Below are 206,400 nucleotides of genomic sequence, written 5' to 3'. Positions count from 1 at the left end.
ACTCGCAGCTTTTGACCTTGCTCTTGCTCTTGCTCTTGCTCTTGCTCTTGGCTCTTGACCTTGGGGCCCCTGTGCGTCGGTGAGGGTCGGACGACAAGGCCCGCAGGGGCATCGACATGGATGTCGATGCCTTTTCGCCAGGGCAGGAAGCCCTGTCGAAAAGCCCGGCCGACCCTCACGTACCCGTAGGGCGACTCACCGGGGTGCTCTTTCTTTTGGTTACTTTTCTTTGAGCAAGCAAAGAAAAGTGACTCGGGCCCCGGCAGGGGTTCGAAAGCCCGCCGCAGGCGATCAACCTCGCGAAAGCGCATCCTCCCCAACATCAATACGGCATCCACTTAGAATTAAAAAACCGCGACAACCACCCCCGCGTATTCGCATCCGCCAGCGTCCCCCGCCCCGTATAACCAATCCGCGCATCCGCCACCCGCGTCGACGGCACAATGTTGTCCTGGCCGATGTCTTGCGGCCGCACGATGCCTGACACCCGTACCAGCTCCTGGCCCTGATTGATCGTCAGCCACTTCTCGCCGCGCACCAGCAAATTGCCGTTGGATAAGCGCTGCGCCACGGTGACGGTGATTTGTCCGGTGAGTTGATTGCTTTGGCTGCTGCTGCCGTTGCCGTCGAAGTTGTTGCCGCTTTGCGTGCTGATGTCGGCGTTTCTGCCGTCGAGGGTGAGTGCACGTCCTAGCAAGGTGGGTGCGGTGATATTGGTCTTGTCTTTCTTGCTGGTGCTGGTTGCGCTCTTTTTGCTGGCCTGGGTGCTTTCCACTAATGAAATGGTCAGGATGTCGCCGACGCGATGTGCTCGCGGGTCGGCGAATAACTCCATGCTTTGTGCTTCGTGATAGATCGCGCCGTCGGCTTGTGCCGCTGCCACCGGCGGCTCCAGCGGCGCAGTCGCTGCCCACGCGGTGTCGTCGCGCGGCATCGGCATGGCGCAACCGGCCAGCAGAGCGAATGACATGAGCAATAGCGCAAAGCGAAGCATCGGCATGGCTCAGGTCTTGTTGGTGAGAAATTGCAGCATCGAATCGGCGGCGGAGATGGCTTTGGAATTCATCTCGTAAGTGCGCTGGGTCTGGATCATGTCGACCATCTGTTCGACCACGTTGACGTTGGAGCTTTCCAGCGAACCCTGCGCCAAGGTGCCCATGCCATTGAGGCCGGGCTGGCCGATCTGCGGCGCGCCGCTGGAGGCGGTTTCCAGATAAAGGTTGTCGCCGTTGGGTTGCAGTCCTGCGGGGTTGATGAAATCGGCGAGCTGTACGGTGCCGACCTGCTGCGTTGCCGCTTGTCCGGGCAAGCTGACGCTGACGGTGCCGTCGGTGCCGATGGTGACCTTCTGCGCGTTGGCCGGCAGGGTGATCGCCGGGTCGATGGCATAGCCGTTGGCGGTCACAAGCTGGCCGTTCTGATCCAGGTGCAGGGAGCCGTCGCGGGTGTAGGCGACGCTGCCATCGGGCTGGGTGACTTGCAAAAAGCCGCGGCCCTGGATGGCTACATCCATCGAATTGCCGGTGGCTTCGACATTGCCTTGAGTGAACAATTTTTCGTTGCCGACCACCCGCACACCGGTGCCGAGCATCAGGCCCGACGGCGCCTGGGTCTGCTCGGTGGTCTGCCCGCCGGGCTGGCGCAGGTTCTGGTAGATCAGATCCTGAAATGCGGCGCGCGAGCTTTTGAAACCGGTGGTATTGGCGTTGGCGAGGTTGTGGGAGATCACATCCATGCGCGTTTGCTGCGCATCGAGACCGGTCTTGGCGACCCATAGCGAAGAGAACATATCAAAGACTCCAGTGTATTCGGGCGGCGTGATCGAAAGATCGATTCGGAAGGTCAGCCCACCTGCAGCAGGCGCGAGGCCGACTGCTCGTTGTCGTCGGCGCTGCGAATCGAGCGCACCTGCATTTCGTATTGGCGTGACAGTTGAATCATCTGCACCAGGGTTTGCGCCGGATTGACGTTGCTCGATTCCAGCACGCCGGATTTCAACGTCACCGCGGGATCGGCGCTGGCACTGCCGCCGCCACTCATGCGCATCAACCCGTTTTCGTCCTGCGTCAGTTGTCCGGCAGGCGGGTTGACCAGCTTGATGCGGCCCACCGCGGATACGGTATTTGGCGTTTGCCCCAGCGGCACCGCTGAAATCGTGCCGTCGGCACCGATGTCGAGCTGCGAACTCTGCGGCACGCTGATCGGGCCGCCATCGCCGAGTACCGGGTTACCGCGTGCATCGGTCAGCAAACCATCGGAGGTCAGCCGCAATTCGCCATCGCGGGTATAAGCCTCGCTGCCGTCGGGTGCCTGCACGGCGATCCAGCCATCGCCTTGCACGGCGACGTCGAGCGGACGGCTGGTGTCGATCTGTCCACCCGCGCGCAAGTCTTTGCCCAAGCCGTGCGACACGCCGTTGATACGCGTAGCCAGCCCCGGCCCTTGCACCGGCAGTGGCTGGAATGCCGACAGTTGCGCCTTGAAGCCCACCGTATCGGCGTTGGCCAGGTTGTGCGCCACCTCGGTCTGCGCGCGCATGGTTTGCGTGGCGCCGGTCATGGCTACGTAGAGTGAACGATCCATGGCTTACCTCATTGCAGTGAACTCTCTCCCCTGCATGCAGGAGAGAGACGCCGCCTTAGTTACGAATATTGATGATCGTCTGGGTGAGCTTGTCGTCGGTGGAGATCACCTGCGCGTTGGCCTGATAGTTGCGCTGCGCCTTGATTAGATTCACCAGTTGTCCGGTGAGGTCGGCCGTGTTGGAAGCTTCCAGTGCACCGGACTGCACGCTGCCGTAAGTGCCGCTGCCGGCCGCGCCCATCACCGGCGTACCGGAATCGAACGAAGCCGCCCAATTGGTATTGTCGATTTTGCGCAGCCCCTGCAAGTTGGCGAAATTGGCCATGGCTAGCTGGCCCAGCGCCTGCGATTGGCCGTTGGAGAATTTCGCCTGCACGATGCCGCTGCTGGAAACATCAATGCTCGACAAGGTGCCGGTGGGATAGCCATCGGCGGTAATCGAACCGGCCGCATAGCTGTTGCCGAACTGGGTCGCCTTGGACATATCCAGGCTGAGCTTCAGTGGATCGGCGCCAGGGCTGGGCGAGATTGCCGGAAACGCGAGCATGCCGCCTACCGGCGTCGCCAATGCGCCGCTGCTGGTAAAGGTCATCGGCTGGGTCGCACCAGTGTCGACGCCATCGACGTACAGGCGGGCGGTCCAACTGTTGGCCGCCGCATTTTTGACGAAGTAGACGGTGCCGCTATGTGTTGCGCCCAGTGAGTCGTAAGCGGTGAACGGCGTGGCCTGATTAAAGCTGGTGGCGTCGGTGGCGCTGAACGGGTTCACCGGTGCGGTGGCGTTGGATGGCAAGTTCAACGCCATCTGTACGTTGGAGGTCGCCTTGGCCGCGTTCTGCGAGGTAATCAGGCGCAGGTTGCTTAGCGTGCTGTTATCGAAGCCGCCGTTGGCATTGGCCGGAAACACCTGCAGATTCTGTCCGCTCGCGTTCACCACGAAGCCATTGGCATCCTGGCGAAAGGCGCCGGCGCGGGTATAGGAAAGACCCTGGCCGTCGCGCAAGGTGAAAAAGCCATCGCCGCTGATCGCAAAATCCAGGCTGTTGCCGGTGGTCTCGACGTTGCCCGCCTTGAATTGCTGCGCCACGTTGGTGAGGCGCACGCCGCTGCCGATCTGGGTGGAACTCAGGTTGCGGCCGGCGGCGCTGTACAGCTCGGCGAATTCGGCGCGCGAACCCTTGAAGCCGGTGGTCGCGGTGTTGGCGATATTGTTGGCGGTGACCTCCAGGTCGGAAGACGCCGCGTTGAGGCCGCTCAGTGCGATATTGAATGCCATTGCTGTTTCCTCTGTTGTTTCGTTGATTCGCTCAATTGACTCGCGCGACCTGTCCCAGCAGGACACCGCCGAAACCATCCACCTGCAAATAGGTGCCTAAATCGCTGCCGGCCATGCCTACGCTGCTGACTTTGCCGCTGACATAGGTTTGTGCCGCCGCGGTGCCGGCTTGCGCTTTCAGCCCATAGGCACCGGCCGGCAGTTTTTCGCCGCTATCGCTCAAGCCATCCCAATGAAAATCGACCAACCCGGCATCGGGCGTGCCCAACTCGATATGGCGCACCACGGTGCCGCTGGCATCGGTGACCTGCAGCAGCACGCGTGCGCCGGACGTGGGCACATTGACCGCCCCATCGATGACACCGCCGGCACTGAGCTTGCCGGCGCTGGAAGGCACCGTGACGCTGCGGCCGACCATGCCGCTCGCCTGCAACAACTGATTGCTTTGCAGCGACTTGCTGAGACTGTCGAACGACGTCTGCAAACCCTGGGTGGCCGAGACCTGGCTGATCTGCGCCAGTTGGCTCACCATCTGCGAGGCGTCCATCGGCTGGGTCGGGTCCTGGTTGCGCATCTGCTGCACCAGCAAGCTGAGAAAATTCGCCTGGGTCAGCGTTTGACCTTTGCCCGCCGACGCCGATTGGATGCCGCTACCGCTGCCGCTGCCATTGACGGATATGTCGCTCATTGCATCAACCTCGTGTGTGCTTGCTGCGCATGGGCAGGCATTACTTTCCAAGATCCAACGTCTTTTGCATCAACTGACGCGTGCTGTTCATCACCTCGACGTTGTTCTGATACGAACGCGAGGCGGAAATCATGTTGACCAGTTCGTCCACCGGGTTGACGTTGCTGCCGTAGACATAGCCATTGGAATCAGCCATGGGGTTGCCTGGCTCGTAACGACTCGGTGCGGCGGCTTCGCTTTCACTGATGCCGAGCACTTGCACACCGGTGCCATCGTCATCGGCGGCGCCCCGTCCGGCCAGCATCTCGCGCTGCACGGCGGCGAATAGAGGTTGCCGTGCGCGATAAGCCGCCTCGGGCGTGGATGCCACGCTATCGGCATTGGCCATATTGCTGGCTACCGTATTGAGCCGCAGCGACTGCGCGCTCATGCCCGAACCGGCCACATCGAAAATCTTGAATAACGACATCAGCCCTGGCCTCCGGTGATGGCGGTGCGCAGCATGCGGATCTGCGCCGTGATAAAGGCCAGGCTGGCTTGGTAGTGCACGCCGTTGGCGGCGAAGTTAGCCTGCTCTACCTGTGTCTCGACGGTATTGCCGTCCATGCTCGGCTGCGTCGGCATGCGATAGGCGAGCTGCTCGCTGGCCTGGGCCGCGGTATCGATATGTCCCGGTGCATCGGCACGCATCGATAAGCTCGGCTGCGCATCGCTGGCATCGGCAAGCGCCTTGCGAAAATCGACATCGCGCGCGAGATACTCCGGTGTGTCGGCATTGGCCAGATTGCTGGCCAACACTTCAGCACGACGCTGCCACAGTCCCAGCGCCTTGGTATGCACACCGAACAAGTTGTCGTTGATTGAACTCATCGCAAACTCCGCGCGGCGAGGGCCGCACGAAGCACGTGGCAAATTGCATGCCATGCCGGCGAAAGCCGCTTCCACGCTGGATTCGCATGTCGTGATCCAGGTTTTCGACGGTTCTACGGCGCGGGTGGAGACGAAATACTGACGCGAGTGCTGGACGGGGGTAGACCTAGCGACGACATCTCCTACCCCACTCCCACTGGCACCGCTCTTGCATCCTCAAGTTTTACCGCAGACGGTCGATCTACCAAAGACCATCTATCCAAGGATCGCCCCGTTCATGAGCCTGGTCACATGCAACTAATCCAGAGCAAACACCTCGACGCACTGGTACAAGCCGCCGTTACCGGCGACACCGCGCAGGTGGCTTTGCTCTCGCGGCAACATCCGCGCCTGGCGCGCGCGCTGGCGCCGTTGTTCGCGGCTACGCCACGCGAGCCATCGACCACCGCGATGCAGGCGGTGGAACAGCAAGGCCTGATGTTGAACACGGCGCAAGCGCTGTTGCGCGAACATCAGGCGTTGGAACAAGCGACCGGCGAAAGTCGCGAAAGCGCCGGGCGTTTGACGGATAACGGCGCCGGGATCTCGACGAGTCTGCAACAAACGGCCGGCGGCATCGAGCGAGCGCGTGAAACCACGCGCCACGGCGCCGCTACCGTCAACGAACTGGATGGCCAATTGCGCTTGCTGCGTAGCGCGCTGTCCGCGATGAGCCGCAATCAAAGCAAACTCGCCGAACAGGTAGCGCAGATTCGCAAACTCACTGCGACCGTGCAGGAGATCGCCCATCAGACCAACCTGGTTGCGCTCAATGCGGCCATCGAAGCGGCCCGCGCCGGCGAAGCGGGACGCGGCTTCGCCGTGGTGGCCGACGAGGTGAAACAGCTCGCGGAAAAAACCAGCCAGGCCACCGGAGAGATTGAAGCGGTCACCGGTTCGATCGGTGATTTTTCGCAACAACTCGATGGCGATGTACAACACGGCATGCTGCGGCTGGAAGGCGCGCAAGAACGCATTGGCCGCACCAGCGACGCCTTGCAAGACGGCGCCGAGGCGTTGCATGTCGCCAGCAACCGCTTGCAAACCCTGCAACAGAGTTGCGACGCACAGAACGTGCGCGTCAGCGCTACCCAGGCAGCGCTCGGCGCTTTGCAACGCCGCGCTACCGAAGCGCGCCGCCAGACCGAAGCACTCGATCGCGCGGCGGTGTTGTCGCATCGGCTATGTCTCAACTGGTTGGATCTGAGCTGGCTGGACCGCACGACTGGCCACTCCATCGCCGGCCTCAGCTTGAGTCTGCGCGAATCCGTTCAAGGCCTGCGTCAGGCGATGGAGCTGGCCTTGCACGAACCGGCCGCGCTCGATCGCCGCTGGTTCGATATGGCCGTACTCAAGCAAGTGCTGCAGCGATTCGCCACTCATCACACCGCACACCCGGCCGCGACGCCGTTACTGGAAGCCGGGCAACGCCTGAGCAACCATGCCGAAACCTTTGTCAGCCTGCTCAGCCAGGGCGAACTGGGACAAGCCGCCCAATTGCCGGGCCGCCTTGAAACCGAGCGCGAAACCATCCATCAGCAGCTCGGCATGCTGCTTGCCGACAGTCACGCATGAATAGACTCGCGCTCGCATTGCTCTCGCTGTTGATCTGGGTGCAGACAGCCAGCGCGACGCAATCGCCCGACAGCCTGCGCCATGCCGCCGAGAACGCTGTGCGTGAGCGTTACGATCAACCGGGCAACCGCCTCGTAGTGCAAACCGACAGCCTCGATACACGCCTGCAACTACCCGACTGCGCACTGCCGCCACAAGCCATCCCACCCAAGCAGCCTGCGTCGCGACTCAGTGTGGAAGTACATTGCCCGGTCGCCGGCGGCTGGCGCGTGCGCGTGCCGGTGCGCCTGGAGCTGTATCGCCAAGTACTGGTTACCACTCGGCCGTTGCAACGCGGCGACGGTATCGTCATGGCCGATCTGCACAGCGAAGAACGCGATGTCGCGCGCCTCGGCTACGGCTATATCGAGCAGCCCGACCAAGCCACCGGGCGCGTATTGGCACGACCGTTGACTGCCGGTAGCGTGCTGACCCCCGGCGCATTGGGCGGCCGGCAAAGCGTGCGCGCCGGCGACCGCGTGCAACTGATCGCCCGGCTGGACGGCATTGAAGTGCGTGCCAGCGGCCTCGCCCTGGGCAGCGGCGATGCCGGCGCTCGGTTACGCGTGCGCAACGACAGCTCGGGGAAGGCGGTTGATGCTGTAGTGCGTGATGCCGGGGTGGTCGAGGCATTACCGTGAGCCGGGAACGGGGAACGGGGAACGGGGAACGGGGAACGGGGAACGGGGAACGGGGAAGAGCCTAAAAAGCAGAGAAACAGAAGCAAGAGCAAGAACGAACTAAAGATCAAAAAGAACGCGGCACCACAGTAACCACTCGAACGCCATGTTCCCCGTTCCCCATCCCCCGTTCCCTGCTCTAAAGTTCCCCCCGTCACCGCCGATATATTGCCCAGGCAGGACACGAAACTCATCGAGTCAAGCTGCAAAGAGATGACAACCATGAATACCACCATCACATCGAACGGCTTACCGGTACTGCCGCAGGCCAAAAGCGGCCAGCACGGCACCGCCACGCAAGGCAGCGTCAACGCCAATGCCACGGAAGCGACACCCGTGGCAGCAGCCGATGACAGCGTGAAGCTGACCGCGTCGGCGCGTGCCCTGCATCAGGCTGTGCAAGGCGACAAAGGCAATGCGATCGATACACACCGCGTGGAGCAGGTGCGCAAGGCGCTGGCCGACGGCAGCTACCGCATCGACGCCACGCGTATCGCCGACCGCATGATCTCGCTGGAAAACCAGCTCAACGGCAAGGCGTGAGCACTTAAGGCATGGACACTGGGCTGCAAGTCGAGTTGAGCGATACCTTGTCTGCCGTGATCGGCGACATGCGCCAGGCCGTCGCACAGTTGAACGATGCGTTGGGCGCCGAGCGCGCGGCACTGAACCGAGCCGACGCCGAAGCGCTCGACCGGGCCGGCGAAGCCAAACAGGCGCTGATGCGCCGACTGGAACAGCTCGATGTCGAACGCGTGCAACTGACGCAAAACTTGCAGACACCTTCATCGCAGCAACAAGAAGCCTGGGCCGATGTGCTACAAACGCTTGCCGCCTGCCAACATGCGAACCAACGTAACGGCAGCATCGTCGGGCAGCAACTGAGTCAGATCCGACACGCCTTGTCCGTGCTTACCGGCGGCAAAGACGAAGCGAATCTATACGGCCCAGCAGGCATACTGAGCGGCGGCTACCGCTCATTGCCGTTGGCCGAGGCTTGATCGAGCCGGGCATGGGGAATCGAGAATAAAGAGTAGGGACAAGCGACGGCACTACGGCGCTCTGGCCATTCCACATTCCCCATTCCCGATGTTCGGCCCCACCCATCCCGCATCCAGGTATGGAAGCGGGCGACGATTCGCGCAGGGCTCGCCAGCGATGGCGTCCCGCGCCGGCATTGACGGTCCACTCATGAGCGACACTGTTGCCCAAGCCGTAACCGACACCCACCTCGCGCCGCCTTTTCACGAGGCTCCGCTGCCGGTGGTTCGCGTGCCGATGCTCGATCGCGAGCATCAACTGGTGGCCTACGAGCTTCTGTTGCAGCCCGACGATGACGAAACCACGCTGATGCATCGTGTGCTGTCGACCATCATCGACGGCTCGGTCACACGGCTGGCCCGCGATAACCGGGTGTTTCTGCATCTGTCGCGCAAATCGCTGCTGGAGCAATCGGAGTTACTGCTGCGCTATCCGCGCATCGGCCTGGTGATCGAGCCCGATTACGCCGACGACGAAGCCTTGCTGGAGCATCTGCAATCGCTGTCGCAGCGCGGCTGTACCTTACTGCTCGATCAAGGCGCCCGACCGATCCCGCAAGCCAGCAGCGATCGCGCGGCATCCGCCTTGCTGGCGCTGGCCCGTTTCGTACGGCTGGACGCCCGCCGGCTGGACCCCGCCACATTGCGCGAACAATGCGAGCATCTACACGCGCGCGGCTTGCAAGTCATCGCCGGCCATGTCGACGACCATGAAACCTGCCACCGCTGCATGGCGCTGCCGTTCGTTGCGATTCAGGGTGGCTACCTGCTGTTGCCGGAGAAAGTCGAGGTACCCGTACTCAGCCCCAACCGTCTGAGCGTGCTGCGCCTGTTGCGCGCGCTCGAAGAAGAAAACGCCGGCCCGGTGGAGCTGGGGCAAGTGATTCGCAACGATGCGATCCTCAGTTACAAATTGCTCGGCTGCGTCAACTCGGCCTACTTCGCACTGCCACGCCAACTCAAATCAGTAGAGCAGGCGGCGATCTTTTTCGGCCTCAAGCGCATCCGCAACTGGATCGGCACCATGGCCTTGAGCGGCATGCACGACCGCCCGCCGGAGCTGCTGCGCGCCGCGCTGATCCGCGCGCATATGTGCGAACAACTGGCCCAGAGCATGCCGCGCGAGCAACGCGAAATGGCGTTCACCGCCGGTCTGTTCTCTCTGCTGGACAGCCTGATGTGCGCGCCGATGGATTTCGTGCTCGAACACATTCCACTGGCAGCGGACATCCGCAACGCACTATTGCAACGCGAAGGGCCATTCGCACCGTTGCTTGAACAGGTGATCCAGTGGGAGGCCGGCGAAATGCGCAGCGGCGATACCCAACCGCAACAGATCCGCCGCATGGCTACCGTTTACCTCGAAGCAACGCGCTGGGCCGACCATGTGTATGCGTTTGCCGAGCAGCGGCCCAACTGATGCCCCGGTAGCCCCGCCCCGGTAGCCCAAGTTCAGGCACGCCGGCCTTTCATCAACAGCCATGCACCGGCCGCTGCGAGCAGCAGTACCAGCAGGCGCCGCGCCCACACACCATCGGGCGGCAACGGCACGTCGGGAAATACATCGACCAGCGCCCGATCACCCACCTGGATGTCGTAGCCCTTGCCGTCGGCGGCATCGTTCGCCGGCACCAGTCGATCGCCATCGAGACGCCCAAACACCGTCAGCGTCTGCACGGGTACGATCTCCCAGCTCACGCGTAGATCGCCCAGGCGTGGGTTGGCCGGGGTCGCGCTGGTCACCAGGTGGTCTTGATAGAGGCTGAAGCTGGCCGCCAGATTGCTCGGCAATAACTTCATGTCGGGCGTAACCCGCTCGCTGCCCGGCAAGGCATGCAGCAACGGTGGCGACAATGCGAGCTCGTTGACCCGCACCTGGCCGGCATCGAACTGCTTACCCTCGATGGGAAAGCTGCCGGGGTTGGCATGCCCCGACGGTTGCGCAAAACGGCTGCTGTCGAGCGGACGATCGACCCAGTCCATTTCGTAATGCAACTGATCGCCGACGTGCACTTCACGCCACTGGAACATTTCCACATGGCGAACCAGCACCGGCGTATCGAAGCGTTGATTGAACTGGGTGTCGTAAGGCGCTTCCACCACCTTGGGCGCACCCACCACCCGCACCATGTAGCCATATTGCTCGGCTTGTGCCCGCTCGGTGCTGCCTAGATCGAGTACTTGCCCGCCATGGCGCGCGGTGGCGGCGCGAAAATCGGCCAACCCACTCTCGGTAATCGCCATCAACGCCACCGCGGCGAGCAACAGCACGACGCCCGCCCCAAGCAAAATCGGCTTGCGCTTGTCTCGGATCATCGTAACGACACCCCATGCAGCTCAGGTTGCTCATCGGCCGTACCGTAACGACCGCGCTCATCGCGCACTACACGAGCCATGGCGCAGTCGTGATCGTGCGTAAAAAACAAGCGCACATCGCGCGAAAGCTTATCGTCGAGAAAAGTGCGCTTCTCTTCGATGAGTTTTTCCGGGTAGCGGTCATAGCCCATGGTAATCGGCAGATGCACCCAGAAGCGGCCGGGAATCAAATCGGCGCAGAACACCACACCGCCCACCTCGGCCAACATCAAGCCAGGCGTATGGCCGTCCGAATAACTAAAGCGCACGGCATCACCGAGTACCTTCGAGTGCTCGCCGTCGACCAGTTCCAGCCGGCCGCTGTCGGTAAGCAATTGCTGCAACTCGGGGATAAACGAGGCGCGATCACGCGGATGCGGGTTCATCGCGCGCTGCCAATGCTCGGCCCCGACGACATAGGTGGCGTTGGGAAACAGCAACTGTGGCGGCTGCCCTTCTTGCCACGCGGCGAGCAAGCCACCGGCATGATCGAAGTGCAGATGCGATAGCACCACGACATCGATGTCTTCGTGGGTGAGCCCGGCGGCAGCGAGCGAATCGAGCAGCACGTGCTGGTTCTCGACCACGCCATAGCGCTCGCGCAACGCCGGCTCGAAAAACGCACCAATGCCGGTCTCGAACAGCACGTTGCGGCCATTCAGATCCTTGGCCAGCAGACAACGGCAGGCCAATGGGATGCGGTTTTGTTCGTCTGGCGCGATCCAGCGCGACCATAGCGCTTTAGGAGCATTGCCGAACATGGCACCGCCATCGAGCTGCTGAGAATTACCCATCAATGACCAAAGTTTCATGGCGAATCAGTACTCCGTTGCCACGGATTCGTCTGGAACGAATCCGGACGCCATCGGCGGCCCTGAGCGCAGCGAGGGGTGAGGCCCATGGATGGGCCGAACAAACATGGCGCCGCCATCGAGCTGCTGAGAATTACCCATCAGTGACCAGAGTTTCATGGCGAATCAGTACTCCTTCGCGTCAGCGGTTTTACCCCCTCCCAGCCTCCCCCTTTTCGGGACTCGTAGGGGAGGGCTGGAGGCGTGCGGGCTTGCGACGCATCTAACCGCTACTGCACCTTACCCAAGCCCGACGGCCGCCGCGGATCGCTGGCCGCATCGAGCTTGTGCGCTTTCAAATCCCAAGTCACCACATTCATAAAGCCCCATGACTGGCGCTGCTTCAATGTGTGACCCATGCCGGTCAATGCATCGGCGGTGGTCTGGTCGAACGCACCTTCTTCCATGTCCACGCGGTCAGGCATGAACTGGTGATGGAAGCGCTTTTGCGCGGCGATCTCGGTGGCGCTTTTGCCGTCGACAAAGGCGAGGATGCCTTCCAGCACCTGGGTGATGATGGTGGAACCGCCCGGCGAGCCGATCACCCCCACGCGGTCGGCGCCGAACACGATGCTTGGCGTCATCGAAGACAGCATGCGCTTGCCCGGCGCAGGGGCGTTCGCCGCACTGCCGAGCAGGCCGTAGACATTGGGCTTGTTGGGCACCAGGGCGAAATCGTCCATCTCGTCGTTGAGCAATACGCCGGTGCCTTCGGCGACGAAAGCCGAACCCATGGTGTAGTTCACCGTCGAGGTGATCGAGGCCATATTGCCGTCGGCGTCGATGATCGAGAAATGCGTGGTGTGCATGCCCGGCTCAGCGCCGGCACTGGATGGCAACATCGACGAAGGTGTCGCCTTATCGGTGCGAATGGTTTGCCGCAGGCCGTCGGCGTAATACGGCGACAACAGCATATCCAGCGGCATTTTTACGAAATCGGGATCGCCCAGATAGTCGTTGTGATCGCGAAAGGCGCGACGCATCGCCTCGATCACCAAGTGTGTGCGCTCTGCCTGGTCGAGCTTGCTCAAATCGAAGCCGGACAAGATATTGAGTATCTCGGCGATAGCCACACCGCCGGACGACGGCGGCGGCGCGGTAACGATGCGGAAGCCGCGATAGTTCACGGTGATCGGCGCGCGCTCCTTCACCTGATAGCTTTCGAGGTCTTTAGCCGTCCAATTGCCACCGGCGGCATGCACGGCCGCCAGCAGTTTCTTTGCTGTCTCGCCCCGATAAAAACCATCGAAGCCGTGCTCGCCCAGCCGCTCCAGAGTGCGCGCCTGATCGGGATCGCGCCATATCTCACCCGCCAGCGGCGGCTTGCCGTCAGGCAGGTACTTGGCGGCCGAAGCAGGCCAACGCTTGATATCTTGTTGCCGCTCGGTAATCGCATGGATCAAACGGCTATCGGGCTTGAAACCATCGCGTGCGAGCCGGATCGCCGGCGCCAGCGATGTCTTCAACGGCAGTTTGCCGTAATGCTCGGCTATCCACGCCATGCCTGCCGGCGCACCGGGAATACCAGCCGAAAGCGGGCCATTCAAGGCGGTATCGCGATTGGGAGTACCGTCTTTGTCGAGATAATCCTTGGCGTTTACTGCCGCCGGGGCCGTCTCGCGCGCATCGATAAACACTTCGTGTCCATCGGACGCCCGATGCAATACCGCCATGAAACCACCGCCGGTACCCGAACTCTCCGGCTCCACGATCGACAAGGCCGAAACCACCGCCACGGCAGCATCAAATGCGTTGCCGCCTTTGGCCAATACCTCAAAGCCGGCCTCGGTCGCGTGAAAGTTCGCGCTGGCGATAGCCGCATGACCAGGACGCTGATTGAATGTCTGCGGCGCGATGGCGGCAGACGTCGATGGTTTGATGTCATCGGCAGCGTAGGCAACGGCACTGGTCAGCAACAGTCCCAACAACAACGCACGAGCGTTCAAGCGTAGTGTCATGCAGCGCCCTTCTTGGCCATCAATGCCTGGTATTTGAGTTGGAGTTGTTCGCGCGACTCGGGATGGTCGGGATCCAGCGGGATGCAATCGACCGGACACACCTCGACGCATTGCGGCTCATCGTAGTGACCGACGCATTCGGTACACAGCGCCGGATCGATTACGTAGTACTCCTCGCCCAGCGAGATGGCCTTGTTCGGACAAACCGGTTCGCAGACGTCGCAATTGACGCAGGTATCGAGGATTTTCAGAGACATGGATAGCGATACTACATGCTGGCCGCAAAACCTCCTCCCTTGCTGGCCCCGAAGAGTGACGGCCTTCGGTCGCAAGGGAGGATTCGGGAGGGGTGAGAGCTTGCGGCAGAAGTTCACCCCCGGCCTCCTCCTGCAAGCAAGAGGAGGAGTGAAGTACTTACATCGCGACGAAACGGATGTTTGCGCTGGTCGGCTTGAGCGCGTCGGTCACGCGCTGCTGGTCGGCCTGGTCGCCGATGAACAACACGATCACGTCCTTGAACGAACCCGGCTTGGCGTCTTTGAAGGCTTCAAGCATGAACTCGGCGGTTTTGGCCGAGTCGGGACCGGCGAATACCAGCATATTGCCCGGCAATACGCCACGAGCCACTACGTCCTGCACGTTCTGCAACTGGCGCTCGCGCCCTGCCTTGATCTCGTCGGTATCGCCGGCCGGCACCAGGTACGGGAAGGGGCGATCGGAAGTCATGCCCTGCATGTTCTGCTGCACGATCTGGCCGAGGTAGGAGTTCCATGCCTTGGCGTCGTTCGGATCGGTGGGCTTGGTGACTTTCTGAACCTGTTGCTGCGCAGCTTGCTGATCGCCAGCGTCCTTGTTGCAAGCGGTCAGGGCAAAAGCGCTGATTAGCGCGACAGTGGCAACGAGAGCGAACTTACGCATGATGATCACCTTTTGTTTCGGTTGACTAATTATGAATGACTGAGCTTGCCCAGGCCCGCGCTACAGCCAGCGCTGCCGCATGGCCTGTTGTACTGCCGGATGCACGAAACCGGAAATATCACCGCCAAGGCGGCCGATCTCGCGTACCAGTGACGAAGAAATAAAGCTGTACTGCTCTGCCGGTGTAAGGAACAACGTTTCGGTCTGCGGTATTAGATGGCGATTCATGCTGGCGAGCTGAAATTCGTATTCAAAATCGGACACTGCGCGCAAACCGCGAATAATCACCCCGGCGCCGATCTGCTTGACGAAATTGGCCAGCAGACAGTCGAAGCCGCGCACCTCGACATTGGGCAGGTCGGCCAGGGCCAGACGCGCCAGCGCAATGCGCTCTTGCAGGCTGAAGCCCGGCCCGCCGGCCTTGTTCGGGCTCTCTGCCACCGCCACCACTACCCGCTCGAACAAGGGCGCGGCACGCGCGACCAGATCGGAGTGACCATTGGTAATGGGGTCGAAAGTGCCTGGATAAACGGCAAGGCGACGGTTGATCGACGGTTTGTCCACGGAAAGATCGAGGCTGCGAGAAGGCGGTTAGCTTAACAACGTATGAGCCTGCCCGATATCTCCCCCCATTTCACCGCACCGGGGCCGGCGAAAAACTACCCTGTCACGCCTGAGCCGGTGGCAACCGGCGATAGAGCGCATAGCTCGCCTCGCCCGCCGCGCCCTCACGGTGCGGTTGCCAGTTCACCGGCAGTGCCGGCGCGCTGCCGCGCTGCGACTCCACATAGATCCACGCTCGCGGCGCCAGCCAGCCCGCTTGCTCCAGCCGCTGCGCCAACGGCGTCCACAGGGCCAGGGTGAACGGGGGGTCAAGAAAGACCAGATCGAAAGGCTGTGCTGCGCCCTGCAGGAACAGGCCGGCGTCGATGGCGACGACCTGCCCACCCACGGTCTTGAGCCGGCTCAGGTTGTCGCGCAAGGCCTGCGCGACACGCGCATCGCGCTCCACGAACTGAACGCTGACGGCTCCACGCGACAGCGCCTCGATACCGAGCGCACCGGTGCCTGCGCACAGATCCAGACAACGCGCACCGGCGATGGTCGGCGCCAGCCAATTGAACAGCGTCTCACGGACCCGCTCGGCGGTCGGGCGCAAACCGGGCAGATCGGGCACATTCAGGCGCGAATTGCGCAGGCTGCCGCCAATGATGCGGATGCGCCCAGGGGCGGTGTGGGTGTTCATGCCGACGCTCGCGGTTCGGCAGTCAGTAGGAGTGGCAGTGGTAGCATGCCGCTCATTGTCTTTGAATCGCTGCCGCAATGTTCAAGTTCTGGAAAAAGAAACCCGCCGAATCGACGCCGCAGCCACCGCTTGACGCCCCGGCGCCGGAGGTCTCGGCAGATATGGCATCGCCCGATGCCGATATCGGCACTACCGCGCCAGACCGCCCAACGGAAAGGGCCGTGGAATGGGCCGAGGCATTGCCGGCTGACGTTGTCAGTGTGCCTGCTGTCAGTGCCTCGATCGTCGACGTACCACCTACTGAACCGGCTCCGGCCAAGCTAAGCTGGCGCGAGCGCCTCTCCGGCAGCACCTTCGCGCGCGGCCTTTCATCGCTGTTTTCGCGCAACCCCAAACTCGACGACGCCTTGCTGGACGAGTTGGAAACGACGCTGATTACCGCCGATGTCGGCGTCGAGGCCAGCACCACCCTGGTCGAGGATCTGCGCAGGCGCATGCACAAACGCGAGTTTGCCGATGCCAGCGCACTATTGACCACACTGCGGCAAGAATTGATCGCCCTGCTCAAACCCGTGCAGCGGCCACTCGACATATCCACCCACCAACCGTTCGTGGTGCTCACCGTCGGCATCAACGGTGCGGGCAAGACCACCACCATCGGCAAGCTCGCGCGGCGTTATCGCGACGAAGGCCACTCGGTGCTGCTGGCCGCCGGCGATACTTTTCGCGCCGCCGCGGTGGAGCAGCTCAAGACCTGGGGCGAGCGCAACCAGGTGCAAGTGATTTCACAAGGTCAGGATGCCGACGCGGCCAGCGTGATTTTCGATGCGCTGCAGGCCGCGCGTTCACGCGGCACGGGCGTCTTGATCGCCGACACCGCCGGCCGCCTGCACACCCAGGGCGGCCTGATGGACGAACTGGGCAAAATTGCCCGTGTGATGAAAAAACTCGACATCGATGCGCCGCACGAAGTGCTGATGGTGATCGACGGCACCACCGGTCAAAACGCCGTGAACCAGGTGCGCCAGTTCCGCCAGATCGTCGGCGTCACCGGCTTGGTGGTCACCAAACTGGACGGCACTGCCAAAGGCGGCGTGGTGTTTGCGCTGGCACGCGAATTCGGTCTGCCGATTCGCTACGTCGGACTGGGCGAAACGGCTACCGATCTGCGCGTATTCGATGCGCAAGCCTATGTCGACGGCCTGCTGCCGGCGAGCCTCGGCCATGCATAAGCGGGCAGTTTCATCGCTGCCGATATCACTCCTGCAACGGTGGTGTGACTAGCCATGTCGCGCCCGCTGCGCATCGCCTTGCTGATACTTACCAGTGTCGTGACGGCAGCGGCACTCGCGGCCGTAGTGGCTATTCATCTGTTACTGCAGCCCGAACGCTTCACCAAGATGCTGCAAGCACAAGCGCACAGCGCCGGCCTGGAGCTGAACCTGTCCAGCCCAGCCAGCCCTACGCTGTTCCCACGGCCGGCGCTTGAGCTGCAAGGTCTTACCTTGAATGCACGAGGCGCGAGCATGCCGATCTTGCTCGCCGAACGTGGCCGGCTGACCTTGCCCTGGCGTACCCTGCTCGGCGGCGAAACGGTGATCTCGCAAATGGAGATCGACTCGCCACGAATGGATCTCGATGCGCTGCAAGCCTGGCTATCCAGCCTCCCGCCGCGCCCCAGCGGCCAACCATTCGATATACCAAGCATCGATACCGGTGTGCGGATCGCGCGCGGCAGCCTGGTGCGCGGCAATCGCCTGCTCTATGGCGACGTGGCGCTGGAAGCCGGCTGCCTGGCATCTGGACGTCCGTTTCCACTGACCATCGCGGCGAAAGATGCCAATGGCATCCCGCTGCAGCTACGGCTTACCGCTACACCGCGAATCGATGGCGATGCCCTGCAACTGGACAACATCGCGCTGCATCTATCGCAAGGCAGCTCGCTGGTACTGCAACTGGCCGGTGAGGCGCGCTGGCACGGCGCGGCCGATGCCACTGTGAATCTCGGCGGCAAGCTCGATCATGCCGATGCCGGCTCTTACAACATCGCGCTGACACTGACACCAGCCAATCAAAACGAGCCCTTACTGCTCGCCCTGAAACTCGATGGCCCCGACAACCGCGCCGACCTGCGCCTGCCGCCGCTGGCGCTGGCCGATTGGTGGTCGCAACTGAGCAGCCAGGAAGGCCCGAAGCTATCGGTGCCGCCGGGTAGCGGGCATATCGAAATCGGCAAGATCGAAACCGGCGGCATCAGTATCGAAGGGCTTAGCGTGGATGCCGGCGTCACCGCACCGGCAAGCGCCGCCAGCACCGCAACGCCGAATAAGCCACTCGCGGCACCCAAAAAATCATGAACCCTTTCGCTTCCGCCCTGCTGGCCTGGTTCGATCACCACGGCCGCAAGGATCTGCCTTGGCAACACCCCCGCGACGCCTATCGGGTGTGGCTGTCCGAAGTGATGCTGCAACAGACTCAAGTCACTACGGTCATCCCCTACTTTTTGCGCTTTATCGAAGCCTTGCCGACTCTGCGCGATCTTGCCGCCGCCGATGAAGACCGCGTGCTCGCACTGTGGTCCGGGCTTGGCTACTACCGCCGCGCGCGCTTTCTGCATCGCGCCGCGCAGCAATGCGTGCAGCAACATGGTGGCGAGCTGCCACGCGATTTCGACGCGCTTGCCGCCCTGCCCGGCATCGGCCGCTCCACGGCGGGCGCGATTCTGGCGCAGGCCCATGGCCTGCGCTTTCCGATTCTCGACGGCAACGTCAAACGCGTGCTTACCCGTTTTCACGGCATCCACGGCCACCCCGGCCAGAGTGCCGTGGAAAAAGTGCTGTGGCAGCACGCCGATGCACACACACCGAGCAAGCGCGCAGCCGACTACACCCAGGCCATCATGGACCTGGGCGCCAGCCTTTGCGCGCGCTCACGCCCGCAATGCGAGGCTTGCCCGCTCGCCGCCGACTGCATCGCCTATCGCGACGATCTCACCGCTCAGTTGCCCACACCCAAGGCAAGCAAGGCTATTCCCACGCGCGCCACGGTGATGCTGATACTGCGCGACGCACACGGCCGCATCCTGCTCGAACGACGCGGCCCGCAAGGGGTGTGGTCCGGCTTGTGGAGCTTGCCCGAAGCCGCCGACCACGACGACGCCTGGCGCACCGCGCAACGATTGGCGCAAATCGACGACGCGCAAGCACTCGCGCCCTTCATGCACGTTTTCAGCCACTATCGCCTGCATGTCGAGCCGCTACTGTTCGACGAGGCGGCCGCCCATCGCGCCATCGCCGATAATCCCAGCCTGCGTTGGTGCGATAGCGTCGAAATCGCCGCACTCGGCCTACCCGCCCCCGTACGCAGCTTGCTGCTTGCACCCTTCTCAAGGGAATCAACAAGGAAATCAACATGAGTCGCACGGTCCATTGCGCCAAACTCGGCATCGACGCCGACGGCCTCGATTTCGCCCCCTGGCCCGGCCCCCTCGGGCAGCGCATCTACGCCGAGATCTCCAAACCGGCCTGGCAGCAGTGGCTGACCCACCAGACCATGCTGCTCAACGAATACCGCCTCAATCCACTCGACCCCAAGGCACGCCAGTTCCTGACTACCGAGATGGAGAAATTCCTCTTCGGCGGCGAGGTAAAGCAACCCGAAGGCTACGTCGCCCCCACCACCGAGTCTTGACTCCGGGCCGTACATCAGCTTAAATGCGCGGCTCTAAGCAACACCGACCGCCCACATGGCAGTCAGCTTGGCTGAGTAGCTCAGTTGGTAGAGCAGGGGATTGAAAATCCCCGTGTCGGCGGTTCGATTCCGTCCTCAGCCACCATATTGAAAGGCCCGCAGCGATGCGGGCCTTTTCTTTTTGGCTCGCGCCAAATTTGCGCCAATTGCATCTCCAGTGGAGACCGCGCAGATCTATCCTCCCGTCATGCCGGGCGCCCACCCCGCAACCTCCTCCGCCAGACATTCGGGATGCTCGCCGAGGCCCATACGGCAAACAGCCCCATATCGTCAGATGAACTTTGCAATGAAGGATCGGCTTTGCGAATGGTGCTCGGCAACGGAGTGGATGATTGGCGAATACGGGGTTTGGCAGGAGAAGGACGACCAGACCGAAAGGATCATCATGTCAAGCAATATCACGCAACAGTGATCGTCCGCATAGATTGAGGATAGGTCTGGGTTAGCATGATAAAAATGGCTCTATTGATAAATCCAGAGTCTGCAAGATCAAAATTCGTAGAGGATCATTCATGCTGAACCCCTTTCTCACTGAATACATGGAAGAAGGCGAATTACGTTCTCTTGGCTTCAAGGCTGTCGGCAAGAACGTCAGGATTGCTCGTAACAATACGATTGCCGGCCTGGAAAATATAGAGATCGGCGATAACGTTCGTATTGATCCCTATTGCAGCATTATTGCAACTGGCACCGGGTGGCTAAAGATTGGCTCTTATGTCCATATTGCCGGCTACTGCCTGCTATCCGCTGGCGATGGCATTCAGATGGATGACTTCAGCGGGATATCACAAGGCGTCCACGTTTATAGTCGTACCGATGACTACACCGGAGAGGCGCTGACCAACCCTACTGTTCCCAGCAAATACACAAAGGTCAGGGGTGGCACGGTTCATCTGAGCCGCCATGTCATTATTGGCTCTGGCTCAGTCATTCTTCCTCAAGTGACTATTGGTGAGGGATCGTCGGTGGGCGCACTATCGCTGGTGACTAGAAGCCTGGAACCATGGGGCATTTATACCGGCACGCCAGCCAGAAAATTGAAAGCCAGATCGCAAAAGATGTTGACCATTGAGAAAGCACTTTTTGATGACTTAGCCACTTCACATTAACGACCGATCACAGTCCCATTACTGCACCCATAAGATGGAGTGGAAGGCTGGACAGCTACGCCGAGAAATTCTGGCGATATGGATTGCTGCTCACTCCTACTTGAACCGCTACGCGAACAATCAAACATACGGAACAAATGATGGCGTCTTTCGATCTGGTGGCTCAGGCACTCGCGCGTTATCGCAATTCATCGGTCGATGAGACCGTTTCCCCAAATGACTCCATGTTCGACCCAGGTTACAAAAGAGTCGGCATAAGCGCGATGAACGCCATATTGCTTGCATGGCAATCCAGCGATGTTGATGAAATCACCCGGGTGCTCGACATCCCATGCGGTCACGGACGCGTGCTTCGCCACTTGGTGAAGCTTTTCCCTGAGGCAATGTTCGATGCCTGTGATCTCGATCAAGACGGCATAGCATTTTGCGCCAAAACCTTTGGTGCCCGACCGCTTCTTTCGCGTGAAGCTCTGACCACCATGCAGTTCGACACGACGTATGATCTGATCTGGGTTGGGTCACTATTCACTCATGTGTCTCGGGATATCGCGCGCGCATGGCTAGAGCACCTGGCTAAATTCCTAAGCCCCAAAGGGGTGCTGGTCGGCACCACTCATGGACGTTGGAGCGAACACGTCTATCAACACTATCCCTACATTTCGCCCGAAGGGTGGAATACCGTGATGGAGGGTTATCGCAAGTCAGGCTACGGATATTGCGACTATCAGGCGAAGGAAAATCACGCCTATATCGAAGGGACTTATGGGATCTCAATGGCCCGGCCGCACGTCACAATCGGAGACATCGAACAAATCCCTGACACGCGCTTACTTCACTACAGCGAACGTGGCTGGGCCGATCATCAGGACGTCTTCGCTATCGGCAAGCCTGCTCTAACAGAATCGTGGCCCTGGTGGGCAAATCCACAATAGCCTTTCGCACACACGTTATACGCCACGCTTGAGGATTACTGGGTGATGTACGCACGCAGGCAGCGAGAAGCCCATCCATGGGCCATATCGTCCACTCGTCCAGCGTGCGTGGGCCGCTTGGTCACTGGACCTGCCAAGCATAGGCAGCGAAAGGGGCCGTGCCATTCAGACGATTCCGAAAAAGCGCAAACGCTAGACCCAAGGCACATCAGCTATCTACTATCGGCAGAGATTCCCCCACAGGTAGCTGCCCGTGAAACGACTGGTTCTGTCCACCCTCGCCTTATCCATCGCCACCGCCGTATCGGCGGTCGATGCGCCGACGTTCGATCCGCAGCGTTTGTCTGCTGATGTAAAGACACTTTCCTCCGATGCCTTTGAAGGTCGCGGCCCGGCTACGGCTGGCGAGACCAAGACGGTCGACTATGTGATCGGGCAGATGAAGGCGGCGGGCTTGCAGCCCGGTGGCGATTTGAAGAATGGCAAGCGGACGTGGACGCAGGCAGTGCCGCTGCTGCGCGCCGAGATCGTCGGTACGCCAACGCTGACGCTGAAGCTCGACGGTAAAAATCGTGCATTGACCCAGGGCAACGAGATTGCCGTGCGCGCACCGCTGGATGGCTCCAAGTCGGTGTCGATCGCCGACGCGCCGCTGGTTTTCGTGGGCTACGGCGTAACCGCGCCGGAACGCCAATGGGACGACTTCAAGGGGCTCGACCTGCACGGCAAGATCGCTGTGGTGCTGATTAACGACCCGGATTTTGAAACCGGCGTTGGCGATTTCGGCGGCAAGGCGATGACTTATTACGGCCGCTGGACTTACAAATACGAGGAAGCCGCACGACGCGGTGCGGCCGGTGTGTTGATCGTACACGAGACCGCGCCGGCTTCTTACGGTTGGGCGACAGTGAAGAACTCGAACGCCAACACCATGTTCGATATCGTCCGCGATCACCCCGCCTCGGTACATCCGCAGTTGGAAGGCTGGATTCAGCGCGATCTCGCGGTCGAGCTGTTCAAGCAGGCGGGCCTGGATTTCGAAGTACTGAAAAAGCAGGCGCAGACGCGCGAGTTCAAGCCGGTAGTACTGAAGGGCGAGAGCTTCTCGGCGAATTACAAAGTGGATGCGAAGGTGATTACTTCGCACAACATCGTGGGTCGCCTGGATGGCAGCAAACGGCCGGACGAAACGGTCATTTATAGCGCGCATTGGGATCACCTCGGCATCGGTGAGCCCGACGCCAAGGGCGACCGGATCTATAACGGTGCAGTGGACAACGCCACCGGCACGGCGGCCTTGATCGAACTGGCGCGTGCATTCGCCAAGGCGCCGCGACCGCAGCGATCGATCGTGTTTCTCAATGTCACCGCCGAAGAAAAAGGTTTGCTCGGCTCGGAGTACTACGCCTCCAAGCCGCTCTATTCGCTGGGCAAAACGGTCGGCGTACTCAATATGGACGCACTCGATCCGCACGGCCCGGCGCGCAACTTCACGATCTCCGGCAGCGCCAAGCTCGATCTGCTCGACGAGCTGACCGCTACGGCAAAGAAGTGGGATCTAACCTATGCGCCTGATCCGAAGCCGGAAGCAGGCCACTTCTTCCGCTCGGATCACTTCTCCTTCGCCAAGCGCGGTGTGCCGGCGGTTTCGTTCAGCTCAGGCGACGACTGGGTGGACGGCGGCCTCGCCGCTGGCAAGGCCGCCGAAGACGAATACAACGCCAATCATTACCACCAGCCGGCCGACGAATGGCAGGCGAGCTGGTCGTTTACCGGCATGGCGCGCGACCTGCAGATTCTCTACACGCTGGGTAGTGATCTGGCCAATTCGAATACCTGGCCGAACTGGAGCAAAGACTCCGAGTTCCGCGCGGCACGCGACGCCAGTTCGGCTGAGCGCAAATAGACGCCCTGGTATCGATTATAGGGATGCAATCTTGCCGCAAGCCCCTCTTCCAATTCGGGACACGCAGGGGGAGGAATGACAAACAAACTCACCTTATTCGGCCCCCTCCCCTGCATGCAGGGGAGGGTTGGGGAGGGGTCGGGTGCTTGCGATAACAGCTAAAAACGCTCCAACACGCCCAAGTACCCACCTAGACATCGCCACAGCACTGTAACCTGCGGCCGCCACGCTGCCAGGCACTCCCCTGAGGATTGCCTGCGTGCGCGTGGTTTCTTGGTTATCTGGCCCTAACCGACATCCGGTTATCGCCCACTTGTTGGCCGGTGGCGCGGCCTTTCTGGCCTACGCGTCGATGTATGCGTTCCGCAAGCCGTTCACGGCCGCCTCGTTCGAGGGCATGCATTTCGCCGGCGTGGATTACAAAGTGTGGCTGGTGATCGCACAGGTGCTGGGCTACATGCTGAGCAAGTTTCGCGGCATTACCTGGATCGCCGAAATGCAGCGGCACAGTCGGGCCCGTGCCCTGGCCGGGCTGATCGGCTTCGCCTGGGTGGCTTTGCTGGGCTTCGCGTTAACGCCGGCACCGTGGAACATCGCTTTTCTGTTTCTCAACGGCCTGCCGCTGGGCATGGTGTGGGGCGTGATCTTTGGCTATCTGGAAGGCCGTCGCGGTACCGAGCTGATGGCCGCCTGCATGTGCGCCAGCTTTATCGTCGCCTCCGGCGTGGTGAAGTCGATCGGCATGTGGCTGATGGTGAGCCATGGCGTCAGCGAATTCTGGATGCCGTTCGCCACGGCACTGCTGTTTGTGCCATCGCTGTGTTTGTCGGTATGGATGCTGGAGCGCCTACCGCCGCCGAGTGCCGCCGATATCGCCGCGCGCAGTGCACGGGTGCCGATGGACGCCCGCAGTCGGCGTGCTTTTCTACTGCGCTTTCTGCCTGGTGTGGCGATGATCGTGGTGGCTTATGTGGCGTTGACGATTGCTCGCGATTTTCGCGACAACTTCGCGGCGGAGATCTGGGCCGACCTGGGCCGTGGCGGCGATGCTTCGGTATTTACCGCCACCGAAGTACCCATCGCCATCGCCGTACTGTTGATTACCGCCTGCACCATGGCCGTGCGCGACAACTTGAAAGCGTTGATGCTCAATCACCTGCTGATCTTTATCGGCTTCGCTACCGCGGTGCTGGCTACCTGGTTGCATAGCATCGGCAAGCTCGATTCCCTGGGTTGGATCGGCGGCAGCGGCTTTGGCCTGTACCTCGCCTACGTGCCTTACAACTCCACCTTTTTCGAACGCATGCTGGCGACCTTTCGCGTCGCCGGCAATGTGGGCTTTGTGATGTATATCGCCGACTCCAGCGGCTATCTGGGCAGTGTCGCCATCATCCTGTTCAAGGAATTCGGCGGCATGCATTTGTCCTGGGCGACGTTCTACGCCGATACGGTAGTTACGCTATCGAGCATCGGCATGCTGATTACCTTGAGCTCGGCGATCTATTTCAAGACCAAGGCGCGGCAAGCCAGCGTGCCGGCAGGGCTGCCGACACCGGCCTAAGAGCCTGTTCAAAGTCTCCCCGTAGCCCGCGTTGAGCTGCTGTGGCCGCCAGGTGGTAGTGCGTGGCGCAGCGCCTGACTGGCCGTCAGGTCAAGCCGCGCGCTGGCGCATGGCGGCCACAGCGGCTCAACCCTTCGGGCCGGGGCTGTTTGCACCCATGACCGCGTCATCACTCAGTCGTGTACCGACGTACACTCTTTCGTTCTTCCTTGTCCTGCGTGCAAACAGCTCCCGGCGCGGGCCACGGGGAGACTTTGAACAGGCTCTAAGACCTATGGCCATGGCGACCGGCACAGTCGCGGCATTATTGCCGATGGCATGATGCGCGCTGGCAGCCGCGCCAGCTCAGGGAATACCCGTGTCGATATCTGCTCATACCACACGCCGATGGTTTATCTGCGCTGCGATGGCGCTGCTTACGATGGTTGGCACGGCCTCTGCGGATACACCCGCCAAGCCGGCCGCCAATCCGCCTCCCGATGCCGCGACCATTCTGCGCAACGTTCGCAAGATCGTTACCCCCGATGGCATCGAGAATATGACCACGGTGGAGATTGGCGGTATTCGGCAGTGGATCTCGGTGCGCGGCCGGCATCGGGACAATCCCATTTTGTTGTTTCTCCACGGCGGCCCTTCGCTGACCTCGATGCCCGCGAGTTACAGCTATGCCGGCCCATGGGAAGAGTATTTCACCGTCGTGCAATGGGATCAGCGCGGCGCCGGCAAAACCTATCGGGAAAATGATCCGGCGAAGATCGCGCCGACCATGAGCGGCGAGCGCATGCTGGCCGATGCCGAGGAGCTGATCGCCTGGCTGCGCAAGACCTATAACAAGCCGAAAATCGTATTGGTCGGCCACTCGTGGGGCAGTGTACTCGGCGTCAAGCTGGCGCAACGTCACCCGGACTGGTTCTATGCCTATGTCGGCGTGGGCCAGGTAGTGAATATGCAGCAGAGCGAGGCGATGGGTTATCAGACGACCTTGGATGCAGCGCGACGCGACGGCAATACCGAGGCGATCAAGGCATTGGAAAGTATCGCGCCCTACCCCGACCCCGACCTCACCAATGCGGAAGCTGTCAAAAAAGCCATCGGCAAGCTCGGTGTCGACCGCCAATGGATGTCACGCTATGGCGGTTATTTTCATGGCGAGAAAACCGGTCACGATCCGCAGTTGATGTCGATCAGCCCCGATTACGACGCCAAGGATCTCGAAGCCCGTAATGCCGGCATTGCGTTCAGCATCCCATTGCTATGGACGGAGTTGATGAAAGTCGATTTCACCGACACCACGCAATTCGGCTGCCCGGTCATACTTTTTCATGGCCGTCACGACCTCACGGTATCGGCCACGCTGGCCAGCCAGTGGTTTGCCAATGTGAAAGCACCACAGAAGAAAATGGTCTGGTTCGAAGACTCTTCGCACATCTTGTTTGAAGAGGAATCCGGGAAATTTCTGCTAAGCCTGGTACAGGATGTGTTGCCGCTGACCCACGATTCAAAGCCTTGACGCCCCCTCCTCCCCGAACGAAGAGAGGATAGAAAAGGTCGCCTGAAAACATACGGAAGCACTGTGAGAAATATCTTCGCCACGATCAGTTTTTTGCTGTCCATACTTCTCGCCGCTGGTGCGCACGCAGACTGCTTAAAGCTGAGATCGTCGGCGGGCAGCTACGAATTATGCAAAGCGCACGACAAGGTGCTGGCAAAGGACGAGCATGGCGCGCTTAAGCTGGACCCGAGAATCAGCGCGCCAATCGATCAGTCCGATGATTTCTTCGCCGTGGATGCCGCATTGCCCAAGGCCGAAAATAGCGAGGCCGAAAATAGCGCCGTCATCTACGTGAGAATACCGTCGGCCCCGAATGCAGGGGGGCGTGGCTACTGTGGTGCAGGCGATGAGGACTACATGCTTCTAGTGGAGAGAAAGGAACGATCCCTGCGCTTACTCGACCGCCTGCTTATTCAAAGTTGCCTGAAGAACATTTCACTGGCGTCGGATCAGGGCTATGACCCGCGGCACGCCTTGAAAACAGGCGTTTCGCCCGTTATTGCAAGCTTCGACCTGTTGCTGCCCGGTGACTCGCCTGTCAAGAAAAAACAGGTGATATTGAAGGACAACAAGCTTTTGATGCTGGACTCAACACGGCCTTGAGCCACTCTTATTTTTAGCATTGCCGTCTCGCTCGGCCACCGCGCCCGACTTATAGATCGCTTCCAGCAAGGTGGCCCCGGCCTCAGCCACGCTGCCGTTGTTATGAATCACCCATGCGCCCAACGGTGCTTGATAAGCATCGCATCGCGCTAATCGGGCAGCGATGTCGGCCGTCGTCTCACGCCCGCGTGCCGTCAGGCGCGCGGCGATGACATCGCGATTGGCGGTAATCAACACAGGCTGCATGGCAGGGAAGCGCTCGCAAGCCAGAGTGTAGGCATCGCGCGAACCGTTGACCAATACATCGGCGCCGCGACCCATCCAGTGCTCGATCTCGCGGCCGATACCGTAGTGCAATCCATGCGCCTGCCAGGTCAGCGCGAACAGGCCACGATGTGTGCGCGATTGAAATTCCGCATCGCTCAGCGCGACGTGGTTTTCGCCTCCGGCATGCGCGGGCCGGGTGATATAGCGATGTGCGCAAAGCACACCATGAGGAATGCCATGCTCGCGCACCCAGCCCAGCACGCTGTCTTTACCTGCGCCGGACGGACCCATTACGTAGTACAGACGCCCTTCGTTCACGCCCTCTTCTCCATGCGCAATGGCATCCGTTCAATCAGTTCGAAATCCGCGCCCGGCGAGGCTTCGCGGCAGATGGATAAAGTATCGATCAGCGCCGATGAAAGCTTTGTCACTAGCGGCTCCAGCGCCTGGTGCAGGATTTGCTCTTCAAGCGGCGTAGCCGGCGCCGACAAGGTCATATGAAAGCGATAGCGATCGAGTACGTAGGGGTAACCGTAGCGATTCAGCAAGGCGAGTTCGGTGGCATCCAGACCCATGGCACGGCGCTGTTTCGCCAGCTCGTCGATCAGCGCCCGCATCGGCTCAAGTGCCTGCACGCACGCCGCCGCCAACGCATCTATCGCAACATGCTCACTCGACGGGCGCAGAGCTAGAAAACCGGCCAACCGATCGAGCTTCAGGGGCAGCGCAAAGGGAGTAAAGCTCTGCGCGACGGCCGCAACGGCCTGGCGCAGATCTTGGTAACTCATGCCAGCAGTCAGTACGAACGGCGCATGGATAGTCGCATGCCAGCCGTAGCGTCGCGCATCGCGTAATAGCTCGCCTATTCGCGCTGAAGTAATGCCAGGCAATTCACTGGTCGCCAACCAGTCCTGACCAAAACGATCCAGTTCGCTACCCGCTGCGGGGCAGTAGTAAATCGCGTAGCGCATCAATCGTCCGCCATTAAGATAAGTTGCACCCAATCGCCGGAGAAGCGCGTGATGCCGTATTGCACAGGCATGCCGCGTGGATCGGCATTGATCGATTGCACATGCAGCACGGGTCGATTCGGTAATTGCTTCATCAGCTTGGCGGTGGCCGCTTCGGGCAATCGCGCGGAAACACGCGTGTGCTTGCGCACATAATCGTTGACGCCGAACTCGCTCAACGTGCGGGTAACCGACTGTAGACGCCGATACACCTCGGGCAGGCCAGGAAAGCGCATTGCGGGAAAATAAGCCGTGCTGTGATCGACGATATGCCCATCGGCATGACTCAAGGTGTCGATGCGATAAACATATTCGCTGCGCCCCAGCCCCAGGGCTTCGGCAACCTGGGTCGGCGGGATCTCGCGAGCATCCTCAAGAATCTCGATATCGGCCTCGACATTGAGATTGCGCATATTTTGGGTGAAGCGGGTGCGCTTGCTGATCGCGTAATCCAGCGTCTGTTCCTGCACAAAGGTGCCGCGCCCTTGCTCGGTGCGCACCAGGTTGCGCTGCTCCAATGCCGCCATGGCCCGGCGTACCGTGTGCCGGTTGACGTCGAAGCGAGCTGCCAGCTCCTGTGCCGATGGTAGCTGGTCGCCCTGGCGCAAGCGCCCTTTGAGGATGTCCTCGGCGAGGATCTCGCCGATCTGACTCCATAGCGCGATACCGCGCCCCCGTTCGATTTCACTCATGCCACTGCCCTCATACCAGTTCACCCGCCTGTCTATTCACCGTCACGGCAGCGGCACGCTGGCCTGCTGAAATGTGTCTTGCAAGGGGTCCCCACGCCCCGGCCTGTATAGATAACTAGACAAATGTGACAAACCAAGGAACCCACATGGACTCCTCCCCCCACTTGGCACGCGCGCAATGGATGTCATTGCTGGCGCAGGCCGAGCCAGCCGAGCTGGCCGCAGCGATGGAAGCATTCGCTCTGCCCGCCGATATCACCTGGCTGCGACCGCCACAGACTGGCTTGTATATGTTGCGCGGCCGTGTCGGTGGCACTGGCCCGCAATTCAATCTCGGCGAAATCACCGTAACCCGCTGCAGCGTGCAGGTCGGCACTCGTATCGGCCACGCCTGGGTGCGCGGCGGCCATACCCGCCACGCCGAACTGGCCGCCTATGCCGATGCGCTATTGCAGGACAACGAGCAGCGCCCGCGTCTTAGCGAGCGCGTACTGGAACCGCTGCGGCTGGCCCTGCAGGCGCGGCGCGAAGCGGCCAGCCGCAAGGCCGCCGCCAGCAAGGTGGAGTTCTTTACTGTCGTGAGGGGTGAATAATGCTTGCCGCTTTTGCTGATCCCGTTTTCGACAGCCAGCGCAATTTCCGCGAGCTATTGCAAGCGATGGCCCGCCCGATGCAGCCACGCGAGCTGCCGCTGCTGCCGCCTTCGCCCGCACCGATCGCGCCGGCCGCCATGGCCGTGCTGCTGACGCTATGCGACACCACCACCGCGGTATGGCTGCAGCAGCCGAACGAGGAGGCGGCGCAACACTTGCGTTTCCATACCGGCACTCGGCTGGTCGAAAAGCCTGCCGAAGCGGATTTCGCGTTGATTTCGGAACCTGCATCCATGCCGCCGCTGGAAGCCTTTGCGCACGGCGACATGCGCTATCCCGATCGCTCGGCCAGCCTGATCGTACAAGTGGCGGGGTTTCGTACCGATGCCGGCGCACGCTTTACCGGCCCCGGCATTCGCGATAGCGCACAGCTTTCGATTGATGGCCTGCCCCAGCGCTTCTGGCAACAACGCGCCGCCATGGCCGCGCTGCTGCCGCTGGGCATCGATGTGTATTTCGTTAGCGCCAACCACGTGGCCGCACTGCCGCGTACGACCCGCACGCTGGAGAGTTGAATGTACGTTGCCGTGAAAGGCGGCGAGCAGGCGATCGCCCGTTCGCTGGAATTACTCGCCGAAGCGCGACGCGGCGATACCGCCGTGCCGGAACTGGAGCTGGCGCAGATCCGTCAACAGCTACGCCTGGGCGTTGCGCGGGTGATGCAAGAGGGCTCGCTGTACGACGAAGAGCTGGCCGCACTGGCGATACGCCAGGCCGCCGGCGACATGTTGGAAGCGATCTTTTTGCTGCGCGCTTATCGCACCACCCTGCCCCGCTTTGGCTACACCGAAGCGCTCGATACCACGGCAATGCGCGTGCGTCGGCGTGTCTCAGGTACGTTCAAGGATGTCCCTGGCGGACAGGTGCTCGGCCCCACTTATGACTACACCCAGCGTTTGCTGGAATTCGGGCCGACCATCCCGGCTACTGTCGTTGAAGCGGAAGAGCCACTCGCCGCATCGATGCCGCGCGTACTCGATTTGCTCGATGCCGAGGCGTTGATTGAACGCATCGATGCCGGCAGTGATCCAGAGCCGATCGACCTGACCCGCGAACCGCTGATGTTCCCTGCCGACCGGGCTACCCGCATGCAGAACCTGGCGCGCGGCGATGAAGGTTTTCTACTGGGCATGGCTTATTCCACCCAACGCGGTTACGCCGAGAGCCATCCCTTTGCCGGCGAAATCCGCATGGGCGAAGTCGATGTGCTGGTGTGCCCGGAAGAGCTGGGCTTTGCCATCGAAATCGGCTCGATCACCCTTACCGAGTGCCAGATGATTAATCAGTTTCACGGCGGTAACGGTTTGCCGCCGCAGTTCACGCGCGGCTATGGCCTGAGCATGGGCGAAAGCGAGCGCAAGGCCATGTCGATGGCGCTGGTCGATCGTTCGTTGCGCTGCGACGAGCTGGGTGAAACCTCGTATGCGCCGGCACAAAACCAGGAGTTTGTGTTGTCGCATTCGGACAGCGTCGAAGCCTCCGGCTTTGTGCAGCATCTGAAGCTGCCGCACTACGTGGATTTCCAAGCCGAGCTGTCACTGCTGCGCACCTTGAGCGCACAACATGCGCGCACGGCGAATACCCCGATAGCCGAGCCCGTGGTTAAAGAGCATGCCGTCGCTACAGAGCAGGCATTCGATCAACGCCTGTCGGTGGAGGCGCAGTCATGACGCCGAGCTACAACTTCGCCTTTCTCGACGAAAACACCAAGCGCATGCTGCGCCGCGCGCTGCTCAAGGCGGTGGCGATCCCCGGCTATCAGGTACCGTTCGGCAGCCGCGAAATGCCGCTGCCTTATGGCTGGGGTACCGGCGGCATCCAGGTCACCGCTGCCCTGCTGGGGCCGGATGATGTACTGAAAGTGATCGACCAGGGCGCCGACGACACCACCAACGCGGTCAATATCCGCCGCTTCTTTTCCCGCGTGGCGGGCGTGGCTACGACCGAGCGGACCAGCGAAGCGAGCGTTATTCAGACCCGCCATCGCATTCCCGAAACATCGCTGCGCGAAGATCAGATTCTGGTGTTTCAGGTACCGGAACCCGAGCCGCTGCGCACGCTGGAGCCGCGCGAGGCCGAAACCCGCACTCTGCATGCACTGGCCGACTATGGATTGATGCACGTGAAGCTGTACGAAGACATCGCTCAATACGGGCATATCGCAACAAGTTACGACTACCCGGTGCTGGTGGATGGCCGCTTCCTCACCTCGCCTTCACCGATCCCGAAGTTCGATAACCCCAAGCTGGACCACTCGCCGGCCTTGATGCTGTTTGGTGCCGGACGCGAGAAACGTCTTTACGCGATTCCGCCCTATACCAAGGTGGAAAGCCTGGCCTTTGACGATCACCCGTTCGAGATCCAGCAATGGGAGGAAACCTGTGCCCTGTGCGGTTCCGGCAAAAGTTACCTGGACGAAGTCGTCGTCGATGACCAGGGCACGCGCATGTTCGTCTGCTCCGACACCGATTACTGCGGCCAACGTCAGGCGGAGATGCCGTCATGAATGCTCTGCTGCAAGTACGCAACTTGAGCCGCCATTACGGGCAGCGTATCGGCTGTCAGGATGTGGACTTTGATCTGCGTCCCGGCGAACTGCTATGCATCGTCGGCGAATCGGGCTCGGGCAAGTCGACCCTGCTCAACACCGTGGCCGCGCAATTGGAGCCCACTGCCGGCACGGTTCGCTATCGCCAGCGCGATGGTCGCTGGCTGGACATCGGCGCCTTGAGCGAAGCCGATCGCCGCCGCCTGGCCCGTGAGGAATGGGGCTTCGTCACGCAAAATCCCCGCGACGGCCTGCGCCTTAATGTCAGCGCCGGCGCCAACGTGGCCGAGCGACTGATGGCGCTGGGCATGCGTGACTATGGCCGTCTGCGTGACATCGCCAAGGGCTGGCTGGAGCGGGTGGAGATTGACCCTTCGCGTATCGACGACGCGCCTACGGGGTTCTCCGGCGGTATGCAGCAACGCTTGCAGATTGCCCGCACGCTAGTGACACAGCCGCGCCTGGTCTTTATGGACGAACCCACCGCCGGCCTGGATGTCTCGGTGCAGGCGCGCATTCTCGACTTGTTGCGGCGGCTGGTGAACGAACTTGGACTGGCCGCGGTCATGGTCACTCATGATCTGGCGGTAGCGCGTTTGCTCGCTGCGCGCACGATGGTGATGCAAGGCGGCCGCGTCGTCGAAACCGGGCTGACCGATCAGATCCTCGACGACCCGCAGCACCCCTATACCCAACTACTCGTTTCCTCGGTGCTGACCACATGACCGCCCCCCTCATGCTTCAACTTCGTGGCCTCGCCAAGTTCTTCGAGCTGCATCACCAGCACGGCGCTCGCTTGAACGTACTCGACGCGCTCGATCTCGATGTGCACGCCGGCGAATGCGTAGTACTTTCCGGCCCTTCCGGCGCCGGCAAAAGTACGTTGCTGCGGGTAATTTATGCCAACTACCGTACCAGCCACGGCGCGGTGCGCGTGCGCCATGACAGCGACTGGCTCGATCTGGCCCAGGCCACGCCGCATCAAGTACTCGATGTACGCCGGCGCACACTGGGTTACGTCAGCCAGTTTCTGCGGGTGATTCCACGCGTGCCGACACTGGATATCGTGGCCGAGCCATTGATCGAAAGCGGCGCCTCGGCCGTGGAAGCACAGCAACGGGCCGGCGCCCTGCTGCATCGACTCAACGTCCCCGAGCGACTGTGGCGATTGCCGCCCGGCACCTTCTCAGGTGGCGAGCAGCAGCGTGTAAACATTGCCCGTGGTTTGATCGTGCGACGCCCGATACTGCTGCTGGACGAGCCCACTGCCTCGCTCGATGCCGATAACCGCGCCGTGGTGGCGCAATTGCTGGAAGAGGCGCGCAGCGCCGGCTCCGCTGTGCTTGGCATCTTTCACGACGAAGATATGCGCGATCGCGTGGCTACTCGGCTTTTTTCTATGCAAGCACTTGCCGATGCGCCAGCTTGAAGCCGCCTGAATAACTAGAGATACCGAATCTTAGCGACGCCGACTTTAGAGAAAATGAAGCCATGACCGACCTCGTTCTGACCAACGCCCGCATCGTGCTCGACAACACGGTGTTGCACGGCACCTTGATCGCCCGCAATGGCGTTATCCGATTGATTGACGAAGGCCCGACCCAGGCCCCCGGCGCCATCGACTGCGAAGGCGACTACGTCGTCCCCGGACTGATCGAACTGCATACCGACAACCTCGAAAAACACCTGATGCCTCGCGCCGGCGTGATCTGGCCCGCCCTGCCCGCCGTGCTCACCCATGACGCGCAAGTCGTCGCCGCCGGCATCACCACCGTCTTCGATGCTTTGTCGGTGGGCGACCTCGAAGAGGAAAGCGTGCGCATCGAAACCCTGCGCGGCACTTACGATGCGATTCTCGCCGGCCAGGCCAGCGGTGCGTTGCGTGCCGATCACTGGATTCACTTGCGCTGTGAGCTGGCCTATCCACGCCTGCTCGAAGCACTCGAACCACTGATGGATCACAGCAGCGTGCGCCTGATGTCGCTGATGGATCACACCCCCGGCCAGCGCCAATATCGCGACATCCAGCAATACCGCAAGTACTACAGCAAAAACCGCACGAGCTGGACCGAAGACGAATTCACCGACATGGTAAGCCGTCGCGTGGATCAACAAGCCACCTTTAGCTCACGCCACGAAAGCGCGGTGTTGGCGATGGCCAAAGGCAAGGACATCGTGCTGGCCAGCCACGACGATACCGATGTGCAACAGGTTGAACACGCGCACCGTATCGGCGTGAGCATTTCCGAATTCCCCACCACCCACGAAGCCGCCGAAGCCGCCCGCAAACTCGGCCTGACCACCGTAATGGGCGCCCCCAATGTCGTCCGCGGCGGCTCGCACTCCGGCAACGTCGCCGCGATGGAGCTGGCCCACACCGACCGCCTCGACATGCTGTCGTCCGACTACGTACCAGCCAGCCTGCTACACGGCGCCTTGATGCTGCACACCCAGGCGGGCTGGTCGATGCCGCGCGCCATCGCCACTGTCGCCGGCAACCCGGCGCAAGCCCTGGGCTTTCAGGATCGCGGACAGATCAGGCTGGGTTATCGCGCCGACCTGGTGCGCATGCGTGCGGTGGGCGATATGCCGGTGGTGCGCAATGTGTGGGTCCGCGGCGAACGGAGCTTTTAATAAGGTAAAGGCCGGGGCACACGTTTCTGCGCTAACTTCGCCGCCCCTGACGCGCTATCGTGCTCTCCTGGCCCCGGCACACCGGGGCTATCGCCGGAGTGACTGATCGCATGACCACCACGCCACGCCACGTCCTGCTTGCCGGTGCCACGGGTTTGACCGGCGGCCATCTATTGCAGCGGCTGCTCGACGATCCTGCCGCGCCGCAGGTGCTTGCGCCGACGCGACGGGCCTTGCAGGCGCATCCGCGGCTGCAGAACCCGGTGGGCGTGCTGAGTCGTCTGGTGCCGCAACTGCGTGGAACGGTCGATGCGGTTTTCTGCTGTCTTGGTACCACCATTCGTCAGGCGGGTTCACGTGAAGCCTTTCGCATGATCGATTACGAGCTGCCGTTGGCCTTAGGCAGGCAGGCATTGACGCTGGGGGCACGACACTATTTGCTGATTAGCTCATTGGGCGCCGACCCCACGTCGCGAGTCTTCTACAACCGCGTCAAAGGCGAATTGGAGCAAGCGCTGCAGGAGCAAGGCTGGCCGCAGTTGACCATCGTGCGCCCCTCGTTGTTGCTCGGCCGCGCCAAGCCACGGCTAGGCGATCGATTGGCCCCGCTCTCACGCATCCTGCCCAAGCGCTGGAGCGGTATCGAGGCAAGCACGCTGGCCAGCGCGTTATGGCGGCTCGCACAAGACGATGAACCCGGCTTGCGCATCATCGAGTCGGATGCGCTGCAGCGCCTGGGGGCCTAAAAGCTCTTGGAGCCTGTTCACGATCTCCCGGCGGCTCGCGCCGAAACCGTTTGCGCGCAGAACAGCTAAACCAGCGGGTAGTCGTAGCGGATAAATCCGTTGAAACTGGCCAGGTTGTCGTAGAGCGCACGCGCCGTTTTATTGTCTTGCTTGGTCGTCCAATAGAGCCGCGCTGCGCCGCGCTTCCTGGCGATGGCAGCCACATGGTCGATCAACGCACGGGCAGCACCTTGCCCACGCGCACGCTCATCGACGAACAGGTCCTGTAGATAGCAATACTCACCCACCCAGACCGTGGTGTGAAACAAGATGTGCGCGATGCCGACCAGCTTGCCGTCCAGATAGGCGCCGAAGCCGTGCAGCTCCCGGTTCTGCATCAGCCGCTGCCAGGTGTCCTGGTAGCCCGAGTCAGGCACAAACGTCTGGTAGAAATCCTTATAGCCGCGAGCCAAGACCTCCCAACCCGATTGATCCGGCGGACTAAGCGGTGCGATCTCGATCATAAGAGCCTCTGATGTCCGGTAGCGCACACTATCGCACTCTCTGCGCCGCATAAAAAAAGCCGCCCGGAGGGCGGCCTTGAACTGCGGAAACCTGTGCGCTCAGCCGCGCTGTGCGACGGCCATGCCTTCTGGACGCTTGGCACCGGCGAAACGCTTGGCCCAATAGCTTTCATCCAGGTTGTCCACGCGCACGGCCTTGCCGCGCGACGGCGAATGAATGAACTGACCGTGGTCGATATAGATGCCGACATGCGAAATGCGGCCTTTACCACGACGCCCGGCGGTGCGGAAAAACACCAAGTCGCCCGGCTGCATCTCGGCGCGGTTGACCTTGAGGCCGGCGAGGAACTGCGAAGCGGAGTTGGTCGGCAACTCAAGTCCGATCGCATGGGCGAACACATAGCGAACGAAGCCGCTGCAATCGAAACCGGTGGAAGGATCGCGGCCGCCGCGCACGTAACGGATGTCACGCAGCTTCATGGCCAGGCCGATCAGCGTCTTGTGCAGATCGGCGGAATTGTTGATGGCGCCTTCTTGCTCGTCATCGGCGAGGTGGGCAGCCGGCGTCAACTCGCCAGCCATGCTCAACGCCGACTCGCTTTGCGGCATAGGTGCCTGCAAGGTCAACGGCGTCGGCAACACAGACTGCGCCAGCATGGACGCCGGCGCAAAGATCGGGAGCTGGGTAAGCAAATGCGGGGGAGTGATTGTGCCGACAGCCGACGAGGGGGTAACCGTACTGGTCTGGGCGAAAATGGAGCCGGAACTGAGCGCTGCAACGGCGAGCACAGAGAGTACGGTCAAACGCTTCATTGGCATGCAGGAAACCCCATCGCGGTTCACAGGATGAGTCGCCCGCATTGCCGACGACCGTGATGAAGGAGTGAACTTATCAAAGCGAGCCGGGAGGTATGTTCGATTGAGGTTAACTAAACCCCAGCGTTTCGAAATTTGGCACGCCTGATGCTTGCGGGTAACCCCATGACAGGAAAAGAAATGTCCTTTTAACAGCCATATCCATGAATGTTTAATGAACTATTTAGGTAATTCAGGCCAGTAATAGCTATCCGCGTGAGGCCGGCTTCCAAAAATCGCCGTACCGATCCGCACCTCAGTCGCTCCTTCGGCAATCGCCAGCGGAAAATCCCCACTCATGCCCATCGAAAGGCGCGTCAAATCATGGCCTTGTGCCACAGCCTGAGTACGCAGCTCGCGCAATAGCCGGAAACAGGCGCGCACCTCTTGCGGCTCGGTGGAGTGGATCGCCAGGGTCATCAGGCCACGCACACGCATCGTGTCGTAGCCACGCAAGCTGTCTAGAAAGGCGGGCAGCTCCTCGGGCGGCAGGCCGTACTTGCTCTCCTCGCGCGAGGTTTTCACCTGTACCAGCACATCGATCACACGGCCTTCGGTCTGTAGTCGGCGATGCAGCGCCTCGGCCAACTCAGGGCGGTCCAGCGACTGCACCTCGCTGGCCAACCGCGCTACGTCCTTGACCTTATTGGTCTGCAGATGGCCGATCATCACCCAATCGATAGCGCAGTCGGCCAGCGGGCCGGATTTGTCGCGGATCTCCTGCACCTTGTTCTCGCCGAAACGATGCAGCCCCAGCGCTACTGCCGCGCGGATCACTTCCGGCCCGAAGGTTTTGCTGACCGGCAGAATGTTTACCTCGGCCGGATCGCGCCCCGCCTCGCGGCAGGCCGCGTCCACGCGCTGGCGGATCGCTGCCCACTGAGTGGCTAGATAAGAGTAGTCGTCAGGGGCAGGAGTCATGGCTTGGCAGTGATGATGAGAAAAACGCCTTCTCCCCGTGGGGAGAAGGACAAAGAACGCATTGCCTCAGCTCTTGACGCTCTGCTGGTAATGCCGCGCCACCACTTCGGCCACCACCATGCTTACTTTCTTGCCGGTGGGGATGTGCAAGAACTCATTCGGGCCGTGCGCGTTGGAGTGCGGGCCGAGTACACCGGTAATGAGGAACTGCGCCTGCGGGAATTTCTCGCCCAGCATGCCCATGAACGGAATGCTGCCGCCCTCGCCCATGTAAGCGGCCGGCGCGCCGAAATGATTCTTCGAGGCCTCGGCTACGGCCTCTTCCAGCCACGCCGACAACTGCGGCGCATTCCAACCGCTGCCGTCCTTCTCCAGCTTGAAGCTGACCTTGGCGCCATACGGCGGATCTTTCTCCAGCAACTCCTTCACCAACTGGCCGGCCTTGGCGCCGGAAAGTGTCGGCGGCACACGCAGACTGAGCTTTACCGAGGTCTTCGGGCGCAGCACGTTACCGGCGCTTTCCAGCGGCGGCATACCGTCCACGCCGGTGACTGCCAGTTGTGGCCGCCATGTGCGGTTGAGTACCAGCTCAGTAAGGTTTTCGGTGGTCGGATGCATGCCTTCGACAAAGGGAAACTTGTCGTATACCGCCGTACCCAGCACCTCGGCCGAACGCTTGGCTTGCTCGATGCGCTGCGGCGGAATCTCCACATATAGTTCTTTCGGCTGGATCACGCCGGTGGCGGGATCTTCCAGGCGCGAAAGCAGATCGCGCAGGATGCGGAAGCTGGACGGCACCACCCCGGAGGCATCGCCGGAATGCACGCCCTCTTCCAGTACCTGCACGGTCAATTCGCCGCCGGTCATGCCGCGTAGCGACGTGGTCAACCAGAGCTGGTCATAGTTGCCGCAACCTGAGTCGAGGCACACCACCAGCGACGGGTTACCGATGCGCGCGGCCAAATGGTCCACGTAGTACGGCAAGTCATAGCTGCCGGATTCTTCGCAAGCCTCGATCAGGATCACGCAGCGGGCGTGCGCCACGCCTTGCTCACGCAGCGCCAGCAAAGCGGCGAGCGAACCGAAAATGGCGTAACCGTCGTCGGCGCCGCCGCGGCCGTACAACTTGTCGCCCTTGATTACCGGCGTCCACGGGCCGAGGCCCTCGGCCCAGCCGGTCATCTCCGGCTGTTTGTCGAGATGGCCGTAAAGCACCACGGTATCGTCACCGCTGCCGGGAACCTCGATATAAATAAGTGGCGTGCGCCCTTCCAGCCGTACCACCTCGAGCGTCGCGCCCGGCAAAGCGGAGAGTTTGGAGCGCGCCCAGGTCTCCATCAGTTTTACCGCGGCATCCATATAGCCGTGCTCGACCCACTTAGCGTCGAACATCGGCGACTTGTTGGGAATGCGGATGTACTCGACCAATTGCGGCACGATCTCGTCGTCCCAAAGGCCGCTGACAAAACTGGAAAGACGGACGGTATCCAAGGCGTGACTCCTGCAAATCGGGAAAACACGCATTGTATCAGTGACTCCCGAATGGCTTGCCTGCACTGACAAGGTGTAGGGCCCCTCCGACAAACCCATAGGTCATATACGCACTGCGTATAGGCCTGCAGGCCGACTGCATCATCTGGACCGAATCGGCATATTCACCCCACGGCCCAAGGAAAGCCGTGCTCACATCCGAAAAAGGAGAGTCACTATGCTTCGCAAACTTACCGCACTGGCCATCGCCTTAGCGCTCGCCCTGCCGGCATTCGCCGCCACCCCCGTCAACGTCAATAAAGCCGATGCCGAAACCCTGGCCAAATCGCTCGACGGCATTGGCTTGTCTAAAGCCAGTGCGATCGTTGCCTGGCGCGACGAACATGGCTCATTCAAAAACATTGATGAGCTGACCCAGGTCAAGGGCGTGAGCGCCGCCACGCTGGAACGCAACCGCAGCGCGATCCTGCTTAGCGATGACGGCGTCGCCAAAACCGACAAATCGAGCAAAAACAAAATCAAGGCCAAGAAAGCTGCGGAGGAATAACACCCAGGGGTCGCCCAAACAGTAGGAATGAGGACAAGAAGCAACCGGCAGGGCCATGGCAGGCCTCGCCGGTTGCGCTACACTCCGCGCCTCTCAAACCGCCCGCGCCGCCATGATTCTTCCGCGTTACCGCATTGCCCCCTCCTCCATCGAGGGCGCCGGCAAGGGTTTGTTTCTAGAAGAAGATATCGCCACCGGGCGAATCATTACGGCGCCCGATGCCATCGACAAGACCTGGCGTTATGACGAACTCACCAGTTCGCCGGAGCTGAAAACCCAGCTCTATGCCAGCGCCCGCTGGTTTGAAGACCGCTATACGGTTTCGCCGGACTGGCCGGACGAATGCTTTATCAATCATAGCTTTGCGCCGACCGGCCTGTGGCATCTGGGCTTTGTGTTCGCCCTGAGCGATCTGCCCGCAGGCACCGAAATCACCGTGGATTACCGCCACCTGCTGCCTCCGGGCCAGCAGGAGGATTTTGTCGATACGGCGACAGGTGAGAGAATTGTCGGCTTGCCCTGGCCCGAAAGTCTGGCCATGAGTACCCGTACGCTCTCCAAATTGTTAGGCAGCCTGTAACTCAGGCCGCCCATATCAGCCGATGCCGTGATGTCCGATATCCCTATCCTCGAAACGAAACGCCTGCGTTTAACCGCGCTGACCGACCGACATTTCGACGACTACGCCGCGATGCTCGCCGACCCTGCCAGCACCCGTTGGATCGGCGACGGCCAACCGCTGGACCGCAGCAATGCCTGGCGCTCGCTGGCGATGCTGCTGGGCCATTGGCAACTACGCGGCTACGGCATGTGGGCACTGGAATTGAAATCCACGGGCGAGTTCATCGGCCGCGCCGGCCTGATGTATCCAGAGGGTTGGCCCGAACTGGAACTGGGCTGGATGCTCAAGCCCGAATACCGCCACCACGGTTACGCCACCGAAGCCGGTTGTGCCGTACTCGAATTCGCCTGGCGCAAGCTACGCGCGCGGCGGATCATCAGCATGGTGCGTATCGGCAATGAAGCTTCCGACCGCGTCGCCGAACGTCTCGGCGGCGAGCATATCGAAGACATGGATTTCTACGGTTGCCACAACCATGTATTCGCCTATTACCCGCCGACTATCGAGAGCCGTTGCGCTTACGCCTGACGGGGAACGGGGAACGGGGAACGGGGAACGGGGAACGGGGAACGGAATAAAGCGTGGCCGCTCGCCGCTTCCATGCAAGCGGCTTTAGTCGTGACGACCCCGGCAGAAGCCAGCCCGAAGCGTCACGACTAAGGCCATTACGTTAAAGCCGCGACGACGTCAGCGAGCGCGATACCTCAGCCAATGCGAACAGCCGCGCGGTGCGAGTCCAGCCCAGCGCCACCACGATCAATTGGCTGAGCAGGAACGCTGCGACAAAACCGCCCAGGCCGATCGCCGGCACCTGGATACGCGCCATACCCAAGGCCAACACCGCCAGATAACCGATCGCGCTGACCAGCAGATAGGCAAACAAGGTGCTGAACGGACGCCGCAGCAACTGCATAAAGCCACGCCAAAGCGCGCGTGTCGCCGAACGCAAGCCGGTATCGGCGATAAAGGCAGCGCGTGCCGATTCCACCACCGCATGCAGCAGCACAAACAACACCCCGGCGGCCAACAACGCAGCTTGCTGACTCGCGTCGGCTTGTGATTTGAGCACCGCAGCCTCGATACGTTCGTCCGCCATATTGAAGCCGAGAGTCGACAGGCCGATAGCGATGGCAAAGGGCAGCAGCGACCACAGCATCAAGCGAAACATGCGCCCATATTCAACCAGGCCACCCTGCAGAAGCTGGCCGAAGCCAAGCGTGCGCCCTGCCCGACCGCTGGCGATCACCATGCCGTTAAGCCAGGGCGCGAGCGCCAGAGTCAACACCAGGCCAAGCATCACATTGGCCCCGAACATCGACGACAGATCACCCCATGTCCGCATGGTGTCGCCAAACATGTTGGTATCGAACTTTTGCGCCCAGGCATCGGCATGCACCGAGGAATCGAGCAACCCGCTCAAGGCTTTCCATATGGGCAAGGCGACTACTGCTGCCGGCAATAGCAGCAACACCAGCCACAGCAGCAACAGGCGCCACTGCAAAGCAGTGAACAATGCACGCGCCACGGCACCGAGATTCACACGACGAGACATCTTGTTGTAGGCCATCAGAGGGTCACCAGAAATGCGTAGAAAGCCTGCACCAAGGCCCCGACATCGGCCCCCCAGCGACGCGACGCCGCGCCATTGGGCTTGGTCGTCAGGCTGTCATTGAGTTTGTTCGCGTCCAGATAGATCTTCTGTTCGGGATCCAGTTCGGCCGAGACGATCTTCGTCGGCTTGGTGAAAACGAAACGCGCCCAACGACGGTCGTCATTCCAATGCACATCCTCGCTACTGCCGTCGGCGAACTTCACCCGCAGTAGCTGCGGCACCTGCGCTCCATCACGCACCACGGTGACCGTGCCGCGCCAAGGAAAGGGGCCGCCACTGTCGGGCTTGGCATCGGGATGGGCCTTTTTCCAATCACTGCGCTGCTTGGCAATCTGCTTATCCAGCGCATCCGCATCGACCTCGCTGCGCTTGCCGTCTTTCGATTCGGAACCGGCCAGCGGCAGCACCTCTTTGTTGTCGATCGCACTTATACGGTCGTCGATTTTCGCGGTACCGAACACGTACTGATCGAAAACTTCATTGACGGTTTTCGCATCGCCTGACACATCGATCAACGCAGCACGCAAATCGGCGACGGATGGATGACGGAAATGCCAGCGCTTGTAGTACTCGCGGAAAGCGCGCTCGGTGACCTCCTTGCCTAGGCGCTCTTCGAGATCATGCATCGCCGTGGCCGTGCGCGAATACACCGTGCCGTAACTGCTGCTGGACAGGCGATTCCAACTGTTCTGGCCGAGCGGATCCACCGGCCGGCCGAGCCCGGCGGACATGCGCTCCATCGCGAATACGTCCATGGTCGGGGTCATACCCAGCCGACGCATCCACGTTGTCGGAACCAAGATGCGCTGGTTGCGCTCACGCAGCATGCGCTGGTCCCAGTATTCGTTGAGCCCCTCGTCCAGCATGGGCTCTTCGAATTCATTGGAGGCGAGCAAGCCATAAAAATAGCCGTGACCGAATTCGTGGATGGTGACAAAGTCGATCTCCCACTGATCCGCCGTCTGCGAATCGATCTTGGCGTAGCCCTCAGCGGTGAAAAAGGTCGGGTACTCCATGCCACCGGCTTCGTCGGCGTTGTATGGCGGCACCACCGCAGTCACTGTGCGATAGGGATACGCGCCCAACGTGTTCGAAAAATAGGCCAGCGAATCCAGCGTCGCCTTCAACACCGGCTGCGCACTGGCCAGATATTCCGGCGGATAGATAACCCGCACCGCCACCTTCGGACTACCCGGCCCGACATAGCTGGCATCCAGCGTCTGATAGCCCTTGGCCGCGACCCAGGCAAAATCGTGCACGTCGCCCTGCACGAAGCGATAGGTCGTCTTGCCGTCCTTCTTGACCGGCTCGCCTTGCTGCTCGCCTACCGCGCCAACGGTGTAGTCCGACGGCACCGTCATGCTCACGTCGTAACTGCCGAAATCGGCGTAAAACTCGCTATTGAAATGGAACTCGTGCACGTTCCAGCGTGGTGCAGTGGCGCCACGCTCACCCGGCAACTCCAGCACACCGATTTTCGGAAACCATTGCCCGACCATATTGAAATCGCCGAAGTAACCGGTGCGTTCGATCACGCGCGGCAACTGGCTGAGGAAGTCGATGTCCAGCGTCAACGTGCCGCCGGCCGGCACCGGCTCGGCCAGATCAATGCGCACCACGGTCTGATCCGCTTCCGGTCCGCCGTCGGGGTGCACAAAAGTCCATTTCAGCGGCGCGGCGCTTTGCCGCACCTGCTTGAGTTCAATCCAGCCCCACTGTCCTTTCTTCACCGCCCCCCGGCCACGAGAATCGCCATGCGCGGTAAGTACGCTGCGCTCGGTAAAAAAAGTGCTGCGCTCATTTTGGAAAGCGTTGAGATAAAGATGCATATAAACGCTGTGAACGGCACGGTCACTGCGGTTGCGCCAGGTCATCTGCTGCTTGCCGTTGATCGCATGCTTAGCCGCATCCAGCTCTGCATCGATGCGGTAACTGACCACCCGGTCAGACAAAGTCGCTTCATTGCCCGTGCGCTCGCCACCCCAGGCATTGGCCGCACTGGGCACGCTCACCGCGGCAGCATCGGCACCGACGAGTGGAATCTCGGGCGGCACCGCCACGGCCGTCGAACTGGCTGCCGCGGGCTGTGCTGCGGCTGCCACGCCTTGAGCCATTGATATCGACGACTGCGCAAGGCAACTCGCCAGTGCCAGCCAAAAAATACCGATCTTGCCTACCCGTATCCCCATCTCGCCCATCTCCCCGAGTGATAGCGCAGCGTGCGTTATCCGCGTGCCGGCGTCATAGGCCAGAGGTCACATCAGCCTGATCCCCGACAAACTAAGGCATGGCGACCGCGGTCGTCCACACAAGAACTTGCTAGTACACATCGCGCCGATAGCGCCCTTCGCTACGCAACTGCTCAACCTGTGCCGCCCCCAGCACCTCGCGCAACACGGCGTCCACCCCCGGAGCCATCCCGGCAAGACTGCCGCAGACATAGATCGCTGCGCCGTCGGCCACCCATTGCCGCAGCGCATCGGCAGCCTCATGCAAACGCTGCTGCACATGGATACGCGCGGCCTGTTCGCGTGACCAGACCAAGTCCATGCGCTCGATATAGCCGTCCAATTGCCAGCGCTCGATATCGTCTCGATAGTAATGGTCATGAGCCGACTGGCGTTCGCCAAACAGCAGCCAATGACGCCGCTGGCCGTTGGAAATGCGCGCTTTCAACAAAGCACGCAGGCCCGCCAGACCGGTACCGTTGCCGATCAGAATCAGCGGCTGTGCATCTGTCGGCGGATGAAATTGAGGATTGCTGCGAATGCGCAGCGAAATATCATCACCGAGTTCGGCATGCATGGTCAGCCAGCCGGAGCCACATCCCAGACGGCCATCTTCGCGACGCATCTGCCGCACCAGCAAATGCAGTGCGCCATCGACCGGCAACGATGCAATCGAGTATTCGCGATGCGGTAATGGTTGCAGGCTGGCAAGCAAACGCGCCATGGGCCAGCCGCGCACCTCATCGGCGGCCGGCAGATGACTGCATGCGAGCAGTTCGGCCAAACGCCGTGGCGTGTCCTCCACATGCACCATCGCATCGCCATCAAGCGATAGTTGCGCCAGCCATTCCGACACGTGTTCTGCGGCATGTCGCGGCCCCACCTCGACCAGATCGCCGGCCTGCCAATCGGCTACGCCATCGAACGGCCGTAAAGCCAGATGAAAACATGGCCCGCCCAGGCTGCCGGGATTGAGCAAGCGTCGCTCACATAGTTGCCAACGCTGATACTGCGGGCGCTGCCAATCCGGCATCTCACTAGCGCCGCTGAGCAAGGTCAGATGATGCTGCCAATGCCGCAACGCGGCGGGGTCGCCGTTATCGACCTCGACCGGATCGAACAGCGACTGCGCCGCACTGCTCTGCAACCAGTGTTGCAGTTGACGTCCGAAGCCACAGAAGTCTTGGTAATCGCTATCGCCCAACGCCAGCAAGCCATATTGCAACCCGGCCAGATCGACCGGCTCGCGCATCCAGCGCTGCAAGAAATGTGCAGCACTGTCTGGCGCATCACCCTCGCCGGTGGTGCTGACGACAAACAACACACGGCCTGCCGCACGCATCGCATCGGGGTCGAGCCGCTCCAACTCGATCAAACGCGCCGGCAGCGACGCCACCTGCAGACTTTGCGCGGTTTGCCTCGCCCATTGTTCGGCGGTGCCTGTTTGACTGGCATAGGCAATCACGATCGACGCTTCGTACGCGGACAGCGGCAGCGCATCCGCCCTCGCTGCACGCCACCGCCATACAGTAAAGCCGAACCAGAGCAGTATCGCCGTCGCAGCGCCCGACCACCGAAGCAACCCCGGATCGCTCCAGTACAACTCGTCGGCGTGCAACGAGAACAATCCGCACGCGAGCAGTATCAGTAACGCAAGCAAGATCGCATTGCCGAAAGTCGCGCGTTTCATAGACACGCTGTCGCATGGCGTCATGCCCGCAATGCCGCCGCAAATGCCGCCGACATGCGTTCGTACAGACCATGCTCGCCACGCAGGATAAACAACACCGCCAAACCGCGCGCCTCCGCATACGCCAACCCTTGTTCCGGGCCGAGTATGGTCATCGTGGTACCCAGCGGGTCCGCCTGCAGCGCATCCCTGGCCAGCACGCTCACCGAGGCGACGGCATGCGGCACCGGCCGCCCATCGCGGGGGTCGATATGGTGTGAATAAACCTGACCGCCGTCCTCGTAGTGATGCCGATAATCGCCTGAGGTGGCAATCGCACGACCGCTCAGGGCAAGTGTGCACTCCAACTGGTCAACCCGCTCGACCGCACCGGCGGCGGCATCGGGGCGCTCAATGCCGATACGCCATGGCATGCCGTCCGGCTTGATGCCATAGCCTTTCAACTCTCCACCCACTTCGACCAGCCAAGCTGTCGCGCCCATGCGGTCCAGCCAGCGACCGACCTGATCGACGCTGTAGCCCTTGGCCACCGAGGACAAATCGAGCTGGATGCCGCCTGGCTGAAACGCTTGCCGGGTCGTCGGATCAAGCTTGATCTTCCACCAGCCGATGCGCCCATGCGCCTCGGCGATAGCGTCGGCCGAGGGTCGTTCACGCGCGCGCTGACCGGGCCCAAAACCCCATAAATTCACCAACGGCCCCACCGTGGGGTCGTAAGCGCCGCCACTGTCGCTGGCCAGCCATATGGCGTGGCTCACTACCTCGAAAAACTCCGCACGAAGCTCATACCAGCCAGTCGATGCAGCGTTGAAACACGACAACGCCGATGCTGGCTTATAGGTGCTCATCTGCTCGTCGACTCGGTCGAGCTGGTCTTGTATCCCGTATTGCAAGGCATCCAACGGAATGCTTTGCGGCACGACCACGCGCACCGACCAGGTGGTGCCCATGGTCAGGCCGTGCAGATTGTGTAGCGCGGGAGCGCGAGTCATCGACGGGGGATGCGTGCTTTCATCGCATCACTGCGGCAGCACTTCCAAGGTGGCCGTGTATGACAAGCGACGTTGCTTGGCTTGCTTCACTTCGGTCTTGTCGTCTTGGGTGCTGGCATTGATCCAATACATGCCGGCATGCGGCCAGGTAAGACTGAACTTGCCGCTCTTGTCGGTGCTGCTGCTGATCTCTTCGGCCGCATTGCGATAACGCGTGGCGCCGGGGATGGCGGTGATCTTCAGATCCGCCGCCGGTTTACCATCGAGCAGCAATTGAAAGGTCGCCGGTTCGCCAGCCACCAGATCGGTGACATGGGTAACCGGCACCAGCTCCAAACCCTTGCCGCCGGGCTTCAGCGCAGCCTCATTGGGCTTGCCGTTGCTGACGAATGTCTCGACACGATTGATCGATTCGCTAACTTCGATCTGTTTCGCATCCGCGGGAATCTCCTTGCGCAAATTCACCGCATCACCACGCCAACGTTTCTTTTCGCCGTTGATCTCGTAATTGGCGAACACGCCCTGGCTGATGAGGGCCAGTTTGTAAGTCCCTTGCTGGGTGAGATGCAGGTCGAACACGCTACGGTATTTACCGGTGACCGCGTTGTCCGCTTTAGCCGTCTGGCCGTCCGGTGCAGTGATGATTAATTTATCCAACGCTGCCGGCACGTGATCGGGATAGAACAGATCGTTGGATACGGCGGCATCCACTGTCACCCATGGATCGACACCCGACACATTGGTGGCTGATGGCAACAGCCACATCTTGTGTGCTTGCGCAGCCAACGGCAGGCTGAGTGCCAGGGCGATAGCGGCCCATTTCAACGAACGCTTGAACATGTCGGACTCCCAAAGAATGTCATTGATGACCAGCAAAAAGATCAAGGCGCCAGGTCGAGCTTGACCGCACCCAATTCGGTCTGGCCTTGCGCAGCAAGGCTTTGCATCGACTTAACCGGCCACACGAAGGGCACCCGCACCACTTCGCGCCCGCCGACCTCGCGCGCCGCTTCGACGACCAGTTCGTATTTGCCGGCGGGTAAATCGTTCAACGGCGCCTTGCCGCTTTGGAACTTCAGTTGTTGCTGTCCGGCAGGCCGTGTCGCACCGGAAACGCCATCGACAGGCAAAGCGAGATCGCGCCCTCCGCGCCGCCACCATTGGCGCAGGTCGGGCAACCATTTCGTACCGGCACCCTCCTTGCTCTCTTTCTGCGCGTACCAAACGGCTAATTGCGTAGCGACGCTGTGATCCTCGCGCTCAATCCACACCGCGGCATAGGGGCGGTGATATTCGGCCACATTGAGTTGCGGAATCTGCACGGTGACATTGAGATCGGCCGCTGCGACGGGCGCTGCGAGCAACAGTGCAGGCGCCGAGAGCAACAGATTGGAAAACTTCAGACGACGCATGGGCGCTCCTCATTCAGTGAATAAAAATCAAAGCCAGCACCAACGGCAGCAGCAGGCCCAGTGCGACCAACGGCCAGGTAGCACCGCGCTTGGCGGCATGCATTTTCAGCAGCAGCAACCCGGTAACCGAAAAGATCACGCAGGCCAGTGCAAAGATGTCGATAAACCAGGCCCACACCGGGCCGGCGTTGCGGCCTTTGTGCAAATCATTGAGATAAGAGACCCAGCCGCGCTCGGTGCGCTCGTATTCGACCTGCCCGGTTTCGCGGTCGATGCTGAGCCAGGCATCGCCACCTGGTCGCGGCAGCGACAGATAGATTTCATCCACCGCCCAATCACCTTTGCGACCGTTGATGGATACACCCAGCGCATCACCAAGCCAATCAGCCACAACAGGCGGCAGCGGCTCGCCCTTGCGCTCATCGCCGCCGGCCAGCGCTCGCTGCAGCGGCGCCGGCAACTGCACCTGGCGATGTTGCGTCTGCGGCTTCGCCTCGATCCGCCCCGCATGGTTGAGGGTGATCCCGGTGACGGCGAACAGCAGCATGCCGATCAGGCACAACGCCGAACTGATCCAATGCCATTGATGTAGCTGCTTGAGCCAGAACGAGCGATGGGGGGACGGATTTTGCTGGTGCGCCTGCAACTTCTGCCTCTGCGGTGATGCCCGTATATGGTCCATTGAAAAGCAGCGCGCCAGCACTGATCTTCTGATTCTTGTAGCCAACACCCAGGCCGATTCCCGGCTGCGGGTGCCGGGCAGTAAGCTGCTCACCATGCATCCCCTGGGTAAGCGCCGCATGCTGTCACAAATGAGAATCACTCGCAATATTGACGCAATATATTGCGCCCCGCTCACTCCCCTACCTCCCCGGAAACCATCGTGCGCATCCTGATCGCCGAAGATGATCCCGCCATCGCCGCTGGCGTCAGCGCCTCGTTACGCCAAGGCGGACACGCGGTAGATCATGTCGCCGACGGCGCTCGCGCCGACGCGGCATTGCGCGACACGCCTTATGACCTGCTCATCCTCGATTTAGGCCTGCCGGCGCTCGACGGCAGCGATGTACTGCAGCGTTTACGCAAACGCGGCAGCGGCCTGCCCGTGCTGGTAGTTACCGCCCGCGAAGGTCTGCGCGAACGCGTGCGTGTGCTCGACCTCGGCGCCGACGATTACCTGGTCAAGCCATTCGCGCTAGCCGAATTCGAAGCACGTGTACGCGCGTTGCTACGCCGCTACACCGCGCAAGGTGCGCCGGAGCTGCTGATCGGCAAGCTTCGACTCGATTTGCCCGGCCATCGCGCCTGGCTCGGTGAAACACCGCTTGAACTCACCGCACGCGAATTCGGCTTGCTCGAAGCCCTGGCCGCGCGACCCGATCGGGTCACCAGCCGTGCGCAATTGATCGAGGCACTGTGCAGTTGGGACGAGGAGCTTACCGACAACGGCCTGGATATCGCGATCTACCGCCTGCGCCGCAAGCTCGCCGATTCCGGCACTCAGGTTCGCACCATCCGCGGCCTTGGCTATCTGTTGGAAGAGCTCAAGAACGGTGACGCCAAAATCAATGAAACCCGCGCCGATGAAACCAAGGATAGCCAGGCATGAGCGACACTGATGCCGCTCCGGTGACATCAGCCCCGCCACAGCCCTGGCTGTACCGCATCTTGACGCCTGATGGCCGGCAAAGCCTGCGGCGGCGCCTGCTGGCGTTCTTGCTGATCCCGCTGATGCTGATGCTGATGATCGAAAGCCTCATCACTTACGCGGGTGCGCTGATCTATTCCAACCATGTGCACGACCGCGACCTCGCCGACAACGTGTCCACGATGGCGCAGATGCTCAGCAAGGAGAATGTAAACGGCGAGATCTCGGCACAGGCGCGCTTTCTGCTCGACTACGATTCAGAAGGACACAACTATTTCAGTGTCAGCAGCCAGAAGCACGGCCTATTGGCCGGCAACCCGCAGTTGCAGCCGCCGAGCGCCGCCACCGGCGACCCGACGCTATTCAATACGACCCAAGAACACCGCAAACTGCGCGCCGCCAGCATAAGCATTCCAGCCGCGCATGACCCCAGCGACAAGCTCACCTTGACCATGGCCGAGACGTTGCGCGACCGTCATCAGCGTGCGCGCGAAATTCTGTTTCTAAGCATTCCGGCCCAAGCCTTATTGATCGCCGCGGTCTTCGCCCTGGTCTGGTACGGCGTGCGCATCGGCCTGCGCGCACTCGATCCGCTCACTAAGCGGCTGGCCGCGCGCGAACATGATTTGGCGCCGATCAGCGACGTCGATGTTCCGGTGGAAATTCTGCCGCTGACACGCACCATCGATGGCCTGTTTGCACGACTGCGCGGCATGCTTGCCCTGCAAGAGCGCTTTATCGCCGACGCGGCGCATCAACTACGCACGCCACTCGCCGGCCTGCGCGTACATGTCGAACGTGCCCAGGCCGACCCCAGCCCGGCTACTGTCAACGATGCACTGGAACATATTCAGCGACTGACCAACCGCGCCAGCCGCACATCCACCCAATTGCTGGCACTGACCCGTGCGCAGTCGCCTGAGCATGAAACCGGCGTACACGCTCTGATCGACCTGGGCCGATTCATTCCCGAGTTGCTCAGCCTGCGCGTACACGAAGCCCTCGCCGCCGGCGTCGACCTCGGCTACGACGGCCCATCTGCCCCCGTATGGATCGACGGCGACCGCACGACCTTGCAAGAACTGCTCGACAACCTGATCGACAACAGCCTGCGCTACGCCGGCCGCGACAGCATCGTGACGGTGGCGATAACCATCGAAGACGACCGCCAAGTCTGCCTCAGCATCGAAGACAACGGCCCCGGCGTCCCTGCCGAATTCCTGGCCCGCCTCGGCGAGCGCTTCTTCCGCGTGCCTGGCTGCCACGAAGAAGGCACAGGCCTGGGCCTGGCTATCGTGCAACGGATTGCCGAACGACACCGCGCACGAGTGCATTACTTGTCGAGCAACGAAGGCGGCTTACGCGTGGAGATATTGTTTCCGCCGGCACAGACTGGGAAGGGCTGAAGAACGGGGAACGGGGAACGGGGAACGGGGAACGGGGAACGGGGAACGGGGAACGGGGAAAAGCCTAAAAAGCAGGAGCAAAAAAGCAAGCGCAAAAACAAAGAAAGATCAAAAAGAGAACGCGGCACCGCAAGCACCACTCAAGCTGCATGTTCCCCGTTCCCCGTTCCCTGTTCCCCGCTCACCAAACACCACTGCTGCATCTCCGGCCAGCTCAAGCAACCTTGCGGATCCAGAAGCTTGAGCCGACGCCCACTTGCGCGGCTGACGCTCCAAGAGCCTGGTCCAGCACCGGGCGCAGGAAGTGATGCAGATACATCCCGGCCAGCTCGACCTGGTACATCGTGGATCCGGTAAGCAATGCGCGCAGAAGATACTGCTCGGTCCAGCTCCTGCCCTCGGCCAGCACCCAATCTTGCGGGTAATCGAGCGGCAGCCAAATATCATGGACGTGAATAAGCACGCCAGCACGCAGGAACGGCAGCACCTCAAAGAACAGATGATTGACGTCCGATCCCGTCTTGCTCACATGAGATGAGTCGATAAACAACACGTCGCCACTCTCCAGTGCGGCGAACACCTGCGGATCGACGTCTTGTACCTTGCTTTGAATCAGCTTCACGTGGGGCAGCGCGCCAAGGAAGGGGCGCGGAAACGGCTCGATCGCGGTGACCTGCATTTGACCGGCAAACTTCTCGCCTGCGACCTGGTTCATCACCATGGTGGAGAAACCCGAGCCCACTTCGATGACTCGCTTGGGCCGGAACGCCTGCAGCATCCCGACCAGCATCCGTGCGTCCAAGTCACCGAACTGGCCGTTTTCGATAAAGAAGCGCGGCGGTGTACCCGCCGGCTGCGGGTGCCGGTCGAATTGGCAGGCCGCCATTGCACGGCCTACTTCGCCGGCCAGCAATTGGGTCTGATACTCGGGCCGGAAGTCCAGGCCGGGCATATGCTCCGGCGACTGGCTTTGGGCTGACCAGATGGCCGCAGCGCGCTGCTTCACTTCGACCCGGTCAACGATCGGCGAGTAGAAGCCTGTGCGCGTCAGGTCAAATCCAAAACGCTCCTGCAGGCGGTCCTGCGTCCAGCGCCGAAGTCGCATAAATCGTGTAAGCACAGATCGCTCGCTGCTGTGAGGGCCGCAAATGGTAAAGCACATCACCCCTGCAGGTGGCACCAGTCGCTCTTTGAACCTGCCGCGCGCGCCGGGTCAGCTCCCATCGAGCTGCACATCGAGTGCAATCCATCACCATCAGACTTGGTCTCGGGGTGCGGCAACTGCCGTTTAGTCTCCACGCTGCAAAAAAAACGGCGACGCATACGCGCCGCCGTGGTCAGTCCCCTGCATGGGAAACGTTGACACTAAAGTGAGCGTCGTCGTGAGCACCCGAGGTGTTCACGACGACGTGATGCTTACATCGCTTTCTTGGCCTTGGTCAGCAGTTGGTCGAGCAGCGCGATGGCCAGATCGATCTCTTCGTGGCTGATGTCCAGCGACGGCGCAAAGGTGATGACGTTCTTGTACCAGCCGCCGACATCGAGCACGAGGCCGATCGGCTTGCCGTTGTGAACCAGGTCGCCGGCCAGGCCGATGTCGACCATCTTGTCCAGCAAAGCCTTGTTCGGAGTAAAGCCGTCATCGGTGCAGATCTCAGCGCGCAGGGCCAGACCCAGACCGTCGACGTCGCCGATTTCCTTGTGGCGCTTCTGCAAGTCTTTCAGGGCATCAAGGAAGTGCGCGCCCTTCTCGGCCACGGTCTTCTCGTAGTTCAGCTCGTAACCCATCTTGATAACTTCCAGACCCAGCGAAGTACCCAGCGGGTTGGAGTTGAAGGTGGAGTGAGTGGAGCCCGGCGGGAAAATCGTCGGATTGATGAGCTCTTCGCGCGCCCACAGACCGGACAGCGGGTTCAGGCCATTGGTTAACGCCTTGCCGAACACGACGACATCCGGGGTCACGCCGAAATGCTCGATCGACCACAGCTTGCCGGTGCGCCAGAAACCCATCTGAATTTCGTCGACCACCATCAAGATGCCGTACTTGTCGAGCACCTTCTTCAGATCTTTGAAGAAGTTGCGCGGCGGGATCACATAGCCGCCGGTGCCCTGGATCGGCTCGACATAGAACGCGGCGTATTCGGCCTGATTGACCTTGGGGTCCCACACGCCGTTGTATTCGGTCTCGAACAAGCGCTCGAACTGACGCACGCAGGCGTCGGAATACTCTTCCGGCGTCATGCCCTTCGGGCGACGGAACGGGTACGGGAACGGGATGAACATCGCACGCTCGCCGAAATGGCCGAAGCGACGGCGGTAGCGGTAGCTGGACGTGATCGACGAGGCACCGAGCGTACGGCCGTGATAGCCGCCCTCGAAGGCAAACATCAGGCTCTTGCCATTGCTGTAGTTGCGCACGATTTTCAGCGAGTCTTCGACCGCTTGCGCGCCGCCGACGTTGAAGTGCACACGGCCCTTCAAGCCGAACTTCTGCTGTGCGTCGACCGCGATGGTCTTGGCCAGCTCAATGCGGGTCTGATGCAGGTACTGGCTTGCCACCTGCGGCAGCAGATCGATCTGACGCTTCAGCGTGTCGTTGAGGCGCTTGTTGCCGTAACCGAAGTTGACCGCCGAGTACCACATCTGCAGGTCGAGAAACGGCACGCCGGCCGTGTCGTACATGTAGCTGCCTTCGCCATGGCGGAAGATTTTCGGCGGATCCACGTAATGCACGGTATCGCCGAACGAGCTGTACTGGGCTTCGTCGGCCAGCAATTGCGCATCAGGAATCACGCCAGCGGCGTTCTTGTCGTAAGCATTCATCAGGATGATGTCCGGATTCGGTCGGGGATGAGGATGATAGAACCGTTCGGGTTACCCGTCCGAACGGTTCGAAATACGGTGTTAGAGCGCGGCAACCATCGGTTCGGCACGCGCATGCTCGGCCAGCAGGCTACCGTCGAGCAATCGTGGCAGTAACTCCAAGGCATCCTCGAAGCCGGTAATCGGCACATAAGGAATGCCGGCGGCGCGGCAATGCTCGATCAAGCGGTGCTTGGCGAAGACAAAGTCGACGCGGTCAGCCGCGCAGAAATCCGAGGCGCCATCGCCGATGAGTACGGTCTTGGCACCGGTCTGGCGAGCCTGCGCCACGCAAGCGCATTTGCAGGTACCGCTGCGGCAGCCTTCGGCCTGGAAAGGCGAAGTGAGCTGCCACTGGCGCGGCGGCTGCGCCGGCGCCAGATGATTGGCGGCCAGCGGCAGGTCATCCAGGCCGTAGCGACCGAGAATTTTATGAATGGCGTAATCCAGGCCGTCGCTGACGACGCGGATAGGCGTGTTCAGTTCACGTGCTTTAGCCACGAAAGCCGGAAATGCGTGGTCGATCCACAGCCCGGAGAGATGCTTGTCGAGCGCTTCGCGCGTCATGTCGAGCAGGTCAACCTGACCGGTCATGCACTCGCGCGAACCAATGCGGCCGGCGCGCCAATCCTGCTCCAACGCTTCCCAGCCGGGGCGGCCGAAACGGTCGAGCAATGAGTCGATGACGTCCTCAACGGAGATAGTGCCGTCAAAGTCGCAAAGGATTTTCCATGCAGTCACGCATGCCACTCCGATCTAGGGATGACGCATCTTGCGAGCCAGCGCCTTTCGAGTTCCTTTCTTAACCGCCATGAATGACTCTCGTGTTCACCTTCGCCGCGCCGCAGACGGCAGGCCCGGTCCCGCCGCTGGCGAGTAAGTTGTTGCCAAAAAGGCCAAAGTAAGCCGCCTCAAGGTATGATTTACGCCTTCAAACTGCTGATCGTCGCGACCCACCGACACCATCCGCTGCGTTCCACCCTTTCGGCATGTGCGCCTGCAATGGCTGCCGGCCGGCTGGGAGTGAACCCTTACGATAAGGTGTGGTCCGACGACCGGCATCAGGCATGCACAGGAGTTTCGTGTCCCAGCTTCCCATCCCACTGTCTTCGGCCATCGCCAGCCTATCGCGATGCTCGAACACCCACCGCGCCCTGTTATTGGCGCTGAGCCTTAGCGTGCTCGCAGGCTGTGCCGTGGCACCACTGCCCGAATTGAAGCCACCTGTCCCCGGCGAATGGCGCAATGCGCCGGCAGGCGGTGTCGCCGCAGCGCCGGCGGACCTGCGCGGCTGGTGGCAGGCACTGGGCGATCCTGAGCTGGATGCACTGATCGCACGCGCACTGAAAGACAATCTCGATGTGGCCCAGGCCACCGAGCGGCTGATGATGGCTCGCGGGCTGAACCGGCATGCCCGCGACGGCTACCTGCCAAACCTGCATGCAAAAACCAACGATGTCATCAACCCCGATACGAGTGCTTCGTATTTCGTGGTCGGCTTCGATGCGCAATGGGAGCTCCCCCTGTTTGGCGCCTGGCAAAGCGCGCAAAGGGTCGCGCAAGGGCAGCTCAATGGCGCGCAGGCCGCGCTGCATGGCGCACAGGTCTCACTGGTAGCCGAGGTCAGTCGCCGCTGGATCGAACTGCGCTCAGCACAGCGGCAGGCTCAAGCGTTTACCGCCATTCGCGATGCTCAGCGCGAGAAATTGCGATTATTGCAGGTGCGCCAGCAGTTGCAGCTAGCCCCCTCCATTGAAATCGCCAAGGCACAAGCTGAGCTGGCACGCGCCGAAGCTGCGCTGGCCGAACCCACGCAAACAATTAACGCCAGCGTTCAACAGCTAGCCGTGCTGGTCGGCCAAAGCGAACCCGACCCGCAATGGCTACAACCGGGTCCACAGCCGCAACTTGGTCAGTGGCAGCTCGCCAGCGCACCGGCCGATCTGCTGCGCACGCGACCGGAGATTGCCAGCGCCGAGGCCGAGGTCTTGCGGGCCGCGGGTCAACTCGGCCTGAGCCGGGCCGACATGTATCCGCATATTGGCATCGGCACTTCACTGCAATGGTCCGTCAATACAGCAAGCAACCATCGCGCCCGGACTGGCGAGGGCATCTATTCGATCGGCCCGATCATCGACATACCGCTGTTCGACTGGGGCCAGCGCGTGGCCAATGCTCACGCTAAAGATCACGAACTGCGCGCAGCCGTGTTCGCTTACCGGCAAGCGGTGCTGCAAGGCGTGGCCGAAGCGGAAACCGCCCTCGGTAATCTGGAGCAGTTGCGCCTGCGTGAGCTGGCCTCGCAGCAGGTGACCCAGGCCACCGAGCAGGGCATGGTCGCGATGCGCAAGCGCAATGAATTGGGGCTGGCCAGCACCCTGGATATGCAGGACAACCTGATCGAAGGCCAGCGCACCGAGCTTGAGCTGGTCAACGTGCGCGCTGCGCGCAGCCTGGCCTATGTGGCGCTTTACAAAGCGCTCGGCGGCGCTCCGCTACCGCAAAAAACGGACGCGAACTAATGGTCGCGCTCGCCCGCAAAACCCTGGTTTACGAATGGCGCCGTTTTCTGCCGGCAGTGCTGGCGGTCGGCTTCGCCGGCCTGCTGCAACTGTTGCAGGCTGCGCTGGTGCTGGGCATTTTCGGTAGTGCCAGTGTCTATATCACCGGCTCCTCGGCCGACCTCTGGACCGGCTACCCCGGTACCCAAAGCGTCAACCTCGGCCGGCCGATCAGCTCCGGCGTAGAAATGCGCCTGCGCATGGATCCCGAAGTAACGCGGGTGGAGCCCTTTCAATGGGTCGATGCGGACTGGCGTGGCCCCAGCGATACCGGCGGCGTCTCGGTATTCGTCTCCGGCATCGACCCGCAGCCGGACGGCATGATGTTTTCGCTCGCCCTGCCCGCCGCCCTGCGCGCCCGCTTGAATGAGCCCGATGCGGTCATCGTTGACGTTGCCGATTTGAATAGTTTGGGGGTCGCGGTGGGCGATACCGCCGCGATCAACGGTCATCGCGTACGCGTGGTCGGCGTAAGCCGCGGCTTGCGTGCGCTGGGCGGGGTGAACGTGGTCGCTTCGCTGGCCACTGCCCGCCGCCTCGACACTGACCCGGCCAATGTCGACCGCACAACCTATTTCGTCGCCAAGGTGCGCAATCCAGACCTGGCCGGCGCCATCGCCGAACGCCTGCGTGGCGCCAGCGACTTCGGCAGCTATGACGTCTGGACCGCTAAGGATTTCGCCCGCCGTTCAAAGATGTATTGGATGTTCGATACCGGCGCCGGCGCCGGCGTACTGTTTCTGGCGGGCATCGTATTTCTGGTTGGTGCGGTCATCACCAGCCAGACCTTGGTTGCCGCCGTGATCGGCTCGATCCGCGAGTACGCCACCCTCAACGCCCTCGGCGTGGGTGTCGGCGCGCTACGCAAAGTAGTGATGGAGCAAGCGTTCTGGGTGGGCGCACTCGGCTTGATCTGTAGTGCGGTGATCGGCGGTCTATTACTGATACTCGGGCATAGCTATAGCGTGCCGGTAGCGCTAAGCCCTGCCACCACCATTGCTTGCCTCAGCCTGGTCATGGCCTTGGCCGTGGTTTCCGGTCTGGCCGCGATGCGCAGTTTGCGCCGTGCCGATCCGGCGAGCTTGTTGAGATAATCCATGTCGAGCCAGCCCCTGCCCATGACCGCCCTCGACGCAACGACTCAAGTGTCGCTGCAAGCTATAAGCGTCAGCAAATCCTTCGTATCGGGCCACGTGCAAAGTACGGTATTGCACGACCTCACGCTGAATATGTGCGCCAGCGAACTCACCCTGATCTCCGGCCCCTCGGGCTGCGGCAAGAGTACTTTGCTAGCCATCCTCAGCGGCCTGCAAGGAGCCGATCAGGGCAAAGTCATCGCCCTGGGTCAAGACCTGAGCCTGCTCAATCTGCGTGCACTGGAGCGCTTCCGCCTGCTGCATACCGGCTTCGTGTTTCAGGGGTTCAATCTGTTTCCTGCCTTGAACGCACTGGAGCAGGTCGAACTGCCGCTGAGTTATCTGGGCCTGTCCAAAACCGAAGCACGCCGGCGCGCCACCGAATCGCTGGAAGAGGTCGGCCTGGGGCCGCGCATGCGTCTGCGTCCGTCGGAGCTATCGGGCGGCGAGAAGCAGCGCGTAGCCATCGCCCGCGCCCTGGCCAAACGGCCCGAATTGCTGTTTGCCGATGAGCCCACCAGCGCACTGGATGCGGCCAACGGCCAAATCATTATCGATATCCTGCACCGTATTGCGCGTACCCATGGCACCACCGTGTTGTGTGTCAGCCATGATCCGCGTCTGGTCGGCCATGCCGATCGCGTACTGTCGATGGAAGACGGTCGTATTTTGAGCGACCATCGCCCCACATCCCTGCCAACCGGCTCCGGTTACGGCACTGAGGAACCCTCTGCATGAGTTTGCGTCTGCTTCATTCGTCGATTGTTTTGGCCGCCGCCACCTTGCTGCTGACCGGCTGCTCGCACGACAAGGCGCCACAGCCATCCGCGCAAGCGCCGGCACCCGCTTATGCGGCGATTGCGCGTGGCCGAATCGATATCGAGGGCGGCCTGCTCAAGCTCAATATGCCGCGTGACGGCGTGGTGGCCGAGATCAAGGCTCATGAAGGCGACTTGGTGCGCAAAGGGCAGTTGCTGGCCGTGCTGGATACCGAATCCGCGCAACTGACCGTCAGTTCCGCCGAGGCCGAGCAGAAACAGGCGCAAGCCCAAGCCACCCTGCTCGAAGCACGGGTGAAGGCCATGCAGCAACGTGCTCAGCGCATTACCGCCGCCGCCGCCGCCGGCGCCGCCGACGGCCAGAGTGCCGACGACGCCCGTTCGAGTGCACAGCAACTGCAAGGCGAGCTCGACAGCACCCGCGCGGCAGCGGCCATGGCCGCGCGGAAACTCACCGGCGCCCGCTACGAACTGGCTCAACGCAGCCTCAATGCCCCGGTCGATGCGGAAATCATCCGGCGCTCGATCCAACCCGGCGCGACGGTGTCGCCGCAATCCGGGCCGGCCTTCGTGCTGCTTCCCAACCAGCCGCGCATCGTGCGCGCCGAACTCAACGAATCCTTCGTCGGCGCCGTGCACGACGGCATGAGTGCCGAAGTCATCGACGACAGCGGCAGCGGCGCGCCTTCGTTGAGCGCACGCGTGTTGCGCATCGGTACCGTGTTCGGCACCAGCAGCCTGGAAGAAGACCCGCTGGTGCGCGCCAACTTGCGCACGGTCGAATGTGTGCTGGTGTTCGACCAACCACCGCCGGCCACGCTGCGCATCGGTCAACGCGTGATCGTTCGCTTCAATGGCAAAGATGTCAGCAAGGACAGCAAGGCACAGCCTTAATGAACTTGCTGTCCTGGTTTCGCCGAGGCGCTGATGTCTGCGCCGCTCCAACCGCCCTACTCGCTTGCTTGCTACTCGTGGCAGCGCCGGTCGCCCGTGCCGGCGAGAGCGACTCCGACGGCAAGAACCCGGATGGCCAGAGCCGTACGGGCAAAGACAGCATCACCGTCATGGTCGGTGCGGGCTATGAACACATACCGACCTGGATCGGCTCGCGCGCGTATCGCTATCAGGCCGTGCCTTATGTGTACGTTGAATGGCCCGATCATTTCACCCTATCCACCGTGGATGGCCTCAGGGTCGATCTGATTCGTGGCGAACAATGGCATGGCGGGCCCTATGCCAACTATATATGGGGCCGTAATCGCTCCGAATTAAGCAAGCGACTGCAACGCGTGATACTTCCGATTTCACCGCACGTGCAGGCAGGCGGCTACGTGGAATATCAGGCGACCTCGCATCTGAGCGTAGGCAGCACGCTAAGCCACGACACCAAAGACAGCGGGGCCTACTTCGACGTTTACGCCGATTACGAATTACCGGCGATCGGCTATCTGCAGCACTCGTTCGAGTGGCAATGGCAGGCGATGAACGGCCAGGCCATGCGCCGTTTCTTCGGCCTTACGGCAAAACAGGCGCGCAGGTTACGCGTAAAGAGCTGGCAACCCGGTACCGGCAGCCAGCAGATGTCGTTGGAGTACGACGCCTTCATGCCGACCAGCCTGCACACCGGCATCGTGCTGGGGCTCAACTATTCCGAACTGCTGGGTGCCGCATCGGAAAGCCCGATCGTACGCCGCTATGGCTCGTCCCATCAGTTCACGACGTCGCTGGCGTTCGTCTACCGGTTTTAGAGCCTGCTCGACAGGCTCTAAACAGGCTTTTAGCGGTCGTCGCGCGTCCAGATCACGCCATCCTCTTCGCGCACCGGAAAACTGGCGATCGGCTCATACGCCGGTGGGCAAGTGACCGCCCCACTGCGTAAATCGAAGCGCGCACCGTGGCGCGCGCATTCCAGTTCATAACCGTGCAACTCGCCGCCGGCCAGCTCACCGCCATCGTGAGTGCAGACGTCTTCCACGGCATACAGATCGCCGTCGATGTTGTAGACGGCAATCGCGGTATCGCCATCCCACACCACCTTGAATTCGCCTGGCAGCAATTCACTGCGGGTGCCGACCTTGATCCAGTCGTTCACGCATTGACTCCGGCCAGCGATTTAATCAACAACTCGAAGCGCAAATCGTCGCGTTTGGGTATGCCGAAGCGCGCTTCACCATAGGGAAAGGGGCGAAACTCGCCGGTGCGCCGGTAACCGCGACGCTCATACCAGGCGATCAATTCATCGCGCTGCACGATCACGGTCATATGCATGGCGCCGCATTGCCAGTGGTCACGGGCAATGCGCTCCGCTTCCATCAACGTGGCGCGGCCGGTACCGCCACCCTGCAGGACAGGGTCGACCGCGAACATACCGAAATAACCGGCCTCACCCTGTTTTTCGATATGACAGCAAGCTCGCAGCGAGCTGCCGTCCTCTGCCAGCAACACCATACTGTCGGTTTGCACGATCAGCGCGGCGACACCCTGCGCGTCTGTACGTTGACCGTCAAGAAGATCGGACTCGGTGGTCCAGCCACGGCGCCCGGAATCGCCGCGATAGGCGGACTCGACCAGGGCGACGACGGCGTCGATATCAGCGGGCGTGGCCGCTCGGAAGGTAAGCATTTTGGTATTTGGCATCTGCGCATGATAAAGCAGACGGCACCTTCGTCATGCCTGCCGGCAAAGGTCGTGCGGGGAGGGGCCGCCCCTCCCCGCCGTTGCCGACCTCCCCGATCAGCACGGGAGGTACCCAAAGGTCGCTACCGCTTAGTGCGGCGCGACGACCAGCACACCAAAACCATCTACCGGCTTGCCCTTGTCCGCCGAACGCGCCGCGGCGAGAAAGACCTCGTGCGTCGTCGGGTCCAGCGCCAGCGTGCGTGCCGTCTTTTGCGTGGATACGTTGGCAAGCACGGTGTATTTATCGGCGCTGTCCTGGCGAACCACGGTCAGCGTGCCGTCGCCGTTGGGGCTGAGCACCACGTGGCGCTCGGCATCGAAAGCCACGGCATCCGGCCCCTTGCCGATCGGCAGTTTGGCGACCTGATGGCCGTTGCTCGCATCGGTAACGATCATCATGTTGTTATCGCACACCGAAAACAGGCGCTGATTGGCTACGTCCAATGCCAGGCCGGTCGGCCCCTCACACGGCGCCAATGTCCACACGTCGAGCACCTTGCGCGCTTTCAGATCGATGCGAACCAGCTCGCCCTTGTCTTCAAGGTTCAAGAACAAATGGCCCTTGCCGTCGGTGACCGCAAACTCGGGGCGACCCGGCACCGTAATCGACGCGATTTCTTTACCCGCCTGCGGATCGATCACGCTGATGTTATTGCTGTGACCATTCATCGTCAGTAGCTGCTGGCCGGCCGCGTCGTAAATGATCGCATCGGGATCCTTGCCGCTCAGCGCGATGTGGCCGGTGACTTTCAGCGTATCCAGATCGATGGCGGTGACATTGTCGCCGTGACCGTTGCTGACAAAACCGCGATGCATGGCCGGTACCAAGGCCACGCCGTGCGCATGCTGCATACCGGGAATTTCCCCAATCAGCTTGCCGCTGTTGGCGTCGGCCACCATCACGCGATCATCGCGGGCGATAAAAAGATGGCGCGAAGCGGGGTCGATGCTGAGGTAATCCCAGCCGCCCGCGCCACCGAGAACATAGTGCTGCTTGACCACATAAGGCGCGGCTGCCGGCTGGTCGGCCATGACCGGCGCGATGGCGCCTGTCGCAAGCAGCAAAGCTAAAGCAAGAGTTTTCATGGATACATCCTTGATAGGGAAAAGATCAGCCCCTCCCTCAAGAAGTGAGGGGCTCGGTGATTGAACTTCAACGCCTATGAGTCGAGATCAAAGTTTGAAGCGCGCACCCACCGTGATGGTCTGCTCGTAAAACTCGCGCTGAATCGGGCGGGAATTCGAAGGACCCTCGGTGAACTTCAGGCGCGTATTGGTCAGGTTCTTGGCATTGAGGAACAACGACCACTGCTGATCTATCGCGTAGCTGGCGCCAAGATCCAGGGAGAAGCGCGCCTGCGACCAGATATCGGTGGCCGCCGAGCCGCCGACACCGAAGATATTCTTGCTCACGTAATAAGCGCCAAGATTCACGTTCAAGCCGCCCTTGTCGTAAAACAACATCAGGTTGCCGGTGTTGCGCGACGTCGACGGCAACTGCAGATGTTCACCCGGACGAATCTCGCCACTCGAATTGACATAGGTGTAGTTGGCGCCCACGCCGAAGCCACCGAGCCAACCGGGCAGCCTGGTGAACTTCTGCTGGTAGTTCAGCTCAATGCCGCGTGCATGGGCACTGCTGAGATTATCGAAGGTGAATACCTTCGCCGCGCCGGTGAACCCGGCAAACAAGCCGTTGTTCGGAAAAATAACGCCTACTTCTTCTTTGTTGACGATGTAGTTGCTCAGTTCTTTATCGAACACGCCGACCGAGGCAACGCCGCCGTCATTGAGGTAGTACTCCAGTGACAGATCGAAGTTATCGCTGGTAGTCGGCTTGAGGTTGGGGTTGCCCTGCGTCACATTGTCGGCCGCCGGATCAATCAAGATAGCCGCCGTGACCTGATTGAAGCCCGGACGCGCGATGGTCTTGGAGTAGTTGGCGCGGGCGACAAGATCCTCCGCCAGCTCGTAACGCAATTGCACCGTCGGGAAGAAATTACCGTAACTATGCGAACGCGAGTTGGGTATCGCTCCGACAAAGTTACCGTTCGTATCGCGCAAAATCTGATTACCCACGTAGGTCGCCAACGTGCGCTCCCAACGCACGCCCGTAAGCACGCTCAATTTCTCAGTCGGAGCGAATTGGTACTGGCCATAAAGCGCGTAGACGTCTTCCTTGGCGCTCGACGTACCCTGCGCATCGCTCTGCTGATCTCCCTGCGGATTGGCCAGCGGGAACAGGCCCGGATTGCTGGAAAGGAAGTTGCGCAGCGCGGTACCGTTGATGTTGTTGCCGTTCTGATAATGGTTGTCGTAGAAGGTGACCGCATTATTGGTCGCGAACTGAGTCAGCGGCAGTGCCGGCACGCCATACGTAAAACGCTCGATGCTGCCGTGGCGATCACGCTTGCGTGCACTGGCGCCGAACTTGATGTTCTCGTCGGCACCATGATCGTCGCCGCCCTGGAAAAAGCTGGTCGGTATGGTGACGTTGAAGGCGCCGGTGTATTCCTGATTGTGATCGTGCTCGGTACTGTTCTGAAGACTCGACAATGCGTAGTTCGCCGGATCCAGCGGATTGGGGCCATTGAGGTTGCGGAAGCGCGGAAAGCGTGGATCGCTGATGTTGTCGTAAGCCACGTTCACTGCGCCGGGGCTGGCAAAGTCGCTGTTGTAATCGAATGGCTTGTTATATGAGCCGTACGTCGCTGCCGCCAGATAATCGATCTTGAAACTCTGGAAGTGATTCTCACCGCCCAAAGTGAGCACTCGCGTATCGATAGTCTCCTTCTCGTCGCGCAGTGACTTATCGTAGGTAACGTTGGGATCGATAAAGCCTTTCGGATTGCTCGGGTCGACCATCACCGAACCCGTACCACCCTGAAACATGTTGTAGGTCAGGCGCTGACGACTCACCGATTCGGTATAGCCGGCGTCGAAGTAGCGCACGTACCAGCGGTTGTCGGCATCGGGCTGATAATTGAACTCGCCGCCATAGCCAAGACGACGGCGGTGATAGCGGTAGTAGCGCTGCTCGAAGTCATTCATCACTTTGTCGGGCGTGCCGTTGGATTGATCGTCGGCATAGGAGCCTTCGATGTCGTCCACGCCGCGCTTGTCTTCGTAATAGGCAATGGTGCCGATAAAGCTGAACGCGTTGTCGGCGCCAAAACGGCCGCCGCCGCTGAGCGAATAGTCCTTGATCGGGGTATTGCGCAGGGTCTCGATGCCGGTGCCGACCTCGGCCTCAAAGAAGCGATCCTTGCCAGGCGGCACCTGTTTCGGCGTGATCTCGATAGTGCCGCCCAGGGCCTCGGCGTCCTGATCGGGCGTATTGGTCTTGGTCACCGTGATGGCGCCGATCAGGCCGGTCGGGATCGAATCGAAAGCCACCGCACGGCCACCGCCCATCGGTGAGGCAAGATTGGTTGGCGGTAGGCGTACACCACCAAAGGTGGTGCCGTTGAGATCCGCATCCAGGCCACGAATATTGACGAAACGACCCTCGCCGGTATCGCTTTCCAGCGAAATGCCCGGTACCCGGCGCACGGCTTCGGCCGCATTGACGTCGGGCAGTTTCTGAATCTCGGTCGCCGGCAGTACGTTGATGATATTGGGCGCACCCTGCTGAATCGCCCGTGCCATTTCCGCCGGAGTGGTTTGCGCGGTGACCTTCAGCGCCTGCAGCGTGACCGCTTTACCGTCGGCCGCCTTGTCTTTGTCGACCGACGGCTGCTCAGCTCCTGCCGCCGTATTCGATACAGCGGGCTTCGCTGCAACAACCTCATCCGCCATTGCATGCGGTGCCATAACAGACGTCACTCCCGTGAGGGCGACAAAACCCACCACGAAACGGCCAGCGCGCGTTCGAGCCATAAGTAAATCCTTGCGATGAATGAATGCGATCGACAAGCCGGCAGCGGCGACTACCAACTGACACACCGGCTGTCATCTGATCGACATTAGAGAGGTGGTATGACCGTACCGATGCGAAGGACTTACCGATCGGTAAGGAACCCGATCGCGCCAGTGCAACATGCCTCTATGAAGATCCCGACCCCATGCGCATCCTGATCGTCGAAGACGACCACGCCACCGCCACACACATCGCCGCCGGCCTGCACCGGAGCGACACTCATATCGACAACGTGGCCGATGGCTACCAAGGCCTGTCGATGGCATCCCAGGGGCAATACGACTTGCTGGTCGTCGATCGCATGCTGCCGCGTATGGATGGCCTGACCATGGTGCGCGAGCTTCGCTCCGCTGGATGCGAAATGCCGGTATTGATGGTTTCCGCGCTGGGCGAGGTCGATGCACGTGTCGAAGGCCTGGAGGCCGGTGCCGACGACTATCTGGCCAAGCCATTTGCGATGATCGAATTACGCGCTCGCCTGGCCGCGCTCTCGCGCCGGCCACGCATGAGTGAAACGCCGACCCGTCTTCGCGTGGCGGACCTGGAGCTGGACCTAATCAGCCGCGAGGTGCATCGCGCAGGCCGAAGCATTGAATTGCAGCCGCGCGAGTTCCGTTTGCTCGAATATCTGATGTCGCACAGCGGGCGCGTGGTTACGCGGGCCATGCTGCTCGAACATGTATGGGAGTTTCACTTCGATCCGCAAACGAGCGTGATCGAAACGCATATCAGCCGCCTGCGCAGCAAGATCGATCGCGGCTTCGATGGTGAATTGCTGCACACCGTGCGCAGCGTTGGGTATTGTCTACGTGCTGCGCAATAGTCTGTTTCGCACAGCGGCCTTCCGCATGGCAGTGCTGCAAGCGCTGTTGTTCGCCGCGCTGATTGCCGCCCTGCTGGGCATCGTCTGGTGGAGTGTCGGCGTCTACGCCGAACGGCAACTCCGTGCCGAGGTGAAAACCGAGATGGCAAGCCTGCTGCAAGCTGCCAGCGACGGCACTGTAGACATGCAGATAAACCAGCGTGCGGCGGTGATGCCGCTCGGCCCGGACTACTACATGCTCGCCGACGCCGCCGGCCGGCGCATCGCCGGAAACCTCAGCTATCACCCAAGTACACCGGGGTGGCATACCGTGCCGCTGAACGGCGCACAAGGCGAAGACGGCGGCGACGCGGACCAAATGCACCTCTACGCTGTCCGGCTGGCCGATGGCCGCTGGCTGGTTGCCGGCAGCGACAACCGTAGTGTGGTCGAGCTTGGCGAAGTACTCAGCGAGCGCTTTATCGACGTCGGCATCGTGGCGATCTTGTTGGTACTGCTTATCGGCGGCCTGACCAGTTGGTTTTATCTGCGCCGGGTCGACGCGCTCGGCGAACTGGCCGAGCGCGTGCTCGAAGGCGAGCAGACCCTGGTCATTGCAGGTTCCGGGCGCGGCGATGAATTCGATCGCCTCGCGGCACGGCTCAACCATATGCTCGAACGCATGCGCGTGCTGATGGAAGGCATGCGGCAAGTGTCCAATGACATCGCTCACGACCTGCGCACACCGTTGACCCATATCCGGCAACGACTGGAAGCCAACCTCGAAAAAAATGCCAGTGAAGCCGTACTGCGCGAAAGCATCGAGCAAACCCTGGTCGATATGGATGGCCTACTGGCCACCTTCCGCGCCCTGCTGCGCATCGCAAGCGTGGAATCGCGCCAACGCCATGGCGGCTTTGAAGAATTCGATCTCTCGGCCACCTTCGACAGCATCGTGGAAACCTATCTACCGGTTGCCGAGGATCGCGGACAGCAACTTGAGGCCTGCATCCAACCCGGCCAGCGACTGCGCGGCGATCGCGCGCTGCTCACCCAGATGCTGGCCAACCTGATCGAAAATGCGCTGCACCACACCCCGCCAGGCTCACGCATCGACTTGGCCTTGCAGGCCACCCCGCATGCGCTTACCGCACGCATCAGCGACACGGGCCCAGGTATTCCAGCCGATGCCCGCGAACGCGTGCTGCGCCGTTTCGTGCGACTGGATAGCAGCCGCAGCACGCCTGGCTGTGGTCTTGGACTGGCCTTGGTCGCAGCGGTAGCCAATCTTCATGGCATTCGCTTAAAGCTCGACGATGCACGGCCTGGGCTGTTGATCGAGCTGGGCTTTCCCAAGCTGTCTTAGAGCCGGCTGTCTTAGAGCTAGCTGTCTTAGAGCCGGCTTTCTTCTTGCGAACTAGCTCCTCCCCTGCGACCGAAGGGAGTCCCCTTTTCGGGACTCGCAGGGGGAGCTTGGGAGGGGGTAAACCCTTGCGACACAACGCATGGCACCTGGGCTTCACCCCACCCCGGCCCTCCCCTGCTACACGCAGGGGAGGGAGCAAGTGGCGCTATGGCGACCACCGGTTACTGATCGAAGACCCATACCCTATTGCTCTGCCGCAGCAACGGCACGCCCCTACCATTGAAAACATGGCATCCGGCGATGACCTTCGACACTTTGACGCACGTACCATATCTGTCTAAGTTGCGTGTGCAGCCGAGCGTTCGGATGCGCTACGCATTTCGTTTAAAAGGGAGCACCCATGAAAAACCGTCTTTTGAAACCGCTGGCCCTGGCCATCGGCATCGCTTTCAGCATCGGTACGGCGACTGCATCGTCCGGTGATTTCAATATCAACGAGCTCGATCACAAGATCGACGCTTGCAACGACTTCAACGGCTTCGTCAATGCCAAGTGGGTCGCCGCGCATCCGATTCCCGCCGACCGCACGCGCTGGGGCTCATTCGACGCATTGCGCGAAGACAGCCTCAATGTGCAGCGCAAGATCGTCGAGAGCGCCGCGAAAAACGCCGCTCAAGCAGCGCCAGGCTCGATCGAGCAGAAAATCGGTTATTTGTACGCCTCCGGCATGGACGAAGCGGCGATCGAGAAAGCCGGCTTTGATCCGATCAAGCCGCAGCTCGCACGCATTGCTGCGCTCAAGGGCAGTGCCGACATCGCGTCCTACATCCGTGACAGCTATGCCAGCGGTAACGGCGTGGCATTCCGCTTCGGCGGCAACGCCGACTTCAAAGATTCCAATCAGCAGATCGCTTATGCCAGCCAAGGCGGCCTGGGCCTGCCGACCGCCGAGTACTACAGCAAACCGGACTTTGCAAAGATTCGCACCGCCTACGTCGCGCATATCGCCAAGCTGCTGGAACTGACCGGCATCAGCGCGACCGATGCGCAGGCACAGGCAAAAGCCGTGATGGCGTTCGAAACACGCCTGGCCGCCGTCTCGATGATTCCCACTGAACTGCGCAAGCCGGAAAACCGCTATCACTTCGTCAGCATCGCCGAGGCCGACAAAGTCACCCCGCATTTTGACTGGACGGCATTCTTCAAAGCGCAAAACGCCGACGTGAAAAGCGGCTTCTCGCTATCACAGCCGAAGTTCTTTGCCGAATTCGACAATATGCTGACCGATGTATCGGCCGCCGATTGGCAGGCCTACCTGCGCTTCCACGCCATCGAGAACGCTGCGCCCTACCTGTCCACGCCGTTCCAGCAGGAAGACTTCGCCTTCAATTCGCAAACATTGAACGGCCAGAAAGAAATCAAGGCACGCTGGAAACGCACGCTCGACACGGTCAACTCAAGCATGGGCATGGCCCTGGGCCAGCTCTACGTTACCGACAACTTCTCGGCGACCTCCAAACAGCGCGCGCAAGAGCTGGTCGACAACCTGCGCGCCTCCTACAAGTCGCGCATCGAACAACTGCCGTGGATGAGTGCCGCCACTAAACAAAAGGCGCTGGAAAAATGGGCCAGCTTTACCCCGAAGATCGGCTACCCGGACAAATGGCGTGACTGGAGCGGGTTGCAGATCAAGCAAGGCACCTACTTCGATAACGTGCAGATGGCCGACAAATTCAACTACGACTACACGGTCGCCAAGATCGGCAAGCCGGTGGATCGCAGCGAATGGGGCATGACGCCACAGACGGTGAATGCCTACTACAACCCGCAGAAAAACGAGATCGTGTTTCCGGCAGCCATCCTGCAATCCCCGTTCTTCGATGCGAATGCCGATGATGCACTCAACTATGGCGGCATCGGTGCCGTGATCGGCCACGAAATGGGCCACGGTTATGACGATCAGGGCAGCAAATTCGATGCCCACGGCAACAATGTGAATTGGTGGACCGACGACGACCGCAAGGCTTTCGAAGCACGCACCGCCAAACTTGCCGAGCAATTCAACAGCTATGAAGCGCTACCCGGCAAGTTCGTCAACGGCCAGCTCACCATGGGCGAGAACATCGGCGATCTCGGCGGCATCAATGCGGCCTACGACGCCTTGCAAATGGCTTTGAGCAAGAACCCCGCCGAAGCCGACAAGAAAATCGACGGCTATACCCAGAACCAACGCTTCTTTCTTAACTGGGCTCGTGTATGGCGCGGCAACATTCGTGATGAAGCACTGCTGACGCAGATCAATACCGATCCGCACGCACCGGCGCAATTCCGTGCCATCGGCGCACCGTCGAACATGCCTGCTTTCGCTCAGGCCTTCTCGTGCAAAGCCGACGCCAAGATGGTTCGTTCGGGCGATAAGCAGGTGAAGATCTGGTAAGGCACGGCTATCCGGCCTGATCGGGACCGCAGCGTTGCGGAGCAAACTCCGCAACGCTTACCATGCCAGGGCCATCGCGTAGAACCTGTGTCCCTCCATAGATAGGCAGGAACCACCATGAAACGCTTTCTCGGCACGTCCTTGCTCATCACCCTGCTGGCCGGTTGTTCTACCCCGCCACCGGCAGCTCCCAGCCAACCGGCAACCGCCGCTTCATCGCATGCACCCATCGGCATGGCGAATCCGGCGTCCGTGTCCTGCATCAAAAAAGGCGGCAAGCTCGATATCCGCAAAGATGCCGCAGGTAACGAGGACGGTGTTTGTGTATTCCCCGACGGCAAGGAATGCCAGGAGTGGCCGCTGTTTCGCGATAACCAGTGCATCGCTCCGCCCAAGCCATAGTGCTATGAAGAAGGAGCGCACCAAGTGCGCTCCCTGCCGTCACCAGCTATCCGATGCACCGCCGCCGCCCGAATCTCCACCGTCGCCGGAATAGTCCGAGCTGGAGCTGCTCGAACTGGAGTCGGAGCTAGAACTCTCGGAGCTGTACGAGGAAGAACCACCACGCGATTTTCTGCCGGCGCTAACCGCAGCAGCCGGCCCGGTCCATGTCAGCACCTGCCATAGCGATGGTGGCCATTCGGATACGCTGGCATGCCGCGTGCGTTGCTGACCACTGCCGTATTCCTTGCTCATCCTGCGGCGGCGCAGCCACCACGCTACAACGAGATACAACGCGAATACGCCGCCCACTACCGACCACGGAAACACGAAACGCAGCAGTGGAATACATAGCGGCCCGAGCAGCAGATAACTCCACAAACCGCCAAGACTCGTCGTCATCCAGGTAAACATGGCAACGAAAAGCAAGGTGAAAAGAACGAACAACCACGCGCCCGAAGCAAAGAAACCTTCTCGCTCAATCATTGCTTGCGGGCTTTCACCCACAGGAGACGGAGCCTCGGCCGCGGCACTGCCATTCAACACCGCCAACACGCCTTGGACGCCGGCCTCAACGCCACCGACATAATCGCCGCTGGCAAAACGCGGGTGCATGGCATTGCGTAGAATCTGCGAACTGGCCAGGTCAGTCAGCCTGCCCTCCAGGCCATAACCCACTTCGATACGCGCACGATGATTGTTGACGGCAACGACGATCAACACGCCGTTATCGACACCTTTGTGGCCAAGCTTCCACTGGGTGAAAACCTCATTGGCAAAACTTTCGATGTCTTGCCCATCGAGGTCGGCAACGGTCAACACGACCACCTGATCGCCGCTGCTTTGCTCGTGCGCGCTTAACAGCGCGTCGATCTCAGCCGCGCGATCGCCGAGTACCTTGGCATAGTCGTTGACATGTCCGTGCAGCTCCGGCGGGGCCGCTGCATATGCCACCGCTACCGACAAGCACAGCGCCAGCAGGCACATCCAGCGCATGACGCGAAAGGCTGTCTTCATGGTTCTGCTAATCGTGGTTTGAATCATGACAGCCGCTGCAGCGCTGCAAAGGTGAGATCCATATCCGCCAGGGTAGTACGCCAGTTACAGATCGCCACGCGCAAAATCGGTTGACCATTCAACATGGAAGGCGACAGATAAGCGGTGCCGTCGTGCTGCAGGCTCTGATGCAACCGGGCTAGTGCCGCCTTATCCGCATTGGCAAGCGTGAAGCAAACCACATTGAGCCGCACCGGCGCGGCTAGGCGAAAGCGCGGATCAGATTCGATCAAGCGCCCCAGATACTGTGCCGCTGCGCAATGGCGTTCGACCAGTTCGGCATAACCCTCGCGGCCATAGGCGAGCAGGCTCATCCACAAGGGCAGCGCACGAAAGCGGCGGGAGTTTTCAGGCGCCAAATGCAGAAAATTGTCCGCCAGCGCGACCGGTGCCGACAGATAAGCCGAGTGGTTTTGAAACACTTCGATCTGCAACGGCAAGTGCGCGGTGTACAACAACGCGCAGTCGTAAGGCACGTTAAGCCATTTATGCGCATCGACCGTCACCGAATCGGCTAGCTCGATACCAGTCATCAGCGCCCTGCGCGGTTCGGATGCGGCGGCAATACCGCCAAAGGCAGCGTCTACATGCAGCCAGAAGCGGTAGCGTTGCTTGAGTGCGGCGATTGCCGCGAGATCGTCGAAGTCCACCGTGTTCACGGTGCCGGCACTGGCGACTACGATGCTCGGCGCATCGCCATGCTTGCTCAGCGCATCTTCCAAAGCAGCGACATCCAGCGCCTCGCGGCCGGGCAATAGCGGCAACGACTGCACGGCACTGCGGCCGAGACCGGCCATGCTCAGCGCCTTGAGCGTGCTCGAATGCGCGCTGCCGGCGAATACCGGTATCTGCGGCAAGCCCATCACCCCATCGGCAGCGACATCGCGCCCATAGGCATGCCCTGCCCACTGCCGCGCCAATGCCATACCGACATAGTTGGCCATGGTGGCACCGGTAACGCAGACACCGGTCCATTCGGCTGGCCAGCCCAGCAATTGGCCGAGTAAATCAACCGCCTGCTGCTCGATGGCAGCGGCACAGGTATCGCCATTGCGTTGCGTGTTCTGGTCATAAGTACTGACCAGCCAATCGGCGGCCAGCGCAGCCGGGGTGGCGCCACCGGTGACAAAACCGAAATAACGAGGCCCTGGGCTGCCCGACAGCAGCGCTTCGTAATCATGCTCGAAGCGCTTCAGCGCTGCGGCGGCACCGATGCCCTGCTCCGGTAATTCCGCTGAGCCGGATAGCCCGGCGGCCGGCAATGTGGCTGCCGCCGCTCGTTGCGGCAAGCCATGCAGATACGAACCGGCCATGGCATGGGCTCGATCCAGGATGGCATCCAGCGAAGACAAATCGTGAGCGAGCCAGTGCTGCATAGATGCCTTTGGAATTGGGTGGTTGGGGGCTTGTAGAGACATCCAACGTTATTGCGTCATCGTGTTGGGGTTCGCATTCGCTCACCCCAACCTACGCACCTCATCATGCCCCCTCCCCTGCGTGCAGGGGAGGGTTGGGGAGGGGTAAAAACGCGTGCCGCCCTATAGCAGCAGTTTGCGCACTTTCAGCAATGCGGTAACGAAAGCATCGATTTCTTCGCGCGTGTTGTAGAACGCCAGCGAAGCGCGCAACGTGGCTGGCACACCATAGAACTGCATCAATGGATGCGCGCAATGATGGCCTGAGCGCACAGCTACACCTTCCAGATCCAATAGCGTGGCCAGGTCGGTCGCTTGCGCGCCTTCCAGAAGGAAGGAAATCACCGGCTCTTTTTCCGCCGCTTCGCCGATGATGCGCAAGCCTGGAATATCACGCAGGCGCTCGGTCGCATAGCTCAGCAACTGTTGCTCCCAGGCGTGAATCGCCTCGAAGCCGATCGATTGGTAGTAGTCGATTGCCGCACCAAGGCCGACGAAACCGGCGATATTGGGCGTGCCTGCCTCGAACTTATGCGGGGCCTCGGCAAATGTGGTGCCATCGAAACGCACTTCGCGAATCATCTCGCCACCGCCAAAGAACGGCGGCATCGCTTGCAAATGTTCGCGCCGCGCCCACAACGCTCCGGTGCCGGTCGGCCCAAGCATCTTGTGGCCGGTCATCGCGTAGAAATCGCAGCCCAGCGCTTGCACGTCCACCGGACGGTGCGGCACGGCCTGCGAACCATCGACCATGAGCGGAATACCGCGCTTGCGGCATTCGCGAGCCAACTCGCGTATCGGGTTTACTGTGCCCAGCACATTGGAAACGTGGGTAACGCAGGCAAGTTTCACCTCCGGCGTCAGCATCTCGATGAATTTCTCAACGATCAGCTCGCCGCGCTCATTGATCGGCGCCGCCTTTACGGTGGCGCCGGCACGCTGCGCGACCAACTGCCACGGCACGATATTGGCGTGATGCTCCATCACCGTCGTAAGTACGGCATCGCCCGGCTGCAAGCGCGGCAAGACATAGCTATAGGCCACCATATTGGTCGCCTGCGTGGTGCCCGAGGTCAGAATCAGCTCATTGCGAGAGGTGGCATTGATGAAGCGTGCCAACTTGTCGCGCGCGCCTTCGTAGGCCGCGGTAGCTTCATCGCCCAACTGATGAACGGCGCGTGCGACATTCGCATTGTGCTGACGGTAGTGCTCACTCACCGTCTCGATCACGCTGGCCGGCTTCTGGCTGGTATTGGCATTATCCAGATACACCAGCGGCTTGCCGTATACGGTGCGCGCAAGCAGCGGAAAATCCGCCCGGATGCGCTGTACGTCGAATACGGTGGGGATAACGGGTGCGCTGTTCATCGTTGGGTATCCGGCTGACACTTCTCTTAGCCTGTGGGCGGAGAGGTGCTTAAGGCAAATGGGCAAGCAGTGCCTGAGACAGGTGTTCGCGTAATGCTTCGTTCGGCACTGACTCGAATACCGAACGACAGAAGGCAGCCGTAAGCATCCCACGAGCTTCCGCTTGTGGAATGCCGCGCGAGCGCAGGTAGAACATGGAGCGCTCGTCCAACTGGCCGATGGTGGCGCCATGTGCGGCCTTCACCTCGTCGGCGTAGATCTCCAGCTCCGGCTTGGTATCGATCTCGGCCTGCGTGGAGAGCAGCAGATTCTTGTTGCTGAGATTGGCATCGCTACCGTCGGCGCCTTCGGCCACCACGATGGCACCGCGGAATACACCCCGCGCACGTTGATCGGCCACACCGCGCCAGGTCGATTCAGAAGCCGTATTGCGGGCCTGATGACGGATCGCCAATTGCGTGTCGACATGTTGCCGACCACGCAGCACGAACACGCCGCGCGTATCCAGCCGCGCCTCGTCGCCGATCAGCTCCGCATGCAGGTCGTGGCGCACCAGCGCGCCGCCCAACTCCAGCACATGCAACATGACCTGCGCTCGCGCGCCCAAGTGCAAACTGCCGCGACGAATCAAGCTGCTGCCTTCGGCGGCGTTCTGCAGGATGCTGTGCTGCAGGCGTGCGTCGTCGTGCAACACCGTGTCGGCCACCAGGGTGCCTAGATGCTGCTGCTCGCCGCTACCCGCATGCTGCTCGACTACGCTCAGCTCAGCGCCTTCGCCCAGCTCGATCACATTGCGCGCATGCCAACTGAGATCGGTGTCTGCCGCAGCCCCGATGAATGACAACTGCACCGGCTGGGCGATCTTGGCGCCGGCAGCCACGCGCAGCACCACGCCATCACCGGCGAACGCCGCATTGAGCCTGGCGAATACATCGCCGGCTTCGCGGTAACGCCGCGCCAGTGCGAAGCGCAACGACTCGGCATCTTGGGCGAGCACTTGCGATAGCGGTTGCAGACTCAAGCCTTCGGGCAAGTCCTCGATGCGCGACAGATCGGCGCGAAACATGCCATTGACGAAAACCAGGCGCGGGCCATCCACGCCAGGCAAGGCAAGTAATGCCGGATCGACTTGACGCGTTGCCGCTTGCGTATCGCCGAAGGTAAAACGGCGCTGTCCCAAGGCACGCAAAGCGGTGTACTTCCATGCTTCCATTCGGGTGTCGGGCAGCCCGGCCGCAATGAAAGCATCGAAATTCTCGCGCCGCGACGCATCGAGCCAGGCAATACCCTGCCCCGCCAGCGGCGCAGCAGCGGTCAGCAGTGATTCGACAAACGGCGTATGGGCCGGCTGGCTCATGTACGCGCTCCGGCCAAGCTCTCATCGCGTTCGGCGACCCAGGCGTAGCCGTGCTCTTCAAGCTTGTGCGCCAAGGTCTTGTCGCCGCTTTCGACAATACGGCCATCGGCCAGCACGTGCACAAAGTCCGGCTCGATATAGTCGAGCAAGCGTTGGTAATGGGTAATCACCAAGAAGGCGCGATCGGCCGAACGCAAAGCGTTAACACCTTGCGCCACCTGCTTGAGTGCATCGATGTCGAGGCCGGAATCGGTCTCATCGAGAATCGCGAGTTTCGGCTCCAGCACAGCCATCTGGAAAATTTCGTTGCGCTTCTTCTCGCCGCCAGAGAAGCCTTCATTCACCGCACGATGCAGCAGTTCGTCGGAGATCTGCATGATCTTCAGTTTCTCGCGTACCAGCTTGAGAAACTGCATTGAATCCAGCTCTGCCTCACCACGTTGCTTGCGCTGCGCGTTCAGTGCGGCTCGCAGAAAATAGGTGTTGTTGACACCTGGAATTTCGACCGGGTACTGAAATGCCAGAAACACCCCGGCAGCAGCACGCTCTTCCGGCTCCAACGCCAGCAGATCGCGGCCCTCGAAGATGACCGAGCCTTCGGTTACCTCGTAACCGTCACGCCCCGACAGCACATTACCCAAGGTGGACTTGCCCGCGCCGTTCGGCCCCATGATGGCGTGCACCTCGCCCGGATTTACCGTCAGCGAGAGACCCTTGAGAATGTCCTTGCCCTCGACTCGGGCATGCAGGTTTTCGATCTTCAACATGATTAGTACTCGGTAAATTCAGGTGCTTGCGCCGTCATCGCGACGACGCAATACGACATAGGTGAAAGCTTGCTGGTTGCCGGCAGGCGTGTGGTGCACGTCGCGACTGCTACTGATTTTTTCAAATGCCGGCGCAAAAAGCGCAGCCAGGGCTTCGGCGGTGTAGCGAGCGATCGGTAAGCCGCTGCATTGCGTTGGCCCATCCTCGGCAAACGTACCGATCACGGCATAACCGCCCGACTTTACGGCTCGCGTCGCCGTAGCGACATAAGCCGCCTGCTCAACCCGCTCGGTCAAAAAGTGGAATACGGCACGGTCGTGCCACAGCGCGTACCGCGCTGCAGGCAACTCAAGCTTTGTCACATCGCCAACGATCCAGTGCACCCCAGCACCATGCGCACCCAAACGTTGACGCACTTCGGCCAGCGCCGTATCCGACAAATCAAGCACGCTCACATCGTCGAAGGCGCGCGCCAGCAAATCATCGACCAGGGTCGCACGTCCGCCACCGACATCCAGCAACGACGCCGACGGCGGCAAAGCCAGGCTATCGATCAGACGCAATGACTCATCGAGATGCGGACGAAACCAGCTAGTTTGCGTCTCGCCTTTCTCGCTGTACACGGCATTCCAATGAGCGGAGCCGGCGCTCATCCCACCGCGCCTTCCAGCGATACCTCAAGCAGTTTTTTCGCCTCTACCGCGAACTCCATCGGCAACTCGCGGAAGACCTGCTTGCAGAAGCCGTCGACAATCATCGATACGGCATCTTCTTCGCCGATGCCGCGCGAACGGCAATAAAACATCTGGTCATCGGAGATCTTCGAGGTGGTGGCCTCGTGCTCGACGATCGCGCTGGGATTTTTCACTTCCATATAAGGGAAGGTATGCGCGCCGCAACGCTTGCCGATCAGCAGGCTGTCGCATTGGGTGTGGTTACGCGCACCCTCAGCGCCCTTTTCGATCTTTACCAGGCCGCGATAGCTGTTGGAGCTGCGACCTGCGCTGATGCCCTTGGAGACGATCTTCGACTTGGTGCCTTTGCCGATATGGATCATCTTGGTGCCGGTGTCGGCCTGCTGACGATGATGGGTAAGCGCCACCGAATAGAACTCGCCGACCGAGCGGTCGCCGCGTAGCACGCAACTGGGGTATTTCCACGTGATCGCCGAACCGGTTTCCACCTGGGTCCAGGAAATCTTCGAGTCATTGCCGCGGCAATCGCCACGCTTGGTGACGAAGTTGTAGATACCGCCCACGCCGTTTTCGTCGCCGGGGTACCAGTTCTGCACCGTGGAATATTTAATCTGCGCGCGCTCCAGCGCGACCAGTTCGACCACGGCGGCATGCAACTGGTTTTCATCGCGCATCGGCGCGGTGCAGCCTTCGAGATAGGACACGTAAGCGTCGTCTTCGCAGACGATAAGCGTGCGCTCGAACTGACCGGTGTTGATCGCGTTGATACGGAAATACGTGCTCAACTCCATCGGGCAGCGCACGCCCTTGGGTATGAATACGAACGAGCCGTCTGAGAACACCGCCGAATTGAGTGCGGCGAAATAATTGTCGCCGGTGGGCACTACGCTGCCCAGATACTGCTGCACCAGCTCGCCATGCTCGCGGATGGCCTCGCTCATCGAGCAGAAGATCACCCCGGCTTCGGCCAGCTCCTTGCGAAACGTCGTGCCGACCGATACCGAATCGAACACCGCATCGACCGCGACACCGGCGAGCTTGGCCCGCTCGTGCAGCGGCACGCCAAGCTTTTCATAGGTTTCCAACAGTTTCGGATCGACTTCGGCCAGCGACTTCGGACCCGCCTTGGGCGCGGCGTAGTAGCTGATCGACTGGTAGTCGATCGGGGTGAGCTTGAGCTTGGCCCAATCGGGCGTTGGCATGGTCAACCAATGGCGATATGCCTTAAGCCGCCACTCGGTCATCCACTCCGGCTCCAGCTTGATCGCCGAGAGCTGGCGAATGGTGTCTTCGCTAAGGCCCGGCGGCAGGCTGGTCATCTCGATGTCGGTGACGAAGCCGGCTTCGTAGCGACGACCCAGCGCTTCGGCAACTTCGGCGTTGTCGCGAAGCGTTATGGCCGAATTGTCGCTGCGCTCGCTGATCCCGATCGGACTGGTCATGAGGTGGTTCTGCCTTTCAATTCACTGATGCTGACGGTGGCGTGGGGCTGCTGCGGCTTGAGCATGTCGGTCAGGCTTACCGCACGCAGCGCGCCATCGACCACACTGCTGACCTGTTGCCAGCTACCGCGCACACTGCATTGCGATTCACGATCGCACTGCCCTTCGGCGATGCTGCATTCGGTCATGCCGATCGGCCCTTCCAACGCTTCGATAATTTGCGCCAGCGAGATTTCGCTCGCCGGCCGCGCCAACCTATAGCCGCCGTTGACGCCACGGAACGACTCGACCAACCCGGCATGACCCAGCGACTTAAGCAATTTGCTCACGGTGGGCAACTCCAACCGCGCCTCATCGGCGATTTGCGCCGTGCTGAGCACGTCATCGGGATGCCCGGCGATGCAGGTCATCACCACCGTGGCGTAATCAGTTAGGCGGCTGACGCGGAGCATGGCTGCCAGGATCGTCTTGAATCGGGACCAAAATGGTACTGATTCGACTGTAGGCGGTCAATGCATGATTTTGCACCAAGTCGACGCAAGATGCCGGCGAAATGATCCATTTTCGCGCAAATCAGTCTGCGCACATGAAATAACTCATTGAAAAACAAAGCAACATACTTGATTGCCCCAGTGGCATACATCCTGCTGCACTGCGATAGACCCAGACTGCAGGAATACGAGATGAAGTGGATCACTGCCATCATCAAACCCTTCACGCTGGACGATGTGCGCCAGGCACTGACCGAAATAGGCGTGACGGGGATGACGGTTACCGAGGTCAAAGGCTTCGGCCGCCAGCACGGTCACACCGAGCTGTATCGCGGCGCCGAATACGTAGTGGATTTCCTGCCCAAGTTGAAAGTTGAAATAGCCGTTAGCGACGAGCAGGTCGACCACGCCATCGAGGCCATCAGCGGCGCGGCCCGCACCGGCAAGATCGGCGACGGCAAGATCTTTGTCAGCGAACTGGAACAAGCCATTCGAATCCGCACGTCGGAGGTCGATGCCGATGCGCTTTAGGACAAAGGCGGGAACGGGGAATGGGGAACGGGGAATTGGCAGGCTTGGCAAGGCTGCATTACTTGCTTCGCTTTTGGGTATGGCCCCGACGGTGTTTGCGCAGACGGCGGCACCGCCTGCGGTGCTCAATAGCGGGGATACGGCTTGGATGCTTACCGCAACCATGCTGGTGCTGATGATGACGATTCCCGGAGCCGCACTGTTTTATGGCGGCATGGTGCGGGCGAAGAACTTGCTGTCGGTGTTGATGCAGTGCTTTGCGATCACCGCCCTGGTAACCGTGTTGTGGGTGTTCTACGGCTATTCGCTTGCCTTCAGCACTGCAGGCATGAAGGCCGGCGCGCTGAATCTGCACGCCATCATCGGCGGCCTTGATCGAGCCTTTCTTATCGGGCTGAAGCCGGACTCGCTGTACAACACGGTGCCGGAAAGCGTGTTCGTGATGTTTCAGCTCACCTTCGCCATCATCACGCCGGCGTTAATCATCGGCGCCTTTGCCGAACGCATGAAGTTCAGTGCCCTGCTCTGGTTCAGCGGCCTGTGGCTGACCATCGTCTATCTGCCGATGGCGCATATGGTGTGGAGCGGGCCAGGCTCGCTGCTTGGCGATCTGGGCGTACTGGACTTTGCCGGCGGTACCGTAGTGCATATCAATGCGGGCATTGCCGGTCTGGTGGCTTGTCTGGTGATCGGCAAACGGCGCGGTTATCCCACCACGCCAATGCCGCCGCATAACCTTGGCTACACGGTGATCGGCGCGAGCCTGCTTTGGCTTGGCTGGTTCGGTTTCAACGCCGGCTCAGCCGCGGCAGCCAACGGCAGTGCCGGCATGGCGATGCTGGTAACGCAGATTGCTACCGCCGCTGCGGCCATCGGCTGGCTCGGCGTCGAGTGGATAATGCATGGACGCCCCAGCGTACTGGGCATTGTTTCGGGCGCCGTCGCCGGTCTGGTCGCGGTGACGCCGGCCGCCGGTACCGCCGGGCCGGGCGGCTCGCTCGTGCTTGGGCTGATCGCCGGCATCGTATGCTTCTTCACCGCCACCAAGCTCAAACATCGATTCGGCTACGACGACTCGCTCGATGTGTTCGGCGTGCACGCCGTAGCCGGCATCGTCGGCGGCCTGCTCACCGGCCCGCTGGCCTCGGTCAAGCTTGGCGGCTTTGGCAATGTCGCCTCACTGGGTGCGCAACTGTGGATTCAAACCAAGGGCGTGGCTTTTACCATCGTATGGAGCGCGGTACTGAGCCTGGTCATTCTCAAGCTGCTGGATTGGACCATCGGCTTGCGCGTGGATGAGGAGCAGGAGCAGATTGGCCTGGATCTGGCCCTGCATGAAGAGAAGGCTTACAACCTTTCCTGAGCAAGCTCCTACAATACGGGCACTACATCAGAGCAAAGTCGCCCTAACCGGCGACTTTAGCTTTTCAGGAAAGACTGGAATCCCATGTTGCGAATTACCGAATTGCGCCTGCCGCTGGATCACAGCCCAGAGGACCTCACCGCCGCCGCGCTGCATAAACTGCGCATTCCGGCGAGCGAGCTGGTGACCTATACGGTGTTCAAGCGCAGTTACGATGCGCGCAAAAGCACGCTGATGTTGCTGATCTACACGTTGGATCTGGAGGTCAAGAACGAAGCGGCGCTGCTGAAGAAATTCGCCGATGACCGCAATGTAACGATTACCCCCGATACCAGCTATCACTTTGTCGGGCAGGCGCCGGCCAAGCTTGCGCATCGACCAGTCGTGATCGGTTTCGGCCCTTGCGGCATTTTCGCCGCGCTGATTCTGGCGCAAATGGGTTTCAAGCCCATCGTGCTGGAGCGCGGCAAAGAAGTGCGCGAGCGCACCAAGGACACCTGGGGCCTGTGGCGCAAGCACATTCTCAACCCGGAATCGAATGTGCAGTTCGGCGAAGGCGGTGCGGGCACCTTCTCCGACGGCAAGCTGTACAGCCAGATCAAAGACCCCAAGCATCTTGGCCGCAAAGTGCTGGTCGAGTTTGTGAAGGCCGGCGCGCCGGAAGAAATTCTCTACGTAAGCAAGCCGCATATCGGCACCTTCCGCCTGGTGACCATGGTGGAAAATATGCGCGCCGAGATCGAATCACTTGGTGGCGAGATCCGCTTTCAACAGCGTGTGACCGACCTGCTATTGGAAAACAGCGCCGATAACCATGGTCATGACAAACAGATTCGCGGTGTCAGGTTGGCGAGCGGCGAAGAAATCCGCACCGATCACGTAGTGCTCGCACTTGGCCACAGTGCGCGCGACACTTTTGAAATGCTGCACGAACGCGGGGTGTTCGTCGAAGCCAAGCCGTTCTCCATCGGCTTCCGTATCGAGCACCCGCAATCCCTGATCGACCAGGCAAGGCTGGGCAAGTACGCCGGTCATCCACTGCTGGGCGCGGCTGATTACAAACTCGTGCACCACGCCGCCAATGGCCGCGCGGCTTACAGCTTCTGCATGTGTCCCGGCGGCACGGTGGTTGCGGCAACATCGGAAGAAAACCGCGTGGTCACCAATGGCATGAGCCAGTACTCGCGCAACGAGCGCAATGCCAACGCCGGTATTGTCGTCGGCATTACGCCGGCTGATTATCCCGGCGGCGCCTTGGCCGGCATCGCCTTTCAACGCGCGCTGGAATCGAAGGCATTCGAGCTGGGCGGCGGCAATTACGAGGCCCCGGCCCAATTGGTGGGCGATTTCATCGCCGGCAAACCCTCGACTCAACTCGGCTCAGTGGAGCCGTCTTACAAACCGGGCGTGAAGCTGGGCGATCTCTCCCCCAGCCTGCCCGACTACGCCATCGCCGCCATACGCGAAGCGCTACCGGCCTTCGATAAACAGATCAAAGGCTTCGCCATGCACGATGCCGTGCTGACAGGCGTGGAAACACGTACCTCGTCGCCGCTGCGTATTACACGTGGCAACGACTGCCAAAGCTTGAACGTGCGCGGTCTCTACCCGGCGGGCGAAGGCGCGGGTTATGCGGGCGGCATCCTTTCGGCAGGGGTGGATGGCATCAAGGTGGCCGAGGCTCTAGCGCAGCAGATGCTCGGCGTGACCTGAGAGCCTGTTCGCCTGGATTCGTGCTTCCGTAGGTTGGTGGTGAGCGCAAGCGAACCCCAACGGTCCGCCATGTTGGGCATCACTTCGTTCAGCCCAACCTACAACACGTACCTCGTCGCCGGCGCGGGTTATGCGGGCGGCATCCTTTCGGCAGGGGTGGATGGCATCAAGGTGGCCGAGGCTTTGGCGCAGCAGATGCTCGGCGTGACCTGAGAGCCTGTTCGCCTGGATTCGTGCTTGCGTAGGTTGGTGGTGAGCGCAAGCGAACCCCAACGATCCGCCATGTTGGGCATCACTTCGTTCAGCCCAACCTACAACACGTACCTCGTCGCCGGCGCGAGTTATGCGGGCGGCATTCTTTCGGCCGGGATGGATGGCATCAAGGTGGCCGAAGCTTTGGCGCAGCAGATGCTCGGCGTGACCTGAGAGCCTGTTCGCCTGGATTCGTGCTTGTGTAGGTTGGTGGTGAGCGCAAGCGAACCCCAACGGTTCGCCATGCTGGCATCACTTCGTTCAGCCCAACCTACGCCCCCTCCCCTACATGTAGGGAGGGGGCCGTGCGTTATGGACGTTATAGCGTCGCGGCCTTGCCGGCCTTTCGCCCCTCAATCCAGTCATACAACACCGGCAACAGCACCAAGGTGAGCAAGGTGGAGGTTATCAAGCCGCCCACCACCACCGTCGCCAAAGGCCGTTGCGTCTCGGCACCCACACCACTCGATAACAACATGGGCACAAGACCGAGGATCGCCACGCTGGCAGTCATCAACACTGGCCGCAAACGCAACGCCGTACCCTGCACTACGGCATCACGCACGCTACTGCCTTGCTCGCGCCGCTCATTGAGGAAACTCACCAGCACGATGCCGTTGAGCATGGCCACGCCAAACACTGCAATAAAACCGATAGCCGAAGGCACCGATAGGTATTGGCCGGTGATCGCCAAGGCCACCAGACCACCAATCGTCGCAAACGGTACGTTGGCGAGAATCAGCGCGGCGTATTTGACCGAATTGAATGCGGTATACAACAGCATGAAGATAAAGAAGATCGTCGCCGGCACGATCAAGGCCAGGCGGCCGAGCGCACGCTGCTGATTTTCGAAAGCTCCACCCCACTCGGTCCAATAGCCTGCCGGCAGCTTCAGCTCCCGTGCGATCGCGGCGTTGGCATCTTTGACGAAGCTGTCGATATCACGACCGCGCACGTCCATCTGGATCACCGCATAGCGTTGCAGTTGCTCACGCCGTACGAAGGAATAGCCTTCGGCAGTGGTTACTTCGGCGACCTTGTCCAATGGCACCATGCTGCCATTCGCCGCACGCAATGGGATCGTGCGTATCGCCGCTATCGAGCGTTTTGAATCTTCATCCAGCCGCGCCGTGATATCGAAGCGCCGCACCCCATCTAGCAAACTGGTGACCGCCTCGCCGCCGATACCGTTTTTTACTACGGTCAACACATCGTCGGCATTGAGCCCATAGCGGGCCAGCGCTTCGCGATCTACCTGCACGCGGATCTGTGGCTTGCCGAGGTTTGCTTCCAAGGCGAGATCCGCCACGCCGGGCACGCCGGACAGTGCATTTTTCAACTGCGCACTCAGGCGATCGAGCTGGCCCAGATCGGGGCCGTAGATTTTCAGCGCCAGGGTCGCCCGCACGCCGGAGATCAACTCCTCCACCCGCATCTGAATCGGCTGAGTGAAGCCGACCACCGATGTCGGCAGTTCTTTTTCCAAGGCCTCCTGCATCTCGCTTTCCAGGCTTTCCAGGCTGACGCCTTTACGCCAGGTTTGTTTGGGCTTGAGCGGCGTGTAGATCTCCATGTAGTTCACGTCGGCGGTCTCGCCTTTTTCCGCACGACCGATCATCGCCAGCGTCGTTTCCACTTCTGGAAATTTTTGCTTGAACAAGCGAGCGATCTTCGCCGAGATATCGATCGACTCATCCAGCGACGCCGATGGAATCGAGGTGACCCGCCACATGATCGCGCCTTCACGCAGGTTGGGCATGAACTCTTTACCCAGGAACGGAAACAGCGCCAGGCTGCCGATCAAAGCGAGACATGCCGCCGCCAATACCGTTCGGCGCCGACGCAACGCCCACGCCAGCAAGGGCGCGTAGCCGCGTTTGATCTTCGCTACCAGCCAGGTATCTTTCTCTTGTTTGGGCTTGAGTAACAAAGCGGCCAGCACAGGGATCAGGGTCAGCGACAACAGCAGCGAACCGATCATCGCGAAGCTGATGTTGAAGGCCATCGGCTTGAACATTTTGCCTTCGAGCCCTTGCAGGCTGAACAACGGCAAGAACACCACCACGATAATGATGATGGCGAAGGCGATCGGATTGGCCACCTCACGCGCGGCCTTCAGCACAGCGGCCGTGCGATCGACTTTTTCGCCGTGAGCATGTTGTTCGGCCATGATGCGGAACGCGTTCTCCACCATCACCACCGCACCGTCCACCATCATGCCGATGCCGATCGCCAGGCCAGCCAGCGACATCAGGTTGGCCGAGAGACCGGCCTGCCCCATGCCGATAAAAGCCATCAGCATCGCCAATGGCAAAGTCACGATCACCACCAGGGCCGAACGTAGTTCGCCGAGAAACAAAAACAACACCAGGGCAACCAGCAGCGAGCCTTCGACCAAGGCACGCACCGCCGTACCGACAGCCTGATTGACCAACTCGGTGCGGTCATAAACCGGTTTGACCTCGACACCGGCCGGTAACGCCTGGCGCACGGTATCGAGCCGAGCCTTAACTGCATCGACCACGCTCTTGGCGTTTTCGCCGATGCGTGCGAGCGCCTGGCCCATCACCACTTCTTTGCCATCGCGGGTAACCGCGCCGAAACGCGGTGCCGGCGCCTCGACCACGCTGGCCACATCGCGTACGTAGACCGGCGTACCACCGGCGCTCTTGAGCACAATGTTGCCGATGTCTTTGGCGTCCTTGAGCAAGCCCAGCCCGCGCACGAGGTATTGCTCGCGGCCAACGTCGACATAGTTACCGCCGACCTGTGCGTTGTTCGCTTCTAGCGCAGCCATCACCTCGCGAAAACCGATACCTTGGGCGATCAGCTTGTTCGGATCGATGCGTACTTGATACTGCCGCTCGCCACCGCCCCATGAGGTGACATCGTCTACACCTGGCGCGGTACGCAAGATCAACCGCACGGTCCAATCCTGCAGGGTGCGCAGATCCATATCGTCGATGGCTTTTCCACCGATGTCAGCCGCCTCTTTCAATTGTCGATCGGCACGTTCCACGGTGTACCAGAACACCTGCCCGAGGCCCGAGGCATTCGGCCCCATTTCGGGCTTGCCGTAGCCCGCCGGCAATCGATCGCCCACTTGCTGCAGGCGCTCGTTGACCAGTTGCCGCGCGAAATAGATGTCCATATCGTCATCGAAATACACGGATACATAGGACAAGCCAAACAGACTGACCGAGCGAATCTCCTGCACCTTCGGCAGGCCGGCCAGGGCAGACTCCACCGGAAAAGTGAGCAACTGCTCGACATCCTCCGCGGCCAGGCCGGCCGACTCGGTATAGACGTTGACCTGTACCGGAGTGACATCGGGAAAGGCATCGATCGGTACATTGCGCACCGCCTTCCAGCCTAGAAAAGCGATCACCGCAAATAGGACGATCACCAGCACTTTGTAGCGCAATGAGAATTCGACGAGACGATTCAGCATGTCAATGCCCGTCCCCGCCGATTTGCGATTTCAGCAAGCGCGCCTTCAAGGCAAAGGCCCCCTTGGTCACCACCTGCGAGCCTGGTTTCAGGCCTTCGGCAATCACGGTCCAGCCGCCCTGAGTGATTCCGGCTACCACCGGAATCGGCTCGAAACGGCCCTGCCCATGGGCGATGAATACGCTGGCCTGGTTCTGCAGCAGCAGCACCGCGTCCACCGGTACCGCCAATGCTTCGCGCGCATAGCCAGTAGCGAGATAGGTGTCGACAAACTCGCCGTTGTGCAGCAGATCGTCGCGATTGGCGACTTCAATGCGCACCGGCACGGTGCGGGTTTGTTCACTAGCCTGATGGGGAAGCTGCACAATCTTCCCACTCAATGTTTGACCATGCGCAACCACCCGTGCCACGCCACCTCGCCGCACACGCGCCGCATCGGCCGGGGTCAACTGCGCTTGTATCCACACACTGTCTTCATCGACCAAGGTGAACAACGCGCGGCCCGGCTCAATCCGCTCACCCAGCACGAATTCATCGCTGGTGATCCGCCCTGCCGCCGGTGAAAGCAGCTCGAAGTTACCGTCTGCGCGCGCTGAGCCGGCACGCAACATAGCGGTGACCTGAGCATCGCTCAAACCATAAGCACGCAGGCGTGCACGCGCCTGATCGCGCTGCACTCTCACTTCCGTGTAACGCCGCTCGGACACAGCCTGCGGACCCAGCGCACTGACACGCTGCCATTCGCGCTCACCCACGATCAAAGCACCTTGTGCCTCGGCCACCTCGACGCTGGATAAAGTGACCAGCGGCGCGCCGGCTTTCACGCTATCGCCCAGGCGCGCATGTCTGCGCACGATCTGCGCTGGTACGCGCGGCGTGACTTGCACGGTGGCATAGCCATTGGCACGCACTTCGCCGGGCGCCTTGATCTCACCTTCGAGTCGGCGTACCGAGGCCGGTGCCGTGACGATGCCGGCATCGCGGATAGCCGCCGCATCCAGCGTGAGCGGGCTCGCGGACTCCGTGTGGTCTTGCTTGGTCTGTGCACTGGCATTGACCGTCATGGACAAACCGAGCACGAGCAGCAGCGGCAGGCCATAGGCTTTAATTTTGAAGATCTTCATCGATTTGAATCCCTAAGTGATGGCTTGTTATCGCCCTCGTCGTCCCGCCCCTCACCCCATGCCGTCAATTGACCGTGAGCACCGAGGTAATCGATCCACGCTTGCCAGGTCTCGTTTTCCAGTTGCATGCCCGACAGCGCGGTATCGAGGCTTTGCTTGAGCTGCACCAGGTAATCGGACGTGCCGATTTCGCCAGCGCCCCACAATCGCTCCAGCAAGCCGGTACGTTCATCAAATGCAGCGGCACGGCCCCCGCGAAACGCAGCACTTGCTTCACGCAGGGCCCGATAGCGGGCGCTGGTTTCGTTGGCTCGCGCACGTAGCGTCAATCGCTGGCCGCTGAATCCCGCGGCGGCGGCATCGGATTCGGCACGCGCCGCATCCACCTCCGCTCGATAGTTATTGCGGATCGGCAACGGCACACTGAGGCTCACGCCCACCACGTTCTGACTCATCCCGGCAGCGGAGCCGGTGCGCACGCGTCCACCGGTGAGTGCGATGGTGGGGTCGGGAATACGATCGCGCTGCGCGGCGCGAACGCTGGCATCGGCGCTGCTCGTGCGCGCCTGCGCCAGCCGCCATTCCGGCAACCGCTCCATGGCCACCGCCGCATCGTCGCGCGGCATGGGCGGCAATTCGCGTGGCGGCGTCGGCAGCGATGCATCGGCCGGGCCACCCAACGCAGCCAGGCTGGCCTGTACGCCAGGGGCCTTGCCAAGTAGCGCTGCCTGCTGGGCCTGCGCCTCGGTCAAGGCCAGCGCGGCCAGATCGCGCTCGGTACTGCTGATGTCACCTACCTTGAGCCGACGCTCGGCCAATTCGGCGAAGCGTGCCATCAATTCGACACGACGCTGACCAAGGCGACTTTCCTGCACCACTAGCGTTGTCTCGAACCAGACTTTCAGCCAACGCGCAGCGACATCTCGGCGAACCACCTCATACGCAGCCTGCGCCACATCCAGCTCGGCATCACCCACCGCGCCGCGCGCGCGACGTTTGCCGGATAGATCGAGTGCGAGGCTGACGCCGATGGTGCGTCGATCGACATCGGCGTTCTCGGCAGCCAGTTCAAGACTGGGGTTGTATAGCGGCTGATGGGCGGCGCGGGCGCGGGCGCGCGCCGCTTCCAGCTCGGCACGGGCCACTTGAACCTCTGGGTTGCCCGTCCACAATGCGCGCACAGCACGCGTGAGGTCCGCTGAAGGTCCTGCTTGCGCAGTCACCCGTGATGGCTCTGCGGGAGCAGCGATAACGCCGCTACCAGCAAGTGCGCACAAGACGCCGAGGAATGCCCATGATCGGGGCATCCTTATTTTGAATCGCATGACTGAAACTCCTGAAACCGATCGGGACGCCATGCCGAAAACGGCAGGCGTGACTGAAGCGATGGCAGGAGCGCCGCTTGTACGGGAAAACCGAAGTAGGAGCCGGCTCGGCGTGCGATCACCTGATGGCGATAGGCCACGGGGTGATGGGTATTACAGCGTTACGACTCCATAGGTTTCGCGCACAAAGTGCGCTCCTACAAGAGCGATCGGAGGACGTAGCGGATTCCGTGCCGCGGGCCGCTGGGTGGCCGGCCGCATGGCGGCGAATACATGCAGCGGTGTCAATCGCGGCAAGGACGCCAATGTGGCGCCGGCCAAGGGGGTGGCATGCATGCAATTGCAATGGCAGCCGCCCGCACCGTCATGCCAGCAAAGGGCTGCATCGTCATCCGTTGTGACTGAGGCTGCACTCAACTGCGTGGTCTGTGCCGCCGTAGCCTGCACGGAGTCAGACAGCAACGCATCATTGGCAAGGCAAAACGTGCCCACTGCCAGCTTTAACAAGATCAGCAACGCGAACAGCCAGCGCGCGCCGTGGGCACGGCGGTGGATACGGCTGAGCGAGGCTGGCTGCGCAAACATGGCGGGCACTTTAGGTGACGCGCCGTCTGTTAGACAATTGCACTCATGTCCTCGTCCTCCCTGTGCACGCCCCCCATCGACCGCGCCGCGGCCCGCCTTGCCTGGGCCAGATCGGTATTGCATGCCCCCGCGCTGACGCTTGAACCCGCATCCGCCGATGCCAGCTTCCGCAGCTACTGGCGCGCATCGCATGCCGGCCAGAGCTGGATCGTGATGGATTCGCCGCCGGCACAGGAAGATCCGCACCCCTGGCTGGATATCGGCGCGCGACTCGCTGCGGCAGGGCTGCATGTCCCTGTCGTACACGCGCATGATCTCGAACAAGGACTGCTGCTTATCGAGGATCTCGGCGCCAAGCTATATCTGCCGGCACTGAACGATCAAAGTGTCGATGCCTTGTACAGCGACGCTATGAATGCGCTGCTGCGCATGCAAACCTCGGTGGATGCCAGCGATCTGCAGCCTTACGACTACGCCTTTCTCAGCCGTGAGCTGGAGATCATGCCGGAGTGGTTTCTCGGCCGTCATCTTGGCTACACGCCGGAGTGCGAGGAATGGGATGTGCTTGAGTCCGCCTTTGGCGTCTTGTTGCACAACGCGCTGGCGCAACCGCGCTGCTTCGTACACCGCGATTTTCATAGCCGTAATTTGTTGATAACCGAACAACGTAGCCCTGGCGTGATTGATTTCCAGGGCGCACTTATCGGCCCAATCACTTATGACCTCGCCTCGCTATTGCGCGACTGTTACATCGTGTGGGATCGCGAACGCGTCGAAGGCTGGGTTGAAAACTACCGCATGCGCCTGCAAGCGGCGCATTTAATCGCCGACGGTATAGACCGCGAGCGCTTTCTGCGTTGGTTCGATTTGATCGGCCTACAAAGGCACATCAAGGTGCTCGGCCTGTTTTGCCGGCTGTGTTATCGCGACGGCAAACCCGGTTATCTGAATGATCTGCCGCGCGTCTACGACTACGTGATCGGCGTGGCTAGCCGTTACCCCGAGCTAACCGAGTTCGTAGCCTTGCTTGAGCGCTGCGTGGGCAAACGCGACCTGACTATCAAGGTATGAGACACGCGCTGATCTTCGCCGCCGGCCTGGGCGAACGCATGCGCCCGCTCACTGATCGCATACCCAAGCCCTTGCTTGAGGTGGGCGGCCAACCACTGATCGCATGGCATCTGGAAAAGCTCGCCGCGATCGGCGTGAACTACGTCGTCATCAATACCTCGCATCTAGCCGAACAATTTCCCGAAACCCTTGGCGATGGTTCGCGCTGGGGTTTGCGTATTCGCTATGCCTATGAAGGTGCGACATCCCTGGAAACCGGCGGCGGCATGCTGAATGCGCTGCCGTTGCTCGGCCCGGAACCCTTTATCGCGGTAAACGGCGATATCTGGACGGATGCCGATTTCGCCGCCCTTCCCGCCGAGCCACAAGGTCTCGCGCACTTATGCATGGTCGACAACCCGGCGCATCATCCGCAAGGCGATTTCGCCCTGGATGCCCATGGCGTACTGCATGAAGACGGCGATGCCAAACTCACGTTCAGCGGTCTTGGCGTCTATCGCCGCGACATATTGACGCCTTGGCGTGAAGTGATCGGCGACGCACCGGGTGCCACCGATAAGCCGCCACGCTTTCGGTTAGCGCCATTGTTGCGCGCCGCAATATCCCGAGGCCAAGTCCATGGCACCAGGCACAGCGGCGCCTGGATCGATGTCGGCACCGCCGAGCGACTGACTCAACTCGACGCCCAATTACGCTGAAACTTGCGTCCACATACTCCGGGGCGAAGCCCCGACTGAACGGCGCCATGCCCAGCGCCAGCCCAACGTTGGCCTCGCGCCGCACCAGCAGTATCCTAAACCGCTCAGTTTTGTAGCCCCTCCCCCACGCTGATGGCGATGCACAGCCAACCAGCCCGATACGTATGGTGTAACGATGTCCGAACTGTGGTCCCACCTGATCGCCTGGCTAAGCAGCCACGGAGTGATCCCGGTTCTGAATTTCCTGCATCTCAATGGCCTGGCCGGGAATCCGAGCGAGATCTCCGAAGCGCTGCTGATTGCCGCACTGCAGATCGGCATCATCGCCTTGATTTTCCGTCCGTTGGAAAGCCTGCTGCCCGCCGAGCAATGGGCCGATCGACGCCTGACTCGGGTCGACTGGCAGTACACGGTGCTGATGCTGGGCGGCATCTTTCCGCTGTTCGCCTATCTCGTACTCACCCCGATCAGCAATTATTTCGGCGGCGGCGCCGACCCCGCCGGCGCCAGTGTTGACGACTCGCTACTGAGCATCACGCGCTGGATCCCCGCGCTCAACGGCCATCCGTTGCTGCTGTTCGTGATTTATTACCTCATCTACGATCTGGTCTATTACTGGATGCATCGCCTGCAGCACGCACTGCCGTGGTGGTGGGCGCTGCACAGCATGCATCACAGCCAGCGTCAGATGAGTTGCTGGACCAACGACCGCGGCAGCCTTATAGACGGCTTTTTGCAGTCGATGGTACTGGCTGTGGTCGGCCTGCTGATTGGCGTGGCGCCGGCTGAATTCGCCTGGCTGATGCTGCTCGGCGAGCTGGTGCAAAACTTCTCGCATGCCAATGTGCGCATCGGCTTCGGCAGTGTGCTCGGCCGCGTTTTCGTCGCGCCGAAATTCCATCGCCTGCATCACATGCTGGTCGACCCCACCCGACCGAAACTGCATAACTGCAACTTCGGCCAAGTCTTCTCGATCTGGGACGTCGTATTCGGCACCGCGCTTTACGGCGAACCACCGCGTCCGACCGGCGTGGGCGATCCGGTGGTCGACTCAGACAACGAGTTTGGCCTGGTCGGCCTGCACTGGAATGCGTTCAAGCGTTTCTGGGGCGCCGTAAGACGGCCGGCAGGCTGGAAACTGGGCGAGGTTGCGTTCGGACCAAACTATGAGCCGATTCCCGTGGATCAGTTGGATCTGCATGCCCTGGCTCATCACCAATCCATACCGGCGCATACCAGCGAAACCCCGGCTGCGAGTAATACGCCAGTGAGCGAAGGTGCTTCGTCGGCTTGATGGGCCGGCTTTGATCCGCTATCGGGGACATAAAAAAAGCCGCCGGGGAAATCCCCGGCGGCTAGTGTTTCATCGACGAAGACGACTTGGCTTCGTCGATGAGGCAGTACGGTAAAGCTAGCTACTTAGAAGTCGTAGGTAACGCCCACACGAACGTAGCGCGGCGTCTGCGAGGTGAATGGACGCAGATAGTTGATGTTCGAACGCGCGTAGATCTGGGTGGTCTCCTGCTTATTGAGCACGTTGTAAACCATCATGTTGAAACCAAGCTTCTTGTCAGCCCACTCCGGGCGGTACTCGGCGCTCAGACTCAGCAAGTAGGTCCACGGATTACGCGCCGAACCAGGAGGTGACGGCTGGCCTTTGCAGAAGTGGTAGTAGGCACCGTAACCGGCCGGATCGGTCTGGTTGGCACCGTACAGACCCATGCAATCCTTGGGTGAGCCGGACATGATCTGCACGTTGCCTGACACCATCCACTCCGGCGCGATCTGATACGAGCCATAGGCCTTGATCTGATGGCGACGGTCATTGGCCAACACACCGTTGGAGCTGACCATGAGCGAGGCGAAGTCCCAATCGGACGTAGCCGAAACGTCGGTCTGACCGACATCGGACTTGACCTGACCTTCACTGTTGCCGTAGCTGCGCGACCACACGTAGTCGACCCGGCCGAACCACTTGCCATCAAACGGATGCTCAAGGAAGAGGTTCAAGGCATAGTACTTGCGCTTCATGCCCTGATCGAAGCCAAAGTCCTTGGTCCAATCCATAGTGACGTTGTAGTAACCGCCACCAATCTTCGGAATATTGAAGTTGGACGTATTGCCTGGATTGATCAGCAGGCTACCCGGAATCTTGGAAGGATCGAAGGTGTTCGGATCGATGCCCATCTTGCTCATCTTCGCCATGATCGAGGCGCTGTCGGCGATATCGTCAATCGCATTACGCAGATTGCGATAAGTCGCCTTGGCACCATAGACCCACGAGTCGCCAAGCTTTTTGTCGAAACCAAGGATGTACTCATCCTGGTACTCCGACTTCAGATTGGTCGATGAAGTGACCTTCGGATCACGCGGCTGACCGTACTCGCCATTGGCCGAGAAAGGCGCACCCAAGCCCTGGCTGGTATTGATCGGGGTCAGGCCAGTCGGCACGCCGTTCGAGTCGATACCGGTATAGGTGTAGTACTCGCGGGTATACATCGACTGACCCGCGGAGCGCAGGGCAACGCTAGTCGGCATCGCGAGGTAGTAACGACCGGCGTTACCGTAGACCTTGAAGCTGGAATCACCGTTCACGTCCCAGCTAAAGCCGAGGCGCGGCGCCCACTGCGGCTTGGTCAAACGCAGAAATGCCGCGCCCGAGGAGCCATAGTTGGTGAACTGGTCGTTGCGCAGACCCAGCTTGACCAACCAACGATCGTTGATCTGCCAGTCGTCCTGGATGTACTGCGCGCGCTGCGATACACGCACCGAAGCACTGTCGTTATAACGGTACTTATCGACGTAGAAACCCGTGGCGCCACCCGGCGTAGCGTTCGGATTAGCTACCCAAGGAGAGTTGTGCCAATCGGCACCGGGCTGAGCCGAACCCGGACCGCCGACGATATACGAGCCAGGGTCGCCACCGGCGGAAACGAAATCGTTGTATTCCCAGGCATAACCCAAACCATTGTCCGGGAACTTGGTGCCGGCCATGGAATTCTTCACGTCCTGGTTGTCGATACCAGCCGTCAGCGTATGCGAGCCCAGCTTGTAGCTGACGTCGATGCGCAGGTTGGTATTGGTCGACTTATGCCCCGGCAGGCCGAGTGTCGAGATCGGCTGGTTATTGGTGACGACCTTGCCGTTGGTCACATCCGGGTTCTGCTGGTTAGCCTGGAAGATGTAAGGGGTATTCGTGTCGTAACCAGGCGCTTCGGTGTAGAACGTACCCTTCATCTTGCCGTACATCGCCGTGACGGTCAGGTCATCGGTGATATAGCTGGTGAACTTGGTCGAATAAAGATCGGCACCGTCTTTGGTCGACGGATCGTAGCTGGTGAACGGGCCATCTTTGAGCGTGGCGTAGCTGAACGAGTGGTTCGTGCCACGGTAGGACTGCTTGCTGGACGCCGTGGTCAGCTCAAGGATATTGCTGTCGGTGATGTTCCAATCCAGCTTGCCGTACCACTTCGGATTGCTATAGGACGTATGCGTGTCCTGCGGAACGCTGACCGGACCGACGCCCCTGGTGGAACCAGAGTCGCCTTTACCGCCAACCTTCTCGGCTTCCACCGCCGCGAAGAAGAACAATTTGTCCTTGATCAACGGACCGCCGATGTAAGCGTCATAAGTCGACGTCGTCGACTTGTTGTCATTCTTGTAGCGATACATCTTGCCCTGCGAACCATCTTTCTTGACGTAGAAATAGTTCTTCGGGTCGCCCTGCAGATCGCTCGGGGTCCACTGCACCTGACCGCCGAAATGCCATTCGTTGGTACCGCGCTTGCCGACCTGGTTGATCACGCCGCCATCGGAACGACCGTAAGCCGCAACGTAGCCGCCGCTGATGATTTCCTGCTGGTCGATCGCGCCATACGGCAGGCTCAAACCACCAAAGCCGCTGAGCGGATCGGTCGTGTTGAAACCGTTGATGTAGTAAGCATTCTCGGTTACCGACGAACCGCCGAACGAAACCGCGTTACCGCCTGTCGGGCCAAGGCCGCTGAACAGGCCGCTACCTTCAACCACGCCCGGTGCGAGCAAGGCGATCGCTTCGGCACTGCGGCCCAACGGCAAACGCGCCAACTGCTGCGAGGTGATGACGGTGCGCGAATCCACGCCGCTGACGTCGATCGACGGCAACGAGTTCGCAGTGACCGTTACGGCCGACAGCGACGAAGCATTCGCGGCGGTGGCAAAGGAAACCTCGGTGTTCGAGTTCACCGTAAGGTTCACTTCCTTACGCGTATCGACCGTGGCGCCACCCTTCTGCAAGGAGACGGTGTACGTACCCAAGGGCAGATTGGCGACCCGGTAACGGCCGCTGCTATCGACCTGGACCTGACGCGTCAGGCCGGTGGTATTGCTGATGGTGACGGTTTCGCCGGCTTCGGCCTGGCCAAAAATACCGCCGGTGGTGGACTGGCCGAAAGCCACGCCCGCCATCCCGAGGGTCAAGGCCATCGCCAATGCCGAGCGCCGCAGCAAATAGCTGCGATTCATCGAACTAAAACTCATGTGTATCTCCCCATAGCAGCTCACAAATTGAGCAAAAGTAATCAAGGCAACCAATCAATGAATCGGCTGACCAAAATGACCTGCAAGAGGCGGACTGAAACCCATCCCGACTTGCGGAAGGCTCCCTTTCAATCCATCTCTTGCACCGCCTGCCACATGTCGAGCGATTAGCCTCAATGCCAACCAGCAAGAACATGGGGCAAGAACGTGACGGAACATAGTTGGATTTTTTGCGGCAAGTCAACAATATTTTAATGTTACTTTGTGCACTTGAGCCGCAATATTTTACGAAAATCGACTGGTAAAAATAATATGTTTTTATAACTCAATAACTTAAATATGAACAGATTCTCAAGTTTGCCCAATGAACAAACCTCAAATCCCTACGACGTTGGCTTCTATGAACAGTCGGCTCGTAATTATTCACAGGCTGGTCAGGGCTGGATGGAGACTTCACCGGCCCCAATCCCTCGGCCACAAAAAAAGCCGCCAGGGAAATCCCTGGCGGCTAGAGTTTCATCAACGAAGACAACTAGCTTCGTTGATGAGGCATCACAGCAACTAACTACTAGAAGTCGTAGTTGACACCGAAACGCACATACCGCGGCGTCTGTGAGGTGTACGGACGCTGATAGCTGGAGGTGTAATGAGCATAGGTCTGCGTGATGGCCTGCTTATTGAACACGTTGTAAACCATCACGTTGAAGCCAAGCTTCTTGTCAGCCCATTCTGGACGGTACTCGGCACTCAGGCTGAGCAAATATGTCCAGGGGTTGTGCTTGAAGCCAGGAATGACCGGCTGACCGTTGCAGAAGTGGTAGTTCGTACCGTAGCCCGCCGGGTCGGTTCCAAGCGGACCGTACAGACCCAGGCATTCCTTCGGTGAGCCGGACAAGATGGCCAGGTTGCCGGATACCATCCACTCAGGCGCGACCTGATACGAACCGTAGGCCTTGATCTGGTGCGTACGGTCGTTGGAGAGCTGGCCGTTGGACGAGACCATCAACTGCGAGTAATCCCAGTCAGACGTGGCCGAAACGTCGGTCTGGCCGATATCGGACTTGACCTGACCTTCGCTGTTGCCGTAGCTGCGCGACCACACGTAGTCGACCCGGCCGAACCACTTGCCATCAAACGGATGCTCAAGGAAGAGGTTCAAGGCGTAGTACTTGCGCTTCAGGCCCTGGTCGAAGCCAAAATCCTTCTTCCAATCCATCGGCACGTTGTAGTAACCGCCAGCCAGCTTGGCAATGCTGAAGGTCGCATTCTTGCCCGGATTTATCAGGATGCTGCCCGGAATCGCCGACGGATCATAGGTATTTGGATCAATACCCATGTTGTTCATCTTGTTGATGATCGAGCTGACGTCCGAAATATCGTCGATCGCATTGCGCAGATTGCGGTAGGTTGCCTTGGCACCGTAAACCCACGAATCACCCAGCTTCTTGTCGAAACCGAGGATGTACTCATCCTGGTACTCCGACTTGAGGCCCTGGGCGGCGCCCACTTTCGGATCGCGCGGCTGACCATATTCGCCGTTGGCCGAGAAGGGCGCACCCAAGCCCTGGCTGGTTGCGATCGGAGTCAGGCCAGTCGGGACACCGTTCGAATCGATACCCGTATAGGTGTAGTACTCGCGGGTGTACAGCGACGAACCGGCGGAACGCAATGCCACGCTGGTCGGCAAGGCGAGGTAGTAGCGACCGGCATTGCCGTAGACCTTGAAGCTGGAGTCGCCGTTCACGTCCCAGCTAAAGCCGACACGAGGAGCCCACTGCGGCTTGGTCAGACGCAGATACGGCTGGCCTGCGGCGTTGTAGTTGGTGAACTGGTCATTGCGCAGACCCAGCTTGACCAACCAGCGATCGTTGATCTGCCAGTCGTCCTGGATGTACTGCGCGCGCTGTGCCACGCGGACCGAGGCATTGTCGTGGTAACGGTATCTGTCGACGTAGTAGCCGGTCGCACCGCCCGGTGTCGCGCCAGTGTTGGCGACCCACGGGAAATTGTGCCAATCGGCAGTGCCTGGGGCGGTACCTGGGCCACCGACGATATAGCCATTCGGATCGCCGAAATTGGTGTATTCCCAGGCGTAGCCCGCACCGGATGCTGGGAACTGGGTACCACCGTCGATATTTTTCACGTCCTGGTTATCGAGACCGGCCGTGAGCGTATGGCTGCCCAGCTTGTAGCTCAGATCGATGCGCAGATTGGTGTTGGTCGACTTGTGGCTCGGCAGGTTGACCGTCGAGATGTTCTGACTGTTGGTGATCGGGTTGCCGCCGTTCAGCGCGGGATTCTGCTGATCCGGTGTGAACAGATGGATCAAGGTCGGATCGAAACCGGGCGTATTGCTGTAGTACGTACCCTTCATCTTGCCGTACAGGGCCGTCAGGGTCAGATCATCGGTGATGTAGCTGGTGAACTTGCCCGAGTAGACATCCGCGCCCGTCTTGGTCGACGTGTCATAGCCTGTGAACGCGCCATCCGTTTTCGTGGCGTAGCTAAAGTTATGCAGCGAGCCGCGATAAGACGATTTGTTGGAGGCCGTGGTCAGCTCGAAAATATTGCTGTCGGTGATGTTCCAATCCAGCTTGCCGTACCATTTCGGATTGCTGAACGTCGTGTGGGTGTCCTGCGGTGCGGCGATTGAACCGACACTCTTGCCCGCCACACGCTCGGCTTCCACCGCGGCGAAGAAGAACAGCTTGTCCTTGATCAACGGGCCGCCGACGTAGGCGTCGTAGGTCGTTGTCGACGTCTTGCTGTCGTTGTTGTAGCGGTACATCTTGCCTTGCGAATTGTCTTTCTTGTTGACTAAGAAATAGTTGACCGGATCGCTCTTCAGATCGGTCGGAGTCCACTGCACCTGACCGCCGAAATGCCATTCGTTGGTACCGCGCTTGCCGACCTGGTTGATCACGCCGCCGTCAGAACGACCGTAAGCCGCACCGTAGCCGCCGCTGATGATTTCCTGCTGGTCGATCGCGCCGTATGGCAGGGTGATGCCGCCGAAGCCGCTGAGCGGATCGGTCGTGTTAAAGCCGTTGATGTAGTAAGCGTTCTCGGTCACCGACGAACCGCTGAACGAAACGACGTTACCGCCTGACGGGCCAAGGCCGTTGAACAGGCCGCTACCGGCAACCACGCCCGGTGCGAGCAAGGCGATGGCTTCGGCACTGCGTGCCAACGGCAGGCGCGCCAACTGCTGCGAGGTGATGACGGTGCGCGAGTCCACGCCGCTCACGTCGATCGACGGCAACGAGTTCGCAGTGACCGTTACGGCCGACAACGACGCTGCATGCGCGGCGCTGGCGAAGGAAACCTCGGTGTTCGAGTTCACGGTAAGGTTCACGTCCTTACGCGTATCGACCGTGGTGCCGCCCTTCTGCAGGGAGACGGTGTATGTACCCAACGGCAGATTGCCGATGCGGTAACGGCCGCTATCGTCGACCTGAACCTGACGCGTCAAACCGGTGGTATTGCTGACGCTGACGGTCTCGCCGGCTTCGGCCTGGCCGAAAATACCGCCGGTGGTGGACTGGCCAAACGCTACGCCCGCCATCCCCATGGTCAAGGCTACTGCTAACGCCGAGCGTCGCAGCAAATAACCGCGATTCATCGAACCAAAACTCATTATGTATCTCCCCATTGCAGCTCATGAATGAGCAAAAATAATCCAGGCAATCGATTTATGAATCGATTGGCCAGGTGATCCGCCAGTAATCGACTGAAACCCGTTCCGCTGCGCGGAAGGCTCCCTTTCAGCCGATCTCTCGCCCTCCCCGACGCAGTCCTAATGACCGGCTTTTAGTCCCAGTCAGCAGTATGTTTGCGCAGGAATGTGATGAAACATAATGGTATTTTTTACGTCAAGTCAACAACATTTTAATGTGCGTTCGCACGAGATATGCGCATTTATTTGCGTTCATCAAAAGAAAATACGAATAACTTTTGCCATTAGTTATTACGATTTATAAGCGTATTAACTTGCATATAAGCAACCATCTACGGTGCCGGGACCACAAGGGCCGATCGTCCTTGGGTCGATTCGTGTGAAAACACGTTCAGGTTTATCGACGCGCATAAAAAAGGCCCGGAAACCGGGCCTCTAGTGTTAAGACTTCGTAATATGTTTCGCCTTACGGACGCCGTTCCAGCTCAGGATTTCCTTTGACTTGCGGCATCAGATCCTTCTTCGATACCCCCAGCCACAGCAGGATCGGGCTAGCGACAAAGATCGAGGACAAGGTGCCGACCAGGATGCCGATCAGCATGGTGATGGCAAAGCCGTGCACTACCGGACCGCCGAAGAAGTACAGCGCCGCCATGGTGATGGCCGTGAAGGTGGAGGTGATGATGGTTCGCGACAGGGTGTTGTTGATCGAGCGATTGAGAATCTCCTCCGGCTCGGCCTTGCGGGCCAGGCGGAACAGCTCGCGGATGCGGTCGAACACCACCACTTTGTCGTTGATCGAGTAACCGACCACCGCCAGTACCGAGGCCAGCACGGTGAGGTCGAACTCGCGCTGGGTCAGCGCAAAGATGCCTACGGTAACCAACGCATCGTGCACCTCGGTGACCACCGCCGCGATCGCGAAGCGGCGTTCGAAGCGGATCCACAGATAGCCCATGATGCCGATGATTACCACGATCACAGCCACCACACCGTCGCTGCGCAGCTCCTCGCCGACCTGCGAGCCGACATAGTCGCGACTGGTCAGCGCGGCATCCGGGCGGATCGCCCGCAGGGCCTTGGTGACATCGTCAGCGGCCTTGTCCAGGCTTACCTTGCCCTTCTCGTCGAGCATGGCTGCCGTTGGCTGCAAACGGATCGAGACCTCTTTGGTACCGCCGAGGCTCTGCACCACCGCGTTCTCGATGCCGCCCTTCTCCAGCGCGGCGCGCACGTCGGCGATGGCTACCGGCTGCTGGTAGTCCGCCACGATGGACACGCCACCGGTGAAGTCCAGGCCATAGTTGAGACCCTTGGTCGCGATCAGTGCGATCGAGGCGATCATCAGCAGGGCGGCGATGCCGATACTGAATTTGCGCATGCCAAGAAAGTTGACATTACTGTTGTGGTTGAAGATTTCCATGTGTTTCCGTTCCTCTTCAGACCGACAGCGTCTTGAGCTTGCGATGGCCGTGGATCAATGCGGTGATGGCATGAGTCACGGTGACCGAGGTGAACATCGAGGTCAGAATACCGATCAGCAGAGTGACGCCGAAGCCTTTGATCGGGCCTGAGCCCATCGTGGTCAGCGCCAGCGCGGCGATCAGGTGGGTTACGTTGGCATCCAGAATGGTCGCCCAGGCTTTTTCGTAGCCGGCGCGGATCGAGGCATGCGGTGTCGAGCCATTGCGCAGTTCTTCGCGGATACGTTCGCAAACCAGCACGTTCGCATCGATCGCCATACCCAGGGTAAGCACGATACCGGCGATGCCCGGCATGGTCAGGGTGACCCCGATCATCGACATGATCGCCACCAGCACCACCAGGTTGAAGAACAACGCGATGTCGGCCACCAGGCCGAACAGCTTGTAGTAGATCGCCGCCGCCAACAGCACCAGCCCCAGACCGATCATGACCGCCTTGAAACCCTTGGCGATATTGTCCTGACCCAGGCTGGGGCCGATAACACGCTCCTGGACGATATCGACCGGCGCCGCCAGTGCGCCGCCCTTGAGCAGCAAGGCCAGCTCGGAGGCTTCTTTGGGACTACGCAGGCCGGTGGTCTGGAACTGCTTGCCGAAAGGGCTGCTGATACGCGCGTCGTTAATCACCGAATAGGTGATGGTAGGCGTGCGAACCTGCTTGCCGTCGACGATCTTGGTATCGACCACACGCTCGATATACACCACGGCCATCGGCTTGCCGACGTTGCCGTTGGTGAAATCCTGCATCTTTCGAGCGCCGCTGGAGTTCAGCGAAACCGACACCGCGGGCGAGCCGCTGGTCTGGTCGAAGGTCGAGGAGGCGTCGATCAGCTCGTCGCCGGTGGCGATGATTTTCTTGTCCACCAGCACCGGCTGACGGGTATCGCGCATGTAATACAAATTGGCATTCGGCGGAATATTGCCGGTACGCGCAGCCTCGACGGCCTGCGGGTCGCCGGCAAAGCCGATGCCTGCGCGATATTGCAGCGTCGCGGTAGCGCCAATCAGCTTCTTCGCCTCGGTGGTGTCTTGCACGCCGGCCAACTCGACCACGATGCGGCTATCGCCTTGCTGCTGGATGATCGGCTCCGATACGCCCAGCGCATTGATACGGTTACGCAAGGTGCCAAGGTTCTGGCGAATGGTATTGAGCGACAGTTCGCGCAGTTTTTCCGGTTTTACCGCGGCATTGAGCAAAAAGCGGTCGCCGGTGGTGGCGCCGTCTTGCACGCTGAGGTCGGGGTATTCGACCGCAATCGCGTTGGCCGCCGCCGTGCGGTCCTCGGCCGAACGCAGCACCACGGCCACGCCTTGGCCGCGAGTGGCATTGCGGTTGACCGAATCGTAGCGGATGTTTTTCTGGCGCAGCAGAGTACGGATATCGTCCGCGTAGCCGGCCTCTTTCTTGTCGAGCACATCGTTCTGGTCCACCTCCATCAGGAAGTGCACGCCGCCCTGCAAGTCCAGACCCAATGGCATGGAGCGGGCGCCGATGGCACGCAGCCAGCCCGGCACGGTCGACTGAAGGTTGAATGCAACGGTGTAGTCATCGCCTAGCGCGGCCTTGATGGCATCAGCACCGCTCTTCTGCGCATCGCCATTGGCGAAGCTAGTCAGCAGGTGATCGCCATTGATGGCCATGTTGCTATAGGCCACGTTTTGCTGCTTCAACGCGCCGGCCACCTTCTGCTGTAGCGCAGCATCGACCACACCATTGTGGTTGGCGATGATCTGCACAGCAGGTACGGGCTGGAACACATTGGGCAACGCATAGAACGTGGCAAGCACCAGTACGATCGCGACTAGCACATACTTCCAGCGTGGAAAATCACTCATGCCTAAAATCCGTCAAAGCCGCAGTTTATAAGCCGCAGCGGTAGCGTCATTGCGTAGATCCTAGAGTGTTGAAAGGCGGCACCAGGCCGCCTTTCGCCCCATCAGGACGACTTCAGCGAACCCTTGGGCAACACTTGCGACACCGCGCCCTTCTGCAATTTGATCGACACGTTCGGTGCGATCTCGACGGTGATGAACGACTCGCCGACTTCTTCCACGCGCCCGGCGATGCCGCCGTTGGTCACTACCTCGTCACCCTTAGACAGGGCCGAGACCATAGTGCGGTGCTCCTTCTGCCGCTTCATCTGCGGGCGGATCATCAGGAAATAGAACACCGCGAACAACAGAATGAGCGGCAGAAAGGTCATCAGCGGGTTCCCCGCCTGAGCGCCGGCGGCTGCCGGAGCGGCCTGAGCGATCACAAAGGAGATTGGAAGATTCATCGTTTTGTCTCGCAAGTTGCGGCGCCAACAGGAATTTCTTCCCTGCGCCTGAAAAAAGATCGTGGATTATGCCATGCGCCCCAAGGCCCTGCATGCACCGCAAGGCCAGCCCGCACAATGCTTTGGCGACGATAGTGCCGCTTTCCAAGCCCCCGGAGGCTACCGACATACGGAAAACGTGACTGTCAGCCGACTACCCCACCCTGCCGGAGCGCGTAAAACTCAGCCACAAAGTCTTCCAACCGTCCTGCCGCAATAGCCTCGCGCAAGCCGGCCATCAGCCGCTGGTAGTAGCGCAAGTTATGTATGGTGGCGAGCTGGCTGCCGAGGATTTCGTTGCAGCGATCCAGATGACGCAGGTAGGCACGGGAAAAGCCATTGGCGCAGGCATAGCAGTCGCAGCCTTCCTCGATCACCCGAGTATCCAGAGAAAATTTCGCGTTACGGATGCGCAAAGTACCTTCGGCGGTGAATAAGAAGCCGTTGCGCGCATTGCGGGTCGGCATAACGCAATCGAACATGTCGATGCCGCGGCGAACGGCCTCGACGATGTCCTCCGGCCGCCCCACCCCCATCAGGTAACGCGGCTTGTCTTTGGGCAACAACGGCACGGTGAAATCCAGCGCGTGATTGCGCTCCGCCTCGGGCTCGCCCACCGCCAGGCCGCCGACGGCGTAACCGTCAAAGCCGATGTGTATCAGCCCCTCGGCCGAACGGCGGCGTAGGTTTTCATACACGCTGCCTTGCACGATGCCGAACAAGGCATTGGGGTTGTTACGATCGTTGAAGCTTTGCCGTGAACGCTCGGCCCAACGCAAGCTCAGCTCCATCGACGTCGCCGCGACCTTTTCGGTAGCCGGATACGGCGTGCATTCGTCAAAAATCATGGCGATGTCCGAATCCAGCGTCGTCTGGATGCGCATCGACTCTTCCGGCGACAAGAACACTTTGGAGCCGTCCACCGGCGAGGCAAAGGTCACCCCCTCCTCGGTGATCTTGCGCTTATGCGCCAGGGAGAACACCTGGAAGCCGCCTGAGTCGGTCAGGATCGGCCCGTTCCAGCCAATGAAGCGATGCAGCCCGCCGAACTGCTCGACGACCTCCAGCCCCGGCCGCAGAAACAAGTGGAAAGTATTGCCCAGGATGATTTCGGCACCGATGTCACGGACATCGCGCGGGGTCATTGCCTTGACTGAGCCATAAGTGCCCACCGGCATAAACGCCGGTGTTTCCACCGTGCCACGGGGGAAGCTGAGGCGGCCACGACGGGCGGCGCCGTCAGTGGCGTAGAGATCGAATTGAAGAGAAGTCATCGGCCTAGTTTAGCTGCACGGGTCAGTCGCCTGTCGGCAAGATCAGCATCGCGTCGCCATAGGAAAAGAAGCGGTAATGCTGATCTACCGCGTACCGGTAGGAGTCGAGCATGAATTCGCGGCCGGCCAGTGCCGAAACCAGCATCAATAAGGTCGATTGCGGCAAATGGAAATTGGTAATCAAACCGTCAATGCTGCTGAAGCGATAGCCGGGGAAAATGAAAATTTGCGTCTCGCCGGCAAACGGATGCAGCTCGCCCTCGTAACTGGCGCTTTCCAGCGCACGCACCACGGTGGTGCCCACAGCGATCACGCGGCCGCCAGCAGCGCGGGTACGCTGAATTTTCTCGACCAGGCTGGCGCCCACGTTTAACCACTCGCGGTGCATTTGATGGTCTTTAATGTCGTCCACGCGGATAGGCTGAAAGGTACCGGCCCCCACATGCAGGGTCACATAGCCGAAATCCACGCCGCGCTCGCGCAATTTCGCCAGCAGCGACTCGTCAAAATGCAGACCTGCGGTAGGCGCGGCAACCGCCCCCGGTTCACGCGCATAGATAGTTTGATAGCGCTCAAGGTCGCTGGCATCGGCCTGCCGGTCGATATACGGCGGCAATGGCATCTCGCCGAGCTTCAGCAGTAATTGCGCCAAGGGCTCAGGAGATTCAAAACGCAGCTTAAAGAACGAGCCCTCACGCCCAAGCACCGTAGCGTAGCTACCATCAGCCAACTCGATACGCCCGCCCTCTTTCGGCTTTTTGCTCACGCCCAGTTGCACGGTGGCTTCATGCTCGCCGGTGACGCGTTCGATCAAGATCTCGGTCGCGCCGCCGGTGTCTTTGCGTCCATGCAATCGCGCCGGCAAGACACGCGTGTCGTTGAATACCAATAGATCGCCGGCCCGTAGAAAATCGGGCAATTCGCGAAAGTAGTGATCCTGCCGCCGCTGCGCCACCACATCGAGAAGCAGCAAGCGGCTGGCTGAGCGCTCAGCCAAAGGTGCCTGCGCAATCAACTCAGGCGGTAATTCAAAATTGAAATCAGACTTTTTCACAACGTGAACTTCTCAATAAAAACGGCCTGCGAATACACAAGCCATCATGGCGCGATGATTTCCAGCTTCGGGTAGTACGTCTGGTAGCGTTTGGCATCACGCGTCAGCAAGCGCATACCACGTAGCAAAGCATGTGCGCCGATATAGAAATCGGGTAGCGGCGAACGAGCCCGGCCTGCAACCGCGCCCTTGGCGCCACGGTACAGCTTGAACGCCTGGCCGGCGAGAAATGCCGCGTCCCATGGCAGCGCCTCACGCTTGAGCGGCAATCCGGAAAGCGCATCCTCAAGCTCGCTGGCACGCTCGTAGCGCGGACTAAGCTCGGCCAGGATCAGCGGATTGATGACCAGGGGGGCCTGTTGTCCGAGACGATCCAACTGATCGAGCGACCAGTCGGCCCAGCGGGGATCATCGCCCAGCACGTCGATCAACACATTGCTGTCAACCAGCGTTGGCACCATGGCATATCGCTGCGGGGCCTCGCGAACGGCGCGTTTCGTTGCCATATCAGCCACGCAAAAAACGCATGAATTCGTCCGTGCCCATACCCTTGAACTCCTGCGCGGTCGCGCTGCCACGCACCTTTTGGAAGGCCGCTCGAATAGGTGATACCGGCGTACTCATACGGCGGATGACAACCTCGCCATTGGACCGCACATCGAATTCGACCTCGCTATGGGGAAGCAAACCCGCCTGCTCGCGTACAGCCTGCGGGATCGTAACCTGTCCTTTGCTGGTAATTTTCATCACGACGATTCTTACTTTTGTGAAGTAAGAATCGTACTGCGCATCCGCCTTACAGACAAGGCACAGGGCCATTTCGCAAAAGCACAGCCCCAGCTTGTTGGCTTTTCCGCACGCAGAAGAGCGGATTTACTGCACGGCACGCTGTCTGCGTCGACGAATAAACCAAGCCGCGATAGCACCCAGCACAACGACAAAGCCACCCAGGGCATAGAGCTTGTTTCTGCGCACATAGTGCTTGATCGCGACCATCTGCTGCGCGCGCTTGAGCTTTCTCGCCGCGTCGAAATTAGGCTCTTCGCAACTGCGCCCAAAGTCATCCGCCCACGGTACATACGCACCTTGCTTTACATAGCGTGTGTAAAGCTCCTTGACACGTTTGCTGCGCTCATCGACGGGCTCCGTCGCAGGACTGCCGTCTGCAGTGGCACCGGGACCGTCATAAAAGCCGCCACCAGGACCGTCCAACATCCACCCAGTGGCCTTACACAGCACCGCAGCAAATGCCTGTGAGCGTGGCGGCAATAAATCGGCGGCGCTGGAAGCGCGATTGACTGCCAGATAACGGTAGTGGAAACGCAACTCGGGCATCGCGCCGCTGCCAGCGAAACGTTGGCGCTCGCCTTCGGTCACATAACTGCCTTTCAGATCATTGGCGGTATGCCCTGAGCCGCCAGGGTAGCCGCCGCCGTTGTCTTGATAATCGGGACCCTGCTGGTAACCCAGTAGCTCCATGCCTTGTTCACGCGCAATCACAGCGGCGGCATAGCGCGCCTCCGCCCGGCCGATATCGGTCCAGGCGTGATCGCTGTCGTGTACCGCTTTTGCATACTCGCGCGCCTTGGCGCGTAGATCGACAACCGGCTGATCCGAAGTAGCGAAACGGCGATCCCCTCTGGCCGGAAAATAGTTCTGCGCTTCATCGTAACGAGCCGCACGCATTAAACGGCGGGCAAGCAGCCAGCGCAGCTCATCGGCCAGCGGGGTCTGCCCGTAAGCCCATGCCTCTTGCGTGCTTTTCGCCGAGGCCGGACTAGGCGCGGGCGATGCGGGCGCACGGGCATCGATAAAGCTCTTCAGCTCATCGACCGTCAGTACACGCTCGGCGACATAAGCGGCATCGTTGCCATAACCGATGCCGCTGCCGGAGCTCTCGTCATAGGTATTGCCGCTACCGCCCACCGCATTCGCAGCATCGTAGAGATGCCCCATCGCTTCGACATACTCGCCGCGGGCGAGCGCCAACACCCCACTCTCTGCAATCAGCAAGTGCATGCTGTCCACTTCCAGCGACGCCTTGGGATCATCGGCTTTCGGAAACGCCTTGGCCGCCTCCGCATAAGCGGCGCCCGCTGCCGCAAGGTCGCCCTTGCGCAGGGCCAACTTGGCACGCACCCAGCTCGCTAGCGGGCCGGGTGCTTTATCGACGAGTTTCGCGGCCAGGTCATATCGGCCGATTTGATAGCTCAACGCGGCAAGTCGATCGGCACCGCTGACGCGATCCAGACCCTGCCGCTCGATCGCATCGACCAGTGCCAGTAAGGCTGGATTGGCCTTGGCCGTCTGTTTGGCGGCAGCGCCGGTATCCGCCGTGATATCGGCAGCGATATCGGCATCCGTCGTATCCATGCGTGCCAGTGCGTAGGTCACCAGTAATCGCTGCGAAACCGGCCCATCGACGATGGCCGCCGTACGCTCGCTGCTCTTCAACACATCGCCGGCGATCGCGGCAAGCGACAAGACGGCGCTATCCGAGCCATGCCCGGCCTGCGCGGCGTAGAGAGCAATGGCATGCTTGATATCGGCCGCCGCAATGCCATCGCCGCAATCATTGCCGTTGTACAGATCAGCCCAACTGCACTGCCGCGCTCCGTTGTAAAGATAGAGCCGCGCCTGCTCACCGAAGCTGGCCACCGCCAGACCTTGCGTATCCGACGCACCGGCAACCGCGCGGGCGCGCGCCAGCTCGAAAAACTTCACCGCGGCATCGCGCTCGCGATTGAATACGGCAGCGTCGCCCGCCTGGGCTTCCGCTTGTTTCGCATGAATACTGCCCAACATATAAGCAGCCCATACCGAACGCAGCTTCGCCTGCTCTGGCGGCAATGCAAGTACATGCTCGAAACTGGCTGCGGCATGCGCCCAGGCTTCGGCATCCGGCTGAGCGCATGCCTGGCGCTCGGCGTCGCTCATCTCCGATTCGTCGCTGCCTTCACAAGCCATCGCCCCGTTGCTGTAGTCCACGGCGCCGGCGGTGTACCAACGCAAATCGGCCGGCAGATCCTTGCCATCCTCATAGGCAGCGCTACCGGTATCTGCATCGCGCAGCGTGGCAACACGCTCCGCCTGCTCCGGCGTGAGCCCCAGCATTTTTGCCTGGCGCTGCTTATCGTCTTTATCGGTTGAATAAATATTCGTCTCTTGCGGCTGCAGCGCATCGGTGGCTACCAGCAAGTGTTTCGCCTCGAACGCAAAGCTGTTCTGCGGTGTCGACTTGAGTGCGCCCTCCCGATGATCCAGCAGTTGATTCGGGAAATCCGGCCCGCAGGCCCAGACCACGGCTCCGGCCAACCCGGCCACGACAGTGAGAACGATCAAGCTACGTTTTAACATCGCATATTCCTTGTTGCTGTACGCGCCATCGACGCGAATCAACTTGCTCGACTTACCCGGCGGTTACCTTGCGGCGACGACGCCACAGCATGATGCCCCATAGCCCGATCAACACCGTCACACCGGCAAGATACGGTAACGCCCTGCGCGCCCAGTGCTTCGCATGAGCGATATATTGCGCGCGCACCATGCTTTCGGCAGCCGTGAAGTCAGGGTCTTCGCATTGCCGGCCAAAGTCTTCGGCCCAATCGACATAGGGGCCTTCTTTGACGTAGCGGCGGTAGATCTTATGGATCCGCGCCGCGCGATCTTTTTCCGCGTCATAGACATAGTAGTTGGCGTAAATCATCCAACCGCTGGCCGTACATAGAGTGGCCGCAAACGCTTGCGAGCGCGGCGGCAAGGCATCGGCCGCACGCCATGCCAGATCGGTCGCGGTGTACATGTATTGCTCATGGGGAATACGCACACCGCCGCTGGCCTCCAAGCGCTTGCTTTCGTCCGCGCCAAAATACGTCTGCGCACCGTCAGCTTGATTCAAAGACTGATTGTGCAATTGATTGTGCCAGTCGTCGTAGCCGAGAATGTTTGCGCCTTGATCGTGAGCGATTTGCGCGGCAGCAAATAACTGACGTGCCTTTTCGGTGCTGCTCCACGCATGATCGGCGGCTTTCATCGCCTTGGCGAAATCCTGAGCGGCTTGCCGGGTCAACGCATCTTGCGCGGATGAAGAAAACGGTGGCTTCAGCAAAACAGCCGGCGTGACCTCGGCAAAATACGGCATGGCCTCGTCATAGCGGCCCTCGCGCATCAAGCGCCGCGCCAGCATGTTTCGCAGCGTCACACGCAACGACGCGGCTCGCTCATCGGCCGAGGCTGGAACATTGGCCGGCGCATTTTTATCGACAAATGATTTCAGTTCGTCAGCGGTCAGTACACGCTCGGCCAAATAAGTCACATCACCTTCGTAATCGCGGTCGCCAAAGTCCTCGTCGCGCCTGTCGGACGCACGCCCTTGTGCCGCGCCATAGATATAGCCCATCGCCTCGACATACTCACCGCGCGCCACCGCCAGCACGCCGCGCTCCCCACGGATCAGGCTGACGTTGTCGCTCTCCAGCGAGGCCAGATCGACCGCCTGCACCGGGAAAGCTTTAACGGCGTCGGCATAGGCCGCACCGGCGGCGGCCAGATCGCCCTTTTGCAGGGCCAGCTTGGCGCGCACCCAGCTCGCCAGCGGCGTGGTTTGCTTGTCCGCCATCTTGGCGGCAAGGTCATAACGTCCGGTGCGATAGGCCAACGCCGCTAGACGGTCGGCGCCCTCGCTATGGCCCAGACCATGCGCATCGATGGCATCAATCAAAGTCACCAACTGCGGATTGACTTTGACGTTCTTTGCGCCGACGGCTGCGTCCAGAGGCAAGTAGTCACTATCGCCACTTTTATCGTCTGCATAGGTATCGCCGACACGAGCAAGCGCATAGGCAACTAAGAGACGCTGTGCGACGGGATCGTCGATCAGCGCATCGACCCGCACACGATCCTTCAATGCCCAGCCCGCGATGAAGCGCAGCGATTGCACGCCGTTGGCCGAACCATGCGCTGTCTGTTGTGCATATAAGGCAATGGCTTGCTTCAGATCCGCCGGAACGATGGCTGCGGCGCACTCGGTGCTGTTGAAAAAGCTTCGCCAGTCGCATTGCATCCGCGAATCTTCAGCCTGGGCAGTGTCTTGCTCGGCTGCATCCGCGGCAACACCCGTTGCCGCCTCCGGCGGCGCGGACGATTTATCGCCGTCGGCTCCGACGTTCGCCTTCAGCAACGCCAGGGCCTTATCACCGTAGGCATTGATGTCCGCATCGCTCAATGTGCCCGAACGATCGGGCGTGACCAGATGCTCGGCCTCATAAGCAAAGGTGTTGGCGGGCGTGCCGCGCAATGCACCGACACGATCGCTAAACATCGCATTGGGGAAAAACCCGCCGCAGGCCATGGCCACCGCGACGGCCAGCATCGACAAACCCGCGCCAGCCATCACCCGACTCAGACCCTGTTTAATTCGCAACATGAATATCCACTTTTGAGGAAGTGCAACGCATCCAGCCTACTTGGCGCTGGCGATGCGAGCGCAGCCAGCCATCCTGACTGCGTTTGAGATAAAGGCCATCGCTGCGACGATCGAGCTGATAGCCATTGATGCCATCGGCGATGGCGCAATCGTGTGGCAAGCTCAGCGCGATGGGTAGCGACGCATCGACGTCGCCATCATTGCGCAACAGAATATCCAGGGCACCCGCCACCGCACCGGGTTGGGCGATAGCCGCCACCTGGGCAGTCAACGGCCGCCCCTGGATAACCGCCCGCCAGGTAGGCAGGCTCCAACTACGAACGTCATCGGCTGTCGGCAAGCGAAACCACACCACACCGGCAAAATGGGCTGGCGGATCGTCGTGCAGCATCTTCAGCAAGCGCGCGACATCGCGCGGTGCGGCTGCCAGCTCTCGCGACTCGGCACCCGCCGACAAAGCCGGCGCCTCGCTTTCAATGGCAATCATCCGGCCATCGCCATCCCAACTCACCTTTGAGCCATAGTTGGGCAAGGCCACACGAAACGGTTTCTTGCTGCGTTTGGCGAAAGTCCCGACCCACTGCTGCGCCAGCGCTACATCGAACAAGCCAGCCCGAGGCGATTGCACGGCATGAACTTGCAGCACAGCTTCGTCCACCGCACCAAGCACAGTATCGAGATCCCTTGACGACAACCACGCCGGCAGCGCGGTAATAGAAAGCGGTAACGTACCCAGCGACAGCTTCAAGCGACCGAGAAAATGCGCATATGCCGGCAGCCGTGCCGTACCGCAATCGTGATCGATCTCGATGCCGGCAACACCTGCCCCATCGTTACGAAGCGCGACGATCTGGGCAATCAGGGCGTCCTCGTCCCATTGCACCAACTGCCCATCGATACGCACGACCAGGATCACCGGACGGCCCGTAGCGGCAAGTGCAGCACGGTCTATGGCGACGTTGCGCAATTGCCCCTTCGCATCCGTCTGCGCCGCCAGTACACGCCAGTCACGAATCAGATCGGCGGACTGATTGAGCGCAAAAGTCAGCGATGGACTCCATTGGCGCTGCCAGACGTAGGCATCATGCGTCAGAGGCACGGGCGTTCGGCCGCAGGCGACCAGCGCGAGCAGCAACACCGACAGCACCATGAGCCCCCGCGGATGCGGCATATCCCTTTCCCCATCGCCCGTACCAACCTTCTGGCTGGCAGGCGCGGATTGTATCGCGGCTGGAGAGATGAGGGGCGGGTGTTTGCTCCCCGCCCCCTACCCCGCCCCCTATCAAAGATTGCAGTGGATACCTCAACCCTTCACGCAAACCACCTGACGCAAGGTATGCAGCACTTCGACCAAATCGGTCTGCGCCGCCATCACTGCATCGATCGACTTATAGGCTGCCGGAGACTCGTCGATCACCGAGGCGTCCTTGCGGCACTCGACATGAGCCGTTGCCTCGCGATGCTGCTTCAGGGTGATGTTCTGCCTGGCTGCCGTACGGCTCATCACCCGGCCGGCGCCGTGACTGCAGCTATGGAAGCTATCCGGGTTGCCCTTACCACGCACGATGTAGCTGCACGTGCCCATGCTGCCCGGAATAATGCCCAATTCACCCTCGCGCGCACTGACCGCACCCTTGCGGGTGACCAGTAGCGACTCGCCGTAATGGGTCTCGCGCTGCACGTAGTTGTGATGGCAATTGACCGCCATCTTCTCTAGCTGAAACGACGGCAGGCGATGACGCATCTCGTGCAATACCCGCGACATCATCGCCTCACGGTTGTGCCTGGCGTAATCCTGAGCCCAACTCACCGCCTCGACGTAATCATCAAACAGCGGCTCACCTTCCATGAAAAACGCCAGATCTTTGTCAGGCAGATGAAACCCCAGCACCCGACGCGCCAACTCCTCGCGCGCCCGCTCGATAAAGTAAGTGCCGATCATATTGCCCGTGCCACGCGAGCCGGAGTGCAACATTACCCACACTGCATCCGACTCGTCGAGGCAGATTTCGATGAAGTGATTGCCCCCGCCCAGCGTGCCGATCTGCCGGTCGACCTTGTCAGTACGGATCTTGCGGTGCCTGGCCTTGATCGCCTCCAACTGCTGCACCAGGCCCGATTGCGTCAGCCGTGTCTCGATGCTGTCGGGCATCCGGCGATGATCGCCACCGGGGCCATTGCCTACCGGCACGCCACGCTCGATCGACGAACGCAACTGCGCCAGATTGTCCGGCAAATCTTTCGCCCGCAGCGTGGTACGCACCGCAGCCATGCCGCAGCCGATATCGACACCGACGGCCGCCGGGATAATCGCCCCGCGTGTAGGCACGACCGAACCCACCGTCGCGCCCTTGCCCAGATGCACGTCCGGCATCACCGCAATCCACGGGCCGACGAATGGCAGTGCGGCCATATTCTGCAACTGCCGATGTGCTTGTTCTTCCAGCGGCACGCCGTGCACCCAGCCCTTGATCGGCGTAGTGGTGCCTTCGGCGTGCAACAACTCGTAATGCTCTGTACTCATGATGTTCTTCCTTGGTGGTGCGCGATGCGGCTAACTCCATCCAGCCGCATCGCATATTACGTCTTCAAGCTCACCAACTGCTTCAGTACGCCATCCAGGCCCCCGAACACCGTCAGCTTGCCAATCTTCTCGGTGACCTTCTCCAAGGCCTCCAGCTCCTTCAGGCGCATCAGCACCGGGCTACCCTCGATCAACTTGGCGGTGTTGAGCAGGGAGCGGGTCGCGTTCGCCTCTTCGCGACGGCGAATCACCTGGGCCTGCGCCGACTTTTCCGCCTGCACCACGCTGTTGAGAATGTCCCTCATCTCGCCGGGCAGGATCACGTCCTTGACACCCACGCCGAGCACCTCCAGACCCAACTCGCCGACACGACCACGCACATAAGCGAAAATGTCCGCATCCAGCGAGACCTTGTCACCCAGCAGCTCGTCCAGCGTCTTGGCCGAGACGGCCTTACGCAGGCCATATTGCAGCTCGCGGTACAGATAGTCGGCGTACTTGACCACGCGCGTTCGTGCGGCGACCGGATCGGTCACGCGCAAGCTGGCGGCCAGGTTTACCCGCAAACTCACCTTGTCGCGCGTCAACAACTCCTGACCTGAGACCTCCAGCGACTGCACGCGCAAGTCGATCACCTCGATGGTCACGTTCTTCTGAAAATTCCAGAACGCATAAGCACCCGGTGTCAGCGTGCGCCGCAACTGACCATCGACAAACAACAGCCCAGCGGACTCCACCGGCACGTCGACCGTCACGGCGATCTTGCTCAGCACCCCTAGCTGACGCAGACGGCTAGCCACTGCAGCCTCGACCTCAGGCGTTTCAGCCAGCGGCACGGCCTGCACCTCCACCGATACCAGCGCCTTCCAGTACAGCTTGCGGGTACCCGGCATGAGTACGTCTTCCAGCTTGCCGTTCTTCAGCACCAGGCCCACCTGGCGCGTACCGATATCGGCGACGACAAAGTTCCCCATCAATGACGGATGGACCTTCGCGCCGCCCATCTGCGCCATCAACACATCGGCGTCGCCGCCGCTGTACTCGGGCCGCGCGATGTCGTGCACGTTCAGCATCAACTGGTTACCCGGATCAAAATAGCGGTACACGCCCGCGACCAGGACGCGCTCGAAGCGACGGTTGCGATACAGCAAACCGCGCTCGCCGTCGCCAATCACGATTTGCTTGCTCCAGAACATGGCGATACTCCTTGGTTATTCTGGGTGGTCGACCCGTAAGGTATTTCATTACATGGCCGGATCGTTTCCACGCAATGAATTAAATCCATAAATAAGGCAATACTTCGCCTTACGAATAAACCGATCTCACGGTGTTATTCGCAAAGATAAATAAGGTGGAAACGCCTCTTGACGATAAAGTCGCGAAACCCATGTGGTTTTCGCGGGGAGGCTCATATTTCCCGTCAGGCATCGCACTATTACGCTATGCCTCACATTCGATACTCACCCGCCCGTATCTACAACAAAAATCCGGCGACAATAGCGCTGCTTTGCAGGGCACGCGCTTCCTTTATGTACGCGCCCTGCAACGCACGAGGCGTTTCCTGGTGTGGAACTTTCGTTCCTGGTCATGACGTGACAGGTCATGTTTGGAGCGGGGGTCGAACCCGCGACAGTCGGATTAACAGTCCGATGCTCTACCCACTGAGCTATCCAATGTTTGACGTACCGGAGTCGAACCGGCGACTGCAACCGTAAGATTGCCGCTCTACCGCTGAGCTAACGTCATCGCGAAACACCGTCTCGCAGGCCTCGGCATACGCCACGGCACAGCCGCGCGCACCGGACAGGCCAAGAGCCTGTACCGCTGAGTCTGTTCAAACTGATGCTCCGTATTACCGGCTGTCGCCAACCGGCAATCCCTATGAGCGCGAGCGCCCAAATACCTTGTAAACCCTGTTCCCGCACCACTCGCACCGAAGCACCCTGATGCCCCTGCCTTGGCTGTGCGGACAGCCGGATACTTCAGGGCGGAGTGGTTACTCCCAGAACCGGATTCGTAAACGTTCTTCGATCCATGCCATCCCCTGCGAACGCGTGCCTTTATCGAAGACAAAACAAAACGCCCCCGGGTATGGCGACCCGAGGGCGTTCGCGTTGCCTCGGGAGATCGGGGTGACCGATCTCCGCGAGAGGATCAGTCGAGTAATGAAACGTCGCTAACTAAATCATGCCGTTCGCTTGGCGCAAACAGACCCGCATCGCACGCCTGGCGCGACATATTGGGTTTAGCTGCAATGGCGAAAACGAACGACATGGGGTTTCATCTCTTGGTTATTCGCTCAGGTGAGCGAGGACGCGAACATTACTTCGACCCAGCATTGCTTGCAAGCATTATTTAAAATTATTTTTCGCGTCTTAATCTATGGTGATAACCACGACACTCATCCATGGCAGATCGACCTCTAAACCACCCTGTGCAAAAGGTATGCTCGAAACGATATTCAGCGGCGGCTGAAACTGTGGTCCCGCCATGAAAGCGCCTGGGTCCATGCCGCGCACATATTGCCAGGCTGAGTAAGTGCCGCTGTCACTGCCCGTCAATGCCAATACCGCGTGGCGATCCGTATCGACGGACTTATTTATCAGAACGATCTTTTTGGCGTTATCAGTGGCGAACACCTCGACATCCGGCAGCGTCGTCGAGGCTGCCACCATGACTTGACCGAATCGACGCGTCCAGGCCCCGCCACTCCAAACCGACACTCCCCAATAAGCCGGCAGGCGAATGTTCTGGCCCTGCGGCTGGTCATTGCGCGAAGTGCCGTCGGTAATCAAGCCCAGCGGGCCGTTGTTATCGGCGTATTGATAGGCCCTGCCGCCCGCACGCAACACGTGGCCGATCACCGATGCGGTATGCACCAGATTGCGTGAGGTGTAGAACGCGTTGCGCCACTGCGAGCCGTAGTAAGAGTTGTAGTTGAACTCGCCGACTTGAAAACCTATCTGGCTGGCGCGGCCGGCAAAATTCAGTGTCACCTGATTGCGCAACCAGTTGATGCCGTCTTCATACTGCCCGGTGCGCTGCAAATTGGCGTCCGGCTGCCCGTCGCCATACTTGTGGAAATCCACGATGTCGACGTCTGTGTTGTCGGCAGCGAAAAACGTCTGGAAATCGGCGTATTTGTAGGACGCCCACGTGGTGAATGCCGGGCCCGCAATGGAGAGCTGACGCGTCGTAGCCTGACGCAGTCCCGCCACAATGGCATGGAACCCGGAGCTGCCGTTGCCGCCTGCAATGTAATTGCCGAGACCGAAACCGTTATCCGGCTCGTTGCCAACGATGTAGGCATCCACCGGGCCGCCATGCTGGCCATCGCCATCGTTGAAATAGTGAACAAGATCGAAGGCATCGGACGCTTGAATGTCGTTGTCGCTGGTCGTGCCGCCGATAGCGATCATCGGCGCACCGCCTATCGCCTTGATCGCTCGAATATAAGCCTCACCCTCGTTGCCCCCGTGAATGCCACCGGCAGAAGAGCCCACCTGCCCTGCGTGGTAGTACAGCGGAATACGCCAGACCAGGGGACCGAGATCTTGCAGGTATTGCTGCCACAGCGGCTGGGCAGCCCCCTTGATGAGATTGCTGCCGCCGTCGGCATAGGTGGAAATGGTGGCGCCGAGCGACCACGACGAGGTCGACATGCCCGGCTGAGTAAAGTCGACAGTAACGTTGGCCGTGCTGCTTTGTGCATGCGCCTGAGCTGCGAAACATGCCAGCAGGCAAACGCGGAGAAATCCACTGCGTAGCCGAGCTTTGAGCTGCGATCGTGATGACAAGTAGCGATTCATGATGCCCCTTTAACGTAACGAAAATGCAAAGAGGCCTCGCTGATGTGTCGCTATAGCCAGCCTTTCTGCCGCGCCAATCGATAGGCTTCGATGCGATTGGCCACACCGAGTTTGCCGATCGCCTCCGACAGATAATTACGCACGGTGCCATGCGAAAGATTGAAATGGGTCGCGATATCGCTGGCCGACATACCTTCACCGGCCAGACGCAATACCTGGCGCTCTCGATCATTCAACGGGTCGGCTTCTGACCACGCCTCCAAGGCTAGCTGCGGATCAATCGCTCGACCGCCACGCTGCACGGTGCGCAAGGCTTCCGCAAGGTTCTCGGCCGGGGCATCCTTCAATAGATAGCCCGATACCCCGCTATCCAAAGCGCGCCTTAGAAACCCCGGCCGTGCGAACGTAGTCACGATAATGACTTTGATCGGCAACTCTTGTCGTTGAATGCGCTGCGCCAACTCCAGCCCGGTCAAGCCCGGCATCTCGATATCGGTAACCAGTACATCGGGCTTCAATCGCTGTATTTCGCGCCAGGCCGCTTCGCCATCGGCGGCGGTACCGAGTACCTCGATATCCGACTCCAGGTTGAGCAATGCCGACAAGGCGCCACGCACCATCGCCTGGTCTTCGGCCAGCAACACTCGGATCATGCGATGCTCCTTGCATCATCGGCCGGGGAGATCGGAAAATTTTCTGGACGGCTATTCATGGATACGTTCAGGCTTCGCATTTCGGGAAGCGGTAGCTGGACTTGCAGGGTCGTGCCCTGACCGCGAGGCGATTCGATGGTCAGCGTGCCGCCCAAGGCGCGTACTCGCTCACGCATGCCGACCAGGCCGTTGCCATCCTCGCTGACACCGCCGCGACCGTTGTCGGTGACTTGCAATTGCACCCGACCATTGTCGACATCCACGCTCATGCTGGCCTGACTTGCCTCTGCATGACGAGCGATGTTGGTTGCCGCCTCGCGCATAATCAACGACAGCCCGCGCTCGATCTCCACCGGCAAACTCAATGTCGGCAGCCGATAATCCAAATGTACGCTTGAGGATTCCAGCAACAAACGCACGGAAGCCAACTCAGCGGCCAGGTCGGTAGCGCGAATGCCAGTGACGGCGGAGCGCACTTCGGCAAGCGCGTGACGGGCCACTTTTTCGGCCTCCTCCACCTCGCGCCGCGCCGCCTCGGTATCACGGTCGAACAGCTTGCGCGACAGCTCCAGCTTGAGGGTAATCAACGACAGCGTATGGCCCAGCAGATCGTGCAAGTCACGACCAATGCGCTCGCGCTCGGCAGTCGCGGCAAGTCGGCGTACCTCGTCATGAGAAAGCTTGAGCGCGGCGTCCTTCTCCTCATTCACCCGCTCCACGGTGATGATCGTGCCGATGACGAAGGTCATGAACGGCATCATCACCAGCACTTGCCATGGGTAACCGACTGATGCCGCCACTACCAGAAAACAGCCATTGAGCAGTGATAGCTGCAACAGGTATCGACGAAGACTTACCCTGCAGTCGCGCAGCAGTACACAGCCGTAAATGAAATAACTGACTGCGCTGGAGTACCACGGCAGCAACAGCAAGCCCAGGGCCGCCAGAGCCAGTGCGTAATACTTCGAGGTACGCCGCGATACGAGAAAAACCTTCGCATACAACAACAAAAACAGCGGATAAGAAACCAGGGTCAATGTGACCCATCCCCAACTGTAGTGCTCACCGAAAGCCGGCGTGATGAACACCCATGCCGACCAAAGCAAGTGCACTGCATCGACCCACGGCGATTTGCCGCGCCGTATGTTGGTAAGCGCTTCGGAATCTGGCGCCGGGGTAAACCATGCGCGGAACAGTCTGGATGCAGTATTCATGGTCCGCATGCTACCCCTCAGCCGTATCGACGCAAGCGGCGCGCAGCCAGCCACACCAGGACCACGGTATAACCGCTTAGCGCCAGCACATGTGGCCATACCGGGCCCTGCCCCAAACCTACCGCGCTAAGCGCAAGCTGATTGAGGTGGTAGCTAGGCCATATCGGTGCCAACTGCTGCAGTAAGGCGGGCATCATCGAAAGCGGAAACCACAACCCCGACAGGAAGGCCATCGGCAGGTAAATCATGTTGACCAGTCCCGGCGCACCTTGCCCTTTGATTAAGGTGCCCAGCAGCAAGCCCAGCGCACAGAATGGCAGCACACCCAACAGATCGGTCACGAACAGTGACAACATCTGCGACAGTGTCAACGAAGCATGCGCCAGAAAGGTCGCCATGCTCAGCAGCAAGATCGACACAGTAGCAGCCACCACCATGGCCATCGCCATTTTGCCCAGCAGATAGGCGCCAGGCGGCATCGGCAGGGCGCGCTTAAGTGTCAGCAAACCGCTATCGCGCTCTAACGCCAGCGACACACCAAAACCGAACAGCCCTGGCGCCATCACGCCGAAGGTTCCATAAGAAGCCAGCAAATAGCGCGGTGCATCGGGTCCGTTGGCATGGCCCAGAAAGATGCCGAACATCAGATAAAACACTGAAGGAAACAACAGCGTCGGCAGTAGAAAACCCGGACTGCGCAGATAGCGCAGGCATTCACTGCGTGCCTCCTCCAGGTAGGCGCCCCATACACGGCGCGATGACATGTCGGCCACGGCGTGACTCGAATCGAAGGTGGAAACGATGGTGTTCATCAGGCAGCCTCGCGTTGATCGCTGACCGAACTGTCGGCTTCGCGGGTGAGTTCAGTGAAAGCTTCGGCCAAACCGGCACGCTGCACCTCCAGTTCGCTGAGTTGCGCATCTGCCAACAACAGCCGGCGTACGAGTACTTCAGCGGCATCGGTGGACATCCACAGGCGTGAACCTTCTTGCCGCGCCTCGACCACTTCTGGCCACGCTGCCACGGCTTGCACATCCAGGCGCGTGACGCAGCGCACTCGCTTGAGCGATACCCGCGCGCGCAACTCATCCACACTGCCCTCGCTAATGACTTTGCCGCGCGCCATCACACAAACGCGATCCGCCAGGGCTTCGGCCTCTTCCAGATAGTGCGTAGTAAGTACCACCGCGCAGCCTTCGGCTACCAGTTGACGGATCGTTGTCCATAGTTTTTGCCTTGCCTCGATATCCATGCCCACGGTCGGCTCGTCGAGAAACAGCAACTCAGGCCGTCCACATAAAGCCATGGCGAACTGCACGCGCCGCTGTTGCCCGCCGGAAAGTTTTGCGTAGGGCCGTTTGAGCAGATCACCGATCCCGGCCAATTCGGCGCTTTCAAGCAGCGCGCGCGGTGCCGGGTAATAGCTGGCGGTCAGCCGCAATAACTCCTCGACACGCAGGGTCGGCGGCAAGCTGGCCGCCTGCAGCATCACGCCAATGCGGCGGCGCGCCACGAGTTGCTGCGGATCGAGCCCGAATAACTCGACCGTGCCTGCATCGGCACGAATCAAGCCAAGCAACAAACTGATCGCGGTACTTTTCCCGGCGCCGTTTGGTCCCAACAAAGCGAGCAATTCGCCGCGATGCAACATGAGATCCAGCCCATCCAGCGCGGTGAGTGAACCGTAGTGCTTGATTGCTCCGGCAAGCCGGGCGATTGGTGCGACATGGTTTGACATGGTGTTTCCTCCTTGTTCATCAGGCTAGGCCTGGCAAGGCTTTGCGCGTAGTCGCCAGCGTCAGTCGACGGGGGTGACAAGCGTCACCTGGGGTACCGGCGGCGGCGCGGGCGAGTTATCCTCAGTGCCATCGTCGCCGCATCCTTAGCCCCCACAGGTCTGATGCACGACCCGCCTGAACGAACAGGCCCGAGAAACGCCGTCGGGGCGCGTTTCCCGCATGTATCGCTAAAACATAACGTGTTCGCACCGGCCTGCCGGGCGACAGGCATGCAGACTTTTAGGAGGAGCCATCATGGGTGTCATCGAACAGTTGCGCGAACTGCGCGAATTCGGCGGTACGCCGCGTACTACAGGTATGGATGACGTATCCATCGAACGCTTTGCCGCCAGCTATCCCCAACTGGCGCAAGCGATTAGTGAAGCCGTAGCACGGCATCGCGCCTTGCGCGCCGACTTGAGTGACTTTCTCAAGCTGGACGAAGTCGAGCAGATGGCGCAGGCGCAAGCCGGCTTCGTCAACTTTTATCCCGACGATGCAGTAAATCATTATTTGCCGGCCGCTGCGCGCGGCCCCTGGGTCATCACGCTAAAGGGCGCGGTCATTCACGACAACGGCGGCTACGGCATGCTTGGCTTCGGCCATAACAATGAAGCCATTCAAACGGCGATGAGCCAGCCGCAGGTAATGGCGAACGTGATGACGCCGAGTGTTTCGCAACTGCGTTTCGCGCAAGCGTTGAATAAAGAGCTTGGCCGCAACCGCGAAGGCGATCTGCGCAGTCGCAATCCGTATGCGCGCTACCTGTGCCTTAACTCCGGCTCAGAGTCGGTATCGCTGGCCTGCCGCATCGCCGATGTCAACGCGAAGATCATGACCGACGCCGGTGGCCGCTATGCCGGACGCAGCATCAAGCGGCTCGCTGTGAAGGGCGCCTTCCACGGCCGCACCGACAAGCCCGCGCTGTATTCGGACTCCACCCGCAAAACCTATCAGCAGCATCTGGCCAGCTATCGCCACGAAGACACCTTGCTCACCGTGACGCCGTATGACATCGGCCAACTCGAAGCGGTGTTCGCCGATGCCGACAAGCACGGCTGGTTTATCGAAGCGATGTTCCTTGAGCCGGTGATGGGCGAAGGCGATCCGGGCCGAGCCGTCACGCCGGAGTTCTACAAAGCCGCGCGTACGCTCACCGAAGCACACGGCACCTTGCTGCTGATCGATTCGATCCAGGCTGGCTTGCGCGCACATGGTGTGCTTTCGCTGACCGACTATCCAGGCTTCGAGAAATTGCCGGCGCCGGACATGGAGACCTTCTCCAAAGCACTTAACGCCGGGCAATACCCGATGTCGGTGCTGGCTGTGAGCGAACGTACCGCCGCGCTTTATCGCAAGGGCATCTACGGCAACACCATGACCGCCAACCCGCGCGCGCTCGACGTGGCGCTGGCCACCCTGGATCAGCTCACCGACGCCGTGCGCAGCAATATCCGTGAGCGTGGCAAAGAGTTCGTCGACAAGCTCAACGCACTAAAGAATGAATTGGGCGGACTCATCACCAAGGTGCAAGGCACCGGCCTGCTGTTCTCCTGCGAGTTATCGCCGGAGTTCAAGTGCTACGGCGCCAACTCCACCGAGGAATACATGCGCGAGCGCGGCATCGGGGTGATCCATGGCGGCACTAACTCGCTGCGCTTCACTCCGCACTTCAACGTGACCAGCGCCGAAGTGGACCTGGTGGTGGAACACCTGCGCAAGGCGCTGTTGCAAGGGCCGCGCAAGCTCAAGGCCGAAGCAGCCTGAAGGCATCGGCCGCGGAGGCGCCGATCAGGCGTCTCCGCGGCCTCCCCCTACCCTTCCCCAATCTGAATACGGCATACGTCAAAGACACACATGTCGGGCCTCAGCCGGCATAGACTTAGCGCCACCGGCAGTCGCCGGCTATCTCAGGAGGGTATCCGTCATGTCTATGCGTTTGAGCTTGATTGCCGTCAGCGCCGTGCTGGCCTTAGCTGCCACTACCGCTTTTGCTGCACCGCAAGCCGCGAGCACTGCCGCACCCACGGCCACGAAAGTACTCACCCCGGCACAGCAGCATATGGCCGACTGCAACAAGCAGTCCGCAGGCCACAAGGGCGCCGATCACAAAGCCTTTATGAGCGCCTGCATGAAGGGTGAAAGCCCCACCGCAACGGCGGCCGCGCCAGCGACCAAGCAGACGCCACAAGAAAGAATGAAGAGCTGTAACGTCGATGCCAAAACCAAGGCATTGAAGGGCGCTGCACGCAAGAGCTTTATGAGCGACTGCCTCAAAGCAGCCCCGGCTACGCCGTAAATCGGCACGCGTAGCTTGGCGGGGTGCCGCGCCTTGGCTTGTCCTCGGCACCCCCTTTCTCTACTTCGACTTGCCTGCCTTATCTCATTGCCCGCATCGATTCGCTCGCCCGGAACATCGATGCTGAGTCACAATCTGACCTGCCTTGTTGACAGGTCCAGCCATGAAAATCGTCGAAGTCCGCCACCCGCTGATTCAACACAAGCTCGGCTTGATGCGTCGCGCCGGTATCAGCACTAAAGATTTTCGCGAATTGGCCTCCGAGGTCGCCGCTCTGCTTACCTATGAGGCCACCAAGGATCTGGAAACCATCGAGCAGCGTATCGAGGGCTGGGCCGGACCACTGGATGTCCAGCAGATCAAGGGCAAAAAAATCACCATCGTGCCGATTCTGCGCGCCGGCCTTGGCATGTTGCCTGGCGTACTCGATATGATTCCCGCCGCCAAGGTCAGCGTGGTGGGCGTGCAGCGCGACGAGGTAACGCTCAAGCCGGTCGCTTATTACGAAAAGCTCAGTGGGCGCATGGATGAGCGCATCGCCTTGATCGTCGACCCGATGCTGGCCACGGCCGGTACCTTGATCGCCACCGTGGACATGCTCAAAGCCGCCGGCTGCAAACGCATCAAGGGGCTATTTCTGGTTGCCGCGCCCGAAGGTATCGAACGGGTCATCGCCACTCACCCGGATATCGAAATCTACACGGCATCGATCGATCAGCGGCTCAATGAACACGGCTACATCTTGCCGGGCCTTGGCGATGCCGGCGACAAGATTTTCGGGACCAAGCAGCTACCGAGCACCGAGTAAATCGGCGCTCGCCCGCCGTAGCTCACTATCGTCGACTCAGCGACGAAAGCGATCCGTCGCCTCGATCAGCTCATGGATAATGCCCGGCTCGAACGCCGAATGGCCGGCATCCTGCACCACGCGCAGATCGGCCTGCGGCCAGGCGCGGTGCAAATCCCAGGCACTGCGCATCGGACAGACCACGTCGTAACGCCCTTGCACGATCACTGCGGGAATTTGCCGAATACGCTCGACATGACGCAGTAGCTGGTCGTCATGCTCGAAGAAGCCGCCATGCACGAAGTAATGGCATTCGATGCGCGCAAAGGCCAAGGCAAATTCGTCTTCGCCACTGGAAACAATGTGCGCGGTGTCTTGATACAAATAACTGGTGGCACCCTCCCACACCGACCATGCGCGAGCCGCATCGACACGGGTTTTCGCATCGCTGCTGGTGAGGCGTCGATGGTAGGCACTCATCAGGTCGCCGCGCTCCGCTTCAGGAATCACGCTGAGATAGGTTTCCCACGCGTCGGGATAAAGCGCGTCGCAGCCCTTTTGATAAAACCATTCCAATTCCCAGCGACGCAGCATGAAAATGCCGCGCAGAACCAGTTCGGTGACTTTGTCTGGATGAGTCTGCGCATATGCAAGCGCCAGGGTCGAACCCCACGAACCGCCAAACACCTGCCAGCGCTGGATGCTCAGATGCTCGCGCAGGCGCTCAATATCCGCCACCAGATCCCAAGTGGTGTTGTCGGTGAGTTCCGCGTGCGGAGTGGATTTACCGCAGCCGCGCTGATCGAACAGCACAATACGGTAGACCGCCGGATCAAAGAAACGCCGGCATTTGGGGTTGGTCCCACCACCGGGGCCGCCATGCAGAAACACCACCGGCTTGCCATGAGGGTTGCCGCTCTGCTCGTAGTACAACGTATGCAACGGCGAAACCGCGAGCATGCCGCTGTCGAACGGCTCGATCTCGGGGTATAGCGAACGACGGTCCTCGGCCATGCCTGGCGCTCCTCAAGTGGCGATAAGGGCCGCAAAGGCTAGCATGGACGTCATGTCACCCTGCTTGTCGGCGATTAAAACAACTTGCCCGGATTCAGCACGCCATTAGGATCGAAGACCTGGCGCACACCACGCATCAGCGCAATTTCCGCCGCGCTGCGGGTGCTTTCCAGATAGGCGCGCTTGACCAGCCCGATACCGTGCTCGGCCGAGATACTGCCGCCGTGACGATGCAGCGTCTCTGCGAGCAGCTTGGTCACGTGTTCGCATTGACTGATGAACTCGGCATCGGCCAACGCATCCGGCTTGAGCACATTGATGTGCAGGTTGCCATCGCCGATATGACCAAACCAGACCACGTCGAAATGCGGGTACTCGCGCGCCAGCAACTCCTGCATTTCCTGCAGAAAAGCCGGCACGGCAGCGATCCGCACCGAAATATCGTTCTTGTACGGACGATGCGGCGCGAGGCTTTCGGTAATGCCTTCACGCAACCGCCACAAAGCCGCTGCCTGCGCTTCGCTCTGTGCAATCACACCGTCGCTGGCCCAGCCTTGTTCGACGCAGTGTTCAAACGCGGCCAGCGCCGCCTCCATCGCCTGCTCGTCGATGGCATCGAATTCGGTCACCACGTAGTACGGGTAGTCGCCGTCGATGGCACGCTGCGCACCATGTGCCAGTACATGACGCTGGGCGACATCAGTGAAAAATTCAAAAGCCTGTAAGGACAATTTCTCGCGAAACACCGCAAAAACCTGCATCAAGGCGTCCATATCCGGCAGCGCCAACAACATCACCTGGGATGGCGGCGGCGGATCGGTAAGCCGGAGCGTTGCCTCCACCACCACACCCAAGGTGCCTTCCGAACCGATCATCAACTGGCGCAAGTCATAGCCGCTGGAATTCTTGATAAGGCCGCGATTGAGCTCCAGCAGTTCGCCATTGCCGGCGATCACTTTGAGTCCGGCGATCCATTCGCGCGTATTGCCATAGCGAATGACGCGGATACCGCCGGCATTGGTGGCGATATTGCCGCCGATGGAACACGAGCCACGCGCCGCGAAATCCACTGGGTAGATCAAGCCATGGGCGTGTGACGCATCGTGTACTGCCTGCAAGGTGATACCTGATTGCACGGTCAGTGTGCGATCCACTGCATCGAAAGCCATTACGCGATTCATCCGCTCCAGGCTGAGTACCAGCTCACCTTGCGCTGCCACCGCCCCGCCGGAAAGCCCAGTGCGACCACCGGAAGGCACGATGGCGACGTGGTGCGCATTGGCCCAGCGAATGATCGCCTGCACTTCGTCGATGCTTGCCGGCAAGGCAATAGCCAACGGCGCCGGCGTCCAGCGCCGGGTCCAGTCCCGACCGTAGTGTTCGAGATCCCCCGGCTCGGTAAGCAGGCGCAAGTTGGGCAACCGGCCGATAAGTTCGGCGAGACGGGCATCGGTCATGACAGCTCCACAAGACATGAGCGCAGCCTGCCAGTCGCAGGCGTTGCGGTCTAGTGGTGCGCCGCCGCAAAAGGCAAAACATCTGGCATAGTGATGGCCCTCCAATCAGCGGCGGCCGGCATGAAAACCTCCTTTCCCAAACAAGACATCAAAGTCCTGCTGCTGGAGGGGGTCAGTCAAAACGCCGTGGAAAATTTCCGGCGCGCCGGTTACAGCCAAATCGAATTCCACGAAAAATCCCTGCCCGAGGCGGAGCTCAAAGCACGCATCGCCGATGCTCACCTCGTCGGCATCCGCTCGCGCACGCACCTGACCGGCGAGGTATTGGCGCAGGCAAAGCGGCTGATCGCGGTAGGTTGCTTTTGCATCGGCACCAACCAGGTGGACCTGGAAGCGGCCCGGCGGCTCGGCATCCCGGTGTTCAACGCGCCCTACTCCAATACCCGCAGCGTGGCCGAGCTGGTGATTGCCGAGGCGATCATGTTATTGCGCGGCATTCCGCAGAAAAACGCCCTTTGCCACCGTGGCGGCTGGACCAAATCAGCCGCCGGCAGCTTTGAGACTCGCGACAAAGTGCTTGGCATCGTCGGCTACGGCCATATCGGCACCCAGGTCGGTGTGCTGGCCGAAGGCCTCGGCATGCGGGTGATCTTCCACGACATCGAATCGAAGCTGTCGCTAGGCAACGCACGTGCGTCCGCAGGGCTTAACGATCTGCTCGAACGTGCCGACGTGGTAACTCTGCATGTCCCCGAAACGCCCGCCACGCAGATGATGATCGGCGCAAGCGAGATTGCGCGTATGCGCTCTGGAGCCATGCTGATTAACGCCTCGCGCGGCAGCGTGGTGGATATCGATGCACTTGCCGCCGCGCTGCGCAGCGGCCATTTGGCTGGCGCGGCCGTGGACGTGTTCCCGATCGAGCCGAAGGGCAACGACGACGCCTTCGTTTCGCCACTGGTCGGCATGGACAACGTGATTCTCACCCCGCACATCGGCGGCAGCACGCTGGAAGCGCAGGACAATATCGGTATCGAGGTGGCTAACAAACTGGTGCGCTATAGCGATAACGGCTCGACGCTGTCGGCAGTGAACTTCCCTGAGGTGTCGCTACCAGAGCATCCGAACAGTCGCCGCCTGTTGCATATCCACAAGAACGTGCCGGGCATGCTGTCGCGCATTAACGAGCTGTTTTCCGCCGGCAATATCAATATCGATGCGCAGTTCCTGCAAACCGATCCGCAAGTCGGCTACGTCGTCATCGATGTGTCGACGACCGAAGCACAGGCCGTCTTGCTCAAAGACCAACTCGCTGCGATCCCCGGCACGTTGCGGAGCCGGGTGCTGTATTGAGGAACGGGGAACGGGGAACGGCCTAAAAAGCAGAAGCGAAAAAGCAAGAGCAAAAACACGTCAAGATCAAAATGAACGCGGCGCCCAGTAGCCACTCAAACTTCACGTTCCCCGTTCCCTATTCCCATTCCCCGCCCTTCCTTATTTCCCAATCTGCTTGCTGGCCTGGTTTTCCTGCTGATTCAACGTGCGCTGTTCCTGTTTGGTGATATGGCCGTGGTTCTGGCTGGCCATATCGCGCTCTTCCTGGCGGATCTGCCGATCGTCCTTGTGCAAGCTGGCCGCTTGTGCCTTGGTCAGATCGCCTTCCTTCACCTCTTGGTGAATACGCTTATTCTGGTTCTGCAGCCGGTTATTGACCTGTTCGCGACGCGGGTGATTTTTTTGCCATTTGGTATCGGCAGCCTGCGCGGCACCAACCGTCAAACTTGCAGCAAGCAGCACGGCGGCGACTAGCGTGGATTTCAGCTTCATCATGGATTCCCCTCGGATCAGATTAAGTCAGGTTGGATTGCATCATCGGAGAGCGCCCCTCGCTGTCCGTGATGCGCATCCTACTCACGCTCGGCCGCGGCGCCAGTGGGGCGCTGCTCGCCTGATGGCTCTGAGTTCATCTAGCCATGGGCGGCTTAAACGAAGGAAATAACGGGGTGACAAAAGGGTCAACCGATCCGGGAGCCAACCGTCTATGTGCCATTGCCTGGCCCCGAAATGCAAAACGGCGCCATCGGCGCCGTTTCTTATTTATGCCCCGAGTTGCTCGGGTTCCGAATTGGTCGGGGCGGCGGGATTCGAACCCACGACCCTCTGCCCCCCAGGCAGATGCGCTACCAGGCTGCGCTACGCCCCGACGATACGGCAAGTCGGCGAGTTTAACAGCTCGCGCGACAACTTCGGAAGCTATCTTTTAAAGCGAGCCGTATTCAGCGCCGCAATAGCCCTAAAACTTCTTCCAACTCCATGCGCACCTGGCGCACGATTTGATGCGAGATGCTTGCTTCCATCCGCGCCTGCGGGCCTTCCAGCCGGGCACGGGCACCGGTGATGGTGAAACCCTCGTCATACAGCAACGAGCGGATCTGCCGAATCATCAGCACGTCGTGGCGCTGGTAATAACGGCGGTTACCGCGCCGCTTGACCGGATTGAGCGCCGGGAACTCTTGCTCCCAGTAGCGCAGCACGTGCGGCTTCACCCCACACAAGTCGCTGACTTCACCAATGGTGAAATAGCGCTTGGCCGGGATAGCGGGTAGTTCGGTGTTATTCCCTTGATCCAGCATAGCCCTCGACTCTCACCTTGAGTTTCTGACCTGGTCGGAACGTCACTACTCGCCGGGCGGAGATCGGAATCTCCTCACCGGTTTTGGGGTTGCGCCCCGGCCGCTGGTTCTTCTCGCGCAGGTCGAAATTGCCGAAACCGGACAACTTCACCTGCTCGCCTTTTTCCAACGCTTCGCGGATCACCTCAAAATAAGCATCCACGAATTCCTTCGCTTCACGCTTGTTGAGACCCACCTCGAGGAAAAGGCGCTCTGCCATCTCCGCCTTGGTCAGCGCCATGTCATCCTCGCAATCTTGCCTTGCATGCTTTCTCCAACGCAGCGACCGCTTCCCCTACGCATTGGTCGGCGTCAACGTCGGTAAGGGTGCGTGAAGCGTCCTGTAAAATCAAGCCCATAGCGAGACTTTTTCGGCCCGCCTCGACCCCTTTGCCGCTGTAGCGGTCAAACAGCCGCAGCTCCTTGAGCAAACCGCCAAGGCTGCCACGCACGGCATGCTCGACCTGGACCCAGCTCACCTCTTCCGGTAAATCCATGGCGATATCGCGACGCACCGAAGGGTAGCGCGGTACGGGTAGCGCCCTGGGCAGACGGCGGGCCAACAGCGGCTCCAAAGCCAGCTCAAGCACGTGCACATCGGGACCCAGATCGAGCGCCCTGGCCAGTTGCGGATGTAAGGCGCCGAGATAACCGACCGTGCCGCCATCCCGCGCCACACGTGCCGCACGCCCTGGGTGCAACCAGCTCGGCAAGCCGTCGGCGTGCACCGACCAGCGTTGCGGCTCACCGCCCCAGGCGATCAACGCATCAAGGTCGCCCTTGAGATCATGAAAGTCCAGCATGCGGGCCGGCTCGCCCCATTGCTCCGCACGCGCAGCACCGCTGGCGACGATGGCCAGACTGGGCGTTTCGGTTTCACCAAACACGCGAGCCAACTCGAACAAGCGCACGCGCTCTTGCTGACGTGCGCTGTTGTGGCGCAAGGCCTCGATCAAACCCGGCAGCAGCGAGGGACGCATGACCGCCAAGTCCGCTGAAAGCGGATTGAGCAGCGGCACCAAGTGCTCGCTGAAACCCCACTGCGTAAGCAGCTCCATCGAGACAAAGGAAAGATTCACCGCCTCGTAATAGCCGCGTGCCGCCAGTTGTTCGCGCACCGCCAACTCATTGAGGCGACCTTCCGGCTCAATCGCCAGGGTCAGCGCCCCGGCAGGGGTATACGTTGGAATGTTGTCGTAACCGAAGATGCGTGCAACCTCTTCGATCAGGTCCTCTTCGCGCTCGATGTCGAAACGGCTGCTTGGCGCTGTGATACGCCAGCCATCCGCCAACGACTCAACCTTCATACCCAGCGCCGTGAAAATGCGCACTACTTCTACGTCGGCCACATCCACGCCTAGTACGCGCTTAAGACGTGCGCGACGCAGGATGACCGCGGCTGGTGGTGGCAGGTCAGCCAGATTCTCGGCGATCAGTACCGGTCCGGCCTTGCCACCGGCAATAGACAGCAGCAATTCTGTGGCGCGCTCTAGCGCACGGCGTGGCAGCTCCGGGTCCACGCCGCGCTCAAAGCGATGCGAAGCATCGGTGTGCATGCCTAGCTTGCGCGCGCGCCCCATGATCGCCGCCGGCGCAAAGTGTGCGGACTCCAAGAAAATATGCTGCGTGGCGTCGGTAACGCGGGAATCAAAGCCGCCCATCACGCCCGCTACGGCTAGCGGATGGTGCTCATCGGCGATCAAGACGAAGCCGGCATCCAACTTGGCTTCGCTGCCGTCCAGCAGTTTCAAGGTCTCGCCAGCGCGGGCATGCCGCACCACGATGTCGCCCTGCAACTTATCGTTGTCGAAGGCATGCATCGGCTGGCCAAGCTCCAGCATCACGTAATTGGTGATATCGACCACCGCACTGATCGGACGCAAACCTGCACGACGCAGCCGCTCGGCAAGCCACAACGGCGTGCGCGCGGCCGGGTCGATACCCTCGACGATACGGCCGAGGTAGCGTGGGGCATCGGCACCCGCCTCAAGCCGGATACCACGGCGCGCCTCACTGGTGACAGTGATGTCCGCCTGTGCCGGCACCTTCACCGTGCTGCCGAACAGCGCCGCGACGTCATGGGCCAGACCCACCAGGCCAAGGCAGTCGGGGCGATTGGGCGTGAGTTTCAGTTCGATGCTGGCATCGGGCAAACCAAGATAGTCGGCCAGCGACTGGCCGACCGTGGCCTCTGCCGGCAACTCCAGCAAGCCGGAAGCATCGTTATCGATACCCAGCTCTTTCGCCGAACACAGCATGCCGAACGATTCCACTCCACGCAGCTTGGCCGCCTTGATGGCCATGCCGCCCGGAAGGTTCGCACCTACGGTGGCCAACGGTACCTTGATGCCGACGCGTGCATTCGGCGCACCGCACACAATCTGCAACAACTCGCCCCGCCCCGTATCGACCTTGCACACCTGCAAGCGATCCGCTTCGGGATGTTTTTCGGCGGCAATGATTTCAGCCACCACCACACCGGCCAGGCCTTCACCCAGCACAGTCAACTCTTCTACTTCCAGCCCTGCCATGGTCAGCGCATGCGCCAGCGCGGCGCGATCGGCCTTGACCTCGACTAACTCACGTAACCAGTTCTCAGAGAATTTCATGTTGGGAAGCCGGGAATAGGGAATGGAAACAAGGGGTGAGAAAACCGCAAGCCGCGATGCACTGGCGTTGCCGGCTTGCCACTCCCGATTGACGATTCACCGCCATCAAGCAAACTGCTTCAAGAAACGCAGGTCATTCTCGAAGAACGCGCGCAGATCGGAAACACCGTAGCGCAGCATCGCGAATCGCTCGACACCAAGACCAAAGGCAAAGCCGGTGTAACGCTCCGGGTCGATGCCGCAGTTCTTCAGCACGTTCGGATGCACCATGCCGCAGCCAAGCACCTCCAACCAACGAGTAGAGCCGTCTTCTGCGTCCCAGCGAATATCCACTTCGGCCGATGGCTCGGTGAAAGGGAAGTAGCTGGGGCGAAAACGCATCTCGAAATCACGCTCGAAAAAGGCGCGAATGAACTCGGCCAGCGTGCCTTTCAAATCGGCGAAGCTGGAGGTCTCGTCAACCAGTAGCCCCTCGATCTGATGGAACATCGGCGAATGGGTTTGATCTGAATCGCTGCGATAAACCTTGCCCGGCGCAATGACGCGAATCGGCGGCTGCCGCCCCTGCATCGAACGAATCTGCACCGGTGAGGTATGCGTGCGCAGCAAGCGTCCATCGCCAAAATAGAAGGTGTCGTGCATGGCCCGCGCCGGGTGATGCGGCGGAAAATTCAGCGCCTCGAAGTTATGCCAATCGTCTTCGATCTCCGGGCCATCGGCGCGCTGGTAGCCCAGCCGCGCGAAGATCGCGGCGATGCGCTCCAAGGTGCGCGTGATCGGGTGGATACCGCCGCGCTCGCCATCACGACCAGGCAAGCTGATATCGAGCTTCTCCGAAGCCAGGCGGCGATCCAGCTCGGCTTGTTCGAGCGTGTGCTTGCGCGCGGTTAGCGCATCGGCAAGGTGATCCTTGACCCGATTCACCTCGGCGCCGCGTGCCTTACGCTCATCTGGAGCCAAGGCACCGAGCGCCTTCAATGCGGCGGTAACGATGCCGCTCTTGCCAAGCAGACTCACGCGCAGCGCATCGAGCGCAACCAGCGTGTCTGCTTTTTCGATCTCGGCCAACGCTTGGGTAACGCGGCTTTCCAGGTCGTCCATCAGTGCGATTCCGGCTGAGGTCCACAAACAAAAACGGGGAGGAGGCTGTGGCCTCCTCCCCGCTTGCTTTACATCTTTAATCTGGCGCGGCGCTTAACTAAACGCGACGCACCGGACGGTCAAGCGGCCAGACTGGCCTTGGCCTTCTCTGCAATCGCGCCAAACGCCTTGATGTCGTGCACGGCGATGTCCGCCAGCACTTTGCGGTCGACCGTGATGCCGGCCTTGGCCAAACCGTTGATGAGACGGCTGTAGGACAGACCGAACTGACGGGCGGCAGCATTGATACGCACGATCCACAACGCGCGGAACTGACGCTTGCGCTGCTTACGACCGATATAAGCGTACTGACCAGCCTTGATGACGGCCTGGTTAGCAACGCGGAAGACCTTGCGGCGGGCATTGTAATAGCCCTTTGCACGACCGATGATTTTCTTGTGACGACGACGAGCGGTAACACCGCGCTTTACACGAGCCATGGTTTATCTCCCCGCCTTACAAGTACGGCAACATGCGAGCTACACCCTTGGTGTCGCAAGCTTTGAGATGATTCGTAGCACGCAGGCCGCGCTTACGCTTGGTCGACTTCTTGGTCAGGATGTGTGACTTGAAGGCGTGACCGCATTTGATTTTGCCGGATGCGGTTTTGCGAAAACGCTTCGCCGCCGCCCGGTTGGTCTTGATCTTGGGCATGGAAATGCTCCATAGGTGGGGAATAACCCCCGGTTTCTGACTGATCTGGCGGTGGCTCCTTAAAGCCACACTTTCCGTCCTGCCGGGATCGGTTCACGACCCGTCCATAGGGGTCGAACCGGCGATTGTACGGGGGAACCCACGTAAACGCCAGCAATTAATGCAGCAAGGCCCTCCCCTGGCGGGGAGACATCACCCTGGATAAGCGGGTTGGCAGCCCAAAACCAAACGGCAGCCCGAAGGCTGCCATTAGCTTTACTGCTTTTTCTTCGGTCCGATCATCATGACCATCTGACGGCCTTCGAGACGCGGGAACGACTCGACTTGACCGCTCTCGCCAATGTCTTCCTGGATCTTTCTAGCCAGATTCTGGCCCAGATCCTGATGCGACATCTCGCGACCGCGGAAGCGAATGGTGACTTTGACCTTGTCACCCTCCTCAAGGAAGCGAAGCATATTGCGCAGCTTGATCTGGTAGTCGCCCACATCCGTTACCGGACGGAACTTCACTTCCTTGATTTCGACCTGCTTTTGCTTCTTCTTGGCCGCCTGGGCCTTCTTCTGGGTTTCGAACTTGAACTTGCCGTAGTCCATGATGCGGCAGACCGGCGGATCGCCGTTGGGCTGGATCTCAACCAGATCCATGCCGACCTCTTCGGCCAGGCGCAAGGCCTCGTCACGGGTGAGAATGCCTAGCTGCTCTGCATCAGCGCCAATCACGCGTACGCGCGGGACGCGGATTTCGAGATTACGGCGATTGCCCTTGTTGTCGGTGGTTGCGATACCACTATCCTCCAGAAGAAATTGATGACGACCGTTCGGCGATTAGCGCCGGCTTTCGGTCTCCAGACGCTCCATGAAGGCGGCCAGCGGCATGCTGCCCAGATCTTCACCGGAACGGGTACGCACTGAAACGGCCCCCGCCTCCTTCTCGCGGTCACCGACCACAAGCAGGTAAGGCACTTTTTGTAACGTGTGCTCGCGGATTTTATAGCCGACCTTTTCGTTGCGCAAATCGGCCTTTACGCGGAAGCCTTTATCGACAAGGGCTTGCGCCACTTCGCCAGCATAACCGGCCTGCGCGTCCGTAATACTGAACACCATCGCCTGCACTGGCGCCAGCCAAGCTGGCAGCAGGCCTGCGTGATGCTCGATCAGGATACCAATGAAACGCTCCATCGAGCCCACAATGGCCCGATGCAGCATCACCGGGTGCTGGCGCTGGCTGTGTTCGTCGACGTACTCGGCGCCAAGGCGCTCGGGCATCATCGGGTCCACCTGCATGGTGCCGACCTGCCAGGCACGGCCGATCGAATCTTTCATGTGGTACTCGATCTTGGGGCCGTAGAAGGCACCCTCGCCCGGCAGTTCCTCCCAAGCCACGCCGACACTCTGCAATGCGGCGCGCAAGGCATTCTCGGTGCGATCCCACACCTCATCGCTGCCGATACGCTTGTCCGGGCGCAGCGCGATCTTCAGTGCGATATCGGCAAAACCGAAATCGCTGTACACCTTCATCGCCTGAGCATGGAAGGCAGTCACCTCGGACTCGATCTGCTGCTCGGTGCAGAAGATATGGCCGTCGTCCTGGGTGAACGCGCGCACTCGCATGATGCCGTGCAGCGCACCGGATGGCTCATTGCGGTGGCAGCCACCGAACTCGCCGTAGCGCACCGGCAAATCGCGATAGCTATGCAGGCTGGTGTTGTAAATCTGGATATGACCCGGGCAATTCATCGGCTTCAGCGCATAGGTGCGCTTCTCCGACTCAGTGAAGAACATGTTCTCCTGGTAGTTATCCCAGTGCCCCGATTTCTTCCACAGACTCACGTCCATGATCTGCGGGCCGCGCACCTCCTGGTAGCCACTGGTGCGGTACACGTTACGCACGTACTGCTCCACAACCTGCCAGATCGCCCAGCCGTTCGGGTGCCAGAACACCATGCCTGGCGCTTCTTCCTGCTGATGAAACAGATCCAGAGCCTTGCCGATCTTGCGGTGATCGCGCTTTTCGGCCTCTTCCAACTGAAGCAGGTAAGCCTTGAGGTCTTTGTCGTTAAGCCAGGCAGTACCGTAGATGCGGGTCAACATCGCGTTATTGGAGTCGCCACGCCAATAGGCGCCAGCCACCTTCATCAGCTTGAACGCGCGCAGCTTGCCGGTGTTGGGCACATGCGGGCCACGACACAAGTCGGTGAACTCGCCCTGCGTATACAGCGACAGCGCCTCGTTAGCCGGAATGCTTTCGATGATCTCGGCCTTGTAAGCCTCACCGAGCCCGCGGAAGAACGCCACCGCCTCATCGCGCGACTTCACGCTGCGCGACACCGGCAACTGCTCTCTGACGATCTTTTCCATCTCCGCTTCGATCTTCAGCAGATCGTCGGGGGTAAACGGGCGCTCGTAAGCAAAGTCGTAGAAGAAGCCGTTGTCGATCACCGGACCGATGGTGACCTGCGCACCCGGATACAGACGCTGCACCGCTTGCGCCAGCAAATGCGCGGTGGAGTGGCGCAGAATTTCCAGCGCCTCGGGGCTTTTCTCGGTAACGATCTCAAGACTGGCGTTGTGATCGATGGAGTAACTGGCATCGACCAGTGCGCCATCCACCTTGCCAGCCAAGGTCGCCTTGGCCAGACCGGCGCCAATGGAGGCAGCCACGTCTTGCACGGTAACGGGATGATCGAACGGGCGTTTGCTGCCGTCGGGTAGCGTGATTTCAATCATGGAAACGTTTCTCTAAAAAACACAAAGGGCGCTACGCGCCCCTCAAATAGCCTGAGGCACGACAGAATCAGTGGTGAGAGTACGTAGTTGCCATGTCACACACTCGACCGGCGCAAAGCGCGGGCCACCTTGCCTCTGATGGACGGTATAGCGACGCAGTCTAACCCAAACTGTGCTTGTGCAACTCTTAGAATGGCTTGGCCAGCACCAGGTAAATCACCGCCAGCAACAACAGGATCGGCAGCTCGTTGAGCAAGCGCAGTGTATTCGATGAGGGCAAGGTCCCGCCCTGCGCGCTCCGCCTTACCAGGCGACCGGCCCAAATAAAGTAAGCCAATAGCAGCAGCACCAGGCCAAACTTGGCGTGCAACCAGCCCGGCTCGCCGAAGTTCGGCAAGACACCCGGAAACAGCCGCCAGCCTTGCCACAGCGTGAGGCCAAACAAAAATGCCAGGCCAAACATGATGCGTCCAAAGCGGAATAACCGCAGCCCCATCAACTCCAACCGTGCTTGCACGGCCGGTTCGTCACGAGTTTCGGCGATATTCACCAAAATTCGCGGCAGATAGAACACCGTGGCCACCCAGGCCATCACGAAAAGCAAATGAAAACTCTTGATCCACAGGTAGGCCATGACTCTCCCCGCCGAAAGCAACAGATTCAATAAAAAAAGAAACGGCGCGAACCCGAGGGCCGCGCCGTTTCGTCGGTATTGGTGGGCGGTACAAGGATCGAACTTGTGACCCCTACCATGTCAAGGTAGTGCTCTACCGCTGAGCTAACCGCCCGAGAGCCGCGAAGAATAGCAAAGCTCCCGCCACGGACACAAGCCTGTTTTGCCAATGTCGTGCAAGAAAGCTGGCTGACGGGGCCACTCATCGCAAGGCTTGTTCCCGCAGCTTGTGGATTTGGTCACGTAGCTTCGCCGCATCCTCGAACTCTAGATTCTCGGCATGCTTGTACATTTGCGCCTCCAGCTTTTTCATCATGCTGGCGGCCTGATCGCCGCTTAGCGCCAGGTATTCCGCGCCCTGCTCCGCCACCGCCTTGGTTCGCGAACCCTTGCCGCGACCGCGCGAGCTGCCTTCACTGCGCGCCCCTTCCATGATGTCGGCGATACGCCGCACCACCGACTGCGGCGTGATGCCATGCTCAGTGTTGTAGGCCACCTGCTTTTCGCGGCGGCGTGCGGTCTCGTCCATCGCCGCCTGCATCGAACGGGTCACCACGTCAGCGTAGAGAATCGCCTTGCCACGCAGGTTGCGCGCCGCACGGCCCATGGTCTGGATAAGCGAACCGGTCGAGCGCAGAAAGCCCTCCTTGTCCGCATCGAGGATCGCCACCAGCGACACCTCCGGCATATCCAGACCCTCGCGCAGCAGATTGATGCCGACCAGCACGTCGAACTCACCCAGGCGCAAGTCGCGAATGATCTCCACGCGCTCGACTGTTTCGATATCCGAGTGCAGGTAACGCACGCGCACGTTGTGCTCGCCAAGATACTCGGTGAGGTTCTCGGCCATCCGCTTGGTCAATGTCGTGACCAAGACACGATCGCCCATTGCCACGCGCTTGTGCACCTCGCTCAACAAATCGTCGACCTGAGTACGTACCGGACGCACCTCGACTTCGGGATCGATCAGGCCCGTCGGGCGCACGACCAGCTCGACCACCGCATCGCCGGACTTCTCCAGCTCGTACGGCCGTGGCGTCGCGGAGACATAGATCGAACGCGGCGCGCGCTGCTCCCATTCCTCGAAGCGCAGCGGCCGATTATCCATCGCCGAAGGCAGCCGGAAACCGAACTCCACCAGCGTCTCTTTGCGCGAGCGGTCGCCTTTGTACATCGCGCCAAGCTGCGGAATGGTGACATGCGACTCATCGACCACCAGCAAGGCATCCGCGGGTAGATAGTCGAACAAGGTAGGCGGCGGCTCGCCGGCTCCACGCCGAGTGAGGTGGCGCGAATAGTTTTCGATGCCTTGGCAGTAACCCACCTCGGCCATCATCTCGACATCGAAGCGTGTGCGCTGATCCAGCCGCTGCGCCTCGACCAGCTTGTTGTCCTTGTACAACTGCTCCAGCCGCTCCTTCAGCTCGACCTTGATCGTTTCGATAGCATTCAACACGCTCTCGCGCGTGCTCGCATAGTGGGTACGGGGATATACCGTATAGCGCGGCACCTTGCGGATGGTCTCGCCGGTAAGCGGATCGAATAGCGACAGGTTCTCCACTTCGCCATCGAATAGCTCGATACGCAACGCCTCGGTTTCCGATTCGGCCGGAAACACGTCGATCACCTCGCCACGCACACGATATGTGCCGCGCCGCAACTCCAGCTCATTGCGTGAATATTGCAGCTCGGTCAATTGGTGAATCAGCGCACGCTGCTCGATGCGCTCGCCGCGCGCCAGAATCAAACGCAGCGAAAGGTAATCCTCGGGGTCGCCCAGACCGTAGATCGCCGACACCGTCGCGACAATCAGCGAATCTTTGCGCGACAACAACGCCTTGGTCGCCGCCAGACGCATCTGCTCGATATGCTCATTGATCGAAGCATCCTTCTCGATGAAGGTGTCCGATGACACTACATAAGCCTCTGGCTGGTAGTAGTCGTAATAGCTGACGAAGTACTCCACCGCGTTATGCGGGAAAAACTCCTTGAATTCGCCGTATAGCTGCGCCGCCAATGTCTTGTTTGGCGCCAGCACGATAGTCGGCCGCTGTATCTGCTCGATGACCTTGGCGATAGTGAAGGTTTTGCCCGAACCCGTGACACCCAGCAAGGTCTGTCCGGCAAGGCCGGCCTCGAACCCCTCGCTAAGACGCTGAATGGCCTGGGGCTGGTCGCCGGCGGGCTGATAGGGGGATACGAGTTGGAAGCGATCGGTCATGGCACACATATGTGGGCGTGGAACCTCATTCTAAATCGCCCATGCTGACAACGCTTGTCAGCAGTATCTGACGCTACGCCAGCCTGATGGCTGCTGCCGCGGCGGCCAGGGCTACGCCTAGCATGATCCTCCAGCCACTTAGGGAGGCGATGCAATGGACATGCTCACCGGACCAAGCAGATTCCGCAGAAATCGTGGCGCCACGCTGATCGAGCAGATCATGGTGCTGACGATACTGGCGACACTGACCTGCGTAGCCCTGCCATCCCTAGGCTCTGTGCTCACACGCAATCAACTGCGAACCGCACAAGCAGATTTCATCGCCGCCTTGCAACATGCACGCGGACTAGCCGTGCATACCGGCAGCCGCACCATCTTCTGCCCTACTCGCGACAGCCATAGCTGCAGCGATGAAATACAGTGGGGCGGCGGCTGGTTGCTCGGCCATAACCGGCAATACAAAGACCAGCCGGACGGCGCCCCATCACGGGCCGGGCACAGCCATGGCGAACAAATCAACATTCTCGGTACCGCCGGCCGGCGCCGCATCCAATTCCAGGCCGACGGCAGCGCCGGCGGCAGCAATATCACCCTGCTTCTTTGTGTCCGCGGTAAGTCCGACCAGGCCCTGAGCGTAGTCGTATCCAACGCCGGCCGGATTCGTGGCGCCCGTGCAACGGCCGATCAGGCAGTGCGCTGCGCGGCCACCTCCTGATGACAGGACAAAAAAAGGCCTCGCATCACTGCAAGGCCTTCTCAAATATGGCGCCCTAAGTTGCAACCAACTTAGTCAGGCAAGTGCATCGCTCTCGGAAATCGGCATGGCATGCCGTGTTTCGTGGTTGAACACGACGGATGTTTCAACGCGTATCACTACAGCGTGCCGATTGAAATGTTGCGAAATGATTTCCTTCAAGTGCTCCATATCGCGAACAGCTACGTGGACAATCAGATCAAACCGGCCGGACACCAGAAATACGCCACGAACTTCTGGAACTGCGGCCGTTGAACTCAGAAACGCGTCAACGACTCGGCCTTCGAGCTTGCCCAGCTGCACGAACAGAACAGCTCCCAGAGCGAAGCCGATCGCCTGAAGGTTCACCTCAGCGTGCGCCCCCATAAGGACGCCGCGTGCCCTGAGTGATTTGATGCGCTCATGACAACTTGATGGTGCGAGGCCCACAGCTGCCGCGACCTCTTTATTTGATAGCCACGCGTTCTTCATCAAAAGCCGAAGAATGGCGAAGTCTATTCGGTCAACATCCGCCTCTATAGCCATATTTACGAAATATATTCGATTGACAGTAGTGACACTCTAATATCATTCTATCTATATGACAAATAAACGAATTTTTACTCAAAAGAACGCTCCCCTGTGCGTGCAACGGGGCAACGCATTCCTTGCCTCGATGGCGTTTGCGTTGGTGCTCAATGTCTCGGTCCCGGCCGCCTGTTATGCCGCGCCGCAAAGCCAAACCCAGCCACCAGTCACATCGAGGGATGTGATTGGGCAGCACTTGATGGCCAAAGAGAGATTGAGCTGGGAGTTAGCAATAAAGCGAGATGCAGCTTCCTACAAAGCTTTCCACGCGCCAGATTTCTTTACGGTCTCAGGAACAGGCGCCGCGGACAGAGTACTCAGCGAGGCTTCTGCCATGGATGCGAATATTCAGTTTGAGCAATGCGATCTTTCAGGATTCGACATTCACTACGTTGCAGAGAACGCAGTGCTTATTACTTACCTTGTGAAGGCATCGGGGCTCGATCATGGCAAGGCATTCCAACTCGACAGTCACGCTTCGTCCTTGTGGATAAAACGCGACGGAAAATGGCTCAACGTGTTTTATCAGGCAACTCCCGCAACCCAGTGAGTAAGGTTCGTCAGATCAAACCCACCGGTGCTCAGACGCGCTCTACCAGACGCTACCGACACGCCGCGGCTATGCAACAAAGTCCACCGCCCGAAGCGGACTTACAAGCAAGGTTAGGTACAGCGAAAGCATCCTCATCTAGGAGATGAAGACCAAATCGGCTGGCGCAGATAGGTCAGGTAACGCCACAGCCATTCCATCGGACCGTAGCGATGGCTGCTCAGCCACCAGCGGCTGAGCAGCAGCTGCAAGATATAGAACACCAGTACATAGACCACCTGCCATGCACGCGAAAAGTATCCGGCGAGACCGAGACCGTAGCCATAGAACAGCCAGGTGCCGAGCAGCGACTGCAGCAGGTAATTAGTCAACGCCATGCGCCCAGCCGGTGCCAGCCAGGCCAGCACCCGCGCGCCGCGCGGGTGCTGCAACCACAGCACGATGACGCTGAGGTAGCCCAGGCACATCAGCATACTGGCGATGTCCATCAGGCTTGTGCCGATGCCGACTCGCAGCGTGCTTGCGCCGGGAATGGTGGTGACGCCGCACCAGGCGCTGCACAGTGCGAGCAGGCTGCCGAGCGGCAACGTCAAAATCAACATGCCGCGGAAAAACGGTAGATGGGCTTGCGGTTTAACCATGCGACCGGAACGGATCAACCACGCGCCGAACAGAAACACGCCGAGAATCTGCATGCCACCTATAGCCATCCATGGCAGGCTTTTAATCATGTCCTGGGCGCGCTGGCGCGACATCGCCGCATAGCTGCCGTGCCGCTGCAGTTGCTCCGCTGCCCCCACTTCGGTCAGCCACTTCTGATGGGTTTGCTCGCGCTCGTGCATTTTCTCGGTGTATGCCGCAGGGCTGCTGTGCAGAGCGTGGTACGTCGTCGCCAGGCCGACCGCGGACATCAGCACCGGCACCAGAAACAGCAGCAGCGCAAAACGCCATAGCCAGTTCAGTCGCATGCGCCGAAAACCGAGCAACAGTACAAAGGCGACCAGGGCGTAATTCATCAGCACGTCGCCGCCCCAGATCAGGCAGGCATGGATCAGGCCGAATCCCAGCAAGGCCAGGCTGCGTCGCAGATAAGGCCGCACGAAGTCGCGTCCGGCGCGCTCAGCGCGGGTCATCATCACCGCGAAGCCCATGCCGAACAACAGGCTGAACAGAGTCCAGAACTTGCCCTGCACGAAGGTATAGATCAGCCAGCCGGCGGCGTAGTCCAGTCCGCGCAGGTTCGCCGGCACGCTGCCGTCGAGTGCTGCCAGCGGGCGCACCATGTAGTCCACATTCATCAAAAAGATGCCAAGCAAGGCGAACCCGCGCAGCACGTCCAATGCCTGGATACGTTCGTCCAACGGCACCGACGGCAAGGCATCCGCGCCAGCGATCTCCCCAGAAGCTTGCATGCCCTCCCTCCCTCGCACACCGGCGACTATCGCCGAGATGGCCGTGCGCATACTGGAGCCTCGCCACAGGTGCGACCAGCAAGCCAAATGGCTTAGATCGTCAGTACTGGTATTCGCTGGTCAGATACTTCGTACGAATCGTAGCCGTTAGCTTCGGTGGTGATCGGCGCGTCATGATCGCGGGTCAAATGTCAGCCCGGCTCGGTCGCTCCGTTCGAGTCGGGTCGTACTGATGTGCGCAAACAGGTATTGGCATGTCTGCTCTCCCATGCAGGCGAGTCATCACGCATGCGCCTTCTTGCGTGCGCGACTGCGATTGCGCTGCAGGTTCGACTGGGAGTCCGCGATCATGGCCAACATAGCTTTGCGCGCGACGTCTGGCTGCTTGCGGCGAATAGCTTCCAGCACCTTCTGGTGATGTGGCAACGAATACTTGAAGTTACTCGCGGTGCGCGCGGACAGTACGAAGAACGTGCCAAGCGCGCTCTCGACCACCGAGAACAGCGATGACATCAGTTCGTTGCCGGCGGCCTGCAATACGGCATCGTGGAATTGCAGATCCGCTTCGGCCCACGCGTCTAGCGTCTGTGCCGCATCCATCGCTTTATAGGCCGTTTCGATATCCGCCAGTTGTTCCGCCGTGCGGCGGCGCGCAGCGGCGGCGGCGGCAGCCGGCTCGATGATCTCGCGCATCTCCACCAGCTTGTCGACGAAATCGTCGGTGGGCATGGAGGCGCAACGCCAGGTCAGCACATCAGCGTCGAGCTGATTCCAGAAACGTTCTTCCAGTACGCGCGCGCCTACGCCGGCGCGCGACTCGATCAGCCCCTTGGCGGAAAGTACCTTCATGGCTTCGCGCAAAGCGGTGCGGCTGACTTGCAGGTTTTCTGCGAGTGTTTCTTCACGTGGAAGCACCTCGCCCGGCCGTACTTTCCCGCTCACGATGCGCTGACCAATCTCTTGCATCACGTGTCCATACAGATTGCGAACGGCGTTCGGCTTCCTCATGAAATGGGCTTCCTCGTGATGCTGCTTGCCGCGAGCGACACGTCCAGGATGTGCTTTCATCGACACCGGACATTTATCATACAAATAAACTATAAGTACTTCATTGTGAACTTGCCAGATGCCGTAGACCTGTACCGAACCAGCCAGAGTTCGACTTTGCACGGCTTGCTTCGGAACAGACTTATCGCCATCTGATCGTTTACAAGTTCACCACGCAGTTGCCCAACTGAATGCTTACCGCTCGTTGGACGAAAGCTTCAAACGCAAGGGACATCCATGCTCCCTTGCGTCTTTATGCATCGACCTTACGGTGCAGAAATCCGATACATGACGGTCGCATGAGGCTCCAGGCGCAGCTTGACGGAGCCGTCGCCCTGCGTGTCTCGGTGCTGCCAAAGATCGCGCATGCGGTACTTGGCCGATGCCGGCAAGCCAAGCTCTTTGACGCTCACGGCAACATCCTGCGCGGCGTCCGCTTCGTTGAACACTGCAACAGCGCGGCTACCATCCTTGAGCGGCTTGACTATCACGTGGATGCCTGAAGCATCGCGTACGCGCTTGCCCTGCACGCCTAACGAATCCTGATCCACCGCAATCACTTCTTTGTTGAGCAAAATCTCCAAGGCGTCGGGCTTGATCTTGCGTATATCGGTACCGATCAGTAGCGGCGCGGCCATGATCGCCCACAGACTGAAATGGGATCGGTACTCTACGTCCGTCATGCCGCCGTTGCCGACTTCGAGCATGTCGGGATCGTTCCAATGGCCGGGGCCGGCATACGCATCCAGCACCACATTCTCTTTGAAGATCTTCAGCATCGAGGCGTATTTGTCACTGATGTCGCCGGTGGTACGCCATGAGGATGCACCGATGGCGGGATCTTTCGCCCACAACCATGGCTTGTTCTCGCCCCATTCGCAGAGGCTGTAGAAGATGGGCTTGCCGGTCGCGCGAAGAGCCTCACCCATCGCTTGATAACGCTGCTTGGCCGGTACCTTCTGGTTGTTGCAATTGTCGTATTTCAGATAGTCAGCGCCCACCGAGGCAAAGAACGCCGCATCCTGTTTTTCGTGACCGAGGCCACCGGGGAAGCCACGATTGCGCTCGTTCGGTTCGCAGGTATTGGTGCCGGCACTGGAGTAGAGACCAAAGGCAAAGCCGCGTGCATGGATATAGTCGGCAAGGGCTTTGATGCCGTGCGGAAAACGCGTGGCATTGGCGGTGAGGTTGCCGTCCTTATCGCGCTTCCAGCTAGCCCAGCAATCGTCGATATTGATGTGCCGGTAACCCGCGTCGCGCAGGCCGAGGCTGACAAACTTGTCAGCGACTTCGCGAATCATCGTTTCATTGAATTCGTCGCGACAGTGCGTGGAGTTCCAATTATTGAATCCCATCTGCGGCAGGTCGGCGTTGAACTCGATCTTCTTGCCTTCTTCTGCGCCGGCGGCGGTGACGAATACACAAGCGGACAACATCGCCATACAGGCCATCGTTGAGGTGGTGCCTTTCATCGAGTTTCTCCAAGTAGCTGCAATTCAAAGAGGAAGCATGCGTATATGCCGGTACCTGGCGTCACGGCATGACAGGTTGTGGACGAAAGTCGCTTCAAGGCGCTGCTGACGCTGGCGCATCCAGAACAGGTTGTTTCAATGTCCGCAGGGTGGTGTGGTCGGTGCCGAACATATCGAACACGATGAGCTGGTTGCCTTCGTTCTTGAGCCAGGCGCCGGGGACGTACAAGGTGCGTTGCGGGCCGATTTTCCAGGTGCGCCCTAATGCCCGGCTGTTCAACCAGACAAAACCTTTGTTGAGTCCGGCGGTGTCGAGGAACGTATCCGCTGACGCACGCCCCGCCGCAGGTGCGCGGAAGCTTCCGCGATAGAAGCAAGGGCCATGCAGGCACGGCCTGCTGCTGTAAGTGAATCCATCGACGTGCGTCAGCGGCAATGAGTAGATCTTCCAGTCGTGCAATGCCTCACCGCGCAGGGCGACCTCGCCAGTAATGCCTTTGCGCTCCTTGAGCATCTCCGTGCTGAAATTGATGCGGCCGGCATTCTCGACCAGGATGTCCAGGGTATCGCCCTTGGCGAGCTTGACCGCCAATGTGTCCTGCTTCAGCCGGCGATCCAGCGTGCCGATCAGTACCTGGTTCACGTAGATCGCGGCGTAGTCGTGTAACCCGTGGATCACCAGATCGCCAGGCCGGTCGGCAGCGATAACTTTCCGATACAAGATGTAACCGTAAGCCTGATCGAGATCTTCCATGGTGCGCGGTTCGGATGCGCTGACCGGTGCCGGCAAATTGTTCCAGAGCGAGGCCGACTCGCCGAGCTTGATGTCATCGATCGCCTGAGTCGCAGGTGTCGCCGGCACGGCCGGTGGCGTAACTCCTGCGGCGTCGGCAATCGCTTTGCGCATGGCGAAGTATTTCGGCGTCGGCCGGCCACTCTCATTCAACGGTGCGTCGTAGTCGTAACTGGTAACGTCAGGCTGATAGCTCTCGTTGTCCCAATTAGCACCGTTCATCCAACCAAACGAGGTGCCGCCATGAAACATATACAGGTTGACGGAGTAGCCGCGCTTGAGCATCCAGGACAGCTCTTCCGCCTCGCGCCCGGCATCGGCGGTTTGATGGGGCGCGCCCCAGTGATCGAACCAACCGGCCCAGTACTCTCCCGCCATGTATGGCCCTTGCGGCCTGCGCTTCTCGAACTCGGCGAACTTTTTCTCCGCGTGGCCCGTACCGAAATTAATCACCTGGAGTTGGTCGGCCAGCCCGCCCTTGCCTGGATCGGTATTGTCCGAGGTAAACAGCAGCGACTTGTCGAAACCGCTCTGTATCAATAGCTGACGAATCCCATCGAGATAGGCATGATCGTCGCCGAAACTCGCGTACTCGTTCTCCACCTGGACCGCGATGATGTTGCCGCCGTTGGCGAGCTGCAACGGCGCGAGCTGCTGCCCGAGACGATGCAGCCAGCGCTCTGCCGGTTGCATGAAAGCCGGATCGAGCGAGCGGAGGTTGGCGGGCTTGTCCTTCAGCAGCCATGCGGGCAATCCGCCGAGCTCCCATTCCGAGCACACATAGGGACCCGGACGGAGAATGACGTACAAGCCTTCCTTCTGTGCCTCGCGGATGAATTCGGCGACGTCGTTCTGGCCGGAGAAATCATAGGTGCCGGGTGTGGCTTCGTGCGCGTTCCAAAACACATACGTGGTGATCGTGTTGAGGCCCATGGCCTTCGCCATCTTCAGGCGGGCCGGCCAGTATTCGCGTGGAATGCGCGGGTAATGCATTTCTCCAGAGATGATACGGAACGGTTTGCCATCGAGCAGAAAGGTGCCGTGATCCATGCGCATGGCGTGGGCTTCTGCGCGCACCGCTGGTGTACCGGCAAAGCTTGCGGCACACATCAGCGCAAGACAGAGACCGGCCGATGCGCGCAGCAGTCTTCGCGTCATCGAACGAAGTAGCAAAGAGTTTGTTGTAATCATGAATGTATGTCGTCCCATCAGTGGCCATTGGCCGCAGGTGCTTTACCAAGAGGCCCGGATACCGGACGAAATCGTCCTGCCGTTGATTTCCGCATATGACGGCCGGTTCGAATAGACCTGGTACTTAGAGACCTTTTCGCGCGTCAGATTAGTGGCGTCGAAGAACAGCGACACGTTATCCATCAGCTTATAGCTCGCGCTCATATCCAACTGTCCGTAAGCCTTGACCGTGGTCGGCTGGCTCTCGTCGCCGGAGATGGTTTCCAGATAGGCATCGCGCCAGTTGTAGGCCAGGCGTACCTGGAATGGACCCTTCTCGTAATAGCCGCTGACGTTGGCGGAGTCGCCGATACCTGGAACCGCGAATTTGTGGCCGCCTGCGATATCGCTAGCGCTGGCGGACGCACTGCTGGAAACGTGGGTGTAATTCGCGGAAACGCCCAGACCATCGAACGGTGCAGGCAGCCAGGTCAACTGATAGGTGGCGGCAGCTTCGACGCCCTTGATAGTCGCCGAGTTCAGATTGATCGGCCGGGTCAGGTCGAAGGGAAAGCCGAGAATCGTGGTCTTGGTGGTGACCAGGGTGGTGAAGTTGCTCACCTTCTTTTCGAAACCGCCGATCGCCAGATAGCTGGTGTCCGAGAGATACCACTCCAGCCCGAGGTCGTAGTTCTTCGACGTATAGGGTTTCAGCTCCGTGTTGCCCGCGGTCACACCCTGCGTCGCCGGCCGGAAGTTGTAACTGGTGGCGGCAGAGAGATTGCTGAGATCCGGGCGGGTGACGGTCTTGGAGACAGCCGCGCGAAAGATGATGTCGTCGCGCAGGCTCAACTTGAAATTGGCCGAGGGCAACCAGTTGGAGTAACTCCCCGTCGCCGACACGGGGGCGAGTGAGCCATAGGTCGGGATCGCATTGCTGGTGTCGTTCGGGTTCACCGTAATGGCGGTCAATGGCACCGAATAGGCGCGCGAGGTGGTGTCGGTCTGGCTGTAGCGCAGGCCGACTTCCAACGTCCATGGCTTGGTCATCAAGCTGCCCTGGAGATTGGCTTTGGCATACGCGGACTTGGTGCGTTCTTCGACCTGGCTGTAGCTGGTCGCATCCGGCCTGGCCGTGAAGCCGCCGCCGTTCGCGGCCAACGCCGCGGCGAAGGCGGCGGGATTAGGCAACTGGTTATAAGCGGCCGGGCTCGCCAGATAAGCCAGCAGCTTGGGAACGTCGTAGGTCAGCCATTGGGTGGGGTAACCCGGCGAGATGCCGTTGACCATCGTGCCCGCGTTATAGATGCGCGCGTTGATGCTGCTGCCGGGAATGGCCGCGACGTAACCACAGTACTCGCCGCATAGCAGGCTGTTCGGCGTGCGCCAGTTCACCTCTGTCTTGGTTCGCTTCAAGCCTTCCGCACCAAAGTCGAGCTGGGCCAGCATGCCTTCGGAGAAGCTTTTGCCGAGATGGAGCTTGCTCTGCAAAATGCGGTCACTGGTATTGGGCGACTCGCCACCGAGCGTGCAGCAATGCGCGCGCAGGCTCGACGTATCGGTGGTCGAAATGAGGTTGCTGTAGCTCGGCATCTGCGACGAGCCGTTGTTGGTCCACACCGGATTGACTCCGATGTTGCGGGTGCCGACCACAAAGAAGTAGCTGTCGGCCGATGCCTTGTTCCAGGCGCGCGACACCGCCGTATCCCAGTCGATGACAGTGGAGTTGTTGATCTGGTAAGCGATGTTGAGCCCGGTCTGCTCGTTGTAGGCGTTACGGGGGTTGCTTTCCTCGATGTAGTCGTTTGCCAACACGCCGGTATGGCCGCGTGTGTAGCTCAGTGCGGTGCCATTGGCATCGGCGGTAAGCGCCTGTACATCGCTGGTATTCATGTACGAGCCAAACGCGTGATACTTCGAATCGATCTTGTAGTTCGAAATCATCGTGTCGAGCTTGACGGTCAGGTTCTCGATGGGCTTCCAGTCGATGGCGCCGCTAATGCCGCGCCGAGTACGGGTTTGTACGTAATCCGAGCCGGTCAGCGTCTGCGGCAAGGCTATATTCGTATAGGCTGGATTGATCTGACTGTAGTTGAGACCAGTGATCCAGCCCTGGGTATTCATGGACTGCTCGCGGTGATCGCGCCGGTCGTACATGCCCGCAATTAACCAGCCGAAGGTGCCGTCCGCATTGGTATTGCCCAACAGCATCGACGCACGCGGCGTGATGCCGCCGCTGGGGCTCGCCTTGAGGCTGTCGTTGACGCCGGCAAGGCTGGCCGATGCATGAAATCCTTTCATGTCCAGCGGACGTGCCGTGATGATATTGACGGTGCCGCCGATGCCGCCCTCGGCCACGTCCGCCGATGCGGTTTTCCTCACCTCTGCGGTGCTTATCAACTGCGAAGGCAGTACGTCGAAATTGAATGCGCGGTCCGTGGCGTCGGTGGCCATCGTGCGGCCATTAAGCAATACGTTGACGAAATCGGGACCAAAGCCGCGCACGGTGATCCGGCTGGACTCACCGCCGCCGCGATCCACGGCCACGCCCGGTACACGCTGTAGGGCATCGGCTACGTTAGGGTCGGGAAATTTGCCGGCCTCTTCAGCCGAGACAGCATCTACCACGCCGGTCGCGTCTTGCTTGATCGCCTGCGCCCGGCGAATGGAGGCGAGTTGCCCGGTGACGCTGACACCGTTCAACTGCACCACGTCCTTGGCGTTCTTCTTCTCCTTGGCCGAGTCGGCTGGCGGAGTTCCCTGAGTTGCCGCTGCGGTGGTGCCGGATGATGCGGCCGCATCTTGTGCAAATACGTTGTTACAAGTCGCTGCGCCAGCGATAACCGTTACTACAAACAACGCCTGCTGGATCGAGCCCGCGAGAATATATCGTTGCATTCCACTCCCCTTTGGTCAGTCGGCTGCACGAATTGGTCGTTTGAATGTTTCAGTGGTATCGCTGCACGGTAAACATCACCGCAGCCCCTTCGGCGCAGCGAGGTAAATCAGCACCCATGGTGCCTTCCCTTCATCGGATGCTTGCTAGTCGAATCCAGACCGGATCCAACGATCCATTTTTCAATAGTCTATTAATCATACAAATGCGATGTACGGACGGATCATTGGATGAGCGAACCCGCAGATCAAGCTGCGCCGCAACATCGCAACGTTCTGTTCGCGAGGGCATAGCGGCACGGCGGGGACATTTGTGATGAGTGACCGTCGAGCAGCCCAGCGAGCCTGTGCGTTGGTTCTATGAACGGACGAAGCCCGCGTTTGATGCGCGGCGCCAAGCGATGCGATGGGAGTGAGGTCATGCCGGGCTCTGAGGTCCACCGCTACTGAAGATGGGCGAGCGACCCAGCAACGGCGCGGTTCTGTGAGATAAACACGCAGTCGCCGTTGAAAAACAAAAAGGGCCTACCCGAAGGTAAGCCCTTGAATTTTGGCGCCCGAAGTTAGCGCCAACTTGGCAGCGAACAGCCGATGCCTATTTCGGCTCAAATCGCATGCTCGCTGGGTTGCTAAATCGCCACCCTCTCAGCAATGACCTGCTTACCGAACGCTTTACTGCAAGCGATTGACCCATTGGGGATCGGTGACAGCGGCCACCGCCTGAGGCCACATCTGCAATGCCTTGGCTTGATTCGACTGCGAGCGATTATCCCGTTCTCCATCACCATTAGCGGTGGCTGTTAGGGCAGTGGTATCCATCGTCCGGGCTTGCAGCGTAGCCGCGGATGCCGGATGGCTCGCATAGAGCTTCAAGCTCGAACTCTGATAGACCAGCACAGCATTGGACGACATCGACGCTTGGTCATGCGGCTTCGCTACGCGCCCCGCATCGGAGCCGATAGGCAGGACGATGACGTCAGTGCCGGCGGTGGCTTCAATGAGTCGTACCTGGCCGATCAGGTCGTTGACCTGAATATAGGTCAAGCCCTGATCGTTGTAGACGTAAACGTGCCAATTCGGATTAAGACTGACATCCAACAGGTTCGGCTTACTGCTGCCTAACGGGCCGGCGTCGGTCGCTTCGACAGCGAACGAGGCCACGATTCCAGTGAGCAAAGCAACCTTGAGAAATTTCGGCAACAGCATGTATTTCTCCCTGATTAGTAAGAGCTGAATGCAGCCCTTAGCAGGACAACATAACGACTCCTATGTTCCCTGGGGCCGACGGACGTTGGCTGGACGAATGGCTATGCCTGCGCCAACCGCCGTGATCGCCAGGCCTATCCCGCGTCATCTCGCGCACCCCAATTCTTGTCACGAGAGTCGTAGCGCGTTCACTAGCGCAGACAGCGCAGAAGGCTGATGCTGGCGACTGGGATAGTACAAAAAGAAGCCGGGAATCGGCGGCGTCCAATCTTCCAGGACACGGATAAGCCGTCGCTTAGCGATGTCCTCTGCCACCTGCTCTTCATAAACGAAACCGAGGCCTGCTCCAGCGAGCGCCGCCTGAATCACTAAGTGGGTATCGTCGATTATGAGCGGGCCGTTTACGCTGATCGTGACCGACTGTCGTCTGCGCTCGAACTCCCATCGATATGGGCCGCCCGGAAGGCGTAGTGTTATGCATCGATGATCACTGAGATCCTTCGGCTTTTGCGGAAGGCTTCGTGACGAAAAATAGCTAGGCGATCCCACTACAGCCAGTCGCAACTCCGGCGTGACGCGCACTGCGATCATGTCCTTCTGAATGTACTCGCCGAGCTGAATACCGGCATCGAACTCGCCCGCAACGAGATCTACAGGACCCGTCACGGTGACAACGTCAAGAACGATGTCGGGATAGGCCTCAGCGAATGCCGTGAGCCGCGGCAGCAATACCATTACGGCGGCCGAGCGTGACATCACAATTCGAAGACGGCCCGCAGGGCGGCGCCGGACGCTACGCGCCCTGTCTAGGGCCAGAGCTATTTGCTCAAGCGCCGGAGACAGATCTTTCAAGAGAGCGGCCCCTGCAGCGGTTGGCGCGACGCTCTTCGTTGTCCGAGCGAGAAGATGCAACTCGAGCCGCTCTTCGAGCCCACGAATCGTGTGGCTCAACGCAGACTGCGAGACACCTAGCTTTGCCGCAGCTCGAGTAAAGCTTCGTTCTCGGGCAACCATCGCAAAAGTAGCGAGTTCGTTCAGTTCGTTTCTCATGATTTATGAATATTGCTCATGACACCATCCTTCGCAATAGGGCTAGTCTCATAAGAGGCTCTGCCCTAGGCTTTCAGTTACGTAACGCCAAGACTTTGGGCCGATGCACAAGCGCTTGACGCTTGGCATGGAATTGCCGGGCCGCATGAATCGGCTCGGCGCAACAACTTTCGAGGGCAACTATGTATTCGGATGATCTCGCTTTGCGATCGGTCGCTCAGACCTATTTCGACGCCGCCTATGAAATGGATGCCGAGAAATTTGCATCCCTATTTCATCCATCGAGTTCCGTGACAAAGATCGGCGAAGACGGCAGCGTGAGCGTCACGCCGATTGCGACGTGGCTAGCAGCCGTACGCAACACGAGAGCTCCAAAACAACAGGGCTTTGAGCGCGATGACCAGATCCTATCCATAGATGTCGAGAAGGAGCTCGCGGTCTTGAAGGTGAAATTGCAAGTCCCGCCGCGTGTCTTCACGGACATGCTGTCATGCTTGAAAGTTGATGGAACGTGGAAGATCGTCCAGAAGGTGATGACTTCGAACACGTAACAATGGCGCAAGTGAACGATATATCTACGACCGACCCGCTCTAGAAGACAGTCGTTGTCGTGACTATGCCGCACCACGGATCGACCGGCCTTCGCGACGCGCACGCGAGCCGGATACCGGATCAATCGCTTAGTTCATTGGAATCGGTCCGTCCATGGCAGTCTCCGAGCTGCGGCCTCATCTTTGGAAGCATGAGGTCCGCATTGGGAATGCGGACGCTCCGAAAGTATCGCCACAGCTCAGTTGGTCGTCTTTGCTGCCAAACAGATATCTCGGGCCCTCGCATAACAAGCCGCGCAGATTAAGGTCACTCCGAGCTCATTCTCAACCTCTTCGGACCACTCCCCTCCACATTCGACCCTGGCACCCTCGCATTGGGCGCACCACGCGTCAGGGTGCGCCGATTCGGGATCATCCGCATGGTAGAAGCCAACGGGATCGCCCGAAGACAAAGACTCAACGACGTGCCGACACACAAACGTCGCATCTTGACGACCGTGATTGCTGCATTCGACAGAATATTTCTCACGCATGGGCTCGAAAGCTGTCCAGCCAAAGGCGAGAAGATGCTATCAGAGATGTCCGCTTCGGGTGAGCGCGGACATTCGGAGCCACTAGCTACCGCGATAAATGAACGACATTGGCGGCAATAGACACCAATAGCTGCACTACCAACTCGCAAGCGGCCATAAGTCGGATGCGATGGTTCATTTGTATGACCATGAGGCGCCGACCGTGGAACCCACCGGGAAACCCTGACGTCTTACACATCGGTTTTACACAAACCCAAAAAACAAGGCCCTGCATCGCTGCAAGGCCTTGATATATCTGGCGCCCGAAGTTGGACTCGAACCAACGACCCCCTGATTAACAGTCAAGTGCTCTAACCAGCTGAGCTATTCGGGCGGGGTGAGCTGCGTAGTTTGAATATCGAGCGCCGGGCTGTCAAGCCGCCCAGCGCCTCAATGTTGCTCCAATTAGCTCGAACGGACCCGATAGCAGGGCTCATACGCTGTGGCACCGGGCAATTTCATCCGATGCTGAACCACGAAAGCCTGCAATAGTTCGTCGAGCGACCGCATGATGTCGGCTTCGCCATCAATGTCGAACGGGCCGTACTGCTCGATGGCTCGCACGCCCTCCTCCTTCACATTGCCGGCAACGATGCCCGAGAAGGCCCGGCGCAGATCAGCCGCCAACTCATGACGCGGACGGTCGCGATGGATCGCCAACGCGCGCATCGCCTCGTGAGTGGGGCGGAATGGCAACTGGAACGCATACGGGATACTGAGCGCCCAGTTGAAGAAGAACGCGTCCTTGTTATCCAGCCGGTGATTGCGCACCTTGTCGATGCCACGCACCATCGCCCTGGCCACTGCCGCGGGATCATCCACAACGATCTGATAGTGCTGGGCCACGCTGTCGCCCAGGGTCAGCCGCAAAAAGCGGTCGATCTGCTCGAAATACGCCGCCGACTGCTTCGGGCCGGTGAAAATCAGCGGGAACGGGATACCGGCGTTGTCGGGATGCAGCAGGATGCCAAGCAGGTAGAGAATCTCCTCGGCCGTACCGACGCCGCCCGGAAACACGATGATGCCGTGACCGAGGCGCACGAAGGCTTCGAGGCGCTTTTCGATGTCCGGCAAAATAACCAGATGGTTGACGATCGGGTTCGGCGACTCGGCCGCGATGATGCCCGGCTCGGTGATACCGATGTAGCGGTTGTTGCGCCGACGCTGTTTGGCATGCGCGATCGTCGCGCCCTTCATCGGGCCCTTCATCGCACCCGGGCCGCAGCCAGTGCAGATATCCATACCGCGCAAGCCGAGCTGGTAGCCCACCTGCTTGGTGTACTCGTACTCATCGCGCGAGATCGAGTGACCGCCCCAGCACACCACCAGGTTCGGGTCGATCTGGGCCTTCAAGATGCGCGCGTTGCGCAATATCTCGAACACGGCATGGGTAAGACCCACCGAATCATCGAGATCGAAACCGCCCTGCTCTAACTGAGTCGACACATAAACAATGTCGCGAACCACTGCGACCAGCAACTCGTTGATACCGCGGATAATCTGGCCATCCACAAACGCCTGTGCCGGCGCGTTGGACAACTCGATCTTGATACCGCGATCCTGCTGCAGCACTTGAATATCGAAATCAGGGAACTGTTCGAGCATGGTGAGCGGGTCGTCGCTCATGCTGCCCGAGGTCAGCACCGCCAGCGCGCAGCGGCGCAGCAAGGCGTGCAGACCCGAGCCACTGGCGTCGCGCAGACGCGCAACCTCGTTACGGGACAGAATGTCCAGGCCGCCTGCCGGCGAAATACGCGCGCTGACCCTGCCTGCGCGGCCCGCTTGACCGCCGTGAATATCGTTCATCGAATAAATCTCCTCGCCGCGCCCTCGCGGCATTGCGCCCACGCAACGACGCAGCGGACCGCTTAGCTTCCCGCGCCGGGCTCGGCGAGGTCAAGGCCAATCGTTGCATGACATTAAAAAGCCGGCGCCTTCGTGAGAAAGCGCCGGCCCGGTTCAGCCCTTCTTAAACGATATGCTTAGAAGGTGTATTTCAACGTCAACAGCACTGACCAACGCTGAGCGAGGTCGTCGTTGTTGTTGATATAGGTCGGCACGGCTTGTGGGCCGTAGCTGCCGCCCTGGTTGTAGTTGGTGCAGCTTGCAGTCTTGGCACCGCCGCCGCAATCGATGTTGTAGATGTACTTGCCGGTTGCCTTATCGATACCGTAGTAATCGGCCAAGGCACGGCCACCGGGGAAGTTCACGCGCTTCTCAATGCCCCACTTCTTGTTGAGCAAGTTGGTGAAGTTGTAAACATCCAGGCGAACGATGCCTTTATTGCCCTTGAAGATACCCGGCACTTCCTGGCTGAAGCTCAAGTCGATCTGGTTGATCCAGCCGGCTCGATCGTCGTTGCGCTTGGCCACTTGACCCTGATGTTCACGCAGGTAGTTGTTCTTCTGGATGTAGTCGTAGAACTGCTGGATCAGCTTCGGATCGGTGCCTGGACGGAACAGCACATCGCCTTGGCGCGGGATATAGACCAGGTCGTTGCTGTAGCCGTCGCCATTGGCATCGTTGCCGAAGGTCCAGCTATACGGGGATGCCGAGTGGCCGTCGTAGAAGATGCTGGCACTGGTGTTGTAGTCGCCGAAGAAGCGATGCTGCCAGTTCAACGATGCAATCACGCGACGCGGGATCGAGTAGTTCGAGGTGCTGGCAACGTTCTCGTTCGAGTTGTAAACGTAGTTGTTGCCGTAGTTCGAGTTAGCCACGCTGGACGTGCCCGGATTCACCTCGGTCGAACGGCTCCAGGTGAAACCGACCATGCCGGACCAATCATCCGAGAACGGCTTCTTCAACGACAACGCGATGCTGTCGGAGCTGCCCTTGCTGGTATTGGCAAGGTTAATCATCTGACCGGAGAACGCCTTGTTTGCGTTAGCGCGCACCGACTGGCCCTTATCGGTCGGGGCGGCATTCTGCAAGGCGTAATACGAGTTGCGGCCATCGGGTGTCACAAACTGCGGGGCACCCAGGTTTACGTTCTGGAACCAGATCGCATCGCGGCTCTGGATGTGCTGCCAGTCCGCCGTTGCGACCATGCCCCACCACGGCAGCTCGCGATCAAAGCCGAGGCTGATCTTCCACGAAGTCGGGATCTTCCAATCCGGCGAAATCGTATTGACCGTCATCTGGCCCGCGCCAAGAGCGCCATTGTTCTGATGTAACGGATCTGCACTGAAGGCTGGCAGATTCACATTGCACGGCTTCGCCTGAGTTGGACCGCAGTTGTACTGGGTCTGAGTCATACCCGAGTTGGAGAAGATATTCCCCATCCACACGGCCGGGCCGTTGGTCACGAACAGGCCAGCACCACCACGCAACTGAGTCATGCGCTCAGTGTCGAAGGTGTAGTTGAACGATAGGCGCGGCTGCACGACGCGGTGGCCGTTGATCGTCTCCTGATTGCTACGACCATAGGCGGCAGCGTACGTCGGGTTATAGATCGGCTTATCGCTCATCAACGGAATGTCGATACGGAAACCGTACTGCACCGACAGGTTGTTGTTGACCTGCCAGGTATCTTGCAAGAACAGACCCCATTGATTGAGGTTGAACTTGGCAGCCACATCGCTCAGCGAACGGCCGTCTGCCGGGCGGTTATAGCGATACTGATAGTAGTTGCCGGCCTGGAAGTTCTGCAGGCCGGTGATCGCTCCGTTATTGCTGTCCTGGAAGCTGTAGCTGCCGAAATAATTCTGCAGGAACAGGTTGTAGTACTCGCCGCGTTCGAAGTCGAAGCCGCCTTTAACGGTGTGCTCGCCGAGATACAACGTGCCAGCCCAGGCTGCGTTATAGGTCTTCGTCTTGAGCACGTTGGCCTGGCTTGAATACTCCGTACCGAACTCCACCGAAGGACCACCAAATGTGGTCGGATAAACGGTCACATCCGGCATTGCCACGCCGTTATACGGGCCGCGATTCTGGGTGAAGCTGGCATACGACAGCGTGGTGTCGGTGGAGAAAACATCCGACCAGTCGTCGTAGAAATGCAGCGCGTAGCTCTTGTTGTCGACCTTGGTTTTATACCAACCGCTGGACAGCACCAGTTTAGTGGTGCTGCCGCTGATGATCGGCTTGGTTTCCTTGGTCTCACTGAAAGTGAAGCTGGCGCGATGATTGTTGCTGATGTTCCAGTCGATCTTGCCGAGATAGCGCTTGTCTTCCAGATTGGAATTGCCGCCGCCGACAGAACCGAGATCGGAAAGACCCTTGGCCGCGGCGATGCTGCGAATCTGCTGCACCTGGGCACTGGTCAAGCCATTGATTGGCGTAGCCGCACCTGAATCCTGCGGACCATAGGGGCTACCGGAACCGATCTGCGTGCTCTTTTCCACCAAACCAAAGAAGAACAACTTGTCTTTGATGATCGGGCCGCCGAAGGTGGCGCCGCCAGTCCACTGGCGATCAAAGCCGGCGTACTCTTTGCCGGCCACGTTGTCGCCGATCATGTTCTTGTTCTGGAACGAGTAGTACACCGAACCGTGGAAATCGTTGGTGCCGCTCTTGGTAACCGCGTTGACGTTCGCACCCAGGCCGCGGCGGGTAGCGACGTCATAGTTTGCGGTCGAGATGTTGTATTCCTCGATCGCATCCTGCGAGATCGGCGTACCCAAGGTGGGCAAGCCGTTGGCGTTCAAGCCGAACGGGTCGTTCGCACTGACCGAGTCGACAGTGATGTTGTTGTAACGGCTGTTCTGGCCAACGGCCGAGATCTCGCCGCGGGCGCGATCGGTGATGGTGATGCGCGGGTCGAGACGGACAATATTCTGGATCGAGCGACCCGGAGTCGGTGTAGCTTCCAACTCGCGACGCGAGATATTAGTGCTGATGCCTTTGTTATCCGGCGTGAAGGTCTGCGACAGAGCATTGGCCGACACGGTAACGCTGGCGAGATTCTTGGCAGCCTGTGCTTGCGCACCGCCCATCGTCAGATTGACAGCGGTGTCTTGTGCTAGCTGCAGGTAAACATTGTCTTGTTCGGACTGGGTGCCATCTTTGGACACTTTGACATCGAACGGACCACCCACGCGCAAACCTTGTGCCGCGTAGCGGCCATTGGCGTCAGTGGTGGTGGTTTTAGTGGTGCCCGTTGGCCCGTGCACGATCTGCACAGATGCACCAACAATCGGCTGACCACTGGCATCTAGCACGCGACCGCTAATCGAGGACGAGGTGTCCTGGGCGATGGCGGGTACCGCAACGGCTAATAGCGATGCGATGGCAAACGGCAGGACTTTGGCTCGAATTCGATTATTCATTCTTGATGGATCCCTAAAAGACGCAACGGAATTTTTTGCGGTTCTGAAATCAGACATGGCAATGCCCGGCCTAGGCCAGGCATACATCGCATATGAATTGATTTCCCCGGATGACGCTTGCTATGTACGAGACATGCAACGGCGAGTCCGCCTCGCCTGCCAACTAAGTGTTAAGCGAATTTAACGACATTCTATGACACTTTTATAACAACTTCACTTCGTTTCGACGGCATTAACTGCAGGACGCCGGGTACTCAAGCGTCAAGTTTTACCAAGATAACGAGCACGTTTAGCTGGCTTGAGGCTGGCTAGATCCAGCATGACCAGGCCATCGACACAACCGGAGAAGCTCGGGTCTTCGCCAAAATCGAAGAACTGCACACCTTCTGGCTCGACCAGATCGACGTACTGGCGGTATAGCACCGGCAAGGTGACGCCCAGGGCGTCCAGATGGTGCTTGAGCTTGCCCAGTCCCGCAGCCGGATCCAGCCCGTCCAGGGCAAGCCGCACCACATCGATCACAGCTTGCGACACCACGAAAGGCTGTCGCGCCGAAGCCAGGCCAGAAACGCCGAAGTAATGCTGATGAGCGGCGGCAATCCATTCACGCGCCTCGCGTGGCAGGCTCACCGACATGCTCACCGGGCCAAACACGTAACACAGCTCAGGATGCCGCTGCAGGTACAAGCCAATGCCCTGCCAGAGCTGATCCAACGCACGCGAGCGCCAGTAAGCCGGTGCAATAAAGCTGCGGCCTAATTCAAGCCCTTGCGCCAGGCGCGATTCCAATGCCTTGGAATAATTGAATAGGCTGGCCGTGTACAAACCAGCCATGCCACGCTCGGCAATCAGCCGACCGCCATGACCCAGGCGGTAGGACGCAACAATGCGCAGCACCTTTGGATCCCACAGCACCAAATGTTCGTAATGCGGATCGTAGATATCGAGATCACGCCGCGCGCCGGTACCTTCGCCCACTTTGCGGAAAGTCAGCTCGCGCAGACGGCCGATCTCGCGCATCACCACGCTGTCGGTGGCGCCTTTGAACAGCAGCACTTGCTTGCCGTCGCTGAGATCGGCCAGCTTTTCGGCCTGGGCCAATAATTCGGCGGCCACCCGCTCGATCGGCTCGGGATGCGCCAACGGCGCCTGACCACCGAAGATCAGGCCACGGCGACGGCCCACGCGATATACATGCCGGCGCATCAATTTGGCCGCACGCTCGGGCGAATCGCCGCTGCGTTGCGCCAACTCTTCGGGGCTAACCAGCGCACCGACACTGAAACCGATCCGCTGCTTCACCGGCGCCACCGCCTCACGCGGCAGCATGGCAGTGCTAAGCGGCTTGGCCAGCATCGACAGGCCATAGAACATGGCCGAGTTGCGGGCGGCCACATGGATGGGCAGCACGGCTGTTTTGCTGCGTAGCGCGAGGCGAGCGAAACCGTCCGACCAGCGTCCGTCGCGTACGCCACCGGCCCTTACGCGTGAGACTTCGCCAGCGGGAAACACAATCAGCGCCTCGCCGCGACCCAAGGCACGGTAGATTTCGCGTAGGCGCGAGGCCGAGCCTTTGCCGAACACGTCTACCGGCAACAGCAGCTTGGCCAAACCTGGAATCAGCGCCAGCCAGTCGTTGCCGAGAATGCGCACGTCGCCACGCACCGAGCCGACCAGTTGCAGCAGCGCCAGCGCATCGACCATGCCCAGCGGATGGTTGGCCACCACCAAGACGCCGCCCTCGACCGGAATGTTCTCCCGTTCGCGCGGATTAATTTGATAACTCGCACCTAAAACGTCGAGCGCGCGCTCGACGAAATCGAAACCTTCTACGTCTGCGCACTGTTCAAGCACGCGGTTGAATCCGGCCTCATCGGCCAAACGGCCAAGCATACCTGCCACCGGACGCCGGATCTTGGGGTGCTGTGCCAACCATGGCAGACGTTCAGTGAGGGTATGTTCAACGCTAAGCATGACCGCCTCCTCGGGACACAAGCTTCATCCTGGTGAAGGATTATGACAGCAAGGTGATCGCGCCGGGACGTAATCTCGACACGTTCTTTCGCCGACTGTTTTAAACGACCCGCCTAAATCGCTCGGCTCGACCACTTTATAGACGACCGATTCAGCCAGCCATATGCATTCCGGCCATATGCAGGTAGGCGACGATGCCGCCAAGAAACATCTGCACCGACAGCGCGATCAACAACATGCCCATCACACGCTCAAGCGCGGTGAGCACGCTTTCGCCCAGCCAACGAAACAAATAGGTGGAGCACAACAGGATGACTGCGGTAGCAAACCAGGCCCCCAGCAACGCGATCGCCCAATCCGCGGTACGGCCGGGCTGGGAGCCGGTCAACAGCAGCAAGGCAGCCATCGCCGAAGGACCGGCCACACCGGGAATCGCCATGGGCACGATAAACGGCTCGCCTTCACCCGGCTTACCGAAAATGCCACCGCCATCGGCCGGCGGAAACACCATGCGGATACCAATCAGAAACAACACGATGCCACCGGCAATGCTGATCGACTCCTGCTTGAGCTGCAGCACTTTAAGAATGTGCTGACCGCCGACCAGGAAGGCCAGCAATACGCCAAGAGCGATCAAGAGTTCGCGGATCAGCACCTTGCGCCGCCGCTTAGGCGCTACATCTTTGAGCAGGCTCAGAAAAATCGGGATATTGCCGAGCGGGTCCATAATCAAGAACAGCAGGATCGCCGCAGACAAGGTGGTCATTTGCGCTTCCACATCAGCCCCCTGATCCAAGCCCAACCACGATCAACATCAACACCATCAAGATGTTGATTCCTCTTGTCGCAGATCAAGCACGGCGCCACGCGCCGGTAAGGCCTGTGCGCTGAGCAGATACACGATGGCAGCCGCGCTGGCATCGGGCAACGGTTGCAGGCTGGTGTCTTCGCCGAAATACGCCTGCCGCCGCAATGCGGTCCGCATCGGCGCCGGCAGCAAGGCATGCGTGCGCAGCGAACCGCTGTCCGTTTCCTGATGGAGTATCTCGACGAAGCGTTCCAACGCCGCCTTGGACACTCCGTAACCACCCCAATGCGCACGTGATAGCAAGCCCGGATCGTCCAGGACGAAAACAGCCGCACTGTCGGCCGCCTGCCGTAGCAGCGGCATGCAAGCCTGGGTCAGCGCAAACGGTGCCGATACATTTACATGCAGTGCGCGCAGCCAGTCGTCCGGCTTGTGCATATCCATCGGGGTGAGGCCATTGAAGCTGGCCGCGGCATGGACGATGCCATCGAGGCGACCAAAATCACGCTCCAACCCCTCGGCCAGCGCGGCGTAATCGCGTGGCGTGGCAACCTCCATATCGAGCGGGTGGATGATCGGCTCGGGCAGCGACTCGGCAAGCATCGCGTCATAGAGCTGCTCCAATTGCCGCTTGCGCTTGCCGGTAATCACCACGGTGGCGCCCGCACGCGCCGCAGCACGTGCGACAGCGCTACCCAGGCCGCCGTAAGCACCGGTGACCAGGATCACTCGACCTGCCAGGGTATCGGCCGCGGGCATCCAGTCCGCCGGCAAATGCGCTATCGGCAACGCCATCAGTGCGTTGCTCCGCTGACGTCGCTCACCATCCGGGCCAGCTCGCCAGAGGATTTCAGATCTTCGATGATGTCGCAGCCGCCCATCAGCTCACCCTGAATAAACAGTTGCGGAAAAGTGGGCCAATTCGCGTAGTGCGGCAGTGCCGCGCGCACTTCGGGGTCGGCGAGCACGTTGATAGCATAGAAGTCCGCACCGGACTCCTTAAGCGCTTGCACGCCGCGACTGGAAAAGCCGCACATTGGAAATTGCGGCGTGCCTTTCATGAAAAGCACGATGGCGTGATCGGCCAGCGTTGCCTTGATTCGTTCGTTAACGTCCATAGCTTTAGGTTTCATCATTACAATGCTTGCAGATAGGTAGTGTATCAGTCGTACATCGGCCACCGCCGACCCGACCTCCCCTCAGCCAACGCCAAGGAGCCACCGCATGGCCATCGAACTCCCCGCTCTGCCTTATGAAAAAAACGCGCTTGAGCCGCACATCTCCGCCGAAACGCTGGAGTTTCACTACGGCAAGCATCACCAGGCCTACGTTACCAACCTCAACAACCTCATCAAGGGCACCGAGTTCGAGAACGCGGCACTTGAGGACATCATCAAGAAGTCCTCTGGCGGTGTATTCAACAACGCCGCACAGATCTGGAACCACACCTTCTACTGGCACTCGCTAAGCCCCAAGGGCGGCAGCGCGCCGACCGGCAAGCTGGCCGACGCGATCACCAAAGCCTTCGGCTCGTTCGAGCAGTTCAAGGAAGAGTTCACCAAGGCGGCCATCGGCAATTTCGGCTCCGGCTGGACCTGGCTGGTGCAGCGCCCAGACGGCTCTCTCGGCATCGCCAGCACCTCCAACGCCGCCACGCCGATCACCGGTAGCGACAAGCCGCTGCTCACCGTGGATGTGTGGGAGCACGCTTACTACATCGACTACCGCAACGCCCGTCCGAAATACCTGGAAGCGTTCTGGAATCTGGTCAACTGGGACTTCGCGAGCAAGAACCTGGTTTGATTAAAGGCACCTCCCCCTCCAATTGCCGGGGGAGGTTTGGAGAGGGCGAGGTCCGCAAGGACTTCCCCACTCTCAAACCCCACGAGTCAGCGGAGGAAACCTCGCTATTCCAACTCGCGCACGGCCGGGTCGGCCTGCTGATCGCGATTGAGCGCGTGAGCAATACCGCCAAGCCGCTCGACCATACGCAATGAATCTGGCGCACATACCGTGGCATGCCCCACTTTGCGGCCAGCACGCGGCAGCTTGCCGTAGTCGTGCCAATGGGCATCGACGGCGTGAAGCACGGGTGCCGCATCCGGCAGCTCGCCAATCCAGTTGAACATGGCCGACAGCCCGCGCGCCGAGGTATCGCCCAGCGGCAAGCCAAGCACGGCACGCACGTGATTCTCGAACTGGCTGGTCAACGCGCCTTCGATCGTCCAATGGCCGGAGTTATGTACGCGCGGCGCCATTTCGTTGCCGAGCAGTTCGCCGTCTTTGACGAATAGCTCCAACGCAAACACGCCGACATAGTCCAGGCGCTCGGCCAGAGTACGGGCCAATTGGGTAGCACGCTCCTGCAATGCATCGATGTCCGGCGCCGGCGCCAGACTCAGTGAAAGCACGCCATCGGTATGCCAGTTCTGTGTCAGCGGCCAAGTGCGGAATTCACCATCCCGGCCGCGTACGGCAATCACCGAAAGCTCGCGCTCAAAGGGCACGAACGCCTCCAGGATCAGCCCATGCGCCGCCGCTTGCGAACCCAGGGTCGCCCAGGCGGCATCCGCGTCGTCGAGTGCACGAAGGCGGAACTGCCCCTTGCCGTCATAACCCAGACGGCGGGTCTTGAGAATCGCTGGCGCGCCAACCGTAGCCAGGGCTTGATCGAGATCGGCCCGCGTGTCCACCGCCATGAACTCTGGCGTACGCAGCCCGCACTCGCGGAACAAGGTTTTCTCGGCTAACCGGTCTTGCGCCACCGCTAGCGCACGCGGCGCGGGAAACACCGCTACCTTTTGCGCCAGGCGCTGAGCCGTCTCGGCAGGTACGTTCTCGAAGTCAAAGGTGACCACGTCAACCTGAGCGGCAAACTGCTCCAGCGCGGCATAGTCGGTCCAATCGGCCACCACCAACGGCGCGACCTGCCCGGCACAGGCATCGGCGGCGTTATCTACCACTAGAGCTTTAACACCCAGCGGGGCAGCAGCGAGCGCCAGCATGCGTGCTAGCTGACCACCGCCGAGAATGCCCAGCACGGGTTGACGACGAATTTGATTCACGAGCGTGGATCCGAATGGTCGAGCACGCTTTGCGTCTGCCGCGCTCGATAGCTATCCACTGCCGCCGCCAGCACGGGGTCGTGCAAAGCCAATACCGCAGCAGCGAGCAGGCCGGCATTGACGGCGCCGGCACGGCCGATGGCCAGGGTGCCTACCGGAATACCGGCCGGCATCTGCGCAATCGACAGCAGCGAATCCATGCCGTTGAGCGCCTTGGACTGCACCGGCACGCCGAACACCGGCAGCCGCGTCTTGGCCGCCAACATGCCTGGCAAGTGGGCCGCCCCACCGGCCCCAGCGATAATGATCTGGATGCCGCGCCCCACGGACTCTTCCGCATAGCGAAACAACAGATCGGGCGTACGATGGGCCGACACCACCTGCACCTCGTGCGGCACACCCAGCTCGGTCAGCACACTGGCGGCGTGCTCCATGGTTTCCCAGTCAGAACGGGAGCCCATCACTACGCCGACAAGCGGCGTCCTGGCTGTCGAAGTCATGGTTCGGCCATCCAAAAACCGCTATTGTACGAACTTTCCGGGCCTCGACACGACCTGTACTTCCTATGGATAAGCGCCTGCTCGACATCTTGTGCTGCCCCGTCAGCAAAACCCCGGTACGACTGCTCGGCAAAACCGAACTCGATGCGCTCAATACCGCCATCGCCAACGGCCAAATCGACAATGTGACCGGCACGGCGATCCACGAGAAGCTGTCCGAGGGGCTCATCACGATCGATCGCAAGGTGATCTACCGCATCGACGATGGCATCCCGGTGATGCTGCCCGAAGAAGGCATCGGCACCACCCAGATGCAGAATTTCCCCGCATCCGCATGAACTTACGCCGGGCGGCACGACCAACGCGCCATGCCGTCTATCTCAGCCATGCCAACTAGGGCATGACAATCGCCACAAATTTCGCTTATCGTGCGGTGGGTCTGCGGCAGGGACGACTCGCCCAGAATCAAGCATCATCGCGTAGCGAAACACTTCAGGGGTGTGGCGATGAAAGACGCCAGTGAATCATCCAACATCGTAAGCCTCAGCCAGCGCCTGGACCCTTCCAGCGAGCGCGGCGGTGCGCTGTTGAATACCGTGCGCGATATTGCGGGGAGGCGCCTGCAGCTATTGATAAACGGTATGTTCGAGCATGTCGACGACGCCTTGTTCGACCTGGCCGAAAAAGCCGAGAACAATGCCGCGCAGATGCATTACTTCGACGGCATGCGCGAAGTTCGCAAGCGCCGTCCGGTCGTCGAGCGCGGCTTTCTGAGCCTGGTCGCACGCGGCCTGGCCGACTTCGCCAGTAACCATCGGCACACGGCCGACAATGTCATGGGCAGCCCCCTGCCGATCGGCAGCGTGGAGCTGTCCCTGGTTGCCGACAACGAGCTGGAGGAGTCGCTGGCGATCACCAGCATGATCGGCAAGAACGAAACACGCCTCACGCGTGACTTGTTCGCCGTCAATCAACGCTTATCGGTGATCTACGGCGGCATCAAGATCGACGATGCCAATAATCCGGTCGGTCCGGCAGCTCTTGCCCAGGCATTTCGCCAGGCGATGCGCGAGCTGAACGCCGAGATGCGCGTCAAGCTCATTATCTACAAGCTGTTTGATCGCTATGTGTTCGCCACCCTGGACGAGCTTTATCAGGAGGTCAACGCCGAGCTGATCCGCGCTGGCGTACTGCCACAGCTACGCCATGAACTGCCGCGCAACGCCGGCCAGTCACCGGCCGCCGGCGCAGGCCAAGAGCAGCAGCATGCTATTGGCGAACAAGCCGACACCTTCCTTGCTGAGGACGGTGGTGCCGAATTGCTGCAAACCCTGCGTACCTTGTTCAGCGTACGACGTGGTCCGTCCGATGGCCGTTCGATCGCCGGCCCGTTACATGCCCCCAGCGTCAACGAGTTGGTCGGCGCGCTAAGCGTGCTGCAAAGCCAAGCGGCCGAAAGCATCCAGCCATCATCGCTGCAGACAACCGACACCGTCGACCTTGCGCGCGAAGTATTGCTGCTGAAAGAGCAGTTGCTGATGCAGCTAGGCTCCTTGCGCGGCGAAAAACCGGGGCATGTGGCCACCGTCGACGAAGACACCATCGACCTGGTCGGCATGCTGTTCGAGTTCATTCTCGAAGATCGCAACCTGCCGACCGAGATGCAGGTGCTGCTGGCGCGACTGCAGATCCCCTATCTCAAAGCGGCGATTATCGATCGCAAACTGTTTGCCCATCGCCAACACCCCGCCCGGCGCCTGCTGGATGGCTTGGCCGATGCGGCGACAGCATGGTCGACGGAATCGGATCGCGATCACCGGCTGCACGAGAAAGTGAAGTCCATCGTCGACCGCCTTTTGCAGGATTTCGACGACGACCTCAGCATCTTTGAGCGCCTGAACACCGAACTGCATGAATTCCAGGACGGCAATCGCCGCCGCGCGGAATTGTCCGAGCAGCGCGTCGCCGAATCCACTCGCGGACGCGAAAAACTGGAGCAGGCTCGCCGCACCGCCGCCCGTGAAATTCTCGGGCGCGTTGGCGATCATTCGCTGCCACCGCTGATCCACGGCATTCTCAGCCGCGCCTGGGCCAACTACCTGGTTCTTACCCTGCTGCGCCAAGGCGAAGAATCGAGCGAGTACCGCGACGCGCTACGTTTCATCAACGACTTCATCGCCAGTACCCGCCCAGCGCGCGAACCCGAAGAGCGCCGTGCATTGCGGCAAATGCTGCCCGGCATCGAACGCGCATTGCGTCGCGGCCTCGCTAACGTGGCCTTTCAAGAAAACGATATCGAGCGTCTGCTGGCCCAACTGCACACCTACTACCGGCATCAGCTCGGCGAAGCGGTATCTGAAGCCGAAGTACGGGCTATCGAAGAAGCCGCCACGCTGCCGATACCCGAAAATATTCAACCAGTGGTCGACACTGCGCCCGAATCCGTCGAGCCGGAGCCAGGCACCGAAGATCCGCTTGAGAACAGCCCGGCGCTCGAGCAAGTGCGCGAACTCAAACCCGGCCATTGGCTCGAGTTCAGCGCCGATAACGCCTCCGTCGAACGCGCCAAGTTGTCGTGGATCAGCCCGATGAGCGGCCGCTATTTATTCGTCAATCGACGCGGGCTGAAAGTCGCCGACTACTCGCCTTACGAATTGGCTGCCGCCCTTACCGACGGCACCGCCCGCATTCTCGAATCCACCGCCTTGTTCGATCGGGCGCTGGATGCCATTGTCGGCCGCCTCAGCCAGACTGCCGCTGTCGCTGCCACACCATCACGCCCCACATGACGCCAACACAAACGCTGACCCCGCCCTCCTTCGAACACATTCAAGCCGACGTCGAACGTGCCTTTGCCGAGGATATCGGCAGCGGTGACGCTACCGCTCAATTGCTGCCTGCCGGCTCACGGGCGCACGCCGCCCTGACCTGCCGCGAAGCAGCCGTCATCGCCGGCACGCCGTGGTTCGACGCATGCTTTCGCCGGCTTGATCCCAGCGTTCGGATTGACTGGCAAGTTAAAGACGGCGAGCGAGTCGAGCCCGGCGCGATCATTTGCCGGCTGGAAGGCGACGCCCGTGCGATGGTTAGCGCCGAGCGCTCGGCGCTGAATTTTCTGCAGTTACTATCGGGTACCGCAACGATCACCGCGACCCACGTCGCCGCAGTGGCCGGCAGCAAGACCCGCGTACTCGATACACGCAAAACCGTACCCGGCCTGCGCCTGGCGCAGAAATACGCCGTGCGTTGCGGCGGTGGCCATAATCACCGCATCGGCCTGTACGACGCGATCCTGGTCAAGGAAAACCACATCATCGCGGCCGGCGGTATCCAGGCCGCTGTCGAAGCAGCACGCCGACTGCATCCATCGTTGCTGCTCGAAGTCGAGGTCGAGAATCTCGACGAGCTGCGGCAAGCGCTCGCCATCGGTGTCGATCGCATCATGCTCGACAACTTCAGCCTGCCGGACATGCGCGAAGCGGTACGTGTCACCGCCGGCCGCGTGCCGCTTGAGGTTTCTGGCGATGTCGACCTGACCACCATCGGCGATATAGCTCATACCGGTGTGGATTTCGTCTCGATTGGCTCACTGACTAAGCACGTACGTGCGGTGAATCTCTCATTGCGGCTGCAATTGGACTAAACCGAGCTTGCACCGGCCTAGGTGCGCCCACACACTGCGGGCATGAGCAAGCTATCCGACCTGATTCTGCTACTCGCGCTGATGACCCTGGTCGGCCTTTGGCTCAAGCTAAATCGCAGCCGCGAGCTGGCTGTCGGCGAGGCACGCGCACAGTGTCATCGGCACGGCCTGCAATTACTGGATGAAACAGTGGGGCTACGTGGACTGCGTCTGCGTCGTATCGACGGACAGCGCATGCTGGAACGCTGCTACGCCTTCGAGGTGAGTATCGACGGCGACGACCGTGAGCCTGGCCGGCTATGGATGGTCGGCAATGTGCTTACCGGACTGAGCTTGCCGACCATCGAGTTACAGCTCAAGGAGCCCGGCAAGCAGCCCTCATCTACCCCGGCCAACAACGTCGTGCCGCTGCGGCCACGATTGGGTAATGACAAGGATATTCACTGACTCCCCCTTGTTTACACAGGGAGGAGTCGGTTCTCACGAGAAGCCAGGGCTACTTCACCACCCGCAGATGCGAGCCGCTGCGCTTGGGCTTGTCGCCGGCGGCATCGCCAGTGGATGCGGGGGTGGGTTCCGGGCTCGATGGAGATGGCGGCGTATCGCCCCCCTCTTCGGCTGGAAACATCATGCCCTGACCGTTTTCTTGCGCGTATAAGGCCAGCACGGCGTGCACCGGAATATAGATCTGCTGGCTGGTACCGGAGAAACGGGCCTGGAAGCTGATCCACTCGTTACTCAGATCGAGATGAGCCACCGCGCGCATAGCGAGGTTAAGCACCACCTGGCCGTTTTTCACCACCTGCGGCGGCACCTGCACACCTTCGCGAGTGGCATCCACCAGCACGTACGGCGTGAGATTGTTATCGGTGATCCAGTCGTAGATCGCCCGTAACAGATACGGGCGATTGGAGGTCATCGAGGAAGGTTCTTCGGTCATGCTTGGGCCTGCTTATGATCTCCAGGCGGCCCACGCCAGGAGTGGTTTACGCGCGCTACGCAGTGGGAGCTGGCGACAACATACGGCTAAGTCATGCATTGCACTGAGGCAAGCAACACACCTAGCCCTTCGGATTAATGGCGGGTACCAGCAACTTACGATCGCATGGCTTTCTCTTCGGCCGTCATGCTGCGCGCAAAACCCTGGCTATGGAAGATACGCTCGCCGTAATCGAGGATCGGCTTGCCTTCACGGCCCAAGTCAACACCCAGCCAGGGAAGACGCCATATCACCGGCGCCACCAGGCAATCCGTCAAACTCATTTCTGGATTGAGAAAAAACTTGGATGCCTTGAACAGCGGTAGCGAGGACAACAAGTGTTGACGCAAACGCTTACGGGCAGCATCAGCCGGGCGGCCACCCTCGACAATCGCATCGATCTCGGCCAGCCAGTCCAGCTCGATACGCACAGCCGCCAAGCGTAATCGTGCGCGGGACAACGGGTCGATCGGCATCAACGGCGGGTGTGGGTAGCGCTCGTCAAGGTATTCGCAAACCACCGCGGTGTCGTACAAGGTAAGGTCACGATCCACCAGGGTTGGCGTAGTGCCGTAGGGATTGAGGTCTACCAAGTCTTCCGGCGGCTTGTTCGGGTCGATCACCAACCGCTCGTAACTGACGCCTTTAGCGGCCAGCACCAATCGAACACGATGACATTGAATGTCCTCGGCGGCGGTGTACAGGGTGAGTACGGTACGCGAACGAGCGCTTTGGACCATGCGCGGTCTCCCCATCGACTAAACGTGCATGGCAGCCATAGGCCGCCATGCACTGACTATGGAGTGACGCCTCAGTGGACGTCCTTCCAATATTCCTTTTTCAACATATAGGCCAATAAGGTGAATCCGGCAAGGAACAACAGCACCCAAATACCATAACGCTGACGCTGCAGCGCGGCCGGCTCGGCGACATATTCCAGGAACGTGGCGAGGTCGCGAGTAGCCTGCTGGAACTGCACCGGGGTCAATTTGCCCGGCTGAGTCAATTCCAGCTTTTCCACGGCCTCTTTGTCATCGGCCTTCATCACCGCTGTCTGCAGGCCTTGCAGCTCCCACAACGGATTCGGCATGGACGCATTGGGGAATACGGTGTTATTCCAACCTACCGGACGGCTCGGGTCCAGATAGAAAGCGTTGAGATAACCGTAGACCCAGTCGGCACCCTTGGCGCGCACTTCCAGCGACAGGTCCGGCGGTGCCTTGCCGAAGAACTGCTGGCCCGAGGCCTCCGGCATGTGCGATATCACCGGCTCACCGAACTTGGCACCGGTGAAGTTGAGGTTCTCCATCACCTCTTTCTCGGACAGCCCCAGGTCTTCGGAGATACGCGCATAACGGGCGTATTTCAGCGAATGACAGCCCACGCAATAGTTGAAGAACAGCTTGGCGCCACGCTGCAACGACGCCTGGTCGTTCACATTGGTGCCAGCCGACGGCAGGCCGCCCTCTTCCGAGGCCATCGCCGAAGTGCCGCCGACGAGCAGGCCAAACACCAGAGCGATCGAGGAAACGTATTTTTTCATCAAGAGCTGCCGCTTAGTCATGGTCATACACCACCCGATCCGGGACTGGCTTGGTCTTTTCCATCCCAAGATGCGTGTATACCCACAGAAACACGAAGTATCCGAAGTAGATCAGCGTCATGACGCGACCAAACGTATTCTCCAGGAAGGTGGCGTCGGCACTGGCGCCAAACCACTCTGGAATCAACTCAGCAACCACACCGGCACCCACCGCGCCCAAGGACAAGAAGGACACCACGAACAGGCCTAGCGCCACCTTGTAGCCGGTGCCGCGATAGCGGATCGAGCGTACCTTGCCGGCGTCGATCCACGGCAGCACGAACAGCACGGCGATCGCACCGAACATACCCAGCACGCCCCACAGCGCGGTGCCGAAGAACGACGGAATCATGCGCAAGATCGCGTAGAACGGGGTGAAGTACCACACCGGCTTGATGTGAGTGGGCGTGACCAGGTTATTGGCTGGAATGAAGTTATCGTGCTCCAGGAACCAGCCGCCAAAGGTCGGCGCAAAGAAAATGATGAAAGCGGCAATGGTCAAGAAGAAGCCAACACCGAACAGATCCTTCACCGAGTAATACGGGTGGAACGGAATACCGTCAGCAGGCTTGTTGGCATCCCAACGATTACCCTTCGGACCTTTCTTGATCTCGACGCCGTCCGGGTTGTTCGAGCCCACCTCGTGCAACGCGGCGATATGCAACACGACCAGCAGCAACAGCACCAGCGGCAACGCGATCACATGCAATGCAAAGAAGCGGTTGAGCGTGGCATCGGCCGGCAGGAAGTCGCCCATGATCCATTCGACCAGGGTATTGCCGATGACCGGCACCGTGCCGAATAGCGAGATGATGACCTTGGCGCCCCAGAACGACATGTTGCCCCATGGCAAAACGTAGCCCATGAAGGCCTCGGCCATCAGCACCAGGAAGATCAGCATGCCGAGCAGCCACACCAGCTCGCGCGGCTTGTGATACGAGCCGTACAGCAGGCCGCGGAACATGTGCAAAAGCACCACCACGAAGAACAGCGAGGCACCGGTGGAGTGCATGTAGCGGATCAGCCAGCCCCACTCCACGTCGCGCATGATGTACTCGACCGACGCGAACGCTTCCGCCGCGCTGGGTTTGTAATTCATGGTGAGAAAGATGCCGGTGACGATCTGATTGACCAGCACCACGATCGCCAGCGAACCGAAGTAGTACCAAAGATTGAAGTTCTTCGGTGCGTAGTACTCGGTCATGTGCTTGCGGTACGCCGGCATCATATTCGGCGCACGCTCATTGACCCAGTCGCCAATGCGACTAAATACGTTAGCCATCAGCCGGCCTCCTTCGGATCCACGCCAATCTGGATATGCGTGTCATCCACGAAGTGGTGCGGCGGTACCAGTAGATTCTTAGGCGCCGGAACGCCCTGGTAAACGCGACCAGCCATGTCGTAACGCGACTTGTGGCAAGGACAATAGAAGCCGCCCTTCCATTGGGGGTCGAACGGCTCGGGCTTCATCACCGGCACAAAGTCGGGCACGCAACCGAGATGGGTGCACAGCCCCACCAACACCAGCCACTCGGGCTTGATCGAGCGCGCTTCGTTCTGCGCGTATTTCGGCTGCTGCTCGGCAGAGCCGGAATCCGACTTTGGATCGACCAGACGGGCGTCCTGGCTCGGCAAAGCGTCGAGCTGGACCTTGGTGCGATTGACGACGAAAACCGGAAGGCTGCGCCAGGCAAATGTCACCATCTGGCCTGCCTCAATCTTGCTGATGTCGGCTGTATACGGGGCACCGGCGGCTTTTGCGCGCGCACTAGGTTCCCACGATTTGATGAAGGGCACGACCGCCGCAACGACGCCTACACCACCAACCACGGCTGTGGTTGCTGTAAGGAATCGGCGGCGGCCATGATCGACGACTTCGTTCGCCATCAGGCTCTCCGGTACTTGCATGCCATTGAGATGCGTGCTTGAAAACCGTAGGCGTTTGCGAAGTGGGTCGCTTCGTAAACACCAGCGGAATCTAGACCCGCAAAAATTGCGTTAGTGTAGCGTCAGGGCCTGACTCGTACAATCAAACCCAGCCCGGCTGTTCCCGCCCCTCACGTACCGCAAAGAAACATCCCACGACATGAAACATGCCGCCGGCACGCTTGCCTTCATTGCCCGCTTCGTCGTCCTCGGGCTGGCGGTCGCTTTCGTCATCAGCTTGATCTGGCCCGGCGTCGGCGATCGCCTGCGCAGCCGCTTCGGCCTGGCGGCCCCGACAACCACGGCGGCGACGTCGATCAGCCGTACCAGCGACCCGGTTTCCTATGCCGATGCGGTAGCCCGAGCAGCCCCCTCAGTGGTCAATATCTATGCCAACAAGCTGGTCACCGAGCAGGCCCTGCGCATGTATTCCGACCCGGTGCTGCAACGGCTCTTTGGCGGCCAGCCCGCCGGCCCGGCCTATAAGCGGCGTGAGCAAAGCCTGGGCTCTGGCGTCATTGTCAGCAGCCAGGGCTATGTACTGACCAATAATCATGTCATCGCCAATGCCGACGACATCCAGGTACTGCTGTACGACGGTCGTGTAGCCAAGGCCAAACTGATCGGTGCGGATATGGAAACCGACCTGGCCGTGCTGAAAATCGAGGCCAATAACCTGCCAGTGATCTCGATCGCCGACCAGCGGGCTATCCGCACCGGTGACGTCGTACTGGCCATCGGCAACCCGCTAGGCCTCAATCAAACGGTCACCATGGGCATCGTCAGCGCCATCGGCCGCCAGCTCAGCAGCTCCAGCCCGGAGGATTTCATTCAAACCGACGCGGCGATCAACCCCGGCAACTCGGGTGGGGCGCTGGTGAATGCCGCAGGCGAGCTGATCGGCATTAATACCTCACTCATCGGCAAAGCCGCCAACGCTGAAGGCATCGGCTTTGCCATCCCGGTAGGCAACGCCAAGAAAGTCCTGGACCAGCTCATCGAAAGCGGCCACGTGGTGCGCGGATGGATGGGGGCCGACTACACCTTTGTACCCATCGCTGCCGATAGCGGCTTGCCGGCAGCCGCGCGCGGCGCCCAGGTCACCGACGTCTACCCCGGCGGCCCCGCCGCTCAAGCCGGCATCCAGATACACGACATCTTGCTCCGCATCGGCCCTGACGACATCGTTGCGCCGGCCGACCTGCGCCGCCACGAGGCCGCCCTCAAACCGGGCAGCAAGATCGAGATTTCGGGCCTGCGCAATGGCAGCCCGTTCCGCACCCAGGTGACCTTGACCGAACGTCCGCCACAGACTCCCACGGCGCTGGTGGACTAGCGGGGAACGGGGAACGGGGAACGGGGAAGCCTAAGTCAGGCTCAGTTTGCCGCTACTACCCATTTTTCCCTGGTGATGGTGTTAATGCACTGGCCAGGGGCGGCTTGGCTACCGCGCCATAGCGTTTGCGCAAAGCGCCGACGCGCTCTACGTAAACCTGCGTTTCGGCATAGGGCGGCACGCCGTTGTAGCGAAGTACCGCGTTGGCTCCCGCATTATAAGCGGCAGCGGCCAGCCGCTCGTCGCCGTTGAAGTTCTTCAGCAATAGCGCCAGATAGCGGGCGCCGCCGAGAATGTTCTGGTCGGCATCGAAGGCATCGTGCACCCCCATGTCCCCGGCCGTGGCAGGCATTAGCTGCATCAGCCCTTGCGCGCCCTTGATCGACAGGGCACGCGGATTGAAGGCGCTTTCGGCATGAATGATGGCGCGCAAGAATGCCTCGTCGACACCGAACTGCACACTCGCAGCGCGGATAGTATCGGCATAGGCGGTGAGGTTGAGCGACACGCTATCCCAATGGATCGGCGAGTGGAGATTGCAGGCCATGCAAGTCGAGATATAGCTGAACAACATCGTTACCGCACGCCCCGGCTGTCCGGCGGGACGCAGGTTGGTGTACTCCACGCTGCCGTCGGCACGCACCACACGGTACACCGCGCCACGCAATACCCGATCACCTGCCGGCACCGGCGCCGAAGCCGCCGCCGAGGCATCATCCAACGCCTTTCTCGACTCGCTGTAACTCCACTGCCCTGGTTTGGCCGAAGGGACCGGAGCAGCATCCACAATACGAGCCGTCGTCTCGACCGATCCGACTACCGCACCCAAAGCAATAGCCAGCGGCAGCTCCGGCGGTAGCGCACGCGCGGTCGTCTCTGCCGAGCCACGTACGCCGAGTACGGATGCGATGGCGGGCACCGCGATTTTTGACTGGCGTGATGGCGCGGCCTCTGCCGTCTCACTGAGCTTGTGGCAATCCTTATAACCGGCCGTGTTGTTACTGAACACGGTTTCGCCATCGCCACCGGTACAACGGTACAAACCACGGGCATGCGCCGGCGAGTAGCCGAGCAAACCAGCCAACAGCGCGCAGCCGGCGATAGCCCAGTACAGGCGCTGCCCCCTCTGATGGTTTACGGCCTGCTGGCTTATGGCAACTGACATGGCGCGCAGTGTGCAGCGGCCTGTCTGTCAAGCCAAGCGCGCAACTATCGTTTCGTGCGCCAACGCAAGCTTGCTCCTCACGGATCGCCGCAAGTGCTTGATTCGCCATACCCACCCGACTGGCAGCCGCCACCTCAGGCGCGTAAACTACGCGGTTCGGCGCCAACCGCCGTTTCTGTCTTTAATCGGTACCGATGCCATGAGCGGCAAGCTTTTCATCAAGACCCACGGCTGCCAGATGAACGAGTACGACTCGGCCAAAATGGCTGACGTGCTTAAGGCTTCGCACGGCCTGGAGTTGACCCAGGACGAGTCCGAGGCGGACGTGATCCTCATCAATACCTGCTCCATTCGCGAAAAAGCGCAGGAGAAGGTATTTAGCCAACTCGGCCGCTGGAGAGAGCACAAGCAAGGCGGCAAGCCGGTCTTGATCGGCGTGGGTGGTTGCGTGGCCTCGCAAGAAGGCGAGGCCATCCTCAAGCGCGCGCCTTATGTGGATCTGGTCTTCGGCCCACAGACCCTGCACCGCCTGCCGGCGCTGATCGAAGCGCAACGCAGCAGCGGCAAGTCACAAGTAGATATCAGCTTCCCCGAGATCGAGAAATTCGACCGCTTGCCCGAGCCACGCGCCGAAGGCCCGACCGCCTTCGTCTCGATCATGGAAGGTTGCTCCAAGTACTGCTCGTACTGCGTGGTGCCGTATACCCGTGGCGAGGAAATCAGCCGCCCCTTCGACGACGTTATCGTCGAGGTCGCCCAGCTCGCCGCACAAGGCGTGCGCGAAGTGAATCTGTTGGGCCAAAACGTCAACGCGTATCGTGGCCCGATGCACGATGGCAGCATCGCCGATCTCGCCGTACTGATTCATGCGATTGCCCAGATCGAAGGCATCGGCCGCATCCGCTTCACCACCTCGCATCCGCTGGAGTTCTCCGACTCGCTGGTCGAGGCCTACGTCAACGTGCCGCAACTGGCCAACTATCTGCATCTGCCGGTGCAAGCAGGCTCCGACCGCATTCTTAGCGCAATGAAGCGCGGCTACACCGCCCTGGAATTCAAGCAGAAGATCCGCAAGCTACGTGCGGTGCGTCCCGATATCTGCGTTTCTTCGGATTTCATCGTCGGCTTTCCCGGCGAGACCGATGAAGATTTCGACAAGACCATGAAGCTGATCGACGACGTCGGCTTCGACCAAAGCTTCTCCTTTATCTTCTCCTCGCGTCCCGGTACGCCCGCGGCAAACCTTGCCGACGACACGCCGATGGCCGTCAAGCAAGAGCGCCTGTCGCGCTTGCAAGCCGTACTGAATGCCAATGCGAAAAAGATCAACGAAGCGATGCTCGGCACCGTGCAGCGTGTGCTGGTGGAAAAACCCAGCCGGCGCGATCCCAACGAACTCTCCGGCCGTACCGAAAACATGCGCTACGTGAACTTCACCGGTCACCGCCGCCTGATCGGGCAATTCGCCGATGTACTCATTACCGACGCCATGAGCAACTCGCTGCGTGGTCGCCTGCTGTCAGTCGACGACCTTCACACCGACGAATCGGTCACCCTCGCTTCGTGAGTGTCGAACTCATCCTCCGCGAAATCGGTGCGGATGAATTCGAGCGCGTCTGGCCCGTGTTCCGTAGCGTGATCGCCGGTGGAGACACATACAGTTACCCACCCGAGTTGAGCTTTGAACAAGCGCGCGAATGGTGGACCACCCCGCCCAGCCGCTGCTTTGTCGCCGAACGCAATACCGAAGTGTTGGGCTGCTACATGCTAAAGCCCAACCAGCCCGGCCTCGGCGGCCATGTCGCCAATGCCGGCTATATGGTCGCGCCGAACGCACGCGGCCAAGGCATTGCTTCCAAGATGTGCGCGCACTCGCTGGACGAGGCACGCCGCGCCGGCTTCACCGCGATGCAATTCAATTTCGTGGTGTCGACCAATACCACCGCCGTGCGGCTATGGCAGCGCCATGGCTTTCAGATCGTCGGCCAGGTTCCAGGCGCATTCCGTCATGCCGAACACGGGCCGACCGACGTTTACGTGATGCACCGGCAGCTATAAGCCGCCTGAAGTTCAATCCAGCCGTTTGCGAAAACGCAGGATCGCAGCAGTCATCATCACCACGATAAAGGCCAGCAGCGCCAGCACATCGACCCACAGCTCCCACAGACTGGCGCCGCGCAGCATCACCCCGCGAATCAGCCGCAGAAAATGCGTCAGTGGCAAGATCTCGGCCAACCACTGCGCCACCTTCGGCATCCCCGCAAACGGGAACATAAAGCCCGATAGCAATATGGACGGCAGAAAGATGAAGAACGCCATCTGCATCGCCTGAAACTGTGATTGCGCACGCGTGGAAATCAACAGGCCCAACGTGAGGTTGGCCATTATCAACAGAACCGCCGCCACATATACGTCTAACAGACTGCCGTTGATAGGCACCACAAACAGCCAGCGACCCAATGCGAGAATCACGCTGGTCTGCACCAAGCCTATCGCGATGTATGGCAGCACCTTGCCGATCATCAGCTCCGCACTGATCAATGGCGTGGCGATCAGCAGCTCCATATTGCCGCGCTCGCGTTCGCGCACGATGGCGATGCCGGTGAACAACACCATCGTCATGGTCAGAATCACCCCGACCAGCCCCGGTACGATATTGACTGCCGAGCGTCGCTGCGGGTTGTAGAAACCGACGATACTGATCCGCCCCTCGTTCGGCGTACTCCGCATCGGCGCGCGCGCATCCGGCACCCAGTTATCGACCGGCACCTGCGCAAGCTGCACGGCGGCGCCCTGCACAGTGTTGTCGCTACCATCAACCAGGATCTGCGCCACCGCGCGGCCATCCAATCGGCGGCGCTCGAAATCCGGCGGCACCACTATGCCCACGCTGATCCGGCCGCGCCGCAGCATCGTCATCAGCTCTTCCGGTGTATCCGCCCGGGCAACCGGCGCAATCACCCCGGTCGCCAACATATCCATCACCAGCGCGCGCGAACCAGCCGTATTGGATTGATCTGAAATACCCGCTTCGAGCCCACGCAAATTGGTGTTGATCGCGTAGCCGAATAACACCAACTGCATCACCGGAATGCCCACGATCATCGCCAACGTGATGCGATCGCGGCGCATCTGGCGCAGCTCTTTGATGACGATGGCCCAGAGACGACGCCAGCTCATGCCATGCGCTCCTCTTGTCGACTCTTACGAGTCACCGCGACAAACACATCCTCCAGATTAGGTTGTGCCGCATGCACTTTGACCACCTGCCCGGCGCGTCCAAGTAGATCCCGCAGATATTGCCCTGCTCCGCCCGTATCGACGCCGCCGGCATGGGTCAGCACGCGCAAGGTATTGCCTACCTGCGCGACACCAAGCACCTCGGGCGCATCCACCAGCGCACGCTGCGCACGCCGCGGATCATCGGCCTCCACGATGAAAGTGTGTCCGTATAGCTTGGCGGTAAGCTCGCTCGGCGTGCCATCGGCCACCAAAACGCCTTGATCGAGAATCGCCAGGCGATGGCAGCGTTCCGCTTCATCCATAAGGTGAGTGGAAACCAGCAGCGTGGTGCCGGCGTCCGCCAACTCGAAGAGTTTCTCCCAGAAGTCGCGGCGCGACTCGGGATCGACCGCACTGGTCGGTTCGTCGAGAAACAACAGCTCCGGCCCATGGATCACCGCACAGGCAAGTGCAAGACGCTGCTTCTGGCCGCCACTCATGGTGCCAGCGAGCTGTTTTTGACGATCGCTGAAGTGGTACTGCTCGATAAGCTCATCGACACGACGGGCCGTGCGCGTTTTCGGCACCCCTTGTATCGCGGCCATAAACTCCAGGTTCTCGCGCACGGTGAGGTCATCGAACAACGAGAACTTTTGTGTCATGTAGCCGATGCGACTACGCAATGCTTCGGCTTGTGCGGGGATGCGCAGCCCAAGTACATCGATCTCGCCTTCGCTGGGTGTCAGCAGGCCACAAAGCATGCGGATGGTGGTGGATTTACCCGAACCATTCGGGCCGAGAAAACCGTAAACATGCTGGCCCGGTACCGTTAGATCGACATGATCGACGGCAACAAGGGAGCCGAAGCGCTTGGTCAAACCATGCACGCGAATCGCAATGCCATCATCGCCCGCACTCACTTGCCCGGCCCGACGTAGTCCGCATGCACCGGCAAGCCCGCAGGGAGGTTGGCCGCATCAGGGCCGAGCGCAACCTCGGCGATGTAACTCAGGCGCGCAGCGTCTTCACCGATCAACGCGTAGTACGGCGTGAATTCAGGCTCGCTGCGAATCATCCGCACCTTGCCGAGATACGACGCGTCGCGGCCGTCCACATGCACGCGCATTACATCGCCGACGTGCACGTTTGCACGCATAGGCTCCTGCACATAAATGCGCGCATACGGTGCATCGCCGGCCAGCAAGACCGCCAACGGCGATCCGACAGGGGCCTGATCCCCAAGCTTGTACGGAATACTGTCGACTCGCCCCGCACGCGGAGCGACGACATTCAATTTACTTAGTAAAACCTTCTGCGCCTCGGCCTGCGCCACCGCCGCAGCCAGTGCGGCCTCGCCCTGTGCGATCTGCTCAGGACGCGTGCCGTGCAGCAGCGCATCGAGTACCGCACGTGCTGCAGCCACCTGGCCATCGGCATTGCCGGCGGCGGCATGTGCGTGATCGAGATCCGAGGCGGCCACGTTATTGCCCTTGGCAAGTGGCAGCAGGCGCTCGTAATACGCTCGCGCATCGCGCGCCTGAGCCTGGCTGGCGGCTAGATCAGCGCGCGCCTTGGCAATGTCTTCGCTGCGCGGCCCTATCCTCAGTTCAATAAGCGCTTCGCGTTGCTGTTGTGCCAGCGCCTGTGCTGCGGCCAGCTCGGACTCGGTATGTGTCGGGTCCAACTTCAGCAATGGACGCCCGGCTTCGATTTGCTCGCCCTCACGCACCGTCACCGCAACCACCCGTTCGGCGGCGGGTGCGGGCAACGTGATGCGGTCGTATTCCAGCGTGCCTAACGCACGTGGCGGCTCTTTCGTACAGGCGGCAAGGCATGCCACGCAGACCAAAGTCAAAAACGAAACACGAAGGGCAAAGGGTGCCAAGTCGGTCATGCTCATCCTCTCGAAATGATTCGTCTCACTCAATTCGCGCTTACGCCGCCGCCAAGCAAGGCCAAGGTATGCCTCAGCAAAGCGTCCGAGCCGAGGTCGTCGGCGTCAAAAACACGTCGCCAGATCGGCGCGCCAGCCGCTGGAAACAGGGTCAATCCAACCAGCGAAACCACCAGTAATCGCGGATCGAGCCCTGGGTTAAGACGACCGGCCTTCTGCGCTGCCGCGAAACGTTGCGCAAGCATCTGCGGCAGACCGGGGATGACCTGGCCAAAGATCAGCTCGCGTAATTCGCCGCCATCGCACAAGACCTCACGCACCCATAGCGACGGCAACCACGGATTTTGCGCAACGATCCCGCTGATACCGCGAACAAAGTGGGTCACCAGCACCGCCGGGTCGTCACCGGCTTGCGCGAGATGCTCGCGCATCGGCACCAGCGCCGGAAGCAAACGCTCCTCAACCAACGCCTGCTTTAGCTGCGCCTTGTCGCCAAAGTAGTAATGCAGCATGGCCGGCGTGACGCCCGCATCCGTGGCAATAGCACGCAACGATGTTGCGCCGATGCCCTCGCGGGCAAACCGGGCGATCGCCATATCCAGCAGATGCCCGCGCAAATCGCGATCGTCGGCGCTGGGGCGACCCGCACTTCGGTTACGCGATGCCTTTGCCGGAGCCTTGGCTGTTGTCGGGCGCTTGGATGTCGTTGCCATGCGACAAAATTAATTAATCAATTAATTATTTGCAAGTGCCGCCCATTCTGAAATAGCCGAAAAGCCTATGGTCATCATCTCCACGTAGTGGCCCTTACGCGCGCCACGCGCTACTCTCGCGCGCCTATGACCGACCTCAATCAGCGCAACTTTGCGCTCGACCCCCAAGATAACGCCCGCCTCGCTAGCCTGTGCGGACCCTTCGATGAGCACCTGCGCCAGATCGAATTGCGCCTGGGCGTAGAAATCGACCATCGCGGTCACGTATTCCAGGTGATCGGCGAGGAACTGGCCGCCCGTGCGACCGAGAAAGTACTGCGCGCGCTCTATACCGTCACCGAGAAAGAGGCACTGACCGGCGCCAAGATCAACTTGTACCTGGCCGAATCGGGCATCGACGCCATCACCGCCGAAGCCGCGGAGGACGCACAAGAGGTAACCATCAAGGTCAAGCGCGGCGTGATTAAGGGCCGTGGCCCTAATCAGGCGCGCTATCTGCACGCCATCACCACCCATGACATCAGCTTCGGCGTCGGCCCCGCCGGCACCGGCAAGACCTATCTTGCGGTGGCCAGTGCTGTCGAGGCGCTGGAAGCAAACCGTGTGCAGCGCCTGCTCTTGGTGCGCCCAGCCGTCGAAGCCGGTGAAAAGCTCGGCTTCCTGCCCGGCGACCTGTCGCAGAAGGTCGACCCATACCTGCGCCCTCTATACGACGCGTTATACGAAATGCTCGGCTTTGAAAAAGTCGCCAAGCTGATCGAGCGCAACGTGATTGAAATCGCGCCGCTGGCCTATATGCGCGGGCGCACCCTCAACGACTCTTACGTCATCCTCGACGAGGCGCAAAACACCACCGTCGAACAGATGAAGATGTTTCTGACCCGTATCGGTTTCGGCTCGGTCGCCGTCATCACCGGCGACGTCAGTCAGATCGACCTGCCCCGCCATGTGCGCTCCGGCCTGCGTCACGCTGTGGAAGTATTGCGCGGCGTCGATGGCATCAGCTTCACCTTCTTCACCTCACGCGACGTGGTGCGCCACCCGCTGGTCGCGAAGATCGTGCGCGCTTATGAGGCATTCGAGGATGCGGCCGAGGGCCGGGACTCGGGCAACGGAAACAGTGATAAATCCGGCCGGGCGAACTGATCGAATGCCACGCCAACCTCCCGCTGCAACGTCAGTACCGCCCCCTATCGTTCATATCGGCTACGCGGTTTCACGCGCCGGCCTGCCTGCCCCCCTCAGCTTTCGTCACTGGGTGGAAGCGGCGCTTCGCGGCGCGAAGCGGCGCAAGCCTGCGGAACTTGCGATCCGCATCGTCGATACCATTGAGGGGCGCGCACTCAATCGCGACTACCGCGGCAAAGACTACGCCACCAACGTGCTGTCCTTTCCCGCCGAACTGCCCCCTGGCGTGAACCTGCCCTTGCTCGGCGACCTGGCCATTTGCGCCCCCGTCGTGACCCGCGAAGCCGCCGAGCAAGGCAAAGCGGCACGCGATCACTGGGCACATCTGACCGTGCATGGGGTATTGCATCTCTTGGGCTACGACCATCTCGAAGAGGCTGAGGCCGAAGCCATGGAAGCCCTGGAAACACGGATTTTGGCCGGCTTGGGCATTGCCGACCCCTACGCCTGAACCTGACTCCCTCCCCTGCCAGCAAGGGAGGGCTGAATCCGTGCGGCAAGCCCTCTACCCCCTCGCAACCGCCCCTGGGCACAGGGGGAGGAGCAAAAAACTGAGGCTCGCCGCAGTCAACGCCCTCCTGCGCAAGCAGGCGGGGTAATCAGAATCGTCACGAATTTTCCGCTAGACTCCCCATTCCGCCCATACTGGGCAGCATTCAAAAGAGTAATGAACGAGGACCCTGGCAGTACCAGCGGCCCGGCCCACCGCTCATGGTGGGATCGACTGGGCCATATGTTTTCCGGTGAACCGCGCAACCGCCAAGAGCTTCTTGAGGAGCTGCGCGCCGCGCAGGCCAAAGGCCTGTTGTCCAATGACACCTTGACCATGGTCGAGGGCGCCATCAAGGTCACCGAACTGAGCGTGGACGATGTCATGGTTCCGCGCGCGCAAATCGTGATGTTCTCGACCGAGGCGCCACTGGCCGACATTCTCGCCACCGTGATCGAATCCGGCCATTCGCGATTCCCCATCCATGGCGAAGACAAAGACGAGATCGTCGGCATCCTGCTGGCCAAAGATCTGCTGAAGTACATCGGTGACGGCCACGTCTTCGATATTCACTCGATCCTGCGCCCGGCCGTGCTGATTCCCGAATCCATGCGCTTGAACGTGCTGCTGGCGGAATTCCGCCACACCCGCAATCACATGGCACTGGTGGTTGACGAATACGGCGGCGTCGCCGGCCTCATCACCATTGAAGACGTGCTGGAGGAAATCGTCGGCGAGATCGACGACGAGCACGACGACGAGGAAGAGCCCGAGCTGATGCACGAGCAGGCCGATGGCGGCTGGCTGCTCAGCGCACTGACACCGATCGACGACTTCAACGAACAGACCGGTGCCGATTTCTCCGATGAAGAATTCGACACCGTGGGCGGCATGGCCACCTCCGAGTTCGGTCACCTGCCCGAAGTGGGCGAGGAGATCGCCATCGGCAACTATCTGTTCCATGTCACCGAAGCCGACGATCGTCGCGTGCAGCAATTTCGCGTCACCCGGCGCAGTCGATAAGCCCCGCCCAGGCGGCATCATGTTGCAAACGAACACCCTCCCTTCAAACAAGGGAGGGTGTTCCTTCCGACCGAGATACGTTGATTGAATATGACCGGCCTAACCAGTTATCTCGGTGCTCTCCTGCTCGTCTTCTTGTTGATGTGTGCGTCGCCCGCCCATGCCGACATAGCCAACGCCCCCGGTGCAAATCTCGAAGTCGCGTTGGTCAGCTACGGTCCCGGCGAAACCTACTGGGAACGCTTCGGCCACGACGCGATCGAACTGCGCGACACCGCCAGCGGCGAAGCCGTCAATTTCAACTACGGCGTGTTCGATTTCGACGAAAGCGGCTTTTTGCTCAACTTCGCTCGCGGCCATATGCACTATCTGATGGATGCCGCCCCAACCTCCATCGACGAGCGCGGCTATATGGAGTCAGGCCGCTCAGTAACTCGCCAGCGGCTCACTATGGCACCGGAGCAAGCCGCCGCATTACGCGACTACTTGCTATGGAATCTACGCCCGGAAAATGTCCGCTACGACTACGACTACTACGTCAGCAATTGCAGCACCCGTGTACGTGACGCTTTGAATCAAGCACTCGGCGGCGTGCTGAAACAACAATTGGAAGCACGCACCGGCGGCATGACTTACCGCCAACAAACCGCGCGATTAATGAGTGCACAGCCATGGCTCATGTTGATTCTCGACCTGGGGCTGGGCCCCTACGCCGATCAACCGCTGAATGCATGGCAGGAGAGCTTTCTGCCCATGGTGCTGCAAACCGAGGCGCGTCATGTTCGCGTCGCCGACGGCCAGGGCGGACTGCAGCCGCTAGTACAAGACGAGCAAATCCTCTCGGCAAATCGCTTGAATACACCGCCGGAAAGCGCGCCTGATTTCCGCATATCGCTGGCACTCGCCGGCCTGCTGCTCGCTGCGATCTTTATCGCGGCATGGCGTTATTGGCCCATCGGCTATACCTTGCTCGCCACGCTGTATCTGTTGCTGGCAGGCCTGATCGGTACCGTGCTGCTGATCCTGTGGACGCTCACCGCACACCACTCCGCCTGGGCCAACGCCAACCTGCTGCTGTTCAACCCGCTTGCTCTTGGCCTATTGCCGACGCTGTGGCGTGCACGCCGTGGCGTGGCGCCGTCGTACTTCGCGCAACGATTGATAATGCTGCAACTGGTAGCGGCAATCATTGCCGTGTTGCTGCACGCGCTCCCTGGCACAGTGCAACAAAATCAACCCTGGTTGTTGTTCGCCCTGCCTTGCTGGCTAGCTCTGGCATGGACCCTGCGGCAAAAACCGCGTTAATCATTGCCCTACTTTCCACCCGGCGGCATCATGCACACATGCTGCACGCCAAATCTCTACAACCGGCCGAAACCAAACCAGACACCTCCATGGTGGTCAACTGCGTGGCCTACGGGCTCAACGGTCATCGCATCGGCGACATCAGCCTGGATGCGATCAGCGATGTCCTACGTGAACCGGATACCTTCGTCTGGGTAGGTCTGCATGAGCCCGACGAATCACTACTGCTGAAATTGCAGGAAGAGTTCGACCTGCATGACCTCGCCATCGAAGATGCCCAGTCCGCGCACCAACGCACCAAGATCGAAGCCTACGGCGATTCGTTGTTTATCGTGGTGCAGACGGCACAGTTAGTCAGCGGTCACCTCGCGTTCGGCGAAACCCATATTTTTCTCGGCCCGCGCTATCTGGTCACCGTGCGGCACGGTGCTTCGCTATCGTACGCACCCGCGCGGCGTTACTGCGAAAACTCACCCGAACTGCTCGCACTCGGCCCCAGCTACGGTCTTTACGGCGTACTCGATTTCGTCGTCGACAATCTCCTGCCCATCGTGCGCGATTTCCGCGAAGAGCTGCAGGAGCTCGAACAAGACATCTTCGCCGACACCTTCAAGCGCAGCACCGTACGCAGGCTGTACGACATGCAGCGCGACCTGATGACCCTGCGCCTCGCGGTAGCGCCATTGCAAGACATCATCAGCCAACTCGTGCGCATGCATCCGCATTTGATCCAGGACGAACTACGCGCCTACTTCCGCGACGTTTACGACCATGTGTTCCGCGTCAACGAATCCATCAGTGCCATGCGCGAAATGCTTGCCGCCGCGATCAGCGTCAACCTGTCGCTGGTGACTTTCGGCCAGAACGAAGTAATGAAAAAGCTGGCCGGCTGGGCCGCCATGCTCGCCGCCCCCACCCTGGTCACCAGTTGGTACGGCATGAACTTTGTCCACATGCCCGAACTGGCCCAACCCTGGGCCTACCCCGTCATCATTGGCATCGTGGCCTGCCTGGTCGGCGGCATTTTTCTCGGGCTGAAACGGGCCAAGTGGTTTTAACCCCCTCCCCTGCTTGCAGGGGAGGGCTGGGGTGGGATCAAGGATCTTGCCCCAAGCCCTAACTCATTACTTCGCAGACTTCTTCCCTGCGTCCTTAGCCGTCCACTGCTTCAACCACGCATTCACCGTCTCATGCCACTGCACGCTGTTCTGCGGCTTAAGCACCCAGTGATTCTCATCGGGGAAATGCAGGAACTGGCTCGGAATACCGCGCCGCTGCAAGGCGGTGAACGCACCCAACCCCTGCGTATCGGGAATACGGAAGTCTTTACCGCCATGCACCACCAGCATCGGCACGCGCCAATCTTTGACGTGATTTACTGGATTGAATTTCTCGTAATTCTGCGGAGAGTCGTACTCGGTGCCGCCGTTCTCTTTCTCTTCAAACCAGAGTTCTTCGGTGCTGTAGTACATCGCACGCGCATCGAACACACCGTCATGATCGACCAGGCACTTCCACGGCTCGTTCCACACGCCGGCAATCCAATACACCATGTAACCGCCGTAGCTGGCGCCCAGCGCGCAGGCACGATCTCCATCAAGGTAGCTGTACTTGCCTAGCGCGGCCTTCCAGCCCAGCTTGAGATCGTCCAGCGGCTTGCCGCCCCAGTCACCGGAAATCGAATCGGTGAACGCCTGGCCATAGCCGGTCGAGCCGTGGAAGTTGATAGTGACCACAGCGAAACCCTGGCCGGCATACGTCTGCGGATTCCAGCGATAGCTCCAGCCGTTATTCATCGCACCCTGCGGGCCACCATGAATGATGAAGGCCACCGGGTATTTCTTGCCGGACTTGTAACCGACCGGCTTGACCACATAGCCCTGCACCGTCTCATTGTTCCACCCCTTGAAGGTAAAGAGCTCGGCATCGCCGGTTTGCGCATTTTTAAGACGCGAGGCGTTGTAATGCGTGACCTGTTTGAGTCCCTTGCCACGCAGATCGGCGACATAAAGATCGGCCGGACGTTTCAGATCGTCTCGCTCCAACAACAGCCGTGACTTGCCCAATGTGAAGGCACTGATCGAACCGTTGCCAACCACCATACTGACCTTGCCGCTGGCGGCATCGATGGCGAACAACGCATGCTGGCCGTTATCGTCAGCCGTTGCGTAAAGCGTTTTGCCGTCATCGGAGATTTTCAGGCCACTGGGCGAGCGATCCCAGTTTGCCGCCACCTCGCGCTTCTGCCCGCTGGCAAGATCCAACGCCTTGATCGCAAAACGGTCCGCCTCCGAGCCCGGCTCCTTCATCGCCAGGTAGTAAAGCGTCTTGCCATCCGGGGAGGACACCGGAAATGCATCCCATGCCAGATTCTCAGCCGTCAGATTCTGTGGCGCCGCGGAGCCATCGGCCGGCACGCTATAGACATCGAAATTGGTCGACCACGGCTCGCTTTTACCGGCAATGCGCGCGCCGAAATAAACCGTTTTACCATCCGGCGAAAAGCTGAATTCATCATCGCCACCGAAAGGCTTGCTCGGCACATCACCATCGATGCCACGACTAAGCAGCAACGGATGAGCACCCTCATCGCCATTCAAGTCCGTGATAAAAAGCTGTGCACGCCTGCCATCGGCCCAAGTGTCCCAGTGCCGCACAAACAGTTTGTCGTACACCGTGCCGGTAGCCTTGTTTGCCTCGTGTCCGTCCAGGCGCTCTTTGGTACACGCCAGATCAGCGCAATCGGTGAACACCGCAAAGCTCAGCAACGCTTTCGTACCGTCCGGCGAAAGCTCGTAGGCGTCGACATCGAGTGGCGCATGCGTGACCTGCACCGATGACGATGACTTACCTAGCTCGCGCCGCCACAGTTGCGCCACGCCATCCTTCGCCGCCACGTAATAAATCGCGCTGCCATCCGGCGCCCAACGTGGCGAGCCTCCCTTGTCGACCAACTTGACGGGTTGCGTGCCTTTGTCGATATCCAACAAATAAATCGAGGTCACACCCTTGTTAGCGGCGTAATCGGTAGCCCGCACGGTGTACAGCGCCTGGCGACCATCCGGCGATAGTTGCGGGTCACCCACGCGATCCATCATCACCAGATCGCGAATATTGAACGGGTGCGGCGTGTGATTTTCGACCTCGGCCGATACGGCAGTAGTGGTCGCCAACGCAAGCGCCAGCGCGAAAAACAGAGGTTTCATGGACAGGACTTCCTTGCTGCGGCGAAGGTTGTGACGGTAAGTGCAGCCGCCGGCGGACGCAAGCGCGGGGCCCAGAAGCTAGCTGAGCGCTTGTAAAGCCTGTCGCAAGTGCTTACCCCAACCCTCCCCTGCTCGCACGGGAGGGAGCCAACTGAGGCGAGCTTTGTGCGCCTCCCCCTGGGGAGGCTGGGAGGGGGTGCAACCTTGCCATAGCCCCCTATACTCGACACTTTTGTGCCCAGCTAAACCACGATGACAGACACCGCCACGCTCGCCACGCATCCCCCAACCGTCGCCCATCACGACGAATTATTCGGCCATCCAAAAGGCCTGTACGTGTGCTTCTTTACCGAGATGTGGGAGCGCTTTTCGTTTTACGGCATGAAGGCACTGCTGGCGCTTTACCTCATCAAGCACCATGGCTTCAGCGATGCAGAAAGCCTGTCTGTACTCGGCGCTTACGGCGGCCTGGTCTATGCCACACCCGTACTGGGCGGCTTGCTGGCCGATCGCTACCTAGGCATGCGCAAAGCCGCGGTGCTGGGCGGCATCCTGCTATGCCTTGGCCATCTAGGCATGGCCGTAGAAGGACATGCCGCGACCGTCGGCGCCGACGGCATCGTGCATCGCGACCTGTTCGCACTAAGCATTTTCTATCTCTCGCTGTCGTTGATTATCAGCGGCGTGGGTTTTCTCAAACCCAATATCTCCACCGTGGTCGGCAAGCTGTATCCCGAGGGCGACCCGCGCCTCGATTCCGGCTTCACGCTGTTCTACGCCGGCATCAATATCGGCGCGCTCTTCTCCAGCCTGATCTGCGGCTATCTCGGCGATACCTATGGTTGGGGCTACGGCTTTGGTGCTGCGGGCATCGGTATGCTGGCCGGCCTGGCGGTGTTCATCACCGGCCAAAAATACCTGCAAGGCCACGCCGAGCCGCCGAATCCGCTTGCACTGCGACGCCGCTTGTTCGGGCCACTGAACGTGGAGTGGGCGATCTATCTCGGCGCTGCTATGGCCTTACCGATCTTTTGGGCCTTGATGCAATTGGGTCACGCCGTGCTGTGGTTACAGGTGTTGACCATGGCTGCATGGCTGAGCTGGCTGGGTTGGTATGTCACCACACGCTGCACACCGACGCAGCGTCAGCAAATGCTGGCGTGCGTATTCTTCGTCGGCATCTGCCTGCTGTTTTTCACGCTGTACGAGCAGACCTACGGCTCATGGCTGCTGTTCAACGACCGCATGCTGACCAAAGATCTGTTTCCGTCGCTGGTGATTCGCGAGGGTCATCCGGTGCCATGGTCGATCCTGCCCTTGCTTCTTTGCCCGATCATCGTCGCACTCGCGCTGCGTTTGCGCAGCCAACGCGTCGCGCGGCTCTTGCTAGGTACACTCACCGTGGCCGGCATCGCCTTGATCGTGCGCGACTGCATCGTGCTGCCGCAATCGGCAAGCTCTCTCACTTATCTCGGCGCCATGTTTATCGTGCTGCTATCGCCGTTGATGGCATGGCTATGGCCCTTCCTCGATCGCTACGGAATGAATCCGTCCAAGCCAATGAAGAGCGCGATCGGCCTCGCCTTCGCCGGCCTCGCCTTCGTGCCACTTCTGATCGGCAACCACATGGTCGGCCCCGATGCGCTGGCCAGTGTGTGGTGGCTGGTACTCGCTTACTTGCTGATCGAAATCGGCGAAGTCACCCTGTCCCCCATCGGCCTCGCCGCCGTCACCCAACTCTCCGTACCCCAAGCCTGCGGCTTGATGATGGGCGCCTGGTGGCTAGGCACCTCGTTCTCCGAACAGCTCGCCGCCATCCTCGGCAAGCTCGCCGCCCTGGATATCCCTGCCGACGGCAAAATCGATATGACCCTCGCCAGCGCCAAATACGGCGAGCTGTTTCAACACATGATCTGGCTGGGCCTAGCCTCAGCCCTCGCCGCCATGTTGCTTACACCGCTAATTAAGCGCTGGATGCATGGAGTGAAGTGAGACCTGGTCGACTTTGCGCCATTCCGCGGCCCTTTACGGTGACGTCTAACGTCACTCACTGACCCCCAACGGCACGCCACAGCGGCACTCCGCGAACCGATCCACACTATGGACAACTCGCAGCCCTCACCGGCTTGTCGCACTACGTGACCCTATGCACAATCTGAAAACCCACAGCACAGTGGGTACCTGAAAGCGGCATAGGTGGCACACAACATGCTGCTTAAGCCGGGAGCTTCCTGGTCGTTCCAGGCTTGCTGTATGGGGACCGATCCTACCTAGGGGGACGGGACCGGGGCTCAGGGGGCACAAACGGTTAGCTAACCAAAACACAGAGGAACCACCATGAAGAAGAGCATCCAGAAAGGCTTTACCCTGATCGAATTGATGATCGTCGTTGCGATCATTGCGATCTTGGCTGCAATCGCATTGCCGGCGTATCAGGATTACGTGGTCAAGTCGCGCGTATCTGAAGCGATGGTGCTGGCTGACGGCCTGAAGGCTGTTGTGGCTGAGAACGCTGCCACCGGCGCCACTGGTGCGGGTGCATTCAGCAAGGGTGCCACGCTGACTACCGCTGCTGATAAATCACCTAATGTACAGACCACGTCGATTAGCGACACCACCGGCGCGATTTCTGTACTCACGCAAGCTAGGGCCGGCAACGGCACAGTTGTCTTTACTCCAACTGCAAACAATGCGGCACTGGTAGCTGGCACTCCGCCGCAGAACATTATTGTCTGGACTTGCGCCTCGGCCGACATCAAGCAAAAGTACCTGCCTGCTAGCTGCAAGGGTCAATGATCTATCGCCTGACGCCATGGCTGAATTGATGAAGCGTGCCTGGCCTCAAAGTGGTAATCAAACAACCCCCGCCCGCAAGGTCGGGGGTTTTCTTTAAGGCTTGTATGCATTGCTGTTAGACAATCAGACCTCACCCACTGGCACGAATTTTTCTTAAGAAACAAACATCAATATTTAGACGTCACCACCATCCACAGGGGGATGATATGACACGCCTAACCACGCGAGGTTTTACGCTGATCGAGCTGATGATCGTGGTCGCGATCATTGCTATCTTGGCCGCCATCGCGCTACCTGCGTATCAAGACTATGTGGTCAAAGCTCGGGTATCTGAGGCATTGGTACTCGGTAGCGGGCTCAAGGCCAGCATCGTCGCGAACGCATCTCAAGGAAGTCCCGATCTTGCTACCGGCGCCACATTGACCACCTCAGCGGATAATTCGGTGAACGTCACATCTACCGCCATAAATAGCACCACAGGCGCAATTACCGTCACTACCACTGCTCGCGCCGGCAGCGGCACCATCACTCTCACCCCGCTCGGCGCTAGCGGTACCGCCCTCGTAGCAGGCAATGTCCCCAGCGGCAATATTTTCTGGTTTTGCAGCTCAACGCTGCCGCAAAAATACTTGCCCAGCAGCTGCGCCGGTACAAACTGACGTCAACTTTCGCGTACGCATAGCTACGCGAAAGCAATCTTGTCATCCCGGCTCAAGCACGATTCTCGCACTTGAATAATCCCGTGACTTACCGCAGCCGCTAGAATGCGGGTATGACGCGGCCTGATCCGCCATACGCGGGCATCTATTCACCTGCGTCAACATTGACTCGGATAGGCTGGTGGTGATGAAACTGCTACACACGAAATATGCCACCACATTCTGGCTGGTTGCAGCACTGTTGCTGACCTTCGCACTCTACTGGCCTGGCCTGTCCGGCGGCTGGTTGTTCGACGACTACCCCAACATCGTCGATAACAAGGGTGTCCAACCCGTGGACACACGTCTTCCCACGCTGATAACGGCCGCCCTTTCATCCCCTTCCAGCGATTTCAAACGCCCCTTAGCTTCGCTGAGTTTTGCGCTGAATTACCGTGCGGCAGGCCTCGATCCGTACTGGATGAAGCTCACCAATCTGCTTATCCATCTGCTCAATGGACTCTTGGTATTTTTCCTCGCGCGAGGCTTGCTGTTGTCACTACCTATCATAGGTGACGCAGCAAACGAAACATCCACCTCAGAGTCGTTGGCGCGCAGGGTTACCGTGATTGCCATATTGATAGCGACCGCATGGATGTTGCTGCCGATTAATCTCACTGCCGTGCTTTACGTCGTGCAACGAATGGAAAGCATGGCGAATTTATTCGTACTACTTGGCTTGGTTGGCTACGTTGCAGGCAGACGCCGCATGCTTGCCGCAGGTACAGGTGCTGCAATTTCCAGCACTCGTGGATTTGTTCTATGCGTAATCAGCATCACCGTACCCACGGCACTAGGTCTGTTGGCCAAAGAAACAGCGGTAATGTTGCCTTTGTATGCGTTTCTAATCGAGTGGGCATTATACCGAAGTGCACGACCGCAAGAGGTAGCCGCAACGGTTACAACCTCACGTCGCGATTGGCGCATCTGGATACTTTTCCTGGTCGTGCTTTTATTGCCGATGCTTGTTGGCTTAGCCTGGATAGTACCTAGAGTCCTTCACCCAGACAGCTGGGTCACTCGCGAATTCACTCTAGGGACACGGCTACTGAGCGAGACCCGTATTGTTCTCGATTACATCGTCTGGACCTTGCTACCGACAACACATGCCTTGTCGTTTTATCACGATGACTTTGTGATCTCGACCGGCCTGCTGACTCCATGGGCCACATTGGCAAGCTTGTTGGGGCTCATTGCACTGGCTGTCCTTACGGTGTGGTTGCGCCGTCGTGCTCCGCTGGCTGCATTGGGACTCGCAATGTTTTTAGGTAGCCAGCTACTCACCGCAACGATTTTGCCACTGGACCTAATTTACGAACATCGCAATTATTTCGCCAGCTTCGGACTTGTGTTAGCACTGATATCGCTATTGCTTGGATCGGCTCATGCCGTCAAGGATCCCGCTTTTGCAGCAGCCCCCCTGCCTTATGCACTGCCTCGCTACGCGTTGCTTGCAGCCTTACTCTTCGCATGGGCCATGCAAACAGCCCTTGCCGCTTTTATCTGGGGCGTCCCATTGCGGTTAGCACGTGACTTGGCGGCGCGCGCGCCTGAATCTCCGCGTGCCCAGTATGATCTCGGCCGGAGCTATCTCGTGTACTCGCAGTACGACCCTAACTCTTCATTTACTCCGTTGGCCTATGAAGCCCTGGAGAAAGCTGCAAGCCTGCCTCGATCATCGATCTTGCCGCAACAAGCACTGATCTTCATGAATGCCCGCATGCACTTGCCAGCAAAAGATGCTTGGTGGGACAGCCTGATCGCCAAACTCAAAGCGCGCCCGTCTGGCGTACAAGATGACAGTTCAATGGCGGTATTGACGAAATGCGTTATCAGCGACCATTGCGACCTGCCAAAAGAACGGATGTTGGCCGCGTTTCAAGCAGCTCTTGCACACCCCAATCCCAGTTCACGTCTACAAGCCATGTATGGTCAGTACGCGTGGGATGTACTGAAAGATAAGGCATTAGGTGAACGCATGCTGGCAGGTGCCGTGGCCACCGAGCCCAGTGAACCCACCTATCACATTACATTGATACAGATGCTGGCGGAGAGTGGACATAAAGCAGATGCTCTCACCGCATTGCAAAAACTCAAGAGAATGAATCTCGGTGGCCGCCTTGACGATGCCATTCGTGAGCTAAGCGCGCTGCCCCAATTGCAGTGATTTGGAGTCAGCCCCATGGGCGAGTGGAGTGCAGCCGATCGCACTACACTAACCTGATCAACATTGAATGCATTCCTTAGCCGCTTATTCAGGCTACGCATAAAGCATTTATAGTCGATGCAAAGGTTAGCCAGTACCACCTCCAACGGCAGGAAAATTTTGGCAAAGGGCTACTATGCCTTGAAGGTTTGAAGGAACAAATAGTCTCGCAATAGCCCTAGCCTCTACCACACAACCATATACTTGCATGGATACGGAGTATCCCCGTCTCCCCTATATGAGGCGCCTATGAAAGCAGTCATTCTCGCAGGAGGGCTTGGCACCCGAATCAGCGAAGAAACCACCGTACGGCCCAAGCCCATGATCGATATCGGCGGCAAGCCGGTGTTGTGGCATATCCTGAAGATCTATTCGCATCATGGCATCAACGACTTCATCATCTGCCTGGGCTACAAGGGCTATATGGTGAAGGAGTATTTTGCCAACTACTTCCTGCATATGTCAGACGTCACCTTCGACCTGGCCCATAACCGCATGGAGGTACACCACCAGCACGCCGAACCTTGGCGGGTCACCCTGGTGGATACCGGCGATCAGACCCAGACGGGCGGACGGCTAAAGCGCGTGGCGCGCTATCTAGAGAACGGCCCCTTCTGCTTCACCTATGGCGACGGACTCTCCAACGTAGATATCTCTGCCCAGCTCGACTTTCACAAAGCGCGCGGCACTCTCGCCACCGTGTGTGCGGTGCAACCTCCGGGCCGCTTTGGTGCACTGGACATCAGGGACCATCGCATCACCCGTTTCCAAGAAAAGCCGCAGGGGGATGGCTCATGGATCAACGGCGGTTTCTTTGTACTCGAGCCCGACGTCATGCGTTACATAGAAAACGACAGCACCATTTGGGAGCGCGAGCCACTGGAGGCACTGGCACATGATGGCCAGCTTTCCGCGTACCTGCATCAAGATTTCTGGCAGCCTATGGATACACTGCGCGATCGCATCAAGCTTGAGGATCTATGGCAAAGCGGCCAGGCACCGTGGAAGGTATGGCCTTGAACCAGCTCTTTGGCAACGCCTATTTCGGCCGAAAAGTTCTGGTTACCGGCCACACCGGATTTAAAGGTTCGTGGTTGTGCCTTTGGCTGACCTCGCTCGGTGCACACGTCACCGGCTTGGCGCTTGCACCCAATACGGAACCTGCGCATTGGTCTTTGCTAGGCCTGGACGAAGTCCACGATTTACGAGTGGACTTACGCGACGGTCAAGCGATGAGGCAAGCACTCCAGGAGGTTCAGCCAGAACTCGTTTTTCATCTGGCTGCTCAACCATTGGTACGGCGCAGCTATCGTGAATCGTTGCTCACCTTCGATACCAATGTACTCGGCTTAGTGCATCTGCTTGAAGCTATCCGTGAGACACCTTCAGTGCATGCGGTAGTCAACGCAACCACCGATAAAGTCTACGCCGAGCAGGTCATCAAAAACGGCTATCCCGAAGACCACCCCCTGGGTGGCCATGATCCCTATAGCACCTCTAAAGCTTGTGCAGAACTCGTTTCCGATTGCTACCGCAAAAGCTTTTTCTTCGATGGCGGACCACGCACAGCCACGGCACGTGCCGGCAATGTAATCGGCGGCGGCGACTGGTCCGAGGATCGCCTAGTGCCAGATCTGGTACGCGCAGCAAGCACCGGCAGCATTTTGCAACTTCGCAACCCTGCTGCCATTCGCCCTTGGCAGCATGTGCTCGAACCCCTGTCTGGATACCTCCGGCTAGGTCAAGCCTTGCTTGCAGGCGAGCCCGTCGAAGGCGCATGGAATTTTGGGCCTGCCTCCGATGCAACCCTGCCGGTTCACGCCCTGGTATCGCAAATACAAGCGCAATGGCCGGGACTACGCAGTGAATACCTTCCCGGCCCACATCCACATGAGGCTGGTGTACTGCAACTGAATTGCGCGAAAGCTGCACGAGAGCTCGCCTGGCGGCCTGTATGGAGTGCAGAAGACACGATTAGACACACCATCGATTGGTATCGCGCCTATTACGCGTCAAGCCGGTTACTAAGTAGCGAGGATCTACAAGACTACGTTGCGGCTGCCCATAATGCTGGACTGGAGTGGGCGGCATGAAGTTTCATCAAACCCCATTGGCAGACTTGATGTTGGTTGAAACCACGCTGATCCAGGACGAGCGCGGTCAATTTGCCCGCGCCTTCTGTGAGACGGAGTTTGCTGCATTACGGCCTGACCTGCACTGGACTCAGATCAATATCTCCCGCACCTATCGCCAGGGAAGCGTACGTGGGATGCATTTTCAGTATCCGCCCGCTGCAGAAGCCAAGTTGATCCGTTGTCTGCGCGGAAAGATTTTTGATGTCGCAGTCGATTTGCGTGCCGGCTCGCCAACCTTTCTACAATGGCACGGTGTGGAGCTGAGTGAAGACAGTCCCATGCAGTTTTTGATACCTGAGGGCTTTGCCCATGGGTTTCAGGCTCTCACAGATGATGTGCAGTTGCTTTATATGCATACCACTGCATGGAGCCGTGAGCATGAAGGCGGACTTCGGCACGATGACCCTTCGCTGGCTATCGCATGGCCGCTGCCGGTAACCCAGGTGTCCGAAAAAGATCGGCACGCACCACTACTAGACGAGACGTTTGTCGGGGTCCATTTATGAAGTGTCGCTTCTGCGCCAGTGAGCTGCGGAATGTTTTCCTCGACCTCGGTAGCGCACCGCCCTCGAATGCATTTCTGACAGCAGAGGCACTCTGCGCACCGGAAACTTATTTTCCGTTGAAATTGTTCACCTGCGGAACCTGTCGTTTGGTCCAGGTCGACGAGGTGCAGTCGCATGACGCGCTGTTTGCGCCCGACTACGCCTACTACTCCTCGTTCTCACGCTCCTGGCTGGCGCATTCCGAACGTTATGTCAGCGAAGCTGTCACCAAACTTCGTCTGGGGCAAGATAGCCTGGTTATGGAAATCGCCTCTAACGATGGCTATCTCCTGCAGTATGTCACCGCTCGCGGCATCCCTTGCGTCGGCATCGAGCCTACCAGCGGCACGGCCAAGGTTGCACAGCAAAAAGGCATCGAAACCCTGATTCAGTTCTTCAGTCGTAAATTTGCAGTGGAATTCGTGCAACAAAGACGAACGGCTGATCTGATCGTAGCTAATAATGTGCTGGCACATGTACCCGATCTCAACGATTTCATTGCCGGACTAGCAGTCGCGCTGGCCAACGAGGGCACGATCAGCGTTGAGTTCCCGCATCTGCTGGAACTGGTGGCACATCGACAGTTCGATACGGTTTACCATGAGCATTTCTCGTACTTTTCCCTACACACCGTACAGGCCGCATTTGCCGCTTATGGCCTTCGTATATGGGATGTCGAACAGCTACCGACGCACGGCGGCTCATTGCGCATCTGGGCGGCACACCAGCACAGCACCCACACCGAGACCCCGGCCGTCGCAGCACTGCTTGCCGTGGAAGCTCAAGCCGGCATGCTTGACGACGCTTTTTACGAGGGTTTCCAGATACAGGCCGATGCCGTTAAAAACGCCTGTCTGGCCTTTCTGCTGGAGCAGCGGCGCACAGGCCGTAAGGTCGCAGGTTACGGCGCCGCCGCCAAAGGCAACACGCTGCTGAATTATGCCGGGGTAAGACCCGACCTGCTTCCGTATGTAGTCGACGCATCACCATACAAGCAAGGGCAGTGGCTCCCCGGATCGCGAATTCCCGTCGTCGACGAATCGCGGCTACGCGAAGATCGACCCGACTTCGTGCTGATCCTGCCCTGGAATCTGCGTGAAGAAATCGTCAACCAGTTGCACTACATTCGCGAATGGAGCGGACAGTTCGTAGTCGCGGTCCCGCACTTGGCCATCCTATGAACAACAGCCATCCGAAATCACGCGTGTACTACACCAAGCCCTCTATCACCGAGCTGGAGATTCGCTACGCCACCGACGCGGCAGCCCATGGCTGGGGCGAGCATTGCTACGATTACATCTTGCGCTTTGAGGCCATGTTTCGTGAGCATCTCGGCGTTAAGCATGCCATCGCCACCTCCAGTGCCACCGGGGCGCTACACATGGGTATGGCAGCACTGGGCATTGGCGAAGGTGATGAGGTTGTGCTCGGTGACATCAACTGGATCGCGTCTGCCGCGCCGATTGTCCACTTGGGGGCAAAACCGGTATTAGTCGATGTACTTCCCGATACCTGGTGTCTTGACCCCGCCGCAGTAGAGGCGGCAATTACACCACGCACCAAGGCGATCCTCGCCGTGCATTTGTACGGCAACCTCTGTGATCTTGACGCATTGCTGGAAATAGGTCGACGCCATGGCATTCCGGTCATCGAGGACGCAGCAGAGGCCATCGGCTCGGTCTGGCACGGGCACCGTGCTGGCTCCATCGGTGCATTCGGCGCCTTTTCGTTCCACGGCACGAAGACGATCACTACCGGGGAAGGCGGCATCTTCGTGACCAATGACGATGCACTCTACGAGCGTGTACTAACGCTTTCCAATCATGGCCGCGCGCGTGGGGAAACCCGCCAGTTCTGGGCCGAGAGGATCGGCTTCAAGTACAAAATGTCGAACCTGCAAGCTGCCATCGGATGCGCACAGTTGGAGCGCATCGACGAATTAGTCGATGCCAAACGACGAATCTTTGGAGCGTATCGGGAAGCGCTATACCAGCTGCCCCTAAGCATGAATCCCGAGCCAGCCGGAACAACCAATGGGTACTGGATGCCGACCATAGTTGTCGATACCGGCATACCATTTGATCGCGAAGTGCTGTTGGCTGCATTCAAGACTGACAATATCGATGGCCGGGTATTTTTTTGGCCGCTGTCATCGCTGCCATCGTTCGAACCACAGCATGAGCATATCGTTAGCTACTCGCTGCACATGCGCGCATTGAATTTGCCTAGCTATCACGACATCTCTGCCGCAGATATCGCGCGCGTTGCAGATATGGTGGTCGCCCATGTCAAAGGAATTCTGCCATGACCCCGCACGGCCTGTTATCCAGCTCACAAATAGCCGAGTTCAGACAGGATGGCGTGTTGATCGTACGCAATTTTTACGATTTGGCATCGGATGTCATTCCGATTCAGCGTGCTATCCATCAGATCATTGGCCAGGTTATGAAACGCCATGGAGTAGTTGACACACGTGCTCCGTTTTCTGCCAAGCAATTCGACGAAGGCTATCAATCTCTAATCGCGCATGATCGCGCTTATGGGGGAGAGGTCTACGATGCGGTCAAACAAATTCCTGCATTCATACGTCTTCTCGCCGACCCCAGGCACGAGATGCTATTCCAGCTACTTCGCCCGCACTCCATCCCAGGTGTCGCGGCCGGAGGTTACGGCATCCGTATTGACAACCCGAGTGAAGACCGCTTTCGGGCCGAGTGGCATCAAGATTATCCCGCGCAGCTACGTAGCTTGGATGGCCTCGTGTTCTGGAGCCCGCTAGTGCAAATAACGGCTGAACTCGGACCGGTCCAGTTCTGTCGCGGATCCCATGCCGATGGCGCAGTACCGGTATTGACCAAGGGCAAGCACGGCAGCGATAGGCATGGCGCCTACGCATTGCATCTCAAAGACGAGGCAAGCTTGCTCGACCGCTACGAGAAACTGGCCCCTCTTACGTCCCCGGGAGATCTGATCGTAGTCGACTTCCTCACGCTTCACGCATCCGGATTCAATCGCAGTAATAGGTCGCGCTGGTCGTTACAGTTCCGATACTTCAACTTCGACGAGCCGACAGGCTTGGCACACGGCTGGAAAGGGTCGTTTGCAGCAGGTGTCGACTTCAAACTTATTCATCCCGAACTCTGTGCCGACTTGGATTATTGATGGATCATCTACTGTGCTCAGTATGCGGTAGCAGACTCGGCGAAGCCCTCTACAGGTCGCCAGGCGACAAGTCCCTGACTTCACTATGCAGAATCCATCCTGCAGCTACTGCCGTGTTCGTTTGTCAGAATTGCGGCCACCTGCAAACCCAGGCCATGACCAACGTCGAGATCTACTACGACACGCAATACGACATCTTGGTTGGCAGCGAAGAAGAAGACCAGATCTACGAAGTCCGCGACGGCAAACCCATCTACCGAACCGACCATCAGGTTAATACCCTGCTTGAAAAGCTCGGCTTCGAGCAAGACGTAGATCTGCTCGATTACGGCTGCGCCAAGAGCTCTACAATTCAAGCGCTATGCGCCACGCCCGCGAAAGTAAGGCCGCACCTGTTTGATGTCAGCAAACGCTACATCCCGTTCTGGGAGAAATTCGTAGACTCAAATAACTGGGCAGTGAACCAAACAAAACCAGAATGGGCTGCGCAATTTGATGTCGTGACCTCGTTCTTTTCCTTAGAACACATCCCGACCGTCCTGGAAACCATGTGCGACATTGCCGGCCTGCTCAAACCAGGCGGCGTGTTCTATGGCATCGTCCCTAACGTACTGAGCAATATCGCCGACTTTATTGTGGTTGACCATTGCAATCATTTCACGCCTACGTCACTCAAACAGCTATTGGCCAATGCTGGACTAGAACTGCAAGAGATCGACGAGCGAACACATCGCGGCGCCTTTGTGATCGTGGCAAGAAAGCCCTTCAGTATTACAGCCATAACACCAAACATATCTCGTTCGGATATCGAGCATACGTGTACCGAACTCTCATTACTCGCCGATTTCTGGCGCGGTGCCGCGGCTAGGGTACGTGCATACGAAACCGATCTGACCGACGATGACAAGGTTGTCATCTACGGGGCCGGATTCTATGGTGCGTTCATCTCGGCCAGCTTGGCCCACCCGGATCGCGTTATCTGCCATCTCGACCAGAATCCATACCTTCAAGGTAAGGAATTCAACGCACGCCCCATACTTGCGCCCGACAAACTGCCTGCCGATATAAACACCGTACTTGTAGGCCTCAACCCAGCACATGCCAAAGCCATTATTTCCGACATCCCCGCACTAGCGCATCGAAAGCTGGATTATTTCTACCTATGAGGAATACCCATGCTACAAGGTGACCAACTGGTACTCCGTGAGTGGCGCGAGTCCGACCTCGAGGCAATAGCCGTACTCCGCAACAATGTCGAGCTACAAGCGTTGCTGATGAGCCAAGCGAAACCGAACTCCATTGAGAGAGTCCGCCGATGGCTGATCGAACGATCATCGCGTGACGACATGGTTTTCTTCGTAGCTGCGGCACGCGCCGATGACACTGTGCTTGGCTATCTTCAAGTGGCAAACATCGACAGCTTCCATGGTGTAGGCGAGATAGGCATCTGCTTCTCCCCGGCAGCACATGGAAACCATTCGGCCCTCGAAGCCTGCCAACTTCTAGACTCGTATCTCCATCGGACACTAGGCGTACGCAAGCTCACGTTGAAGGTGCTCGCGGACAATGCACGAGCCATAGCGTTCTACCGAAAGAGCGGTTATCGCGAAGTCGGCACTATGACCCAGCATTTCCGCGTCGGCGATCAACACCAAAGCGTGCTTATCATGGAACGGTTTTTAGGCGAATGATTGTCGTCATCTCCCAACCGATGTTGTTTCCCTGGATCGGAATGCTTGAACAGGTTCGTGCGGCCGATGTTTTTGTCCACTACCCGGATGTCCAATTCTCTAAGGGAAGCTTCGTCAACCGCGTGCAGGTCAAGACGGCACGGGAAATAAAATGGCTTAGTGTGCCCCTGCTAGGTTTACGGCTAGGGCAACGCATCAACGAAGTGAGAATCAACAATCAGCGCAACTGGCGCCAGGAGCATATGCAGCTCCTGACCGAGGCGTACGCCAAGGCCCCCTACTGCAACGAGATGTTGAGCCTGGTCGAATCAGTTTATGAAAACGACTACGAAACCATAGGGGGTCTCAGTGAAGCGTCCCTGATGGCATTGTGCCGTTACTATGGGCTTGATCTCAGTCGTACCTTCAATAGCTCAGAATCACTTGAAATTGGCGGTTCAAGCAGCCGCCGTGTCCTGGATATCGTGCTCGCGCTTCGCGGTGATGTGTATCTCACAGGACATGGAGCAAGCCGTTATCTTGACCATGAGGCGTTCGAACAAGCTGGCGTGCGTGTCAGATATATGGACTACACAAAAGCCCCTTATCCACAACTCCACGGCGAGTTCACACCATACGTTTCGGCACTCGACCTGGTAGCCAATGTCGGCCCTAAAGGCATCGACTGTATTTGCCCAAGGTCAATCTACTGGAAGGACTTCCTAAGTAATGAACGAGATCGAAAAATTTCAAGCTGAAGTCGCCGAAAACATCGCAAGCCTTCGGCAAGATACCGATGTGCAGGCGCTCTCGCGGATCTGGCTTCGAGAGATCACGCGGCACAAATATGCATACAACTTCAACTGGATGGGGAGACCACTCATTCAGTTTCCACAAGACATGGCTGCCATACAGGAATTGGTCTGGCAGGTCCGCCCCGACCTCATTATCGAAGCCGGAATTGCACACGGCGGCTCGTTGATCATGAGCGCATCGTTGCTAGCACTACTCGACTACTGTGACGCGGTCGAGGCTGGAACGCCTCTGGACCCACGTACATCACGTCGCCGAGTGCTCGGCATCGACATCGATATCCGCCCGCACAACCGTGCAGCGATCGAGGCACACCCTATGGCACATCGCATTAGCATGATAGAAGGCTCATCGATCGCTCCGGAAATCATTGCCAAAGTTCATCAAGCAGCATCGGGATACTCACGCGTCATGGTTATTCTCGATTCCAACCATACGCACGACCATGTGCTTGCCGAGCTCGAAGCTTATGCACCACTGACCACAAAAGGCAGTTATTGCGTTGTATTCGATACTTTAATAGAGGATCTACCCGACCCCGTTGTTCCGGACCGGCCCTGGTCTAAGGGCAACAACCCGAAAACCGCAGTGCATGAGTATTTGCATCGCCTCAAAGCAGAGAAGCGCACAGCGCTCGATGGCGCGCCTCTCGCATTGGAAATCGATACCACCATTGTGAGCAAATTGTTGATTACCGTCGCCCCCGACGGGTACTTACGGCGCGTGTAGTTCACTGCCGATGCCAGCCCTACGCACAAATATTCTCGCCAATTACGCTGGGCAGATCTGGATGGCACTGATGTCGGTGGCATTCGTGCCGCTCTACGTACGTGCACTTGGCATGGAAGCCTTCGGCTTGGTTGGCTTAATGCTCAGTCTGCAGTCGATTTCTCTCTTGCTCGACCTTGGCATGGGTAATGTGCTCAATCGGGAGCTGGCACGCCGGTCACACAATGCCAACACGTTCCACACCGCAAGTAATTTGGTACGAACCCTTGAATGGTTAGTCTGGCCTGCTGCAGCGACCATAGCCGTCACTATCTGGCTAGCCAGCGGTCCGCTAGCACATCACTGGCTGCGCCCACAGAATCTGACACCTGCCGAAACCGCTCACGCGATCATTGTTATGGGATTGGCTGTTGCCCTGCAATGGCCGAGCAGTTTTTATTCCAACGGCCTGTCCGGACTTGAACGCCAGCCCGTACTGAATCTGATCAATGCAGGTTTCGCTACGCTGCGCGGCGTTGGTGTACTGCCTGTGCTTTACTGGATATCCCCGACCATCAGTGCATTTATGTGGTGGTATGCCGCGATGGGAGCTTGCCAATCACTGACTTCCGCTTTCGTTCTGTGGCGCTTAATGCCCACCAGCAAATCTCGGGCACAGTTTCAAATGGAAGAGCTACGAAACGTAGGTCGATTCGCAGGTGGCCTCATTGTCATCACCGCACTATCCGTTGCACTAACACAACTCGACCGTATCGTATTGTCGACAATGCGCCCGTTGATTGAGCTGGGCTACTTCACACTGGCACTCAGCGTCGCCGCAGGACTTGGCCGCATGATTCAACCAATGTTCAATGCGCTATACCCGCGTTACAGTCGATTGGTAGCAACGAGTAATTACAAGGCATTGACTGAGCTCTATCACTTGAGCAATCAGTACTTAGCCGTCGTAATTGCCGCTGTATCAACCATGCTGATAGTCTTTTCCAAAGACGTAATCTATTTGTGGACAGGAGATGCAGCTATGGCCACAAAGGTGGCTACGCCCCTGTCCATACTTGTCGCGGGAACAGCACTCAATGGCATGATGAACCTGCCCTATGCTTTACAACTTGCACATGGCTGGACACGTCTCACGGTCGGAATAAACCTGACCGCACTGATCCTTGGCATTCCCTTCTGCATATGGGCCGTTGGTCACCATGGCATAGTTGGTGCCGCATGCCTCTTACTAGCAATCAACCTTGGGCTTGTAGTCATAGGCATACCGTTAATGCATCGTCGACTTATGCGTGGCGAAATGCTCAGGTGGTATCTACGAGACACCATGCCGCCCATCGCTGTAGCAGCGACAGGCGCGCTGTGTGCAGGATGGTTGATACCTACACTATCGCGAAACCTAGCGAGTTTTTTTCTACTGGCGCTCGCGAGTGCAACAACATTGCTGATAACAATATTGGCCGCGCCGATGGCGCGAGAACATATAAAACAGCAACTAATGCATTCCATATGGCCGAGAAAATGCAACTGACAACCCGATATACAACAAATCAAGATCGCCTGATCAAATGACCAAAGCGTGGCTTCAGATCTGTACGAGATTTCACTAAAAGATGCTCAACAGTGCGATATGCCTTGGCATATACACGTTGCAGCCATGGGAGTCGCGCGCAAGCGATTGCTAAAGTCCTCAGCATCCATGCGCGGCCACGCTGATCGTAGTACGTATGCAGGGCTGCCGCAGCGCCAAGCGTAAAATCATAGCGCCCTGCCGATAAAGCATTTGCGCCACGTCGGAACAGCATGCGCCGCGCATCCTGATGAAGCGCAGCCAGAGCCTCAGTTTTGACACGCCCATCCAAGCTGGTGTTGGTTTCGAGATTGAGTAACATCTTTTGCCAGCCCGGCCAGAATGACGACAACGGTTGCGTTGCGCTGTATGACGCAGAGTTGAGCGTGAATACAGCTGCCGGATACTTGCGCAGAACAAATGGATAAGACGCGGCGGCCCTTAGGATGAAGTCCAGATCCGATGGACCAAGCGCCTCTCGATCTGGGAGCCCAATGAGATCAAGTATCTCACGCCTAAATACGATACCAGTCCAAATTGGTGCTTTACCATGCATCATGACCATCAAGCCTTCCGGCGGCAGAAACATGCCATCGATCGGCCATTGATCGGTCCGTACATCCCAAATATCGCCCTTTTCGTCGACCTGCAGCGTCATGCCAGCCCAAAATATCGCTTCAGGATGCTTGGCAAAATCATCTAGTGCGTGCTGATAAAAGCCGGGAAGCAGATAGTCATCATCGGAAAGAACCGAAAAAAATGGTGTCTCCACACTCTTGAACCCAAACTCAAAGTTATCAGTTGCTCCGATATTTCGCTCATGCTCTTGATAACGCAGTCGAGGATCATCTGCAGCCAGTTCCGAGACTAAGCTGCGCGTCTCATCGCCTGACGCGTTATCGAAAACATGCACAGTGAGACTGACGCCGTCTTGCGCCAGAGCACTAGTAATGGCTCGCCGGAGCAATGCCGGCCGCCGAAAAGTTGGAATAATGGTCGTGATGATTGAAGGCAATGTAGACACCATTAAAAATTACGAGTTGACGCTGATAATTTTTCGATATAGCTCAACATAAG

189 protein-coding genes and 4 tRNA genes (1 of these 193 cut by a window edge) are annotated in these 206,400 nt (G+C 59.8%); 81 read left to right on the top strand and 112 right to left on the bottom strand.

Annotation, left to right across the window (positions count from 1 at the left end):
• The 8 genes from DVJ77_RS21425 to flgB all read right to left on the bottom strand — a co-directional run.
• A partial coding sequence (locus DVJ77_RS21425) for a hypothetical protein (protein ID WP_225427860.1) occupies positions 1-311 on the bottom strand: 311 nt, incomplete at its 3' end.
• Between the two features lie 11 nt (positions 312-322).
• Complete coding sequence (gene flgH / locus DVJ77_RS06925; protein ID WP_114844707.1) at positions 323-1,000, bottom strand: flagellar basal body L-ring protein FlgH; 678 nt, start codon at positions 998-1,000, stop codon at positions 323-325.
• 3 nt (positions 1,001-1,003) lie between these two features.
• On the bottom strand, positions 1,004-1,789 hold the full coding sequence (flgG, locus tag DVJ77_RS06920; RefSeq protein ID WP_114844706.1) for a flagellar basal-body rod protein FlgG: 786 nt from the start codon (positions 1,787-1,789) through the stop codon (positions 1,004-1,006).
• Between the two features lie 53 nt (positions 1,790-1,842).
• Positions 1,843-2,583 (bottom strand): flagellar basal-body rod protein FlgF, encoded by a 741-nt coding sequence (gene flgF / locus DVJ77_RS06915; protein ID WP_114844705.1) that lies wholly within the window; start codon positions 2,581-2,583, stop codon positions 1,843-1,845.
• Between the two features lie 55 nt (positions 2,584-2,638).
• Positions 2,639-3,859, bottom strand: a complete 1,221-nt coding sequence (flgE, locus tag DVJ77_RS06910) for a flagellar hook protein FlgE (protein WP_114844704.1) — start codon at positions 3,857-3,859, stop codon at positions 2,639-2,641.
• Positions 3,860-3,890: 31 nt separating this feature from the next.
• The gene (locus tag DVJ77_RS06905; RefSeq protein ID WP_114844703.1) at positions 3,891-4,547 is read right to left on the bottom strand and encodes a flagellar hook assembly protein FlgD; all 657 of its coding nucleotides are present in this window, start codon (positions 4,545-4,547) and stop codon (positions 3,891-3,893) included.
• A 40-nt stretch (positions 4,548-4,587) separates the two neighbouring features.
• The gene (gene flgC / locus DVJ77_RS06900) at positions 4,588-5,016 is read right to left on the bottom strand and encodes a flagellar basal body rod protein FlgC (protein WP_114844702.1); all 429 of its coding nucleotides are present in this window, start codon (positions 5,014-5,016) and stop codon (positions 4,588-4,590) included.
• On the bottom strand, positions 5,016-5,417 hold the full coding sequence (gene flgB / locus DVJ77_RS06895) for a flagellar basal body rod protein FlgB (protein WP_114844775.1): 402 nt from the start codon (positions 5,415-5,417) through the stop codon (positions 5,016-5,018). The genes flgC and flgB overlap by 1 nt, the downstream gene beginning before the upstream one ends.
• 291 nt (positions 5,418-5,708) lie before the next feature.
• Here flgB and DVJ77_RS06890 point away from each other — a divergent pair, with 291 nt between their 5' ends.
• The 5 genes from DVJ77_RS06890 (at position 5,709) to DVJ77_RS06870 (ending at position 10,210) form a co-directional block, all read left to right on the top strand.
• Positions 5,709-7,031, top strand: coding sequence for a methyl-accepting chemotaxis protein (locus DVJ77_RS06890; RefSeq protein WP_114844701.1), 1,323 nt, complete (start codon positions 5,709-5,711; stop codon positions 7,029-7,031).
• Entirely contained in the window at positions 7,028-7,711 is a 684-nt protein-coding gene (gene flgA, locus DVJ77_RS06885) for a flagellar basal body P-ring formation chaperone FlgA (RefSeq protein ID WP_114844700.1), read from the top strand. The genes DVJ77_RS06890 and flgA overlap by 4 nt, the downstream gene beginning before the upstream one ends.
• 261 nt (positions 7,712-7,972) lie before the next feature.
• Positions 7,973-8,293, top strand: coding sequence for a flagellar biosynthesis anti-sigma factor FlgM (gene flgM, locus DVJ77_RS06880; protein ID WP_114844699.1), 321 nt, complete (start codon positions 7,973-7,975; stop codon positions 8,291-8,293).
• A gap of 11 nt (positions 8,294-8,304) precedes the next feature.
• Positions 8,305-8,751 (top strand): flagella synthesis protein FlgN, encoded by a 447-nt coding sequence (locus DVJ77_RS06875; RefSeq protein ID WP_114844698.1) that lies wholly within the window; start codon positions 8,305-8,307, stop codon positions 8,749-8,751.
• Between the two features lie 190 nt (positions 8,752-8,941).
• A complete protein-coding gene (locus DVJ77_RS06870; protein WP_225427859.1) occupies positions 8,942-10,210 on the top strand; it encodes an EAL and HDOD domain-containing protein in 1,269 nt (422 codons plus the stop codon).
• Positions 10,211-10,242: 32 nt separating this feature from the next.
• Here DVJ77_RS06870 and DVJ77_RS06865 read toward each other — a convergent pair whose 3' ends face one another.
• From DVJ77_RS06865 to rsmD, 7 genes are all read right to left on the bottom strand, one after another.
• Entirely contained in the window at positions 10,243-11,106 is an 864-nt protein-coding gene (locus DVJ77_RS06865; protein ID WP_114844697.1) for a TMEM43 family protein, read from the bottom strand.
• A complete protein-coding gene (locus DVJ77_RS06860) occupies positions 11,103-11,957 on the bottom strand; it encodes an MBL fold metallo-hydrolase (RefSeq protein WP_114844696.1) in 855 nt (284 codons plus the stop codon). Before DVJ77_RS06860 ends, DVJ77_RS06865 begins: the two co-directional genes overlap by 4 nt.
• Positions 11,958-12,226: 269 nt before the next feature.
• Positions 12,227-13,954: a gamma-glutamyltransferase gene (gene ggt, locus DVJ77_RS06855; protein ID WP_114844695.1), complete on the bottom strand. Its 1,728-nt coding sequence runs from the start codon at positions 13,952-13,954 to the stop codon at positions 12,227-12,229.
• On the bottom strand, positions 13,951-14,211 hold the full coding sequence (locus DVJ77_RS06850; protein WP_114844694.1) for a YfhL family 4Fe-4S dicluster ferredoxin: 261 nt from the start codon (positions 14,209-14,211) through the stop codon (positions 13,951-13,953). Before DVJ77_RS06850 ends, ggt begins: the two co-directional genes overlap by 4 nt.
• Before the next feature lie 157 nt (positions 14,212-14,368).
• Entirely contained in the window at positions 14,369-14,872 is a 504-nt protein-coding gene (locus DVJ77_RS06845) for a hypothetical protein (RefSeq protein ID WP_114844773.1), read from the bottom strand.
• 60 nt (positions 14,873-14,932) lie between these two features.
• On the bottom strand, positions 14,933-15,436 hold the full coding sequence (gene coaD / locus DVJ77_RS06840) for a pantetheine-phosphate adenylyltransferase (RefSeq protein ID WP_191983668.1): 504 nt from the start codon (positions 15,434-15,436) through the stop codon (positions 14,933-14,935).
• 103 nt (positions 15,437-15,539) lie between these two features.
• Positions 15,540-16,118, bottom strand: coding sequence for a 16S rRNA (guanine(966)-N(2))-methyltransferase RsmD (rsmD, locus tag DVJ77_RS06835; protein ID WP_114844693.1), 579 nt, complete (start codon positions 16,116-16,118; stop codon positions 15,540-15,542).
• 77 nt (positions 16,119-16,195) lie between these two features.
• Between rsmD and ftsY the strand changes: the two genes are divergently transcribed.
• The 11 genes from ftsY (at position 16,196) to DVJ77_RS06780 (ending at position 27,531) form a co-directional block, all read left to right on the top strand.
• Positions 16,196-17,350: a signal recognition particle-docking protein FtsY gene (gene ftsY / locus DVJ77_RS06830; RefSeq protein WP_114844692.1), complete on the top strand. Its 1,155-nt coding sequence runs from the start codon at positions 16,196-16,198 to the stop codon at positions 17,348-17,350.
• Between the two features lie 54 nt (positions 17,351-17,404).
• Positions 17,405-18,475, top strand: a complete 1,071-nt coding sequence (locus tag DVJ77_RS06825; protein ID WP_114844691.1) for an AsmA family protein — start codon at positions 17,405-17,407, stop codon at positions 18,473-18,475.
• Entirely contained in the window at positions 18,472-19,533 is a 1,062-nt protein-coding gene (gene mutY, locus DVJ77_RS06820) for an A/G-specific adenine glycosylase (RefSeq protein WP_114844690.1), read from the top strand. The genes DVJ77_RS06825 and mutY overlap by 4 nt, the downstream gene beginning before the upstream one ends.
• Positions 19,530-19,808 (top strand): oxidative damage protection protein, encoded by a 279-nt coding sequence (locus DVJ77_RS06815; protein ID WP_114844689.1) that lies wholly within the window; start codon positions 19,530-19,532, stop codon positions 19,806-19,808. The genes mutY and DVJ77_RS06815 overlap by 4 nt, the downstream gene beginning before the upstream one ends.
• A 69-nt stretch (positions 19,809-19,877) precedes the next feature.
• Positions 19,878-19,953: transfer RNA gene (locus tag DVJ77_RS06810), tRNA-Phe, on the top strand.
• 427 nt (positions 19,954-20,380) lie between these two features.
• Entirely contained in the window at positions 20,381-20,977 is a 597-nt protein-coding gene (locus DVJ77_RS06805; protein ID WP_191983667.1) for an acyltransferase, read from the top strand.
• A 140-nt stretch (positions 20,978-21,117) separates the two neighbouring features.
• Positions 21,118-21,909, top strand: coding sequence for a class I SAM-dependent methyltransferase (locus DVJ77_RS06800; RefSeq protein ID WP_162791396.1), 792 nt, complete (start codon positions 21,118-21,120; stop codon positions 21,907-21,909).
• Positions 21,910-22,171: 262 nt separating this feature from the next.
• Positions 22,172-23,815: a M28 family metallopeptidase gene (locus DVJ77_RS06795; protein WP_380037940.1), complete on the top strand. Its 1,644-nt coding sequence runs from the start codon at positions 22,172-22,174 to the stop codon at positions 23,813-23,815.
• A gap of 259 nt (positions 23,816-24,074) precedes the next feature.
• Positions 24,075-25,376: a DUF5690 family protein gene (locus DVJ77_RS06790; protein ID WP_114844686.1), complete on the top strand. Its 1,302-nt coding sequence runs from the start codon at positions 24,075-24,077 to the stop codon at positions 25,374-25,376.
• Between the two features lie 358 nt (positions 25,377-25,734).
• A complete protein-coding gene (locus tag DVJ77_RS06785; protein WP_162791395.1) occupies positions 25,735-26,886 on the top strand; it encodes an alpha/beta fold hydrolase in 1,152 nt (383 codons plus the stop codon).
• A 63-nt stretch (positions 26,887-26,949) separates the two neighbouring features.
• Positions 26,950-27,531 (top strand): hypothetical protein, encoded by a 582-nt coding sequence (locus DVJ77_RS06780; RefSeq protein ID WP_114844684.1) that lies wholly within the window; start codon positions 26,950-26,952, stop codon positions 27,529-27,531.
• Here DVJ77_RS06780 and phnN read toward each other — a convergent pair.
• Genes phnN through phnF form a run of 3 tightly spaced genes read right to left on the bottom strand, consistent with a single transcriptional unit; the run spans position 27,517 to position 29,500 of the window.
• Positions 27,517-28,116 carry a phosphonate metabolism protein/1,5-bisphosphokinase (PRPP-forming) PhnN gene (gene phnN, locus DVJ77_RS06775; protein WP_114844683.1) on the bottom strand — a complete coding sequence of 200 codons (600 nt, stop codon included), beginning with the start codon at positions 28,114-28,116 and terminating at the stop codon, positions 27,517-27,519. The genes DVJ77_RS06780 and phnN overlap by 15 nt on opposite strands.
• Complete coding sequence (locus DVJ77_RS06770; protein WP_114844682.1) at positions 28,113-28,769, bottom strand: DUF1045 domain-containing protein; 657 nt, start codon at positions 28,767-28,769, stop codon at positions 28,113-28,115. The genes phnN and DVJ77_RS06770 overlap by 4 nt, the downstream gene beginning before the upstream one ends.
• Positions 28,769-29,500: a phosphonate metabolism transcriptional regulator PhnF gene (phnF, locus tag DVJ77_RS06765; RefSeq protein WP_114844681.1), complete on the bottom strand. Its 732-nt coding sequence runs from the start codon at positions 29,498-29,500 to the stop codon at positions 28,769-28,771. The genes DVJ77_RS06770 and phnF overlap by 1 nt, the downstream gene beginning before the upstream one ends.
• Before the next feature lie 146 nt (positions 29,501-29,646).
• Between phnF and phnG the strand changes: the two genes are divergently transcribed.
• The 8 genes from phnG (at position 29,647) to DVJ77_RS06725 (ending at position 36,081) form a co-directional block, all read left to right on the top strand.
• Entirely contained in the window at positions 29,647-30,093 is a 447-nt protein-coding gene (gene phnG, locus DVJ77_RS06760; protein WP_114844680.1) for a phosphonate C-P lyase system protein PhnG, read from the top strand.
• Entirely contained in the window at positions 30,093-30,668 is a 576-nt protein-coding gene (phnH, locus tag DVJ77_RS06755; RefSeq protein ID WP_114844679.1) for a phosphonate C-P lyase system protein PhnH, read from the top strand. The genes phnG and phnH overlap by 1 nt, the downstream gene beginning before the upstream one ends.
• Entirely contained in the window at positions 30,669-31,823 is a 1,155-nt protein-coding gene (locus tag DVJ77_RS06750; protein WP_114844678.1) for a carbon-phosphorus lyase complex subunit, read from the top strand.
• Positions 31,820-32,659 carry an alpha-D-ribose 1-methylphosphonate 5-phosphate C-P-lyase PhnJ gene (locus tag DVJ77_RS06745; RefSeq protein WP_114844677.1) on the top strand — a complete coding sequence of 280 codons (840 nt, stop codon included), beginning with the start codon at positions 31,820-31,822 and terminating at the stop codon, positions 32,657-32,659. The genes DVJ77_RS06750 and DVJ77_RS06745 overlap by 4 nt, the downstream gene beginning before the upstream one ends.
• Positions 32,656-33,426: a phosphonate C-P lyase system protein PhnK gene (gene phnK, locus DVJ77_RS06740; RefSeq protein ID WP_114844676.1), complete on the top strand. Its 771-nt coding sequence runs from the start codon at positions 32,656-32,658 to the stop codon at positions 33,424-33,426. Before DVJ77_RS06745 ends, phnK begins: the two co-directional genes overlap by 4 nt.
• 11 nt (positions 33,427-33,437) lie before the next feature.
• Complete coding sequence (phnL, locus tag DVJ77_RS06735; RefSeq protein ID WP_225427858.1) at positions 33,438-34,130, top strand: phosphonate C-P lyase system protein PhnL; 693 nt, start codon at positions 33,438-33,440, stop codon at positions 34,128-34,130.
• A gap of 62 nt (positions 34,131-34,192) precedes the next feature.
• Complete coding sequence (locus DVJ77_RS06730; RefSeq protein WP_114844674.1) at positions 34,193-35,335, top strand: alpha-D-ribose 1-methylphosphonate 5-triphosphate diphosphatase; 1,143 nt, start codon at positions 34,193-34,195, stop codon at positions 35,333-35,335.
• A 110-nt stretch (positions 35,336-35,445) separates the two neighbouring features.
• The gene (locus DVJ77_RS06725) at positions 35,446-36,081 is read left to right on the top strand and encodes a Rossmann-fold NAD(P)-binding domain-containing protein (protein WP_114844673.1); all 636 of its coding nucleotides are present in this window, start codon (positions 35,446-35,448) and stop codon (positions 36,079-36,081) included.
• 65 nt (positions 36,082-36,146) lie between these two features.
• Here DVJ77_RS06725 and DVJ77_RS06720 read toward each other — a convergent pair whose 3' ends face one another.
• The 4 genes from DVJ77_RS06720 to DVJ77_RS06705 form a co-directional block, all read right to left on the bottom strand.
• Positions 36,147-36,584, bottom strand: coding sequence for a GNAT family N-acetyltransferase (locus tag DVJ77_RS06720; RefSeq protein WP_114844672.1), 438 nt, complete (start codon positions 36,582-36,584; stop codon positions 36,147-36,149).
• 99 nt (positions 36,585-36,683) lie between these two features.
• Entirely contained in the window at positions 36,684-37,403 is a 720-nt protein-coding gene (locus DVJ77_RS06715; protein ID WP_114844671.1) for a C40 family peptidase, read from the bottom strand.
• Positions 37,404-37,619: 216 nt separating this feature from the next.
• Positions 37,620-38,360 (bottom strand): YggS family pyridoxal phosphate-dependent enzyme, encoded by a 741-nt coding sequence (locus DVJ77_RS06710; RefSeq protein ID WP_114844670.1) that lies wholly within the window; start codon positions 38,358-38,360, stop codon positions 37,620-37,622.
• A 66-nt stretch (positions 38,361-38,426) separates the two neighbouring features.
• Positions 38,427-39,851 carry a M20 family metallopeptidase gene (locus DVJ77_RS06705; RefSeq protein ID WP_114844669.1) on the bottom strand — a complete coding sequence of 475 codons (1,425 nt, stop codon included), beginning with the start codon at positions 39,849-39,851 and terminating at the stop codon, positions 38,427-38,429.
• 217 nt (positions 39,852-40,068) lie between these two features.
• Between DVJ77_RS06705 and DVJ77_RS06700 the strand changes: the two genes are divergently transcribed.
• The 3 genes from DVJ77_RS06700 (at position 40,069) to DVJ77_RS06690 (ending at position 41,548) form a co-directional block, all read left to right on the top strand.
• The gene (locus DVJ77_RS06700) at positions 40,069-40,398 is read left to right on the top strand and encodes a ComEA family DNA-binding protein (RefSeq protein WP_114844668.1); all 330 of its coding nucleotides are present in this window, start codon (positions 40,069-40,071) and stop codon (positions 40,396-40,398) included.
• Between the two features lie 112 nt (positions 40,399-40,510).
• Positions 40,511-40,978, top strand: a complete 468-nt coding sequence (locus DVJ77_RS06695; protein ID WP_114844770.1) for an SET domain-containing protein-lysine N-methyltransferase — start codon at positions 40,511-40,513, stop codon at positions 40,976-40,978.
• 30 nt (positions 40,979-41,008) lie between these two features.
• Positions 41,009-41,548 (top strand): GNAT family N-acetyltransferase, encoded by a 540-nt coding sequence (locus DVJ77_RS06690; RefSeq protein ID WP_114844667.1) that lies wholly within the window; start codon positions 41,009-41,011, stop codon positions 41,546-41,548.
• Positions 41,549-41,690: 142 nt separating this feature from the next.
• On the opposite strand, the gene DVJ77_RS06685 is transcribed toward DVJ77_RS06690, so the two are convergent.
• The 7 genes from DVJ77_RS06685 to DVJ77_RS06655 form a co-directional block, all read right to left on the bottom strand.
• Positions 41,691-42,587 (bottom strand): hypothetical protein, encoded by an 897-nt coding sequence (locus DVJ77_RS06685; RefSeq protein WP_114844666.1) that lies wholly within the window; start codon positions 42,585-42,587, stop codon positions 41,691-41,693.
• Entirely contained in the window at positions 42,587-44,821 is a 2,235-nt protein-coding gene (locus DVJ77_RS06680) for a M1 family metallopeptidase (RefSeq protein WP_225427857.1), read from the bottom strand. The genes DVJ77_RS06685 and DVJ77_RS06680 overlap by 1 nt, the downstream gene beginning before the upstream one ends.
• 130 nt (positions 44,822-44,951) lie before the next feature.
• Entirely contained in the window at positions 44,952-46,550 is a 1,599-nt protein-coding gene (locus tag DVJ77_RS06675) for a sulfite reductase subunit alpha (RefSeq protein WP_225427856.1), read from the bottom strand.
• Positions 46,551-46,570: 20 nt separating this feature from the next.
• The gene (locus DVJ77_RS06670; protein ID WP_114844664.1) at positions 46,571-47,542 is read right to left on the bottom strand and encodes an FAD:protein FMN transferase; all 972 of its coding nucleotides are present in this window, start codon (positions 47,540-47,542) and stop codon (positions 46,571-46,573) included.
• Between the two features lie 27 nt (positions 47,543-47,569).
• Positions 47,570-48,382 carry a DUF4198 domain-containing protein gene (locus tag DVJ77_RS06665; RefSeq protein WP_114844768.1) on the bottom strand — a complete coding sequence of 271 codons (813 nt, stop codon included), beginning with the start codon at positions 48,380-48,382 and terminating at the stop codon, positions 47,570-47,572.
• A gap of 41 nt (positions 48,383-48,423) precedes the next feature.
• A complete protein-coding gene (locus tag DVJ77_RS06660) occupies positions 48,424-48,954 on the bottom strand; it encodes a DUF2271 domain-containing protein (protein ID WP_114844663.1) in 531 nt (176 codons plus the stop codon).
• Positions 48,955-48,967: 13 nt separating this feature from the next.
• On the bottom strand, positions 48,968-49,654 hold the full coding sequence (locus tag DVJ77_RS06655; RefSeq protein ID WP_380037937.1) for a PepSY-associated TM helix domain-containing protein: 687 nt from the start codon (positions 49,652-49,654) through the stop codon (positions 48,968-48,970).
• Between the two features lie 183 nt (positions 49,655-49,837).
• Here DVJ77_RS06655 and DVJ77_RS06650 point away from each other — a divergent pair, with 183 nt between their 5' ends.
• Both DVJ77_RS06650 and DVJ77_RS06645 read left to right on the top strand, forming a co-directional pair.
• Positions 49,838-50,563: a response regulator gene (locus tag DVJ77_RS06650; protein ID WP_114844661.1), complete on the top strand. Its 726-nt coding sequence runs from the start codon at positions 49,838-49,840 to the stop codon at positions 50,561-50,563.
• A 122-nt stretch (positions 50,564-50,685) separates the two neighbouring features.
• On the top strand, positions 50,686-52,008 hold the full coding sequence (locus DVJ77_RS06645; protein ID WP_225427872.1) for a sensor histidine kinase: 1,323 nt from the start codon (positions 50,686-50,688) through the stop codon (positions 52,006-52,008).
• Between the two features lie 214 nt (positions 52,009-52,222).
• On the opposite strand, the gene DVJ77_RS06640 is transcribed toward DVJ77_RS06645, so the two are convergent.
• The 3 genes from DVJ77_RS06640 to DVJ77_RS06630 form a co-directional block, all read right to left on the bottom strand.
• Entirely contained in the window at positions 52,223-53,128 is a 906-nt protein-coding gene (locus tag DVJ77_RS06640) for a class I SAM-dependent methyltransferase (protein ID WP_162791394.1), read from the bottom strand.
• Positions 53,129-53,424: 296 nt separating this feature from the next.
• Positions 53,425-54,831 (bottom strand): aspartate aminotransferase family protein, encoded by a 1,407-nt coding sequence (locus DVJ77_RS06635; RefSeq protein WP_114844658.1) that lies wholly within the window; start codon positions 54,829-54,831, stop codon positions 53,425-53,427.
• 81 nt (positions 54,832-54,912) lie between these two features.
• Positions 54,913-55,611, bottom strand: coding sequence for an MtnX-like HAD-IB family phosphatase (locus DVJ77_RS06630; RefSeq protein WP_114844657.1), 699 nt, complete (start codon positions 55,609-55,611; stop codon positions 54,913-54,915).
• 341 nt (positions 55,612-55,952) lie between these two features.
• Here DVJ77_RS06630 and DVJ77_RS06625 point away from each other — a divergent pair, with 341 nt between their 5' ends.
• From DVJ77_RS06625 to DVJ77_RS06605, 5 genes are read left to right on the top strand one after another with little or no spacing between them, the layout of a single operon-like run.
• Positions 55,953-57,392 (top strand): TolC family protein, encoded by a 1,440-nt coding sequence (locus DVJ77_RS06625; protein ID WP_225427854.1) that lies wholly within the window; start codon positions 55,953-55,955, stop codon positions 57,390-57,392.
• Positions 57,392-58,525, top strand: coding sequence for an ABC transporter permease (locus tag DVJ77_RS06620; RefSeq protein WP_114844655.1), 1,134 nt, complete (start codon positions 57,392-57,394; stop codon positions 58,523-58,525). Before DVJ77_RS06625 ends, DVJ77_RS06620 begins: the two co-directional genes overlap by 1 nt.
• A 3-nt stretch (positions 58,526-58,528) precedes the next feature.
• Positions 58,529-59,305: an ABC transporter ATP-binding protein gene (locus DVJ77_RS06615; RefSeq protein WP_380037314.1), complete on the top strand. Its 777-nt coding sequence runs from the start codon at positions 58,529-58,531 to the stop codon at positions 59,303-59,305.
• Positions 59,302-60,240: an efflux RND transporter periplasmic adaptor subunit gene (locus DVJ77_RS06610; RefSeq protein WP_114844654.1), complete on the top strand. Its 939-nt coding sequence runs from the start codon at positions 59,302-59,304 to the stop codon at positions 60,238-60,240. The genes DVJ77_RS06615 and DVJ77_RS06610 overlap by 4 nt, the downstream gene beginning before the upstream one ends.
• A complete protein-coding gene (locus tag DVJ77_RS06605; protein ID WP_162791393.1) occupies positions 60,240-61,094 on the top strand; it encodes a MipA/OmpV family protein in 855 nt (284 codons plus the stop codon). The genes DVJ77_RS06610 and DVJ77_RS06605 overlap by 1 nt, the downstream gene beginning before the upstream one ends.
• A 29-nt stretch (positions 61,095-61,123) precedes the next feature.
• On the opposite strand, the gene DVJ77_RS06600 is transcribed toward DVJ77_RS06605, so the two are convergent.
• From DVJ77_RS06600 to DVJ77_RS06585, 4 genes are all read right to left on the bottom strand, one after another.
• Positions 61,124-61,438 (bottom strand): Rieske (2Fe-2S) protein, encoded by a 315-nt coding sequence (locus tag DVJ77_RS06600; protein WP_114844652.1) that lies wholly within the window; start codon positions 61,436-61,438, stop codon positions 61,124-61,126.
• Positions 61,435-61,968: a GNAT family N-acetyltransferase gene (locus DVJ77_RS06595; protein ID WP_225427853.1), complete on the bottom strand. Its 534-nt coding sequence runs from the start codon at positions 61,966-61,968 to the stop codon at positions 61,435-61,437. The genes DVJ77_RS06600 and DVJ77_RS06595 overlap by 4 nt, the downstream gene beginning before the upstream one ends.
• Positions 61,969-62,112: 144 nt before the next feature.
• Positions 62,113-63,111: a YncE family protein gene (locus DVJ77_RS06590; RefSeq protein ID WP_114844650.1), complete on the bottom strand. Its 999-nt coding sequence runs from the start codon at positions 63,109-63,111 to the stop codon at positions 62,113-62,115.
• 87 nt (positions 63,112-63,198) lie between these two features.
• Positions 63,199-65,904, bottom strand: coding sequence for a TonB-dependent receptor (locus DVJ77_RS06585; protein ID WP_114844649.1), 2,706 nt, complete (start codon positions 65,902-65,904; stop codon positions 63,199-63,201).
• A 185-nt stretch (positions 65,905-66,089) separates the two neighbouring features.
• On the opposite strand from DVJ77_RS06585, the gene DVJ77_RS06580 reads away from it, so the two are divergent.
• The 4 genes from DVJ77_RS06580 (at position 66,090) to DVJ77_RS21635 (ending at position 70,951) form a co-directional block, all read left to right on the top strand.
• Positions 66,090-66,767, top strand: a complete 678-nt coding sequence (locus DVJ77_RS06580; RefSeq protein ID WP_114844648.1) for a response regulator transcription factor — start codon at positions 66,090-66,092, stop codon at positions 66,765-66,767.
• Positions 66,739-68,112, top strand: coding sequence for a sensor histidine kinase (locus tag DVJ77_RS06575; RefSeq protein WP_162791392.1), 1,374 nt, complete (start codon positions 66,739-66,741; stop codon positions 68,110-68,112). The genes DVJ77_RS06580 and DVJ77_RS06575 overlap by 29 nt, the downstream gene beginning before the upstream one ends.
• 400 nt (positions 68,113-68,512) lie before the next feature.
• Positions 68,513-70,549, top strand: coding sequence for a M13 family metallopeptidase (locus DVJ77_RS06570; RefSeq protein ID WP_114844646.1), 2,037 nt, complete (start codon positions 68,513-68,515; stop codon positions 70,547-70,549).
• A gap of 117 nt (positions 70,550-70,666) precedes the next feature.
• Positions 70,667-70,951, top strand: a complete 285-nt coding sequence (locus DVJ77_RS21635) for a putative hemolysin (RefSeq protein ID WP_114844645.1) — start codon at positions 70,667-70,669, stop codon at positions 70,949-70,951.
• Positions 70,952-70,990: 39 nt separating this feature from the next.
• On the opposite strand, the gene DVJ77_RS06560 is transcribed toward DVJ77_RS21635, so the two are convergent.
• The 8 genes from DVJ77_RS06560 to DVJ77_RS06525 all read right to left on the bottom strand — a co-directional run bounded on the left by DVJ77_RS06560 (position 70,991) and on the right by DVJ77_RS06525 (position 79,543).
• On the bottom strand, positions 70,991-72,007 hold the full coding sequence (locus tag DVJ77_RS06560; RefSeq protein ID WP_162791391.1) for a TPM domain-containing protein: 1,017 nt from the start codon (positions 72,005-72,007) through the stop codon (positions 70,991-70,993).
• A gap of 23 nt (positions 72,008-72,030) precedes the next feature.
• On the bottom strand, positions 72,031-73,422 hold the full coding sequence (locus DVJ77_RS06555) for a pyridoxal phosphate-dependent decarboxylase family protein (RefSeq protein WP_114844643.1): 1,392 nt from the start codon (positions 73,420-73,422) through the stop codon (positions 72,031-72,033).
• Positions 73,423-73,584: 162 nt separating this feature from the next.
• On the bottom strand, positions 73,585-74,829 hold the full coding sequence (locus tag DVJ77_RS06550) for an aminotransferase class V-fold PLP-dependent enzyme (protein ID WP_114844642.1): 1,245 nt from the start codon (positions 74,827-74,829) through the stop codon (positions 73,585-73,587).
• A 49-nt stretch (positions 74,830-74,878) separates the two neighbouring features.
• Complete coding sequence (gene sufD / locus DVJ77_RS06545) at positions 74,879-76,186, bottom strand: Fe-S cluster assembly protein SufD (protein WP_114844641.1); 1,308 nt, start codon at positions 76,184-76,186, stop codon at positions 74,879-74,881.
• The gene (gene sufC / locus DVJ77_RS06540) at positions 76,183-76,953 is read right to left on the bottom strand and encodes a Fe-S cluster assembly ATPase SufC (protein WP_114844640.1); all 771 of its coding nucleotides are present in this window, start codon (positions 76,951-76,953) and stop codon (positions 76,183-76,185) included. The genes sufD and sufC overlap by 4 nt, the downstream gene beginning before the upstream one ends.
• An 18-nt stretch (positions 76,954-76,971) precedes the next feature.
• Positions 76,972-77,607 (bottom strand): class I SAM-dependent methyltransferase, encoded by a 636-nt coding sequence (locus DVJ77_RS06535; protein WP_114844639.1) that lies wholly within the window; start codon positions 77,605-77,607, stop codon positions 76,972-76,974.
• On the bottom strand, positions 77,604-79,091 hold the full coding sequence (gene sufB / locus DVJ77_RS06530) for a Fe-S cluster assembly protein SufB (RefSeq protein WP_114844638.1): 1,488 nt from the start codon (positions 79,089-79,091) through the stop codon (positions 77,604-77,606). Before sufB ends, DVJ77_RS06535 begins: the two co-directional genes overlap by 4 nt.
• Positions 79,088-79,543, bottom strand: a complete 456-nt coding sequence (locus DVJ77_RS06525) for an SUF system Fe-S cluster assembly regulator (RefSeq protein ID WP_114844637.1) — start codon at positions 79,541-79,543, stop codon at positions 79,088-79,090. The genes sufB and DVJ77_RS06525 overlap by 4 nt, the downstream gene beginning before the upstream one ends.
• A 231-nt stretch (positions 79,544-79,774) precedes the next feature.
• Between DVJ77_RS06525 and DVJ77_RS06520 the strand changes: the two genes are divergently transcribed.
• From DVJ77_RS06520 to DVJ77_RS21050, 5 genes are all read left to right on the top strand, one after another.
• Positions 79,775-80,113 (top strand): P-II family nitrogen regulator, encoded by a 339-nt coding sequence (locus DVJ77_RS06520; RefSeq protein WP_114844636.1) that lies wholly within the window; start codon positions 79,775-79,777, stop codon positions 80,111-80,113.
• Between the two features lie 79 nt (positions 80,114-80,192).
• On the top strand, positions 80,193-81,476 hold the full coding sequence (locus DVJ77_RS06515; protein ID WP_225427852.1) for an ammonium transporter: 1,284 nt from the start codon (positions 80,193-80,195) through the stop codon (positions 81,474-81,476).
• Positions 81,477-81,560: 84 nt separating this feature from the next.
• Positions 81,561-83,189: an NAD(P)/FAD-dependent oxidoreductase gene (locus DVJ77_RS06510; protein WP_114844635.1), complete on the top strand. Its 1,629-nt coding sequence runs from the start codon at positions 81,561-81,563 to the stop codon at positions 83,187-83,189.
• A 69-nt stretch (positions 83,190-83,258) separates the two neighbouring features.
• Positions 83,259-83,402, top strand: coding sequence for a hypothetical protein (locus DVJ77_RS21055; RefSeq protein ID WP_162791390.1), 144 nt, complete (start codon positions 83,259-83,261; stop codon positions 83,400-83,402).
• A 69-nt stretch (positions 83,403-83,471) separates the two neighbouring features.
• Positions 83,472-83,615 (top strand): hypothetical protein, encoded by a 144-nt coding sequence (locus DVJ77_RS21050; protein ID WP_162791389.1) that lies wholly within the window; start codon positions 83,472-83,474, stop codon positions 83,613-83,615.
• A gap of 145 nt (positions 83,616-83,760) precedes the next feature.
• Here DVJ77_RS21050 and DVJ77_RS06505 read toward each other — a convergent pair whose 3' ends face one another.
• From DVJ77_RS06505 to DVJ77_RS06490, 4 genes are all read right to left on the bottom strand, one after another.
• The gene (locus DVJ77_RS06505) at positions 83,761-86,892 is read right to left on the bottom strand and encodes an efflux RND transporter permease subunit (protein WP_114844634.1); all 3,132 of its coding nucleotides are present in this window, start codon (positions 86,890-86,892) and stop codon (positions 83,761-83,763) included.
• Position 86,893: 1 nt separating this feature from the next.
• Entirely contained in the window at positions 86,894-88,015 is a 1,122-nt protein-coding gene (locus DVJ77_RS06500; RefSeq protein WP_318530904.1) for an efflux RND transporter periplasmic adaptor subunit, read from the bottom strand.
• Positions 88,012-89,238: a TolC family protein gene (locus tag DVJ77_RS06495; protein WP_225427851.1), complete on the bottom strand. Its 1,227-nt coding sequence runs from the start codon at positions 89,236-89,238 to the stop codon at positions 88,012-88,014. Before DVJ77_RS06495 ends, DVJ77_RS06500 begins: the two co-directional genes overlap by 4 nt.
• Before the next feature lie 255 nt (positions 89,239-89,493).
• Complete coding sequence (locus tag DVJ77_RS06490) at positions 89,494-89,925, bottom strand: hypothetical protein (protein ID WP_162791388.1); 432 nt, start codon at positions 89,923-89,925, stop codon at positions 89,494-89,496.
• 45 nt (positions 89,926-89,970) lie between these two features.
• On the opposite strand from DVJ77_RS06490, the gene DVJ77_RS06485 reads away from it, so the two are divergent.
• The 3 genes from DVJ77_RS06485 to DVJ77_RS06475 all read left to right on the top strand — a co-directional run bounded on the left by DVJ77_RS06485 (position 89,971) and on the right by DVJ77_RS06475 (position 92,988).
• Positions 89,971-90,996 (top strand): aminoglycoside phosphotransferase family protein, encoded by a 1,026-nt coding sequence (locus tag DVJ77_RS06485; RefSeq protein ID WP_114844631.1) that lies wholly within the window; start codon positions 89,971-89,973, stop codon positions 90,994-90,996.
• Entirely contained in the window at positions 90,993-91,694 is a 702-nt protein-coding gene (murU, locus tag DVJ77_RS06480; RefSeq protein WP_114844630.1) for an N-acetylmuramate alpha-1-phosphate uridylyltransferase MurU, read from the top strand. The genes DVJ77_RS06485 and murU overlap by 4 nt, the downstream gene beginning before the upstream one ends.
• Before the next feature lie 175 nt (positions 91,695-91,869).
• On the top strand, positions 91,870-92,988 hold the full coding sequence (locus tag DVJ77_RS06475) for a sterol desaturase family protein (RefSeq protein WP_114844629.1): 1,119 nt from the start codon (positions 91,870-91,872) through the stop codon (positions 92,986-92,988).
• 125 nt (positions 92,989-93,113) lie between these two features.
• Here the strand turns inward: DVJ77_RS06475 and DVJ77_RS06470 are convergent, their stop codons facing one another.
• The 19 genes from DVJ77_RS06470 to DVJ77_RS06370 form a co-directional block, all read right to left on the bottom strand.
• On the bottom strand, positions 93,114-96,212 hold the full coding sequence (locus DVJ77_RS06470) for a TonB-dependent receptor (protein ID WP_114844628.1): 3,099 nt from the start codon (positions 96,210-96,212) through the stop codon (positions 93,114-93,116).
• Between the two features lie 568 nt (positions 96,213-96,780).
• Entirely contained in the window at positions 96,781-99,849 is a 3,069-nt protein-coding gene (locus DVJ77_RS06465; protein WP_225427850.1) for a TonB-dependent receptor, read from the bottom strand.
• Positions 99,850-100,354: 505 nt separating this feature from the next.
• The gene (secF, locus tag DVJ77_RS06460; RefSeq protein ID WP_114844627.1) at positions 100,355-101,311 is read right to left on the bottom strand and encodes a protein translocase subunit SecF; all 957 of its coding nucleotides are present in this window, start codon (positions 101,309-101,311) and stop codon (positions 100,355-100,357) included.
• Between the two features lie 16 nt (positions 101,312-101,327).
• Entirely contained in the window at positions 101,328-103,208 is a 1,881-nt protein-coding gene (gene secD / locus DVJ77_RS06455) for a protein translocase subunit SecD (protein ID WP_114844626.1), read from the bottom strand.
• A gap of 101 nt (positions 103,209-103,309) precedes the next feature.
• The gene (gene yajC / locus DVJ77_RS06450; protein ID WP_114844625.1) at positions 103,310-103,651 is read right to left on the bottom strand and encodes a preprotein translocase subunit YajC; all 342 of its coding nucleotides are present in this window, start codon (positions 103,649-103,651) and stop codon (positions 103,310-103,312) included.
• Between the two features lie 185 nt (positions 103,652-103,836).
• Entirely contained in the window at positions 103,837-104,964 is a 1,128-nt protein-coding gene (gene tgt / locus DVJ77_RS06445) for a tRNA guanosine(34) transglycosylase Tgt (protein WP_114844624.1), read from the bottom strand.
• Between the two features lie 22 nt (positions 104,965-104,986).
• Entirely contained in the window at positions 104,987-106,018 is a 1,032-nt protein-coding gene (gene queA, locus DVJ77_RS06440; protein ID WP_114844623.1) for a tRNA preQ1(34) S-adenosylmethionine ribosyltransferase-isomerase QueA, read from the bottom strand.
• A 44-nt stretch (positions 106,019-106,062) separates the two neighbouring features.
• The gene (locus DVJ77_RS06435; protein WP_225427849.1) at positions 106,063-106,524 is read right to left on the bottom strand and encodes a type II toxin-antitoxin system VapC family toxin; all 462 of its coding nucleotides are present in this window, start codon (positions 106,522-106,524) and stop codon (positions 106,063-106,065) included.
• A gap of 1 nt (position 106,525) precedes the next feature.
• Entirely contained in the window at positions 106,526-106,765 is a 240-nt protein-coding gene (locus DVJ77_RS06430) for an AbrB/MazE/SpoVT family DNA-binding domain-containing protein (protein ID WP_114844622.1), read from the bottom strand.
• 126 nt (positions 106,766-106,891) lie between these two features.
• Complete coding sequence (locus DVJ77_RS06425) at positions 106,892-109,375, bottom strand: hypothetical protein (protein WP_114844621.1); 2,484 nt, start codon at positions 109,373-109,375, stop codon at positions 106,892-106,894.
• Positions 109,376-109,427: 52 nt separating this feature from the next.
• Positions 109,428-111,443, bottom strand: coding sequence for a hypothetical protein (locus DVJ77_RS06420; RefSeq protein WP_162791387.1), 2,016 nt, complete (start codon positions 111,441-111,443; stop codon positions 109,428-109,430).
• On the bottom strand, positions 111,430-112,614 hold the full coding sequence (locus DVJ77_RS06415) for a DUF3142 domain-containing protein (protein ID WP_114844619.1): 1,185 nt from the start codon (positions 112,612-112,614) through the stop codon (positions 111,430-111,432). The genes DVJ77_RS06420 and DVJ77_RS06415 overlap by 14 nt, the downstream gene beginning before the upstream one ends.
• A gap of 132 nt (positions 112,615-112,746) precedes the next feature.
• Positions 112,747-113,967, bottom strand: a complete 1,221-nt coding sequence (locus tag DVJ77_RS06410) for an RtcB family protein (RefSeq protein ID WP_114844618.1) — start codon at positions 113,965-113,967, stop codon at positions 112,747-112,749.
• Between the two features lie 56 nt (positions 113,968-114,023).
• A complete protein-coding gene (locus DVJ77_RS06405) occupies positions 114,024-115,163 on the bottom strand; it encodes a slipin family protein (protein ID WP_114844617.1) in 1,140 nt (379 codons plus the stop codon).
• A 1,179-nt stretch (positions 115,164-116,342) separates the two neighbouring features.
• Entirely contained in the window at positions 116,343-117,776 is a 1,434-nt protein-coding gene (locus tag DVJ77_RS06390) for a hypothetical protein (protein WP_114844616.1), read from the bottom strand.
• Positions 117,777-117,826: 50 nt separating this feature from the next.
• Positions 117,827-118,429, bottom strand: coding sequence for a response regulator transcription factor (locus DVJ77_RS06385; protein WP_114844615.1), 603 nt, complete (start codon positions 118,427-118,429; stop codon positions 117,827-117,829).
• Positions 118,426-119,643 carry a sensor histidine kinase gene (locus tag DVJ77_RS06380; RefSeq protein ID WP_114844762.1) on the bottom strand — a complete coding sequence of 406 codons (1,218 nt, stop codon included), beginning with the start codon at positions 119,641-119,643 and terminating at the stop codon, positions 118,426-118,428. The genes DVJ77_RS06385 and DVJ77_RS06380 overlap by 4 nt, the downstream gene beginning before the upstream one ends.
• Positions 119,644-119,660: 17 nt before the next feature.
• Entirely contained in the window at positions 119,661-120,455 is a 795-nt protein-coding gene (locus DVJ77_RS06375; RefSeq protein WP_225427848.1) for an ABC transporter permease, read from the bottom strand.
• The gene (locus tag DVJ77_RS06370; RefSeq protein WP_114844614.1) at positions 120,455-121,381 is read right to left on the bottom strand and encodes an ABC transporter ATP-binding protein; all 927 of its coding nucleotides are present in this window, start codon (positions 121,379-121,381) and stop codon (positions 120,455-120,457) included. The genes DVJ77_RS06375 and DVJ77_RS06370 overlap by 1 nt, the downstream gene beginning before the upstream one ends.
• A 295-nt stretch (positions 121,382-121,676) precedes the next feature.
• Here DVJ77_RS06370 and DVJ77_RS06365 point away from each other — a divergent pair, with 295 nt between their 5' ends.
• The 3 genes from DVJ77_RS06365 to upp all read left to right on the top strand — a co-directional run bounded on the left by DVJ77_RS06365 (position 121,677) and on the right by upp (position 124,528).
• Positions 121,677-123,188: an aminotransferase class III-fold pyridoxal phosphate-dependent enzyme gene (locus tag DVJ77_RS06365; protein WP_114844613.1), complete on the top strand. Its 1,512-nt coding sequence runs from the start codon at positions 121,677-121,679 to the stop codon at positions 123,186-123,188.
• Positions 123,189-123,348: 160 nt separating this feature from the next.
• The gene (locus DVJ77_RS06360; protein WP_114844612.1) at positions 123,349-123,720 is read left to right on the top strand and encodes a PsiF family protein; all 372 of its coding nucleotides are present in this window, start codon (positions 123,349-123,351) and stop codon (positions 123,718-123,720) included.
• A 163-nt stretch (positions 123,721-123,883) separates the two neighbouring features.
• Positions 123,884-124,528, top strand: coding sequence for a uracil phosphoribosyltransferase (upp, locus tag DVJ77_RS06355; protein ID WP_114844611.1), 645 nt, complete (start codon positions 123,884-123,886; stop codon positions 124,526-124,528).
• A 36-nt stretch (positions 124,529-124,564) separates the two neighbouring features.
• Here upp and pip read toward each other — a convergent pair whose 3' ends face one another.
• Positions 124,565-125,521 (bottom strand): prolyl aminopeptidase, encoded by a 957-nt coding sequence (gene pip, locus DVJ77_RS06350; protein WP_114844610.1) that lies wholly within the window; start codon positions 125,519-125,521, stop codon positions 124,565-124,567.
• A gap of 74 nt (positions 125,522-125,595) precedes the next feature.
• Positions 125,596-126,978, bottom strand: a complete 1,383-nt coding sequence (locus DVJ77_RS06345) for an FAD-binding oxidoreductase (protein ID WP_114844609.1) — start codon at positions 126,976-126,978, stop codon at positions 125,596-125,598.
• A gap of 120 nt (positions 126,979-127,098) precedes the next feature.
• Between DVJ77_RS06345 and serA the strand changes: the two genes are divergently transcribed.
• Positions 127,099-128,331: a phosphoglycerate dehydrogenase gene (gene serA, locus DVJ77_RS06340; protein ID WP_114844760.1), complete on the top strand. Its 1,233-nt coding sequence runs from the start codon at positions 127,099-127,101 to the stop codon at positions 128,329-128,331.
• Between the two features lie 141 nt (positions 128,332-128,472).
• On the opposite strand, the gene DVJ77_RS06335 is transcribed toward serA, so the two are convergent.
• The 13 genes from DVJ77_RS06335 to uvrB all read right to left on the bottom strand — a co-directional run bounded on the left by DVJ77_RS06335 (position 128,473) and on the right by uvrB (position 139,674).
• Complete coding sequence (locus tag DVJ77_RS06335; RefSeq protein ID WP_225427847.1) at positions 128,473-128,808, bottom strand: hypothetical protein; 336 nt, start codon at positions 128,806-128,808, stop codon at positions 128,473-128,475.
• Positions 128,809-129,104: 296 nt separating this feature from the next.
• A tRNA-Pro gene (locus tag DVJ77_RS06330) sits at positions 129,105-129,181 on the bottom strand.
• Positions 129,182-129,254: 73 nt separating this feature from the next.
• Entirely contained in the window at positions 129,255-129,611 is a 357-nt protein-coding gene (locus DVJ77_RS06325) for a MerR family transcriptional regulator (protein ID WP_114844607.1), read from the bottom strand.
• Positions 129,592-129,891 carry an integration host factor subunit alpha gene (gene ihfA / locus DVJ77_RS06320; RefSeq protein WP_114844606.1) on the bottom strand — a complete coding sequence of 100 codons (300 nt, stop codon included), beginning with the start codon at positions 129,889-129,891 and terminating at the stop codon, positions 129,592-129,594. Before ihfA ends, DVJ77_RS06325 begins: the two co-directional genes overlap by 20 nt.
• A gap of 1 nt (position 129,892) precedes the next feature.
• Positions 129,893-132,259, bottom strand: a complete 2,367-nt coding sequence (gene pheT, locus DVJ77_RS06315) for a phenylalanine--tRNA ligase subunit beta (protein WP_114844605.1) — start codon at positions 132,257-132,259, stop codon at positions 129,893-129,895.
• Positions 132,260-132,364: 105 nt separating this feature from the next.
• Positions 132,365-133,360 carry a phenylalanine--tRNA ligase subunit alpha gene (gene pheS / locus DVJ77_RS06310; RefSeq protein ID WP_114844604.1) on the bottom strand — a complete coding sequence of 332 codons (996 nt, stop codon included), beginning with the start codon at positions 133,358-133,360 and terminating at the stop codon, positions 132,365-132,367.
• 119 nt (positions 133,361-133,479) lie between these two features.
• A complete protein-coding gene (rplT, locus tag DVJ77_RS06305; protein ID WP_017463630.1) occupies positions 133,480-133,839 on the bottom strand; it encodes a 50S ribosomal protein L20 in 360 nt (119 codons plus the stop codon).
• Between the two features lie 16 nt (positions 133,840-133,855).
• Complete coding sequence (rpmI, locus tag DVJ77_RS06300; protein ID WP_114844603.1) at positions 133,856-134,053, bottom strand: 50S ribosomal protein L35; 198 nt, start codon at positions 134,051-134,053, stop codon at positions 133,856-133,858.
• A gap of 255 nt (positions 134,054-134,308) precedes the next feature.
• On the bottom strand, positions 134,309-134,851 hold the full coding sequence (gene infC, locus DVJ77_RS06295) for a translation initiation factor IF-3 (protein ID WP_114844602.1): 543 nt from the start codon (positions 134,849-134,851) through the stop codon (positions 134,309-134,311).
• A gap of 27 nt (positions 134,852-134,878) precedes the next feature.
• Positions 134,879-136,780: a threonine--tRNA ligase gene (gene thrS / locus DVJ77_RS06290; RefSeq protein ID WP_114844601.1), complete on the bottom strand. Its 1,902-nt coding sequence runs from the start codon at positions 136,778-136,780 to the stop codon at positions 134,879-134,881.
• Between the two features lie 187 nt (positions 136,781-136,967).
• Positions 136,968-137,414 (bottom strand): CopD family protein, encoded by a 447-nt coding sequence (locus DVJ77_RS06285; RefSeq protein WP_114844600.1) that lies wholly within the window; start codon positions 137,412-137,414, stop codon positions 136,968-136,970.
• A gap of 79 nt (positions 137,415-137,493) precedes the next feature.
• A tRNA-Val gene (locus DVJ77_RS06280) sits at positions 137,494-137,568 on the bottom strand.
• Positions 137,569-137,655: 87 nt separating this feature from the next.
• Positions 137,656-139,674 carry an excinuclease ABC subunit UvrB gene (uvrB, locus tag DVJ77_RS06275; protein WP_114844599.1) on the bottom strand — a complete coding sequence of 673 codons (2,019 nt, stop codon included), beginning with the start codon at positions 139,672-139,674 and terminating at the stop codon, positions 137,656-137,658.
• A 154-nt stretch (positions 139,675-139,828) separates the two neighbouring features.
• Between uvrB and DVJ77_RS06270 the strand changes: the two genes are divergently transcribed.
• Complete coding sequence (locus tag DVJ77_RS06270) at positions 139,829-140,389, top strand: GspH/FimT family pseudopilin (protein ID WP_225427846.1); 561 nt, start codon at positions 139,829-139,831, stop codon at positions 140,387-140,389.
• 75 nt (positions 140,390-140,464) lie between these two features.
• On the opposite strand, the gene DVJ77_RS06265 is transcribed toward DVJ77_RS06270, so the two are convergent.
• Positions 140,465-140,953 (bottom strand): Lrp/AsnC family transcriptional regulator, encoded by a 489-nt coding sequence (locus tag DVJ77_RS06265; protein WP_114844598.1) that lies wholly within the window; start codon positions 140,951-140,953, stop codon positions 140,465-140,467.
• A gap of 55 nt (positions 140,954-141,008) precedes the next feature.
• Between DVJ77_RS06265 and DVJ77_RS06260 the strand changes: the two genes are divergently transcribed.
• Entirely contained in the window at positions 141,009-141,545 is a 537-nt protein-coding gene (locus DVJ77_RS06260) for a nuclear transport factor 2 family protein (protein WP_114844597.1), read from the top strand.
• 134 nt (positions 141,546-141,679) lie between these two features.
• Here the strand turns inward: DVJ77_RS06260 and DVJ77_RS06255 are convergent, their stop codons facing one another.
• The 7 genes from DVJ77_RS06255 to DVJ77_RS06220 all read right to left on the bottom strand — a co-directional run bounded on the left by DVJ77_RS06255 (position 141,680) and on the right by DVJ77_RS06220 (position 152,590).
• Entirely contained in the window at positions 141,680-142,957 is a 1,278-nt protein-coding gene (locus DVJ77_RS06255) for a DUF418 domain-containing protein (RefSeq protein WP_162791386.1), read from the bottom strand.
• Positions 142,958-143,239: 282 nt separating this feature from the next.
• Complete coding sequence (locus DVJ77_RS06250) at positions 143,240-143,965, bottom strand: FadR/GntR family transcriptional regulator (RefSeq protein WP_114844595.1); 726 nt, start codon at positions 143,963-143,965, stop codon at positions 143,240-143,242.
• Positions 143,966-144,270: 305 nt separating this feature from the next.
• The gene (locus DVJ77_RS06240) at positions 144,271-145,476 is read right to left on the bottom strand and encodes an alpha-galactosidase (RefSeq protein ID WP_225427845.1); all 1,206 of its coding nucleotides are present in this window, start codon (positions 145,474-145,476) and stop codon (positions 144,271-144,273) included.
• Positions 145,477-145,570: 94 nt separating this feature from the next.
• On the bottom strand, positions 145,571-147,427 hold the full coding sequence (locus tag DVJ77_RS06235) for a glycoside hydrolase family 35 protein (protein WP_225427844.1): 1,857 nt from the start codon (positions 147,425-147,427) through the stop codon (positions 145,571-145,573).
• Between the two features lie 75 nt (positions 147,428-147,502).
• On the bottom strand, positions 147,503-150,337 hold the full coding sequence (locus DVJ77_RS06230; RefSeq protein ID WP_114844593.1) for a TonB-dependent receptor: 2,835 nt from the start codon (positions 150,335-150,337) through the stop codon (positions 147,503-147,505).
• 669 nt (positions 150,338-151,006) lie between these two features.
• Positions 151,007-151,540 carry a hypothetical protein gene (locus tag DVJ77_RS06225; RefSeq protein WP_114844592.1) on the bottom strand — a complete coding sequence of 178 codons (534 nt, stop codon included), beginning with the start codon at positions 151,538-151,540 and terminating at the stop codon, positions 151,007-151,009.
• Positions 151,541-151,708: 168 nt separating this feature from the next.
• On the bottom strand, positions 151,709-152,590 hold the full coding sequence (locus DVJ77_RS06220) for a LysR family transcriptional regulator (RefSeq protein ID WP_114844591.1): 882 nt from the start codon (positions 152,588-152,590) through the stop codon (positions 151,709-151,711).
• Between the two features lie 182 nt (positions 152,591-152,772).
• On the opposite strand from DVJ77_RS06220, the gene DVJ77_RS06215 reads away from it, so the two are divergent.
• On the top strand, positions 152,773-153,141 hold the full coding sequence (locus tag DVJ77_RS06215) for a nuclear transport factor 2 family protein (RefSeq protein ID WP_114844590.1): 369 nt from the start codon (positions 152,773-152,775) through the stop codon (positions 153,139-153,141).
• Between the two features lie 829 nt (positions 153,142-153,970).
• Here DVJ77_RS06215 and DVJ77_RS06210 read toward each other — a convergent pair.
• The 7 genes from DVJ77_RS06210 to grxD form a co-directional block, all read right to left on the bottom strand.
• Positions 153,971-154,047 (bottom strand) — tRNA-Asn (locus tag DVJ77_RS06210).
• A 71-nt stretch (positions 154,048-154,118) separates the two neighbouring features.
• The gene (gene ppnN, locus DVJ77_RS06205) at positions 154,119-155,519 is read right to left on the bottom strand and encodes a nucleotide 5'-monophosphate nucleosidase PpnN (RefSeq protein WP_114844589.1); all 1,401 of its coding nucleotides are present in this window, start codon (positions 155,517-155,519) and stop codon (positions 154,119-154,121) included.
• 176 nt (positions 155,520-155,695) lie between these two features.
• The gene (locus tag DVJ77_RS06200) at positions 155,696-158,983 is read right to left on the bottom strand and encodes a TonB-dependent receptor (protein ID WP_114844588.1); all 3,288 of its coding nucleotides are present in this window, start codon (positions 158,981-158,983) and stop codon (positions 155,696-155,698) included.
• 261 nt (positions 158,984-159,244) lie between these two features.
• A complete protein-coding gene (olsF, locus tag DVJ77_RS06195; RefSeq protein WP_114844587.1) occupies positions 159,245-160,957 on the bottom strand; it encodes a bifunctional ornithine lipid synthase OlsF in 1,713 nt (570 codons plus the stop codon).
• Between the two features lie 151 nt (positions 160,958-161,108).
• Positions 161,109-161,723, bottom strand: a complete 615-nt coding sequence (locus DVJ77_RS06190) for a YhgN family NAAT transporter (protein ID WP_114844586.1) — start codon at positions 161,721-161,723, stop codon at positions 161,109-161,111.
• 57 nt (positions 161,724-161,780) lie between these two features.
• On the bottom strand, positions 161,781-162,560 hold the full coding sequence (locus tag DVJ77_RS06185) for an SDR family NAD(P)-dependent oxidoreductase (protein ID WP_114844585.1): 780 nt from the start codon (positions 162,558-162,560) through the stop codon (positions 161,781-161,783).
• Entirely contained in the window at positions 162,560-162,883 is a 324-nt protein-coding gene (grxD, locus tag DVJ77_RS06180) for a Grx4 family monothiol glutaredoxin (protein ID WP_114844584.1), read from the bottom strand. The genes DVJ77_RS06185 and grxD overlap by 1 nt, the downstream gene beginning before the upstream one ends.
• A 106-nt stretch (positions 162,884-162,989) precedes the next feature.
• Between grxD and sodB the strand changes: the two genes are divergently transcribed.
• A complete protein-coding gene (sodB, locus tag DVJ77_RS06175; RefSeq protein WP_114844583.1) occupies positions 162,990-163,568 on the top strand; it encodes a superoxide dismutase [Fe] in 579 nt (192 codons plus the stop codon).
• Positions 163,569-163,672: 104 nt separating this feature from the next.
• Here sodB and DVJ77_RS06170 read toward each other — a convergent pair whose 3' ends face one another.
• On the bottom strand, positions 163,673-164,830 hold the full coding sequence (locus DVJ77_RS06170; RefSeq protein WP_263853815.1) for a 5-(carboxyamino)imidazole ribonucleotide synthase: 1,158 nt from the start codon (positions 164,828-164,830) through the stop codon (positions 163,673-163,675).
• Positions 164,827-165,330 carry a 5-(carboxyamino)imidazole ribonucleotide mutase gene (purE, locus tag DVJ77_RS06165; RefSeq protein WP_114844582.1) on the bottom strand — a complete coding sequence of 168 codons (504 nt, stop codon included), beginning with the start codon at positions 165,328-165,330 and terminating at the stop codon, positions 164,827-164,829. Before purE ends, DVJ77_RS06170 begins: the two co-directional genes overlap by 4 nt.
• 65 nt (positions 165,331-165,395) lie before the next feature.
• On the opposite strand from purE, the gene DVJ77_RS06160 reads away from it, so the two are divergent.
• The 4 genes from DVJ77_RS06160 (at position 165,396) to DVJ77_RS06145 (ending at position 169,420) form a co-directional block, all read left to right on the top strand.
• Complete coding sequence (locus DVJ77_RS06160; RefSeq protein WP_114844581.1) at positions 165,396-165,668, top strand: Trm112 family protein; 273 nt, start codon at positions 165,396-165,398, stop codon at positions 165,666-165,668.
• A 168-nt stretch (positions 165,669-165,836) separates the two neighbouring features.
• The gene (locus tag DVJ77_RS06155) at positions 165,837-168,119 is read left to right on the top strand and encodes a DUF1631 domain-containing protein (protein WP_114844580.1); all 2,283 of its coding nucleotides are present in this window, start codon (positions 165,837-165,839) and stop codon (positions 168,117-168,119) included.
• Positions 168,116-168,973 (top strand): carboxylating nicotinate-nucleotide diphosphorylase, encoded by an 858-nt coding sequence (gene nadC, locus DVJ77_RS06150; protein ID WP_114844579.1) that lies wholly within the window; start codon positions 168,116-168,118, stop codon positions 168,971-168,973. Before DVJ77_RS06155 ends, nadC begins: the two co-directional genes overlap by 4 nt.
• Before the next feature lie 42 nt (positions 168,974-169,015).
• On the top strand, positions 169,016-169,420 hold the full coding sequence (locus DVJ77_RS06145) for a DUF3301 domain-containing protein (RefSeq protein ID WP_114844578.1): 405 nt from the start codon (positions 169,016-169,018) through the stop codon (positions 169,418-169,420).
• Positions 169,421-169,469: 49 nt separating this feature from the next.
• Here the strand turns inward: DVJ77_RS06145 and DVJ77_RS06140 are convergent, their stop codons facing one another.
• The 5 genes from DVJ77_RS06140 to petA form a co-directional block, all read right to left on the bottom strand.
• Entirely contained in the window at positions 169,470-169,892 is a 423-nt protein-coding gene (locus tag DVJ77_RS06140) for a ClpXP protease specificity-enhancing factor (RefSeq protein WP_114844755.1), read from the bottom strand.
• A gap of 176 nt (positions 169,893-170,068) precedes the next feature.
• Positions 170,069-170,692 (bottom strand): glutathione S-transferase N-terminal domain-containing protein, encoded by a 624-nt coding sequence (locus DVJ77_RS06135; protein WP_114844577.1) that lies wholly within the window; start codon positions 170,690-170,692, stop codon positions 170,069-170,071.
• A 71-nt stretch (positions 170,693-170,763) separates the two neighbouring features.
• A complete protein-coding gene (locus DVJ77_RS06130; protein ID WP_380037933.1) occupies positions 170,764-171,516 on the bottom strand; it encodes a cytochrome c1 in 753 nt (250 codons plus the stop codon).
• Entirely contained in the window at positions 171,509-172,816 is a 1,308-nt protein-coding gene (locus DVJ77_RS06125; RefSeq protein WP_114844576.1) for a cytochrome b, read from the bottom strand. The genes DVJ77_RS06130 and DVJ77_RS06125 overlap by 8 nt, the downstream gene beginning before the upstream one ends.
• Positions 172,816-173,421: a ubiquinol-cytochrome c reductase iron-sulfur subunit gene (petA, locus tag DVJ77_RS06120; RefSeq protein WP_114844575.1), complete on the bottom strand. Its 606-nt coding sequence runs from the start codon at positions 173,419-173,421 to the stop codon at positions 172,816-172,818. The genes DVJ77_RS06125 and petA overlap by 1 nt, the downstream gene beginning before the upstream one ends.
• 199 nt (positions 173,422-173,620) lie before the next feature.
• Between petA and DVJ77_RS06115 the strand changes: the two genes are divergently transcribed.
• A complete protein-coding gene (locus tag DVJ77_RS06115; protein WP_114844574.1) occupies positions 173,621-174,796 on the top strand; it encodes a S1C family serine protease in 1,176 nt (391 codons plus the stop codon).
• Between the two features lie 55 nt (positions 174,797-174,851).
• Here the strand turns inward: DVJ77_RS06115 and DVJ77_RS06110 are convergent, their stop codons facing one another.
• The gene (locus DVJ77_RS06110) at positions 174,852-175,961 is read right to left on the bottom strand and encodes a lytic transglycosylase domain-containing protein (protein WP_114844573.1); all 1,110 of its coding nucleotides are present in this window, start codon (positions 175,959-175,961) and stop codon (positions 174,852-174,854) included.
• A 199-nt stretch (positions 175,962-176,160) separates the two neighbouring features.
• On the opposite strand from DVJ77_RS06110, the gene miaB reads away from it, so the two are divergent.
• Together miaB and DVJ77_RS06100 are read left to right on the top strand one after the other, a co-directional pair.
• Complete coding sequence (gene miaB, locus DVJ77_RS06105) at positions 176,161-177,528, top strand: tRNA (N6-isopentenyl adenosine(37)-C2)-methylthiotransferase MiaB (RefSeq protein ID WP_114844753.1); 1,368 nt, start codon at positions 176,161-176,163, stop codon at positions 177,526-177,528.
• A complete protein-coding gene (locus DVJ77_RS06100; RefSeq protein WP_114844572.1) occupies positions 177,525-178,019 on the top strand; it encodes a GNAT family N-acetyltransferase in 495 nt (164 codons plus the stop codon). Before miaB ends, DVJ77_RS06100 begins: the two co-directional genes overlap by 4 nt.
• Positions 178,020-178,031: 12 nt before the next feature.
• On the opposite strand, the gene DVJ77_RS06095 is transcribed toward DVJ77_RS06100, so the two are convergent.
• From DVJ77_RS06095 to DVJ77_RS06080, 4 genes are read right to left on the bottom strand one after another with little or no spacing between them, the layout of a single operon-like run.
• Entirely contained in the window at positions 178,032-179,141 is a 1,110-nt protein-coding gene (locus tag DVJ77_RS06095; RefSeq protein ID WP_114844571.1) for an ABC transporter permease, read from the bottom strand.
• Positions 179,138-180,076, bottom strand: a complete 939-nt coding sequence (locus DVJ77_RS06090) for an ABC transporter ATP-binding protein (RefSeq protein ID WP_114844752.1) — start codon at positions 180,074-180,076, stop codon at positions 179,138-179,140. Before DVJ77_RS06090 ends, DVJ77_RS06095 begins: the two co-directional genes overlap by 4 nt.
• A gap of 23 nt (positions 180,077-180,099) precedes the next feature.
• Positions 180,100-181,077 carry an HlyD family secretion protein gene (locus DVJ77_RS06085; protein WP_114844751.1) on the bottom strand — a complete coding sequence of 326 codons (978 nt, stop codon included), beginning with the start codon at positions 181,075-181,077 and terminating at the stop codon, positions 180,100-180,102.
• Positions 181,078-181,106: 29 nt separating this feature from the next.
• Positions 181,107-181,790 (bottom strand): TetR/AcrR family transcriptional regulator, encoded by a 684-nt coding sequence (locus tag DVJ77_RS06080; protein WP_114844570.1) that lies wholly within the window; start codon positions 181,788-181,790, stop codon positions 181,107-181,109.
• 126 nt (positions 181,791-181,916) lie between these two features.
• On the opposite strand from DVJ77_RS06080, the gene DVJ77_RS06075 reads away from it, so the two are divergent.
• From DVJ77_RS06075 to DVJ77_RS06055, 5 genes are all read left to right on the top strand, one after another.
• Positions 181,917-182,936: a PhoH family protein gene (locus DVJ77_RS06075; RefSeq protein ID WP_114844569.1), complete on the top strand. Its 1,020-nt coding sequence runs from the start codon at positions 181,917-181,919 to the stop codon at positions 182,934-182,936.
• 4 nt (positions 182,937-182,940) lie between these two features.
• A complete protein-coding gene (gene ybeY, locus DVJ77_RS06070) occupies positions 182,941-183,429 on the top strand; it encodes an rRNA maturation RNase YbeY (protein ID WP_114844568.1) in 489 nt (162 codons plus the stop codon).
• A gap of 216 nt (positions 183,430-183,645) precedes the next feature.
• Entirely contained in the window at positions 183,646-184,491 is an 846-nt protein-coding gene (locus DVJ77_RS06065) for a CorC family transporter (protein ID WP_114844567.1), read from the top strand.
• Positions 184,492-184,581: 90 nt separating this feature from the next.
• A complete protein-coding gene (locus tag DVJ77_RS06060) occupies positions 184,582-185,796 on the top strand; it encodes a lipoprotein N-acyltransferase Lnb domain-containing protein (protein WP_114844566.1) in 1,215 nt (404 codons plus the stop codon).
• Positions 185,797-185,834: 38 nt separating this feature from the next.
• Positions 185,835-186,854, top strand: coding sequence for a magnesium and cobalt transport protein CorA (locus DVJ77_RS06055; RefSeq protein ID WP_225427842.1), 1,020 nt, complete (start codon positions 185,835-185,837; stop codon positions 186,852-186,854).
• Positions 186,855-186,920: 66 nt separating this feature from the next.
• Here the strand turns inward: DVJ77_RS06055 and DVJ77_RS06050 are convergent, their stop codons facing one another.
• Positions 186,921-189,002 (bottom strand): dipeptidyl-peptidase 5, encoded by a 2,082-nt coding sequence (locus DVJ77_RS06050; RefSeq protein WP_114844565.1) that lies wholly within the window; start codon positions 189,000-189,002, stop codon positions 186,921-186,923.
• Positions 189,003-189,254: 252 nt separating this feature from the next.
• Here DVJ77_RS06050 and DVJ77_RS06045 point away from each other — a divergent pair, with 252 nt between their 5' ends.
• The 15 genes from DVJ77_RS06045 to DVJ77_RS05975 all read left to right on the top strand — a co-directional run bounded on the left by DVJ77_RS06045 (position 189,255) and on the right by DVJ77_RS05975 (position 205,284).
• Positions 189,255-190,994, top strand: a complete 1,740-nt coding sequence (locus DVJ77_RS06045) for a peptide MFS transporter (RefSeq protein ID WP_114844564.1) — start codon at positions 189,255-189,257, stop codon at positions 190,992-190,994.
• Positions 190,995-191,339: 345 nt separating this feature from the next.
• Positions 191,340-191,798, top strand: a complete 459-nt coding sequence (locus DVJ77_RS06040; RefSeq protein ID WP_114844563.1) for a pilin — start codon at positions 191,340-191,342, stop codon at positions 191,796-191,798.
• A gap of 206 nt (positions 191,799-192,004) precedes the next feature.
• Positions 192,005-192,457, top strand: coding sequence for a pilin (locus DVJ77_RS06035; protein ID WP_114844562.1), 453 nt, complete (start codon positions 192,005-192,007; stop codon positions 192,455-192,457).
• 187 nt (positions 192,458-192,644) lie between these two features.
• On the top strand, positions 192,645-194,663 hold the full coding sequence (locus DVJ77_RS06030; RefSeq protein ID WP_114844561.1) for a tetratricopeptide repeat protein: 2,019 nt from the start codon (positions 192,645-192,647) through the stop codon (positions 194,661-194,663).
• 288 nt (positions 194,664-194,951) lie between these two features.
• Positions 194,952-195,722, top strand: a complete 771-nt coding sequence (gene rfbF, locus DVJ77_RS06025) for a glucose-1-phosphate cytidylyltransferase (RefSeq protein WP_114844560.1) — start codon at positions 194,952-194,954, stop codon at positions 195,720-195,722.
• Positions 195,713-196,795, top strand: a complete 1,083-nt coding sequence (rfbG, locus tag DVJ77_RS06020) for a CDP-glucose 4,6-dehydratase (RefSeq protein ID WP_191983665.1) — start codon at positions 195,713-195,715, stop codon at positions 196,793-196,795. Before rfbF ends, rfbG begins: the two co-directional genes overlap by 10 nt.
• Complete coding sequence (gene rfbC / locus DVJ77_RS06015) at positions 196,792-197,343, top strand: dTDP-4-dehydrorhamnose 3,5-epimerase (RefSeq protein WP_114844559.1); 552 nt, start codon at positions 196,792-196,794, stop codon at positions 197,341-197,343. Before rfbG ends, rfbC begins: the two co-directional genes overlap by 4 nt.
• Complete coding sequence (locus DVJ77_RS06010) at positions 197,340-198,563, top strand: class I SAM-dependent methyltransferase (protein WP_114844558.1); 1,224 nt, start codon at positions 197,340-197,342, stop codon at positions 198,561-198,563. The genes rfbC and DVJ77_RS06010 overlap by 4 nt, the downstream gene beginning before the upstream one ends.
• Positions 198,560-199,690 (top strand): DegT/DnrJ/EryC1/StrS family aminotransferase, encoded by a 1,131-nt coding sequence (locus tag DVJ77_RS06005; RefSeq protein WP_114844557.1) that lies wholly within the window; start codon positions 198,560-198,562, stop codon positions 199,688-199,690. Before DVJ77_RS06010 ends, DVJ77_RS06005 begins: the two co-directional genes overlap by 4 nt.
• On the top strand, positions 199,687-200,544 hold the full coding sequence (locus DVJ77_RS06000; protein ID WP_114844556.1) for a phytanoyl-CoA dioxygenase family protein: 858 nt from the start codon (positions 199,687-199,689) through the stop codon (positions 200,542-200,544). The genes DVJ77_RS06005 and DVJ77_RS06000 overlap by 4 nt, the downstream gene beginning before the upstream one ends.
• Positions 200,545-200,699: 155 nt before the next feature.
• Positions 200,700-201,710, top strand: a complete 1,011-nt coding sequence (locus tag DVJ77_RS05995; protein WP_162791385.1) for a class I SAM-dependent methyltransferase — start codon at positions 200,700-200,702, stop codon at positions 201,708-201,710.
• 9 nt (positions 201,711-201,719) lie between these two features.
• Entirely contained in the window at positions 201,720-202,235 is a 516-nt protein-coding gene (locus DVJ77_RS05990; protein WP_114844554.1) for a GNAT family N-acetyltransferase, read from the top strand.
• Entirely contained in the window at positions 202,232-202,972 is a 741-nt protein-coding gene (locus tag DVJ77_RS05985) for a WbqC family protein (RefSeq protein WP_114844553.1), read from the top strand. The genes DVJ77_RS05990 and DVJ77_RS05985 overlap by 4 nt, the downstream gene beginning before the upstream one ends.
• Positions 202,944-203,756 (top strand): cephalosporin hydroxylase family protein, encoded by an 813-nt coding sequence (locus DVJ77_RS05980; protein WP_114844552.1) that lies wholly within the window; start codon positions 202,944-202,946, stop codon positions 203,754-203,756. The genes DVJ77_RS05985 and DVJ77_RS05980 overlap by 29 nt, the downstream gene beginning before the upstream one ends.
• Positions 203,757-203,766: 10 nt before the next feature.
• A complete protein-coding gene (locus DVJ77_RS05975; RefSeq protein WP_114844551.1) occupies positions 203,767-205,284 on the top strand; it encodes a lipopolysaccharide biosynthesis protein in 1,518 nt (505 codons plus the stop codon).
• A 19-nt stretch (positions 205,285-205,303) separates the two neighbouring features.
• Here DVJ77_RS05975 and DVJ77_RS05970 read toward each other — a convergent pair whose 3' ends face one another.
• The gene (locus DVJ77_RS05970; protein ID WP_162791383.1) at positions 205,304-206,338 is read right to left on the bottom strand and encodes a glycosyltransferase family 2 protein; all 1,035 of its coding nucleotides are present in this window, start codon (positions 206,336-206,338) and stop codon (positions 205,304-205,306) included.
• 18 nt (positions 206,339-206,356) lie between these two features.
• Positions 206,357-206,400, bottom strand: partial view of a glycosyltransferase family 4 protein gene (locus DVJ77_RS05965; protein ID WP_162791382.1) — the 3' end only. Its footprint extends 970 nt past the window's final position; only the last 44 of its 1,014 coding nucleotides appear in the window; the start codon falls outside the window, past its right edge — the gene reads right to left on this strand; the stop codon is at positions 206,357-206,359.

It is taken from the genome of Dyella tabacisoli, from assembly GCF_003350925.1.
GTDB lineage: Bacteria > Pseudomonadota > Gammaproteobacteria > Xanthomonadales > Rhodanobacteraceae > Dyella_C > Dyella_C tabacisoli.
The sequence above is the reverse complement of the archived record's forward strand: the minus strand, read 5'-3'. Positions and strand labels throughout refer to the sequence as shown.

Coding starts and splice junctions, on each gene's coding strand:
- flgH (WP_114844707.1), bottom strand. CDS start 1,000: ATGCCGATGCTTCGCTTTGCGCTATTGCTCATGTCATTCGCTCTGCTG.
- flgG (WP_114844706.1), bottom strand. CDS start 1,789: ATGTTCTCTTCGCTATGGGTCGCCAAGACCGGTCTCGATGCGCAGCAA.
- flgF (WP_114844705.1), bottom strand. CDS start 2,583: ATGGATCGTTCACTCTACGTAGCCATGACCGGCGCCACGCAAACCATG.
- flgE (WP_114844704.1), bottom strand. CDS start 3,859: ATGGCATTCAATATCGCACTGAGCGGCCTCAACGCGGCGTCTTCCGAC.
- DVJ77_RS06905 (WP_114844703.1), bottom strand. CDS start 4,547: ATGAGCGACATATCCGTCAATGGCAGCGGCAGCGGTAGCGGCATCCAA.
- flgC (WP_114844702.1), bottom strand. CDS start 5,016: ATGTCGTTATTCAAGATTTTCGATGTGGCCGGTTCGGGCATGAGCGCG.
- flgB (WP_114844775.1), bottom strand. CDS start 5,417: ATGAGTTCAATCAACGACAACTTGTTCGGTGTGCATACCAAGGCGCTG.
- DVJ77_RS06890 (WP_114844701.1), top strand. CDS start 5,709: ATGCAACTAATCCAGAGCAAACACCTCGACGCACTGGTACAAGCCGCC.
- flgA (WP_114844700.1), top strand. CDS start 7,028: ATGAATAGACTCGCGCTCGCATTGCTCTCGCTGTTGATCTGGGTGCAG.
- flgM (WP_114844699.1), top strand. CDS start 7,973: ATGAATACCACCATCACATCGAACGGCTTACCGGTACTGCCGCAGGCC.
- DVJ77_RS06875 (WP_114844698.1), top strand. CDS start 8,305: ATGGACACTGGGCTGCAAGTCGAGTTGAGCGATACCTTGTCTGCCGTG.
- DVJ77_RS06870 (WP_225427859.1), top strand. CDS start 8,942: ATGAGCGACACTGTTGCCCAAGCCGTAACCGACACCCACCTCGCGCCG.
- DVJ77_RS06865 (WP_114844697.1), bottom strand. CDS start 11,106: ATGATCCGAGACAAGCGCAAGCCGATTTTGCTTGGGGCGGGCGTCGTG.
- DVJ77_RS06860 (WP_114844696.1), bottom strand. CDS start 11,957: ATGAAACTTTGGTCATTGATGGGTAATTCTCAGCAGCTCGATGGCGGT.
- ggt (WP_114844695.1), bottom strand. CDS start 13,954: ATGACACTACGCTTGAACGCTCGTGCGTTGTTGTTGGGACTGTTGCTG.
- DVJ77_RS06850 (WP_114844694.1), bottom strand. CDS start 14,211: ATGTCTCTGAAAATCCTCGATACCTGCGTCAATTGCGACGTCTGCGAA.
- DVJ77_RS06845 (WP_114844773.1), bottom strand. CDS start 14,872: ATGCGTAAGTTCGCTCTCGTTGCCACTGTCGCGCTAATCAGCGCTTTT.
- rsmD (WP_114844693.1), bottom strand. CDS start 16,118: ATGAACACCCACACCGCCCCTGGGCGCATCCGCATCATTGGCGGCAGC.
- ftsY (WP_114844692.1), top strand. CDS start 16,196: ATGTTCAAGTTCTGGAAAAAGAAACCCGCCGAATCGACGCCGCAGCCA.
- DVJ77_RS06825 (WP_114844691.1), top strand. CDS start 17,405: ATGTCGCGCCCGCTGCGCATCGCCTTGCTGATACTTACCAGTGTCGTG.
- mutY (WP_114844690.1), top strand. CDS start 18,472: ATGAACCCTTTCGCTTCCGCCCTGCTGGCCTGGTTCGATCACCACGGC.
- DVJ77_RS06815 (WP_114844689.1), top strand. CDS start 19,530: ATGAGTCGCACGGTCCATTGCGCCAAACTCGGCATCGACGCCGACGGC.
- DVJ77_RS06805 (WP_191983667.1), top strand. CDS start 20,381: ATGCTGAACCCCTTTCTCACTGAATACATGGAAGAAGGCGAATTACGT.
- DVJ77_RS06800 (WP_162791396.1), top strand. CDS start 21,118: ATGGCGTCTTTCGATCTGGTGGCTCAGGCACTCGCGCGTTATCGCAAT.
- DVJ77_RS06770 (WP_114844682.1), bottom strand. CDS start 28,769: ATGCGCTACGCGATTTACTACTGCCCCGCAGCGGGTAGCGAACTGGAT.
- phnF (WP_114844681.1), bottom strand. CDS start 29,500: ATGAGTGAAATCGAACGGGGGCGCGGTATCGCGCTATGGAGTCAGATC.
- phnG (WP_114844680.1), top strand. CDS start 29,647: ATGGACTCCTCCCCCCACTTGGCACGCGCGCAATGGATGTCATTGCTG.
- phnH (WP_114844679.1), top strand. CDS start 30,093: ATGCTTGCCGCTTTTGCTGATCCCGTTTTCGACAGCCAGCGCAATTTC.
- DVJ77_RS06750 (WP_114844678.1), top strand. CDS start 30,669: ATGTACGTTGCCGTGAAAGGCGGCGAGCAGGCGATCGCCCGTTCGCTG.
- DVJ77_RS06745 (WP_114844677.1), top strand. CDS start 31,820: ATGACGCCGAGCTACAACTTCGCCTTTCTCGACGAAAACACCAAGCGC.
- phnK (WP_114844676.1), top strand. CDS start 32,656: ATGAATGCTCTGCTGCAAGTACGCAACTTGAGCCGCCATTACGGGCAG.
- phnL (WP_225427858.1), top strand. CDS start 33,438: ATGCTTCAACTTCGTGGCCTCGCCAAGTTCTTCGAGCTGCATCACCAG.
- DVJ77_RS06730 (WP_114844674.1), top strand. CDS start 34,193: ATGACCGACCTCGTTCTGACCAACGCCCGCATCGTGCTCGACAACACG.
- DVJ77_RS06725 (WP_114844673.1), top strand. CDS start 35,446: ATGACCACCACGCCACGCCACGTCCTGCTTGCCGGTGCCACGGGTTTG.
- DVJ77_RS06720 (WP_114844672.1), bottom strand. CDS start 36,584: ATGATCGAGATCGCACCGCTTAGTCCGCCGGATCAATCGGGTTGGGAG.
- DVJ77_RS06715 (WP_114844671.1), bottom strand. CDS start 37,403: ATGCCAATGAAGCGTTTGACCGTACTCTCTGTGCTCGCCGTTGCAGCG.
- DVJ77_RS06710 (WP_114844670.1), bottom strand. CDS start 38,360: ATGACTCCTGCCCCTGACGACTACTCTTATCTAGCCACTCAGTGGGCA.
- DVJ77_RS06700 (WP_114844668.1), top strand. CDS start 40,069: ATGCTTCGCAAACTTACCGCACTGGCCATCGCCTTAGCGCTCGCCCTG.
- DVJ77_RS06695 (WP_114844770.1), top strand. CDS start 40,511: ATGATTCTTCCGCGTTACCGCATTGCCCCCTCCTCCATCGAGGGCGCC.
- DVJ77_RS06690 (WP_114844667.1), top strand. CDS start 41,009: ATGTCCGATATCCCTATCCTCGAAACGAAACGCCTGCGTTTAACCGCG.
- DVJ77_RS06685 (WP_114844666.1), bottom strand. CDS start 42,587: ATGGCCTACAACAAGATGTCTCGTCGTGTGAATCTCGGTGCCGTGGCG.
- DVJ77_RS06680 (WP_225427857.1), bottom strand. CDS start 44,821: ATGGGGATACGGGTAGGCAAGATCGGTATTTTTTGGCTGGCACTGGCG.
- DVJ77_RS06675 (WP_225427856.1), bottom strand. CDS start 46,550: ATGAAACGCGCGACTTTCGGCAATGCGATCTTGCTTGCGTTACTGATA.
- DVJ77_RS06670 (WP_114844664.1), bottom strand. CDS start 47,542: ATGACTCGCGCTCCCGCGCTACACAATCTGCACGGCCTGACCATGGGC.
- DVJ77_RS06665 (WP_114844768.1), bottom strand. CDS start 48,382: ATGTTCAAGCGTTCGTTGAAATGGGCCGCTATCGCCCTGGCACTCAGC.
- DVJ77_RS06660 (WP_114844663.1), bottom strand. CDS start 48,954: ATGCGTCGTCTGAAGTTTTCCAATCTGTTGCTCTCGGCGCCTGCACTG.
- DVJ77_RS06645 (WP_225427872.1), top strand. CDS start 50,686: ATGCTGATGCTGATGATCGAAAGCCTCATCACTTACGCGGGTGCGCTG.
- DVJ77_RS06635 (WP_114844658.1), bottom strand. CDS start 54,831: ATGAATGCTTACGACAAGAACGCCGCTGGCGTGATTCCTGATGCGCAA.
- DVJ77_RS06620 (WP_114844655.1), top strand. CDS start 57,392: ATGGTCGCGCTCGCCCGCAAAACCCTGGTTTACGAATGGCGCCGTTTT.
- DVJ77_RS06615 (WP_380037314.1), top strand. CDS start 58,529: ATGTCGAGCCAGCCCCTGCCCATGACCGCCCTCGACGCAACGACTCAA.
- DVJ77_RS06610 (WP_114844654.1), top strand. CDS start 59,302: ATGAGTTTGCGTCTGCTTCATTCGTCGATTGTTTTGGCCGCCGCCACC.
- DVJ77_RS06605 (WP_162791393.1), top strand. CDS start 60,240: ATGAACTTGCTGTCCTGGTTTCGCCGAGGCGCTGATGTCTGCGCCGCT.
- DVJ77_RS06595 (WP_225427853.1), bottom strand. CDS start 61,968: ATGCTTACCTTCCGAGCGGCCACGCCCGCTGATATCGACGCCGTCGTC.
- DVJ77_RS06590 (WP_114844650.1), bottom strand. CDS start 63,111: ATGAAAACTCTTGCTTTAGCTTTGCTGCTTGCGACAGGCGCCATCGCG.
- DVJ77_RS06585 (WP_114844649.1), bottom strand. CDS start 65,904: ATGGCTCGAACGCGCGCTGGCCGTTTCGTGGTGGGTTTTGTCGCCCTC.
- DVJ77_RS06580 (WP_114844648.1), top strand. CDS start 66,090: ATGCGCATCCTGATCGTCGAAGACGACCACGCCACCGCCACACACATC.
- DVJ77_RS06570 (WP_114844646.1), top strand. CDS start 68,513: ATGAAAAACCGTCTTTTGAAACCGCTGGCCCTGGCCATCGGCATCGCT.
- DVJ77_RS21635 (WP_114844645.1), top strand. CDS start 70,667: ATGAAACGCTTTCTCGGCACGTCCTTGCTCATCACCCTGCTGGCCGGT.
- DVJ77_RS06560 (WP_162791391.1), bottom strand. CDS start 72,007: ATGAAGACAGCCTTTCGCGTCATGCGCTGGATGTGCCTGCTGGCGCTG.
- DVJ77_RS06555 (WP_114844643.1), bottom strand. CDS start 73,422: ATGCAGCACTGGCTCGCTCACGATTTGTCTTCGCTGGATGCCATCCTG.
- DVJ77_RS06550 (WP_114844642.1), bottom strand. CDS start 74,829: ATGAACAGCGCACCCGTTATCCCCACCGTATTCGACGTACAGCGCATC.
- sufD (WP_114844641.1), bottom strand. CDS start 76,186: ATGAGCCAGCCGGCCCATACGCCGTTTGTCGAATCACTGCTGACCGCT.
- sufC (WP_114844640.1), bottom strand. CDS start 76,953: ATGTTGAAGATCGAAAACCTGCATGCCCGAGTCGAGGGCAAGGACATT.
- DVJ77_RS06535 (WP_114844639.1), bottom strand. CDS start 77,607: ATGAGCGCCGGCTCCGCTCATTGGAATGCCGTGTACAGCGAGAAAGGC.
- sufB (WP_114844638.1), bottom strand. CDS start 79,091: ATGACCAGTCCGATCGGGATCAGCGAGCGCAGCGACAATTCGGCCATA.
- DVJ77_RS06525 (WP_114844637.1), bottom strand. CDS start 79,543: ATGCTCCGCGTCAGCCGCCTAACTGATTACGCCACGGTGGTGATGACC.
- DVJ77_RS06520 (WP_114844636.1), top strand. CDS start 79,775: ATGAAGTGGATCACTGCCATCATCAAACCCTTCACGCTGGACGATGTG.
- DVJ77_RS06515 (WP_225427852.1), top strand. CDS start 80,193: ATGGCCCCGACGGTGTTTGCGCAGACGGCGGCACCGCCTGCGGTGCTC.
- DVJ77_RS06510 (WP_114844635.1), top strand. CDS start 81,561: ATGTTGCGAATTACCGAATTGCGCCTGCCGCTGGATCACAGCCCAGAG.
- DVJ77_RS21055 (WP_162791390.1), top strand. CDS start 83,259: ATGTTGGGCATCACTTCGTTCAGCCCAACCTACAACACGTACCTCGTC.
- DVJ77_RS21050 (WP_162791389.1), top strand. CDS start 83,472: ATGTTGGGCATCACTTCGTTCAGCCCAACCTACAACACGTACCTCGTC.
- DVJ77_RS06505 (WP_114844634.1), bottom strand. CDS start 86,892: ATGCTGAATCGTCTCGTCGAATTCTCATTGCGCTACAAAGTGCTGGTG.
- DVJ77_RS06500 (WP_318530904.1), bottom strand. CDS start 88,015: ATGAAGATCTTCAAAATTAAAGCCTATGGCCTGCCGCTGCTGCTCGTG.
- DVJ77_RS06490 (WP_162791388.1), bottom strand. CDS start 89,925: ATGTTTGCGCAGCCAGCCTCGCTCAGCCGTATCCACCGCCGTGCCCAC.
- DVJ77_RS06485 (WP_114844631.1), top strand. CDS start 89,971: ATGTCCTCGTCCTCCCTGTGCACGCCCCCCATCGACCGCGCCGCGGCC.
- murU (WP_114844630.1), top strand. CDS start 90,993: ATGAGACACGCGCTGATCTTCGCCGCCGGCCTGGGCGAACGCATGCGC.
- DVJ77_RS06475 (WP_114844629.1), top strand. CDS start 91,870: ATGTCCGAACTGTGGTCCCACCTGATCGCCTGGCTAAGCAGCCACGGA.
- DVJ77_RS06470 (WP_114844628.1), bottom strand. CDS start 96,212: ATGAGTTTTAGTTCGATGAATCGCAGCTATTTGCTGCGGCGCTCGGCA.
- DVJ77_RS06465 (WP_225427850.1), bottom strand. CDS start 99,849: ATGAGTTTTGGTTCGATGAATCGCGGTTATTTGCTGCGACGCTCGGCG.
- secF (WP_114844627.1), bottom strand. CDS start 101,311: ATGGAAATCTTCAACCACAACAGTAATGTCAACTTTCTTGGCATGCGC.
- secD (WP_114844626.1), bottom strand. CDS start 103,208: ATGAGTGATTTTCCACGCTGGAAGTATGTGCTAGTCGCGATCGTACTG.
- yajC (WP_114844625.1), bottom strand. CDS start 103,651: ATGAATCTTCCAATCTCCTTTGTGATCGCTCAGGCCGCTCCGGCAGCC.
- tgt (WP_114844624.1), bottom strand. CDS start 104,964: ATGACTTCTCTTCAATTCGATCTCTACGCCACTGACGGCGCCGCCCGT.
- DVJ77_RS06435 (WP_225427849.1), bottom strand. CDS start 106,524: ATGGCAACGAAACGCGCCGTTCGCGAGGCCCCGCAGCGATATGCCATG.
- DVJ77_RS06430 (WP_114844622.1), bottom strand. CDS start 106,765: ATGAAAATTACCAGCAAAGGACAGGTTACGATCCCGCAGGCTGTACGC.
- DVJ77_RS06425 (WP_114844621.1), bottom strand. CDS start 109,375: ATGTTAAAACGTAGCTTGATCGTTCTCACTGTCGTGGCCGGGTTGGCC.
- DVJ77_RS06420 (WP_162791387.1), bottom strand. CDS start 111,443: ATGTTGCGAATTAAACAGGGTCTGAGTCGGGTGATGGCTGGCGCGGGT.
- DVJ77_RS06415 (WP_114844619.1), bottom strand. CDS start 112,614: ATGCCGCATCCGCGGGGGCTCATGGTGCTGTCGGTGTTGCTGCTCGCG.
- DVJ77_RS06410 (WP_114844618.1), bottom strand. CDS start 113,967: ATGAGTACAGAGCATTACGAGTTGTTGCACGCCGAAGGCACCACTACG.
- DVJ77_RS06405 (WP_114844617.1), bottom strand. CDS start 115,163: ATGTTCTGGAGCAAGCAAATCGTGATTGGCGACGGCGAGCGCGGTTTG.
- DVJ77_RS06390 (WP_114844616.1), bottom strand. CDS start 117,776: ATGAATCGCTACTTGTCATCACGATCGCAGCTCAAAGCTCGGCTACGC.
- DVJ77_RS06385 (WP_114844615.1), bottom strand. CDS start 118,429: ATGATCCGAGTGTTGCTGGCCGAAGACCAGGCGATGGTGCGTGGCGCC.
- DVJ77_RS06380 (WP_114844762.1), bottom strand. CDS start 119,643: ATGAATACTGCATCCAGACTGTTCCGCGCATGGTTTACCCCGGCGCCA.
- DVJ77_RS06375 (WP_225427848.1), bottom strand. CDS start 120,455: ATGAACACCATCGTTTCCACCTTCGATTCGAGTCACGCCGTGGCCGAC.
- DVJ77_RS06370 (WP_114844614.1), bottom strand. CDS start 121,381: ATGTCAAACCATGTCGCACCAATCGCCCGGCTTGCCGGAGCAATCAAG.
- DVJ77_RS06365 (WP_114844613.1), top strand. CDS start 121,677: ATGGGTGTCATCGAACAGTTGCGCGAACTGCGCGAATTCGGCGGTACG.
- DVJ77_RS06360 (WP_114844612.1), top strand. CDS start 123,349: ATGTCTATGCGTTTGAGCTTGATTGCCGTCAGCGCCGTGCTGGCCTTA.
- upp (WP_114844611.1), top strand. CDS start 123,884: ATGAAAATCGTCGAAGTCCGCCACCCGCTGATTCAACACAAGCTCGGC.
- pip (WP_114844610.1), bottom strand. CDS start 125,521: ATGGCCGAGGACCGTCGTTCGCTATACCCCGAGATCGAGCCGTTCGAC.
- DVJ77_RS06345 (WP_114844609.1), bottom strand. CDS start 126,978: ATGACCGATGCCCGTCTCGCCGAACTTATCGGCCGGTTGCCCAACTTG.
- serA (WP_114844760.1), top strand. CDS start 127,099: ATGAAAACCTCCTTTCCCAAACAAGACATCAAAGTCCTGCTGCTGGAG.
- DVJ77_RS06335 (WP_225427847.1), bottom strand. CDS start 128,808: ATGATGAAGCTGAAATCCACGCTAGTCGCCGCCGTGCTGCTTGCTGCA.
- DVJ77_RS06325 (WP_114844607.1), bottom strand. CDS start 129,611: ATGCTGGATCAAGGGAATAACACCGAACTACCCGCTATCCCGGCCAAG.
- ihfA (WP_114844606.1), bottom strand. CDS start 129,891: ATGGCGCTGACCAAGGCGGAGATGGCAGAGCGCCTTTTCCTCGAGGTG.
- pheT (WP_114844605.1), bottom strand. CDS start 132,259: ATGAAATTCTCTGAGAACTGGTTACGTGAGTTAGTCGAGGTCAAGGCC.
- pheS (WP_114844604.1), bottom strand. CDS start 133,360: ATGGACGACCTGGAAAGCCGCGTTACCCAAGCGTTGGCCGAGATCGAA.
- rplT (WP_017463630.1), bottom strand. CDS start 133,839: ATGGCTCGTGTAAAGCGCGGTGTTACCGCTCGTCGTCGTCACAAGAAA.
- rpmI (WP_114844603.1), bottom strand. CDS start 134,053: ATGCCCAAGATCAAGACCAACCGGGCGGCGGCGAAGCGTTTTCGCAAA.
- thrS (WP_114844601.1), bottom strand. CDS start 136,780: ATGATTGAAATCACGCTACCCGACGGCAGCAAACGCCCGTTCGATCAT.
- DVJ77_RS06285 (WP_114844600.1), bottom strand. CDS start 137,414: ATGGCCTACCTGTGGATCAAGAGTTTTCATTTGCTTTTCGTGATGGCC.
- uvrB (WP_114844599.1), bottom strand. CDS start 139,674: ATGACCGATCGCTTCCAACTCGTATCCCCCTATCAGCCCGCCGGCGAC.
- DVJ77_RS06270 (WP_225427846.1), top strand. CDS start 139,829: ATGGACATGCTCACCGGACCAAGCAGATTCCGCAGAAATCGTGGCGCC.
- DVJ77_RS06265 (WP_114844598.1), bottom strand. CDS start 140,953: ATGGCTATAGAGGCGGATGTTGACCGAATAGACTTCGCCATTCTTCGG.
- DVJ77_RS06260 (WP_114844597.1), top strand. CDS start 141,009: ATGACAAATAAACGAATTTTTACTCAAAAGAACGCTCCCCTGTGCGTG.
- DVJ77_RS06255 (WP_162791386.1), bottom strand. CDS start 142,957: ATGCAAGCTTCTGGGGAGATCGCTGGCGCGGATGCCTTGCCGTCGGTG.
- DVJ77_RS06250 (WP_114844595.1), bottom strand. CDS start 143,965: ATGAGGAAGCCGAACGCCGTTCGCAATCTGTATGGACACGTGATGCAA.
- DVJ77_RS06240 (WP_225427845.1), bottom strand. CDS start 145,476: ATGAAAGGCACCACCTCAACGATGGCCTGTATGGCGATGTTGTCCGCT.
- DVJ77_RS06235 (WP_225427844.1), bottom strand. CDS start 147,427: ATGACGCGAAGACTGCTGCGCGCATCGGCCGGTCTCTGTCTTGCGCTG.
- DVJ77_RS06230 (WP_114844593.1), bottom strand. CDS start 150,337: ATGCAACGATATATTCTCGCGGGCTCGATCCAGCAGGCGTTGTTTGTA.
- DVJ77_RS06225 (WP_114844592.1), bottom strand. CDS start 151,540: ATGCTGTTGCCGAAATTTCTCAAGGTTGCTTTGCTCACTGGAATCGTG.
- DVJ77_RS06220 (WP_114844591.1), bottom strand. CDS start 152,590: ATGAGAAACGAACTGAACGAACTCGCTACTTTTGCGATGGTTGCCCGA.
- DVJ77_RS06215 (WP_114844590.1), top strand. CDS start 152,773: ATGTATTCGGATGATCTCGCTTTGCGATCGGTCGCTCAGACCTATTTC.
- ppnN (WP_114844589.1), bottom strand. CDS start 155,519: ATGAACGATATTCACGGCGGTCAAGCGGGCCGCGCAGGCAGGGTCAGC.
- DVJ77_RS06200 (WP_114844588.1), bottom strand. CDS start 158,983: ATGAATAATCGAATTCGAGCCAAAGTCCTGCCGTTTGCCATCGCATCG.
- olsF (WP_114844587.1), bottom strand. CDS start 160,957: ATGCTTAGCGTTGAACATACCCTCACTGAACGTCTGCCATGGTTGGCA.
- DVJ77_RS06190 (WP_114844586.1), bottom strand. CDS start 161,723: ATGACCACCTTGTCTGCGGCGATCCTGCTGTTCTTGATTATGGACCCG.
- DVJ77_RS06185 (WP_114844585.1), bottom strand. CDS start 162,560: ATGGCGTTGCCGATAGCGCATTTGCCGGCGGACTGGATGCCCGCGGCC.
- grxD (WP_114844584.1), bottom strand. CDS start 162,883: ATGGACGTTAACGAACGAATCAAGGCAACGCTGGCCGATCACGCCATC.
- sodB (WP_114844583.1), top strand. CDS start 162,990: ATGGCCATCGAACTCCCCGCTCTGCCTTATGAAAAAAACGCGCTTGAG.
- purE (WP_114844582.1), bottom strand. CDS start 165,330: ATGACTTCGACAGCCAGGACGCCGCTTGTCGGCGTAGTGATGGGCTCC.
- DVJ77_RS06160 (WP_114844581.1), top strand. CDS start 165,396: ATGGATAAGCGCCTGCTCGACATCTTGTGCTGCCCCGTCAGCAAAACC.
- DVJ77_RS06155 (WP_114844580.1), top strand. CDS start 165,837: ATGAAAGACGCCAGTGAATCATCCAACATCGTAAGCCTCAGCCAGCGC.
- nadC (WP_114844579.1), top strand. CDS start 168,116: ATGACGCCAACACAAACGCTGACCCCGCCCTCCTTCGAACACATTCAA.
- DVJ77_RS06145 (WP_114844578.1), top strand. CDS start 169,016: ATGAGCAAGCTATCCGACCTGATTCTGCTACTCGCGCTGATGACCCTG.
- DVJ77_RS06140 (WP_114844755.1), bottom strand. CDS start 169,892: ATGACCTCCAATCGCCCGTATCTGTTACGGGCGATCTACGACTGGATC.
- DVJ77_RS06135 (WP_114844577.1), bottom strand. CDS start 170,692: ATGGTCCAAAGCGCTCGTTCGCGTACCGTACTCACCCTGTACACCGCC.
- DVJ77_RS06130 (WP_380037933.1), bottom strand. CDS start 171,516: ATGACTAAGCGGCAGCTCTTGATGAAAAAATACGTTTCCTCGATCGCT.
- DVJ77_RS06125 (WP_114844576.1), bottom strand. CDS start 172,816: ATGGCTAACGTATTTAGTCGCATTGGCGACTGGGTCAATGAGCGTGCG.
- petA (WP_114844575.1), bottom strand. CDS start 173,421: ATGGCGAACGAAGTCGTCGATCATGGCCGCCGCCGATTCCTTACAGCA.
- DVJ77_RS06115 (WP_114844574.1), top strand. CDS start 173,621: ATGAAACATGCCGCCGGCACGCTTGCCTTCATTGCCCGCTTCGTCGTC.
- DVJ77_RS06110 (WP_114844573.1), bottom strand. CDS start 175,961: ATGTCAGTTGCCATAAGCCAGCAGGCCGTAAACCATCAGAGGGGGCAG.
- miaB (WP_114844753.1), top strand. CDS start 176,161: ATGAGCGGCAAGCTTTTCATCAAGACCCACGGCTGCCAGATGAACGAG.
- DVJ77_RS06095 (WP_114844571.1), bottom strand. CDS start 179,141: ATGAGCTGGCGTCGTCTCTGGGCCATCGTCATCAAAGAGCTGCGCCAG.
- DVJ77_RS06085 (WP_114844751.1), bottom strand. CDS start 181,077: ATGACCGACTTGGCACCCTTTGCCCTTCGTGTTTCGTTTTTGACTTTG.
- DVJ77_RS06080 (WP_114844570.1), bottom strand. CDS start 181,790: ATGGCAACGACATCCAAGCGCCCGACAACAGCCAAGGCTCCGGCAAAG.
- DVJ77_RS06075 (WP_114844569.1), top strand. CDS start 181,917: ATGACCGACCTCAATCAGCGCAACTTTGCGCTCGACCCCCAAGATAAC.
- ybeY (WP_114844568.1), top strand. CDS start 182,941: ATGCCACGCCAACCTCCCGCTGCAACGTCAGTACCGCCCCCTATCGTT.
- DVJ77_RS06065 (WP_114844567.1), top strand. CDS start 183,646: ATGAACGAGGACCCTGGCAGTACCAGCGGCCCGGCCCACCGCTCATGG.
- DVJ77_RS06060 (WP_114844566.1), top strand. CDS start 184,582: ATGACCGGCCTAACCAGTTATCTCGGTGCTCTCCTGCTCGTCTTCTTG.
- DVJ77_RS06055 (WP_225427842.1), top strand. CDS start 185,835: ATGCTGCACGCCAAATCTCTACAACCGGCCGAAACCAAACCAGACACC.
- DVJ77_RS06050 (WP_114844565.1), bottom strand. CDS start 189,002: ATGAAACCTCTGTTTTTCGCGCTGGCGCTTGCGTTGGCGACCACTACT.
- DVJ77_RS06045 (WP_114844564.1), top strand. CDS start 189,255: ATGACAGACACCGCCACGCTCGCCACGCATCCCCCAACCGTCGCCCAT.
- DVJ77_RS06040 (WP_114844563.1), top strand. CDS start 191,340: ATGAAGAAGAGCATCCAGAAAGGCTTTACCCTGATCGAATTGATGATC.
- DVJ77_RS06035 (WP_114844562.1), top strand. CDS start 192,005: ATGACACGCCTAACCACGCGAGGTTTTACGCTGATCGAGCTGATGATC.
- DVJ77_RS06030 (WP_114844561.1), top strand. CDS start 192,645: ATGAAACTGCTACACACGAAATATGCCACCACATTCTGGCTGGTTGCA.
- rfbF (WP_114844560.1), top strand. CDS start 194,952: ATGAAAGCAGTCATTCTCGCAGGAGGGCTTGGCACCCGAATCAGCGAA.
- rfbG (WP_191983665.1), top strand. CDS start 195,713: ATGGCCTTGAACCAGCTCTTTGGCAACGCCTATTTCGGCCGAAAAGTT.
- rfbC (WP_114844559.1), top strand. CDS start 196,792: ATGAAGTTTCATCAAACCCCATTGGCAGACTTGATGTTGGTTGAAACC.
- DVJ77_RS06010 (WP_114844558.1), top strand. CDS start 197,340: ATGAAGTGTCGCTTCTGCGCCAGTGAGCTGCGGAATGTTTTCCTCGAC.
- DVJ77_RS06005 (WP_114844557.1), top strand. CDS start 198,560: ATGAACAACAGCCATCCGAAATCACGCGTGTACTACACCAAGCCCTCT.
- DVJ77_RS06000 (WP_114844556.1), top strand. CDS start 199,687: ATGACCCCGCACGGCCTGTTATCCAGCTCACAAATAGCCGAGTTCAGA.
- DVJ77_RS05995 (WP_162791385.1), top strand. CDS start 200,700: ATGACCAACGTCGAGATCTACTACGACACGCAATACGACATCTTGGTT.
- DVJ77_RS05990 (WP_114844554.1), top strand. CDS start 201,720: ATGCTACAAGGTGACCAACTGGTACTCCGTGAGTGGCGCGAGTCCGAC.
- DVJ77_RS05985 (WP_114844553.1), top strand. CDS start 202,232: ATGATTGTCGTCATCTCCCAACCGATGTTGTTTCCCTGGATCGGAATG.
- DVJ77_RS05980 (WP_114844552.1), top strand. CDS start 202,944: ATGAACGAGATCGAAAAATTTCAAGCTGAAGTCGCCGAAAACATCGCA.
- DVJ77_RS05975 (WP_114844551.1), top strand. CDS start 203,767: ATGCCAGCCCTACGCACAAATATTCTCGCCAATTACGCTGGGCAGATC.